The sequence below is a fragment of the Variovorax sp. W1I1 genome, from assembly GCF_030815625.1.
Lineage (GTDB): Bacteria > Pseudomonadota > Gammaproteobacteria > Burkholderiales > Burkholderiaceae_C > Variovorax > Variovorax paradoxus_C.
The window spans coordinates 3092950-3317644 of sequence record NZ_JAUSWZ010000001.1; the positions used below are offsets into that span (position 1 = coordinate 3092950).

Annotated in this window: 213 protein-coding genes, 5 tRNA genes, 1 pseudogene and 2 riboswitches (2 of these 221 running past the window's edge); of the genes and pseudogenes, 90 read left to right on the top strand and 129 right to left on the bottom strand. The window is 66.7% G+C overall.

Going from position 1 to position 224695, the window contains the following annotated elements; translation table 11 throughout:
- Together ompR and QFZ83_RS14455 are read left to right on the top strand one after the other, a co-directional pair.
- Positions 1–714, top strand: the 3' portion of a protein-coding gene (ompR, locus tag QFZ83_RS14450; RefSeq protein ID WP_007837017.1) for a two-component system response regulator OmpR. Its footprint begins 18 nt before the window's first position; 714 of the gene's 732 nt are visible here — the last part of the coding sequence; its start codon lies off the left edge, out of view; the stop codon is at positions 712–714.
- Positions 715–788: 74 nt separating this feature from the next.
- Positions 789–2207: a sensor histidine kinase gene (locus QFZ83_RS14455; RefSeq protein WP_013541753.1), complete on the top strand. Its 1419-nt coding sequence runs from the start codon at positions 789–791 to the stop codon at positions 2205–2207.
- A gap of 9 nt (positions 2208–2216) precedes the next feature.
- Here QFZ83_RS14455 and ispF read toward each other — a convergent pair whose 3' ends face one another.
- Positions 2217–2711 (bottom strand): 2-C-methyl-D-erythritol 2,4-cyclodiphosphate synthase, encoded by a 495-nt coding sequence (gene ispF / locus QFZ83_RS14460; RefSeq protein ID WP_307507485.1) that lies wholly within the window; start codon positions 2709–2711, stop codon positions 2217–2219.
- Entirely contained in the window at positions 2708–3421 is a 714-nt protein-coding gene (gene ispD / locus QFZ83_RS14465; protein WP_307507488.1) for a 2-C-methyl-D-erythritol 4-phosphate cytidylyltransferase, read from the bottom strand. Before ispD ends, ispF begins: the two co-directional genes overlap by 4 nt.
- Positions 3422–3540: 119 nt before the next feature.
- Between ispD and mfd the strand changes: the two genes are divergently transcribed.
- Genes mfd through QFZ83_RS14480 form a run of 3 tightly spaced genes read left to right on the top strand, consistent with a single transcriptional unit; the run spans position 3541 to position 8797 of the window.
- On the top strand, positions 3541–7023 hold the full coding sequence (gene mfd, locus QFZ83_RS14470) for a transcription-repair coupling factor (RefSeq protein ID WP_307507491.1): 3483 nt from the start codon (positions 3541–3543) through the stop codon (positions 7021–7023).
- The gene (gene serB / locus QFZ83_RS14475; RefSeq protein ID WP_307507493.1) at positions 7020–7733 is read left to right on the top strand and encodes a phosphoserine phosphatase SerB; all 714 of its coding nucleotides are present in this window, start codon (positions 7020–7022) and stop codon (positions 7731–7733) included. Before mfd ends, serB begins: the two co-directional genes overlap by 4 nt.
- Positions 7730–8797 (top strand): Ldh family oxidoreductase, encoded by a 1068-nt coding sequence (locus tag QFZ83_RS14480; RefSeq protein WP_307507496.1) that lies wholly within the window; start codon positions 7730–7732, stop codon positions 8795–8797. Before serB ends, QFZ83_RS14480 begins: the two co-directional genes overlap by 4 nt.
- A 4-nt stretch (positions 8798–8801) precedes the next feature.
- On the opposite strand, the gene QFZ83_RS14485 is transcribed toward QFZ83_RS14480, so the two are convergent.
- Entirely contained in the window at positions 8802–9125 is a 324-nt protein-coding gene (locus tag QFZ83_RS14485; protein ID WP_257859564.1) for a DUF6172 family protein, read from the bottom strand.
- Positions 9126–9199: 74 nt separating this feature from the next.
- Between QFZ83_RS14485 and QFZ83_RS14490 the strand changes: the two genes are divergently transcribed.
- Entirely contained in the window at positions 9200–9427 is a 228-nt protein-coding gene (locus QFZ83_RS14490; RefSeq protein ID WP_013541760.1) for a hypothetical protein, read from the top strand.
- Between the two features lie 15 nt (positions 9428–9442).
- On the opposite strand, the gene QFZ83_RS14495 is transcribed toward QFZ83_RS14490, so the two are convergent.
- The gene (locus QFZ83_RS14495; protein ID WP_307507505.1) at positions 9443–10630 is read right to left on the bottom strand and encodes a PLP-dependent aminotransferase family protein; all 1188 of its coding nucleotides are present in this window, start codon (positions 10628–10630) and stop codon (positions 9443–9445) included.
- A 141-nt stretch (positions 10631–10771) separates the two neighbouring features.
- Here QFZ83_RS14495 and nth point away from each other — a divergent pair, with 141 nt between their 5' ends.
- Positions 10772–11419: an endonuclease III gene (gene nth, locus QFZ83_RS14500; protein ID WP_307507509.1), complete on the top strand. Its 648-nt coding sequence runs from the start codon at positions 10772–10774 to the stop codon at positions 11417–11419.
- 10 nt (positions 11420–11429) lie between these two features.
- Positions 11430–12278, top strand: a complete 849-nt coding sequence (locus QFZ83_RS14505) for an Ivy family c-type lysozyme inhibitor (protein WP_307507512.1) — start codon at positions 11430–11432, stop codon at positions 12276–12278.
- A gap of 64 nt (positions 12279–12342) precedes the next feature.
- On the opposite strand, the gene QFZ83_RS14510 is transcribed toward QFZ83_RS14505, so the two are convergent.
- The 4 genes from QFZ83_RS14510 to QFZ83_RS14525 are packed head-to-tail and all read right to left on the bottom strand — an operon-like array spanning position 12343 to position 16206.
- Positions 12343–12906 (bottom strand): histidine phosphatase family protein, encoded by a 564-nt coding sequence (locus QFZ83_RS14510; RefSeq protein ID WP_307507515.1) that lies wholly within the window; start codon positions 12904–12906, stop codon positions 12343–12345.
- Positions 12903–13697, bottom strand: a complete 795-nt coding sequence (locus QFZ83_RS14515) for an adenosylcobinamide-GDP ribazoletransferase (protein ID WP_307507518.1) — start codon at positions 13695–13697, stop codon at positions 12903–12905. The genes QFZ83_RS14510 and QFZ83_RS14515 overlap by 4 nt, the downstream gene beginning before the upstream one ends.
- Before the next feature lie 5 nt (positions 13698–13702).
- The gene (cobT, locus tag QFZ83_RS14520) at positions 13703–14743 is read right to left on the bottom strand and encodes a nicotinate-nucleotide--dimethylbenzimidazole phosphoribosyltransferase (RefSeq protein WP_307507521.1); all 1041 of its coding nucleotides are present in this window, start codon (positions 14741–14743) and stop codon (positions 13703–13705) included.
- Positions 14740–16206, bottom strand: a complete 1467-nt coding sequence (locus QFZ83_RS14525; protein WP_307507524.1) for a cobyric acid synthase — start codon at positions 16204–16206, stop codon at positions 14740–14742. Before QFZ83_RS14525 ends, cobT begins: the two co-directional genes overlap by 4 nt.
- 155 nt (positions 16207–16361) lie before the next feature.
- Here QFZ83_RS14525 and QFZ83_RS14530 point away from each other — a divergent pair, with 155 nt between their 5' ends.
- Positions 16362–16604, top strand: coding sequence for a hypothetical protein (locus QFZ83_RS14530; protein WP_013541770.1), 243 nt, complete (start codon positions 16362–16364; stop codon positions 16602–16604).
- Here QFZ83_RS14530 and QFZ83_RS14535 read toward each other — a convergent pair.
- The 4 genes from QFZ83_RS14535 to QFZ83_RS14550 all read right to left on the bottom strand — a co-directional run bounded on the left by QFZ83_RS14535 (position 16573) and on the right by QFZ83_RS14550 (position 23684).
- Positions 16573–18054: an efflux transporter outer membrane subunit gene (locus QFZ83_RS14535; RefSeq protein WP_307507527.1), complete on the bottom strand. Its 1482-nt coding sequence runs from the start codon at positions 18052–18054 to the stop codon at positions 16573–16575. The genes QFZ83_RS14530 and QFZ83_RS14535 overlap by 32 nt on opposite strands.
- A 30-nt stretch (positions 18055–18084) precedes the next feature.
- Complete coding sequence (locus QFZ83_RS14540; RefSeq protein ID WP_307507529.1) at positions 18085–21357, bottom strand: efflux RND transporter permease subunit; 3273 nt, start codon at positions 21355–21357, stop codon at positions 18085–18087.
- 40 nt (positions 21358–21397) lie between these two features.
- Entirely contained in the window at positions 21398–22654 is a 1257-nt protein-coding gene (locus QFZ83_RS14545) for an efflux RND transporter periplasmic adaptor subunit (RefSeq protein ID WP_013541773.1), read from the bottom strand.
- Between the two features lie 151 nt (positions 22655–22805).
- Positions 22806–23684: an alpha/beta hydrolase gene (locus QFZ83_RS14550; protein ID WP_013541774.1), complete on the bottom strand. Its 879-nt coding sequence runs from the start codon at positions 23682–23684 to the stop codon at positions 22806–22808.
- A 191-nt stretch (positions 23685–23875) separates the two neighbouring features.
- On the opposite strand from QFZ83_RS14550, the gene QFZ83_RS14555 reads away from it, so the two are divergent.
- Entirely contained in the window at positions 23876–24790 is a 915-nt protein-coding gene (locus tag QFZ83_RS14555; RefSeq protein WP_306876744.1) for a LysR family transcriptional regulator, read from the top strand.
- 655 nt (positions 24791–25445) lie between these two features.
- A complete protein-coding gene (locus QFZ83_RS14560) occupies positions 25446–25799 on the top strand; it encodes a hypothetical protein (protein WP_307507534.1) in 354 nt (117 codons plus the stop codon).
- Positions 25800–25820: 21 nt separating this feature from the next.
- Here QFZ83_RS14560 and QFZ83_RS14565 read toward each other — a convergent pair whose 3' ends face one another.
- The 16 genes from QFZ83_RS14565 to QFZ83_RS14640 are packed head-to-tail and all read right to left on the bottom strand — an operon-like array spanning position 25821 to position 42154.
- Positions 25821–26291: an OsmC family protein gene (locus QFZ83_RS14565; RefSeq protein WP_307507537.1), complete on the bottom strand. Its 471-nt coding sequence runs from the start codon at positions 26289–26291 to the stop codon at positions 25821–25823.
- Positions 26292–26325: 34 nt separating this feature from the next.
- On the bottom strand, positions 26326–27054 hold the full coding sequence (locus tag QFZ83_RS14570; RefSeq protein ID WP_176657872.1) for an LrgB family protein: 729 nt from the start codon (positions 27052–27054) through the stop codon (positions 26326–26328).
- Positions 27051–27404, bottom strand: a complete 354-nt coding sequence (locus QFZ83_RS14575) for a CidA/LrgA family protein (RefSeq protein WP_307507541.1) — start codon at positions 27402–27404, stop codon at positions 27051–27053. Before QFZ83_RS14575 ends, QFZ83_RS14570 begins: the two co-directional genes overlap by 4 nt.
- Before the next feature lie 4 nt (positions 27405–27408).
- Positions 27409–28419, bottom strand: coding sequence for an aminotransferase class I/II-fold pyridoxal phosphate-dependent enzyme (locus QFZ83_RS14580; RefSeq protein WP_307507544.1), 1011 nt, complete (start codon positions 28417–28419; stop codon positions 27409–27411).
- Positions 28416–29384, bottom strand: a complete 969-nt coding sequence (cbiB, locus tag QFZ83_RS14585; protein ID WP_307507546.1) for an adenosylcobinamide-phosphate synthase CbiB — start codon at positions 29382–29384, stop codon at positions 28416–28418. Before cbiB ends, QFZ83_RS14580 begins: the two co-directional genes overlap by 4 nt.
- Before the next feature lie 21 nt (positions 29385–29405).
- Complete coding sequence (gene cobN / locus QFZ83_RS14590; RefSeq protein WP_307507549.1) at positions 29406–33443, bottom strand: cobaltochelatase subunit CobN; 4038 nt, start codon at positions 33441–33443, stop codon at positions 29406–29408.
- Entirely contained in the window at positions 33440–33796 is a 357-nt protein-coding gene (locus QFZ83_RS14595) for a DUF2149 domain-containing protein (RefSeq protein WP_307507553.1), read from the bottom strand. The genes cobN and QFZ83_RS14595 overlap by 4 nt, the downstream gene beginning before the upstream one ends.
- Positions 33793–34266, bottom strand: coding sequence for a MotA/TolQ/ExbB proton channel family protein (locus QFZ83_RS14600; RefSeq protein ID WP_307507555.1), 474 nt, complete (start codon positions 34264–34266; stop codon positions 33793–33795). The genes QFZ83_RS14595 and QFZ83_RS14600 overlap by 4 nt, the downstream gene beginning before the upstream one ends.
- Positions 34266–34961 (bottom strand): 5,6-dimethylbenzimidazole synthase, encoded by a 696-nt coding sequence (bluB, locus tag QFZ83_RS14605; RefSeq protein WP_307507558.1) that lies wholly within the window; start codon positions 34959–34961, stop codon positions 34266–34268. The genes QFZ83_RS14600 and bluB overlap by 1 nt, the downstream gene beginning before the upstream one ends.
- A gap of 5 nt (positions 34962–34966) precedes the next feature.
- On the bottom strand, positions 34967–35536 hold the full coding sequence (gene cobO, locus QFZ83_RS14610) for a cob(I)yrinic acid a,c-diamide adenosyltransferase (protein ID WP_013541785.1): 570 nt from the start codon (positions 35534–35536) through the stop codon (positions 34967–34969).
- A 12-nt stretch (positions 35537–35548) separates the two neighbouring features.
- Positions 35549–36325, bottom strand: a complete 777-nt coding sequence (locus QFZ83_RS14615) for an ABC transporter ATP-binding protein (protein ID WP_307507563.1) — start codon at positions 36323–36325, stop codon at positions 35549–35551.
- Positions 36322–37332, bottom strand: coding sequence for an iron ABC transporter permease (locus QFZ83_RS14620; RefSeq protein WP_306876759.1), 1011 nt, complete (start codon positions 37330–37332; stop codon positions 36322–36324). Before QFZ83_RS14620 ends, QFZ83_RS14615 begins: the two co-directional genes overlap by 4 nt.
- 11 nt (positions 37333–37343) lie before the next feature.
- Positions 37344–38213 (bottom strand): ABC transporter substrate-binding protein, encoded by an 870-nt coding sequence (locus QFZ83_RS14625; RefSeq protein WP_307507566.1) that lies wholly within the window; start codon positions 38211–38213, stop codon positions 37344–37346.
- Positions 38213–38791 carry a bifunctional adenosylcobinamide kinase/adenosylcobinamide-phosphate guanylyltransferase gene (locus QFZ83_RS14630; RefSeq protein ID WP_307507569.1) on the bottom strand — a complete coding sequence of 193 codons (579 nt, stop codon included), beginning with the start codon at positions 38789–38791 and terminating at the stop codon, positions 38213–38215. Before QFZ83_RS14630 ends, QFZ83_RS14625 begins: the two co-directional genes overlap by 1 nt.
- Entirely contained in the window at positions 38778–40208 is a 1431-nt protein-coding gene (locus tag QFZ83_RS14635) for a cobyrinate a,c-diamide synthase (RefSeq protein ID WP_307507571.1), read from the bottom strand. The genes QFZ83_RS14630 and QFZ83_RS14635 overlap by 14 nt, the downstream gene beginning before the upstream one ends.
- Positions 40193–42154, bottom strand: a complete 1962-nt coding sequence (locus QFZ83_RS14640; RefSeq protein ID WP_307507573.1) for a TonB-dependent receptor domain-containing protein — start codon at positions 42152–42154, stop codon at positions 40193–40195. The genes QFZ83_RS14635 and QFZ83_RS14640 overlap by 16 nt, the downstream gene beginning before the upstream one ends.
- A 100-nt stretch (positions 42155–42254) precedes the next feature.
- A riboswitch (cobalamin riboswitch) is annotated at positions 42255–42523 on the bottom strand.
- Between the two features lie 187 nt (positions 42524–42710).
- On the opposite strand from QFZ83_RS14640, the gene QFZ83_RS14645 reads away from it, so the two are divergent.
- The 4 genes from QFZ83_RS14645 (at position 42711) to QFZ83_RS14660 (ending at position 44861) form a co-directional block, all read left to right on the top strand.
- Positions 42711–42935, top strand: coding sequence for a hypothetical protein (locus QFZ83_RS14645; RefSeq protein ID WP_013541792.1), 225 nt, complete (start codon positions 42711–42713; stop codon positions 42933–42935).
- A complete protein-coding gene (locus QFZ83_RS14650; RefSeq protein WP_307507576.1) occupies positions 42932–43264 on the top strand; it encodes a cell division protein ZapA in 333 nt (110 codons plus the stop codon). The genes QFZ83_RS14645 and QFZ83_RS14650 overlap by 4 nt, the downstream gene beginning before the upstream one ends.
- A 283-nt stretch (positions 43265–43547) precedes the next feature.
- Positions 43548–44369, top strand: a complete 822-nt coding sequence (locus QFZ83_RS14655; RefSeq protein WP_041942940.1) for a sulfite exporter TauE/SafE family protein — start codon at positions 43548–43550, stop codon at positions 44367–44369.
- A 66-nt stretch (positions 44370–44435) separates the two neighbouring features.
- The gene (locus tag QFZ83_RS14660; protein WP_307507579.1) at positions 44436–44861 is read left to right on the top strand and encodes a universal stress protein; all 426 of its coding nucleotides are present in this window, start codon (positions 44436–44438) and stop codon (positions 44859–44861) included.
- Between the two features lie 3 nt (positions 44862–44864).
- On the opposite strand, the gene QFZ83_RS14665 is transcribed toward QFZ83_RS14660, so the two are convergent.
- Positions 44865–45827 carry a helix-turn-helix domain-containing protein gene (locus tag QFZ83_RS14665; RefSeq protein ID WP_042581499.1) on the bottom strand — a complete coding sequence of 321 codons (963 nt, stop codon included), beginning with the start codon at positions 45825–45827 and terminating at the stop codon, positions 44865–44867.
- A gap of 171 nt (positions 45828–45998) precedes the next feature.
- Here QFZ83_RS14665 and QFZ83_RS14670 point away from each other — a divergent pair, with 171 nt between their 5' ends.
- From QFZ83_RS14670 to QFZ83_RS14680, 3 genes are all read left to right on the top strand, one after another.
- Positions 45999–47033: a carbon-nitrogen hydrolase family protein gene (locus tag QFZ83_RS14670; RefSeq protein WP_307507583.1), complete on the top strand. Its 1035-nt coding sequence runs from the start codon at positions 45999–46001 to the stop codon at positions 47031–47033.
- Between the two features lie 16 nt (positions 47034–47049).
- On the top strand, positions 47050–48111 hold the full coding sequence (locus QFZ83_RS14675) for a phenylacetaldoxime dehydratase family protein (RefSeq protein ID WP_307507585.1): 1062 nt from the start codon (positions 47050–47052) through the stop codon (positions 48109–48111).
- Positions 48112–48186: 75 nt separating this feature from the next.
- Complete coding sequence (locus QFZ83_RS14680; protein WP_307507587.1) at positions 48187–49635, top strand: serine hydrolase; 1449 nt, start codon at positions 48187–48189, stop codon at positions 49633–49635.
- Here QFZ83_RS14680 and QFZ83_RS14685 read toward each other — a convergent pair.
- The 8 genes from QFZ83_RS14685 to QFZ83_RS14720 form a co-directional block, all read right to left on the bottom strand.
- Positions 49632–51167 carry a malonyl-CoA synthase gene (locus QFZ83_RS14685; protein ID WP_307507590.1) on the bottom strand — a complete coding sequence of 512 codons (1536 nt, stop codon included), beginning with the start codon at positions 51165–51167 and terminating at the stop codon, positions 49632–49634. The two genes, QFZ83_RS14680 and QFZ83_RS14685, sit on opposite strands and share 4 nt — an antisense overlap.
- A 23-nt stretch (positions 51168–51190) precedes the next feature.
- Entirely contained in the window at positions 51191–51958 is a 768-nt protein-coding gene (locus tag QFZ83_RS14690) for an enoyl-CoA hydratase/isomerase family protein (RefSeq protein ID WP_307507593.1), read from the bottom strand.
- Positions 51955–52938: a tripartite tricarboxylate transporter substrate binding protein gene (locus QFZ83_RS14695; RefSeq protein WP_307507595.1), complete on the bottom strand. Its 984-nt coding sequence runs from the start codon at positions 52936–52938 to the stop codon at positions 51955–51957. Before QFZ83_RS14695 ends, QFZ83_RS14690 begins: the two co-directional genes overlap by 4 nt.
- Before the next feature lie 83 nt (positions 52939–53021).
- Positions 53022–54488 (bottom strand): malonyl-CoA decarboxylase, encoded by a 1467-nt coding sequence (locus QFZ83_RS14700; protein ID WP_307507598.1) that lies wholly within the window; start codon positions 54486–54488, stop codon positions 53022–53024.
- A 52-nt stretch (positions 54489–54540) separates the two neighbouring features.
- A complete protein-coding gene (locus QFZ83_RS14705) occupies positions 54541–55209 on the bottom strand; it encodes a GntR family transcriptional regulator (RefSeq protein WP_013541807.1) in 669 nt (222 codons plus the stop codon).
- A 134-nt stretch (positions 55210–55343) separates the two neighbouring features.
- Complete coding sequence (lgt, locus tag QFZ83_RS14710) at positions 55344–56171, bottom strand: prolipoprotein diacylglyceryl transferase (RefSeq protein ID WP_306876773.1); 828 nt, start codon at positions 56169–56171, stop codon at positions 55344–55346.
- Between the two features lie 57 nt (positions 56172–56228).
- Complete coding sequence (locus tag QFZ83_RS14715; protein WP_013541809.1) at positions 56229–56498, bottom strand: hypothetical protein; 270 nt, start codon at positions 56496–56498, stop codon at positions 56229–56231.
- A gap of 32 nt (positions 56499–56530) precedes the next feature.
- Positions 56531–57304: an SDR family oxidoreductase gene (locus tag QFZ83_RS14720; RefSeq protein ID WP_307507604.1), complete on the bottom strand. Its 774-nt coding sequence runs from the start codon at positions 57302–57304 to the stop codon at positions 56531–56533.
- A gap of 136 nt (positions 57305–57440) precedes the next feature.
- On the opposite strand from QFZ83_RS14720, the gene QFZ83_RS14725 reads away from it, so the two are divergent.
- Positions 57441–58373, top strand: a complete 933-nt coding sequence (locus QFZ83_RS14725; RefSeq protein ID WP_306876775.1) for a LysR family transcriptional regulator — start codon at positions 57441–57443, stop codon at positions 58371–58373.
- Here QFZ83_RS14725 and QFZ83_RS14730 read toward each other — a convergent pair.
- Positions 58370–59302, bottom strand: coding sequence for a LysR family transcriptional regulator (locus QFZ83_RS14730; protein ID WP_307507606.1), 933 nt, complete (start codon positions 59300–59302; stop codon positions 58370–58372). The genes QFZ83_RS14725 and QFZ83_RS14730 overlap by 4 nt on opposite strands.
- Positions 59303–59402: 100 nt before the next feature.
- On the opposite strand from QFZ83_RS14730, the gene ilvD reads away from it, so the two are divergent.
- Positions 59403–61097 carry a dihydroxy-acid dehydratase gene (gene ilvD, locus QFZ83_RS14735; RefSeq protein WP_013541813.1) on the top strand — a complete coding sequence of 565 codons (1695 nt, stop codon included), beginning with the start codon at positions 59403–59405 and terminating at the stop codon, positions 61095–61097.
- A 4-nt stretch (positions 61098–61101) separates the two neighbouring features.
- Here ilvD and QFZ83_RS14740 read toward each other — a convergent pair whose 3' ends face one another.
- Together QFZ83_RS14740 and QFZ83_RS14745 are read right to left on the bottom strand one after the other, a co-directional pair.
- Entirely contained in the window at positions 61102–61926 is an 825-nt protein-coding gene (locus QFZ83_RS14740; RefSeq protein WP_306876777.1) for a DUF3592 domain-containing protein, read from the bottom strand.
- A 53-nt stretch (positions 61927–61979) separates the two neighbouring features.
- Positions 61980–62234, bottom strand: a complete 255-nt coding sequence (locus QFZ83_RS14745; RefSeq protein ID WP_013541815.1) for a TIGR04438 family Trp-rich protein — start codon at positions 62232–62234, stop codon at positions 61980–61982.
- A gap of 108 nt (positions 62235–62342) precedes the next feature.
- Between QFZ83_RS14745 and QFZ83_RS14750 the strand changes: the two genes are divergently transcribed.
- The gene (locus QFZ83_RS14750; RefSeq protein WP_306876778.1) at positions 62343–62651 is read left to right on the top strand and encodes a c-type cytochrome; all 309 of its coding nucleotides are present in this window, start codon (positions 62343–62345) and stop codon (positions 62649–62651) included.
- 16 nt (positions 62652–62667) lie between these two features.
- Here the strand turns inward: QFZ83_RS14750 and QFZ83_RS14755 are convergent, their stop codons facing one another.
- Together QFZ83_RS14755 and acs are read right to left on the bottom strand one after the other, a co-directional pair.
- The gene (locus QFZ83_RS14755) at positions 62668–63174 is read right to left on the bottom strand and encodes a LapA family protein (RefSeq protein WP_306876779.1); all 507 of its coding nucleotides are present in this window, start codon (positions 63172–63174) and stop codon (positions 62668–62670) included.
- Between the two features lie 123 nt (positions 63175–63297).
- Positions 63298–65295, bottom strand: a complete 1998-nt coding sequence (gene acs / locus QFZ83_RS14760) for an acetate--CoA ligase (RefSeq protein ID WP_306876780.1) — start codon at positions 65293–65295, stop codon at positions 63298–63300.
- Positions 65296–65453: 158 nt separating this feature from the next.
- Here acs and QFZ83_RS14765 point away from each other — a divergent pair, with 158 nt between their 5' ends.
- On the top strand, positions 65454–66089 hold the full coding sequence (locus QFZ83_RS14765) for a YqhA family protein (protein WP_257859499.1): 636 nt from the start codon (positions 65454–65456) through the stop codon (positions 66087–66089).
- A gap of 21 nt (positions 66090–66110) precedes the next feature.
- Here QFZ83_RS14765 and QFZ83_RS14770 read toward each other — a convergent pair whose 3' ends face one another.
- A complete protein-coding gene (locus tag QFZ83_RS14770; protein WP_013541820.1) occupies positions 66111–67028 on the bottom strand; it encodes a LysR family transcriptional regulator in 918 nt (305 codons plus the stop codon).
- Positions 67029–67138: 110 nt separating this feature from the next.
- On the opposite strand from QFZ83_RS14770, the gene QFZ83_RS14775 reads away from it, so the two are divergent.
- The gene (locus tag QFZ83_RS14775; protein WP_306876781.1) at positions 67139–67756 is read left to right on the top strand and encodes an NAD(P)-dependent oxidoreductase; all 618 of its coding nucleotides are present in this window, start codon (positions 67139–67141) and stop codon (positions 67754–67756) included.
- A gap of 63 nt (positions 67757–67819) precedes the next feature.
- On the opposite strand, the gene fumC is transcribed toward QFZ83_RS14775, so the two are convergent.
- Positions 67820–69217: a class II fumarate hydratase gene (fumC, locus tag QFZ83_RS14780; RefSeq protein ID WP_306876782.1), complete on the bottom strand. Its 1398-nt coding sequence runs from the start codon at positions 69215–69217 to the stop codon at positions 67820–67822.
- Positions 69218–69728: 511 nt separating this feature from the next.
- Here fumC and proV point away from each other — a divergent pair.
- The 6 genes from proV to QFZ83_RS14810 all read left to right on the top strand — a co-directional run bounded on the left by proV (position 69729) and on the right by QFZ83_RS14810 (position 76439).
- Positions 69729–70982, top strand: a complete 1254-nt coding sequence (proV, locus tag QFZ83_RS14785) for a glycine betaine/L-proline ABC transporter ATP-binding protein ProV (protein ID WP_307507610.1) — start codon at positions 69729–69731, stop codon at positions 70980–70982.
- 21 nt (positions 70983–71003) lie between these two features.
- A complete protein-coding gene (gene proW / locus QFZ83_RS14790) occupies positions 71004–72179 on the top strand; it encodes a glycine betaine/L-proline ABC transporter permease ProW (RefSeq protein WP_307507613.1) in 1176 nt (391 codons plus the stop codon).
- 23 nt (positions 72180–72202) lie between these two features.
- A complete protein-coding gene (gene proX / locus QFZ83_RS14795; protein ID WP_307507617.1) occupies positions 72203–73207 on the top strand; it encodes a glycine betaine/L-proline ABC transporter substrate-binding protein ProX in 1005 nt (334 codons plus the stop codon).
- A gap of 77 nt (positions 73208–73284) precedes the next feature.
- On the top strand, positions 73285–74838 hold the full coding sequence (locus QFZ83_RS14800) for a fumarate hydratase (RefSeq protein ID WP_307507620.1): 1554 nt from the start codon (positions 73285–73287) through the stop codon (positions 74836–74838).
- Positions 74839–74842: 4 nt separating this feature from the next.
- The gene (gene murI / locus QFZ83_RS14805; protein WP_307507622.1) at positions 74843–75640 is read left to right on the top strand and encodes a glutamate racemase; all 798 of its coding nucleotides are present in this window, start codon (positions 74843–74845) and stop codon (positions 75638–75640) included.
- Between the two features lie 16 nt (positions 75641–75656).
- Positions 75657–76439: a hypothetical protein gene (locus tag QFZ83_RS14810; protein WP_307507624.1), complete on the top strand. Its 783-nt coding sequence runs from the start codon at positions 75657–75659 to the stop codon at positions 76437–76439.
- Positions 76440–76549: 110 nt separating this feature from the next.
- On the opposite strand, the gene QFZ83_RS14815 is transcribed toward QFZ83_RS14810, so the two are convergent.
- The 13 genes from QFZ83_RS14815 to QFZ83_RS14875 all read right to left on the bottom strand — a co-directional run bounded on the left by QFZ83_RS14815 (position 76550) and on the right by QFZ83_RS14875 (position 91512).
- Positions 76550–77854, bottom strand: coding sequence for an MFS transporter (locus tag QFZ83_RS14815; protein WP_307507627.1), 1305 nt, complete (start codon positions 77852–77854; stop codon positions 76550–76552).
- A gap of 33 nt (positions 77855–77887) precedes the next feature.
- Positions 77888–78529 (bottom strand): DUF6806 family protein, encoded by a 642-nt coding sequence (locus QFZ83_RS14820; RefSeq protein ID WP_013541831.1) that lies wholly within the window; start codon positions 78527–78529, stop codon positions 77888–77890.
- A 21-nt stretch (positions 78530–78550) separates the two neighbouring features.
- A tRNA-Leu gene (locus QFZ83_RS14825) sits at positions 78551–78642 on the bottom strand.
- 98 nt (positions 78643–78740) lie between these two features.
- A tRNA-Cys gene (locus QFZ83_RS14830) sits at positions 78741–78814 on the bottom strand.
- Positions 78815–78877: 63 nt separating this feature from the next.
- Positions 78878–78953: transfer RNA gene (locus tag QFZ83_RS14835), tRNA-Gly, on the bottom strand.
- A gap of 54 nt (positions 78954–79007) precedes the next feature.
- A complete protein-coding gene (gene lon / locus QFZ83_RS14840; protein WP_307507629.1) occupies positions 79008–81449 on the bottom strand; it encodes an endopeptidase La in 2442 nt (813 codons plus the stop codon).
- Between the two features lie 10 nt (positions 81450–81459).
- Positions 81460–82725 (bottom strand): ATP-dependent Clp protease ATP-binding subunit ClpX, encoded by a 1266-nt coding sequence (gene clpX, locus QFZ83_RS14845; protein WP_013541833.1) that lies wholly within the window; start codon positions 82723–82725, stop codon positions 81460–81462.
- 111 nt (positions 82726–82836) lie between these two features.
- Positions 82837–83445 carry an ATP-dependent Clp endopeptidase proteolytic subunit ClpP gene (gene clpP / locus QFZ83_RS14850; RefSeq protein WP_013541834.1) on the bottom strand — a complete coding sequence of 203 codons (609 nt, stop codon included), beginning with the start codon at positions 83443–83445 and terminating at the stop codon, positions 82837–82839.
- Positions 83446–83559: 114 nt separating this feature from the next.
- A complete protein-coding gene (gene tig / locus QFZ83_RS14855; protein WP_306876791.1) occupies positions 83560–84879 on the bottom strand; it encodes a trigger factor in 1320 nt (439 codons plus the stop codon).
- A gap of 26 nt (positions 84880–84905) precedes the next feature.
- A tRNA-Leu gene (locus tag QFZ83_RS14860) sits at positions 84906–84992 on the bottom strand.
- A gap of 209 nt (positions 84993–85201) precedes the next feature.
- Positions 85202–88372 carry an efflux RND transporter permease subunit gene (locus QFZ83_RS14865; RefSeq protein WP_307507631.1) on the bottom strand — a complete coding sequence of 1057 codons (3171 nt, stop codon included), beginning with the start codon at positions 88370–88372 and terminating at the stop codon, positions 85202–85204.
- On the bottom strand, positions 88369–89559 hold the full coding sequence (locus QFZ83_RS14870) for an efflux RND transporter periplasmic adaptor subunit (RefSeq protein WP_307507633.1): 1191 nt from the start codon (positions 89557–89559) through the stop codon (positions 88369–88371). The genes QFZ83_RS14865 and QFZ83_RS14870 overlap by 4 nt, the downstream gene beginning before the upstream one ends.
- 108 nt (positions 89560–89667) lie before the next feature.
- Positions 89668–91512, bottom strand: a complete 1845-nt coding sequence (locus QFZ83_RS14875; protein WP_307512719.1) for a potassium transporter Kup — start codon at positions 91510–91512, stop codon at positions 89668–89670.
- A 148-nt stretch (positions 91513–91660) separates the two neighbouring features.
- Here QFZ83_RS14875 and hpnC point away from each other — a divergent pair, with 148 nt between their 5' ends.
- The 4 genes from hpnC to QFZ83_RS14895 are packed head-to-tail and all read left to right on the top strand — an operon-like array spanning position 91661 to position 94966.
- A complete protein-coding gene (hpnC, locus tag QFZ83_RS14880) occupies positions 91661–92575 on the top strand; it encodes a squalene synthase HpnC (RefSeq protein WP_307507635.1) in 915 nt (304 codons plus the stop codon).
- Complete coding sequence (hpnD, locus tag QFZ83_RS14885) at positions 92572–93411, top strand: presqualene diphosphate synthase HpnD (protein WP_013541840.1); 840 nt, start codon at positions 92572–92574, stop codon at positions 93409–93411. Before hpnC ends, hpnD begins: the two co-directional genes overlap by 4 nt.
- Positions 93408–94667, top strand: a complete 1260-nt coding sequence (gene hpnE / locus QFZ83_RS14890) for a hydroxysqualene dehydroxylase HpnE (protein WP_307507643.1) — start codon at positions 93408–93410, stop codon at positions 94665–94667. Before hpnD ends, hpnE begins: the two co-directional genes overlap by 4 nt.
- Entirely contained in the window at positions 94664–94966 is a 303-nt protein-coding gene (locus QFZ83_RS14895) for a hypothetical protein (RefSeq protein WP_307507645.1), read from the top strand. The genes hpnE and QFZ83_RS14895 overlap by 4 nt, the downstream gene beginning before the upstream one ends.
- 4 nt (positions 94967–94970) lie before the next feature.
- Here the strand turns inward: QFZ83_RS14895 and QFZ83_RS14900 are convergent, their stop codons facing one another.
- The gene (locus tag QFZ83_RS14900; protein WP_306876799.1) at positions 94971–95612 is read right to left on the bottom strand and encodes a LysE family translocator; all 642 of its coding nucleotides are present in this window, start codon (positions 95610–95612) and stop codon (positions 94971–94973) included.
- Positions 95613–95732: 120 nt separating this feature from the next.
- Between QFZ83_RS14900 and QFZ83_RS14905 the strand changes: the two genes are divergently transcribed.
- Positions 95733–96038, top strand: a complete 306-nt coding sequence (locus tag QFZ83_RS14905) for an NIPSNAP family protein (RefSeq protein ID WP_013541845.1) — start codon at positions 95733–95735, stop codon at positions 96036–96038.
- Positions 96039–96041: 3 nt separating this feature from the next.
- On the opposite strand, the gene QFZ83_RS14910 is transcribed toward QFZ83_RS14905, so the two are convergent.
- On the bottom strand, positions 96042–96773 hold the full coding sequence (locus QFZ83_RS14910; protein WP_013541846.1) for an HAD family hydrolase: 732 nt from the start codon (positions 96771–96773) through the stop codon (positions 96042–96044).
- Positions 96774–96788: 15 nt separating this feature from the next.
- Between QFZ83_RS14910 and hemH the strand changes: the two genes are divergently transcribed.
- A complete protein-coding gene (gene hemH / locus QFZ83_RS14915; RefSeq protein ID WP_307507647.1) occupies positions 96789–97832 on the top strand; it encodes a ferrochelatase in 1044 nt (347 codons plus the stop codon).
- Position 97833: 1 nt separating this feature from the next.
- On the opposite strand, the gene QFZ83_RS14920 is transcribed toward hemH, so the two are convergent.
- From QFZ83_RS14920 to QFZ83_RS14970, 11 genes are all read right to left on the bottom strand, one after another.
- The gene (locus QFZ83_RS14920; protein ID WP_307507649.1) at positions 97834–98334 is read right to left on the bottom strand and encodes a thioredoxin family protein; all 501 of its coding nucleotides are present in this window, start codon (positions 98332–98334) and stop codon (positions 97834–97836) included.
- Between the two features lie 179 nt (positions 98335–98513).
- Positions 98514–99020: a DUF1993 family protein gene (locus QFZ83_RS14925; RefSeq protein WP_307507652.1), complete on the bottom strand. Its 507-nt coding sequence runs from the start codon at positions 99018–99020 to the stop codon at positions 98514–98516.
- Between the two features lie 57 nt (positions 99021–99077).
- Positions 99078–99962, bottom strand: a complete 885-nt coding sequence (locus QFZ83_RS14930; RefSeq protein WP_307507655.1) for an alpha/beta fold hydrolase — start codon at positions 99960–99962, stop codon at positions 99078–99080.
- The gene (locus QFZ83_RS14935) at positions 99959–101026 is read right to left on the bottom strand and encodes a branched-chain amino acid ABC transporter permease (RefSeq protein ID WP_307507658.1); all 1068 of its coding nucleotides are present in this window, start codon (positions 101024–101026) and stop codon (positions 99959–99961) included. The genes QFZ83_RS14930 and QFZ83_RS14935 overlap by 4 nt, the downstream gene beginning before the upstream one ends.
- Positions 101027–101040: 14 nt before the next feature.
- A complete protein-coding gene (locus tag QFZ83_RS14940; protein WP_307507661.1) occupies positions 101041–102021 on the bottom strand; it encodes a branched-chain amino acid ABC transporter permease in 981 nt (326 codons plus the stop codon).
- On the bottom strand, positions 102018–102746 hold the full coding sequence (locus QFZ83_RS14945; RefSeq protein ID WP_307507664.1) for an ABC transporter ATP-binding protein: 729 nt from the start codon (positions 102744–102746) through the stop codon (positions 102018–102020). Before QFZ83_RS14945 ends, QFZ83_RS14940 begins: the two co-directional genes overlap by 4 nt.
- Positions 102747–102888: 142 nt before the next feature.
- Positions 102889–103656 (bottom strand): ABC transporter ATP-binding protein, encoded by a 768-nt coding sequence (locus QFZ83_RS14950; protein WP_206178912.1) that lies wholly within the window; start codon positions 103654–103656, stop codon positions 102889–102891.
- 44 nt (positions 103657–103700) lie between these two features.
- Positions 103701–105149, bottom strand: a complete 1449-nt coding sequence (locus QFZ83_RS14955) for a PHB depolymerase family esterase (protein ID WP_307507669.1) — start codon at positions 105147–105149, stop codon at positions 103701–103703.
- A 189-nt stretch (positions 105150–105338) separates the two neighbouring features.
- Complete coding sequence (locus QFZ83_RS14960; RefSeq protein WP_307507672.1) at positions 105339–106526, bottom strand: substrate-binding domain-containing protein; 1188 nt, start codon at positions 106524–106526, stop codon at positions 105339–105341.
- 157 nt (positions 106527–106683) lie between these two features.
- On the bottom strand, positions 106684–106947 hold the full coding sequence (locus tag QFZ83_RS14965; RefSeq protein WP_307507675.1) for a hypothetical protein: 264 nt from the start codon (positions 106945–106947) through the stop codon (positions 106684–106686).
- Complete coding sequence (locus tag QFZ83_RS14970; RefSeq protein WP_307507676.1) at positions 106944–108464, bottom strand: sigma-54-dependent Fis family transcriptional regulator; 1521 nt, start codon at positions 108462–108464, stop codon at positions 106944–106946. The genes QFZ83_RS14965 and QFZ83_RS14970 overlap by 4 nt, the downstream gene beginning before the upstream one ends.
- Before the next feature lie 138 nt (positions 108465–108602).
- Between QFZ83_RS14970 and QFZ83_RS14975 the strand changes: the two genes are divergently transcribed.
- The 5 genes and pseudogenes from QFZ83_RS14975 to QFZ83_RS14995 all read left to right on the top strand — a co-directional run bounded on the left by QFZ83_RS14975 (position 108603) and on the right by QFZ83_RS14995 (position 116538).
- Positions 108603–109370, top strand: coding sequence for a TetR/AcrR family transcriptional regulator (locus QFZ83_RS14975; RefSeq protein ID WP_013541860.1), 768 nt, complete (start codon positions 108603–108605; stop codon positions 109368–109370).
- Entirely contained in the window at positions 109367–110869 is a 1503-nt protein-coding gene (locus QFZ83_RS14980; RefSeq protein WP_307507681.1) for an efflux transporter outer membrane subunit, read from the top strand. The genes QFZ83_RS14975 and QFZ83_RS14980 overlap by 4 nt, the downstream gene beginning before the upstream one ends.
- Positions 110866–112099 (top strand): annotated as a pseudogene (locus QFZ83_RS14985) (efflux RND transporter periplasmic adaptor subunit). Before QFZ83_RS14980 ends, QFZ83_RS14985 begins: the two are co-directional and overlap by 4 nt.
- A gap of 19 nt (positions 112100–112118) precedes the next feature.
- Complete coding sequence (locus QFZ83_RS14990) at positions 112119–115259, top strand: efflux RND transporter permease subunit (protein WP_307507684.1); 3141 nt, start codon at positions 112119–112121, stop codon at positions 115257–115259.
- A 25-nt stretch (positions 115260–115284) separates the two neighbouring features.
- Positions 115285–116538, top strand: coding sequence for an acyltransferase (locus QFZ83_RS14995; RefSeq protein ID WP_307507686.1), 1254 nt, complete (start codon positions 115285–115287; stop codon positions 116536–116538).
- A gap of 10 nt (positions 116539–116548) precedes the next feature.
- Here QFZ83_RS14995 and QFZ83_RS15000 read toward each other — a convergent pair whose 3' ends face one another.
- The 4 genes from QFZ83_RS15000 to QFZ83_RS15015 form a co-directional block, all read right to left on the bottom strand.
- Complete coding sequence (locus QFZ83_RS15000; protein WP_307507689.1) at positions 116549–117910, bottom strand: alpha/beta fold hydrolase; 1362 nt, start codon at positions 117908–117910, stop codon at positions 116549–116551.
- 237 nt (positions 117911–118147) lie between these two features.
- Positions 118148–119671 carry a tripartite tricarboxylate transporter permease gene (locus tag QFZ83_RS15005; protein WP_306876826.1) on the bottom strand — a complete coding sequence of 508 codons (1524 nt, stop codon included), beginning with the start codon at positions 119669–119671 and terminating at the stop codon, positions 118148–118150.
- 1 nt (position 119672) lies between these two features.
- Positions 119673–120233, bottom strand: a complete 561-nt coding sequence (locus tag QFZ83_RS15010; RefSeq protein WP_307507692.1) for a tripartite tricarboxylate transporter TctB family protein — start codon at positions 120231–120233, stop codon at positions 119673–119675.
- A 96-nt stretch (positions 120234–120329) separates the two neighbouring features.
- Positions 120330–121289, bottom strand: coding sequence for a tripartite tricarboxylate transporter substrate binding protein (locus QFZ83_RS15015; protein ID WP_013541867.1), 960 nt, complete (start codon positions 121287–121289; stop codon positions 120330–120332).
- 140 nt (positions 121290–121429) lie between these two features.
- On the opposite strand from QFZ83_RS15015, the gene QFZ83_RS15020 reads away from it, so the two are divergent.
- From QFZ83_RS15020 to QFZ83_RS15040, 5 genes are all read left to right on the top strand, one after another.
- Entirely contained in the window at positions 121430–122110 is a 681-nt protein-coding gene (locus QFZ83_RS15020; RefSeq protein WP_013541868.1) for a response regulator transcription factor, read from the top strand.
- Between the two features lie 7 nt (positions 122111–122117).
- Entirely contained in the window at positions 122118–123536 is a 1419-nt protein-coding gene (locus QFZ83_RS15025) for a sensor histidine kinase (protein ID WP_307507698.1), read from the top strand.
- Positions 123537–123555: 19 nt separating this feature from the next.
- Positions 123556–123990: an RNA-binding S4 domain-containing protein gene (locus QFZ83_RS15030; RefSeq protein WP_307507701.1), complete on the top strand. Its 435-nt coding sequence runs from the start codon at positions 123556–123558 to the stop codon at positions 123988–123990.
- Between the two features lie 43 nt (positions 123991–124033).
- On the top strand, positions 124034–124840 hold the full coding sequence (locus QFZ83_RS15035) for a PPK2 family polyphosphate kinase (protein WP_307507704.1): 807 nt from the start codon (positions 124034–124036) through the stop codon (positions 124838–124840).
- Between the two features lie 147 nt (positions 124841–124987).
- Positions 124988–125176: a hypothetical protein gene (locus QFZ83_RS15040; RefSeq protein ID WP_052810687.1), complete on the top strand. Its 189-nt coding sequence runs from the start codon at positions 124988–124990 to the stop codon at positions 125174–125176.
- A 56-nt stretch (positions 125177–125232) separates the two neighbouring features.
- Here the strand turns inward: QFZ83_RS15040 and QFZ83_RS15045 are convergent, their stop codons facing one another.
- Positions 125233–125904, bottom strand: a complete 672-nt coding sequence (locus tag QFZ83_RS15045; protein WP_013541873.1) for a hypothetical protein — start codon at positions 125902–125904, stop codon at positions 125233–125235.
- A gap of 162 nt (positions 125905–126066) precedes the next feature.
- On the opposite strand from QFZ83_RS15045, the gene QFZ83_RS15050 reads away from it, so the two are divergent.
- Positions 126067–126399: a c-type cytochrome gene (locus QFZ83_RS15050; RefSeq protein WP_307507708.1), complete on the top strand. Its 333-nt coding sequence runs from the start codon at positions 126067–126069 to the stop codon at positions 126397–126399.
- 27 nt (positions 126400–126426) lie between these two features.
- Here QFZ83_RS15050 and QFZ83_RS15055 read toward each other — a convergent pair whose 3' ends face one another.
- From QFZ83_RS15055 to QFZ83_RS15065, 3 genes are all read right to left on the bottom strand, one after another.
- Complete coding sequence (locus tag QFZ83_RS15055) at positions 126427–128397, bottom strand: ATP-binding protein (protein ID WP_307507710.1); 1971 nt, start codon at positions 128395–128397, stop codon at positions 126427–126429.
- 80 nt (positions 128398–128477) lie between these two features.
- A complete protein-coding gene (locus QFZ83_RS15060; RefSeq protein WP_013541876.1) occupies positions 128478–128936 on the bottom strand; it encodes a (2Fe-2S)-binding protein in 459 nt (152 codons plus the stop codon).
- 10 nt (positions 128937–128946) lie between these two features.
- Entirely contained in the window at positions 128947–131148 is a 2202-nt protein-coding gene (locus QFZ83_RS15065) for a xanthine dehydrogenase family protein molybdopterin-binding subunit (protein ID WP_307507714.1), read from the bottom strand.
- Between the two features lie 191 nt (positions 131149–131339).
- Here QFZ83_RS15065 and QFZ83_RS15070 point away from each other — a divergent pair, with 191 nt between their 5' ends.
- Positions 131340–132056 (top strand): Crp/Fnr family transcriptional regulator, encoded by a 717-nt coding sequence (locus tag QFZ83_RS15070; protein WP_013541878.1) that lies wholly within the window; start codon positions 131340–131342, stop codon positions 132054–132056.
- A gap of 25 nt (positions 132057–132081) precedes the next feature.
- Here QFZ83_RS15070 and QFZ83_RS15075 read toward each other — a convergent pair whose 3' ends face one another.
- The 3 genes from QFZ83_RS15075 to QFZ83_RS15085 are packed head-to-tail and all read right to left on the bottom strand — an operon-like array spanning position 132082 to position 133804.
- Positions 132082–132657 (bottom strand): YceI family protein, encoded by a 576-nt coding sequence (locus QFZ83_RS15075; protein ID WP_307507718.1) that lies wholly within the window; start codon positions 132655–132657, stop codon positions 132082–132084.
- Positions 132654–133232 (bottom strand): cytochrome b, encoded by a 579-nt coding sequence (locus QFZ83_RS15080; RefSeq protein ID WP_307507721.1) that lies wholly within the window; start codon positions 133230–133232, stop codon positions 132654–132656. Before QFZ83_RS15080 ends, QFZ83_RS15075 begins: the two co-directional genes overlap by 4 nt.
- Positions 133229–133804, bottom strand: a complete 576-nt coding sequence (locus tag QFZ83_RS15085) for a YceI family protein (protein WP_307507724.1) — start codon at positions 133802–133804, stop codon at positions 133229–133231. The genes QFZ83_RS15080 and QFZ83_RS15085 overlap by 4 nt, the downstream gene beginning before the upstream one ends.
- A gap of 87 nt (positions 133805–133891) precedes the next feature.
- On the opposite strand from QFZ83_RS15085, the gene QFZ83_RS15090 reads away from it, so the two are divergent.
- From QFZ83_RS15090 to QFZ83_RS15130, 9 genes are all read left to right on the top strand, one after another.
- Entirely contained in the window at positions 133892–134785 is an 894-nt protein-coding gene (locus QFZ83_RS15090) for a LysR family transcriptional regulator (protein WP_307507726.1), read from the top strand.
- A 231-nt stretch (positions 134786–135016) separates the two neighbouring features.
- Positions 135017–135553 carry a MarR family winged helix-turn-helix transcriptional regulator gene (locus QFZ83_RS15095; RefSeq protein WP_013541879.1) on the top strand — a complete coding sequence of 179 codons (537 nt, stop codon included), beginning with the start codon at positions 135017–135019 and terminating at the stop codon, positions 135551–135553.
- 6 nt (positions 135554–135559) lie between these two features.
- Entirely contained in the window at positions 135560–137143 is a 1584-nt protein-coding gene (locus QFZ83_RS15100; protein WP_307507730.1) for an ABC transporter substrate-binding protein, read from the top strand.
- 120 nt (positions 137144–137263) lie between these two features.
- On the top strand, positions 137264–138205 hold the full coding sequence (locus QFZ83_RS15105) for an ABC transporter permease (RefSeq protein ID WP_013541881.1): 942 nt from the start codon (positions 137264–137266) through the stop codon (positions 138203–138205).
- Between the two features lie 36 nt (positions 138206–138241).
- On the top strand, positions 138242–139183 hold the full coding sequence (locus QFZ83_RS15110; protein ID WP_307507734.1) for an ABC transporter permease: 942 nt from the start codon (positions 138242–138244) through the stop codon (positions 139181–139183).
- Between the two features lie 2 nt (positions 139184–139185).
- On the top strand, positions 139186–140835 hold the full coding sequence (locus tag QFZ83_RS15115) for an ABC transporter ATP-binding protein (RefSeq protein WP_307507738.1): 1650 nt from the start codon (positions 139186–139188) through the stop codon (positions 140833–140835).
- A gap of 64 nt (positions 140836–140899) precedes the next feature.
- On the top strand, positions 140900–142285 hold the full coding sequence (locus tag QFZ83_RS15120) for an amidase (RefSeq protein ID WP_307507741.1): 1386 nt from the start codon (positions 140900–140902) through the stop codon (positions 142283–142285).
- 131 nt (positions 142286–142416) lie between these two features.
- Positions 142417–142869, top strand: a complete 453-nt coding sequence (locus QFZ83_RS15125; RefSeq protein ID WP_307507744.1) for a hypothetical protein — start codon at positions 142417–142419, stop codon at positions 142867–142869.
- 84 nt (positions 142870–142953) lie between these two features.
- Complete coding sequence (locus tag QFZ83_RS15130; protein ID WP_307507747.1) at positions 142954–143886, top strand: SdiA-regulated domain-containing protein; 933 nt, start codon at positions 142954–142956, stop codon at positions 143884–143886.
- Here QFZ83_RS15130 and QFZ83_RS15135 read toward each other — a convergent pair.
- The 17 genes from QFZ83_RS15135 to ssuD form a co-directional block, all read right to left on the bottom strand.
- Positions 143841–144611 (bottom strand): ABC transporter ATP-binding protein, encoded by a 771-nt coding sequence (locus QFZ83_RS15135; RefSeq protein ID WP_307507750.1) that lies wholly within the window; start codon positions 144609–144611, stop codon positions 143841–143843. The two genes, QFZ83_RS15130 and QFZ83_RS15135, sit on opposite strands and share 46 nt — an antisense overlap.
- 15 nt (positions 144612–144626) lie before the next feature.
- Positions 144627–145949: an ABC transporter substrate-binding protein gene (locus tag QFZ83_RS15140; protein WP_307507752.1), complete on the bottom strand. Its 1323-nt coding sequence runs from the start codon at positions 145947–145949 to the stop codon at positions 144627–144629.
- A gap of 51 nt (positions 145950–146000) precedes the next feature.
- On the bottom strand, positions 146001–147002 hold the full coding sequence (locus QFZ83_RS15145) for a branched-chain amino acid ABC transporter permease (protein ID WP_307507755.1): 1002 nt from the start codon (positions 147000–147002) through the stop codon (positions 146001–146003).
- A gap of 351 nt (positions 147003–147353) precedes the next feature.
- The gene (locus tag QFZ83_RS15150) at positions 147354–148235 is read right to left on the bottom strand and encodes a branched-chain amino acid ABC transporter permease (RefSeq protein WP_200861485.1); all 882 of its coding nucleotides are present in this window, start codon (positions 148233–148235) and stop codon (positions 147354–147356) included.
- Between the two features lie 14 nt (positions 148236–148249).
- The gene (locus QFZ83_RS15155) at positions 148250–149140 is read right to left on the bottom strand and encodes an ABC transporter ATP-binding protein (protein WP_373457503.1); all 891 of its coding nucleotides are present in this window, start codon (positions 149138–149140) and stop codon (positions 148250–148252) included.
- A gap of 8 nt (positions 149141–149148) precedes the next feature.
- The gene (gene sfnG / locus QFZ83_RS15160; protein WP_307507758.1) at positions 149149–150288 is read right to left on the bottom strand and encodes a dimethylsulfone monooxygenase SfnG; all 1140 of its coding nucleotides are present in this window, start codon (positions 150286–150288) and stop codon (positions 149149–149151) included.
- Between the two features lie 40 nt (positions 150289–150328).
- Entirely contained in the window at positions 150329–150922 is a 594-nt protein-coding gene (gene msuE, locus QFZ83_RS15165; RefSeq protein WP_307507762.1) for an FMN reductase, read from the bottom strand.
- 97 nt (positions 150923–151019) lie between these two features.
- Positions 151020–151199, bottom strand: coding sequence for a hypothetical protein (locus QFZ83_RS15170; protein ID WP_307507765.1), 180 nt, complete (start codon positions 151197–151199; stop codon positions 151020–151022).
- A gap of 11 nt (positions 151200–151210) precedes the next feature.
- The gene (locus QFZ83_RS15175) at positions 151211–152650 is read right to left on the bottom strand and encodes an LLM class flavin-dependent oxidoreductase (protein WP_307507767.1); all 1440 of its coding nucleotides are present in this window, start codon (positions 152648–152650) and stop codon (positions 151211–151213) included.
- Positions 152651–152667: 17 nt separating this feature from the next.
- Entirely contained in the window at positions 152668–153921 is a 1254-nt protein-coding gene (locus tag QFZ83_RS15180; RefSeq protein WP_307507770.1) for an SfnB family sulfur acquisition oxidoreductase, read from the bottom strand.
- Between the two features lie 59 nt (positions 153922–153980).
- The gene (locus QFZ83_RS15185; protein ID WP_307507774.1) at positions 153981–155264 is read right to left on the bottom strand and encodes an acyl-CoA dehydrogenase family protein; all 1284 of its coding nucleotides are present in this window, start codon (positions 155262–155264) and stop codon (positions 153981–153983) included.
- Positions 155254–156384: an ABC transporter ATP-binding protein gene (locus tag QFZ83_RS15190; protein ID WP_307507777.1), complete on the bottom strand. Its 1131-nt coding sequence runs from the start codon at positions 156382–156384 to the stop codon at positions 155254–155256. Before QFZ83_RS15190 ends, QFZ83_RS15185 begins: the two co-directional genes overlap by 11 nt.
- Before the next feature lie 32 nt (positions 156385–156416).
- The gene (locus QFZ83_RS15195; protein WP_307507779.1) at positions 156417–157316 is read right to left on the bottom strand and encodes a carbohydrate ABC transporter permease; all 900 of its coding nucleotides are present in this window, start codon (positions 157314–157316) and stop codon (positions 156417–156419) included.
- Positions 157317–157345: 29 nt separating this feature from the next.
- Positions 157346–158260: a carbohydrate ABC transporter permease gene (locus QFZ83_RS15200; RefSeq protein WP_307507781.1), complete on the bottom strand. Its 915-nt coding sequence runs from the start codon at positions 158258–158260 to the stop codon at positions 157346–157348.
- Positions 158257–159666 (bottom strand): sugar ABC transporter substrate-binding protein, encoded by a 1410-nt coding sequence (locus tag QFZ83_RS15205; protein ID WP_307507784.1) that lies wholly within the window; start codon positions 159664–159666, stop codon positions 158257–158259. Before QFZ83_RS15205 ends, QFZ83_RS15200 begins: the two co-directional genes overlap by 4 nt.
- A 256-nt stretch (positions 159667–159922) precedes the next feature.
- Positions 159923–161113, bottom strand: a complete 1191-nt coding sequence (locus QFZ83_RS15210) for an acyl-CoA dehydrogenase family protein (RefSeq protein ID WP_307507787.1) — start codon at positions 161111–161113, stop codon at positions 159923–159925.
- Positions 161110–162273, bottom strand: a complete 1164-nt coding sequence (ssuD, locus tag QFZ83_RS15215; protein ID WP_307507792.1) for an FMNH2-dependent alkanesulfonate monooxygenase — start codon at positions 162271–162273, stop codon at positions 161110–161112. The genes QFZ83_RS15210 and ssuD overlap by 4 nt, the downstream gene beginning before the upstream one ends.
- A 173-nt stretch (positions 162274–162446) precedes the next feature.
- Here ssuD and QFZ83_RS15220 point away from each other — a divergent pair, with 173 nt between their 5' ends.
- The 3 genes from QFZ83_RS15220 to QFZ83_RS15230 all read left to right on the top strand — a co-directional run bounded on the left by QFZ83_RS15220 (position 162447) and on the right by QFZ83_RS15230 (position 165119).
- The gene (locus tag QFZ83_RS15220; protein ID WP_307507794.1) at positions 162447–163712 is read left to right on the top strand and encodes an acyl-CoA dehydrogenase family protein; all 1266 of its coding nucleotides are present in this window, start codon (positions 162447–162449) and stop codon (positions 163710–163712) included.
- Entirely contained in the window at positions 163709–164845 is a 1137-nt protein-coding gene (locus QFZ83_RS15225; protein WP_307507797.1) for a sigma-54-dependent Fis family transcriptional regulator, read from the top strand. Before QFZ83_RS15220 ends, QFZ83_RS15225 begins: the two co-directional genes overlap by 4 nt.
- 94 nt (positions 164846–164939) lie before the next feature.
- Entirely contained in the window at positions 164940–165119 is a 180-nt protein-coding gene (locus QFZ83_RS15230) for a hypothetical protein (protein ID WP_307507800.1), read from the top strand.
- A gap of 33 nt (positions 165120–165152) precedes the next feature.
- On the opposite strand, the gene paoC is transcribed toward QFZ83_RS15230, so the two are convergent.
- From paoC to QFZ83_RS15255, 5 genes are all read right to left on the bottom strand, one after another.
- Complete coding sequence (paoC, locus tag QFZ83_RS15235; protein WP_307507803.1) at positions 165153–167363, bottom strand: aldehyde oxidoreductase molybdenum-binding subunit PaoC; 2211 nt, start codon at positions 167361–167363, stop codon at positions 165153–165155.
- Positions 167364–167367: 4 nt separating this feature from the next.
- Complete coding sequence (locus QFZ83_RS15240; RefSeq protein ID WP_307507805.1) at positions 167368–168318, bottom strand: xanthine dehydrogenase family protein subunit M; 951 nt, start codon at positions 168316–168318, stop codon at positions 167368–167370.
- Positions 168315–168962 carry an aldehyde dehydrogenase iron-sulfur subunit PaoA gene (gene paoA, locus QFZ83_RS15245; RefSeq protein ID WP_307507808.1) on the bottom strand — a complete coding sequence of 216 codons (648 nt, stop codon included), beginning with the start codon at positions 168960–168962 and terminating at the stop codon, positions 168315–168317. Before paoA ends, QFZ83_RS15240 begins: the two co-directional genes overlap by 4 nt.
- 22 nt (positions 168963–168984) lie before the next feature.
- Complete coding sequence (locus tag QFZ83_RS15250; RefSeq protein ID WP_307507811.1) at positions 168985–169647, bottom strand: carboxymuconolactone decarboxylase family protein; 663 nt, start codon at positions 169645–169647, stop codon at positions 168985–168987.
- 91 nt (positions 169648–169738) lie between these two features.
- Positions 169739–170218, bottom strand: a complete 480-nt coding sequence (locus QFZ83_RS15255; protein WP_307507815.1) for a cupin domain-containing protein — start codon at positions 170216–170218, stop codon at positions 169739–169741.
- A 335-nt stretch (positions 170219–170553) separates the two neighbouring features.
- Between QFZ83_RS15255 and QFZ83_RS15260 the strand changes: the two genes are divergently transcribed.
- Complete coding sequence (locus QFZ83_RS15260; RefSeq protein WP_307507818.1) at positions 170554–171456, top strand: LysR family transcriptional regulator; 903 nt, start codon at positions 170554–170556, stop codon at positions 171454–171456.
- On the opposite strand, the gene QFZ83_RS15265 is transcribed toward QFZ83_RS15260, so the two are convergent.
- From QFZ83_RS15265 to QFZ83_RS15305, 9 genes are all read right to left on the bottom strand, one after another.
- Positions 171419–172351, bottom strand: coding sequence for a LysR family transcriptional regulator (locus QFZ83_RS15265; RefSeq protein WP_307507821.1), 933 nt, complete (start codon positions 172349–172351; stop codon positions 171419–171421). The genes QFZ83_RS15260 and QFZ83_RS15265 overlap by 38 nt on opposite strands.
- A 77-nt stretch (positions 172352–172428) precedes the next feature.
- Positions 172429–172752 (bottom strand): hypothetical protein, encoded by a 324-nt coding sequence (locus QFZ83_RS15270; RefSeq protein ID WP_307507824.1) that lies wholly within the window; start codon positions 172750–172752, stop codon positions 172429–172431.
- Positions 172753–172806: 54 nt separating this feature from the next.
- Positions 172807–173175 (bottom strand): antibiotic biosynthesis monooxygenase, encoded by a 369-nt coding sequence (locus QFZ83_RS15275; protein WP_306876877.1) that lies wholly within the window; start codon positions 173173–173175, stop codon positions 172807–172809.
- A 139-nt stretch (positions 173176–173314) separates the two neighbouring features.
- A complete protein-coding gene (locus QFZ83_RS15280) occupies positions 173315–174052 on the bottom strand; it encodes an SDR family oxidoreductase (protein WP_306876879.1) in 738 nt (245 codons plus the stop codon).
- A 41-nt stretch (positions 174053–174093) separates the two neighbouring features.
- A complete protein-coding gene (locus tag QFZ83_RS15285) occupies positions 174094–175125 on the bottom strand; it encodes an amidohydrolase family protein (protein ID WP_307507828.1) in 1032 nt (343 codons plus the stop codon).
- Positions 175126–175152: 27 nt separating this feature from the next.
- Positions 175153–175848, bottom strand: coding sequence for a type 1 glutamine amidotransferase domain-containing protein (locus QFZ83_RS15290; protein ID WP_307507831.1), 696 nt, complete (start codon positions 175846–175848; stop codon positions 175153–175155).
- Positions 175849–175876: 28 nt separating this feature from the next.
- Positions 175877–176176, bottom strand: a complete 300-nt coding sequence (locus QFZ83_RS15295) for a superoxide dismutase (protein WP_306876883.1) — start codon at positions 176174–176176, stop codon at positions 175877–175879.
- 308 nt (positions 176177–176484) lie between these two features.
- Positions 176485–177180: a YafY family protein gene (locus QFZ83_RS15300; RefSeq protein WP_307507833.1), complete on the bottom strand. Its 696-nt coding sequence runs from the start codon at positions 177178–177180 to the stop codon at positions 176485–176487.
- Between the two features lies 1 nt (position 177181).
- Entirely contained in the window at positions 177182–178114 is a 933-nt protein-coding gene (locus tag QFZ83_RS15305) for an NAD(P)-dependent alcohol dehydrogenase (RefSeq protein ID WP_307507836.1), read from the bottom strand.
- 375 nt (positions 178115–178489) lie between these two features.
- Here QFZ83_RS15305 and QFZ83_RS15310 point away from each other — a divergent pair, with 375 nt between their 5' ends.
- Positions 178490–179440, top strand: coding sequence for a LysR family transcriptional regulator (locus QFZ83_RS15310; RefSeq protein WP_307507838.1), 951 nt, complete (start codon positions 178490–178492; stop codon positions 179438–179440).
- A gap of 52 nt (positions 179441–179492) precedes the next feature.
- Here QFZ83_RS15310 and QFZ83_RS15315 read toward each other — a convergent pair whose 3' ends face one another.
- Positions 179493–180359 (bottom strand): LysR family transcriptional regulator, encoded by an 867-nt coding sequence (locus QFZ83_RS15315; protein WP_307507841.1) that lies wholly within the window; start codon positions 180357–180359, stop codon positions 179493–179495.
- 106 nt (positions 180360–180465) lie between these two features.
- Between QFZ83_RS15315 and QFZ83_RS15320 the strand changes: the two genes are divergently transcribed.
- From QFZ83_RS15320 to QFZ83_RS15335, 4 genes are all read left to right on the top strand, one after another.
- Positions 180466–181593: a mandelate racemase/muconate lactonizing enzyme family protein gene (locus QFZ83_RS15320; protein ID WP_307507844.1), complete on the top strand. Its 1128-nt coding sequence runs from the start codon at positions 180466–180468 to the stop codon at positions 181591–181593.
- Between the two features lie 38 nt (positions 181594–181631).
- Entirely contained in the window at positions 181632–182606 is a 975-nt protein-coding gene (locus tag QFZ83_RS15325; protein WP_307507847.1) for a tripartite tricarboxylate transporter substrate binding protein, read from the top strand.
- A gap of 121 nt (positions 182607–182727) precedes the next feature.
- On the top strand, positions 182728–183693 hold the full coding sequence (locus QFZ83_RS15330; protein ID WP_307507852.1) for a tripartite tricarboxylate transporter substrate binding protein: 966 nt from the start codon (positions 182728–182730) through the stop codon (positions 183691–183693).
- A complete protein-coding gene (locus QFZ83_RS15335) occupies positions 183686–184531 on the top strand; it encodes an amidohydrolase family protein (RefSeq protein WP_307507853.1) in 846 nt (281 codons plus the stop codon). Before QFZ83_RS15330 ends, QFZ83_RS15335 begins: the two co-directional genes overlap by 8 nt.
- 192 nt (positions 184532–184723) lie before the next feature.
- On the opposite strand, the gene QFZ83_RS15340 is transcribed toward QFZ83_RS15335, so the two are convergent.
- Entirely contained in the window at positions 184724–185128 is a 405-nt protein-coding gene (locus QFZ83_RS15340; RefSeq protein WP_373457504.1) for a helix-turn-helix domain-containing protein, read from the bottom strand.
- A gap of 89 nt (positions 185129–185217) precedes the next feature.
- Between QFZ83_RS15340 and QFZ83_RS15345 the strand changes: the two genes are divergently transcribed.
- The 9 genes from QFZ83_RS15345 (at position 185218) to QFZ83_RS15385 (ending at position 190842) form a co-directional block, all read left to right on the top strand.
- Entirely contained in the window at positions 185218–185568 is a 351-nt protein-coding gene (locus QFZ83_RS15345) for a hypothetical protein (protein ID WP_307507857.1), read from the top strand.
- Complete coding sequence (locus QFZ83_RS15350) at positions 185562–186617, top strand: phage/plasmid replication protein, II/X family (protein ID WP_307507859.1); 1056 nt, start codon at positions 185562–185564, stop codon at positions 186615–186617. The genes QFZ83_RS15345 and QFZ83_RS15350 overlap by 7 nt, the downstream gene beginning before the upstream one ends.
- A complete protein-coding gene (locus QFZ83_RS15355) occupies positions 186614–186937 on the top strand; it encodes a hypothetical protein (protein WP_307507861.1) in 324 nt (107 codons plus the stop codon). The genes QFZ83_RS15350 and QFZ83_RS15355 overlap by 4 nt, the downstream gene beginning before the upstream one ends.
- Positions 186937–187101 (top strand): hypothetical protein, encoded by a 165-nt coding sequence (locus QFZ83_RS15360; protein ID WP_307507863.1) that lies wholly within the window; start codon positions 186937–186939, stop codon positions 187099–187101. Before QFZ83_RS15355 ends, QFZ83_RS15360 begins: the two co-directional genes overlap by 1 nt.
- Complete coding sequence (locus tag QFZ83_RS15365; protein ID WP_307507865.1) at positions 187098–187322, top strand: hypothetical protein; 225 nt, start codon at positions 187098–187100, stop codon at positions 187320–187322. The genes QFZ83_RS15360 and QFZ83_RS15365 overlap by 4 nt, the downstream gene beginning before the upstream one ends.
- 306 nt (positions 187323–187628) lie before the next feature.
- Entirely contained in the window at positions 187629–187760 is a 132-nt protein-coding gene (locus QFZ83_RS15370; RefSeq protein WP_307507866.1) for a major capsid protein, read from the top strand.
- Between the two features lie 154 nt (positions 187761–187914).
- Entirely contained in the window at positions 187915–189348 is a 1434-nt protein-coding gene (locus tag QFZ83_RS15375; protein WP_307507868.1) for a virulence factor TspB C-terminal domain-related protein, read from the top strand.
- Position 189349: 1 nt separating this feature from the next.
- Positions 189350–189649 carry a DUF2523 domain-containing protein gene (locus tag QFZ83_RS15380; protein ID WP_307507870.1) on the top strand — a complete coding sequence of 100 codons (300 nt, stop codon included), beginning with the start codon at positions 189350–189352 and terminating at the stop codon, positions 189647–189649.
- The gene (locus tag QFZ83_RS15385) at positions 189649–190842 is read left to right on the top strand and encodes a zonular occludens toxin domain-containing protein (RefSeq protein ID WP_307507872.1); all 1194 of its coding nucleotides are present in this window, start codon (positions 189649–189651) and stop codon (positions 190840–190842) included. The genes QFZ83_RS15380 and QFZ83_RS15385 overlap by 1 nt, the downstream gene beginning before the upstream one ends.
- A 366-nt stretch (positions 190843–191208) precedes the next feature.
- On the opposite strand, the gene QFZ83_RS15390 is transcribed toward QFZ83_RS15385, so the two are convergent.
- The 7 genes from QFZ83_RS15390 to cysS form a co-directional block, all read right to left on the bottom strand.
- Positions 191209–191784, bottom strand: coding sequence for a recombinase family protein (locus QFZ83_RS15390; RefSeq protein WP_307507874.1), 576 nt, complete (start codon positions 191782–191784; stop codon positions 191209–191211).
- Between the two features lie 66 nt (positions 191785–191850).
- Positions 191851–191943 (bottom strand) — tRNA-Ser (locus QFZ83_RS15395).
- Positions 191944–191969: 26 nt separating this feature from the next.
- Positions 191970–193238 carry an aspartate kinase gene (locus tag QFZ83_RS15400; RefSeq protein WP_306876892.1) on the bottom strand — a complete coding sequence of 423 codons (1269 nt, stop codon included), beginning with the start codon at positions 193236–193238 and terminating at the stop codon, positions 191970–191972.
- A gap of 61 nt (positions 193239–193299) precedes the next feature.
- A complete protein-coding gene (gene tilS, locus QFZ83_RS15405; RefSeq protein ID WP_307507876.1) occupies positions 193300–194271 on the bottom strand; it encodes a tRNA lysidine(34) synthetase TilS in 972 nt (323 codons plus the stop codon).
- 6 nt (positions 194272–194277) lie between these two features.
- On the bottom strand, positions 194278–195258 hold the full coding sequence (locus tag QFZ83_RS15410) for an acetyl-CoA carboxylase carboxyltransferase subunit alpha (RefSeq protein ID WP_042580102.1): 981 nt from the start codon (positions 195256–195258) through the stop codon (positions 194278–194280).
- A 19-nt stretch (positions 195259–195277) separates the two neighbouring features.
- Complete coding sequence (locus QFZ83_RS15415; protein WP_013541915.1) at positions 195278–195928, bottom strand: DNA-3-methyladenine glycosylase; 651 nt, start codon at positions 195926–195928, stop codon at positions 195278–195280.
- A 17-nt stretch (positions 195929–195945) separates the two neighbouring features.
- Positions 195946–197325 (bottom strand): cysteine--tRNA ligase, encoded by a 1380-nt coding sequence (cysS, locus tag QFZ83_RS15420; protein WP_307507878.1) that lies wholly within the window; start codon positions 197323–197325, stop codon positions 195946–195948.
- A 203-nt stretch (positions 197326–197528) separates the two neighbouring features.
- Here cysS and QFZ83_RS15425 point away from each other — a divergent pair, with 203 nt between their 5' ends.
- From QFZ83_RS15425 to QFZ83_RS15445, 5 genes are all read left to right on the top strand, one after another.
- Complete coding sequence (locus tag QFZ83_RS15425) at positions 197529–198119, top strand: tetratricopeptide repeat protein (protein WP_013541917.1); 591 nt, start codon at positions 197529–197531, stop codon at positions 198117–198119.
- Positions 198120–198195: 76 nt separating this feature from the next.
- On the top strand, positions 198196–198786 hold the full coding sequence (locus tag QFZ83_RS15430) for a peptidylprolyl isomerase (RefSeq protein ID WP_307507880.1): 591 nt from the start codon (positions 198196–198198) through the stop codon (positions 198784–198786).
- 34 nt (positions 198787–198820) lie between these two features.
- Positions 198821–199333 carry a peptidylprolyl isomerase gene (locus QFZ83_RS15435; RefSeq protein ID WP_307507881.1) on the top strand — a complete coding sequence of 171 codons (513 nt, stop codon included), beginning with the start codon at positions 198821–198823 and terminating at the stop codon, positions 199331–199333.
- A 28-nt stretch (positions 199334–199361) separates the two neighbouring features.
- On the top strand, positions 199362–200138 hold the full coding sequence (locus QFZ83_RS15440) for a UDP-2,3-diacylglucosamine diphosphatase (protein WP_307507883.1): 777 nt from the start codon (positions 199362–199364) through the stop codon (positions 200136–200138).
- Between the two features lie 8 nt (positions 200139–200146).
- A complete protein-coding gene (locus QFZ83_RS15445) occupies positions 200147–200938 on the top strand; it encodes a zinc-dependent peptidase (RefSeq protein WP_307507885.1) in 792 nt (263 codons plus the stop codon).
- Positions 200939–201015: 77 nt separating this feature from the next.
- On the opposite strand, the gene QFZ83_RS15450 is transcribed toward QFZ83_RS15445, so the two are convergent.
- Both QFZ83_RS15450 and QFZ83_RS15455 read right to left on the bottom strand, forming a co-directional pair.
- Positions 201016–203892 carry a DUF349 domain-containing protein gene (locus tag QFZ83_RS15450; protein ID WP_307507887.1) on the bottom strand — a complete coding sequence of 959 codons (2877 nt, stop codon included), beginning with the start codon at positions 203890–203892 and terminating at the stop codon, positions 201016–201018.
- Positions 203893–204082: 190 nt separating this feature from the next.
- A complete protein-coding gene (locus tag QFZ83_RS15455) occupies positions 204083–207898 on the bottom strand; it encodes a DUF748 domain-containing protein (RefSeq protein WP_307507889.1) in 3816 nt (1271 codons plus the stop codon).
- A 602-nt stretch (positions 207899–208500) separates the two neighbouring features.
- On the opposite strand from QFZ83_RS15455, the gene QFZ83_RS15460 reads away from it, so the two are divergent.
- From QFZ83_RS15460 to nrdR, 3 genes are all read left to right on the top strand, one after another.
- Positions 208501–209352 carry a lytic transglycosylase domain-containing protein gene (locus tag QFZ83_RS15460; protein WP_307507891.1) on the top strand — a complete coding sequence of 284 codons (852 nt, stop codon included), beginning with the start codon at positions 208501–208503 and terminating at the stop codon, positions 209350–209352.
- Between the two features lie 30 nt (positions 209353–209382).
- Positions 209383–209508, top strand: a riboswitch (ZMP/ZTP riboswitch).
- 41 nt (positions 209509–209549) lie between these two features.
- On the top strand, positions 209550–210794 hold the full coding sequence (gene glyA, locus QFZ83_RS15465) for a serine hydroxymethyltransferase (protein WP_307507894.1): 1245 nt from the start codon (positions 209550–209552) through the stop codon (positions 210792–210794).
- A gap of 18 nt (positions 210795–210812) precedes the next feature.
- Positions 210813–211256 (top strand): transcriptional regulator NrdR, encoded by a 444-nt coding sequence (gene nrdR / locus QFZ83_RS15470; protein ID WP_013541926.1) that lies wholly within the window; start codon positions 210813–210815, stop codon positions 211254–211256.
- 19 nt (positions 211257–211275) lie between these two features.
- On the opposite strand, the gene QFZ83_RS15475 is transcribed toward nrdR, so the two are convergent.
- Genes QFZ83_RS15475 through pilV form a run of 6 tightly spaced genes read right to left on the bottom strand, consistent with a single transcriptional unit; the run spans position 211276 to position 218306 of the window.
- Positions 211276–211848: a GspH/FimT family pseudopilin gene (locus QFZ83_RS15475; RefSeq protein WP_306876905.1), complete on the bottom strand. Its 573-nt coding sequence runs from the start codon at positions 211846–211848 to the stop codon at positions 211276–211278.
- On the bottom strand, positions 211845–212255 hold the full coding sequence (locus tag QFZ83_RS15480; protein ID WP_306876906.1) for a type IV pilin protein: 411 nt from the start codon (positions 212253–212255) through the stop codon (positions 211845–211847). Before QFZ83_RS15480 ends, QFZ83_RS15475 begins: the two co-directional genes overlap by 4 nt.
- Entirely contained in the window at positions 212252–216085 is a 3834-nt protein-coding gene (locus QFZ83_RS15485; protein ID WP_307507896.1) for a pilus assembly protein, read from the bottom strand. The genes QFZ83_RS15480 and QFZ83_RS15485 overlap by 4 nt, the downstream gene beginning before the upstream one ends.
- Before the next feature lie 13 nt (positions 216086–216098).
- Entirely contained in the window at positions 216099–216755 is a 657-nt protein-coding gene (locus QFZ83_RS15490; RefSeq protein ID WP_307507899.1) for a PilX N-terminal domain-containing pilus assembly protein, read from the bottom strand.
- Positions 216752–217732 (bottom strand): PilW family protein, encoded by a 981-nt coding sequence (locus tag QFZ83_RS15495; RefSeq protein WP_307507901.1) that lies wholly within the window; start codon positions 217730–217732, stop codon positions 216752–216754. The genes QFZ83_RS15490 and QFZ83_RS15495 overlap by 4 nt, the downstream gene beginning before the upstream one ends.
- Positions 217713–218306 carry a type IV pilus modification protein PilV gene (gene pilV, locus QFZ83_RS15500; protein ID WP_307507903.1) on the bottom strand — a complete coding sequence of 198 codons (594 nt, stop codon included), beginning with the start codon at positions 218304–218306 and terminating at the stop codon, positions 217713–217715. The genes QFZ83_RS15495 and pilV overlap by 20 nt, the downstream gene beginning before the upstream one ends.
- A gap of 189 nt (positions 218307–218495) precedes the next feature.
- Between pilV and ribD the strand changes: the two genes are divergently transcribed.
- The 8 genes from ribD to tolQ form a co-directional block, all read left to right on the top strand.
- Positions 218496–219623, top strand: a complete 1128-nt coding sequence (gene ribD, locus QFZ83_RS15505) for a bifunctional diaminohydroxyphosphoribosylaminopyrimidine deaminase/5-amino-6-(5-phosphoribosylamino)uracil reductase RibD (protein WP_307507905.1) — start codon at positions 218496–218498, stop codon at positions 219621–219623.
- Positions 219624–219665: 42 nt separating this feature from the next.
- Positions 219666–220331, top strand: a complete 666-nt coding sequence (locus QFZ83_RS15510; RefSeq protein ID WP_307507907.1) for a riboflavin synthase — start codon at positions 219666–219668, stop codon at positions 220329–220331.
- The gene (gene ribBA / locus QFZ83_RS15515) at positions 220328–221485 is read left to right on the top strand and encodes a bifunctional 3,4-dihydroxy-2-butanone-4-phosphate synthase/GTP cyclohydrolase II (RefSeq protein WP_307507908.1); all 1158 of its coding nucleotides are present in this window, start codon (positions 220328–220330) and stop codon (positions 221483–221485) included. The genes QFZ83_RS15510 and ribBA overlap by 4 nt, the downstream gene beginning before the upstream one ends.
- Before the next feature lie 6 nt (positions 221486–221491).
- Positions 221492–221953 (top strand): 6,7-dimethyl-8-ribityllumazine synthase, encoded by a 462-nt coding sequence (gene ribH / locus QFZ83_RS15520; protein ID WP_306876919.1) that lies wholly within the window; start codon positions 221492–221494, stop codon positions 221951–221953.
- Complete coding sequence (nusB, locus tag QFZ83_RS15525) at positions 221950–222486, top strand: transcription antitermination factor NusB (RefSeq protein WP_013541937.1); 537 nt, start codon at positions 221950–221952, stop codon at positions 222484–222486. Before ribH ends, nusB begins: the two co-directional genes overlap by 4 nt.
- Positions 222483–223679 carry a pyridoxal phosphate-dependent aminotransferase gene (locus QFZ83_RS15530; protein ID WP_307507910.1) on the top strand — a complete coding sequence of 399 codons (1197 nt, stop codon included), beginning with the start codon at positions 222483–222485 and terminating at the stop codon, positions 223677–223679. Before nusB ends, QFZ83_RS15530 begins: the two co-directional genes overlap by 4 nt.
- Before the next feature lie 61 nt (positions 223680–223740).
- On the top strand, positions 223741–224199 hold the full coding sequence (locus tag QFZ83_RS15535) for a YbgC/FadM family acyl-CoA thioesterase (RefSeq protein ID WP_013541939.1): 459 nt from the start codon (positions 223741–223743) through the stop codon (positions 224197–224199).
- On the top strand, positions 224196–224695 hold the 5' portion of the coding sequence (gene tolQ / locus QFZ83_RS15540; RefSeq protein WP_013541940.1) for a protein TolQ. Its footprint extends 223 nt past the window's final position; only the first 500 of its 723 coding nucleotides appear in the window; its start codon is at positions 224196–224198; the stop codon falls past the right edge of the window. The genes QFZ83_RS15535 and tolQ overlap by 4 nt, the downstream gene beginning before the upstream one ends.

Here is a 224695-nt window from a genome sequence, read left to right on the forward strand (position 1 = left end):
CGCACCGACAAGATCGTGATCGTCGACGACGACGCCCGCATCCGTGACCTGCTTCGCCGCTACCTGACCCAGGAAGGTTTCGAAGTGATCGTGGCCGAGGACGGCAAGGCGCTCAACCGCATCCTGTTGCGCGACACGGTCGACCTGATCGTGCTCGACCTGATGATGCCCGGCGAAGACGGCCTCTCCGTCTGCCGTCGCCTTCGCGCCGCCAACGACCGCACGCCGATCATCATGCTCACCGCCAAGGGCGAAGACGTGGACCGCATCGTCGGCCTCGAAGTCGGCGCCGACGACTACCTCGGCAAGCCCTTCAACCCCCGCGAACTGCTGGCACGCGTGCACGCCGTGCTGCGCCGCCGTCCGCCGCTCGAGGCCCCCGGCGCTCCCTCCACCGAGAACGAGACCGTCACCTTCGGCCCGTTCGCCTTCGACCTCGGCTCGCGCACGCTCAAGAAGGACGGCGAAGAGCTCTCGCTGACCACCGGCGAATTCGCGATGCTGAAGGCGCTGGTGCGCCATCCGCGCCAGCCGCTGTCGCGTGAAAAACTCGCCCAGTTGGCCCGCGGCCGCGAGTTCGAGCCCTTCGACCGCAGCCTGGACGTGCAGATCTCGCGCCTGCGCAAGCTGGTCGAATCCGACGCCGCGGCGCCGCGCTACATCCAGACCGTCTGGGGCGTGGGCTACGTGTTCGTGCCGGACGGCACGGCCTGAGCCGCCGCTGAGAGGTGGCCATCGGCCCATCTGCCAGACCCGGCCCCACGCAGGAGGACGGCGCGCAGGTCACGATGCCGAGCCCGCTGGAGGCCAGCGCGGCGCGTGACCGTCGCCCCGGCCTCAAGCTGGGCTTCAGCCTTTTCTGGCGCACTTTCTTTCTGCTCGCGCTGCTACTGATCGGCTGTACGGTCGCCTGGCTGCAGACGTTCCGCTCGCTCGAATACGAGCCGCGCGCCATTCAAACCGCCCACCAGATCGCCTCGCTCGTGAACCTCACGCGCGCGGCGCTGGTGTATTCGGACGCCATCACCCGGGTATCGCTGATCAAGACACTGGCCGACCAGGAAGGCGTGCGCATCCTGCCGCGCGAGCCCAACGACCGGTTCCAGCCCTACACCAGTGGCGCGCTCGACCAGCGCGTGACCGAAGAGCTGATCGACCAGCTCGGCGAAGGCACCACGGTGGCCAGCCGCGTGAACGACGAGGCGGGCCTGTGGATCGGCTTCACCATCGAGAGCGACACCTACTGGCTGCTGCTGGACCCCACGCGCTTCAGCCGCGTGGGCGGGCGCACCTGGCTGGTCTGGCTCAGCACCGCGATGGCGCTGTCGCTGGCCGGTGCGGCGCTGATCACGCGGCTCATCAACCTGCCGCTCAAGCAGCTGTCGCGCGCCACCATGCAGGTGCGCGAAGGCGAATACGAGGCGCACCGGCTCGATGAGCGCGCCCGCACCAACGAGATTCGCGCGGTCAACATCGGCTTCAACCGCATGGCCGACCAGCTCGCCAAGATCGAGCAGGACCGCGCCATCATGCTGGCCGGCATCTCGCACGACCTGCGCACGCCCCTCGCGCGCCTGCGGCTCGAAACCGAGATGAGCGTGGCCGACGAAGATGCGCGCGACCACATGGCCGCCGACATCGCCCAGCTCGACGCGATCATCGACAAGTTCCTCGACTACGCCCGGCCAGACCATGTCGATCCGCGGCCCGTGCTGCTGCGCGATGTGGTCGATGCCTGCACCTACGCCGTGCAGGACTACGAGGAGATGAACATCAAGGTCGAGGTCCCGCCCGACCTGCGGGTGCTGGGCGACGAGGTCGAGCTCACCCGCGTGATATCCAACTTGGTCGAGAACGCCCGCCGCTACGGCAAGACGCCGGCCACCGGCGTCGCGGACGTCACGATCCAGGCGCAGGCCAACAACGATGCGGTGCTGATCAAGGTGCGCGACCACGGCGCGGGCGTCGAGCCCGCCCTGCTCTCGCAGCTCACCAAGCCCTTCTTCCGCGGCGACGCGGCACGCACGTCGGCAGCGGGCGCGGGCCTGGGCCTGTCGATCGTGGCGAAGAACATCGAGCGCATGGGCGGCACCTTTGCGCTCACCAGCACGCCGGGGCGCGGGCTCGCGGCCCACATCCGCATGCCGCGCGCCATGCCGACGCCCAAGCCCGGTGAAGTACCGGGCGGCGGCAAGAAGCCCGGCTGATCCAGCCGCTCAGCGGTGGAGCAGAACGGCCGCGCGCGCTTCCATCGCGCGGCCCTCGCCCACCGGGCCGAGCTTCTCGGCCGTCTTGGCCTTCACGTTGACCTGCTCGAGCGCGATGCCCAGCGTGTCCGCGATGCGCTGGCACATGAGCGGAATGTGCGGCGCCAGCTTCGGCGCCTGCGCGATCACGGTGCTGTCGACGTTGCCGATCTCCCAGCCGGCGGCCCGCACGCGGCGTGCCGCTTCGGCCAGCAGCACGGCCGAATCGGCACCGCGGAATTGCACGTCGGTGTCGGGAAAGTGCCGGCCGATATCACCGAGTCCGGCACCGCCGAGCAGCGCATCGGTGATCGCGTGCAACAGCACGTCTGCGTCCGAATGCCCCAGCAGGCCGGTCGCATGCGGTACCTCGATGCCGCCCAGGATGAGCTTGCGCCCCGCCACGAGCTGGTGAACGTCCCAGCCCTCGCCGACACGGATGTTGAAGGGCGATGCAGTCGTCATGCGATGGCTTTCTTGCGGCCGAGCAAAACCGCCTCTGCCAGTGCGAAATCCTCGGGAAAGGTCACCTTGAAATTCTGGGCGCTGCCCGGCACCAGCAGCGGCGCGAGGCCGATGGCCTCGATGGCGCTGGCCTCGTCGGTCACCGCGTCGCCCACGCGCTCCAGCGCATCGAGCAGCATGCCGATGCGGAACATCTGCGGCGTCTGGGCGAGCCATTTGTCGGCCCGCGAGAGGGTCTGGGCCACGCGGCTGTCGGTCGAGGACACCTTCAGTGTGTCGGCCAGCCGGTGCGCCAACAGGCCGCCGACGGCGTCGTGCTCGCAGGCGGCGATCAGCGCTTCGATCTGACTGGAAGTGACGAGGCAGCGCGCCGCGTCGTGCACCAGCACCCAGTCGTGTGCCCCGGCACCCTTCTGCCGCAACGCGGCAAGGCCGTTGCGCACCGTGGCCGCCCGCGTCAGCCCGCCGACCTGCAGCAGGTATTCGCCGTCGCCGGGAAAACGCGGCAGCGCGGTCTGCACTTCACGGTCGTCCGGCGACACCACCACGGCCAGCCCGGCAAAACGCCCGGCTAGCGCGCGGAACGCCTCCACCGTATAGGCCACCATCGGCACGCCCGCGATCCGCTGGTACTGCTTGGGCTGGGCGCCACCCGCGCGATGGCCAGAGCCGGCACAAGGGATCAGCACAAAAAATCGGGAAGAAGACATTGATGAAGGCGGCACGGGCCAATGGCCGACAAGCGAATAAAGGGCCGCCATTCTAGAATTGCCCTCCGCACACCCCTCGCCGCCCGGCGCGGGGTGTCTTGCATTTTTCGAAGCGTTCCATGGACCTCCCCCACCTCACGGCGGGCAAGCGTTTCACGCTGCCGCGTCCCCCTCTGTCGGCCGATGCCCTGCTGCTCGCGCAGTTGGGCATGCGCGAGAAGGCCGCCGGCCGCGCCACCGCGATGTTCACGGCCGACGCCAACGATGCGCAGCGCCTCATCGACGAGATCAAGTTCTTCGCGCCCGACCTGCGCTGCGCCCTCTTCCCCGACTGGGAAACGCTGCCCTACGACAGCTTCTCGCCGCACCAGGACCTCATCAGCGAGCGCCTGGCCACCCTCTGGCGAATCAGCCAGAAAGAGGCCGACGTGGTGCTGGTGCCCGCCACCACCGCGCTCTACCGCCTCGCGCCGCCGGCGTTCCTGGCCGGCTACACCTTCCACTTCAAGTCCAAGCAGAAGCTGGAGGAGTCCAAGCTCAAGGCCCAGCTCACGCTGGCCGGCTACAGCCATGTGACGCAGGTGGTGAGCCCGGGCGAATACGCGGTGCGCGGCGGTCTGATCGACCTGTTCCCGATGGGCTCGCTGGTGCCGTTCCGCGTCGACCTGTTCGACGACGAGATCGACTCCATCCGCACCTTCGACCCCGACACCCAGCGCAGCCTCTACCCCGTGCCCGAGGTGCGCCTGCTGCCGGGCCGCGAGTTCCCGATGGACGACGACGCCCGCGCGCGCTTTCGCAGCCGCTGGCGCGAACTGCTCGAGGGCGACCCGACGAAGAGCCGCATCTACAAGGACATGGGCAATGGCGTGGCGACCGCCGGTATCGAGTACTACCTGCCGCTGTTCTTCGACGAGACGGCCACGGTGTTCGACTACCTCGGGCCCGATGCCACGATCGTGCTGCACGGCGACCTCGAACCCGCGTTCCAGCATTTCTGGCAGGACACGAACGAGCGCTACCGGCTGGTGCGCGGCGACCCCGAGCGCCCCGCGCTGCCGCCCGAGGCGCTGTTCCTCAATGCCGAGCAGTTCTATCAGCGCGCCAAGCCGCACGCCCAACTGGCCATCCGTGGCGACATCGCCACCGACACGCCCTACGCCGAGTTCGACACGCTCCCACCCTTTGCCGTGGTGCGCGGCGCCGAAGACCCGCTGGTCGGCCTGAAGGCCCACATCGCCGCCACGCCGCACCGCGTGCTGATGATTGCGGAAAGCGATGGCCGGCGCGAAAGCCTGCTCGACTTCCTGCGCGCGAGCGGCGTGAGCCCACCGGCCTTCGACTCTCTGGCCGAGTTCGAGGCGTCCACCGACGAGAAGATCGGCATCGTCACCGCCGCGCTGGCCTCGGGCTTCGCTTGGCGCGAGCAAGGCATCGATCTCGTCACCGAGACCGAACTCTTCGCGACCGCGCCCACCACGCGCCGCCGCAACAAGAAGCAGGAACAGGTCAGCGACGTCGAGGCGCTGATCAAGGATCTTTCGGAGCTCAACGTCGGCGACCCGGTGGTCCACACCGCGCACGGCATCGGCCGTTATCGCGGCCTCATGCACATGGACCTGGGCCAGGGCGTCGACGCCGAAGGCAAACCGCTGTTGCAGGAAATGCTGCACCTGGAATACGCCGACAAGGCCACGCTCTACGTGCCCGTGTCGCAGTTGCACCAGATCAGCCGCTACACCGGCGTGAGCGCCGACGAGGCGCCGCTGCACCGGCTGGGCTCCGGCCAATGGGAAAAGGCCAAGCGCAAGGCCGCCGAGCAGGTGCGCGACTCGGCCGCCGAACTGCTCAACATCTACGCCCGCCGCGCTGCGCGCGAAGGCCACGCCTTCCGCTATTCGGCCGCCGACTACGAGGTGTTCGCCAACGACTTCGGCTTCCAGGAAACCGCCGACCAGAAGGCCGCGATCCATGCCGTGGTGCAGGACATGATCTCGCCCCAGCCAATGGACCGCCTGGTCTGCGGCGACGTGGGCTTCGGCAAGACCGAGGTCGCATTGCGCGCCGCCTTCATCGCGATCACCGGCGGCAAGCAGGTGGCGTTTCTCGCGCCCACCACGCTCCTGGCCGAGCAGCACTACCAGACGCTGGTCGACCGCTTCGCCAAGTGGCCGGTGAAGGTGGCGGAAATGAGCCGTTTTCGCTCGGCCAAGGAAATCACGGCCGCCGCGAAAGGGCTGGCCGAGGGCCAGATCGACATCGTGGTGGGCACGCACAAGCTGCTCTCGCAGTCGGTCAAGTTCAAGAACCTGGGCCTGCTCATCATCGACGAGGAGCATCGCTTCGGCGTGCGCCACAAGGAGGCGATGAAGGCGATGCGCGCCGAGGTCGACGTGCTCACGCTCACTGCCACGCCGATTCCGCGCACGCTGGGCATGGCGCTGGAAGGCCTGCGCGACCTGAGCGTGATCGCCACCGCGCCGCAGCGGCGCCTGGCGATCAAGACCTTCGTGCGCAATGAGGGCACCGGCGTGATCCGCGAAGCCGTGCTGCGCGAATTGAAGCGCGGCGGGCAGGTCTACTTCCTGCACAACGAGGTCGAGACCATCGAGAACCGCCGCCAGAAGCTCGAAGAGATATTGCCCGAGGCCCGCATCGCCGTCGCCCACGGCCAGATGCCCGAGCGCGAACTGGAGCGCGTGATGCGCGATTTCGTCGCGCAGCGCTACAACCTCTTGCTGTGCTCGACCATCATCGAGACCGGCATCGACGTGCCCACCGCCAACACCATCGTGATGAGCCGCGCCGACAAGTTCGGCCTCGCGCAGCTGCACCAGTTGCGCGGCCGCGTCGGGCGCTCGCACCACCAAGCCTATGCCTACCTGATGGTGCCGGACACCGAGGGCCTGACCAAGCAGGCGGCGCAGCGGCTCGACGCCATCCAGCAGATGGAAGAACTGGGCTCCGGCTTCTACCTCGCGATGCACGACCTGGAAATTCGCGGCACGGGCGAAGTGCTCGGCGAGAACCAGAGCGGCAACATGATGGAGATCGGCTTCCAGCTCTACAACGAGATGCTGAGCGAGGCCGTGCGCGCACTCAAGGCCGGGCAGGAGCCCGACCTGCTCTCGCCACTGTCCGTCACGACCGAGATCAACCTGCACGCCCCCGCCCTCTTGCCCGACGACTACTGCGGCGACGTGCACCTGCGCCTGTCGTTCTACAAGAAGCTCGCCACCGCGAAGACGCCCGACCAGATCGACACGCTGCTGGAAGAAATCGTCGACCGCTTCGGCAAGCTGCCGCCGCAGGCGCAGACGCTCATCGACACGCACCGCCTGCGCGTGCTCGCGCGGCCCTACGGCGTGGTGAAGGTCGATGCGGCGCCGGGCATCATCAACATCACCTTCAAGAAGGACGCGCCGGTCGACGGCATGGCCATCATCCAGCTGGTGCAGAAGAACAAGCACATCAAGCTCGCCGGCAACGAAAAGCTTCGCATCGAACGCGAACTCAAGGAGCCGAAGGACCGCGCGCAGATGGTGCGCGACGTGCTGCGCAGCCTCGGTCAACCCCTCGTCAAGGAACCCGCCCCCGCATGAGCGCTACAGAAGCAATTTCTCCCGGTCTCGTCCTCCAGCGCGTGAAGCCGCCGCTGGCACTGGCCGACTTCAAGCTGATCGCGTTCGACATGGACTCCACGCTGATCAACATCGAATGCATCGACGAGATCGCCGATGCGGTCGGCAAGAAGGCCGAGGTGGCTGCGATCACCGAGGCCACGATGCGCGGCGAGATCAAGGACTTCAAGGAAAGCCTGCGCCGCCGCGTGGCGCTGCTGCAGGGCGTGCCGGTCGAAGCGCTGCAGCAGGTGTACGACGAGCGGCTGAAGCTCAACCCGGGCGCAACCGAACTGGTTGCAGCCTGCAAGAAGGTCGGCCTCAAGGTGCTGCTCGTATCGGGCGGCTTCACCTTCTTCGCGAACCGCGTGAAGGACCGGCTGGACATCGACTTCGCACGTTCGAACCTGCTCGATGAAACAGACGGCAAGCTCACCGGCCAAGTCGTGATGCAGAGCTGGGGCGACATTTGCGACGGCGCCGAGAAGCGTCGCACGCTGCTCGAAGTGGCCTCGCTCATGGGCATCTCGCCGCAGGAAACCATCGCCGTGGGCGACGGCGCCAACGACCTGCCGATGATGGGCGAGGCCGGGCTCTCGGTGGCCTATCACGCGAAGCCGAAGGTGCGGGAGCAAGCCATGGTCGCCATCAACGAAGGCGGGCTCGACAGGCTGCTGGAGATCTTGAAATGACCGACGCCAACGTGCCGCTCTACCGCGCCGACGCACTGCGGGACTACGCGAGCGCCCTGCTGCAGAAGGCCGGGCTCGCTGCAACGATGTCCGACAGCGTCGCCCGCACCCTGGTCGAGGGCGACCTGCTGGGACACGACACCCACGGCCTCGCGCTGCTGGCCGGCTATGTGAAGGAAATCGAATCCGGCGGCATGACGCGCGACGGCGCACCCGAGGTGCTGTCGGACCGCCCCGCCGCCGTGCTGTGGGACGGCAAGCGCCTGCCCGGCCCCTGGCTCATGGACCAGGGCATGGACCTGCTCGTTCCGCGCGCCCGCGAGCTCGGCACCGCCTCGCTCGTGATCCGCCGCAGCCACCACATCGCCTGCCTCGCCGTCTACATGCTGCGCGCGCTGCAGGAAGACATGCTGATGCTCTTGGCCTGCTCCGACCCGAATGCGGCCAGCGTCGCGCCCTTCGGTGGGACGCAGGCGGTGTTCACGCCGAATCCGCTCGCGATGGGCTTTCCACTCTCGCAGGGCGGCGTGATGGTCGATATCTCGGCCTCGATCACCACCAACGGCATGAGCAACCGCAAGCGCGCGGCCGGCGAGACCTTCGCTGAGGAATGGCTGATCGACGCCAGCGGCAAGCCGACGAACGACCCACAGGTGCTGTTCGACGAGCCGCCCGGCACGCTGCTGCCTGTGGGTGGGCTGAGCCATGGCCACAAGGGCTACGGCATGGCGCTGCTGGTGGAGACGCTGACAGCCGGGTTAGCCGGCTTCGGCCGCGCCGATCCGAAAGAAGGCTGGGGCGCGACGGTCCACATCACGCTGCACGACCTGAATGCATTCGGCGGCAAGGAAGCTTTCCTGCACCAGATGGACCACGTGGCGGCCCAGTGCCGGGACAACGCGCCCATCGACCCTGCGAAGCCGGTCCGGCTGCCGGGCGAAGGCGGGTTGAAGCGCCGGGAAGCGCAATCGAAGAACGGGGTGCGGCTGCACCCGTCGATTGCTCGCTCGCTGCAGGAAGCGGAGCAGCGCCACGGCCTGCAGCTCGCGCAGGCGCTTCTCTAGAGGGTCAGTCTTCCTCGGGCGGCTCTTCGGTCCGCTCCCCGGCTGGGCGCGGCGTGCGCTTGCCGGGCTTGGCGAGGATCTCGACGTAGAACTGCTTGCCGGCATCTTTCACGATGCCGTCGATCAGCTTGTTGATGGCTGGCAACTGGGCGACTTCAGCGGTTTCCGCCGATGCCCCGAACTTGCAATCGAAGTCCCAGAAATCGCTGCCCTCGGGCAGGTCACGGCGGCGTTCGCGCTTGATGTACTTGCTGATCTCGTGCTTGATGGCTTCGACGAGACGATCGGGGTGCTTGCCCTCGACTTGAAGCTGAAAGGTTTTTCTCATGGGTGATCGTAACTCCGTGGTGGGCACTGCCGCGCTGTGTACAGTCGGCGGTTCAATGGAAAGCAGGTGAAGACATGGCGCGCGCGAACGACTGGGCAAGCAAGGTGATGGCATTGGTGAACGGCGGAAACGCTCCGGCCGCCATCGCGCAGATCAAGGTCGCGCCCTCGGTCAAGGACCTGAAGGCGCTGCAGACCATCATGACGCTCTCGAAAATGAAAGGCCGCTATCCGAACGTGGATGCGGCCATCTCGGACAACCTCGACCTGCTGGCGGCGCCCCGCCTGCATCGCTCGCCCTGAGCTTGTCCTGAAGGCTTACAGGGCCTGGCCGAGGCGCTTCACACCCTCTTCGATCTTCGCCACATCGGCCGTCGCAAAACTCAGGCGCAGCGTCGCCACATCGGGCTTCTCCGCAAAGAACGGCGCGCCGGGCACGAAGGCCACGAGCTTCTCGATGGCGCGCTTGGCCAGCTCGTTCGCATCGGCCAGCTTGCCGTTGGCGCCTGTGAGGCGCGCCCAGAAGAACAATCCGCCGTTGGGCTGCGTGAAGCTCACCGCATCGCCCAGTTCGCGCTTCAGCGCCGCGCCCATGGCCTGCGCGCGCTGGCCGTAGACCTCGCGCACATGCGCGAGCGTCGCGGGCATGCGGCCGCTCTTGAGGTATTGCGCGGCCGTGGCCTGCGAGAAGGTGCTCGTGTGTGCGTCGCTGAACTGCTTGCACATCGTCGCCTTGGCGAGCAATTCGGGCGGCGCGATCATCCAGCCGATGCGCAGGCCCGGGCTCAGCACCTTGCTGAGGCTCCCGCAGTGCGCGAGCAGTTCGCGGCTGCCGGGCACGTCCTTGCTCAAGGCGAGGATCGAAGGCGGCGGCGCTTCGCCGAAGTAGAGGTCGCCATACGGGTCGTCCTCGACGATCAGCGTCTGGTACTTCACGGCGAGTTCGAGCACCTTCTTGCGGCGCTCCAGCGTCAGCATCGCGCCGCTGGGATTGCCGAAGGTCGGGATCAGGTAGACGAACTTGGGCTTGTGCTCGGCGATGAGCTTTTCCAGTTCGTCGGTCTTCACACCGTTGGCGTCGATGGGTGCGCTGATGAGCTGCGCGCCGTAGAGGCGGAAGCACTGGATGGTGGCCAGGAAGGTCGGGCCCTCGACGATCACCTTGTCGCCGGGCGAGATCATGGTCTTGCCCAAGAGGTCCAGCGCCTGCTGGCTGCCGGTGGTGACGATCAGGCCGCTGGGATCCACATCGACGCCCTTGGTCTTCATGAAGGATGCGAGCTGGTTGCGCAGCGGCTCGTAGCCTTCGGTGGCGCCGTACTGCAATGCGCCGCCGGGTTCTTCGGTCAACGCCTTCTGGCTCGCTTCCTTCAGGCCCTCGACGTCGAACATCGCGCTGTCGGGGAACCCGCCTGCAAAACTGATGATGCCGGGCTTGCCGAGCAGCTTGAAGAGTTCGCGGATGGCGGAGGTTTCGACGTTGTCGAGGCGGGAGGCGAATTGCATGATGGTCAGTCTCACTTTCTGGGCGCCATTGTCGCGAAAGCCGGTGCATGAATGCTGCATAAGGCCATCGGCTTTCAACGATATATTGCGCCTGTCGCCGCCCTGCACGCCCGGGCAGACGCGTGCGGCGCTCCGAGCCCCATGAAAAAAGACAATATCCCCCTCTTCTTCGCCACCCTGCAGGCGGCCAACCCCACGCCCGAGACCGAACTCGAATACGGCACCCCTTTCGAACTGCTGGCCGCCGTGCTGCTATCGGCGCAGGCCACCGACGTGGGCGTGAACAAGGCCACGCGCAAGCTGTATCCGGTGGCGAACACGCCCCAAGCGATCCTCGACCTGGGCGTCGAAGGGCTGGAGAGCTACATCAAGACCATCGGCCTGTACCGCAGCAAGGCGAAGCACCTGATCGAGGCCTGCCGCATGCTGGTCGAGCTGCACGGCGGCGAGGTGCCCCGCACGCGCGCCGAGCTCGAAGCGCTGCCCGGCGTCGGCCGCAAGACCGCCAACGTGGTGCTCAACGTGGCCTTCGGCGAGCCGACCATGGCGGTCGACACCCACATCTTCCGCGTGAGCAACCGAACCGGGCTCGCGCCGGGCAAGACCCCACTGGAGGTGGAACTCAAGCTCGAGAAGCGCGTCCCAGTGGAATACCGGCTGCACGCGCACCACTGGCTCATCCTGCACGGCCGCTACATCTGCGTGGCGCGCAAGCCGCGCTGCTGGGAATGCGCGGTGGCGCCGTACTGCGACTACAAGCCCAAGACACCGGCTCCGAAAACGAAATGACAACGCACGCATGACGATCCTGAAGACCCACGGCGCCCTGCTCGCCACCGCCCTGCTCTCGGCAGCCGCCTTCGCGCCGGGCGCCGCGTGGTCGCAGCAGGGCAGCAAGGGCCTGCCACCCGACGCCATGGCGGCCTACGGCGGCCGCTGGTCGCCCTCGTGCGCCGATGCGTCCGCACCGACGCTGCAGGTGCGCGAGGACCAGTTGATCGTCGAAAGCGGCAAGCGCCGGGTGGTCGGCCAGTCGCCCGAAACGGCCCACAGCTTCTTCGGCAACAGCCAGCCGCCGGCCCGCTTCGACGTCGCCCTGATGAGCAATGTCGACAAGGCCGGCGCCCTGACCTTCCTGGTCTTCCGCGAAGCGCGTGGACAGTCCATCACGCTGGATGCCGCGAAGCCGGTGGCGGGGCAACTGGGTCCCGACCTGATGAAGCTGCGCTACTGGCGATGCGACGGCGCCGCGCGCGCCGCGCTGCCGGCCGTGGAATCCACCGCGACGAAGCAACCCGCTCCGCCAACAGGCAGCCCGGCCGCGCTCGCGCAAGGCCCCGCGATGCAGAAAGCCTGGCGCGCCGCACTCGGCGCCAAGGAAAACGACCGCTGGCTGGTGCGCCGCGAAGGCCCGGCGCCCGAGCCGCAATGGGTCACCGTGGCCGGCACGCGCTATGTGCTGCATGCCTTCTGCAAGCCGCACGACTGCCATGACAACAACGCGATCGCGCTCTACGACCAAGGCTCGGGCCGCATCTACGGGCTGGTGCAGCGCAGCGGCAAGAACGTCTTCGTGGGCGCACCGCCGCAGGCGCTGGCACCGCAGCTGGACAAGCTCTGGCGCGAGCAGTGGCGGCAGAAGAACTGAGCTGACGGACGCTTTCCCGGGCTGCGTCACCGAACTCGAACCGCAGTTCGCCCGAGGGTCGCAGTCACCCGACCGGCGGATGCTCGAAGGTCAACCAGCCGCCGAATGCCAGTTCGCCGGCCGGCCAGTCGGCAGCGGCTTCCGGGCAGCGGACGCCACGCTGCAACAGCGTCACCGCCCGCAGCACGCCGGCGTGGGTGACCCAGAGCGCATCGCCCTCGCCCGCCAGCCATTCATCGTGTGCCTCGGCTGCGCGCCGCATGAACGCACGCACGCTCTCGCCGTTCGCACCGGCAATGCCGTCGGCGAAATTGCCTGTCCAGGCCTCGAACTCCTCGCGCGCGATGGCGGACCATGGCCGCCCTTCCCACGCGCCGAAGCTCATCTCCGCCAAACGGGCATCGTGCTGCACAACCAGATCCGGACGCAGCGCTGCGATGGCGCCGGCCAATGCGGCGCAACGCCGCAGCGGCGAACTGCGCAGCGCGATGCCGGCGGGTAGCAAAGGCGCGATGCGTTGTGCTGCGGCCAGCGTGGCTTCGGCTTCCGCTTCGAGGTCGGTCGCGCCGTAGCAGAGCCCGGGCGCCGCGATCACGGGCGCGTGGCGCAGCAGCCAGAGCTTTCTCATGCCTGCCAGGCGAGCGCGAGATAGATCGCCAACTCGCAGACCTGCTGGGTCGCACCCAGCCCGTCGCCGGTGAAGCCCTGCAGGCGACGCATGAAAAGACGCGCCATCCAGCCCGCGGCCACGACGACGGCCAACAGCGCCGCGACGACATGCACGAGGTCATGCGCGCACAGCAGCAGCGCCACGGCGGGAATCGACCACAGCACTGCGACGACCAATGCCCCGCCGCTGATCGCATCCGCCAGCGGCTTCGCCTTGCTCGCCCCGCTGTCGCCCACATAGGGCAGCCAGCGGATGAGGAACAGTGGCGCCAGCCGCGACAGCACATGCGCCCCGACGATCGCGACCGCCACCGTCTCCAGCCCACGCCCCGCCAGCGTGGCGAGCAGAGCAAACTTGAGGCCCAGCGCGAGCACCAGCGCGACGGCACCGAATGCACCGATGCGCGAGTCCTTCATGATTTCCAGAGCGCGCTCGCGGTTGGCCGAGCCGCCGAGACCATCGGCGACGTCGGCCAGGCCGTCTTCATGGAAGGCACCGGTCAGCATCACGGTGGCGACGGTGCTCAGCACGGCTGCGGCGAATGCGCCGGCCACGCTCTGCAAGCCGACGCCCACGGCCACGAAGACCAGTGCGGCCACCCCGCCCACCAGCCAACCGATCCCGGGCAGATGCGCCGCACTCGCGCGCAGCATCTGCGGACTGAACCCGACCCACGTCGCAAGCGACCCCGTCACCGGCACGCGCGTGAAGAACTGCAGCGCCAGCAGGAAGTGGCGAATGCCGCTCATCAGAATCAAGCGTCCTTGCGCGACACGCCCGCCGCCTCGAAGCTCGCCATCTCGCGCAGGATGCGGCAGGCCGATTCGAGCAGCGGCCAGGCCAGCGCGCCGCCCGAGCCTTCGCCCAGGCGCAGGTCGAGGTTCAGCAAGGGCTCAAGTCCAAGATGTTTCAGCAGCAGCGCATGGCCCGGCTCCGCCGAGCTGTGCGCGGCCACGCAGCGCTGCGTCACATGCGGCTGCAGCGCTTGCGCGACCAGCACGGCAGCGCTGGCGATGAAGCCATCGACCACGATCACACGGCGTTCTTCTGCCGCCTGCAGCACAGCGCCGACCAGCGTGGCGACCTCGAAACCGCCGAACGCGGCCAGCGCGTCGAGCGGTTCGGTCGCCGCCGAATGCAGTGCAAGCACCTCGCGCAGCACATCCCGCTTGCGTGCGAGCCCCGCCGCATCGAGGCCCGTGCCGGCACCGGTGCAGGCGCCGATGTCCAACCCTGCAAGCCGCGACAGCAGCAGCGCCGCCGACGAGCTGTTGCCGATGCCCATCTCGCCCAGCAGCAAGGCATTGCCCGGCAGCGCGCGCACCACCTCGCGTCCGTTGGCGATGGCCTGCGCGCATTGCTCGGCGGTCATGGCCGGACCGGCCGACGCATCCGCCGTCCCGGCAGCAATCCGCCGCGACACCAGCCCCGGACGAGGCTGGAAGTCCCGCCGCACGCCGCAATCGACCACCGTCAGCGCCAGCCCGTGCTGCCGCGCCAGCACGCTGACCGCGGCGCCACCGGCAAGGAAGTTCTCGACCATCTGCCAAGTCACATCGCTCGGATATGCCGAGACACCACGGGCCGCCAGCCCGTGGTCGCCCGCGCAGACCAGCATCTGCGGCGCTTCGAGCACCGGCGCTTCGCTGCCCAGGATCGTGCCGATCCGCACGGCCAGCGTTTCGAGCTTGCCGAGCGCGCCGAGCGGCTTGGTCTTGTTGTCGATGGCGCTTTGCAGCCTTGCAGCCAGCGCACTGTCGGTGATATCGGAGATGGAGGGAATCGTGTCGTTCATGCGGGTTCAATCAGGCGGGTAAGGACGCCGGCGTCGAAATGGGTTTCGATGAAATCGGCCAGGCCGTCGAAGGTGCTGTCCAGCGTGGGCGCCGCGGCGCCGAACAGCGCATGCAGCACCGCGGCGTCCTCGAACAGTCCGTGAAGGTACAGCCCGAGCACATTGCCGCGCGCGTTCTGCCAGGCCAGACCCTCGGGCATCACCGCGTGGCCGTCCTGCGCCATCTGCGGATGGGCGGCGGTCTGGCCGTGGTGGATTTCGTAGCCGGCCATCGGCACACCCGAGAGCGCGGCCCAATCGCCGATCAGCGTGCCGAAGGTCGCATTGCGATGGCGCACGGTCTTCTCGCGCTCGAACACCGTCACCAGCGGCAGCAGGCCGAGGCCGGGCGCATTGCCGTCGATGCCGTGCGGATCGACCAGCGCCTCGCCCAGCATCTGCAGCCCGCCGCAGATGCCGAGCACCACGCCGCCTCGTGACGCATGCGCGGCCACCGCACCGTCCAGCCCCTGCGCGCGCAGCCAGGCCAGGTCGCCGCTCGTGTGCTTGGAGCCGGGCAGCACGATCCAGTCGGCACCGGCCACGTCGGCGGGCGTCCGCGCCCAAAGCAACCGCACGCCGGGCACGTTCTTGAGCGACTGGAATTCGTCGAGGTTGCTGATGCGCGGGTAGGCAATGACCGCTACCGTCGTCGTCACCTTGCCGCTCGCACGGCTGCGGTCGTCGAATACACCGTCCTCCTCGGGAAGGCCGTGCTGCCACCACATCGGCAGCGTCGCGACCGTGGGCACGCCGGTCAGCGCCTGCAGCTTCTCGGGCGCGGGCGACAGCAGCGAGGCGTCGCCGCGAAACTTGTTGAGCACAAAGCCATGCAGCAGCGCGCGGTCGGCCTCCGGCAAGAGCGCCCAGGTGCCGTAGAGATGGGCGAAGGCGCCGCCCCGGTCGATGTCGGTTGCGAGCAGGCAGCGAGCCTCGGCGTACCGGGCCACGCGCATATTGACGATGTCGCTGGCCATCAGGTTGATCTCGGCCGGCGAGCCCGCGCCTTCGATCACGACCACGTCGTTCTCAGAGCGCAGTTCATCGAGCGCCCCGGCGATCTGCGGCCACACGCGTTCGCTGCGCCCGCGCCAGGGCAAGGCCGAGAGCGCCTCGCTCACCTGCCCCATCAGGACGACCTGGCTGTGGGTGTCGCGCTCGGGCTTGAGCAGCAGCGGGTTCATCCGCACATCGGGCACAGCATTCGCGGCCAGGGCCTGGAAGTACTGCGCGCTGCCGATCTCGCCGCCATCGACCACGCGGGCGTTGTTGCTCATGTTCTGCGCCTTGAAGGGCGCCACTTTCAGCCCCTGCCGCGCATACCAGCGGCACAGCGCCGTGGCCAGCCAGCTCTTGCCGGCTCCGCTGGTGGTGCCCAGGACCATGACGCAGCGCGCCGGCCTGCTTTTCGCCGTTGAACTCATGGGCCGGATTGTCGTTGAGCGCCGGCGCGTCCCGAGTCGGGCGGCCGGAATGCGGCATCTTTCACGCAGGCGGCCGCAGATGCGGTTGCGTTTTGAATCCGGGGGTGGCGCTAATCCGTATACAAGACATCCCAATGCCTTGCGATCACGGACCCATGCCTGCCCTCAACGACCTGGCGCTCACGGTCGAGGAACGCGAGCCGGGCCAGTTCTACTGGACCCTGCTCGAAGCCCTCGACAACAGCGGCCATTCAGACCTTCACGACACCCGCGACACCCTCGACTACCGGGTGTTCCGCTCGGCCGCCAAGCCGCAGGCCAGCCACTCCAACGCCCTGGCCCTGGGCGTCGCGGAGCTCCAGAAGATCAGCGCGTCGCCACCTTCTGCGTCGCTGTAGCCGATGTAGCCGAAGCGGTTGCCGCCGGCACTTCCCACGTACCGCCGATCGCGCGGATCAGGCCCACAGCCGCCTGGTACTGCGCCGACTTCACCTGCAGCGCCTGGCGCCGGTTGCGCAACTCGCTCCGGCGCGCATCGAGCAGGTCGAGCTGGCTGATGTAGCCGTTGCGGTAGCGCGTGTCCGACAGGCTCGTCGCCCGCTGGGCCGACGACACCGCCTTGGCCTGCACCACCGACTGCTCCTGCAGGATGCGGATCGCGGCCAATTGGTCTTCGACCTCCTGGAACGCCACCAGCACCTGCGTGCGGTAGCTGGCGAGCGCGCCGTCGAGCTGGGCATTGGCGCCCTGCACGCCGGCCTCGCGGCGGCCGCCGTCGAAGATCGGCAGCGACAGCAACGCGCCCACGCCCCATGAGCGCGCCGACCACTTGAAGAGGTCGCCGATCTCGGGCGAGGCGTAGCCGGCAGCGCCAGTCAGCGAAATGTTCGGGAACCACGCGGTCTGCGCCACGCCGACGCGGGCCTGCGCCGCGAGCACCGCGTTCTGCGCGGCCGACACGTCGGGCCGGCGCGTGAGCACCGTGCCGGGCACGCCCGGCGGAATGGCCGGCAGCGCCGTCGCCCATTCGTCGGTGCGCACGCCGAAGCTGGAGGCCGAATCGCCCACCAGCACCGCGAGCGCATGCTCGACCTGGGCGCGTTGGCGATCGAGCGCCAGCGCATCCGATTCGGTCGACGACACCTCGGTCTGCACCCGCGCCACGTCGAGCTCGGCGATGTCGCCGGCCGCCTGGCGGCGCTGCGTCAGGCGCAGCGTGTCGCTGTAGGCCTCGACGGTCTCGCGCATCAGTGCGCGTTCGGCGTCGAGCGCGCGCAGCTGCAGGTAGGTCTGCGCCACTTCGGCCTGCACTGCGAGCCGCGTGCTCTGCAGCAGGCCTTCGCGGCCGGCGGCATCGAGCTTGGCCGCATTGCTGGCGCCAGAGAGGCGGCCGAACAGGTCGACTTCGTACGAGAACGTGGCGCCGATGTTGGTCATCGTGCCCGGCCTGACGCTGGCCGAAGCCTTATCCAGGCCCGCGCCCCGGTTGGCGCCTGCCCCCAGGCCGATCTGCGGCAGCCGGTCGGCGTTGGCACTGCGCGCCAGCGCGCGGGCTTCGGCCAGCCGCGCCGCTGCGCTCTGGATGTTGTTGTTGTTGACGTCGGCCTTCTCGACCAGCGCATTGAGCACCGGATCGTTGAACGCCAGCCACCAGGCGCCGCGCGCCTGCGCCTCGGAAGGCAGCGCCTTCGTGAAGCCGGCGGGCGGCGTGGCGCCCTGCTCCTTGAACTGCGCCGTGGTCTGGATTTCCGGCACGCCCGAAGGCACGGTGGCGCAGCCGGCCAGTGCCAGGGCTGCAACCAGCGGCAGCAAGGCGCCGCGGACCCAAGGTTGGAATGCGAATTTCATGATGAACTTTCTTCTTGATCGGTTGTGCGATCAGTCATGCGACTCGTGCGAGGGACGCGGCGAGGCCGGCACCGGGTGCAGTCCGCCACCGCCGGAACCACCGTGCGAAGGCGCGGGATGGTTGGCCGAGACGAACTCCTCGCCGTGCGGCACTTCGCCGTGCAGCTTGAGCGGCTTGTTGCCCGCCAGGCGGCGCAGCAGCACGTAGAACACCGGCGTCAGGAACAGGCCGAAGGCCGTCACGCCGATCATCCCGGCGAACACCGCCACGCCCATCGCCTTGCGCATTTCCGAGCCCGCGCCGGTCGAGAGCACGAGGGGCAGCACACCCATCACGAAGGCGAGCGAGGTCATGAGAATCGGGCGCAGGCGCAGGCGGCTCGCTTCGATCGCGGCCTGGATGGGCGTGCGTCCGGCGAACTCCAGCTCGCGTGCGAACTCCACGATCAGAATCGCGTTCTTCGCACTCAGCCCCACCAGCACGATCAACCCGATCTGCGTGAAGACGTTGTTGTCACCCCCCGATATCCATACGCCCGCCATCGCGGCCATGATGCCCATCGGCACGATCAGGATGATCGCGATCGGCAGCGTCAGGCTCTCGTACTGGGCGGCCAGCACCAGGAACACCAGCAGGATGGCCAGCGGGAACACCAGGAAGGCGGAGTTGCCGGCCAGGATTTCCTGGTAGGTCAGCTCGGTCCACTCGAAGCTCACGCCCTTGGGCAGCGTCTCGGCCGCGATCTTGGTGATCGCGTCCTGCGCCTGGCCCGACGAATAGCCGGGGGCCGGGCCGCCGTTGATGTCGGCCGCGAGGTAGCCGTTGTAGCGCATGGCGCGTTCCGGGCCGAAGGTCGAATTGACCTTCATCAGCGCGGCCAGCGGCACCATCTCGCCACTCGTCGAGCGCACCTTCAGCAGGCCCACGTCTTCGGCACGGGCGCGGTAAGGCGCATCGGCCTGGACGCGCACGGAGTACGTGCGGCCGAACTTGTTGAAGTCGTTGGCATACAGGCTGCCGAGGTAGATCTGCATCGTGTCGAAGATGTCCGTCACCGGCACGCCGAGCTGGCGGGCCTTGGTGCGGTCGATGTCCGCATAGAGCTGCGGCACGTTGACCTGCCAGCTCGTGAACATGCCCGTGAGCTCGGGCGTGGCGTACGCCTTGGCCATGAAGGCTTTCACCGCGGCGTCCATCTGGTCGTAGCCGACCGAGGCGCGGTCTTCGATCTGCAGCTTGAAGCCGCCCGTGGTGCCCAGGCCCGCCACCGGCGGCGGCGGGAACATCACGATGAATGCGTCCTGGATGCTGGCGAAGGCACCGTTGAGTTGGCCCGCCACTGCACCGCCGCTCTGGTCGGCGCGCTTGCGCTGGTCGAAGGGCTTGAGCGTGGCGAACACGATGCCCGAGTTCGAGCTGTTGGTGAAGCCGTTGATCGACAGGCCCGGGAAGGCGATGGCGTCTTCCACGTTCGGGTTCTTCTTCATGATCTCGCCCATGCGCTGGATCACTTCGTCGGTGCGGTCGAGAGTGGCGCCGTCGGGCAGTTGCGCAAAACCGATGAGGTATTGCTTGTCCTGCGCCGGCACGAAGCCGCCGGGCACCGCCTTGAAAAGGCCGAAGGTCACCGCGATCAACGCGACGTAGATCGCCAGCATCAGCGCCTTGCGAGAGATGACGTTCTTCACGCCGCCGCTGTAGGCCTCCGAACCACGATGGAACAGCTTGTTGAAGCCGCGGAAGAGCCAGCCGAAGGCCTTGTCCATGCCGCGCGTCAGCGCGTCCTTGGGTTGGTCATGGCCGCGCAGCAAGAGGGCCGCAAGAGCCGGCGACAGCGTCAGCGAGTTGATCGCCGAGATCACCGTCGAGATCGCGATGGTCACCGCGAACTGGCGATAGAACTGGCCCGTGAGACCGCTGATGAAAGCCAGCGGCACGAACACGGCCACCAGCACCAACGCGATAGCGATGATGGGCCCGGACACTTCGCGCATCGCACGGTACGTGGCTTCACGCGGTGTGAGCCCCGCCTCGATGTTCCGCTCGACGTTCTCCACCACCACGATGGCGTCGTCCACCACGATGCCGATCGCCAGCACCAGCCCGAAGAGGCTCAGCGCATTGATCGAGAAACCGAGGACGTGCAGCACCGCGAAGGTACCGATCACCGACACCGGCACGGCCAGCAGCGGAATGATCGACGCGCGCCACGTCTGCAGGAACAGGATCACGACCAGCACCACCAGCGCGATGGCTTCGAGCAGCGTGTGGATCACCGATTCGATGGACGCACGCACGAACTGCGTCGGGTCGTAGGCGATGCGGTATTCCAAGCCTTCCGGCATGTTCTTGTTGAGCTCTTCCATCGTCTTGCGAACGTTGGCCGAGATGTCGAGCGCGTTGGAGCCCGGTGCCTGGAACACACCCATGCCGACGGCCGGGTCGTTGTTCAGGAGCGAACGCAGCGAGTAGTCGGCAGCGCCCATTTCGAGGCGGCCGATGTCGCGCAGGCGCGTCACGGCGCCGTCGGTGCCGCTCTTGACGATGATGTCGCCGAACTCTTCTTCGCTCTGCAGACGCCCTTGCGCATTGATGGAGAGCTGCATGTCCACGCCCGAGAGGCCCGGCGATGCGCCGACCACGCCGGCCGCGGCCTGCACGTTCTGGCCGCGGATCGCAGCCACCACGTCGCTCGCCGAGAGGCCGCGCTGCGCGACCTTCTGCGGGTCGAGCCAGACTCGCATCGAGTAATCGCCGCCGCCGAAGATCTGCACCTGGCCCACGCCTTCGATGCGCGCGAGCGGGTCCTTCACGTTCAGCACCGCGTAGTTGCGCAGGTAATTGATGTCGTAGCGGTTGTTCGGCGAGACGAGGTGAACCACCATCGTCAGGTCGGGCGCGCTCTTGACGGTCGTGATGCCCAGGCGCCGCACTTCCTCGGGCAGGCGCGGCTCGGCTTGCGAGACGCGGTTCTGCACGAGCTGCTGGGCCTTGTCCGGGTCGGTGCCGAGGCGGAACGTGACGGTCAGCGTGAGCACGCCGTCGGTTGTTGCCTGGCTGCCCATGTAGAGCATGCCTTCGACGCCGTTGATCTGCTCTTCGAGCGGAGTCGCAACGGTTTCGGCGATCACCTTGGGGTTGGCGCCCGGGTACTGGGCGCGCACCACCACCGAAGGCGGCGCGACTTCCGGGTATTCCGAGATCGGCAGCCCGCGCAGCGCGATCAGGCCGGCTATCAGCATCAATAGCGACAGCACGCCGGCAAAGATCGGCCGGTCGATGAAGAATTTAGAGAGATTCATGTTGGTTCTCCGGTGAGCACTGGTGCGCTCCCCTCCGGTTTCAGGACTTCGCGGCTTCCGCCACGCGTTCCGGTTGTTGTTGCTTGGCGGCGTCCGCCTTGGCGTCCATCGTCACGTTCTGCGGCACCACCAGCGCACCCGGGCGGATGTGCTGCAGGCCGTTGACCACGACGCGATCGCCGGCCTTCAGGCCCTTGCTCACGACGCGCAGGCCGTTGATGGAAGCGCCGAGCGCCACTTCGCGGTAGACCGCCTTGTTGTCTTCACCCACGACCATCACGAACTTCTTGTTCTGGTCGGTGCCGATGGCGCGTTCGCTCACCAAAAGGGCGGTGTCGTTGCGCGCCTGGCCCATGCGGATGCGGGCGAACTGGCCGGGGATGAGCGCGCCGTCCTTGTTGTCGAACGAAGCGCGCACACGCACGGTGCCGCTGCGGGCGTCGACCTGGTTGTCGATCAGTTGCAGCTTGCCGGTGAACGGCGTGCCTTCGAGGCCTGCAGTGCCCATCTGCACGGGGATCGTGTCGATCTGGCCGCGGGCGCCGGCGTTGGCCGGCAGGTCCTTCAGGGCGCGGGTGACGACCTGCTCGTCGGCATCGAAGCTCGCGTAGATCGGGCTCACCGACACCAGCGTGGTCAGCACCGGCGCGCCGGGGCCCGCGGCGACGAGGTTGCCCACCGTCACTTCGAGCTTGCCGATGCGGCCGGACACCGGCGCGCGCACCTGGGTGTAGCCCAGGCTCAGGCGTGCGGTCTGCAGCGAGGCCTGCGCGGCGCGCAGGTTGGCTTCGGCTTCGCGGCCGGCGTTCACGCGCTCGTCGAGCTCACGCTGCGCGATGGCCTGCTCGTCCCACAGGCGCCTGGCGCGCTCCTGCTCGCTGCGGCTGAACGCCTGGCGGGCCTGTGCCGAGGCGACCTGGGCTTCGGCACGCTCCACTTCGGCGGCATACGGCGCGGGGTCGATGGTGATCAGCAGGTCGCCCTGCTTCACCAGCGCGCCTTCACGGAAATGCACCGCCTGCACGGCGCCCGCCACGCGGGAGCGCACGTCGACGCGTTCGACCGCTTCGAGGCGGCCCGAGAACTCGTCCCAGGCGTTGATCTCGCTCGATGCGACGGTCGCGACCGACACCGGCGTGCCCTGCTGCGCTGCGACCGGCGCCGTGGCCTCGGCCTTGAAGCTGTACATGCCCACGACCGCGGCGGCGACAGCCAGCAGTGCGGTGAGGCCGGTCACGGCGGGCCAAAGGCTCTTGCGGGCGGCGGAAGACAGCTTGTGTTGTTCGTTGTTCGACATGATTTCGTCCTTCTCGATGACTTTTTGGGATGCAACAGGCCACCCCGGTGCTTTTGGCACCAGGAGGCGGATTTCAGGGAAAAAAGGGGCCCGACGCCCGCCTCAGAGGAGAGGCGGCGGCTGTCAGTGGGCGGTGCTGACTCTTGCGGGTCTAGCTGGGCTCGGGTGCCGCGGGAGGAGGCGGCGTCGTGGCGCTGAAGAACTCGCGAAAGTGCTGCTGCACGTTGGCGGCACAGTCCCGACAACCCTCGTTTTCAGGGTCGTACAGCGCTCTGGGCCAGTTCGCGGCGCCGGGCAGCACGCTGCTGGTGACCTCGATGCCGGCCGCGCGCAATCGGCCTGCGAAGGTCATGGCTTCGTCGCGCATCGCGTCGTCCTGCCCCACCAGCACCAGCGCGGGTGCCAGCGCAGAGAGGCGCAGCGACCCACTCGGCACCGCATAGGGGTGCGTCGCGTTCGAGGGGCAGCTCAAATACTTTTCCCAACCGCTGGCCCAGCGGCATTCGGGCTCATCGTTGGTCGCCTTGCGCAGCGACGCGGTGCCTGCGCACGGATCGAGCATCGGCGACAGCAGGATCTGGCCCGCCACCGGCGGATGGGCCCGGTCGCGAGCGATCAGCGCAACGGCCGCGGCCAGGTTGCCACCGGCTTCTTCGCCGGCCAGATAAACCAGCGCGCCCTTGCCGCCCAGCTTGTTGCGTTGCTTGTAGAGCCATTCAAGGGCGGCATAGCCGACCTCGATGGGCTCGGGGAACGGCACCAGTGGATAAGCCAGCGAAACCACCACCGCGCCCGCGCCGGCCAGCAGCCGGCCCACGTTGCGCCCGTTGTCCAGGCCGCCGCACACGAATGTGCCGCCATGAAAATGCAGCACCAGGGGTGCCGTGTCGCTCTTGGCGCGCTGTCCGTAGACACGGGCGGCCACCGGTTCGCGACCGGGCAGCTCGATCAGCAGATCGGCTTCCACGCCTTGCACCGCGGCAGCAGCAGCGGCAGCTTCGGCAGAACGTGACGATGGAACGGGTGACATGGACGACCTCAGGGTGATGGGCGATGGTTGAAATATAAGGCGCCGTGTGTGACATGAAACAGGCAACCTGACCCCACTCTGTTTCCAAACGGCTAACAATCCGTATGCCACAGGGGGTTGAGCGCCTTGTGTGAGAATCCGCCTCCCTCCGGCGTGGGCCGGCCCCCTCAACAGGCATTCACAGGCATTCAATGGATCAGATCCAGGCAATGCGGATCTTTGTCCGCGTGGTGGAAGCCGGCACCTTCACCCGTGCCGCCGATTCACTCGCCCTGCCCAAAGGCACGGTCACCAAGCAGATCCAGGCGCTGGAATCGCGCCTGCGCGTCAAGCTCCTGAACCGAACCACACGCCGCGTGACGGTCACGCCCGATGGCGCCGCCTACTTCGAACGCGCCGCCCGCCTCCTGAACGACTTCGACGACATGGAGGCCAGCATGACCAATGCGCAGGCCAGCCCCACGGGGCGGCTGCGCATCGATGTCGGCACTTCAGTCGCGCGTCAGATCATCCTGCCCAACCTCGCCAGCTTCTGCGATCGCTACCCCGACATCCAGGTCGATCTGGGCGTGAGCGACCGCACGGTCGACCTCATCAGCGACAACGTCGACTGCGTGATCCGCGCGGGCGAACTCAGCGACCAGTCGCTGGTGGCCCGGCGCATCGGCACCCTGCATTTCGTGACGGTGGCTTCCCCCGCCTACATCAAGCGCTATGGCGCACCGCAGCATCCGAACGACATCGAGAAGCGTCACACGGTGGTGAGCTATTTCTCGGGCACCACGCGGCGCATCTATCCCCACGAGTTTCACAAGGGCGACGAGCGCATCGAGCTGAACGGGCCGTACCGCGTGTCGGTGAACGAGAGCAATGCGCACATGGCTGCGGTGCTGGGCGGCTTCGGCATTTCGCAGTGCATCACCTTCATGGCCGATCCGCACCTGGAAAGCGGCGAGCTGGTCGAGGTGCTGGCCGACTGGAGCCGCGATCCGCTGCCGATTCACGTCGTCTATCCGCCGAACCGCCACCTGAGCGCGAAGGTGCGGGCGTTCGTGGACTGGGCGGCGGATTTGTTCGCCAAGAACCCGAGGCTGCAGCGGCGATGAGGTGGTCGCCCAATTGCCTTTGATTCCATTCAGTCATTTTTGGGACGGCGCTTGATGGTGTTTTCCAGCGCCACGGCCAGTATGGCGTCCAGGCTGTAAAGGGTGCCGCGCGCCGCACCTCTCGCGTGCCCTCGGGTTGAACTACCGAGGATTCCTCGGTAGTTGACTCGCGACTCAACTCCTCGTCTTCAAAGATGTTCTTGAGATGCAAGCCCACGTTATCGGTCTGACATCGAACAACTCAGCCATCCCTCGTTGCAAGAGCCAAACGGCTTGATCCTTGGCCCGTAGCTACCGCCAGCGGATTCAACCGGCCGACGCACGACTCGCCAGCGCACCGGGCAATTCAAACGCAACAGACTTGCTCTCCGACACTTGACGCTCGCCGCCGAGAACGCGTACATTGCCAACGCCTCGCGATGAGCGAGGCCGGGTTTAGCAGCCCACTGATATCCATGCGACGAAAGCCGCATGCACCGCACAAGGTCTGCGGCTTTTTCGTTCGCGCTTCCTTTTTAGGCGGCTCGGATGGGAGGGCTCACGCCCTGCCGGTTTTCGCAAGGATGTCCCGGTCTGCTAACCCGTTCGAGCCGCCGCCTTCGTTTAGCAGCGAGTGCGTCGGTTGTTGCAAATCGATATCCAAGGAGGCCCATCCATGGCCAATGCATCGAACGCAGGCACCGACACCGGTTGCACCTGCACGCCCCCTCTCCCCGCCATCCATCAATTCAAACCCTTCGAATGGATCGAGGGCGAGCGGATCGATCCTTCGCACCACAGCCTCGCCGCATTCCTCAACGATGCACGCGATGTGGTGCAAGGCACGCAAACGCTGATCCAGTTGCTCGACTGGGACGAAGACCGTCGCGATGCCGCGTCGTCATCCGCCGCCAACCTCGCACCGCTCTTCGATGCATGCCAGCGCAACGCGCTGCAGCGGCTGCTCTCCGCGTCTCTGGGACTGCTTCACGCCCGCATCGAACGCCAGTGCGAAGCACTCGCGCCATAGCGAAGCGCGCCGCAAGTGCAGCTACGGCCGGTAGACCGGCTCGCAGCGCACATCGGTCTTCACCGAATTCGCGATGAAGCACTCCTCGTGCGCGCGATGGTGCATGTGCTCGATCTGCTCGCGCGTGGGCAGGTTCTCGCCCGAGAACGTGACCTCGGGCCGGAGCATGACGACGGTCATGGCCATCTTGCCGTCGGCGTTCTTTTCCATCACGCCGCTGGCTGCATCGAAGTAACGGTCGACGCAGAACTTGCGCTTCACCGCCATCGTCAGGAACCAGAGCATGTGGCAGCTCGACAGCGACGCGACGAAGGCTTCTTCGGGGTCGACTGCCGATGCATCGGAGAACGGCAGCGGCACCACGTGAGGCGACGAAGAACCCGCCCACTCCGCGCCGCCGTCGAAGCGCAGCGAGTGCTTGCGGCTGTAGGTGTTGGCCAGAAAGTCCTGGTCGCCTCGCTGCCAGAGGACCTCTGCGGTGTATTCCGACATGGTCGTCGTTCTCCTTTGCAGTTTTTGTTGCCGATCAAGCGCCCAGCAGCTTGACCAGCAACGGCACCAGCAGCGCCGTCGCAATGCCGTTCAGCCCCATCGCCAGCGCCGAAAAAGCCCCAGCAGTTTCGTTCACCTGGATGGCCCGCGCAGTGCCGATGCCATGCGCCGCCATGCCGACTGCAAAGCCGCGCACCGCGGGCTCCTTGATGCGCAGCAGGTTCAACAGGCCCGTCGCCATGATCGCGCCCGAGATGCCGGCCACCGCAGCCGCCACCGCGGCCAACGACGGCAGGCCGCCGATCTTCTCGGCCACGCCCATTGCGATGGGCATCGTGGCCGATTTCGATGCGAGCGACATGATCAGTTCGTGCGAGCCGCCCAGCGCCCACGCGATGCCGATGGCAGAGACGATGGCCGCCACGGAGCCCATCAGCAGCGCGACACCGATCGGCAGCCACAGCCGCCGCAGCCGCGCGATCTGCCCGTAGAGCGGCACGGCCAGCGCCACGGTCGCGGGGCCGATCAGGAAGTGCACGAACTTCGCGCCTTCGAAATACGTGTCGTAGGGCGTGCGCGTGACGAGCAGCACGGTGACGATGACGACGACCGAAATCAGCACTGGGTTCACCATCGGGTTCGCGCCGCTGCGTCGATGCAGCCACAGCGCGCCCAGGTACGCGAGCAGCGTGAGCGACAGCCACAGCAGCGGCGACTGCGCAAGAAAGACCCAGATCTCGGAGAGCTTCGCAGGCGCAGTCATTCCGCGTTCTTTCCGGTGATGCGGATCATCCAGCGGAAGGTGAGCGCGGTAACGGTCATGGTGAAGGCCGCGCCGACGATGCCGGCCGCGAGGAACGGCAGCCACTCGCGCCCCACCCGCTCGAAATGCAGCATGACGCCGGTCACGGCGGGAATGAACAGCAGCATCAGGTTGCGTAACAGATGGCCCGAGGTGTCGGTCAGCGCCTGCGGCACGCCGCCGCGCATGAGCAGCGCGATGAAGAGCAGCACCATGCCGATCAGCGGACCCGGAATCGGCAGGCCCAGCCACTGCACGAGCAGTTCGCCGGCCAGCTGGCAAAGGAAGAGCGAGGTGATGGCGTAGAGCATGTTTTCAATCTTCGGTGCAAGCGGCTGCGCGTGTCCAGGCCTGCTTCAGCGCCTCCTGGCTGTGCGGCGGCAGCACGCCAAGGCGCACGTGGCCCGGCAGGCCGAAAGAGGCGCAGTCGCGCAGCTTGATGCCTTCGGCGCGCAACGCGGCTGCAAGCCGCGGGTATGGGACGTCGGTGCGGGCGCAGAAGAAATTGGCGTCGCTCGGGAGGCATTGCCAGTTCAGCGATTCGCAGAGGGCGCGTTGTTGTGCTTTCCAGGTTCGCAGGGTGTGCAGGCTTTGGGCGAGCCAGGCCTGGGCTTCGTCGCCGGTCCAGGTGTCGAGCAGCGCGACGCCGTGGGTGCCGAGCGGCCATGACGGAGCGAGTTGCTCGAGCCGCTGGATCAAGGGCGCGGCGGCAGCGTCGTCCGGCGCGATCGCATAGGCCGCGCGGATACCGGTGAGGCCCATGGCCTTGTTGGGCGTCCACAGTTGCCAGACGCGATCACGCTGCGGGCCATCGAGCGAAGGCTGGCCTTCGAGGCGCAGCGGTTCGTACGCCATGTCGAGCACACAGGTGCTGCCGACATCGGCGTGCAATGCGAGATCTTCCTGCGCCTGCCCGAGCGGGCTCGATGGCTCGCAGCACCAGTGCAGCGCCGCATCGCGATGCGGCTCCGGCGCGCGCAGCACCTGGAGACCCCGGGCTTGCGCCGCGCGCTCGTAGTCGCCGTAGCTGTGCGCCGGCAGCCACACCTGCCGCCCGCCGCCTTGCGCGACGGCCGCACTGATGCGATGGATGAATTCGCTCGCGCTCGCAGCGATCACGATGCGCTCGCCCGCAACGCCGTGAAAGGCCGCCAGCCTTTCGCGCAATGACGTGTAGCGCGGATCGGGATAGTGCGCGGCATCGACCGCGCGCAACGCAGCCACCGCCGCCGGGCACGCACCGACCGCGTTGCCATTGGTCGAGAAGTCATACGGTGCCGCGCCGGTCTCGTCGGGGCCGCCGTGCAGGGCATGGGTCAATGTCATGGCCACCCCGCCATCGCAACGATCGCCGCCGATGCGAACACGCCGGCCGCCAGCACCGCCCTGCCGCCGAGCACCGCTGTGCGCCGCGTGTCCTCTGCAGCGGCTTTGCGCCCTTCCCCGTTCAAGGTGTAGACGCCAGGTTTTGCCAACCGCACGCCGACCAGCAACGCCATCGCCGCCATCGGCCAGCCGCTGTTGGGCGACGGCGTGCGGCGCGCCTCGCGGCCCAGATCCCTCGGCCATTGCCATGCCACCGAGGCCAGCAGCAGCACGGTGATGCGCGCCGGAAGCCACGAGAGCACATCGTCGGCACGTGCGGCCCATTTGCCGAGCCAGTTCCAGTCGCGGCCGTTGCGCAGGCCCCGGTAGCCCCACATCGCATCGGCCGTGTTGGCGAAGCGGTAGAGCGCCGCGCCCGGCAGGCCGAGCAGCACGAACCAGAACAGCGGCGCCACCAGCGAATCGTTGAGGTTCTCGGCCAGCGATTCGATCGCACTCTCGCGCACCTCGCGCTCGCTGAGCGCGGAAACATCGCGGCTCACCAGCCGGGCCAGTTGCGCCCGGCCCGCGTCGAGCGACACGGCCAGCGCCGCCTCGACCGCGAGCACTTCGTCGCGCAGCATTCGCCATGCGAAGAGCGGCTTGAGCAACAGCCCCAGCAGCACGGCCGCGGCCCATGCGGGAAGGTGCAGCATGACGAGCGATTGCAGCAGTTGCGCCGCGCACCAGGCCGCCATGCCGCCGAGGCACCACGTCAGCGCGCCGATGAAGAAAACTGGCAAGTCCACGCGCTTCACCTTGTGGGGCTCCGGCGCGATGTGCGAGCCGATCCAGCCGAGGTACTGCCCCATCCATACCACCGGGTGCAAGCGCGCGGGGGGCTCACCCAGCCAGCGGTCGATGGCCAGCGCGAGCCAGAGCGCCGCGATGGCGATGAGGGCATGGGTGAAGGAGAGAGCAGGCATGGGGGCCGTCATTCTCGCGAATCAGGCAGTGATGGCTGCCGGGTCTCGCGCCCGGCCGCGCCGCCACTGCGCGAAGGCGCCGAGTGCGACAAGCAGCGCGGCACCGAACGCGACCCAGAGGCGGAGCACCACGGTCTCGGCCTTCGGTGGCGATGCCTCGTCGGGCGTGGGATCGAGCTTGAGGCCGGTCACGGGCTGAGCGCTGTCGTCGCTCGCGGATGTGGGCTTATCGGGTGCTGCCGGTGCGGGCGAAGGCGTGGGGGCCGGCGCCGCTGCAGGCGCCCTCTGCACTTCCACCGGCGCGGTCACCCGCGGCGCCAACTCCGCCTGCACGAAGCGCTGCACCCCCGTATTGCGCTCGCGCAGGCCCGTAGCGCGCACGGCCTCGGCGTAAGCCTTCGCCAGCTCGCGCCGAGTCGCGTCATCGGGCTTCCAGTAGTTCAAGCGCACCGCATCGAGCATGCGCTCCAGCGTCTGCGCGAAGGCGGCGCGGTTATCGCCTTCCAGCCATTCGCGCGTGCCCAGCTTGTACCGGTCGCGCACATACACATCGTGCAGCGACTGCCACTGGTCCTGCCGCACAGTGCCGGGCGCGGTGACCTGCCAGCCCCAGAGGAACTGCGCGGTCTTGAGCACCTGCAGCGTGCCGCTGTAGCCCTCGGCCTTCTGCGCCTCGATCCATTGCGGGTGTAGATAGCGCGTCTGCATTTCACGCGCGATGGCGCCGGCGGCGGTGTCGGTGCGCACCGTGCCGACGTCGCGCGGGTTCTGCACATACAGCGCCGGGTCCTTGCCGGTGAGTTGCCGCACGGCCTGCGCGATGCCGCCGAGATATTGGAACGGATCGTCGTTGGTGAGCACACCGTAGAGGTTGGAGGTGCGCGCCATCAGCGCCGCATCGACCTGCGCGAGATTGCCCGCGTAGGCGCCGGGTCGCGCCGCACCGTCGAGCCCCTGGCCGTAGGCGTGGCCCATGCGGTCCATGTAGAGCTGCGCCATCTGCGCATCGCCGCCGCCGCGCCGCTGCGAAGTCCACACGTCGCTTGCGAGCGCAGCTTCTTCGAGCCCGGCGCCGTAGCTGCCCTGCTCGTTCGAAAAGACCCGCGCGGTCGACCAGCGTTTCGCCTCGGCCGGCGTCGCACCTTCCGCGCGCAGCTTGCGGGCCAGCGCCTCGCTGTGCTGCGCGACGGCGTTGCCGGGCTCGTTCAGGGCGGCCACCTGCTGCACCGCTTCGTCGAGCCATCGCATCACGTTCGGGAACTGGTCGCGGTACGAACCGGTGACGCTGATCAGCACGTCCATGCGCGGCCGTTTCAAGACCGACGCAGGCAGCACCTCGATGCCCGCGATGCGCCCTACCTCGTCCCAGCGCGGCTTCACGCCCATGGCGTAGAAAGCCTGGCTCTCCATCACGCCCTGGTGGCGCGAGGCTTCGCCGGCCCAGAGGGTGAAGGCGATCTTCTCGGGCGGCTTGCCGGCGTGGGTCTTGGCGTGTTCGGCGATCCACGCGTCCATCGCGGCGACGCCGATATCCCACGCGGCACGCGTCGGCACGCGGCTCGGGTCGAAGCCATAGAGGTTGCGGCCGGTGGGCAGACTGTCGGGGTTGCGCACGGGGTCGCCGCCGTAGCTGGCCTTGAGGTAGCGACCATCGAGGGCGGTGAGCAGTCCTTCGATTTCTTCGTTATGGGCGAGTGCGGCGTCGATCTTTTGCGCGCGCTCGGCCATGGTTCGCAGTGCTTCGGTCTTCGCGGAATCCGTGCCCATCGCGCTCGCGGCTTCGAGATCCTTGAGCGCCACTTCGATCCATCGCGCCGGGCGCGACGCCGCGATGTTCTTCGCGTCGATGAGGAAGGCCTCATGGACGTCTTCGCCCAGCGCCTCGGCCAAGGACTTGCCGAGGATCTGCAGGATCGTCATGCGGCGCCGCTCCGCGTCAGGTGCCTGCCCGAAGGTCGCAAGGCCCAGCGGCTGCGCGGTCTGCGTCAGTTCGTCCAGGTACGGATGCAGCACCGCGATGAAGCCCGCGAAGTCGCCGCGAATGCGCGCGGGCGTCCATTTCAGGTCGCGGTCGTAGTGCTGCTCTACGAACTCCGCGGTGAGCTGCTTTTCCATCGCGGCCTTCACCGGCCCGAGCGACAGCGTCTCCCAATCGTGCATGCGCTCGTGCATCGCCTGCACGCCGGGGCGAAAGCCCGCGGGCGCGAACATCGGTGTCGAATGGCTCACCATCGTCGCGCGGCCGCGGCGCTTGGCGGTCGTGGCTTCGCCGAGATTGTCCATGATGTACGGGTAGACGTTCGGCAGGTCGCCGAGCGCGAGCAGCGGATCGTCCTGCACCGAGAGCCCGCGCTCCTTGCCCGCCGACCATTCGACCGTGCCGTGCGTGCCCACATGCACGACCGCATTCGCGCCGAACTGCGTGCGCAGCCAGAGGTAGGTCGCGAGATAGCCGTGACTCAGCGGAATCGCCGAGCGGTGAAAGACCTGCTCGGCCTTGTCCGCCACCTGCGTGCCGGGCTCGAAGCGCGGCGGCTGGCGCAACACGACGACGTTGCCGAACTGCACGCGCGGGATGACGAAGGCCGGCTCGCCCGCGACGGGCCGCAGCATCGTCGACTTCTCCGGTGGCCCCCAGTAGGTCTCGATGCGGCGCTGTGTCTCTGCGGGCAGCGAACGAAACCACGCTACATAGCGCGACAGCGGCAGCGAATCGGCCAGCCCCTTGTCGAGCAGCGGCTGCAACGCATCGCCGGCATCGACCGGGTAGTAGGCCTTCATCGTCGCCTGCACCTGCGCGATGAGCGCGTCCGCACCGGGCATCTCGGTGCGGTAGCCCGCCGACTGCATCGCCGCCAGCATGTTGTTCACGCTGCGCGGCACGTTGAGAAACGAAGCGCCGAAGTTCGCCTCGCCCGGCGGGTAGTTGTAGACCAGCATCGCGACACGCCGGTCCGCGGGCGGCGTGCGCTGCAGGCGCAGCAGTGCGGCTGCCTTGCCAGCCACGGCGTCGATCTGCGCGGGCAGCGGCTGCAGCGTGCCTGCGGCGGCATCGCGTGCGCTCACGAGCATCGGGTCGGTCATGCCGGCCAGCTCGCTCGGGCTGTAGTAGGCGGCGATGTCGGTCTGCGCGAGGCCGTCCTTGCTTTGCGCCCACTGCGTGGCATCCATGGCAAGCGACGGAAGGGTTTGGAGCACCGGTACGCCGATGCGCTCCAGCTCCGCCTTGCGCTCGTTCGGCTTGAAGACCAGCGAGGCGTTGACGATCAGGTCGGCCACGCGGCGCTCTTCTCCACCGGCCGCATGCGTCATGCGAAAGAACAGGTCCTTCTGCTGGCGCGGGCCGTAGAAGGCATAGGCGCGCAGGCCGCGCTGTTCGAGCGCGCCAATCAGCGTGTCGAGCCAGACGGTGTCGTCGCCTGTCACGGTGGCGCTGTTGACGGCGATGGCGACGGTTCCTGCGGTGCCCGCCAGTCGGTCCACGGCCGCGATGTCGGTCTCGATGCGTGGCCAGCTCGGGTGATAGAAGCCCGAGAGAGGCGTCGGCACGGGCGGCGGCAGGCCGTTCACGTCGTCGATCTGTGCCAGCGCCTTCATCGCCGACTTGAGGTTGGCCGTGCCCGCGAACCGCCAGTACTCGCGCAACCGCTGTGCCCACACCGCATCGACGCCGCGCTCGGCAGCGAGCGGCGCCGCGCTGGAGGCTTGCCCCTTGGCGACGAGCGCGAACTCGCCGATCAGCACATACGGCACGGCACCACGCGAGATCACATCGCCGAATCGCGCCGCCGCGGCCTGCGCCACGCTGATGTGCGGCGCGTCGATCACCAGCAGCCGCGCCCCGTCGAGCGCCGTAGCCAGCGCCTCAGGCGAATCCTTCGCGGCCGACACCACCTGCAGCGGCAAGCCCACCTCGTGCGCCGCCTCCTGCAACCGCACCACGCGCGCCGGTGACACCAGTGATGTGCTCAGCACCACGATGCGCGAAGGCTCGTCCGGCTCGGCGTGCGCGCAGAACGCCAGCGCCATCCACAAGAGCCCGACAAGAAACCGCGTCACTTCCCGCCCTGCGCCGCAGGCACCGCATCGGCAGGCACATAGACCATCGTGCCGTCCTTCAACCGCCAGGCCGTGCCGGCCTTCTCGCCGTCGCCCTGCCCCGTCGCACCGCTGGCCTTGAAGCGCGTGACCTTCTGCCCCTCGCGCGTGATGATCTCCATGTCCGGCTTGCCCTCATTGCGGATGACCGTGACCTTGTCCTGCGCGAACGGGTTCATCGGGTTGTTGATGACCGCGATCATCAGCATGCCGATCACAACCATGAACACGTCGATCAGGTTGATGGTCGAGAGCACCGGGTCGTCGTCATCGGCGTCCAGGCTGCTCAGGATCGAGAACTGCCTGCGGGTCATGACAAGCGATCCCGCGCATCGAGCACCGTCACCAGCTCGCGCATCAGCCAGCGCCGGCGCACGGTGTAGACCACGAAGGTGATTGAGGCCGAAGCCAGCGCCACGATCACCGCGGCGAACGCGGGCGCAAGGCTCTGCGCCACACCCTGCGATTCGCCCGAAGCAACGGCGACGAGCGCCGGCCCCATCGGGATCATCGTGGCGATCAGCCCGAGCATCGGCGCCACGCGGCTGCACAGGCGCACGCCTTCGAGTTGCTTCAGAACCACCAGTTCCATCTGCTCCTGGCTCGCTTCGGCATGGCGCTGCAGCGCGAGCACCCGCGACGGGTCGCGGCGGCGCTGCAGGTACTCGATGCCGAAGGCGCCGAGGCAGTACACCGCGTAGACGAAGGACAGCAGCACGCCGAGCGTCACCGGCCAGAGGAACAGGCGCGCGAGTTCGAAGAGGACGGTATCGAAGGCCAGCATCAGGCGGGTTCCACGGAAGACGGGGTGGGAGAAAACAGGTCCGACGGCCGGCCCCAGCGTTCATCGAACACCAGCGCCGAGAGCGGCTCGCGCTTCGCCCAGCGTTCGCGCTGCAGCATCGGCTCTTCGTAGAAATCGTGCACCGGGCCGAGGCACAGCAAGGCGATGGGCTCGGCGCCTTCGGGCAGACCGAGCAAGGTGCTCAGCTCGACCGGATCGAACAGCGACACCCAGCCCATGCCCAAGCCCTCGGCGCGCGCCGCGAGCCAGAGGTTCTGGATGGCACAGGAGGCCGATGCCAGGTCCATCTGCGGCAGGGTGCGGCGGCCGAACACATGCTTGTCGCGGTCATCGGCGAGCGACACGGCCAGCAGCTCGGCCGCATCGAGCAGGCCCTGCACCTTGAGCCGCATGAACTCGCCTTCACGCTCGCCGAGGGCACGCGCCGTGAGCACGCGTTCGCGCTCGACCGCAGAGTGCAGGCGCTGGCGCAATGCAGCATCGCGAACGCGGATGAAGCGCCACGGCTGCATGAACCCGACGCTGGGCGCGTGGTGCGCCGCTTCGAGCAGCCTCTGCAGCACCTCGGGTGCGACCTCGCCGCCCGCGAAGTGCCGCATATCGCGACGCTCGCGGATGGCGCGATAGACCGCCCTCACCTCGTCGGCAGCGAATGCATGCTGCTCCTGCGCCATCGCGCTCAATCCTCGATGCCGCGCTGCGCCGGGATGCCGGCCTTGAACGCGTGCTTGACCATCGTCATCTCGGTCACGGTATCGGCGAGCTCGATGATCTCCGGCGGGCAGCGGCGGCCCGTGAGCGCCACGTGCACATGCTTGGGCCGCGCGCGCAACGTTTCGAGCACGCCTTCGAGCGGCAGCCAGCCGTAGATCAGCGGATAGGTGATCTCGTCGAGCACCACGAGGAAAAACTCGCCCGACAGGATCGCCGCCTTCGCCTTCTCCCACCCGTCGCGCGCAAGCTGCCCCGAGCGTTCGAGGTCCTGGCTTTTCCAGCTGAACCCGTCGCCCAGCCCTTCGATCGGAATGCCGATCTGCTCGAACATGCGGTGTTCGCCGAAGCGCGCCGAGGGCACTTTCATGAACTGGTAGATCTTCACGGCCTTGCCGCGGCCATGCGCGCGCAGCGCGAGGCCGAATGCGGCTGTGCTCTTGCCCTTGCCGTCGCCGGTGTTGACGATGACGATGCCGCGGCGTTCGCCTTCGGGCTTCTCGTAGGGCTTTTCGCTGGGAGGAGTTTCGATCTGCATGGTGTGTGTTCCTTATTTCGGCAGTGCGATCCACTGGTCCGCCACGCGGTGCACGCGGATGCGGTGGTCGAACACCTGTTCGAGTGCGGTGTGGGTGGCCGGGTCGTCGCAGCCGCCGTGGTGCACCACGCGGCCCTTGTCCATCACGACCATTTCGTCGGCGGCCAGTGCCATCGGCAGTTCGTGCAGCACGCTGACCACGGTGCGGCCCTGGGCCACGAGCGTGCGGGCGGTCTGCATCCAGTCGGCTTGGTGCGGCGGGTCGAGGTTGGCGAGCGGCTCGTCCATCAGCAGCACCTGGGCCTCGACCGCGAGCGCGCGGGCGAGCAGCACGCGCTGGCGTTCGCCGCCCGAGAGCTGGCCGAGCGGGCGGTCGCGCCAGTCCCAGGCTTGGGTGCTGCGCAGGGCCCGCTCCACGGCTTCGCGGTCGGCTGCGCTCGGGGCAGCGAGCCAGCGCTGGTGCGGCAGGCGGCCGAGCATGGCGACGTCGTAGACCATGAGGTCGTCGGCGCTGGCTTCGCCCGTGCCGCTCTGGCCGAGCCATGAGAGGCGTTGTGCGCGGATGCGGGCCGGGATTTTTCCCTCTGCCTCGCCGAAGAGCCGCACGTCGCCCCTGTGTGCGAGCAGGCCCGCGAGCGCTTTCAGCAGCGTCGACTTGCCTGCGCCGTTGGGGCCGACGATGCTGGTCCAGCGCGCGGACGAAAGCACAAGGTCGATACCGTGCAGCACCTCGGTCGTGCCGAGCGTGGCGCTGACGCGGCGCGCTTCGATGGCCGGTGTGCCGCTCATGACAAACCTCCACGCGCGCTTCGGCGGTGCATAAGCCACAGCAAATAGCTGCCACCGAGCACCGCGGTGAGCACGCCGACCGGCAGTTCCTGCGGCGCGATGAGCCAGCGCGCCAACAGGTCGGCCGCCATCAGCAGCAGGCCGCCCATCAGCGCCGCGAGCACGATCAGCCGCGCATGTGTGGTCTTGACGACCGAACGCACGAGGTGTGGCGCCGCGAGGCCGACGAAGGCGATCAAGCCGGTCTGCGCCACCGCCGCGCCGGTCGCCAACGCGAGCACCACGACCAACGCCGCACGCATGGCACCGAGCGGCAGGCCCAGGCTGCGGGCAGTCGCCTCGCCGAGCGCCAACCCATCGAGCACCGGCGCGAGCGCCCATGCCGCCAGCAGGCACACCGCGCACACCGCGCCCATCACGGCGCAGGCGCTCCAGCCGACCAGGCCGGTGCTGCCGAGGATGAAGCCCTGGATGGCCTGCAGGATGTCGGCCGAGGCGATGGTGATCAGGTCTTTCGCGGCGCCGAGCACCACGCCGACGATCACGCCCGCGAGCAAGAGCCGCAGCGTCTGCTGCACACCGCGTGCCAGCGTCAGCGTGAGCAGCACCGCGAGCACGGCGCCGATGAAGGCCGCGCCCGTGAGCCCAAGGCGCATCACCCATTGCGTGCTCGCGGCCGAGCCGCCGAAAAGCATCAGCGCCACCGCCACGCCCAGCGAGGCACCCGAGGCGCTGCCGAGCAGATAAGGATCGGCCAGCGGATTGCGGAACAGCCCCTGCGCCACCGCGCCCGCGAGCCCGAGCAGCGCGCCCGCGAGCCACGCGCCGAGCGTGCGCGGCAGGCGGATGTCCCAGACGATCTGCAGCGCCACCGGGTCGTGCCGCGCGGCCAGCAAACTCTCGAAGCCGGTGCTGCCGATGCCAAGGCCGAACAGCAGCAGCGCGACGCCCAGCACCAGCAAGGCCGCGCCGAGCAGCACGACGCGGCGCAGGTGTGCGGTATGCATGCGCGCGGCGTTCACTGGCCCTTGTCCACCAGGCATTGAGCCATCAGGCGCGCCGCTTCGTCCATGCGCGGGCCGGGACGCACGAGCACATCTGACTGCAGCGCATCGAAGCGGCAGATGCGGCTTTCGCGCACCGCGCGGATGCCGCCCCAGCCGGGCCGCTGCTCCAGCCCCTGCGCGCTGCGCACGCTGACCATGATGAGGTCGGGATTGGCGCGCACCACATACTCGGGGTTCAGCTTGGGAAAGGGCCCGAGCTTCGCGGGCACGATGTTCTTCATGCCCAGCCGCGTGAGCGTTTCGCCGATGAACGACGACTCGCCCGCCGCATAAGGCGTGCTGTTGACCTCGAAGTACACGCGCTTGCCCCGTGCGCTCGCGGGCACCGACTGCGCCGCAGCCGACACGCTCGCATCGATCACGCGCCACACGCGCGGCGCCTCGTGCGTGCCGAGCACCTCGTCGAGCTTGCCGAGCACGCGCTGCACGTCGGCATGGCTCTTGGGTTCGAGCACCAGCACCTTGAGGCCCAGCGCCTCGAGCCGCTGCGTGACGCGCGACGACTTGGCGAGCAGCACCGCGTCGGGCCTGAGCGCGACGATCGCTTCCACGTTGGGCTCGATGCCGCCGCCCATCTGCGGCAAGGCGCGCACGGCGGCCGGCGAGTTGGAATAGTTGTCGACGCCCACGAGCCGCTCGCAGGCGCCGAGCGCACAGACGGATTCGGTGAGCGACGGCAGGAGCGAGACGATGCGCTGCGGCGGCTGCGGCAGGCTCACGGTGGTGCCACGTTCGTCGACCACGTCGAAGGCGTGCGCGGCGAGTGCGCACAGCGACAGGCCGATGGCGGCGAGCAGCGATGGAATCCGGTTCATCTTCATCAGGCGGGCGCTTTCAGGCTCAGCGGCAGGCCGGCCGCCATCAGCGTCACTCGGCCGCAGGCGGCGGCTACGTCCTGGTTCAGGCGGCCCAGTGCATCGACGAAGGCGCGCGTCTCGCGGCCGAGTGGAATGACGCCCAGGCCGATCTCGTTGCCGACCAGCACCACCGGTCCGCGCGCCTCGCGCAGCGCGATCTGCAGCATGGCGATGTGCGCCGAAGGCGTGCGCGTCGTCGGCCGTGCGGCTTCGGTGCGCAGCGGCATCAACAGGTTGGTGAGCCAGAGGGTGAGGCAATCGATCACCACCAGCGTCTCGGGCGCGCTCTGCGTGACGATGGCGCGCGCCAGCTCGACCGGCTCCTCGATGGTCCGCATGCCGGGCACGCGCTCTGCGCGGTCGGCCTGGTGGCGCACGATGCGCTCCTGCATCTCGTCGTCATGGGCCTGGGCGGTGGCAATCAGCACGGCGCGGTGCGTGCCGGGCGCGGAGGCGAGCCAGTCAATGGCGCGCTGCTCGGCGCGGCGCGACTTGCCGCTCTTCTGGCCGCCGAGGATGAATTCGTGCTCAACAACGATCATCGATTGCTCCCTTTGCGGCATCGTTGCCCAGCTCGATCGGCATGGCGCCGAAAAGTCGCGCCGTGGCTTCCGGGCTGGAAGCGAACCACGCGTGGAAATAGCTGGCCCGCACCGGACCATGCACATAGAAAGCCTCCCCGCCACGCGCACCGACGGCCTGCGTGGCGTCGGGCCGCGCGGTGTGGGCGGACGGCGCGAGCGGCGTTTCGCAGCGCGAGTAGTGAAACGTGTGGCCGCGCAGGGTGTGGCTTCCCAGTTGAAGCTGTTGCGGTCCGAGGCCGGCAAGGCGTTTCTGCATCGTCACGCGGCCGGGGAGCAGGCCCCAGAGGCGGTGAACCTGCGACTGTTCTTCATCGGTGTGCGTAGCCAGTTCGTCGAACAGCGCCATCATTCCGCCGCACTCGGCCCACACGGGCTTGCCTGCGGCGGCATGCGCGGTCAGGGAGGCGCGCATCGATTGGTTCGCCGACAGGGCTTCGGCATGCAGCTCGGGGTAGCCGCCCGGGAGCCAGACGGCATCGCAGGCCGGCAACGCATCGCCGGCCAGTGGCGAGAAGAACGAAAGCCGCGCGCCGAGTGCCGAGAGCACGTCGAGGTTGGCGGGGTAGATGAAGGAGAACGCCGCATCGCGCGCGATGGCGATGGTGCAGCCCGCCAGCAATTGCGGCGTGCCTGCGTCGTCTGTTGTGACCGGATCGAAACGCACCTGCGGCAACTGCGAAACCGGCAACTGGCCCAGCGGTGTTTCAGCCAGCACATCGGCGGCCGCATCGAGCCGCGCCATAGCGTCGTCGAGCTCATTCGCGCCGACGAGGCCCAGGTGCCGTTCGGGCAAGGTGAACTTTGCATCGCGGGGCAAGGCGCCCATCCATTGCGAAGGTTCGCGCAATGCGTCCTTCAGCATGCCGGCGTGCCGCTCGCTCGCCACGCGATTGGCCAGCACGCCGGCCCATGGCAGGCCGGGCTTGAAGTTCTGCAATCCGTAGGCCAGCGCCCCAAAGGTGCCGGCCATGGCGTGCGCATCGATCACGGCCAGCACCGGCAGGCCGAAGCGCTGCGCGAGGTCGGCCGCGCTCGGCGTGCCGTCGAACAAACCCATCACGCCTTCGACGATCACGAGATCGGCCTCGTCCGCTGCGGCGTGCAAGCGCGCCCGGCAATCGGCCTCGCCCGTCATCCACAGGTCCAGCGAATGCACCGGCGCGCCGGTGGCGAGCGCGAGCCAGTGCGGATCGAGAAAGTCCGGCCCGCACTTGAAGGCCCGCACCCGACGGCCTTGCCGCGCATGCAGCCGCGCAAGCGCCGCAGCCAACGTGGTCTTGCCCTGCCCCGAGGCGGGCGCGGCGATCAGCACCGCGGCACAGGTGGCTGCGATGCCGTCGCGCCGTCGCGAAAGGTCGTTTACTGCGGTGTCCACTTGAGGCCGAGGTAGGCGGTGCGGCCCCCGTTGGCGTAGAGGCGTGCGTACTGGTAGTCCTTGTCGCCCACATTGTCGATGCGGGCGATGAGGTTCAGGTCCCGTGCGATCTGCGTACTGGCCGACAGGTTCAGCAGCGTATAGCCGCCGAGCTTGATCTTGTTGGCCGCGTCGTCGTAGCGCTGGCTCGAAGCCTGCACTTCGGCGCCCAGCGTCCAGCCGGCCACGCGCCAGTCAGCGCCCAGCGTGCCGTGGCGCTTGGCGCGGCGTGCGAGCAGGTTGCCGGTCTCGATGTCCTTGGGGTCCTGCACGTCGAACGAGGCACGCAGCGTGACGTCGCCGATGCGCTGGCTGGCCGAGAGCGTCGCACCCTGCAGCGTGGCGCGGGCCACGTTGGTGTAGCAGCCGAAGGTCGAGGCGCAGCCCGTGGCGGTGCCCACGAAGTTGATCAGGTTGCGCACGCGGTTGCGGTACACCACGATGCCGGCGGTGGTGCCGTCCTTGGCGTAGTTCAGGCCCAGCTCGAGGTTGCGGCTGTCTTCCGGCTGCAGCGTGGCCACGCCGTATTCGCTGAAGCGCTGGTAGAGCGTCGGCACACGGAAAGCCGTGCCGGCCGATGCGGTGAAGCGCAGCGACGGCAGGATGGCGAAGCCGTAGGCGGCGCTGCCGGTGGTCTTGCCGCCGAACTCGCTGTCCTTGTCGCGGCGCACATGCAACTGCAGCGAATGCGGGCCCTGCACGAAGCCGTAGCCGAGCGCGAGCGCGTTCTGCGAGCGGTCTTGCGAGAAGAGCTTGGCCGAGGTGGTGGGTGCGTTTTCGAGCGCGTCTTCGCGACGCTCCAGCGTGGCGGTCACCAGGTGCGGGCCGAAGCGGAACTCGTTCTGGAACAGGTAGCCGCGCAGGTTGGTTTCGGTGCGATAGAACGAAGGCTGCGTCTTGTAGACCGATTGCGAGTCGGTCACCTGCACGCGGGTGCTGTAGATGTCGTTCCACTTGGCCGACCAGGTGAGGCCAGCGGTGCGCAGCGTGTTGTCCGAGACGTCGTTCCTGAAGCGGATCGGCGGCCGGGTCCTGAAGCTGACCGAGGCGTCGTAGCCGGCTTCGACGTTGCTCTGGAGCAAGGTGGCGTCGATGCGCTGGCCGGGCGTGATCTGCAAGCCCAGCTTCAGGTTGCCCGAGGTGCTGCGGTAGCCGTCGCGGTCGGGGCTGGTGAAGCCGTCCTTCGAGGGCGTGCGCTTGGATGCGGGCTGCACGTCGAAGCCCTTGCTCTCCTCGTGCGCGACGCCGAACGAATAGTCGAACAGACCCGACTTGCCGCTCACGCCGCCCTCGATCTTGCGCAGGCCATGGCTGCCGAAGCCGATGCCCGCGTAGGGCGACACGCCCTCTTCGCCGCGCTTGGTGAAGAGCTGGATCACGCCACCGATGGCGTCGGAGCCATAAACCGCGGCGGCCGGGCCGCGCAGCACTTCGATGCGGTCGATCTGAGCGAGCGGAATGCCTTCCCAGCCGGCGCCGCCGGTCGATTGCGAGTCGATGCGCACACCGTCCAGGTAGACGGCCGTGAAGCGCGTCTCGGCCCCGCGGATGTAGAGGCTGGTGTTGTTGCCCACGCCGCCGTTGCGCGTGATCTCGATGCCGGGCTGGCGGGCCAGCACGTCGGCCACGCCGGTCGCGCCGCTGCGCTCGATGGTTTGGCGATCGATGATGGACACATCGCCCACCAGGTCCGACAGCGGCTGCGGCGTGCGGTTGGCCGTGACCACCGTTTCCCCCAGCGTGGCTGCTGCTTTTTCCTGCGCGTGCGCAAGCGTGGGCAACTGGATCAATGCGAGGCCGCCGAAGGCCGAGGCCAGCGCAAGCGGCAGGCAGGCGAGGCCGCGATGGCGAATGGGCGCAGGCGCGCGACCGCGAGAGGCGCGGGAATTGAAAACACAGGAAATCATGAGTGAGCCGAACGAACGTCAATGCCCCTGGCCGGCCTCCCCGCCGGCGCCCTGGGCGCAATGACCGCCGCGGGCATGAACCGGTTTATTCGTTCGTGCATGCGGCAGCCGCCTTGTTGGCCGGTATCCGGGCTGGCAGAACGGCCCCTTGCCGCCTTCCCAGGCACCTGTTTCAGGGCGCCCAGTGGCTGGATGGAAAGGGGTGACGCCTTACGGCGCCGTCTGCTTGACCGTTGCGGGGGCAGCGCAGGCGGCTTCGGCCTTGATCCGATGTCCGGCTTGCGGATCTCTCGGGGGCGTTCACTCCTGCTTCCCGTTGAACTGCACCGTGCGAACCACGGCGCGAGCACCAACGGGCGGGATTTTAGGCCCTGCGGCGGATGCGCTAAGTCGAAAGTTGTGGCGCCGCCGTCGCACCTCTGTCCGTCTCTGCACCCATCTCTGCCGAAAATTTGGAACCCTCGGGCGCAGGCCGCAGAATCGCCGCCAGGACGAAGCCAGGCGCCACGCTGACTGCCAGCGGACCGCCTCCCCCGGGAAACTACAATCGCCAACCATGCCCGCCTCCAGCCCCATCGATCAGATCGCCGAGCGTGTGGAACGCTTGCTCGTGCGTCACGAAGAGGTACAGCGCACCAATGCGCTGCTCCAGGAACAGGTCGATGCGCTCGTGCGCGAACGCGACGGGCTCAAGTCGCGGCTCGCCGCGGCACGCACGCGCCTGGATGCACTGCTCGAGCGGCTGCCGGCTGAACCACCTCCCGAAGATTCCACCGCATGAAGCAGATAGAAGTACAGATCATGGGCCAGAGCTATTTGCTCGGCTGTCCCGACGGCGGCGAGCCGCAGTTGCGCGATGCGGTCGAACGCGTGGATGCCGCCATGTGCAAGATCCGCGACGCAGGAAAAGTCAAGGCACGCGATCGCATCGCGGTGCTGGCTTCGCTGAACCTCGCCTTCGATCTCGCGGCACAGCAAGCGGCAGCGGTTGCCGCGCCCGCTGCAACGCCCGCGCCCGCCGCGACCGAGCCCGGAGAAGTCGATGCCAAGGCCGCCCAGCTCATTCAAAAGCTCGATCAGGCGCTGGCCGGCGATGGTCATTTGCTCTGAATGAACACCATGGACTCATACGGAGCGTAAAATCCGAACTGTCTGCGGTGCGCGTCGGGCTTAATATTTCCTTGTTCCAATGCTCTCCGGAGCCGGGCTTGGTACATCGCTTGACGGGCGTGATCATCTCGCGTCAGATGAACCCGAAGTCTTGCTGCCCTCGCCCACCTGAACCCTGGTTCAGGATGCGGGTTCGGCGCCCACTTGCAGACACCTTTTTCTATCCGGCACGGCCCCCAGCACACACTGCTCGGGGCCGTTGCTTTGTCCGAAGACCCGCAGCGTGACCGAATTCCTCGACCCCCTCCTGATTCTTGAACTTGCCGCACTCGGCCTGGGTACCGGCTTTCTCGCGGGGCTCCTGGGCATCGGCGGCGGCATGCTGATGGTGCCGTTCATCACGATCATCATGGGCCACCGCGGCGTGTCGTCCGACCTCGCGGTGAAGATGGCGATCGCCACCTCGATGGCCACGATCATCTTTACCTCGGTCTCCAGCGTGCGCGCGCACCACAAGCGCGGCGCGGTGCGATGGGACATCGTCAAGCGTCTCGCGCCCGGCATCGTGATCGGCAGCCTGGCCGGGAGCCTGGGCGTGTTCGCACTGCTCAAGGGCACGGCGCTCGCCATCTTCTTCGCGCTGTTCGTCGGCTTCTCGGCCACGCAGATGTTCCTCGACAAGAAACCAAAGCCCACGCGCCAGATGCCGGGCACCGCAGGCCAACTCGCGGGCGGCGGCGTGATCGGCTTCATCTCGGGCCTCGTCGGCGCGGGCGGCGGCTTCATCAGCGTGCCGTTCATGACGTGGTGCAACATCTCGATTCACAACGCGGTGGCCACCAGCGCCGCGCTGGGCTTTCCCATCGCGGTGGCCAACGTGCTCGGCTATGCGATCAGCGGCCAGACGGTGCAGGGCCTGCCCACCGGCTCCTTCGGCTACATCTGGCTGCCCGCGCTGGTGGTGATTGCCGTGTGCAGCGTGTTCACCGCACCGCTGGGCGCCAAGGCCGCGCACACGCTGCCGGTGAAGAAGCTCAAGCGCGTGTTCGCCAGCATCCTCTATCTGCTCGCCGCCTACATGCTCTGGAAGGGCCTGCGCGGCTGAAAAATCCCCCATGGTCCGGGGGTGTGACCCGTTGCGATGCGCCAGACGCAGCCGTATAACGGTTTCATGAAAATCCTCATCGCCGTCGATGGCAGCGCCTACACCCGCAAGGCGCTCGACTACCTCGTCGCCAACCGCACCATGTTCGTGGACGGGCATGAGCTCATCGTGGTCCACGTGTGCACCGGCATCTCGGGCCACGTGACACGGCACCTCAGCAAGGAGATCGTGACGGAGTACTACGCCGAGGAAAGCGCCAAGGTGCTCGATCCGGTGAAGGCGCTCCTGGCGGAGAAGGGCATCGCCGACTACACGATCGACAAGCGCCACGGCCATCCCGCCGAGGAAATCCTGAAGTCGGCCACCGCCACGCATGCCGAGCTGATCGTGCTCGGCACCCACGGCCACGGCATCTTCGGACGCGCGCTGATGGGCTCGGTGGCGACCAAGGTGATCGGCGAGACCGACATCTCGGTCTTGCTGGTCCAGTAAGGCCTACTGCACCCGCTGCTGCCGCCACTCGCGCGGCGAGCAGCCGAAGCGCTCCCGAAACGCGCGGCTGAAATGCGCCGCATCGTTGAAGCCGCGTCCATACGCGATCTCCCCCACCGGCTTGCCCGCCAGACGCGGCTCCAGCAGGTCGCGGCTGCAGGCTTCGAGCCTGCGTTCCCAGATGTACTGCGAAGGCGTCAGCGGCTCGCTCTTGAACACGCGATGGATGTGGCTCGCCGACACCCCGAGCGACGCCGCGAGGCTGCCCACCGACAGCGACGGATCGGCCAACTGCTCGTCGATGCACCGCTTCACGCGCGCAAGGTGGTACGCCGTCAGATTGCTGAGCGACGGCGCACGTGCCGCCGGCAGCGTCTGCAGCCCCGCCACGAGGATGCTCTGCACGCCATTGGCCACAGCCAGCGCCGAAGCGGGCTGCAGCGTGTCGATGTCCTCTCGCAGCGTGCGGATCATGCCGAGCAGAAGATGCCCCGCGCCCTCCTTGCCCGACACCGTCGTGGCCGTCAGCGCCTCGGTGTCGCGCAACTCGCTGCGCAGGCGCTCGCCGGGCAGCTTGAGCACGATCTGCTCGAACCTGTCGTCGAACAGCAGCTCGTAGGGCCGCGTGCTGTCGTACAGCGCGAAGTCGCCGGCCGAGAGCACCGCATCGCGCCCGTCCTGCCGCACCACGCCGCGTCCCTGCGCCTGGATGCTCACGAGGAAATAGTCGTCCCCCGAGCGCGCGATGTGCCCGCTCGTGCGCATGACCTTCTGCGCGCCTGACTTGACCACCGACACATCGAGGCTGGGCAGCGAGTGCTGGCGGATGCTGCCTTCGAAGCGGCCGATGTCGTCCGGCCGCACCGGGTCGCACCCGAGCTGCACGTAGACGTTGCAGATCATGTCGGTCCAGTAGGCCAGGCGCTGGTCGCGCGCCACGGCATCGGTGCTGAGCAACTGGTTCATTGGATTTCCCGAAAAGCGCATGCGTGCAACGCTGGAACAAGAACGCCGCCAGTTCGGATCAAGGCGTTCCGCGGCGGCGAATCTACGCTTCAAGCAACCCGCATGCCACCGCGCAAACCCGCGTTGGCGGTGTGCGAAGTTGTTTCATCACCCCACTTCCGGAGACCCGCCATGCCCACCACCATTCACCCCAAGCTCCGCGTCGCCGCCGTGCAGGCCGCGCCCGTGTTCCTCGACCTCGACGGCACCATCGACAAGACCATCGATCTCATGGCCGAGGCGGCAGGCCAGGGCGTGAAGCTCATTGCCTTTCCCGAAACCTGGGTGCCCGGCTACCCGTGGTGGATCTGGCTGGATTCCCCCGCCTGGGGCATGCAGTTCGTGCAGCGGTACCACGACAACTCGCTGGTGGTCGGCTCGGCCGAATTCGACCGCATCAAGGACGCCGCGCGCAAGCACAGGATCTGGGTGTCGCTCGGCTACAGCGAGAAGGCGGCGGGCAGCCTCTACATCGCGCAGGCGCTCATCGACGACCAGGGCCACACGGTGCAGACGCGCCGCAAGCTCAAGCCCACGCACGTGGAGCGCACCGTGTTCGGCGAAGGCGACGGGTCCGATCTCGCCGTGGCCGAGACGGCCATCGGCAACGTCGGCTCGCTCTCGTGCTGGGAGCATCTGCAGCCGCTCAGCAAGTACGCGATGTATGCGCAGAACGAGCAGATCCACTGCGGCGCATGGCCCAGCTTCTCGCTCTACCGCGGCGCCGCCTACGCGCTCGGGCCGGAGGTCAACAACGCCGCGAGCCAGGTCTACGCGGCCGAGGGCCAGTGCTTCGTGGTCGCGCCGTGCGCCACCGTTTCGCCGGCGATGAGCGAGCTGATGTGCACCGATGCCGGCAAGCAGCAGATGCTGCGCACCGGCGGCGGCTTCGCGCGCATCTACGGCCCCGATGGTTCTCCGCTCGGCACGCCGCTGGCCGAAGACCAGGAAGGCCTGGTGATCGCCGACATCGACCTCGGCATGATCTCGCTCGCCAAGGCCGCCGCCGATCCGAGCGGCCACTACTCTCGGCCCGATGTCACGCAATTGCTGCTCAACAAGACGCGGCGCGAGCCCGTGGTCTTTCAGCGCACGCCCGAGCCCGAAAGCAGTGCACCCGAAGCGGTGGCCGCTGGCACCGAGCCGCGCCTGCAACTCGCTGCCTGAGCGCACCGGAGCCACCATGGAATCCGCCATCGCCGAGCATCTGAAATGCCCCCGCACGCGGCACCGCCGCGTCGAGGACGACTACACGCCGCCCTACCCCGTCTGGTCGGCCCGCGCGCCCGTCTCGGTGACGCAGGTGGCGATGGGCTACTTCGGCGTGCAGTCGCGCGGCCCCGAGATGCAGGGCCGCGCCTGCGCCGCGCTGATGAAGATCGCGCGCGACTTCGCGCTGCCCGACGGGCCGGGCCATCACGACCTCACGCACTACGTCGATGCCGACGGCTTCGACAACATGGTCGCCATCGCCTACTGGCACGACGCCGCGGCCTTCGCACGCTGGAGCGCCACATCTGCCATCGACGCGTGGTGGCGCTCGGACGAACGCCTCGCGGAAGGCCTCGGCTACTTCCGCGAAATCGCCTCGCCGCGCGTCGAGCACTTCGAGACGATGTTCAACACACCGGACCGCTTCGAGGGCGTCGGCGTGGTGATGGGCGAGGTCAGCGGCGAGTTGCAGGAGCACGGCTACTGGGGATCGATGCGCGACCGCATCCCGCTCTCGCAGACCGATGCGCTGTCGCCCTCGGGCACGCGCGCAGTCGTCGTCGGCACACCGGCGCCGGGCCAGCGCGTGCGCATCGCAGGCCACGAGAACATCGCGATGATCCGGTCGGGCCAGGAGTGGGCCGACACCACCGGCCAGGAGCGCACGCTCTACCTCGAAGACATGGAGCCGGTGCTGCGCGAAGGCATGGATTTCCTCCGCGACCAGGGCCTGGGCATCGGCTGCTACAGCAACCGCTACATGCACCATCTCGACGCCAAGGGCGCGCCACTGCAGAAGTCATTCGGCCTGAGCTACTGGCGCTCGCTCGCCGACATGGAGCGTTGGGCCGAATCGCACCCGACGCACGTCGCGATCTTCGGCAGCTTCATGCGCTATGTGCAGGCGCTGAACTTCCAGCTTCAACTGCGCGTGTACCACGAGGTGTCGGTGCTGAAGGCCGACGAGCAAAGCTACGAATACATCAACTGCCACGCGCGCAGCGGGTTGATGAACGGGCTCGCCGTCACCTGAGAAAGAGGCTCGGCGGGGATTGCTTTAGGATGCGCGGCCCTATTCCAATCAAGGCCGCAAGGCAGGACCCCGACCATGTGGAGCGATCTCGAAAACCTCGTCGAAGCCTCGATGCAGGAATGGAAAGTGCCCGGCCTCGCGCTGGCGGTGATTCAAGACGGCGAGGTGGTGCTGCAGAAGGGCTATGGCGTGCGCGACACCGACACCGGCTTGCCCGTGACCACCGACACGCAGTTTTTGCTGTGCTCGATCACCAAGTCGTTCACCGCGGCGGGCCTTGGCTTGCTGGTCGACGAAGGCAAGCTCGAATGGAATCGCCCGGTGCGCGACGTGATTCCCGAGTTCCGCCTGCACGACCCCATGGCGAGCGAGCGCCTGACCGTGCTGGACCTGCTCTGCCACCGCAGCGGCCTGCCGCGCCACGACTGGATCCACGAGCCCGGCGATCTCTCGGGCGCGCAGATGTTGCCCCTGCTGCGCCATCTCGCACCAAGCCGCGAGTTGCGCGACAGCTTCCAGTACTCGAACCTCGGCTACATGGTCGCGGGCATGGTCGCCGAGCGCATCAGCGGCCAGAGCTGGGAAGACTTCACCACCGAACGGCTGCTCAAGCCGCTCGGCTTCAAGGACTTCGGCTTCACCATCGAGGCGCTGGCCGCCGCGAAAAACGCCGCGCGCCCACACGCGATGCTTGGCAGTGAATGCGTGCCGTCCCCGTTGTGGCCGATCCGCACCACGGCCGGCGGTGGCATCAATGCCTCGGTGGCCGACCTGGCGAAATGGGCCCGCTGCCTGATCGACGGAGGCAAGGTCGATGGCACGCAGCTTCTTTCCCCGAAAGCGTTGCGCGAGATGAGCACGCCGCGCATGCACGTGGGGCGTTCCGAACAGGCCGAGATCGGCGACTCGCACTATGGCTTCGGACTTTTCTGCGAGAACTACCGTGGCGACCGCACGCTGTCGCACTCGGGCTCGTGGCTCGGCTGGGCCACGCTGATGACGGTGTTGCCTGAGCGCCGCGCGGGCGTCGTGGTGCTGACAAACCGTGCGCCGAGCGCCGTTACTTCGTTGCTCACCTACGCCGTGTTCGACCGCATCAGCGGACGCGAGCCGGTCGACTGGCTCGGCCGCCTCGTGCCCAAGCGTCGCCAGTTCCTCGAGCAGCAAAAGCTCGACAAGAAGAAACTTGAAGAAAAGCGCCGCGTCGGCACACGTCCCAGCCACGCACTCGAAGAGTACGCAGGTACCTACGAGCATCCGGCCTACGGGCGCATCGCAATCTCTGCAGACGGCGACGGCCTCTCCTGGCACTGGCGCGGTTTTTCCGGCCAGCTCACCCACTGGCACTACGACGTGTTCACCACGCCCGACAGGCCCTCCGAATTCCACCCCGACAACCTGGCGCTGACCTTCCTTTGCGACCGCGAAGGCCGCATCGACCGGATCACGGCGCCCTTCGAGCCGGCAGTGCCGGACATCGTCTTCCAGCGCGTGACCGAAAAGACGGTCGCCGCGAAGGCCTAGGCGAACAACCCCTTGTGCTCGGCACGCAGCAGCGCCTTCTGCACCTTGCCCATCGTGTTGCGCGGCAGTTCGGGCACGACGAAGCAGCGCTTGGGAATCTTGAAGTTCGCGAGCTTCGACTTGAGCTCCGCCACGATGGCATCGGCATCGATGACGGTGCCCGGCTTGGCGATCACGATGGCCACGCCCACTTCGCCGAAGTCGGGGTGCGGCACGCCGATGACCGCGCTCTCGGCCACGCCGGCCATCTCGTTGATGTAGCCCTCGATCTCGGCCGGGTAGACGTTGTAGCCGCCGCTGATGATGAGGTCCTTGCTGCGGCCGACGATGGTGATGTAGCCGCGGCCGTCGATCTTGCCGACATCGCCGGTCTTGAAGAAGCCGTCGGCGGTGAATTCTTCCGCCGTCTTTTCGGGCATGCGCCAGTAGCCGGCGAACACGTTCGGGCCATCGACCTCGATGCCGCCGATCTCGTCGGTGGTGCAGTCGTTACCCTTCTCGTCGCGCACGCGCAGTTGCACGCCCGGCAGCGCGAAGCCGACGGTGCCGCCACGGCGCTCGCCCTGCTCGGGCTTGTAGGGGTTGGAGGTGAGCATGACCGTCTCGCTCATGCCGTAGCGCTCGAGGATCGTGTGGCCGGTGCGCCCCTGCCATTCGTCGAAGGTCTCGATGAGCAGCGGTGCCGAGCCCGCGACGAACAGGCGCATGTTGCGCACGGCTTCGCGCGTCAAGCCGGGCTCGGCGAGCAGGCGCACGTAGAGTGTCGGCACGCCCATGAACACGGTGGCTTCGGGCAGCTTGGCGACGATGCGCTTGGGGTCGAACTTCGCGAACCACAGCATCTTGCTGCCGTTGAGCAGCGCGCCGTGCAGCGCGACGAAGAGGCCGTGCACGTGAAAGATGGGCAGCGTGTGAATGAGCACGTCGCCCGGCGTCCAGCCCCAGTAGTCCTTGAGCACCTCGGCGTTCGACAGCAGGTTGCCGTGCGTGAGCATCGCGCCCTTGCTGCGGCCGGTGGTGCCGCTGGTGTAGAGGATCGCGGCGAGGTCGTCGGGCGACTTTTTCGCAGGCGTGTGCTTGTCGCTGCACTGCGCCGCCACTTCGAGCAGCGTGCCGGTGCGGTCGTCGTCCAGCGTGAACACGTGCCGCGTGCCCGCCGCGTTGGCGATGGGCCCGACCCACGAGGCATTGCGGCTCGTGCACACCACGACCGCGGGCTCGGCATTGCCGATGAAATATTCGATCTCGGCGCTCTGGTAGGCGGTGTTGAGTGGCAGGAACACATAGCCCGCGCGCAGCGTCGCGAGGTACAGCAGCATCGCCTCGACCGATTTCTCGACCTGCACCGCGATGCGCGCGCCCTTCTCGAGCTTGAGCGCATCGAGCAGGTTGGCGATCATCGCGCTCGCGCGTTCGAGGTCGCGCCACGAATAGAAAAGGCCGTTGTCGGTCTCGACCGCGATGCCGTCGAGGTCGGCGGGAAAGGCCGCGCGCAAGGCGGCGAACAGGTTGGCGTTGGTTGGCTTCTTCATCGCTTCGTCTTTGAACCGGTACTTCAGAAATTCGGGGTGCGCTTGGCAAGGAAGGCAGCGATGCCTTCGCGGTGCTCGGCGGAATCGGCGTAGTCGTAGGCCGTGGCGAGCAGGTTCTGCGTCGCACCGGCCTTCAGCGCGGCGAAGGTGCGCTTGTGCAGGCGCGCGGCCTGCGGCGCGAGCGCGGCGATGCGGTCGGCATGCACCTGCACTGCGGTCGCGACCTCGTTGTCGGGCAGCACCTGCAGCAGGAAGCCCGCGTCGTACAAACGCTGGGCGCCGTGCACGCCGGCAGCCAGCAGCATGTCGCGCGCGAGCACGTCGCCGATGGCGCCATGCACGAGGGCCGCTTCGCGCGGTGCCATGGGAAAGCCCAGCTTGGCGATCGGCGCGCCGAACTTCGCGGTGGCGCCCGCGATGCGGATGTCGCAGCAGCTCGCGATCTCGATGCCGGCGCCCATGCAGGCGCCTTCGATCTGCGCGACCAGCGGAATCGGGCAATCGAGCAGCGCCTGCAGCGCGGCCCACACTTCGTTCTCGTGGAATTCGCGCAGGCTCGGCTCTTCGAAGCGAAACGACGGGTATTCAGAGATGTCACCGCCCGCGCAGAAGGCGCCGCCTTCCCCGCGGATCACGATGCATCGAAGGCCGGCATCGTCCAAGCCCGTGAACACCGTGCGCAACTCGCGCCACATCGCGCGCGTCATCGCATTGAGGCGGCCCGCGTTCGACAGCGTGACGACCGCCACCGCGCCTTCGCGGCGCAGTGACACAGTGCCCGCAGCCGTCATTCGAGCTTGGCGCCGGAGGCTTTCACGACCGTGGCCCAGCGCTTGATTTCGGAGTTCACGAAGCCGCCGTAGGCCGCCATGGTCAGGGTCGGGATCTCCGAGCCGTTCTGCGCCCAGATGGTCTTGAGCTCGTCGGTGGCGAGCGCCTTCTTCATGTCGTCGACCGCGCGCGCCTGCGCATCGGCCGGCGTGTTTTTCGGTGCCCAGAGGCCGTACCAGGTGGTGACGGTGTAGTCGGGCAGGCCCACTTCGGCGGCGCACGGCACATCGGGGAATGCCGGGTTGCGCTTGGCGCCGGCGACCATCAGCGCCTTGATGCGGCCGCTCTTGATGTGCTGCGACGAGGAACCCAGGCCGTCGAACATCAGGTCGACGTTGCCCGAGATCAGGTCCGACAGCGCCGGGCCCGCGCCGCGGTACGGAATGTGGGTGATGAAGGTGCCGGTCTGCAGCTTGAAGAGCTCGCCCGCCAGGTGATGCGAGGTGCCCGAGCCGGCCGAACCGTAGTTGAACTTGCCCGGATTGCGCTTCACCAGCGCGATGAATTCCTGGATGGTGTTGGCCTGCACGCGCTTGGGGTTGATGACCACCACCTGCGGTACGTTGGCCAGCAGCATCAGCGGCACGAAGTCTTTCTCGATGTCGTAGTCGAGCTTGGGGTACACCGAGGGCGCGATGGCGTGGTGCACGGCGCCCATGAAGAGCGTGTAGCCATCGGCCGGCGCCTTGGCCGCGATGCTCGCGCCCAGCGTGCCGCCGGCGCCGCCGCGGTTGTCGATCACCAGCGTCTGCCCCGCCACCTTGGTGAACTGGCCCGAGAGCGGCCGCGCAAAGGCGTCGGTGCCGCCGCCAGCCGGGAACGGCACGATCATCGTCACCGGCTTGGTCGGCCAGCCCTGCGCGCGCGCGGCGCCGCAAAGAACGGCCGCACCGGCGGCGGCCACGCGCAGAACGTCACGTCGCTGAAAACTCTGGTTCATTTGTCTCTTCTCCGATCGTTGTGGATTTTGCCGCCCCATGCGGCGTTAGGCACCTTCTCCGGACCCGCCTTGTTGTCGAACGTTCAGCCTTTTTTGAAGAACAGGCTTTCGATGTCTCCCGATACCGCGACCTTGCCATCGCCCAGCCAGGTCCGATGCTTGTCGAGGCGCTTCAAGTCGTACAGGTAATTGACCATGAGCCCGTACGACTGCTTGTGCCCCTTGGGCGACGGATCGCCGGCCCAGTTCAGCCGTTCGACCCGTGCGCCGTTGCCCAGATGGAAGCGCGCGACCGGGTCGGCCGGCGTGCCGTCAACCAGCGCACGGCCCAGGTACTCGGCGGCCGCCTGCAGCAGCCATTGGCGCAGCGGCGACTTGGCATCGAAGGTGGCGGCGGCTTCCACGGCGGCGAGCAGTCGATCCGCCGTGGGCGGCACGGAGCCGACGAGGCGGCCAAGTTCGGCCTCGCGCTTCTCGTCCAGTCGCGGCAGCAGGTCGGCCGCATTCTTTGCGAGCCAGGTGCGAAAACCCGGAATCGGCGAGAGCGTGGCAAAGGTCTTCAGGCGCGGCAGCTCGTCCTGCAACGTCTCGACCACGCGCTTGATGAGCGAATCGCCGAAGCTCACGCCGCGCAGGCCGTTCTGGGTGTTGCTGATCGAATAGAAGATCGCGGTGGTCGCCTTGGCGGGCAGCACCGGCACGGCCGCCTCGTCGAGCAGCGGCGTGATGCCGTCGCTGATGCGGTCGACCAGCGCCACCTCGACAAAGATCAGCGGCTCGTTGGGCAGGCGCGGGTGGAAGAAGCCGTAGCAGCGGCGGTCGCTGTCGTCCAGCCGGTTCTTCACGTCGGACCAGCTCTTGATGTCGTGCACCGCCTCGTAGCGGATGAGCTTCTCGATCAGCGAGGCCGGCGAATCCCAGTCGATGCGGCGCAGCTCGAGGAAGGCGACGTCGAACCAGGTGGAGAAGAGTTGCTCGAGTTCGGCATCGAGCGCGAGCAGGCGCTTGTCGGCCTTCAGGCACGGCAGCAGGTCGGCGCGCAGGTCGACCAGGAAGCGCATGCCCGTCGGCTCGACCGCGAAGCGCTGCAGAAGGCGCATGCGCGGCGAGACGAGCGCGCGGCGCAGCTTCATTTCGGCCTGCCCTTCGTCGGCCGTGCCGACCGCGGCCTGGTGCTGGTCGCGCGCGGTCTTGAGCTTTTGCGCATCGGCGGCGAAATGCTCGCTCATCAGCGCCCAGTAGTCGCGGCGCTCCTCGGGCGTGGCGGCAGCGTAAGCCTCTGCGATGGCGTGGGCCCGGCGGCCGCCCTCGACCTCGCTCACGCGCGGATCGATCACGGCCTGCAGGTCGGCCAGCACGCGGCGCAGCGCGCGCGGCGACAGGGCCTCGTCGGCCTTGCGCAGCGTGACCTGCAGGCGCTCGGCGGTCGTGCGCTCGCTGGGCTTGGCCGCATTCTTCGGCGCGCTCTTGGCGGCACCTTCGGGCGCCACGGGCACCTTGGACTTTTCGCCAGAGCGCAGCCGCGCCTGGAACCATTCGGTCGCACTCATCGATGAACTCCCCTGTGGATGGATTCGGACGCGCCGCGGCAAATGGTCACGGTCATGGCATCACCCTGGATTTCTGTTGCCGCGCGACTTCGCGCAGCGCCTCGCGCTGGCGCGTGAGGTGCGTGCGCATGGCGGCGTCGGCGCCTTCGCTGTCGCGCGCCTTGAGCGCCGCGAACACGGCCAAGTGTTCCGACAGGCTCTGGTCGAGCCGGCCCGGCGCATGCAGTTGCTGCAGGCGCGCGAGCTTCAAGATCTTGCGCAGATCGCCGATCACCTGCGCGAGCCACCGGTTGTCGGCGAGCTTGATGATCGCCTCGTGAATGATGTGGTTGGTGGCGTAGTAGTCGTTGATGCGGCGCGCCTTGGCGTGGCGCTCCAGGCGCTCGTGCAGCCCGTCGAGCTCGTGCAGCTCGGCATCGCTCGCGTTGCGGGCGGCCTCGAAGGCGCAGCGGCCTTCGAGCAGCGCGATCACCGGAAAGATTTCGTCGAGGTCGCGCTCGGTCACTTCGTTGACGAAGCAGCCGCGCCGCGGTTCGTGCCGCAGCAGGCCTTCGGCGGTGAGCACCTTGAGCGCTTCGCGCAGCGGCGTGCGCGAGATGGAGAGCCGCTCGCACAGCGCGACTTCGTCCAGGAAACTGCCCGGCGCCAGCGTGCCCGCGAAGATCTGCTCGCGCAGCGTGGCGGCGACTTCGTCGTGCAGGGAGTTGGGGACCAGGCGCATGGAGATGGGGCTCTCGACCTTGGGTGGCTCGGCGTAATTTCCTGTAATTACGCATAATTGTGAGCGCGCAAACAATGTTGCGCAAGTGTCACGGGCGCCCCGCCCGGCCCGTGATTACCCTGAGATCACCCGCTTCAGGCGCGTGCGGCAACCACCTTCTTGGAGCGACCGAACCAGAACCACAGCGCGATGCCGCCAATCACCATCGGCACGCTGAGCCACTGCCCCTGGCTCAGGCTCAACGCGCGGAGGCCGAGGAAGTCGTCGGGCTCGCGGAAGTACTCGGCAAAGAAACGCAGCGCGCCATAGCCGATCAAGAAGACGGAAGCCACCTGCCCTTCCTTCCGTTCCTTGCGCGCGTAGAGCCACATGATCACGAAAAGCAGCAGGCCTTCGAGCAGGAACTGGTATATCTGCGAAGGATGGCGCGGCAGCATCGACCCGCTCTGCGGGAACACCATGCCCCACGGCAGGTCGGGGCTGCTGAACCGGCCCCAGAGTTCGCCGTTGATGAAGTTGCCCACGCGTCCCGCGGCGAGGCCGGTCGGCACGCAGGGCGCGACGAAGTCCATCACCTGCCAGAACGGACGCGCACGCGAATGCGAGAACCACACCATCGCGCCGATCACGCCCAGCATGCCGCCATGGAAGCTCATGCCGCCCTGCCACACGTAGAGGATCTCGAGCGGATGGGTGAGGTAGAACTCGGGCTTGTAGAACAGGCAATAGCCCAAGCGCCCGCCGACGATCACGCCCATCACGCCGAGGAAAAGAATGTCCTCGATGTCCTTGCGCTGCCAGGCGCCCTGCCCGACCAGCGAGCGATACGGCTCGTGGCGCAGGCGGCGAGTGCCGAGGAAATAGAACAGCGCGAAGGCCGCCAGGTAGGTCAGGCCGTACCAGTGAATGGCGACGGGCCCGAGCTGCAGGGCGATGGGATTGATCTGCGGATACATGAGCATCCGCGGATTGTGCCCGGCCGGAATGTCGCGGCCGGCACGGGGATATTCAGGGCAATCTCAGCGCCCGAACTTCCACCACAGGAGCCCCGCCACCACGGCCGGCACCGCGAAGATCAGGAGAAAAATCGGCAGCTCCTCGGCCACCGAATACCCCGCCTTGATCACGCCCACCGCCATGTTGATGCCCGCGCCGATGAACCACGCCGGAATGAACCACTTGGCGGCAGTAGCCAGCGCCAGCGACGAGCCGTCGCCGATGAAGCGGCTGGCCAAGAGAAACACCACCAGCAGCACGAAGCCGCCGCCCATCACCATGACTGTGTGCATATGCGTTGTCCTCCGGGCGCGGTCTTGCGGGATCAGCGCGTGGTGTAGCCACCATTGGCGAGAATCGTCTGGCCGGTGATCCACCAGCCTTCAGTGACGAGGAACCGCACGATCGGCGCGATGTCCTCGATGTCGGTCAAGCCCTTCTTCGAGAACTTGCTGAGCGCCGCGGCGCTGCTGTGGTATTCGACGGCTTCCTTGCTCTCTTGGCCGTAGAAGAACGGCGTGTCCATCGGGCCGGGGCCGATGCCGTTGACCGAGATGCCGCGATCGCCGAACTCCTTGGAGGCTGCGCGGGTGTAGTGCTCCACGGCGGCCTTGGAGCCCGGGTAGATCGAATAGAACGGCGTGTAGGCCGCCAGCAGCGAGCTCACGATCGTCACGATGCTGCCGCCATCGGCCATCGTGCGGCCGGCCTGCTGGATGAAGAAGAACGCGGCCTTGGCGTTGGCGTCGAAGCTCTTGTCGTAGTCGGCCTCGGTCACTTCGAGGATCGGCTTCTTGATGACCACGCCCGCGGTGTTGATCGCGATGTCGACCTGGCCGAAGTGCTTCACGGCCTGGTCGAACAGCTTGACGTTGTTGTCCACCACCGAGAGATCGCCCTGCACCAACAGCGTGTCGGCGCCCTTGGCCTTGAGCGCAGCGGCGGTTTTCTCGGCATCGCCGCGCGAGGCGTCGCTGTTGTAGTGAATGGCGATGCCGCGGGCGCCGCCGTCGACCAGCTGGTGGCCAATGAGTGCGCCGAGGTTCTTGCCGCCGCCGGCGATGACGGCGACCTTGTTCTTGAGGGTGCGTGCAGACATGGAATGAACTCCTGTGGAAGAAAAGCGTGGATGTGTGACGGGAAGAGCTCAGTCTATTGATTGAAAGCATCGAGATAAAGCGGACGAACGACGCTAGACTGTTCAAAAAATCACGAACAATCGAGGCCGTACCGCCATGGACCGCATCGACCTTCTCAAGGTCTTCCTCAGCGTTGCCGAAACCGGCAGCTTCACCCGCGCGGCTGACCGCCTCGCGCTGCCGCGCGCCGCCATCTCCACGGCTGTGCAGCAGCTCGAAGCTCGGCTGGGTTCGCGCCTCCTGCACCGGACCACGCGGCGCGTGAGCCTCACGCCAGACGGCGAAGCGCTGCTGGAGCGCGCCCGTGCGCTCGTCACCGACATGGAAGACATCGAACAGCAGTTCCTGCCCGCGCACAGCAACGTGAGCGGGCGGCTCAAGGTCGATGTGCCGAGCCGCATCGCGCGGCTGCTCATCGCGCCGGCGCTGCCGGATTTCTTCGCGCGCTTTCCGGGCATCGAGCTGGAACTGGGTTCGAGCGACCGCGCGGTGGACCTCGTCCTCGAAGGCGTCGATTGCGCGTTGCGCGTCGGGCCGCTGGCCAGCAGCAGCCTGGTGGCGCGGCCGCTCGGGCACTTCACGCTGATCAATTGCGCGAGCCCCGCCTACCTCGCGCGCCACGGCACGCCGCAAACGCCGGCCGATCTGCCGCAGCACCTCGCGGTCAACTACGCCTCGCCGACTAGCGGCCGTGCCGCGCCGTGGGAATGGCAGCGCGACGGCGAGACCGCGACGCTGCGCATGCGCAGCCAGGTGGCCGCGAACAATGCCGAGACCTACATCGCCTGCGCGCTGGCGGGTTTGGGACTGATCCAGATTCCCGCCTACGACGTGCGCGGGCACCTCGCGGCCGGCGAGCTGGTCGAGGTGCTGCCCGAAGCACGGGCCGAGCCGCTGCCGGTGCAGCTGGTGTACCCGCACCGGCGCAACCTCTCGCGGCGGATGCAGGCTTTTGCGGGATGGCTCGAAACGCTGCTGGCCGACTCACTCGACAAGCCCGCGGGCACTCGCCCCCGCAAGACGCGTTAGCCGCGCTCGCGCACGAACGCCACGAAACGCGCGAGCGCCGGATTGTTCGCGCCCTCGGGCCAGACCAGGCTGGTCTCGCACACCGGGAGCGCCGGCGCACTGCGGCGCCGGGCGGCCGGCGCGAACTCTGCAGCGCGGCGGTAGACCACGCCCGCTCGCCGGAACTGCGTGACGCTCTCCGGCACCCAGGCCACGCCGATGTCTCCGGAAACGAGGTTGACGATGGTCTGCATCTGGATGGCCTCCTGGGCAAGTTGCGGCACGCGGCCGGATGCGTGGTAGAGCCCGAAGATCGCGTCGTGCAGCGAAGGCACGATGCGGCGTGGAAAGATCACCAGCGGCTCGGCCAGCACGTCGGCCAGCAGAAGCTTCTCTGTGCGGGCCAGCGCGTGCCGGGCCGGCAGCGCGAGCACCAGCGGCTCTTCGGACACGGCCAGCCGCGTCAGACCCGGCGGCGCGGCACCGGGCGAATGCAGCATCAGCCCGGCATCGATCTCGCCGCGCGCAAAGGCTTCGAGCTGCACGTCGCCCGTGGCCTCGACCAGTTCGAGCGCCACCTCGGGGCACAGCACGCGGAATTCGCGCACCCATGCCGGCAACTGCTCGAAACCGACCGTCGAGACGAAGGCGATGCGCACCCGCCCCACCTGCCCCGCCGCCGCGGCGCGCGCCCGTGCCGGCAGCGCCTGCGCACGCGCCAGCAGCTCGCGCACGTCGGGCAGCAGCGCCTCGCCGGCGGGCGTGAGCGCCACGCGCCTGCGGGTGCGGTCGAACAGCACCACGCCCAGCGTCTTCTCCAGTTGGGCGATGGCCTGCGTCACCGGAGGCTGCGTCATGTGCAGCCGCACCGCAGCGCGGCCAAAGTGCAGTTCCTCGGCCACGGCGACGAACTGGCGCCAGGCGCGCAGGTCGATCAGTACTTCATTCATATGTCGAGCATATCAATCCACAGGCCAAATTGGATTGGAACGAATCAATCAGAAGTCCGATACTTGGCGTCCCCGATCTCCCCACGATAGAAGAGACACCATGGACACCAAGCCAATCCAGATCAACCGCCGCAGCGCCAACATCGTCGAAGGCAAGAGCCGCGCCCCCAACCGCTCGATGTTCTACGCCATGGGCTACGAAGAGAGCGACTTCAAGAAGCCGATGGTCGGCGTCGCCAACGGCCACAGCACCATCACGCCCTGCAACTCGGGTTTGCAGAAGCTGGCCGACGCGGCCATCGCGGGCATCGAAGAAGCCGGCGGCAACGCGCAGGTGTTCGGCACCCCCACCATTTCCGACGGCATGGCGATGGGCACCGAAGGCATGAAGTACTCGTTGGTGAGCCGCGAGGTGATCTCCGACTGCATCGAGACCTGCGTCGGCGGCCAGTGGATGGATGGCGTGCTGGTGGTCGGCGGCTGCGACAAGAACATGCCCGGCGGCCTGATGGGCATGCTGCGCGCCAACGTGCCGGCCATCTACGTGTACGGCGGCACCATCCTCCCCGGCCGCTACAAGGGACAAGACCTGAACATCGTGAGCGTGTTCGAAGCCGTGGGCCAGAACGCCGCCGGCAACATGAGCGACGAAGACCTGCACGAGATCGAGAAGCGCGCCATTCCTGGCACCGGCTCCTGCGGCGGCATGTACACGGCCAACACCATGTCCAGCGCGTTCGAGGCGCTGGGCATCTCGCTGCCTTACTCGTCGACCATGGCGAACCCGCACGACGAGAAGGCCAACTCGGCCAAGGAATCGGCCAAGGTGCTGATCGAGGCGATCAAGAAGGACCTGAAGCCGCGCGACATCGTGACCAAGAAGGCGATCGAGAACGCCGTGGCCGTGATCATGGCCACCGGCGGCTCGACCAACGCGGTGCTGCACTTCCTGGCCATTGCGCACGCGGCCGAAGTGGAGTGGTCCATCGACGACTTCGAGCGCATGCGCAAGAAGGTGCCGGTGCTTTGCGACCTGAAGCCCTCGGGCAAGTACCTCGCGGTCGACCTGCACCAGGCCGGCGGCATTCCGCAGGTCATGAAGGTGCTGCTGAACGCGGGCCTCCTGCATGGCGACTGCATCACCATCAGCGGCCAGACCATCGCGGAAGTGCTGAAGGACGTGCCCGACGTGCCGCGCGCCGACCAGGACGTGATCCGCCCGATCGACAAGCCGATGTACGACGAAGGCCATCTGGCCATCCTCAAGGGCAACCTCTCGCCCGAAGGCGCAGTCGCCAAGATCACGGGCCTCAAGAACCCGGTCATCACCGGCCCGGCGCGCGTGTTCGACGACGAGCAGTCGGCGCTCAAGGCGATCCTCGACGGCAAGATCGTCGCCGGCGACGTGATGGTGCTGCGCTACCTCGGCCCCAAGGGCGGCCCGGGCATGCCCGAGATGCTGGCCCCCACGGGCGCGCTGATCGGTGCGGGCCTCGGCGAAAGCGTGGGCCTCATCACCGACGGCCGTTTCTCGGGCGGCACCTGGGGCATGGTGGTCGGCCACGTCGCGCCCGAAGCGGCCGCCGGCGGCACGATCGCTTTCGTGAACGAAGGCGACTCGATCACCATCGACGCGCACAAGCTGGTGCTCGAACTCAATGTGCCCGAAGCCGAACTCGCCAAGCGCCGCGAAGGCTGGAAGGCGCCGGCCCCGCGCTACACGCGCGGCGTGCAGGCCAAGTTCGCGTTCAACGCATCGAGCGCGAGCTCGGGCGCGGTGCTCGACAAGTTCTGATCGATCACATCATCATCCAGGCACCGTAGCCAAAGGCGATGAAGCCCAGGCCCACGATGCCCAGGATGCTGCGCGACTCGAACGCCATCGCCGGCGGAAAGCTCTGCACCACGAGGTGCAGCAGCGCGCCGGCGCCGATGGTCATGAAGCCGGCGCCGAGCCCCTTTCCGAAATCTTCGTCGGGGTAGAGAAAGCACACGGCAAAGCCGGCGAGGAACACCACGTTGGCCAGCACCGTGCCGCACGTGCGCCATCTTTTTTGTGCGGGCGTGGCCTCGGGCTCCTTCTCCCAGGCGTTGGACGACGGGCGCCCTTCCTTGATCGCCATGCCGGTGAAGAAGAGGCCGAACATCGTCGGGAATCCGCCGAAGAGGCCGAGCCCCCAGACGATGCCCCACATGTTCTGGAAATCGGCCACCAGCGCTTGAGAGGGATCGGCTGGCTTGTAGCGCACGTCGACCACATCGCCCGCCTCCTTGTCGGAGAGCCCGCCGCCCAGTCCCTTGACGCGGCGTACCTGCCCATCGGATGCGGTGTATTCGACGATGGGAGCACGGGTGGTCGTCGTGCGGCCCTTGTCGTCCTTGCTGCGCTCTTCGACGAACTCGACGAGATTGCCTTCCACGAGCACCGTATCGGCAATCGACTGGTAGCGCTGCCAGCCGACCGTGGCCGCACCGTATAGCCCCGCGCAACCGATCAGCAGCGCCCCGACGCCGACACCCCAGAAGAGCTTCTTGCGCCAGCCCACGAGCGCACCGATGGCCGGCCCGACAAAGAGGGAGAGCCCGAAGACGAGCAGTGCGTGGGTGACGGCTTCGTCATCCATGGCGCGCTTTCGTTCTTGCAGCGCGGGGATGGTTGCCGGGAGCGGCTATGCGCTCAGCGGCGCGGGCGCTGGCCGTTGCTGGTCGGCACGCCCATGTTGGTCTTCTGGCGGTCGATGCGCGCTTGCTTGCGGCGGTTTTCGCGCTCGATCACCTTGCGCTTGGTGTAGCCCGACGAATCGGCCCATGCCCACCATGCGACGGCCAGTGCGAACGGCGACAGCACGATCCACCAGCTCCAGCCGGCGACCATGCCGACTTCGAAATACTTGAGGGCCAGGCTCAAGATGCCCAACAGCAGAAACCACATCGCGAATCCCTCCGGGTTGTTGTCAACGCATCCGGACGCCGGCGAGCGGCGCTACCTACAATCGCGTTGGCATCGAATGTAACCCAGCCCTTACGAAATAAATCCCCCATGAAAAGAGTTCTGTTCGCCGCAGTCCTGGGCCTTGGCCTCGCGGCCCCCGCCTTCGCAGACCTGGCCCTGGCCACGTCGAAGAACTGCATGAGCTGCCACGCGGTCGACCGCAAGGTGCTCGGCCCGTCCTTCAAGGACGTGGCCACGAAATACAAGGACGACAAGGGTGCCGTCGACAGCCTCGCCACCAAGATCGTGAAGGGCGGCTCCGGCGTGTGGGGCCCGGTGCCGATGCCGGCGAACAACCAGGTCAGCGAGGCCGATGCGAAGAAGCTGGCAGCCTGGGTGCTCGCAACGCCGCGCTGATCCGCCGCTGATCAGCTCAACCCTGAGGGTTGATGTCGGCCGGAACCACCACCGGCCGGCGCTCGATGCGGTCTTCGAGCTGGCCGATGTGCGCGGCCAATGTGTTGTCGGTCTGCTCGGAGCGCACCCGCACCGCTGTCTCGAGTTGGTCGATGCGCGCCACCAGGGCCGCATGCCGGTCGGCGTTGTGCGCCATGTGCTTGTTCTCCTGCGCTTCGAGGAAATTGCGCAGCTCTGTGAAGCGTGACGCTTCGGCCTTGTCGGCGAGGTCGCGCTGGACCTGCATTTCCTTCGTGTGCCGCTTGGTGTCCAGGAGCACCGAGCTGTGCAGGTACAGCACGTAGACCAGGAAGAAGGCGGCCAGCACGACCGTGAGGCCCAGCATGATCAGCCCCAGCGGCGCCGAGACGGTCATGAAGCCCAGCCAGACATCGGTGGGGGCCGCAAGCGTCCCCCAGTTCAATGCGGCGAGCGCTGCAATCAGCAGCACGATGACGAACAGGAAAGCGGATCTCACGCCCATTTGGGGCCTCCTCTGAAAAGATCGAACACAACAGCCGCGCGCGTCGAGGCACGCAGCAACTGTCGGGTTTTACCTCAGGCAAAGGGGCCGTCCGGCACTGCCGGACGGACAGGCGGCCACGTCCTACAGGCGTTCTGACAACTGTTCGAGGATTGCGGGATTTTCCAGCGTCGAGGTGTCCTGCGTGATCTCTTCGCCCTTCGCGATGCTGCGCAGGAGGCGCCGCATGATCTTGCCGCTGCGCGTCTTGGGCAGGTTGTCGCCGAAGCGGATGTCCTTGGGCTTGGCAATGGGCCCGATTTCCTTGGCCACCCAGTTGCGCAGCTCGTTGGCGATCTGCTTGGCTTCTTCACCGGTCGGGCGCGACCGCTTGAGCACGACGAAGGCGCACACCGCCTCGCCCGTCACATCGTCGGGGCGCCCCACCACCGCGGCTTCGGCCACGAGGTCGGTCTTGGACACCAGCGCCGATTCGATTTCCATCGTGCCCAGGCGATGGCCCGACACGTTCAGCACGTCGTCGATGCGACCCGTGATGCGGAAGTAGCCGCGGTCTTCGCTGCGCACCGCGCCATCGCCGGCCAGGTAGATCGTGCCGCCCATCTCTTCAGGGAAGTAGCTCTTCTTGAAGCGCTCGGGGTCGTTCCAGATCGTGCGGATCATCGAGGGCCATGGCCGCTTGATGACCAGCATGCCGCCTGCGCCATTGGGCAGATCCTTGCCGGTCTCATCGACGATGGCCGCCATGATGCCCGGCAGCGGCAGCGTGCACGAACCCGGCACCAGCGGCGTGGCGCCCGGCAGCGGCGTGATGACGTGGCCGCCGGTTTCGGTCTGCCAGAAGGTGTCGACGATGGGGCAACGCTCGCCGCCGATATTGCGGTGGTACCACATCCACGCCTCGGGATTGATCGGCTCGCCGACCGAACCGAGGATGCGCAGGCTCGTGAGGTCCCAGTTCTTCGGATGCACCTTCTCGTCTCCCTCGGCCGCCTTGATGAGCGAGCGGATGGCCGTGGGTGCCGTGTAGAACACCGAGACCTTGTGCTTCTCGATCATCTGCCAGAAGCGGCCCGCATGCGGGAAGGTCGGGATGCCCTCGAACACCACCTGGGTGGCGCCGGCGGCGAGCGGGCCATAGGCGACGTAGGTGTGGCCGGTGATCCAGCCGATGTCGGCCGTGCACCAGAACACGTCTTCGGGCTTGATGTCGAAGGTCCAGTCCATCGTGAGCTTGGCCCACAGCAGGTAGCCGCCGGTGGCGTGCTGCACGCCCTTGGGCTTGCCGGTGGAGCCCGAGGTGTAGAGGATGAAGAGCGGGTGCTCGGCGTTCACCGGCACGGGCGCGCACTCGGTGCTCTGGCCCTTGAGCGCTTCGGTGAAGGTCTTGTCGCGGCCTTCGACGCGGTTCCACGCGGTGGGCGTGCGTTCGTAGACGAACACCGTCTTGATCGACTCGCAGCCGCCGAGCGCGATGCCGTCGTCCACGATGGCCTTGAGCGGCAGTTCCTTGCCGCCGCGCAGCTGGTAGTTGGCCGTGATGACCGCAACCGCGCCGGCATCGATGATCCGCTCCTGCAGCGCCTTCGCCGAGAAGCCGCCGAACACCACGCTGTGGGTGGCGCCGATGCGCGCGCAGGCCTGCATCGCGATCACGCCCTCGACCGTCATCGGCATGTAGATGACGACGCGGTCGCCCTTCTGGATGCCCGCGGCCTTGAGCGCGTTGGCGAACTGGCTCACGCGGCCGAGCAGTTCCTTGTAGGTGACGTTGGTGACGGTGCCGTCGTCGGCTTCGAACACGATGGCGGTCTTGTTCTCGACCGGGGTGCCGATGTGCTTGTCCAGGCAATTGGCGCTGGCATTGAGTTCGCCATCGCCGAACCATTCGTAGAACGGCGCCTTCGATTCATCGAGCGTTTTGGTGAAGGGCTTGGTCCATTGCAGGTTGCCCTTGGCCAGGCGGGTCCAGAACCCTTCGAAGTCGTCTTCGGCCTCCTTGCACAGCGCGTCGTAGGCGGCCATGCCGGAAATCCGGGCGCCTTCGGTGGCGCGGGCGTCGGGGGGAAATACGCGGTTCTCGACGAGGACGGATTCAATGTTTTTCGATGCGCTGCTCATTCTCTTTGTCTCCTGGGTGGATGCGGCCGTAATGTCGACGGGGCCACTTACGGGTCACTGACGGATCGCTAACGCGTCCGATGTTAGTTCGCAGGGTTATCACGAGTGCGTCACGGGGGCACCCCTAAAATCGCCGGTCGTCCACGAACCCCCACCCGATGTCCGCTCCCGATCCTTTCGACCCTCTGAACCCGCCCGCCACTCGTACCTACCCGATGGGGCCGCTGCCCCGGCTGATCTTTGCGAGCCGCTGGCTGCAACTGCCGCTGTACCTGGGCCTGATCGTGGCGCAGGCGGTGTACGTGGTGCACTTCCTGGTCGAGCTGCTGCATCTGGTCGAGGCCGCGTTCGGCAGCCAGACCGCGCTGCAGGCCCTTATCACCAGCATCGGCTACAAGACCACCGCGCCGGTGGGCACGCTCAACGAGACGGTGATCATGCTGGTGGTGCTGGCACTGATCGACGTGGTGATGATCTCCAACCTGCTCATCATGGTGATTGTGGGTGGCTACGAGACCTTCGTGAGCCGCATGAACCTCGAAGGCCACCGCGACCAGCCCGAGTGGCTGAGTCATGTGAACGCCTCGGTGCTCAAGGTGAAGCTGGCCACCGCCATCATCGGCATCAGCTCGATCCACCTGCTCAAGACCTTCATCAACGCGGACAACTACACCGACCGCGTGCTGATCGCACAGACCGTGATCCACATCGCCTTCCTGTTCTCGGCCATGGCCATCGCCTACACCGACAAGCTGATGAACCAGGCGGCCGCCGCCGGCTCCTCCCGTCATTGAGCGGGATCACGCCGCCCTGCCTCAGCGGGGCGGCGGCAAGTCCCACGACGGCACTTCGGTGAAGCGCTCGGCCAGAAAGTCGAGCATCGTGCGCAGCGTGGCCGGCATGTGCTTGCGCGAGGTGTACACGGCGTACATGCCGACGACCTGAGGCTCGCAATCCTCGAAAAGCGACACCAGTTCGCCCGACTGAAGCAGCGCCGCCGTCAGGTAGGTCGGCAGCATCGCGATGCCCGCCCCCGCCCGCGCGAGGCACATCAGACTCGCGGCATCGTTGGCCGACACGTTGCCGTTCACCGCCACGGAGAGCGGCTCCCCATCCGCCTTGCGGGTGAAATTCCAGAGGCTGTGGCCGAAGTACGAATGCGTGAGGCAGTTGCGCTGGGCCAGTTCGTCCACGCGCAGCGGCTTGCCGTGCTCCTTCAGGTACGCGGGCGAGGCGCAGACCACCGAGCGGCAGGTGGTGAGCCGGCGCGCGATGAGGTTGGGATCGATCTCCGCCGCCGTGCGGATCGCCAGGTCGATGCGCTCGTCCACCAGGTTGACGGTCCGGTCCAGCAGCACCAGGTCGACCGCCACGCCCGGGTAGAGCCGCACGTAGTCCGCGATGGCGTCGGCCAATTGCGCCTGCGCGAACGAGGTGCCGGTCGTGATGCGCAACTGCCCCTGCGGCGCTTCGGCCGGATGCCGCACCGCGGCCTGCATGTCGCCCGCGAGCTCGAGCACCTGGCGGCAGCGCGGCAGCAGTTCCTCGCCCGCGGCGGTGAGGCTCAGGCGGCGCGTGGTGCGGTGCAAGAGGCGCGCGCCGGTCCATTGCTCGAGTTCGGCCACATAGCGCGTGACCACCGGGCGTGACATGTCCAGCTTTTCGGCCGCAGCCGACAGGCTGCCCGAATCCACCACGTTCACGAACACCCGCATTGCGTTCAATCGATCCATTCGAACGATTTTAGGAATAAAGAAGCGCGTATTTCGAGGTATTTCTTTCGAAACCAGAAACCTAAGATGCGGTTCATCCCATCCACTTCCGACATTTTCTGGAGTCACTCATGAGCCACATTGCCATCATCGGCGCCACCGGACGCGCCGGCGGCCGCCTTCTCGAAGAAGCACTGCGCCGCGGCCACACCGTCACCGCCATCGCACGCAAGGCCAGCGAAAAGCTGTCGGGCCGCGCCAATGTGACGGCCGTCGACGTCGACGCACTCGACGCATCCGCGCTCGAAAAGGTCTTGGCCGGCCACGACGCCGTGTTCAGCGCAGCGCACTTTTCCACCGTGCCGCCCGCAGCCATCATCGAGCCGGTCAAGCGCGCGGGCGTCAAGCGCCTGCTGGTGGTCGGCGGCGCTGGCAGCCTGTTCGCGGCGCCCGGCCTGAAGGTCATCGAGACGCCGAATTTCCCCGATGCCTACCGCGCCGAAGCCACGGCCGGCGGCGTGTTCCTCGACGCACTGCGTGCCGAGAAGGAACTCGACTGGACCTTCCTCTCGCCCTCCGCCGAGTTCGTCGAAGGCGAACGCACCGGCAAGTTCCGCCTCGGCAAGGACGACCTGCTGGTCAGCGCCGAAGGCCGCAGCTGGATCACTTTCGAGGACTACGCGATCGCGTTCATCGACGAGCTCGAGAAGCCCGCGCATTCCCGCCAGCGCTACACGATCGGCTACTGATCGATCGATCGGCCGGCAACGAAAAGGACCCCCGCGGGTCCTTTTTTCGTGGCGCGGCGCGGCTCAACGCCCCGTCATGTTCTCCGGCACCACCCATTGGTCGAACTGCTCGGCCGTGAGATGCCCCGAGGCGATCGCCGCTTCGCGCAGGCTCGTGCCTTCCTTGTGCGCCTTCTTCGCGATGTAAGCCGACTTGTCATAGCCGATGTGCGTGTTCAGCGCCGTCACCAGCATCAGCGAGCGCTGCACCAGCTCCGTGATGCGTTCGCGGTTCGGTTCGATGCCCACGGCGCAGTGGTCGTTAAAGCTCACCATGCCGTCAGCCAGAAGGCGCACGCTCTGCAGGAAGTTGTGGGCCACCATCGGGCGGAACACGTTCAGCTCGAAGTTGCCCGAGGCGCCGCCGATGTTGATGGCCACGTCGTTGCCGAACACCTGCGCGGCCAGCATCGTGACGGCTTCGCTCTGGGTCGGGTTGACCTTGCCCGGCATGATCGACGAGCCGGGTTCGTTCTCGGGAATGCTCAGCTCGCCGATGCCGCTGCGCGGGCCGCTCGCGAGCCAGCGCACGTCGTTGGCGATCTTGTTCATGCTGGCCGCCAGCGTCTTGAGCGCGCCGTGGGCATGCACCAGCGCATCGACGCTGGCCATCGCCTCGAACTTGTTCGGCGCGGTGATGAACGGCAGGCCTGTGAGCTTGGCCAGTTCAGCGGCGACCTGCTCCGCGTAGCCCTTCGGCGCATTGAGCCCAGTGCCGACGGCCGTGCCGCCCAGCGCCAGTTCGCAGAGGTGCGGCAATGCGGCGCGCACATGCGCTTCGCCGTGCGCGAGTTGCGCGACGTAGCCCGAGAACTCCTGGCCCAGCGTGAGCGGCGTGGCGTCCTGCAGGTGCGTGCGGCCGATCTTCACGATGTCGGCGAAGTCCTTCGACTTTTTCTCCAGCGTGCCGCGCAGCTTGGCGATGGCGGGCAGCAGCTTGTGCGTGATGGCCTCGACGGCCGCCACATGCATGGCGGTGGGGAAGACGTCGTTGCTCGACTGGCTGCGGTTCACGTCGTCGTTCGGGTGCACGAGGCGCCCTTCCCCGCGCTCACCGCCGAGGATTTCGCTCGCGCGGTTGGCCAGCACCTCGTTGACGTTCATGTTGGTCTGCGTGCCCGAGCCGGTCTGCCAGACCACCAGCGGGAACTCGCCCGGGTGCTTGCCGGCGACGACTTCGTCGGCCGCGGCCACGATGGCGTTGGTTTTCTTCTCGTCCTGCAGGCCCAGCGCGTGGTTGACCACGGCCGATGCGCGCTTGACCTGCGCCAGCGCCTTGATGATCTCGCGCGGCTGCTGTTCGCCGGAGATGTCGAAGTTCTGCAGCGAGCGCTGCGTTTGCGCGCCCCACAGCTTGTCGGCCGGCACGTCGATCGGACCGAAGGTATCGCGCTCGGCACGGGTCTTGGGGGAAGTCGTCATGAGAAAAAGCTCCGCAGTCTTGGATGGTTGCGCCGCTTGGTCGGGCGCGGCCCGAGTATCGGCCAACAAGAATAGCTCGCATCTGACGGGGCCATTGGGCCGCCGCCGACATGACGGTACGCCCGTCGGGTTGACTCGCGTCATGTCAAAAAGTTATAATCATTGGCTTCAGACGACCAACAAGTCATGTAACTCATGGTTGGTTGGCCCTGCACTACTCGCGGATCTCCGAATCCCGTCGCGGTGCAAGGTTCTCCCCCGCCGGGCCCTGCCCGGCAAACCGGCCGGATCTTTCCGGCCCCACTGCCACGCCACCCTTTCGGCGGGCACTGGTTTCGTCGCCACGTCGTCTTCAGTGCCTGTCGGCAGCCTCCAACGCTCGCCGGGCCATTGCACGCGTCTTCTCGCGCTCTCTGTTCGGACGGCCCATCGGCTGATGGCGTGACCGTTGCCGCCCTGTGCTTTGCCGGGGCGGCGCTGTGTCCAACCTTTCAACAAGGAGCCCCGGCATATGGCCAAAGGAATTCTCATCGACGATGTCTTCAAGGTGTTCGGCGACTCGCCCGACGAAGCCCTCGAACTCGTGCGCCAAGGTTTTTCGAAGAAGGAAATCCTCGCGCAGACGGGCCAGTCGATCGGCGTGTTCGATGCCACCTTCGAGATCCAGGCCGGCGAGATCTTCGTGATCATGGGCCTCTCGGGCTCGGGCAAGTCGACGCTGGTGCGCCTGTTGAACCGGCTGATCGAGCCGACCGCCGGGCGCATCGTGATCGACGGCGCCGACATTAACGAGCATTCCGACACCAAGCTGCGCGCGCTGCGCCGCAAGGACATCAGCATGGTGTTCCAGTCGTTCGCGCTGATGCCGCACATGACGGTGCGCGAGAACACCGCGTTCGGCCTCGAGCTCTCGGGCACGAGCAAGAAAGAGCGCCTGGCGCAAGCCGACAAGGCGCTCGCGCAGGTGGGCCTCGCGGGCTGGGGCGACAGCTACCCCGACGAGCTCTCCGGCGGCATGCAGCAGCGCGTGGGCCTGGCGCGCGCGCTGGCGTCCGATCCGTCGATCCTCTTGATGGACGAGGCCTTCTCGGCGCTCGACCCGATCATCCGCACCGAGATGCAGTCGGAGCTCCTGCGCCTGCAGCAGGAGCAGCGCCGCACCATCGTCTTCATCTCGCACGATCTGGACGAAGCCATGCGCATCGGCGACCGCATCGCGATCATGAAAGACGGCCAGGTGATCCAGGTCGGCACACCCGACGAGATCCTGCGCAGCCCCGCCGACGACTACGTGCGCAGCTTCGTGCGCGGCGTGGACGCGGCGGCCGTGTTCAAGGCGGCGGACATCGCGCGCAAGTCGCTCACCGTGGTGTGCGAGCACCCCGAGCGCGGTGCGCGCGCGGCGCTCAAGCTGCTCGAAGACCAGGACCGCGACTTCGCCTATGTGACCAGCCCGAACAAGCGCTTCCTCGGCGTGGTGTCGGCCGACACGCTGCGCGGCGCGCTCGACGGGCATTCGGGGCCGCTCGGCCTGCAGCACGCGTTCCTGGCCGACCTGCCGCGCATCGACGCGGAGGCGCCGGTGGCCGGGCTCATCGGCCAGCTCGCCCAAGCGCCGTGCGCGCTGCCGGTGGTGGCGGGCGACGGCCGCTTCTGCGGCGCGATCAGCAAGACGACGCTGCTCAAGTTCCTGGACCGCGACACGCCGCCCATCGAGCCCGTGTCCCCGCACGCCGCCCCTGCCCTCGCCGCCGAGCCGCACTGAATTCACGAAGGAAACCGAACGATGAACGACACCACATTGCCTTCCGACCCGAACATGCACGACCTGGGCGCCGCGTTGAACACGGCGCCGGAGCCCGCGGCCTTCGTCGATCCGTGGGAGGCGCTTTCAGCCGCGCCCGACACCTCGGCCACGAGCGCGTGGCTCGATGCGCCGATGAACGCAGCCCATCAGCTCGCAGGCCAAGCCGACACCGCCACCAGCGGTTTTCAACTGCACCGCCTCTGGGACGGCACCCTCCCCGTCGAGTCCTGGATCAACCAGGGCCTGGGCTGGGTGGTCGAACATTTCCGCCCCTTCTTCCAGACGGTGCGCCTGCCCATCGACAGCACGCTGAACTGGGTGCAGGGCCTGCTCACCGGCCTGCCGACGCTCGCGATGATCGCGCTCATCGGCCTCTTCGCCTGGCAGTTCGCGGGCCGCGCGCTGGCCATCGGCACCACGGTGGCGCTGCTGCTCGTGGCGATGCTCGGCATCTGGCCCGAAGCGATGGTCACGCTGTCGCTGGTGCTGACCTCGCTCGTGTTCTGCATGGTCATCGGCCTGCCGCTCGGTGTGCTGCTGGCCAGCAGCGACCGGGCCCAGCGCGTCATGCGGCCCGTGCTCGATGCGATGCAGACCACGCCCGCCTTCGTGTACCTCGTGCCGGTGGTGATGCTGTTCGGCATCGGCAACGTGCCGGGCGTGATCGTGACGATCATCTTCGCGCTGGCGCCGCTGGTGCGCCTCACCAACCTGGGCCTGCGCCAGGTGCGGCCCGACCTGATCGAGGCCGCGCGCGCCTACGGCGCCTCGCCCTGGCAGATGCTGGTGAAGGTGCAGCTGCCGCTGGCCATGCCGTCGATCATGGCAGGCATCAACCAGGCGCTGATGCTGTCGCTGTCGATGGTGGTGATCGCCTCGATGATCGCCGTCGGCGGCTTGGGCCAGATGGTGCTGCGCGGCATCGGCCGGCTCGACATGGGCCTTGCGACCGTGGGCGGTCTGGGCATCGTGCTGCTGGCGATTTCGCTCGACCGGCTGACGCAGGCGATGGGCAAGTCGCGCCGCAGCGCCGGGCGGCGCTGGTGGCACACGGGGCCGGCCGGCTTCTCGCTGCGCGTTCTGCAGCGCCTGCTGGGCACGCCGTCGCGGGGTGCGAATGCACCTGTTCCCGCCCTGTCCACGCAAGCGCAATGACCCACTACGGAGGATTTCAACGCATGAAGAAAACCAGTCTCATCGCACGCAGCCTTCTGGCCCTGGGCTTCGTCGCCTTCGGCATGGCCGCACAGGCCGCCAACGACCTGCCCGGCAAGGGCGTCACCGTGCAGCCCCTCAAGAGCTCGCTCGCCGAAGAAGCGTTCCAGACGCTGCTCGTGATGCGCGCTCTCGAAAAGCTCGGCTACACCGTCGAGCCCATGAAGGACCTGGAGCCCGCCACCGAGCACCTGGCGATTGCCAATGGCGATGCCACCTTCATGGCCAACCACTGGAGCCTGCTGCACGCCGACTTCTACAAGAACAGCGGCGGCGACGCGAAGCTCTCGCGCACCGGCGTGTACTCGGACGGCGCGGTGCAGGGCTATCTCATCGACCGCAAGACGGCCGAGCAATACAACATCACCAACATCGCGCAGCTGAAGGACCCGGCGATTGCCAAGCTGTTCGACGCGGACGGCGACGGCAAGGCCGACCTCACGGGTTGCAACCCGGGCTGGGGCTGCGAACTGGCCATCGAGAACCATCTGACGGCCTACAAGCTGCGCGACACCGTCACGCACAAGCAAGGCAGCTACGCCGCGCTGATGGCCGACACCATCGCGCGCTTCAAGCAGGACAAGCCGATCCTCTACTACACGTGGACGCCGTACTGGGTGAGCGCCGTGCTGCGCCCGGGCGCGGACGTGGTGTGGCTGCAGGTGCCCTTCTCGTCCTCGCAGGAAGGCCAGGCCGACACCCAACTGCCCAACGGCAAGAACTACGGCTTCCAGGCCAACCGGGAACAGATCGTCGCGAACAAGGCCTTCGTCGAGAAGAACCCGGCGGCGGGCAAGTTGTTCGAGGTGATGAAGCTGCCGATCGGCGACATCAACGCCCAGAACCTGCGCATGAGCCAGGGCGCAAATACGCAGCAGGACGTGGAGCGGCATGCGGATGGGTGGATCCGGGTGCATCAGGCACTGTTCGACGGCTGGATTGCCGAGGCGCGGGCTGCTGCGAGGTAGCACGGCAGCCCTGGGACGGCGGCTGAGATAATCCGGGGGCGTTTTCCCGTGTTTCCCCCTACAAAAAGCCCCCCACCATGACGACCACGATCCAGCAGGCCGACCTGATCGAATCGATCAGCGCCGCGCTGCAGTACATCAGCTACTACCACCCCGCCGACTACATCGCCCACCTGGCCCGCGCCTACGAGCGCGAACAGAGCCCCGCTGCCAAGGACGCCATCGCGCAGATCCTCACCAACAGCAAGATGAGCGCCACGGGCCACCGTCCGATCTGCCAGGACACCGGCATCGTCAACGTGTTCCTCAAGGTGGGCATGGACGTGCGCTGGGGCGGCTTCACCGGCAGCCTGGACGACGCCATCAACGAAGGCGTGCGCCGCGGCTACAACCACCCCGACAACACGCTGCGCGCCTCGGTCGTGGCCGATCCGCAGTTCGACCGCAAGAACACCAAGGACAACACGCCGGCAGTGATCTTCACCGAGATCGTTCCCGGCAACACCGTCGAAGTGACGGTCGCAGCCAAGGGCGGCGGCAGCGAGAACAAGAGCAAGCTGGTGATGCTGAACCCCGGCGACAGCGTCGTCGACTGGGTGCTGAAGACCGTGCCCACCATGGGCGCCGGCTGGTGCCCGCCGGGCATGCTGGGCATCGGCATCGGCGGCACCGCCGAAAAGGCCGCGCTCATGGCCAAGGAAAGCCTGATGGACGACCTGGACATGCACGAGCTGCAGGCCAAGAAGACTTCGGGCGCCGAGCTCAGCAAGGTCGAGGCGCTGCGTATCGAGCTGTACGAGAAGGTCAATGCACTCGGCATCGGCGCGCAGGGCCTGGGCGGCCTGGCGACCGTGCTGGACATCAAGATCAAGATGTACCCCACGCACGCGGCCAGCAAGCCCGTGGCGATGATCCCCAACTGCGCGGCCACCCGCCATGCGCACTTCGTGATGGACGGCAGCGGCGCTGTCTACCTCGATCCGCCGTCGCTGGACCTGTGGCCCGACGTGAACTGGGCGCCCGACGAAAAGAAGAGCAAGCGCGTGAATCTCGACAAGCTCACGCCTGCCGAAGTGGCGAGCTGGAAGCCCGGCGACACGCTGCTCCTGAACGGCAAGATGCTCACCGGCCGCGACGCCGCGCACAAGCGCATCCAGGACATGCTGGCCAAGGGCGAGAAGCTGCCGGTGGACTTCACCAACCGCGTGATCTATTACGTCGGCCCGGTCGATCCGGTCGGCGACGAGGCCGTGGGCCCCGCAGGCCCGACCACCGCCACGCGCATGGACGGCTTCACCGAAATGATGCTGGCCCAGACCGGCCTGATCGCGATGATCGGCAAGGCCGAGCGCGGCCCGGTCGCCATCGAGGCGATCAAGAAGCACAAGAGCGCCTACCTCATGGCCGTGGGCGGTGCCGCCTACCTGGTGAGCAAGGCGATCAAGACCGCCAAGGTCGTGGGCTTCGAGGACCTGGGCATGGAAGCGATCTACGAATTCGATGTGGTCGACATGCCCGTGACGGTGGCGGTCGATGCGGGCGGCACCAGCGCGCACATCACCGGCCCGGCCGAGTGGCAGAAGCGCATCGCCAGCGGCGAGTTCAAGACCATCATGATGGAAGAGGCCTGAGGCCTTGAAACCGGTCGGCGTGTTCGATAGCGGCGTGGGCGGGCTCAGCGTGCTTGCCGCGCTGCGCGCCGAATTGCCGCGCGAGCGCTTCGTGTATTTCTCGGACGCGGCTTACGCGCCCTATGGCGAGCGTGGCGATGACTATGTGATCGAGCGCTCGCGCAAGGTGACCGAACAGTTGATCGCCGAGCACGGCATCAAGGCCTTGGTGGTGGCCTGCAACACGGCCACGACAGCGGCGATCCATCTGCTGCGCGCCGAGCATCCGGCGCTACCCATCGTTGGCCTGGAGCCGGCGCTCAAGCCGGCGGTGGCGACGAGCCGCACCGGCCACATCTCGGTGATGGCCACGCGCGGAACGCTGGCCAGCGCCAAATACGCGGCCCTGCGCGATTCGTTTGCCGGTTCGGCCACGGTTCGCGCCATACCCTGCGACGGGCTCGTGAAAGCCATCGAAGGCCTAGACACCGAGGCCATCGCGACGCTCTGCGCACGCTACATGGCCGAGGCCGGCCCTTTCGGCGATGCGCCAGGCGAAGTCGACACCATCGTGCTCGGCTGCACGCACTACCCGCTCGTGAAGAACGAACTCCAGCGCCATGCGCCGCCCGCGCTGCGCTTCATCGACACCGGCGCGCCGGTCGCGCAACAGACGCGGCGCGTGCTGGCCGCCATCGGCCGCCTCTCGGACGGTGAAGGCGGACTGTTCCTCCAGAGCAGCGGCGACCAGGCCGTGCTCGAAGCGGCCGCTGCACGCTGGCTGCAAATCTCGCCGCAAGGTACAACGGCGACCTCCGCCTGAAATCATCATCGCCGTCATGCGTCTCTTCCTGCGCCACGCTCTGCTCCTGCTGTGCCTTTCTGCCGCGGGCTTGAGCCACGCCGCCTGCGAAAGCGGCCTCGCCGAGCGCATGCACGCCAAGCTCTACCCCAAGCGCCCGCTCGACGAGCGGCTCGCGGCCTGCAAGGTGTGGCCGGCGTTCCCCGGCCGCAGCATCGTGGTGCTGCCCATGCCGCGCGAAACCACAGACAAGGGCGCCAAGGTCTTCGACCTCGAGGTGTTGCTGATCCAGCGCCCCGACAACGGCAACACCGAGCGCGACACCGTCATCGGCCGCCTCTTGCAGCCCGAGGCGCTCGACGAGGACGCGACCACGGCGATCCAGGACATCCGCATCGACACCTCGCGCTACGTGCTCGCCTCCGACGCACGCGCCTTCGGCGTGCGCGTGCGCTATCGCGGCAGCAGCGCGCCGTCGAGCCCGCTGGCCAGCGAGACGGTGCGCCTCTACGTGCAGCACGGCAGCAAGCTGCGCGAGGTGCTGCAGGAGATCGAGCTCGACCACGACAACGGCGGATGGGATTCGACCTGCACCGGCCACTTCGAGAAGCTGCGCACCATGCTCTCGGTGGGCAAGTCGACGAGCAATGGCTTTGCCGACCTGCAGCTCTCGCGCACGCTGGTCCAGAGCCATGCGCAGGAGCAGGAAGACCAGGGCTGCATCGAGAAGACGCTGCCCGCGAAGTTCAGCACGGTGACGCTGCGCTACGACGGCGAGCGGTTCAAGGTGCCGAAGTCGCTGATGCAGCAATCGCCCTGACGGGCGGCTGAACGCGCGTGAAGATCCCGACAGTTGGACCAAGCGCTACGCTCCGGAGGCCGGGTGGCCGCTGACCAACAACAGCCTGTTCGGCGACAAGTTGCCCTGATCTACGAACTGCACAGCGCGGCCTCCCGGCCGCGCCGCATGTCGATTGGCAGCAGCAGCAACAAACCCGCCACGAACAGCACCGCGGTCGATAGGATCGCGATGCGCTGGTTGCCGCCCGTGGCCCAGGTGATCGCGCCGAAGCTCAGCGGGCCGATGATGCTGGCCAGCCGGGTCGCGAAAGTCCAGAGCCCGAAGAACTCCGCCAGTTGCTGCGGCGGCGCGAGGTAGCCGGTCATCGCGCGGCCGGCGGACTGGCTTGAGCCCATCGCGAGCCCTGCGATGGCGGCGGCCCACCAAAAACCGCCTTTGGTGGTCACCACGGCGGCGATCACGCAGACCGCGATCCACGCCACCAGCGTCACTGCCAGCGAAACCTTGTGGCCGATGCGGTCCTGGATGTAGCCGAACGAGAAAGCGCCGATGGCGGCGGCGACGTTGAGCACGAAGATCAGCACCATCGTCTCGCTCGCCACGAAGCCGATCACCTGCTCGGCGTAGATAGCCGCAAGCGTGATGGCGACCGCCACGCCGCCCTGGTAGCAGACGGTGCAGACCAGCAGCCACATGAAGTCGCGATAGGCGCGTGCCCGCTTGTAGGTGGCCCGCAATTGCTGCCACGCGCCAAGTTCGCCGCCCGCGGTTTTCGGCTGCGCACGCTCGGGCAAGAGCGCGAAGGTGGCGCAGGCCGCACCGCCGTAGATTGCGGCCGTGATCAGCATCGTGACCGGCACGAAATGCGAAGCCGGCAATCCCCTCGCCTGCGACCACAGCACGTAGGCCAGGCAGATGCCGAGCGTGAGCATGCCGCCGACATAACCGAAGCTCCAGCCCCATCCGCTCACCTTGCCCATGCCTTCGGGCGTTGCCAGCTCAGGCAGGAAGGCGCCCGTGAGGGACTCGCCGTAGGAATAGAAAGCGTTCGAGATGATCACCAGCAACATGGCCAGTGCGACACCGCCCGAGGCGCCCGCAAAGCGCGGCGTGAGCGCCAGTGCGGCCGTGGCCAGTACGCAGCCGGTGGTGGCAACGACCAGCACCCGCTTCTTGGCACCGCGCAGGTCGGCCCAGGCGCCGATGGCGGGCATCGTGAGCATCACGATGGCGTAGGAGATGCTGAGTGCGGCGGTCCATGCAAAGGCGGCCCAAGGCGCGCCCTTGGCGATGCCGCCCACGAAGTAGGCGGCGAACACGGCGGTGATGACGACCGTCGTGTAGCCCGAGTTGGCGAAGTCGTACATCGCCCAACCGAAGACCTCGCGCTTGCGCACGCCGGAGCGCAGCGCGGAGGCGGGAAACAGGGCCATGCGGCCTTGCGTTGGGCGAGTGGTTGCGGGTTGTTAGTGCAGGTGACGCGGACGGCGACCGCCGCCGTGGCCACCGCCGCTTCCGCCGCTGCCCGGACCACCCGTGCCGCGCGGACGCTTGCCGATTTCAAGCGAGTTCACGAGCGCGTCGAAGCGGTCGCTGAAGAGACGATCGATCTCGGAGACCACGCCACCCAGTTCGGCGCCGTCGAAATGGCGCTCCATGAGGTTGACGACGTCTTCCACCAGCAGATCGCGCTGCACCTGCATGATCGCGGCCGGGTTGGGACCGACGAACAGCATCAGGAAATCGTCGCGGGATTCTTCGTCCGGGTCGCCCTCTTCCTCGTCGAAGTCGGTGTCATAGAAGGTGACTTCGATCGCGGCGCCGCGGTCTGAGAGTTCGTTCAGGCCCATGCACATCTCGTCGAGTGCCTGGCGGAAGTCTTCGTCGCCGGGGACGGTCCAGCAGATCTGCAGCGTGTGGTCCTTCTGCTCGAAGCGGATACCGGGTTCTTCTTCATAGGTGCTGGTGGCGCCATCGGCCAGCGACTTGGCGCCTGCATATTTCCAGAGCGGCTTGAGCGCTTCTTGTATCTGCTCGAAGCTCACGTCCGAACGCAATGGCACGTCGCCATGCACATGGATCTCAAATGGAGCGTTGTAGCGAGGCATCGAATGCTCCTTTTTTAAGTTTGGTACCCGGAACGGGGGTCGAACCCGTATGCCCCGATCAAGGAAGCGGCGGATTTTAAGTCCGATGTGTCTACCAATTTCACCATCCGGGCGTCAGGTTGGACATCGACGATAACCCAAACGAAACAAGCCCCGGCAACGATGGTTGGCGGGGCTTGTTTGTCGGATCGAATCGTGTCTAACGAGAAGGTGGAGGCGCGACCCGGAGTCGAACCGGGCTAGACGGATTTGCAATCCGTTGCATAACCGCTTTGCTATCGCGCCACGCAGAAAAACGAATTCGAACTTGCGAAAAAAAGGGAAGCATTTGCTTCCCTTTTTCAAAACTGGAGCGGGAAAAGAGTCTCGAACTCTCGACCTCAACCTTGGCAAGGTTGCGCTCTACCAACTGAGCTATTCCCGCGTTTCGAGTCTCGAATTATATACCAGTTTTTCGAGGCCTGGCAAATTCGTGCCCTCAATGTTTGATCGAACCCTCGGCGGCCGGGGTGCCCGCACGCTGCTTGGCCAACTCGGCCACAGCGGCGGCCGAAGCAGCCACCTCTTCGTCGGACAACGGCTCCGGCATCTTCTCAAGCGCGATCTCGAGAACCTTGTCGATCCACTTCACGGGCACGATCTCGAGGCCGTTCTTCACGTTCTCGGGGATGTCCTGCAGGTCCTTGGCGTTCTCTTCGGGGATCAGCACGGTCTTGATGCCACCGCGCAATGCGGCGAGCAGCTTTTCCTTCAGTCCACCGATGGCCGTGACCTCGCCGCGCAGCGTGATTTCGCCGGTCATCGCAACGTCGCTGCGCACGGGAATGCCCGTGAGCGCCGACACGAAGGCCGTCGTCATCGCCGCGCCCGCGCTCGGGCCGTCCTTGGGCGTCGCGCCATCGGGCACGTGGATGTGGATGTCGCGCTTCTCGAACATCTCGTCCTTGATGCCGAGACGTCGCGAGCGGCTGCGCACCACCGTGCGTGCAGCCTCGACCGATTCCTTCATCACGTCACCCAGCGAACCCGTGCGGCTGATCACGCCCTTGCCGGGCATGGTGACCGCCTCGATCGTCAGCAGATCGCCGCCGACTTCGGTCCACGCGAGACCGACCACCTGGCCGACCTGGTTCTGCTTTTCAGCCAAGCCGAAGCTGTACTTGCGCACGCCGAGGAACTCGTTGAGGTTCGATCCATCGACCGTCACCTTCGGCGTGAGTTGCTTGAGCAGCAGGCCCTTCACGACCTTGCGGCAGATCTTCGAGAGCTCGCGTTCCAGCGAACGCACGCCGGCTTCACGCGTGTAGTAGCGCACGATGTCGCGCACGGCTTCTTCGGTGACCGCAAGCTCTTCGTCCTTCACGCCGTTGTTCTTCATCTGCTTGGGCAGCAGGTACTTGATCGCGATGTTGGTCTTCTCGTCCTCGGTGTAGCCCGAGAGGCGGATGACTTCCATGCGGTCCAGCAGCGCCGGCGGAATGTTCATCGAGTTCGAGGTGGCGACGAACATCACGTCGCTCAGGTCGAAGTCGACTTCCACGTAGTGGTCGCCGAAGGTGTGGTTCTGTTCGGGGTCGAGCACTTCGAGCAGCGCGCTCGACGGGTCGCCGCGGAAGTCCGTGCCCAGCTTGTCGATTTCGTCCAGCAGGAACAGAGGATTGCGCGTGCCGATCTTGCTCAGCCCCTGCAGCACCTTGCCCGGCAGTGCGCCGATGTAGGTGCGGCGATGGCCGCGGATCTCGGCTTCGTCGCGCATGCCGCCCAGCGCCATGCGTGTGTACTTGCGGCCGGTCGCCTTGGCGATCGACTGCCCCAGCGAGGTCTTGCCGACGCCCGGTGGGCCCACGAGGCACAGGATGGGCGCCTTCACCTTGTCGACGCGTTGCTGCACCGCGAGATATTCAAGGATGCGGTCCTTGACCTTCTCGAGGCCGTAATGGTCGGCATTGAGCACGGCCTCGGCATTGGCCAGATCGTGCTTGATCTTGGTCTTCTTGCTCCACGGCAGGCCGATGAGCACATCGATGTAGTTGCGCACCACGGTGGCCTCGGCCGACATGGGCGACATCAGCTTGAGCTTCTTGAGTTCGCCTTCGGCCTTCTTCAAGCCTTCCTTGGACATCTTGGCGAGCTTGATCTTCTTCTCGATCTCCTCGATGTCCGCGCCCTCTTCCCCTTCGCCGAGCTCCTTCTGGATGGCCTTGACCTGCTCGTTCAAGTAGAAGTCGCGCTGGTTCTTCTCCATCTGGCGCTTCACGCGGCCACGGATCTTTTTGTCGACATTCAGGATGTCGACTTCGCGCTCGAGCTGCCCGAACAGGTTTTCCAGACGCGCCTTGACGTCGTCCAGGTCGAGCACGGCCTGCTTGTTGTCCAGCTTGAGCGGCAGGTGCGCGGCGATGGTGTCGGCCAGGCGGCCGGCGTCGTCGATGCTCGAGATCGAGGTGAGGATCTCGGGCGGGATCTTCTTGTTCAGTTTGACGTACTGGTCGAACTGCTGCATCACGGCGCGGCGCAGGGCCTCGACCTCGGTGCCCTTCTCGCCGCCTTCGAGCGCCTCGACGGGCGTCACGTTGGCAGTGAAGTGCGTTTCGCCGTCATCGATGCGGTTCACGCGTGCGCGCTGCTGGCCTTCGACCAGCACCTTCACCGTGCCGTCGGGCAGCTTGAGCATCTGCAGAATGGTCGAGACGCAGCCGACCTCGAACATGTCCTCGACGGAGGGCTCATCCTTGGCAGCAGCCTTCTGGGCCACCAGCATGATGCGGCGCTCGGCCTCCATGGCCAGTTCGAGCGCCTTGATGCTCTTGGGGCGACCCACGAAGAGCGGGATCACCATGTGGGGAAACACCACGACGTCGCGCAGCGGCAGCAGCGGCAGGTCGAGTGCTTCGGGAGGCAGGGGGGTATGACCAGACATGCGAAATCCTTTACGCCTTCTTCGCTGCTTCGCGGTAGACGAGCAGCGGTGGCTTGTTTTCGTCGATGGTCGATTCCTCGACCACCACCTTGTCGACATTGGTCGCGTTCGGCAATTCGAACATGGTGTCGATCAGCGACTGTTCAAGGATCGAGCGCAGGCCCCGTGCACCCGTCTTGCGGGCCAGCGCCTTGCGTGCAATCGCCTTGAGCGCCGCCGGGCGAATCTCCAGGTCCACGCCTTCCATTTGAAGAAGCTTGGTGAATTGCTTGACCACCGCGTTCTTCGGCTCGGTCAGGATCTGGACCAGCGCGTCCTCGGAGAGTTCCGCGAGCGATGCGACCACGGGCATGCGGCCCACGAGTTCGGGGATGAGGCCGAACTTGATCAGGTCTTCGGGTTCGACTTCGCGGAACACCTCGGTGATGCTGCGCTGGGCCTTGCTCTTGACCGTGGCGCCAAAGCCGATACCCGAGGCCTCGGTGCGGTTTTCGATGACCTTCTCCAGGCCCGCGAACGCGCCACCGCAAATGAACAGGATGTTGGTCGTGTCGATCTGCAAGAAGTCCTGGTTCGGGTGCTTGCGCCCACCTTGGGGCGGCACGCTGGCCATGGTGCCTTCGATGAGCTTGAGCAAGGCCTGCTGCACGCCCTCGCCCGACACGTCGCGCGTGATCGAGGGGTTGTCGGACTTGCGCGAGATCTTGTCGATTTCGTCGATGTAGACGATGCCGCGCTGGGCGCGCTCGACTTCGTAGTTGCAGCTCTGCAGCAGCTTCTGGATGATGTTCTCGACGTCTTCGCCCACGTAGCCGGCTTCGGTCAGCGTGGTGGCATCGGCCATCACGAAGGGCACGTCGAGCATGCGCGCGAGCGTTTGCGCAAGCAGCGTCTTGCCCGAGCCTGTGGGGCCGATCAAGAGGATGTTGCTCTTGCTGAGCTCGACGTCGTCGCCCTTGGCCTTTTCCTTGTGGCGCAGGCGCTTGTAGTGGTTGTAGACCGCCACCGACAGCATGCGCTTGGCCGGCTCCTGGCCGATCACGTAGTTGTCGAGGTTGGTCTTGATCTCCAGCGGCGTGGGCAGGTCGCTGCGCGCTTCGCGCGCTTCTTCACCAGCCGGCAGCTCGTCGCGGATGATTTCGTTGCAGAGATCGATGCACTCGTCGCAGATGAAGACCGAAGGGCCCGCGATCAGCTTCTTGACCTCATGCTGGCTCTTGCCGCAGAACGAGCAATAAAGCGTTTTTTCGCTGGAGGAGCCTTTTTTTTCGGCCATGGACAGATGCCTCGTTACAGGGGTATGGACAATGATAACTAAACAAAAACGGCGTTTCCCGTGTGGAAAACGCCGTCTTTCGCCTTTTGCGCCACAGGGCGCCGGGCAGTTTTAACCGCGCTTGGCAACGACCTGGTCGACCAGACCATAGTCCTTGGCCTCATCGGCCGTAAGGAAGTAGTCGCGCTCGGTATCGGTCTTGACCTTTTCCAGCGGCTGGCCGGTGCGCTCGGCCAGGATGCGGTTCATCTGGTCCTTGGTGCGCAGGATGTCGCGCGCATGGATCTCGATGTCGGTCGCCTGGCCGCGTGCGCCGCCGAGCACCTGGTGGATCATGACCTTCGAGTTGGGCAGCGAAAAACGCTTGCCCTTCTCGCCGGCCGCCAGCAGGAAGGCGCCCATGCTGGCCGCGAAGCCCAGGCACATGGTCGACACGTCGGGCTTGATGAACTGCATGGTGTCGTAGATCGCCATGCCGGCGCTCACGCTGCCGCCCGGGGAGTTGATGTAGAAGGAAATGTCCTTCTCCGGGTTCTCGCTCTCCAGGAACAGCAGCTGGGCCACCACGAGGTTGGCGGTCTGGTCGTTGACCTCGCCCACCAGGAACACGATGCGCTCCTTCAGGAGGCGCGAATAGATGTCATAGGACCGTTCGCCGCGGCCCGACTGCTCGACGACCATCGGAACCATGCCGAGGCCTTGAATTTCGTTTGCGATCATGAATTAGCTCTCCGGGAAGTGGAATCGTTCGCTGTGTATGAACTGTACGCCTGAGTGAAATGGGGCTCGTGCCGCAAAGCACAAGCCCCATTGGCGTTGCGGTCAGCGACGGGATCAGCCTTGTTGCTGCTGCGCCATCAGTTCGTCGAACGACACCGACTTTTCATTGACCTTGGCCTTGCCGAGCACGAAATCGGTCACGTTGTTCTCGATGACGACGGCTTCGACTTCCGCCAGGCGGTTGTTGTCGCTGAAGTACCAGCGCACCACGTCGGCCGGCTTTTCGTAGCTGGCGGCCAGTTCGTCGATGTGGGCCTTGATCTGCTCGGGCTTGGCCTGCAGGTTGTTGGCACGCACCAGTTCGGCGACCACGAGGCCCAGGCGCACGCGGCGCTCGGCTTGCGGGCGGAACACTTCCTCGGGAATCGGTGCCTTGTCGGCGTCCTTGATGCCGCGCTGCTTGAGCTCGGCGCGGGCGCCTTCGATCATGCGGCTGACTTCCGACTGCACGCTGGCGTTCGGCAGGTCGAGTTCGGCGTTGGCAACCAGCGCGTCCATCACGGCGTTCTTGTTGCGGGCCAGCAGGCGGAACTTCACTTCGCGCTCGAGGTTGCGCTTGATGTCGGCGCGCAGGCCTTCGACCGTGGCTTCGGCGATGCCGAGCGACTTAGCCAGCTGTTCGTTGACTTCGGGCAGGTGCGAAGCTTCGATCTTCTTCAGGGTGACCATGAAGTCGGCTTGCTTGCCGGCCACGTCCTTGCCGTGGTAGTCAGCCGGGAACGACAGCGGGAAGGTGCGGCTGTCGCCGGACTTCATGCCGCGCACGGCGTCTTCGAATTCCTTGAGCATCTGGCCTTCGCCGACCACGAACTGGAAGTCTTCGGCCTTGCCGCCCTGGAAGGGTTCGCCGTCGATCTTGCCTTCGAAGTCGACGGTCACGCGGTCGTCGTCTTGCGCGACGGCGTCTTGGGCGCGCTGGGCGAAGGTGCGGCGTTGCTTGCGCAGGATGTCGAGCGTCTTGTCGATCGCGTCGTCGCCCACTTCGGCCGAGAGCTTCTCGACTTCAGCGCCGGACAGGTCGTTGATCTTGACTTCGGGGAACACTTCGAACACCGCGTCGAAGGCCAGTTCGCCTTCGGGCGACTCTTCCTTCTCGGTGATGCGGGGCTGGCCGGCCACGCGAAGCTTGGCTTCGTTGGCAGCTTGCGAGAAGGCTTCGCCGACCTTGTCGTTCATGACTTCGTAGTGCACCGAGTAGCCATAGCGCTGGGCCACGACGTTCATCGGCACCTTGCCGGGGCGAAAACCGTCCATCTTGACGGTGCGCGCGAGCTTCTTGAGGCGCGAATCGACTTCGTTCTGGATGGTGCCGACCGGCAGGGTCAGCGTGATCTTGCGTTCGAGCTTCTCGAGAGTTTCAACGGTCACGGTCATGATGTCTTCCTTGTGAGGGGTGTGGCTGGTGCGCGGGGCCGGACTCGAACCGGCACGTTCTTGCGAACGTCAGGACCTAAACCTGGTGCGTCTACCAATTTCGCCACCCGCGCGATGCCAATTTTTCAGGTGAATGCAAAAGCGGACGGCCCTGGTGCATCGGATACCGGAGTACCCGCCTGCCCAAAGACCGTCCGCCTGAAATCGGTCAACCGCGCATTTTAAACGCAAGAATGGGGGCCTCCCGGCCAATCACTTCGTGTAATTCGCCACCTCCCGAGGAGGAGGCGCGGACCACCTTGGGGCGGCCCGGCGGCGTCCGCTACCCCGCTTTTGGCTCCCGCTTGACACGGAATGCGGCGGCATACATTGCCGGCAGTGCCAGCAGGGTCAATACCGTCGCCACGATCAGCCCGCCCATGATGGCCACGGCCATCGGCCCCCAGAACACGCTGCGCGAGAGCGGAATCATCGCCAGCACCGCGGCCGCCGCCGTCAGCACGATGGGGCGCAAACGCCGCACGGCCGATTCGACGATCGCGTCCCAAGCCGGCACGCCGTCCTTGCGATCGCTTTCGATCTGGTCGATCAGGATCACCGCGTTGCGCTGGATCATCCCCATCAGCGCGATCACGCCCAGCAGCGCCACGAAGCCGAACGGCCGGTTCAGCAGCAGCAACGCACCGGCCACGCCCGCAATGCCCATCGGCCCGGTGATGAACACCAGCAGCGAGCGGCTGAAGCTGTGCAACTGCAGCATCAGCAGCGTGAACACCAGGAACAGCATGATCGGCACGCCCGCCACGATGGAGGCCGAGCCCTTGCTGCTTTCCTCGACCGCGCCCGCCACCTCGATGCGGTAGGCGCCCTGCCCCGCCGCCAGCCAGCCGGCCTCGAGCTGGCGAAGCTTGGGCAACAGTTCGGCGGTCACGGTCGCGCCCTGCAGGCCTTCGCTCACGTCGCCCTGCACGGTGATCGCGTAGTCGCGGTTCTCGCGCCACATCACGCCGGGCTCCCAGGTGAACACCGGCCTTGCGATCTGCGTGAGCGGAATCGAGCGGCCCGAGGTCGTCGGGATGTAGGCATTGCCGATGTCCGAGATGGCCTCCCGCTCATCGGGCGACTGGCGCAGCACGATGTCGATCAGCAAATCGTTCTCGCGGTACTGGCCCACGGTCGTGCCGCTGAACATCGTGCGCGACGCCTGCGCGATGGCCTGGCTCGTCACGCCGAGCGCGCGCGCCTTGGCCTGGTCGATCTCCAGGCGGATCACCTTCACCGACTCGTTCCAGTTGTCGTTCACGCCGCGCATGTTGGCGTTCTCGCGCAGCACCGCCTTCACCTCGTCGGCGTGCGCGCGCAGTTGCGCAGGCTCGGTGCCAATCACGCGGAACTGCACCGGGTACGGCACCGGCGGCCCGTTGGGCAGCAGCTTGACGCGGCCGCGCACCTCGGGGAACTCCTCGGCCAGGAGCGCAGGCAGGCGCAGGCGCAGGCGTTCACGCACCTTCAGGTCCTTGGCGAGCACGATGAGCTGCGACACGTTGGTCTGCGGGAACACCTGGTCCAGCGGCAGGTAGAAGCGCGGCACGCCCGAGCCGACCCAGGTGCTCACCGTCTTGACGCCCTCTTCCTTCATCACGCGCTGCTCCACGCGCTTGGCCACCTCTTCGTTGGCCGCGAACGAGGTGCCCTCGGGGAACCAGATGTCCACCATGATCTCGGGCCGGCTCGAATCGGGGAAGAACTGCTGCTGCACCTTGCCCATGCCGAAGATGCCGAGCGCGAACACCAGCACCGTCGCGCCGATGGTCAGCCAGCGATGCTGCACGCACCAGTCCACTGCATGGCGAAAGCCGTTGTAGAACGGGGTGTCGAAGAGCTCGTGCGGCGGCGCATCGGGGTCGTGCGGCTTCACCTTGAGCAGCAGCGTGCCCAGGTACGGCACGAAGTACACCGAGACGATCCACGACAGCACCAGCGCAATCACCGTCACCGCGAAGATCGCGAAGGTGTATTCGCCCGTCACCGATTTCGCCAGGCCGATCGGCAGGAAACCGGCCGCCGTGATGAGCGTGCCCGTGAGCATCGGCTTGGCCGTCACGTCGTACGCATAGGTGGCCGCGCGGGCCTTGTCGTAGCCCTCCTCCATCTTCCGCACCATCATCTCGACCGCGATGATCGCGTCGTCCACCAAGAGGCCCAGCGCGATGATCAGCGACCCCAGCGATATCTTGTGCAGCCCGATGCCGAAGTAGTTCATCGCAAGGAAAGTCACTGCCAGCACCAGCGGAATGGTGATCGCCACCACCAGCCCCGGGCGCATGTCGATGTACCAGCCGAAGCGCCCGCCCTCGTGCAGGCCGAGCGCGATGATGCTCACCGCCAGCACGATGGCCACGGCCTCGATCAGCACGCCGACGAATTCGTTGACAGAACTGGCCACCGACACCGGCTGGTCCTGCACCTGCGCGAGCTTCACGCCGAGGGGCAGGCGCTGGTCGATCTGCGCGGTCGCCACTTTCAACGCCTTGCCGAGCGCGATGATGTCGCCGCCCTTGGCCATGGAGACGCCCAGCGCAATCACTTCCTTGCCCTGGTGATGCACCTTGACGGCCGGCGGATCGATGTAGCCGCGATGGATTTCCGCGATGTCGCCCAGCTTCAGCTGGTTGCCCGAGGTGCCGCGGATCGGCATGTCGCGCAGCTGGTCGACGCTGGTGAACTGGCCCGCCACGCGCACCTGCACCACGTCGAGCGGCGACTGGATCGTGCCGGCGCTTTCCACCGCGTTCTGCGAGCCGAGCTGCGCGAGCACCGCGTTGAAGTCGAGCCCCAGCTGCGCCAGGCGCTTCTGCGAGATCTCGACGTAGACCTTCTCGTCCTGCACGCCGAACTGGTCGACCTTGGCCACGTCCTTCACGCGCAGCAGTTGCTGGCGGGTTTCGTCGGCCAGCGTCTTGAGCTCGGCGTAGCTGAAGCCTTCGCTCTCCAGCGCATAGATCACGCCATAGACGTCGCCGAAATCGTCATTGAAGAACGGCCCCTGCACGCCGGGCGGCAACGTGTTGCGCATGTCGCCGATCTTCTTGCGCACCGTGTACCAGACGTTGGCCACGTCCGCGGCCTTGGAGGAATCCTTGATCTGGAAAATGATCTGCGACTCGCCCGGCTTCGAATAGCTGCGGATCTTGTCGGCGTACGGCGCCTCCTGCAGCGTGCGCTCGAGCTTGTCCGTGACCTGCTCGGCCACCTGCTGTGCGGTGGCGCCCGGCCAATAGGTGCGCACGACCATCGCACGGAAAGTGAACGGCGGGTCTTCGTCCTGCCCGAGCTGGAAGTACGCGAAGGCGCCCAGCACCATCAACACGACCATCAGGTAGCGCGTGAGCGGCGCGTGGTCCAGCGCCCATTTGGAGAGATTGAAGCCGGCGGACTTGGCGACGGGCTTGTCGACTGGTTTGTCGGTGGTGTTCGCTGCGCCTTCCGTCATTTGGCGGCACCTGCAGCGATCTCCTTCTTGGTTGCGGCGACCGGCTCGACGGCCTGCACGACGTCCTTCGCATTGGCGGCGGCCGCGGCCGCCTCCTTGGACTGGTAGATGGTGACCTTCTGGCCCGGCGAGAGCACATGGACACCCGCGGCGACGACCATCATTCCCGGCGAGAGCCCGCCGCCGATCACGGCTTCGTTGCCGTCGGCGGTGGCGACCTGCACGGGCTGCGAGCGCACCGTCATCGTCGATTTGTCGAGCACCCAGACCGCCGAGCCCCTGCCCTCCTGTCGCAATGCGCTGGTCGGCAGTTTGATCACGGCGGTGTTGGCGTGAGCCAGCGCCTGCGGGCGCGCGTAGACGGTGGCGCCGAGCGGCGGCGACGTGGACGCATCGATCGCGACCTTGACCGAATAGGTGCGGGTGACCGCGTCGGCACTGGCCGCCACTTCGCGCACCTGGCCCTGCAATTCATTGCCGCCGGACCAGCCGCGCACCGTGACCGGCGAGCCGGGCTTGATCGCCTGGGCGCGGTCTTCGGGCACCGCGAACACCACGTCGCGCGCGCCGTCCTGCGCAATGCGCACGACCGGCGTGCCGGCCTGCACCACCTGGCCCGGCTCGGCCTCGATGGCGGTGATGACGCCCGCCACATCGGCGACCAGCGTCGTGTAATTTGCTTGATTGCCTTGGGAAGCAAGCTGGGCCTGTGCCTGCTCGAGTTGCGCCTGGGCCGCCTTCCAGGTGGTTTCGCGGCGCTCCAGTTCGGCGCCGCTGATGAAGTTCTGCTCGCGCAGTTCGCGGTAGCGCTTCAGGTCGGCGGCAGCAAGGTCGCGGTTGGTGAGCGCGGCCGCCTGCTGAGCGCGGGCGGCGTCTGCGGCGAGCTTGTAGTCCTGCGGATCGAGTTGCGCCAGCACTTGGCCGGCCTGCACGTGCTGGCCGAGATCGGCCTGGCGCTTGGTGATCTTGCCGGCCACGCGGAACCCGAGCCGCGATTCGACACGGGCCCTGACCTCGGCCGAGAACTCGGGCTGGGCGTCGAAGTCGCTGGTGCCGACGGTCACCAGCTTCACCGCTCGCACGGGCTCCTCGGCGGCCGGCTTGGGCGAACAGCCAGCCAGGATGAGGGAAGGAATCAGCAGCCACAAGGCGCTGCGCACACGGGGAAAAGCAGTGGAGGCAGTCATGAGACACCCAAGAAAGTACGAACCCGGGCCTTTAATGACCCACTGGTTAGTAATCTAGGGTAAACGTTAAATACTGTCAATGACCCGCGGGTCAGTTGACTGCGGAATCTAGGTCCGCTGGCCCATTTCGACCAATCGGTTATCGGGCAATTCGAAGTAGTCCGACGCCCGCCCCGCATTGCGCTGCAGCCAACCGAACAGCACCCGGCGCACCGGGTTCATGCCCGGCAGGTTCTCCTCGCCCACCGAGGCGCGCGAGACGAAATACGAGGTCTTCATCGAATCGATCGCCAGCGTCTTCTGATAGGCCAGGATGCGGATGAACTCGGGCACATCGGGCCGCTCCATGAAGCCGTGGCGCGCGGTGACCACCCAGATGCCCTCCATCAACTGCTCCGCCTCGATGCGGATGCGAGCGTCGACGCGCGGCGTGTCGCAGGGCAGCACGCGCAGCACGATCACCTGGTCGTGCAGCACCTGGTTGTGCTTGAGGTTGTGCAGCAACGCATGCGGAACCGCCGTGGCATCGGGGTTCAGGAACACCGCGGTGCCGCTCACCCGGTGCGGCATGTGCTGCGCCAGAGATTCGATGAAAGGCCGCAGCGGCAGGCTCTCGGCAGCCGCGGCCTCCAGCCCCAGCCGCCGGCCCTTGGCCCAGGTGGTGAAGAGCACCATCACTACGGCCGCCACCGCCAGCGTGAGCCAGCCGCCGTCGGCCACCTTGAGGCTGTTGGCGATCACGAAGGTCAGGTCGACCACCACGAAGGCAGCCACGGCCACCACCACCGCCACCTTGTTCCACTTCCACAGGCCCCAGGCGACGATGCCTGCGAGCAGCGTGGTCGTCACCATCGTGATCGACACCGCGATGCCGTACGCCGCCGACAACGCGCCCGAGCTGCGGAAGCCCAGCACCAGCAGCAGCACGCCCACCATCAGCAGCCAGTTCACGGCCGGCACGTAGATCTGCCCGATGGCCGAGCCCGAGGTCTGCACCACCCGCATGCGCGGCAGGTAGCCCATGCGCATCGCGTGCGCGGTGAGCGAGAAGGCGCCCGAGATCACCGCCTGCGAGGCGATCACCGTTGCCATGGCGGCCAGCACCACCATCGGCAGCACGCCCCACGAGGGAAAGAGCCGGAAGAACGGGTTGTCGATGGCCGCCGGATTCGCCAGCACCAGCGCGCCCTGCCCGAAATAGTTGAGCACCAGCCCCGGCAGCGCGATGAAGAGCCATGCGAGCCGGATCGGCTTGGCGCCGAAATGCCCCATGTCCGCATAGAGCGCCTCGCCGCCGGTGAACGCCAGGAACACCGCGCCCAGCACCGCGAGCGACTGCGCCCTGTGCTCGATCAAGAAGCCGAGGGCCCGCCGCGGATCGAGCGCCGCCAGCACCTGCGGCTGCTGCAGCACCTGCCAGAGCCCGGCAGCGGCCAGCACGAGAAACCACAGCAGCATCACCGGCCCGAAGATCTTGCCGACCACGCCCGTGCCTTTCTTCTGCACCATGAAGAGCGCAATCAGGATGACGACCGTGAGCGGGATCACCGCGCGCTGCAGCACCGGCGCCTGCACCTCCAGCCCTTCCACGGCCGAGAGCACCGAGATCGCCGGCGTGATGAGGCTGTCGCCATAGAACATGGCCGCGCCCACCAGGCCCAGCAGCCCGATCGCGTTCCACACCCAGGGTTTGGTCTTCGGCCCGGCGACCGCGCTGCGCGCCAAGGCCTGCAGCGCGAGGATGCCGCCCTCGCCGTCGTGGTCGGCGCGCAGCACGAACACCACGTACTTCAGCGTCACCACGAACATCAGGCCCCAGAAGATCAGCGACAGCAGCCCCAGCACCGAATCGGGCGTGAACGGCACGCCGTGCTCGGGATTCATCGTTTCCTTGAAGGCATAGAGCGGCGAGGTGCCGATGTCGCCGAACACGACGCCGAGCGCGGCGATCATCAATCCGGGCCCCGCCGGATGCCCCGCTCCGCCTTGCGCTGGAATCTGGGCCGTGGAGGCCGGAGCCGGTGCGTTCATGGGGCGATCTGTTCGAAGTGGCAACGCACCGAGCATAGGGCCGGGGCATCGCGTCGCGGACAATCGTGGCGTGTCCGCCACTCCCCACCTTGCCGCCCCACCGGCGCATTACGAAAACTTCCCGGTCGCCTCGTGGCTCTGCCCGCCGCATCTGCGCCCGCCGATTGCCGCGATCTACCACTTCGCGCGCACCGCCGACGACATCGCCGACGAAGGCGACGCCTCGCCCGACCTGCGCCTGGCCGAATTGCGCGCCTACCGAGACGAGCTCGCAGCCGCCGCCCAGGGCGAGGCGCTCGCCGACTCCCGCTGGCCGCACGTATTCGGCCCGCTGGCTCACAGCATCGCGCAATACGGCCTGCCCGAAGACCTGCTGGCCGACCTGCTGAGCGCCTTCATGCAGGACATCGAGAAGACCCGCGACAACGGCACCTACGTCGACCGCGCCGAGCTGCTCGACTACTGCCGCCGCTCGGCCAACCCGGTCGGCCGGCTGCTGCTGCATCTCTACGGCGTGCATGACGCCGAGGCGCTGGCGCAGAGCGACGCCATCTGCAGCGCGCTGCAGCTCATCAACTTCTGGCAGGACCCGAGCGTGGACGTGCCGCGCGGACGCTTCTATTTCCCGCTGACCGACTGCGCCCGCCGCGGCCTCACGCGCGAGCACTTCAAGGTGTTCGAGCCGCTCTCGGCCGCGCCGCCGCCGCAGGAGGCCATCAACCTGGTGTCGGTCGTGTCGTTCTGGGCGCGCGAACTCATGGAGGAAGGCGCTCCGCTGGTGCACCGCCTGCCGGGCCGCGCCGGATGGGAACTGCGCCTCGTCGTGCAGGGAGGCCTCCGCATCCTCGACAAGATCACCGACCTGGGCTTCGACACCTTCTCCCAGCGCCCCACCATCGGCAAGGCCGATGCGCCCGTCCTGCTCTGGAAAGCGCTGCGGATGCGGAGACAATGGCGCCCCATGAAAGCAGCGCCTCCCCGATGAATCCCGAGCAATACGTGCAAGACAAGGCGGCAGCCTCGGGCAGCAGTTTCTATTACGCCTTCCTGTTCCTGCCCAAGCCGCGCCGCGCGGCGATCACGGCGTTCTATGCCTTCTGCCGCGAGGTCGACGACGTGGTCGACGAAGTCAGCGACCCCGGCGTGGCCGCCACCAAGCTCGCCTGGTGGCGCACCGAGGTCGCCCAGGCCTTCGCGGGCACGCCGCGCCATCCGGTGATGCTGGCGCTGATGCCGCACGCCGCGGCCTACGGCATCGAGGCGCGCCAACTGCTCGAGGTGATCGACGGCTGCCAGATGGACCTGGACCAGACCCGTTATCTCGACTTCCCCGGCCTCGCGCGCTACTGCCACCTGGTGGCCGGCGTGGTGGGCGAAGTCGCGGCGCGCATCTTCGGCCAGACCGATCCGCAGACCACCGCCTACGCTCACAAGCTCGGGCTGGCGCTGCAGCTCACGAACATCCTGCGCGATGTGGGCGAAGACGCCTTGCGCGGCCGCATCTACCTGCCGGTCAACGAGCTGCAGCAGTTCGACGTGAAGGCGCACGAGATCCTCAACCGCGTGCACTCGGACCGCTTCGTGGCGCTCATGAAGTTCCAGGCCGAGCGCGCGCATGCCGCCTACGACGAGGCGCTCGCCCTGCTGCCGGTGGCCGACCGTCGCACGCAGAAGCCGGGCCTGATGATGGCCAGCATCTACCGCACGCTGCTGCGCGAGATCGAGCGCGACGACTTCCAGGTGCTGAACCAGCGCGTGAGCCTGACGCCCGTTCGCAAGTTCTGGCTCGCGTGGAAGGTCCAGGCGCTGGGGCGGATTTGAAGACAGCCGTCATCGGCGCCGGCTGGGCCGGCCTCGCCTGTGCGGTCGAAGCCACGCGGCTCGGTCATTCCGTCACGCTGTTCGAGGCAGCGCCCATGCCGGGCGGACGAGCGCGGCGCGTCGATCACATGCATGGGATGGCGCTGGACAACGGCCAGCACATCCTGATCGGCGCCTACACGGCTACGCTGAAGCTGATGCGCGAGGTCGGTGTCGATGTCGAGAAGGCACTGCATCGCCTGCCGCTCTCCTTGCGATTCGCCGATGGCGGCGGGTTGAAGCTGCCCCGCCTGCCTGCGCCGCTCGATCTGCTGGCGGGCATCTTCACGGCGCGCGGATGGACGTGGCGGGACAAGTCTTCGCTGCTGCGCACGGCCGTCGGCTGGCGGCTGTCCGGGTTCCGCTGCGCAAGCACCACCACGGTCGCCGACCTGTGCGCCGGCCTCTCGCCGCGGGTGATGCAGGAACTGATCGAACCGCTGTGCGTCTCCGCACTCAACACGCCGGTGGCCCAGTCGAGTGGTGAAGTGTTCCTGCGCGTGCTGCGCGATGCGCTCTTCAGCGGCAGCGGCGGCGCCGACCTTCTGCTGCCGCGCGCAGACCTCGGCGCGCTCCTGCCGGATGCAGCGATCGCGTGGTTGACGAAGCACGGCGCGACGGTGCGCATCGGCACGCGCGTGCGGGCCATCGCACCTGAAGCCGGGCAATGGCGCGTCGAAGATGGAATCTTCGATCAGGTCATCCTGGCCTGCGCCCCATGGGACGCCGCGCGGCTCGTCCGCGCATCGGACGTGCCGGCCGACCGCTGGTGCGAGACGACCGAGGCGCTGCGCTTCGAAGCCATCGCCACGGTCTACGTGCGCGGTGCCTCAAAGCTGGCAGAACCGATGCTGGCCCTGCGCAGCGATCCGGCCTCGGCGCCCGCACAGTTCGCGTTCGACCGCGCCCAGCTCGGCGGCCCGGACGGCGTGCTCGCGCTGGTCATCAGCGCCAACGAAGCATCGCGCGAAACGCTCGAAGAACAAGTGATCGCGCAAGCTGCGACGCAGTTGAACCAGACCTCGCTGGAGATCATCCAGACCGTCGTTGAAAAGCGCGCCACCTTCGCCTGCACACCCGCCCTCGCCCGGCCGCCGATGCGCATCGCGCCAGGTCTGCAGGCTTGCGGCGACTACACCGAAGGCCCCTACCCCGCCACGCTCGAAGGCGCGGTGCTCAGCGGATTGGCCGCAGCGCAGGCATCGACCACCTCATGACCGAACTGCGCTACCTCGACTTCGACTACAGCGAAGACACCGAAGGCCACGGCACCTTCGACGCCATGGCTTCGACTTCGCCGGAGAAATCACCCGAGGTGCATGCCGAGGTCGAGCAGGTGCTCGCCTGGGCCGAAGCCACGTTCCCGGATGCGCGCGGCGCACTGGACGAAGGCGCGACCTGGGACTTCGACCTGCAGGAAACGCGCGAAGACACGCGCTTCACCACGATCACCTTCTCGCTCAGCGGCACCGCGGACTTCTGCACCGCGCTGCGCGAGCAATTCGCGCTCGACTGACCGATCAGGCCGCCTTGTTAGGCAGGCGCAGCAGGCTCAAGCCCAGCAGCACGAAGGCGCCGCCGGACACGCGATTGAAGAGCTTCGAGCGGCGCGGATCGGACAGCTGCTTCTTCAGCATCCGCGCGAGCAGCACATAGAACGCGTGCGACAGCACCGAGCCCGCGGCGAAGGTGGCCGTCAGCACCGCGAACTGCCCGAGGATCGGCGCATCGTGCGTGAGGAACTGCGGAAACAGCGCCGAGAAAAAGAGGATGCCCTTGGGATTCGTGAGTGCCACGGTCACGCCGTTGCCGAACAGGCGCCATGCTGCGCGCGGGGCGGCCGGCGTTCCGGGCACGGCCAGGTCCGAGAACACGCTGGCCCGGTTGCGCCACTGCTTGATACCCAGATAGATCAGGTACGCCGCGCCGGCCACCTTCAGCACCATGAACGCGGAGGCCGAGGTCGTCAGCACCACGCCCAGTCCCGCCATCGCGGCGGCCGACACCATGAACAGGCCCACCGCATTGCCGAGCGAACTGATCATCGCGCGTCGCGGGCCCACGGAGATCGAGTTCGACACCGCGAGCAGCACGGCCGGGCCGGGGGTGAAGGCGACAAGCAGCGTCACGCCGCAGAAGATGAGCCAGTTGGAGAGATGCACTTTCGGAGTTCCTGCGCGAAAGGTGGACAAGGGACGAGACGGGGGAGCGGGAAACTATAGTCCGACGGCTCGCCGCCCGCCCAGGCCGCGCCAATTGCCCCTCACCTTTGGACAAAGAACATGGTCACCTGCTACCTGCGCTACATCGTCGACGCCTACAAGCTCAAGGAATTCGAGCATTACGGCAAGCTCTGGATTCCGCTGGTCGAGAAGTTCGGCGGCAAGCACCACGGCTACTTTCTGCCCTCGGAAGGCGCGAACAATGTCGCGCTGGCGATGTTCAGTTTTCCGAGCCTCGCGGCCTATGAGAAATACCGCGCCGACTCGATGCAGGACCCCGAGTGCCAAGCGGCCTTCAAGTACGCAGAGGACACGCGCTGCATCCTGAGCTACGAGCGCAGCTTCTTCCGGCCAGTCTTCGAATAAGTCTCAGGCGCCGAGCGCCACGCAAAGCGCGTGCAGGTTCGGCACGATCAACTGCGGCCGCGCGCCATGCACCCAGGGGCGCTCGTCGCGCACCAGCCATGCGGCCTGCATGCCCGCGTTGAGCGCGCCGACCACGTCGAGCTCGGCGTCGTCGCCCACATGCAGCACGTCCTTGGGCAAGAGGCCGACCGAGGCCGCGGCGGCGCGGAAGATCGGCGCATGCGGCTTGCCGCTGCCGAAGGCGCGGGCATTGAACGCGGTGCGAAACCAACGGCCCACGCCGGTCTGATGGATGTCGGCATTGCCGTTCGATACCGCGACCAGCGGATAGCGTTCGCTGAGCCACTTGAGCGCGGGCAGCGCGTCGTCATAGAGCGTCACACGCTGGCGCTCGGCGAAGAAGGCGTCGAAGGCGGGGTCGGCCAGTGCCGGGTCTTCGCCGGAGCGCTTCAGTGCGGTGCGGATCGACTCGCGGCGCAACGCGCTCAGGTCGTGCGCGAGGTCCGAGCGCTCCTTCTCGGTGGCTTCGCGCAGTTCGCGCAGGATGCCGGGCGTGAGCAGCAGCGAGGCCGTTTTGGGCGCCTCGCGCAAGAGCCACTCCTGCAGCACGGCCTCGGCGCGTTCGATGGTCGGCCAGATGGGCCAGAGGGTGTCGTCGAGGTCGAGCGAGATCGCGGAGATGCGTTGGACATCGAGCGGCGCGGCGTTCGCCGGCGCTGTGGGGGCGGAGGTCATGCCTGAGAATATCGCATGCCTCAAGCCCCGACGAATGCCTCGACCAGCGCGGCCACAAACACCAGTTCCTCCAATGACCGCACCGCTGTCCTCTGGTGCAACCTGGGCTCCCCCGATGCCCCCACCGCCGCCGCCGTCCGCCCCTACCTCGCCGACTTTCTGGGCGACCCGCGCGTGGTCGAGATTCCGAAGGTGCTCTGGGCGCTGATCCTGTACGGCATCATCCTGCGCGTGCGGCCGGCCAAGTCCGCCGCCAAGTACGCGAGCATCTGGATGCCCGAGGGCTCGCCGCTCAAGGTGTGGACGCAGAAGCAGGCGACGCTTCTGGCCGGCTGGCTCGGCGAACGCGGCCACCGCGTGACGGTGCGCGATGCGATGCGCTACGCCAACCCGTCGATCGCATCCCGCCTCGACGCGCTGCAGGCCGAGGGCACGACGCGCGTGCTGGTGCTGCAGGCTTATCCGCAGTACTCGGCCACCACCACCGCGAGCGTGATCGATGCGGTGAACGACTGGAGCCGGAAGCAACGCCGCATTCCCGAATTCCGCTTCGTCAATCAGTACCACGACGACCCCGCCTACATCGACGCACTCGCCCAGGGCATCGAGCGTCACTGGAAAACCGAGGGCCGCGGCGAAGTGCTGCTGATGAGCTTCCACGGCATTCCCGCGCGCAACATCGCGCTCGGCGATCCGTACCAGGCGCAGTGCCTGGAAACTGCGAGCCTGGTTGCGGCGCGGCTGGGCCTTTCCGATGCGCAGCATCGCGTCACCTTCCAGTCGCGCTTCGGCCGCGCCAAGTGGCTTGAGCCCTACACCGAGCCGACGCTGCGCGAGCTCGGCGCGAGCGGCATCAAACGGGTCGATGTGGTGTGCCCTGGCTTCCCGGCCGACTGCCTCGAGACGCTGGAAGAAATCGCAATGGAAGGCCGCGAAGCCTTCCTGCATGCGGGCGGCCAGGCCTTCAGCTACATCCCCTGCCTGAACGACAGCCCGGCATGGATCACCGCGCTCGCTGGCATCGCCGAACGCAACCTCGCGGGCTGGCCGACCAGGTAACTCAGCCCGCGGCCTTGCGAGCCAGCAGCGCCTGGATCGCCGCTTCCATCTCGGCGTACTCGCCCTCGCCGAAGTGCTGGCGCATCACCTGCCCCTTGCTGTCGACCAGGTAGAACGCCGGCCAGTACTGGTTGTTGTAGGCCTTCCAGGTGGTGAAGCCGTTGTCCTGCGCCACCGGGTAGCGGATGTTGAAACGCTCGATCGCGTCCTGCACGTTGCGCGTGGACCGTTCGTAGGCGAACTCGGGCGAGTGCACGCCGACGACAACGAAGCCCTGGTCCTTGTACGTCTCGTACCAGCGCACCACGTGCGGCAAGGTTCGGATGCAGTTGATGCAGGTGTAGGTCCAGAAGTCGACCAGCACCACCTTGCCCGCAAGCCCCTGCATCGTGAGCGGCCCCGAGTTGAGCCATTTCTCGATGCCCGCGAACTCGGGCGCGCGGCCATAGTCCTTGAGGCCCGGCGATGCGGCGAGCGCACCTTGCATCGGCCAACCGGCCATGGCGGCCGCGCCTGCAGCAAGACCTGAAAACGCCCTTCTCGACAGCAACTTGCCCATGATCGCAACCTCATTCGTGTCAGACCGACAGCGGTCTGGCGCGATTGTTGGGCGCGCGCCTTGTCAGCGCGCATGTGTCACGGCAATTTGAAGTTTGTCGCGAAGCCGTGACGCCTTGCCGATCAGAACTTGCCGAGGTAATCCAGCTTGCCGATCGGCATGCCGCTGTGGCGCAGCACGTCGTAGGCGGTGGTCACATGGAAGAAGAAATTGGGCAGCGCGAACTGCAGCAGGTAGCGCTGTGCAGTAAAGGTGGCTTCGCCCTCACGCGTCTTGATGGTCACGGGGCGCTCCTCCTGGCCGTCGATCAGCGCGCGGTCCACGGTCGCAAGGAAGTCCTGCGTATTGGCGATGCGGGCCACCAGGTCGTCCCAGGTCTTTTCCTCGTCGGGGAAGCTTGGCGCCGTGATGCCCGCGATGCGCGCCGTGCCGAGCTTGGCCGCATCGCTCGCGCGCTGGATCTGGCCGACCAGCGTGAGCATGTCGGGCGCAAGACGCGCATCGACCAGCGTGGCGGTGTCGATGCCGTTGGCCTTGGCGTGCGCCAGGCTCTTGTCGAACAGGTGGGTCAGTTGCCCGAGGCCGCGGGTGAAAACCGGGACGGACAGGTCGTACAGCGAGAGCGACATGGTGAGGCGAGCCTTGTTGTGGTTGAAGTCGGCGGCGATTGTGCTGCCGCCGCCCGTTCAACGACCGGCCGCCCGGATAAACCCCTCGATGGGCTCCAGTTGTTCGGGCACGTTCAGCGCGGGCGCGTGACCGCACCCCTGGATTTGGATGACCTGCAGCCGTCCCTCGGCGCCCGGCCCGCGGCGCCGCATCTCCTCGACCACCTCGGGCAGCACCAGGTCCGACTCCGCGCCGCGCAGGCACAGCACCGGCACCTCGATCACGTCGTAGTGCGGCCAGATCAGGTAGTCGTTGTCGTGCGCGCTGAACTGCTTGACCATCGCCGGGTCGTAATGCGGCGTCACGCGGCCGTCGGCGAGGCGGCGGGTGGAACTTTCGGTGAGGCGCCGCCACTGCGCATCGCTGAGCCAGCCGTAGGGCTTGTAGACGGTGCGAAAGAACGCCTCCAGCTCGGCCACCGTGTCGAACGAAGGTGGCTGGCCCGCATAGGCACGGATGCGCTCTATGGCCGCTTGCGCAAGCTGTGGCGCGTTGTCGTTGAGCGTGAGGCTCGCAATGCGCGCCTTCATGCGCGGCTCGAAGAGGCCCGAGGCGCACACCATGCCGATCGCACCGCCCATCGAGGTGCCGACCCAATGCACGCGGCCCAGGCGCAGTTCGTCGCACAGCGCATTCGCGAGCCGCGCGTAGAAGGAAAGCTGGTATTCCTCGTCAGGCAGCGGGCTCCATTGGCTCAGGCCGCGGCCGATGGTGTCGGGGCAGATCACGCGAAAGCCGCGCGCGGCAAAGTGCTGCGCGAGTTCGTCCATGTCGCGGCCGGTGCGCGCGAGGCCGTGCCAGGCAATGACCACCGGCGCATCGGACGCGCCCCATTCGAGCCAATGGATTTCGCGGCCCGCGAGCTCAGCGTAGTGCGATGTGGGGATGAGAGACGCGCTCATCGTGCCGCCCTCGCCCGCAGCTTGCCGACGATGCCGGTCGGGAAGTAATACACCGACAGCACGAACAGCACGCCCAGCCACAGCAGCCAGCGGTCGGGCGACAGCAGCGCCGAGAGCCATGGCAGCCCGCTCGCCGCCTCGCTGCCCAGCCGCAGCAAGTCCTGCAGGTAGCTCTGCGCCACCACGAACAGCACCGCGCCGATGGCCGCGCCGTAGATGGTGCCCATGCCGCCGATCACCACGATGAGCAGCACGTCGATCATGATTTCGAAGCTCAGCGAGGTGTCGGGCCCGTTGTAGCGCAGCCAGATCGCGAGCATCGCACCGGCCAGCGTGGCGAACAGCGCCGACAGCACGGCGGCGGTCGTGCGATACACCACCACGCGGTAGCCGATGGCCTCGGCGCGGAACTCGTTCTCGCGGATCGCCTGCAGCACGCGGCCGAAGGGCGAATTCACGATGCGCAGTAGCGCGAGCACCAGCACAACCGCAGCGACGAACAGCAGGTAGTAGCAGAGCAGCCGGCCGTCGAGCGAGACGCCGAGAAAAGGCTCCTCGGAGAACTCGAAGCTCGGCGAAATCAGCTCGGGCAGCTTGAAGGTCAGGCCGTCCTCGCCGCCGGTGAAGTCCGACAGCTGCGAGGCCAGCGTCTGGAACGCCGAGGCCACGGCCAGCGTGATCATCGCGAAGAAGATCGCGCGCACCCGCAGCGAGAACAGGCCGATGGCGAACGAGAGCACCAGCGAAATCGCCAGCGATGCGCCCAGCCCCACGAGCACCGCGCCCCAGTTGGGACCGAGCCGCGAGGCGGAAATCGCGATGCCATACGCCCCGATGCCGAAGAACATCGTGTGCGCGAAGCTCACGATGCCGGTGTAGCCCAGCAGCAGATCGAAGCTCGCGACCAGCACCACGAACACCAGAATCTTGGCCGCGACGCTGAGCGCCTTCACGCCCGGGAAGATGAAGGGCGCGAACGCCAGTGCGAGGAACAGTGCCACCAGCAGCAGCGCCAGGAGGCGGCTGCGCGGCATGTCGTTGGAGAGAAGTCGTTTGAGGAACATGGGTGTCTTCTTCCTCAACGGTTCGCCACGGGGTACACGCCCTGCGGCCGCCACAGCAGCACGGCCACCATCAGGAAGATGCTCGCGAACTGCGTGAGCGTGGGCAGCAGAAAGCCGATGTAGTTGGTCATGAGGCCCACGAGCAGCGCGCCGATGAGCGCCCCGCCCGTCGAGCCGAGCCCGCCGATGATGATGACGATGAAGATCAGCACGTTGACCTGTGCGCCCATCTGCGGCACCAGGTTCTGCTGGAAGAGGCCCCACATCACGCCGCCCAGGCCCGCGAGCGCACTGCCCACCACGAACACGCCGACGAAGAGCCGTCCGATGCGGTAGCCGAGCGACTCGACCATCTCGCGGTCCTGCACGCCGGCGCGGATCAGCAGGCCGATCTTGGTGCGGCCGAGCGTCCATGCGAGAACGCCGAACACCACCACGCCCACGGCCACCGCGAGCAGCCGGTACTTGCTGATGGCCGCATCGCCGATCAACAGCGAGCCGCGCAGCGCCTCGGGCAACGGCAGCGGCACCTGCGCTGGCCCCCAGATCACCTTGATGAGCTCCTCGCCGATGATCATCCCGCCCATCGTGATGAGGATCTGCTTCAAGTGCTGGCCATACACCGGCCGCACGATGAAGCGCTCGAAGGCGAAGCCGACCGCGCCCGCGACGGCCATCGCGACCAGCATCGCGGGGAACACCGCGACGAGGTTGCGCCAGAGTTCCTGCGAACCGGTCCAGTCGCCCATGAGGCCGAGCACGCTGCTCGCCACGAAGGCGCCGAGCGCGATGAACACGCCGTGGCCGAAGTTCAGCACATCCATGAGGCCGAACACCAGCGTGAGGCCCGAGGCGATGATGAAGATGATCATGCCCATCGCCAAGCCCGCGACCGTGAGCGTGAGCCAGGTCGAGAAGGAGCCGGTGAGCGGCAGCGCGACGAGCGCGAGGATGGGGGCCAGAAGCAGCGGCTTCCAGTCGAAGTCGAGTTTCATAGAGCCAGTCCGAGCAGCGATTGCTGCAGTTGCGCATCGGCGGAGAACGCCGCCATGGAGCCGCTGTGCACCACGCGGCCGTTGTCCATCACCGCGACGTTGTCGCCCAGGCGCTGGGCAAAGTTGATGTTCTGCTCCACCAGCAGGATCGTCACGCCGCTTCGCTTGAGCTCGGCGAAGGCGTCGATCATGTTGTTGATCATCACGGGCGCGAGGCCCTTGCTGGGCTCGTCGATCAGGAGCAGCTCGCGCGGCTCCACGATGGCGCGCGAGACCGCGAGCATCTGCTTCTGCCCGCCCGAGAGCTTGCCGGCCGGGTGGTTCCAGAACTTCTCGACCGCGGGGAAGAGCTTGAAGATCCACTTCAGGCGCGTGTCGTCGATCTGCCCGGCGTTCTTCGCGCCGCGCGCGGCGAGCAGCATGTTCTCCTTCACCGTGAGGTCGGAGAAGATGCCCATGTTCTCGGGCACGTAGGCAATGCCGAGGCCCGCGATCTGGGGCGTCTGCAGCGCGGTGATGTCCTTGTCACCGAACCGCACCCGGCCTTGCGATGCGTGCCAGAGGCCCATGATGGTTCGCAGCGTGGTGGTCTTGCCCGCCCCGTTGCGGCCCAGCAGCATGGTGAGTTGGCCGCGGGGCACGGCGAGGTCTACGCCGTGGAGGATGTGATACGCCCCGATGTGCGTCTGCACGCCTTCGAGGGTGAGAAGGTTCTGAGCACTCATCGGTCTTGCTCCTTCCCCTTCCGGGGGAAGGCTGGGATGGGGGCAAGCGGCGCTTGCGAAGCCGCGGCGATGTGGAGGCCGCGAGCCCCCACCCCTGCCCTCCCCCGGGAGGGGAGGGAGAAATTCAAATTCATCAGGCGCGTCATGCAGCCGCCTCCTTCGCGATGCCCAGGTAGGCCTCCTGCACCACCGGCGAGGCGATCACCTCGGCCGGTTCGCCATCGGCCACCAGCGTGCCGTTGTGCAGCACGATGATGCGGTCCGCGAGTTCGCGCACCACGTCCATCTTGTGTTCGACCAGGAGGATGGTCTTGGTCTTGTCCTGCTTGAGCTTTCGGATCAGGTCGAGGATGACCGGCGCCTCGGCCGCGTTCATGCCGGCCGTGGGTTCGTCGAACATGAACACCTTGGGCTCCAGCGCCATGAGCAGCGCCACCTCGAGCTTGCGCTGGTCGCCGTGCGGCAGGCTCGCGACCGTCGCGTGTTCGCGCGACTTGAGCGCCACGTCCGCGAGGATCTGGTCCGCGCGCTCGGTCAGCGCCTTGTGGTCGCTCCAGATGCTCCAGAGGTTCAGGCCCCGCCTGTGCGCGCCCTCGCGCGTGGCCTGCACTGCCAGGCGCACGTTCTCCAGCACCGTGAGGTTGGGGAACAGGTTGGTGAGCTGGAAGGCCCGCCCCAGCCCCGCGTGCGTGCGCGCGGACGGCGACATGCCCGAGAGCGATTGCCCGTCGAGCGACACCGTGCCGGCGCTCGCCTTGAGCTGCCCCGAGATCAGGTTGAAGTAGGTGGTCTTGCCCGCCCCGTTGGGGCCGACGATGGCCGTCAGCGTGCCCGGCGCGAAGGCACAGCTCACGCTGTTGACGGCCACGTGCCCACCGAAGCGGATGGTCAGGTCTCGGGTCTCAAGCATCGTTGGTCATTGCAGAAAGAAAAGAGTGTCGATGTCGACCGGCCTCAACAGGTGCCGATCACGTAGTAGTTCGGGCCGGTCTGCTTCAGCGTGGTGGTCACGTAGATGTTCCACAGGCCCATGGCCTGTGCCGAGCCGTAGGCATATGTCAGGCCCCACAACGCATAGGCGCGCCCGGCCAGCGTGTGCGCATAGTTGCTCGCGGTGTAGCAGGTGCCGCCGGTGCCGCCCGAGGTGGTGGTGCCGGTGGCGGCCGTCGACATCGCGCCCTGCGCGTTGCTCGCGTCCAGCGCGGCCACGGTCCAGCTGTAGGTGGTGGATGCGGCCAGGCCGGTGTCGGTGTAGTTGGTGCCGGCCACGGGCGCAGCGTTGACCTTGCTGCCGCCGCGGTACACGTTGTAGCCCGTGGCGCCTGAGACGCCCGCCCAGCCGATCACCATGCTGCTGGCGGTCGCGCCCGAGGTGCCCACGCCGGTGGGCGCCGGCAGCGACGAGCCGCCGCCCGAGCTGGTCACGCGGTCGACCATGGCCTTCATCGCCGCCATCTGCGGGCCCGACTTCTTCGCGTAGTTCGCGCTGTCGTAGCCCCACCAGTCCCAGCAGCTGTTGGTGGCCGCGGTGCTGGTCTGCGGATAGATGAGCACGATGTTGTTGGTGTCGGCCCAGCGGTTGTAGCCGGTCTTCTTCACGTACTGGTCGCCCACGTCGGTGTAGTTCTGCTTGCAGCCGTGCAGCACCATGTGCACGCGGCACGAGGCGGTGGTGCAGGCCTGCGGCACGTAGATCCAGCCCGTGGCGGCGGCGCCGTGGCCGGTGATGAACTCCGACTGGTTGAACTCGGTGAAGGTGCCGCCCAGCGTGCCGTTGTTGCGCGGGTTCAGCGGACCGTACAGGTGCGTGAGGATCTCGCCCGCGAGGTCGAAGCCGCAGTTGTTGATGTAGGGCGAGGCCGTGGTGCTGCAAGCACCGCCGTAGTCGTCGGTGACCATCGCGTGGCCCGCGCCCAGGTTGTTCTTGTAGACCGTGTTGGCGGTCGGCACGAAGCTCTGGTAGTAGGTCTTCAGGTCGTCCATCACCGCCTGCTTGACGGTGTTGTCGGCGGTGCCGGAGAAGAGGTAGACCTTGGAACCGGTCATGTTCGACACCGGATCGATCGTGCCGCTCGCGGCCCAGCTGTTGGTCGTGCTCACGAGCGTGGACACCGGGATGCTGGTGCTGTGCGTCATGCAGCGCCCGGTTGCATTGAGCACCGAGCCTTCGGCGCAGTAGTACGGGCCGCCGGCTACGATGCCGGCGCCGCGCTTGAAGGTGGCCGAATAGGCCACGTGCAGTTGCACCGCCATGAAACCGCCGGCCGAGAGGCCCGACACGCTCACCTCCGCCGGGTTGGCGTTGAGCGCCGGCAGCGGCACCGCCGCCATCGCGGCATGCGCCGCCACCATCATTGCCGCAGCCGCGGCCAGTCCCTTCCAGTTCCTTCTCATCGCTTGCATCGCTGTCTCCTTGTGTTGTGGGTATCGAACGCTTGCTTGCAGACTGACGAATCGGCCGTGAATCGCGCCGGCCTCGCGCGGACGCAGGCTGGCGCTTCGCCCGGCGGCCATCCGGGGCGAAATGGGAGCGGCGCTTCTTTACGCGCCGCGCGGGGTCATGGGATCAGGGAACGATCGGCGCCGTGTCGATCAGCGCTTGTTCTTGATCGGGATGTCCATTTCCTCAGGCTTGATCTCGTGCACCAGCTCAGGCACGCCCCAGGCGAACGCCGGGTCGACCTTGATCTTGAAGTGGTACATCGACTGCATCGCCTGATGGTCTTCCTTGCGGAAGGTCATCTTGCCCTTGGGCGTGTCGAAGCTCATGCCTTCCATGGTGCTGATGAGCTTGTTGGTGTTGGTGTCACCGTTGGTTTTCTTGAGCGCCGTCACCACCGCCATCGCCGCCGAGAAACCGCCGGCGGTGAAGAAGTCCGGTGGCGTCTTGAACTGCTTGTAGTGCGCCGACACCATCGCTTCGTTCACCGGGTTCTTCGGGATGCCGAAGTAGTAGTACGCGGCGCCCTCCATGCCCGGCAGCGCCTTGTACGCGGCCATGGCCGGCAGGATGTTGCCGCCGGTGGCGATCTCGATGTTGTAGCGCTTCAAGTCGAGGTCGACGATCTTGAACGGGTTGCCCGCGCCGGCCCAGACGATCCAGATGATCTTGCGGCCCGGCTGGTCCTTCAGCTTGTCGATCAGGCGCTGCGCACCGGCGGTGAAGTCGGTGGTCGCGGGCGGCAGGTACTCCTCGTGCACCAGCTTCGCCTTCTTGAGCGCGGCGCCGAAGGCCTTCACTCCGTCGCGGCCGAAGGCGTTGTCCTGCGCGAGCGTGGCGACGGTCACGCCGGCCTTGTCGACCGCCACCGCGTTGGAGATCGCGTCCTGGCTCGAATTTCGTCCGGTGCGGAAGATGTACTTGTTCCACTTGTCGCCGGTGATCGAGTCGGCCACTGCCGGCTCGACCAGCAGGATCTTCTTGTATTCCTCGGCCACCGGCAGCATCGCGAGCGCCACGCCCGAAGCGGTCGGGCCGACGGCCAGCGCGGCCTTGTCATCCGAATACGCGGCGGCGAGCAGCGACTTGCCGAGGTCCGGCTTGCCCTGGTCGTCCTTCTCGATGACCACGAGCTTCTTGCCGTTGACCATCATCGTGCCGCCGGTGGCGTAGTCCAGGCCCATCGCGAAGCCGGTCTGGGTCTGCTTGCCATAGGCCTCCAGCGGACCGGTCTTGCTGTAGATGTGGGCGATGCGGATTTCGTTGGACTGGGCCCAGGCGGGGGCGGCAGCAGCGCAGGCGGAAAGCGCGGCCAGCGCGACGAGGTGGCGACGGATCATATTTATGTCTCCTGAAAGTGGTGACTGAATATTGCACAGTTCGTGCCACCCGCCCAACTCATTGATAACAAAGGTTTCTTCATTGGGAAGAAGCCTTTGGCGCCTGATTTCAGAACACTTGTAGTGTTTGAATTTCAGGCAATTGTCTTTTTATCAGTCAGGGTTTACTAGGAGCTTTGCGCGCCGCGATCCAGCGCTGGAATTCGCGCTCGGCCTGCATCCGGAATTCATTTCGCGTGTGGTTGCAGATGGCGTGGGCGAGGCGGCGATGCTTCTGGTTGCGCACGCCGCCCAGCGTCGAGTCGATGAGGTGCTCGATGGTCGCGGATTCGGGCCGGCCGTGCGGCTCGTTGAAGTCCATGGGGAGGCCGCACCAGTGGCAGTTGGGGCCGAAGGTGGAACGGAGGGCGCGGACGCTCATGACGATTGCCCCTGGCTCGTCATGCGCTCGTACAAGGTCGCGCGCGAAATGCCGAGCAGCCGCGAGGTCGCAAGCTTGTTGCCGCCCGTGCTGGCCATGGCGGCCGCGATCGCCTTGCGCTCCAGCTCGGCGACTTGCTGCGCCAACGGCCGCAGCAGCGCGGCTTCTTCGTCGCCATTCGCATGCGACAGGTCGGGCAGCTCGATCTGCTCCAGCCCCGCTTCCCGCAGGATGCGTTCGAGCTGCACGGCGTCGATGCGTTGCGAATCGCTGCGCATCGTCACCTGCTCCAGCACGTTGCGCAGTTCGCGGATGTTGCCGCGCCAGTGCTGGCCCGCGAGCAGCGCGAGCGCGTCGGGCGTGAGTTCGGGCGGCGCCTCGCCGCTGCGCAGCGCCATGTCTTCGCCCAGCGCCTCGACCAGCGCGGGAATATCGCTGCGCCGCTCCCGCAGCGGCGGCACGCGCAAGGGCAGCACGTTGAGGCGGTAATAAAGGTCTTCGCGGAACAGGCCACGCCTCACCAGCTCAGGCAGGTCGCGCGAGGTGGCGGCGATCACCCGCGCATCGAAGGGCACGAGCTTGTTGGAGCCCAGCGGCTCGATCTCGCCCTCCTGCAACGCGCGCAGCAGCTTGGCCTGCAGGCCGAGCGGCATGTCGCCGATCTCATCGAGAAAAAGGCTGCCGCCATCGGCCAGCTTGAACTTGCCTTCGCGCCCTCGCCTGTCGGCGCCGGTGAAGGCGCCGGGCGCGAAGCCGAAGAACTCGGCTTCGAGCAGCGTGTCGGGCACGGCCGCGATGTTGACGCTGACGAACATGCCCTTGGCGCGCGCCGACGACGCGTGGATCGCATGCGCCAGCAGTTCCTTGCCGGTGCCGGTCTCGCCCAGCAGCAGCACCGGGCTGGTCGACTGCGCCGCGCGGCGCGCATGGCGCTTCACTTCCACTGCGGCCGGGCTGCTGCCGATGAAGCTCGCGAAGGTGTACTTGGAGCGCCGCTGGCCGTCGGGCGCGTGCTGGTAGAGCGGGTTGTTGCGCTGGCTGGCCAGTTCGCGCCGCGCATCGTCGAGGTCGCGCTGCAGCAGCGCGAACTTGCTGATGAGCGGCTGCAGCGTGGTTTCGGGCTGGTCGAACAGCACGATGCCGATGGCGCCGATCACATCGCCCGCACCGCCTTCGGGACCGTCGCTCTCCGCACGCAGCGGAATGCGGCTGACCACGAAGGTGCCGGCCTTGTTGGTCAGCAGGTCCACAAGGATCGGCTCGCCGGTTTCGAGCACGCGGCGCATCTGCGTGTTGGGGATCACGTCCTCGACCATGTGCCCCATGAATTCGTCGATGGAGGAGAAGCCCAGCGCCGGCAGGAAGCGCCGGTAGCCCTCGTTGACCCACACGATGCGCCCGCTGCTGTCGACCAGGAACATGCCCTGGCTGATGCTGGAGAACAGGTGGAACATCGAGCGCGCGGCGAGCGCGAGGATGCCTTCGGCATCGAGGGGCAAGGCGGGGGGAGCAGGCATGGGCGGATCGTAACTGTGCATCGAAAGACAACAAATCCAGCGTCGATGCAGAGCCGGAAATGCCTGGAACGGCGCCGACGAAAAAAAGCCTTCAGCAACCCTTAAGTAAATCAATCGTTTGATTTCGTCCGTGGTTTAATGCCGGGCATGAACGCGAGGGACCCCATCATTTCCACGCCGCCTCGTGCGCCCCGTGCACCGCGCGCCGATGGCGCCGAGGCGCGCCATCGGCTGCTGCACACCGCGCTGCGGCTCTTCGCGCAAAAGGGTTTCGCCAAGACCTCCACCCGCGAGATCGCCCGCGAGGCCGGGGTCAACATCTCGGCCATCAGCTACTACTTCAGCGACAAGAACGGCCTGTACGGCGCCTGCTTCACCGAGCCGATGGGCGGCGACTCCGACGACCTGGTGGCGATCTTCAGCACGCCCGACCTCACGCTCGAAGAGGCGCTGCGCATCTGCTTCACCTCGGTGATCGAGCCGCTGAAACAGGGCGAGATCGTGCGGCAGTGCATCCAGCTGCACATGCGCGAGATGCTGGAGCCGACCAGCCAGTGGGCCAAGGAGATCGAGCGCGACATCAAGGGCCCGCACCGCGCCATCGTCGAGCTGCTGTGCCGCCACCTGAAGCTGGAGCGCGCCGACGACGACATCCATCGCCTGACGTTCGCGATCACGGGGCTGTCGATGCAGCTCTATGTGAACCAGGATTTCATCGAGGCGGTGCGCCCGTCGCTCCTGCGCACGCCGCGCAGCATCGACACCTGGGCCAACCGGCTCACCGTCTACGCGCTGGCGCTGGTGCAGGCCGAAGCCGCGCGCCGGCAGGCCCTGACCGCCGACGAGAAAGCCGCAGCAACCGCGCCTGCCGCCTCCCCGGCACGCGCCGCGAGAAAGAAGACATGAGACGACTCCGACCGATTGCCTCCCTCTGCCTCCCCCTGGCGCTGAGCCTCGCCCTCGTGGGCTGCGGCCTCACACGCCCGCCAGCCACGGTCGAGGCGCCCTTCCCTCCGCAATGGAATGCGCCCCTGCCCCATGGCGGCTCGCTCGCATCGCTGGCCGACTGGTGGCGCCAGCTCGACGATCCGCTGCTGGTCGAGCTGATCGCCGCGGCCGAAAACGCCAGCCCCAACCTCGCGAGCGCCGCGGCGCGCGTGGCCGAGGCGCGCTCCACGCGCGTGCAGGCCGGCGCGGCGCTGCTGCCCAGCCTGGACGGCACGGTATCGGCGAGCCGGGGCGTCTCGGGCTCGTCCTTCAGTGGGGGCGGCGCGAGTTCTTCTTCATCGAGCAGCAGCTCTGCCGCAGCGGCTACCGCACCGCTCACCACGCTGCAGGCCGGCCTGCAGTCGAAGTGGGAAATCGATCTCTTCGGCCGCCTGCGCGCCGACCGCGATTCGGCCCAGCAGAAGCTCGACAGCGCGACCGCCAAATGGCACGACGCGCGCGTGGCCGTCGCGGCGGAAACCGCCAACGCCTATTTCGCCGAGCGCGCCTGCCGGCAGCAGTTGCGCGTGTCCGAATCCAACGCCAAGTCGCGCAGCGAAACCTCGCGGCTCACCGACCTGTCGGCACGCGCCGGCTTCACCGCTCCGGCCGATGCGGCCCTCGCCCGCGCCAGTGCTTCGGACGCCTCGGGCCGCCTCACGCAGCAGCGCGCGCAGTGCGCGATCCAGCGCAAGGCGCTGGTGGCGCTCAGCGGCATCGACGAACCCACGCTCGCGCAGAAGCTCGCCGTCTCGCACACGCAGCGCGCGCTGGTGGTGATGGGCGGCATCGAGAGCGTGCCGGCGCAGGCGCTGTCGCAGCGGCCCGATGTGTACGCGGCCGAACTCGCCGTGGCATCGGCCAGCGCCGACGTGGGCTCGGCGGAGGCCGAGCGCTATCCCAAGCTCAGCATTTCGGGTTCCATCGGCCGCACGCAGATCCGCACCAGCGGTTTTCGCGAGTCGCTGGAGACCTGGACGGTCGGGCCGGTGTCGCTCACCGTGCCGCTGTTCGACTTCGGCGCGCGCACGGCCAACACCAATGCGGCCAAGGCGCGCTACGCCGAGGCCGTGTCGCTCTATCGCGCGAACGTGCGGCAGGCAGTGCGCGAGGTCGAAGAGGCGCTCGTCAACCTCGACGCCACCGAAGCCCGCACCACCGATGCCGACAGCGCGGTGAAGAACTACCAGGCCTCCTTCGACGCCACGCAGGCGCGCTACAGCAGCGGCCTGGCCAGCCTGTTCGAGCTGGAAGACTCGCGCCGCACCCTCTTCACCGCGCAGACCGCGCGCGTCACGCTGCAGCGCGAACGCGCCGAAGCCTGGGTTTCGCTGTACCGCTCGATGGGCGGCGGCTGGAACCGGACCGACCCGTCAATGACCTCTTCCTCGACCTCTACGGTTGCGACGTCACCATGAAAACAATGAAGCGTTCCACCCTCGTCATCGCGCTGCTGGCGCTCGTCATCGTTGTCATCGCGGCCGTGTGGCTCGTGCGCAGCAAGCCCTCGGGCACGCCCGCCGAACAGGCCGCGGCGGCCAAGGCCAAGGACGCCAAGGACGGCGCGCCAGGCCCCAAGCCCGCGCTCACCGTCACCGTCGCCAAGCCCGAAGCCACCGAGCTGACCGTCACGCTCGCGGCCAACGGCAACGTGGCCGCCTGGCAGGAGGCCGTGGTCGGCTCCGAGTCCAACGGCCTGCGGCTCGCCGAGGTGCGGGTGAACGTGGGCGATGTGGTCAAGAAGGGCCAGGTGCTCGCGGTCTTCTCGCCCGAGACGGTGCAGGCCGACATCGCCCAATCGCGCGCCTCGCTCGCCGAAGCCCGTGCCACGGCCGCCGATGCCGCCGGCAACGCCGCGCGCGCCCGCACGCTGCAGGCCACGGGTGCCCTCAGCCAGCAGCAGATCAACCAATACCAGACCACCGAGCAGACCGCCAAGGCGCGCGTCGAAGCCGCCGAGGCCGTGCTGGCCGCGCAGCAGGTGCGCGGGCGCAACACGCAGGTGCTGGCGCCGGACGACGGCGTGATTTCCGCACGCACCGCCACCGTGGGCAGCGTGGTCTCCGCCGGCACTGAACTGTTCCGCCTGATCCGCCAGGGGCCGCCTCGAATGGCGCGCCGAAGTCACCTCGGCCGAGCTCGCCCGCATCGCGGTCGGCACGCCCGCCTTCGTGGTCAGCGCCAGCGGTGCGCAGGTGCGCGGCAAGGTGCGCAGCATCGCGCCGACGGTCGATCCGCAGACGCGCGCGGCGCTGGTCTACGTCGATCTGCCCACTGTCCTGCAGAACACGGGTGTGAAGGCCGGCATGTTCGCGCGCGGCGACTTCGACCTCGGTCGCAGTTCGGCGCCCACGGTGCCGCAGGCTTCCATCGTTCCGCGCGACGGCTTCAACAACGTGTTCGTGCTCCAGCCCGACAACCGCGTCTCGCAGATCAAGGTGCAGATCGGCCGTCGGCTGAACGACCGCATCGAGATCACCAGCGCGCTACCCGAGGGCTCGCAGGTCGTGGTGCAAGGCGCGGGCTTCCTGAACGACGGCGACCTGGTGCGCGTGGTGGCGGCAACGCCGCCGGCTGCGGCCCCTGCCCTGGCACCAGCGGCAGCCCAGCCGGCGAAGCCAGCGGCCTCCGCCTCGGTCGCCAAGTAAGACAAACAAGGACACGCTCATGAACGTTTCCGCCTGGTCCATACGCAACCCGATTCCGGCGGTGATGCTGTTCGTGCTGCTCACTTTTGGTGGGCTGCTGTCGTTCAACGCGATGAAGGTGCAGAACTTTCCGGACATCGATCTGCCGACCGTCACGGTCTCGGCGTTGCTGCCCGGTGCCGCCCCTTCGCAGCTTGAAACCGACGTCGCGCGCAAGCTCGAGAACTCCATCGCCACCGTGCAGGGTTTGAAGCACATCACCACCAAGGTGCAGGACGGCGCCGCCACGCTGATCGTCGAGTTCCGCCTCGAGAAGCCCGTGCAGGAAGCCGTGGACGACGTGCGCTCCGCGGTGCAGCGCGTGCGCGCCGACCTGCCGGCCGACGTGCGCGACCCGGTGGTCACCAAGCTCGACCTGGCGGGCCAGCCGGTGCTGGCCTTCACCATCGCCTCCTCGCAGATGGACGCCGAGGCGCTCAGCTGGTACGTGGACAACGACGTCACCAAGAAGCTGCTCGCGCTGCCCGGCGTGGGCGCGGTGAATCGCGTGGGCGGCGTCACGCGCCAGGTGCACATCGACCTGGACCCCGGCAAGCTGCAGGCGCTGGGCGCCTCGGCCGCCGACATCTCACGCCAGCTGCGCCAGGTGCAGGTCGAGAGCGCGGGCGGCCGCTTCGACCTGGGTGGCAGCGAGCAGCCGGTGCGCACGCTCGCCACCGTGCAGTCGGCCGACCAGTTGAACGACATCCAGATCGTGCTGTCCGACGGCCGCCGCGTGCGGCTCGATCAGGTGGCGCGCATCAGCGACACCATCGCCGAGCCGCGCTCGGGCGCCTTGCTCAACGGCAAGCCGGTGGTGGGCTTCGAAGTGGCCCGCAGCCGCGGCGCCAGCGAAGTGGAAGTGGGCCACGCGATACAGAAGGCGCTGGCCGAGATGCGTGCGCAGCGCCCCGACATCGAACTGACCGAAGCCTTCAACTTCGTCGACCCGGTGGAAGAGGAATACAACGGCTCGCTGCACCTGCTGTACGAAGGCGCCATCCTGGCGGTGATCGTGGTGTGGCTCTTCTTGCGCGACTGGCGCGCCACTTTTGTCTCGGCGGTGGCGCTGCCGATGTCGGTGATTCCGGCGTTCATCGGCATGTTCGTGCTGGGCTTCTCGGTCAACGTCATCTCGCTGCTCGCGCTCTCGCTGGTGGTCGGGATATTGGTGGACGACGCGATCGTGGAGGTCGAGAACATCGTGCGCCATTTGCGCATGGGCAAGACGCCCTACCAGGCGGCGATGGAGGCGGCCGACGAAATCGGCCTGGCGGTGATCGCCACCACCTTCACGCTGATCGCCGTGTTTCTCCCCACCGCCTTCATGAGCGGCGTGGCCGGCAAGTTCTTCAAGCAGTTCGGCTGGACCGCGTCGCTCGCGGTGTTCGCCTCGCTGGTGGTCGCGCGGGTGCTCACGCCGATGATGGCGGCCTACATCCTGAAGCCCATCGTCGGTGAAGAAAAAGAACCCGGCTGGCTGCGCTGGTACATGCGCGCGGTGGCGTGGAGCACGCACAACCGCTTCAAGACGATGGTGCTGGCCACCCTCTTCTTCTTCGGCTCGCTCGCGATGATTCCGCTGCTCAAGACCGGCTTCATTCCGCCGGACGACAACTCGCAGACGCAGATCTACCTGTCGCTCGCGCCGGGCTCCACGCTCGCGCAGACCACGGCCGCGGCCGAGGAAACGCGCAACCGCGTGATGAAGATCGACCACGTGAAGAGCGTCTACACGACGGTGGCCGGCGGCAGCGCGGGCGGCGACCCGTTCGCGAGCTTCGGCACGCCCGAGACGCGCAAGGCCACGCTCACCATCAAGCTGGACGAGCGCGGTGACAGGCCGAGGAAGCAGGTGATCGAGGGCCAGATCCGCACCGCCCTGGAAACCCTGCCCGGCGTGCGCAGCACCGTGGGCCTGGGCGGCTCGGGCGAGAAGTACATCCTGGCGCTCACCGGCGAAGACCCGGTGGCGCTGGCCTCCGCGGCCAGCGCGGTCGAGAAGGACCTGCGCACCATCCACGGCCTGGGCAACATCACCTCCACCGCCAGCTTGATCCGCCCCGAAATCGCCGTGCGCCCCGACTTCGCGCGCGCCGCCGACCTGGGCGTGACCAGCGCCGCCATTGCCGAGACGCTGCGCGTGGCCACGCTGGGCGACTACGACCAGTCGCTCGCCAAGCTCAACCTCGCGCAGCGGCAGGTGCCGATCGTGGTGAAGCTGGAAGACTCGGCCCGCAAGGACCTCGACCTGCTCGGCCGCCTCTCTGTGCCGGGCGCACGCGGCCCCGTCATGCTGAGCCAGGTGGCCTCGCTCACGATGGAAGGCGGCCCGGCCGTCATCGACCGCTACGACCGCTCGCGCAACGTCAACTTCGAGATCGAACTCTCCAGCGTGGGCCTGGGCGATGCGAAGACCGCGGTGATGAACCTCCCCTCGATCCAGAAGCTGCCGCCCGGCGTGCGCGTGACCGAGGTGGGCGATGCGGAAGTGATGACCGAACTCTTCGCGAGCTTCGGCCTCGCGATGCTCACGGGCGTGCTGTGCATCTACATCGTGCTGGTGCTGCTGTTCAAGGACTTCCTGCACCCGGTGACCATCTTGTGCGCGCTGCCGCTCGCGCTGGGTGGCGCGTTCGTGGGCTTGCTGATCGGGCAGAAGGCGCTCTCGATGCCGTCGCTCATCGGGCTCATCATGCTGATGGGCATCGCGACGAAGAACTCGATTCTTCTGGTGGAGTACGCCATCGTGGCGCGCCGCGACCACGGCATGAGCCGCTGGGACGCGCTGCGCGATGCCTGCCACAAGCGGGCGCGGCCCATCATCATGACCACGCTCGCGATGGGCGCGGGCATGCTGCCGATTGCCGTGGGCTTCGGCGCCGCCGACTCCAGCTTCCGCTCGCCGATGGCGATGGCGGTGATCGGCGGTCTGATCACCTCGACCGTGCTGAGCCTCCTGGTGGTGCCGGCGGTGTTCACCTACATCGACGACATCGAGCACTGGATACGGCGCACCGTGCGCAAGCTGCGCGGGCAGCCGGCCGATCCACACATCGACGACGACCTGCGAGAAAACCCGGCCGACGACAGCGGCACACCGGCCCGGACCAGCGCCTGACAACCCCGAGCCGAGCGACCGACCCATGAGCGTCTTCTCTGCCTGGCCGTACATCGTGCTCATGGGGGTGGTGCTCGTCGCGCTGGCCCTGCCGGTGTTCCGCGCCGCCGACGAGCCGCTGTCGCGCGACCAGCGCACCACAACGCTCGACGGGCTGCGCGGCTTTCTTGCGCTGAGCGTCTTCGTGCACCACCTGATGGTGACCCACGGCTACCTCGCGAACGGCGTGTGGACCTTTCCACCGACGGGCTTCCCCACGCAGCTCGGGCAGGTCGGCGTGGGGGTCTTCTTCATGATCACGGGCTTCCTGTTCTGGGGCAAATTGCTGGACACCCAGGGCCGGCCCGACTGGCGCAGCCTCTACATCGGCCGGCTCTGGCGCATCGGGCCGATGTACCTGGTGGCGGTCGGGCTGATGCTCTTCGTCGTCGCCTGCAAAACCGGGTTCGCGCTCAAGGAGCCGGTCTGGTCGGTGCTGAGCGGTTCGCTGCAATGGCTGGCACTAGGCATCGTTCCGACGCAGCCCGACGTCAACGGCTACGAAGGGACCCGGTTCATCCTCGCGGGCGTGACCTGGACGGTCTTCGTGGAGTGGCTGTTCTACGGATCGCTCTGGCTGATGGCGCCGCTCGCGCGCCACGGGCGCACGCCGCGCTTCGTCGGCGGGGCCTTGCTGGTGTGCCTGCTGGCGTTGGCGTTCGCGGCGCTTCAGTCGGCCGGTGTTTCACCTTCGCACCCCACGCTGGCGCTGGTGATCGGCGCCTTGCTGTGGGTGCTGGCGTCGTTCCTCATGGGCATGCTGTCGGCCTGGCTGGTGCGGCACGAAGGCGCGAGCCGACTGCTTGCTTCGCGCCTGCCGGCTGGTGCGGCTTCGCTGCTTGCCGTGGCCTGCACGGGCGCCGTGCTCTTCGGGTTCCCGCACATGGCCGGTCCCGTGCAGGTCGTGCTGCTCTGGGTCTTTTTCCACCTGGTCTGCGACGGCAGCACGCTCTACGGCCTGCTGGCCCTGCGCGCGGCGCGGCGCATGAGCACGGCGAGCTACAGCATCTACCTGCTGCAGGGCATCGCGCTGACCGCAGTCTTCGCTGTGCCGTCGGTGCGAAGTTTCGCGATGGCCGGCGCGCTGCAGTACTGGCTGGTCGGCACCCTCTGCGCGCTGCTGCTCGTGGCGGCCTCGGTGGTCAGCTACCGGTTCGTGGAAAAGCCGGGCATTGCGCAAGGCAAGCGTGCGCGATCAGGCTTGCGCCGCCTGCCCGCCGCGCAAGCCGCCCGCTCCTGAACGGCACGGATCACGCAGTCGCAGCGCGCCGCGCCGGTGTGGCAAAGGTCGCATCGAGCCAGTCGCCGATGCGCGCCATCGCCAGGCGCTGCGCCCCCGCATGGCAATGCGCGCCGGCGCCCAGCGTGTCGTCGAGTGCGAGAAAAGTCTTCGGGCAGGTCAGGTGCGCGTACAGCATCTCGGGCTGGCCCTTGAAGAACATGTCGTTGGCGGCTGAGCACACCAGCGTCGGGCACTGGATGCGCTCGGCCACGCCGTCGGCCACGTGGTAGTCGAGCAGCGTCGAGAGATAACCGCGTGCCGTGCCCTTGCCGGTGACCCAGGCGCCGTGGCCGAAAGCCCAGCGCGCCTGCGCGTCGTGCGCGGCCATCTGCGCGAGCGCCTTGTCGATGTCGGGTGCCGACGGCGCCGTGAGAACGCGGCGGGCCACCTCGCGCTGGCCGCCGAACATGGGGAGCGTCTTCGCGCCCATGTCGTAGATGCCGTCCAGTGCGACCAGCGCGCGGATGCGCGGCTCGAACGCCGCCGCACGCGGTGCCAGCACGCCGCCCAGGCTGTTGCCCAGCAATGCGACGCGCTCTGCATCGACATCAGGCCGCGCCAGCACATGGTCGAGCACCGGACCGACCACGCGCTCCCAGTCGGGGCGCAGCACCAGGCCTTCGCGGTGCATCGGACCGGGCTGGCCGGGACCGTCGAAGCTCAGCACGTTGTAGCCGCGCTCGGCCAGCGCGGCGGCGGCGACGTAGTGCATCTCTTCCACCGAGCCGTCGAAGCCGTTGTGCATGACCACGGTCGGCCGGCGTTTCGCGCCCTTTCCGGCGGCGCGATAGAAGTAGCCCGGCAGGCTCGTGCCCTCGTAGCGGATGCGCACCGGCTCGATCGCGCCGTCGGTGAGCCGCACGGCCGCGCGGAAGCACTCGACGCTGCGGTCGTAGGCCGCATTGATGCGCGCATCGGCTGGGTTGCCGTGCAGGAAGAACTCCGCGCTGCGGTAGTAGTTGGAAGCGCGAAAGAACGCATCGCGCGCGCTGACGTTGTGACCGGCGGCCAGGCTTTGCTGCGCCTCTGCGGCCACCCGGTCGGCGGTGAGGCGCCATTCGTCGTGCCAGCTGTCGTAGTCGCCGCCGCGGATGCGCTGGGCGGTCATCACCACTTCGCCGAAATCTGCGCCGCCGTAGGCGATGTGGCCGAAGGAGCGCAGCGTCTCGTACCAGAAGGTCTCGTCTTTCTCGAAGAGGAAGGGCTTCAGGCCCAACACAGCGGGCGCGGGCGATGCGGCGGCCACCGGGCTTGCTTCTTGGGCCTTCACGCCCAGGGCGACGGCACCCGCGGCAGCGAGGATCGAGCGGGCGAAATGACGGCGTTCCATGGTGAGTTCCTTTCGTTGCCTTTCGGGCGGTGAAGACAACGGCGTCTTCTGGTGCCGGACTCTAGGAACGCGCGCCGCGCGGCGCATCCGCCGTGCGACGAAACGCATCGGACACGGCGCGAACGGCAGCCAAGGCGCGTCGGCGGCTGCCCTTCGATCGTGGCGCCTCGGTCACCCGAACGAAAAAAAGCCGCGGGGCCTGGGCGCCGCGGCTTTTCGGGAAAGAAGGAATGAAGGTCAGGCGTCGAGTTGCGCCAGCCGCTTCAACTTGCGTTCGCTCATGCGCTTGGCCAGGCGCGGCAGCACCAGCACGGCGACCACGACGATCACCAGCGCAATCGACATCGGACGCTGGAAGAACACCGCCGCACTGCCTTCGCCGATCGACATGGCGTTGCGCAGCTGCGCTTCGGCAAGCGGGCCGAGGATCATGCCGACCACCACGGGCGCGGTCGGGAAATCGAAGCGCCGCATCACCACGCCCAGGAGGCCGATGCCGTAAAGCAGAAACAGGTCGAATGCGCTCTGGCGCATGCCGTAGGCCCCCACCGTCGCGAAGATCAGGATGCCGGCGTAGAGCTGCGGCTTCGGGATCTTCAGGAGCTTGACCCACAGGCCCACCATCGGCAGGTTCAGCACCAGCAGCATCACGTTGCCGATGTAGAGCGAGGCGATCAGCGCCCACACCAGCGCGGCCGAGGTGGTGAAGAGCTGCGGACCCGGCTGGATGCCGTAGTTCTGGAACGCGCCCAGCAGGATGGCGGTGGTGTTCGAGGTCGGGATGCCCAGCGTGAGCAGCGGAATCAGCGCGGCCGTCACCGTGGCGTTGTTGGCGGCCTCGGGGCCGGCCACGCCTTCGATGGCGCCGGTGGTGCCGAACTCGGCCTTGGCGTCCTTGTCCTTGGCGAGCTTCTTTTCCATCGCATAGCTCAGGAAGGTCGGGATCTCGGTGCCGCCGGCCGGGATGCAGCCGAAGGGCGTGCCGATGGCGGTGCCGCGCAGCCACGCGGGGATCGAGCGCTTCCAGTCGCGCTTGCTCATGTGCACGCGGCTCAGCTTGTTCTGGCCCTCGACCACCTTGCCCTCGTAGAGCACGGCGTAGAGCACTTCGGCCACCGCGAAGAGGCCGACCGCGACCAGCACGATCTCGATGCCGTCGAGCAGCTCGGGCACGCCGCCGGTGTAGCGACCCTGGCCCGAAATCTGGTCCAGGCCCACGCAGCCCGCGGCGAGACCGACGAACAGCGCCGTCATGCCGCGCAGCGTGCTCTTGCCGAGCACCGCGCTCACCGTGGTGAAGGCCAGCAGCATCAACAGGAAATACTCGGGCGGCCCGAGCTTGACCGCGAACTCGGCCACGAACGGCGCGAACAGCGTGACGATGACGGTGGCGATGGTGCCGGCCACGAAGGAGCCGATGGCAGCGGTGGCGAGCGCCGCGCCCGCCCGGCCGCTCTTGGCCATCTTGTTGCCCTCCATCGCGGTCACCATGCTGGCGGTTTCGCCGGGCGTGTTCAGCAAGATCGAGGTGGTCGAGCCGCCGTACATGGCGCCGTAATAGATGCCCGAGAAGAAGATCATCGAGGCCGTGATGTCGACCTTGCCGGTGATCGGCAGCAGCATGGCCACCGCCACCGCCGGGCCGATGCCGGGCAGCACGCCCACGGCCGTGCCCAGGGCACAGCCGACCAGGCACCAGAGCAGATTGACGGGCGTGATGGCGGCGCCGAAGCCCGCCATGAGTGCGTTGAAGATTTCCATGTCAGAGCCACCCAGTGGAAGTGAGGCCGGGCAGGTTGATGGCCAGGAACTGCGTGAACATCCAGAACACCGGGGCGGCGATGAGCACGCCGGTGACGAAATCGATGACCCAGGTGCGCGGCGCGTTCACGCCGGCCTGCCCGCTCGCGCGGCGCAAGCCCTGCACCGCCAGCAGGTAGCACAGCGTGCAGCTCAGGATGAAGCCCAGCGTGGTGATGAGCGCCGCGTTGAGCAGCAGCCCCGCCGAGACCCAGACGAAGCCGGGCCAGTAGGCGCGGTCGGCGCCGGTGGGCGGATCGAGCTCGCGAAAGCCGCCGGTGCGCGCTTCCCAGAGGATCCAGGCGCCGCAGAGCACGAGCACCACGGACACCAGCCAGGGCAGGAAGTTGGGGCCGACGCCGCCGTAGCCGGCTTCGGAGGAGATGCCGATGGCACCGAAGGCGAGGGCCAGGCCGGTGAGCAGGACGCCCGCGCCGACGAGGGTTTGCGGCCAGACTGCCGCTTGAGCCGCTGCTTGCGCCCCCGCGTCAGGCGGCGAGACCGAGGAATCTGGAGTTGTCATTTTTGCTCCCGGAATGTGGTGCTGGATTTGAAAACGGCACGCTGTCGTCTCTTGCGAGGACAGCGTGCCATTCGGCAGGCATTGGTGTGCCGGGGGTCAGACCATGCCGGACTTGGTCATGATCGCGCGGAGGCTCGCGAAATCGTCGTCGACGAACTTGGCGAAGGCTTCGCCCGACAGCACGGCCGGCGTCCAGTCGTTCTTCTTGAGCGACTCGGCCCACGACGAGCTCTTCATGGCAGCCAGCACCATGTCGGTCAGCGCCTTGCGCTGCTCGGCCGAGATGCCGGGCGCGCCGTACACGCCGCGCCAGTTGCCGATTTCCACGTCGATGCCCTGCTCCTTGAGCGTGGGCACGTTGATGCCGGGCAGGCGCTGCGCCGAGGTGACGGCAATCGCCTTCATCTTGCCGGCGGCGATGTATTCGGCGAATTCGCTGTAGCCGCTGCCGCCGACCGTGACGTTGCCGCCCAGGATGGCGGCGGTGGCCTCGCCGCCTCCTCGGAAGGCGACGTAGTTGATCTTGGAAGGATCGGCGCCGACCTTCTGCGCGATCATGGCCGCGGCGATGTGCTCGGTGGAGCCGCGCGAACCGCCGCCCCACTTGACGCTGCCCGGGTCCTTCTTGAGCTGGTCGACCACGTCCTTCATGGTCTTCAGGGGCGAGTTGGCCGGCAGCACGAACACGTTGTATTCGGTGGTCAGGCGCGCGATGGGCGTGGCCTGCTCCAGCTTGACTGGCGGCTTGCCGGTGATGATGCCGCCCAGCATGACCGAGCCCATGACCATCAGCGCGTTGGCATCGCCCTTGGAGCCGTTCACGAACTGGGCCAGGCCCAGGGCGCCGGCGGCGCCGCCCTTGTTGTCGTAGGTGACGGTGTCGGCCACCTTGGCGTCGCTCAGGGCCTTGCCCAATGCGCGGCCGGTGGTGTCCCAGCCACCGCCCGGGTTGGCGGGGATCATCATCTTGACGTTGGCTGCGGCACGTGCCGAGAGCGGCAATGCGCCGGCGGCGGCCAGGGCGGCCAGGGACTTCAAAAAGGTATCGCGACGCATCGTGGTTGTCTCCAGGGGCTGAAAGGAAAGTGGCAGGAACCTGACTCGGACCTGAGCCGCTATCATGCGCCGCCCCGCTGTCAGTTGGCTGTCCGCCAGACTGGGGAAAACACCAAAGTATCCAATCAGCCCTCCCCCGTATGAAGCTGCTGCTGGTCGAAGACGATCCCTCGATGCAAATCACGCTGCAGCGCACGCTGGGCCGCCGCCGCATCGATGTGCGCGTGTGCGGCGATGGGGCCGAGGCGGTGGCGCAATGGCGCGCCATCGAGCCCGACGTGGTGGCGCTCGACCTGAGCCTGCCCAACCTCGACGGCCTGCAGGTGCTGGCGCAGGCCCGCGCCGAAGGGCTGCGCACGCCGGTGCTGCTGCTCACGGCCCGCGGCACGGTGGGCGACCGCATCGTGGGCCTCAATGCCGGCGCCGACGACTACCTGCCCAAGCCCTTCGACCTGGACGAGCTGGAAGCCCGCATCCGCGCGCTGCGCCGGCGCAGCCAGAGCGCCGGTCCCGACACGGGCCTGAACCCGCAGGAGATCGGCGGCCTGCGCTTCGAGCCCGACAACGGCGCCATCTACAACCGCGCCGACCTCCTGGAGCTCACGCCGCGCGAACTGGCGCTCATGAAGGCGCTGATGATGAAGCCGGGCCACGCGGTCACGAAGGAGCGCCTGTTCGAGCTGGTGTTCCCCGGCGAGACCGACGTGCAGTACGAAGCCATCGAGGTGGTGGTGTATCGCCTGCGCAAGAAGCTCGTGGGCACGGGCGCGGTGCTGATGACGATGCGCGGCCTCGGTTATCTGCTGCGGCCCGAGACATGAAGGCCGCATGAAGAAAGTGTCTTCGCTGCGCGCGCGGCTGCTGTTCGGCATCCTCGCGCCGGTGGCGGTGTTCATCGTGATCAACAGCGTGAGCCTGTACCGCCAGAGCCTCGCGGCCGCCACCACCGCCTACGACCGCACGCTGCTCGCCTCAGCCAAGACCATCGGCGAACAGCTCGACGTGGAGGGCTACGACGAGAAGGCGCAGTTGCGCGCGATCGTGCCCTACTCCGCGCTCGAAGCCTTCGAGGCCGACAACCGCAGCCGGCTCTTCTATCGCGTGTCCGCGCTCGACGGCGAGCTGATCTCCGGCTTCGTCGAACTGCCGTTCTGGCGCGGGCGCATTCCGGACCGCAGCGCATATGCGGCGCTGGTCGATTTCTACGATGCGCAGTTCCGGGAGCAGCCCGTGCGCGTCGCGGTGCTGCTGCAGCCGGTGGCCAGCGCGCGCGGCCGCGGCATGGCGGTGGTGCAGGTGGCCGAAACGCTCGAGCTGCGCGAGACGCTGGTGCGCAAGCTGCTGCTCGACACGCTCTGGCGCCAGTTGCTGTTGATGGGCGTCATCGCGGGCGTCACGGTGTTCGTGGTGCATCGCGCCACGCGCTCGGTGCGCGAGCTGGGCGAAGCGATAGAAGAGCGGCCGGCCGACGACCTCTCCCCTATCGATGCGCCCGACGCGCCGCGCGAACTGCGCCCCTTGATCGACGCCACCACCGAGGTGATGGGCCGGCTGCAGCGGCTGCTCGATCACCAGAAGCGCTTCGTGCGCGACAGCGCCCACCAGTTGCGCACCCCGCTCGCTGTGCTCAAGGCGCAGGTGCAGTCGGCGCGCCGCGGCGACGTGGCGCCCGATCAGGCCTTCGGCGAGATCAGCCAGACCGTCGAGCGCGCCACGATGCTGGCCAACCAAATGCTCTCGCTCGCGAAGGTGGAGCAACTGCGGCAGCAGCCCGAGTCGGTGACGCTGGACCTTGGCGACGTGGTGCGCGGCATTGCGCTCGACCTCTCGCCGCTGGTCGCCGACAAGGCGCTCGATTTCGAACTGGCCATCGACGAACCGGTGGCCGTGCGCGCGCACCAGTGGATGCTGCAGGAGCTCACGCGCAACCTGCTGCACAACGCGATCAAGCAGAGCCCGCAGGGCGCGGCGCTGTCGGTGATCGTGCGCGCCGACGGCGACCATGCCGTGCTCACCGTGCGCGACGAAGGGCCGGGCATTTCGCCTGAACTGCGGCAGCGGCTCTTTGCGCCCTTCTCCGCCGGGAGCACCTCGAGCGGCTCGGGGCTGGGCCTGGCGATCTGCCGCGAGATCGTGCTGGCGCTGGATGGGCGCATCGATCTGGACAACCGCACCGCGCAGGACAACACCGCACGCGTGGTCGGGCTGGATGCTGTCGTGCGCCTTCCGCTCTGGCGGCAGAATTAAATTCCCACTTATGGAACCCATGGAACGTCTGCGCATCGACAAATGGCTCTGGGCCGCCCGCTTCTTCAAGACGCGCTCGTTGGCCGCGGAGGAAATCGGCAAGAACCGGGTGCAGGTGAACGGCGATGTCGCCAAGGCCTCGCGCGAGGTGAAGGCCGGCGACACCGTGACGATGCGGCTGGGCGTGCAGACGCGGACCGTGACGGTGCGCGGCATCAGCGGCCAGCGCGGGCCGGCGCCCGTCGCCCAATTGCTCTACGAGGAAACGGCCGAGAGCATTGCCGCGCAGGCGGCCATCAGGGAACAGCGCCGCATGGGCAGTGAGCCGGCCCTCGCCATCGAACAGGGCCGACCGACCAAGCGCGACCGGCGCGACCTCGACGGCGCGGTGCGCCACGCCGAATGGGACAACCGCTGGAGCGCCTCGATCGACCCGGAAGACACAGAGCGCTGATCGCGTACGCTGTCAGCTTTCCTTCTTCAAGGGGTTCCGGTTCATGGCCAGCTTCAAGAAATACCGCGTCGGCAACAAGTTCAAGCTCTCGCAGATCGACCCTGGCGACACCGCCTTCTGCGAAGGCAACGAGGCCGCGCAACGCGAGGAAATCGACGCCCTGGCCGTCGAACTCGACGAACTGCAGAACCTGCTGCACGCCGAAGGAAAGCGCAAGGTGCTGCTGGTGCTGCAAGGCATGGACACCAGCGGCAAGGACGGCACGGTGCGCTGGGTGTTCTCGCGCACCTCCCCGCTCGGCGTGCGCGTGGCGGCCTTCAAGGCACCGACCGAGGAAGAACGGGCGCGCGACTACCTCTGGCGCTGCCACGCCGTCGTGCCGCGCATCGGCGAGATCGCGGTATGGAACCGCAGCCACTACGAAGACGTGCTGGTGCCGGTGGTCGAAGGCTGGATCGACAAGGCCGAGACCAAGCGCCGCTACGCGCAGATCAACGACTTCGAGCGGCTCTTGACCGAGACCGGCACGGCGGTCGTCAAGTGCATGCTGCACATCGACAAGGACGAGCAGCGCGAGCGCCTGCAGGCCCGCATCGACACGCCCGGCAAGCAGTGGAAGTTCAGCATGGGCGACCTGGAGGTGCGCACGAAGTGGCCCGCTTACCAGCGCGCCTACGAGAGCGCGCTGTCGGCGACCTCGAGCGAGCACGCGCCCTGGTATGTGATTCCCGCCAACAGCAAGCGGCACCGCAACCTGATGATTGCGCAGCTGCTGGTGAAGACGCTGCGGCAGATGAAGTTCAAGGCCCCGGCGCCCGATCCGGCGCTCAAGGGAATGATCGTCAAGTAAGACGGGGTGCCGTTGGTTGCAGCGGCGTCGTGCTGCCGCAACGTGTTGTTTGTAAAGTGCTCGCCGGCCTACGAGGCGGAGCAGCTCTGCAAACTAAGGTTCATGGGTACCTGCTTCAGGTGCACTCATCAACCGAAGGACTCCAACATGAAAAAGATACTCTTCGTTCTCGCCGCCTGCGTGCTCTCGAGCGCGGCCCTCGCACAACCGGCGCCCCGCCACGGACCGGGCTACGACCGCCCGCACGCAGCGCCGCATCACCGCAAGCACAAGGTCTGGGTGCCGGCCCACCGCGAACATGGCCGCCGCGTGCCGGGACATTACGTCTGGCGTTGAAGCCAAAAAAGAAGCCGGCATGAAAGCCGGCTTTTTTCTGTTTGGCCTGAACGAACTCAGGAGCGGCGGACCGGCGACTGCGCCAGCACGCGGCACTTGCCGAATTCGCAGCGCACCGCCCAAATGCCGCCGTTTTCGCAAGGCACGTTGTACGACTCGAAGCCCGGGCCCTTGGCCGTGAGTTCGGCGCGCGGCTGCACGTTGCAGCGGCCGGCCTTGGCGAGCGATTCGACGTTGTACGTATCGACGCCGGTGCGGCGCGGCTTGGCGGCGACGACCGGATCGAAGGTGTGGCCGTAGAAGGTGTCGCGCACGTCGGGGTCGAGGTTGCGATAGCCGCGCTTGGCCATGCAGTGGACGATCGCGATCTCTTGATGCTCGGCCATCAGTTCCGAGGTCGGGCGGCCGTTCCAGTCGATGACGGCAGCGCTGATGCCGGTGTACGAAGCAGCGGCCACGATGCCCTGGCCGTGCACAGTGATGAGGCCGAGGCCCAGCGCGAGCCACATGGCATCGCCGGTCTCGCTGCGCGCGGTGATGCGGGTGGCTGCGGTGCGGCATGCCTGCACGTCGTTGTCGTAGCGCACCTTGTCGACACCTTCCATGGCGACCATGGGCACGTAGGTGAGTCCGGACCCGGTGCCGGGTTCGGTCGGCACCAGCGGCGCCCTGGCGGTGCAGCCCATCAGGGCCACAGCGGCGAACGCAATGCTCAGCAACAGCTTCATGGGTTTTCCCTCGTCCTCTTTCGCGGTAGTTCCGCGGATTTAACCATACATATAGTTACTCTTGAATCGACTTGTCGCGAATGCACGACGACCGGCGAGACGGCATGCGACCATGCGTTCCCGCTCCCGGCGGGCCGCAAATCAAAGTACCTACACCCCTGCATGAAGCTCCTCCCGATCGTCGCCCTGCTGTTGCTTTTCGACAGCGCCTCCATCGCCGTCGCGCAGACCACGCCGGTGGACCTGCTCAGGAAGAACGGCTGCATGGCCTGCCATGGGCTCGTCCACAAGCAGGTCGGCCCGGGGTTCGCGCAGATCGCGGAGCGCTATCGCAACGATCCGGAGGCGCCACCGCGGCTGGCCGAGAAGATCCGCAACGGCAGTGTCGGCGCATGGGGCCGGGTCATCATGCCGCGGCAAAGCCTGGTCTCGGAGGCCGACTCGCGGGTGCTGGCGACCTGGGTGCTTTCGCAGCCGTCGGTGGCGAAGAGATAAAGCCCGAAGCAGCGCCGGGCACTCGGCTCAAGCAGCCCGCACGGACTTTTCGACATCGACCTTGCGCTGAAGCGGAAGCCACAGCGTGAAGCGCGTTCCGCCGCTGCCGGACTCCCAGTTCACCGTTCCGCCGAACGCCATGGCGCGCTGCTGCTGGTTGCGCAGCCCCCGGCCGCTTCGCTGCAGGGCCTCCTGCACGTCGAACCCCGCGCCGTTGTCCTCGATCACCACCGAGACGCCCTCGCCCGCCGTCGCGGTGCTGAAGCTGATGATGCTGGCCCGCGTGTGGCGCAGCACGTTGGCGATGCACTCCTGCATGATCCGCAGGATGTGCAGCGCGCTCCCCGGGTCCAGCCAGGGCAGCGCGGGCACGGGCTGCACCTCCCAGCGCAGTGCGACGCCGGCGCTCTCGATGCGCGGCGCCAGGCGAAAGCGCAGGGTGGCGAGCAGCAGCAGCAGGTCGGCGTCCACGCTCTCCATGGAGTCGATGGCCAGCTTCAGGTCGTCCATGCAGCCCCTGAGCACTTCGGATATCTCGGTGTCGCTCATGGCGCCCCGCTCCACCGAACGGATGGCGCTGATCAGCGACGAGCCCAGCCCGTCGTGCATGTCCTGCATCAGCCGCCGGCGCTCGGCATCGAGCATCTGCTGGTTCTCGATCACGCGCAGCCGCTGGTAGCTCTGCTCCAGCTCGGCCTCGCGCGCCTGCAGGCGCTGGGCCAGCCCCTTGTTCAGCCGTGCCACCTCGGCAAACGCACCGGTGTACCGCTCGAACATGATGTAAGAGAAGACGAAGAAGAGGCTGATGATCGCGTAGGGCGAGGTGTACACGCTCTCCGGGCTCACCAGGTTGTTCTGCAGCAGCCCGTCGTAGGAGGTGAACGTGAGCGCGAAGACAGTCCACCCCGCCACCAGTCGGCCTTCGGGCAGCTTGGCGCGCAATGCCTTGCGCAGGTTCACCGCAAAGATCAGCACGGCGACCGGCAGCACCATCAGGTTGAGCAGCGGCGTGACGAGGTAGAGGCTCGCGATGGACGGCGACAGGTGCGGCAGCGTGGCGATGCTGCAGGCCGTCGCCAGCGTCACCGACACGCGGGTCAGCCAGGGCGAAGGCTGCTGGTGCAGGCGCTCCAGGAAGAGGTGGATCGCGACGATCAGCCAGATCAGCGAAGACACCGTCATCCACTCGAACAACTCGTCGGAAACCGGAAAGTAGTTGCCGCCGACGTAGTAGTGAAGCGTCCGCAGGAAGGCCAATGCCGAGATGGCGAAGAACAGCAGGTAGAGCGACTCGCGCCGCTTGCCCAGGTACACCGCGAGGGCGAAGGCACCCACCGCCAGGAACGCCGCGCTGCCCATGGCCGGCACCTGAACCTGGAGCAGTTGGCGGACCTGGTAGCGCCAGTTCAGCGAGGCCTCGTCGCCCACCCACACGGTCGAGAAGCCGCTGCCGCTGCTGCGCAGGCGGTCGACGCGGATCAGCACGGACGTCGGGGAAGGCGTGCCGGCCGTCGCATTCAGCGGCAGCAGCAGCGGATGGTTGTAGCCGTTGTGAATCGGGCTGCCATGCGACTGGTAGAGCAGCACGCCGTCGCCGTACACCGCGATGTGGCCGAGCGTCTTCCAGCGCGGCAGGTAGAGAAAGAGAAGGCGCTGCTGTTCAGAAGGCGCCGTGCCGGCCAGGTCGATGCGATACCAGTCGGTGATGGTGCGCACGCCGCCCAACGGCGTGGGAACCAGCTCGCGCTCGGCCGTGTGCGGAAGGCTGACCTCCCTCCATCCCTCGGCCGGAAGGTCGACATCTTCGATCTGCCGCGGAGGCTCGGAATAGCCCGTGCCGGGAACGGACAGCAACTCGGCGTGCGTGATGTGCACCGCGCCCTCGGGCGGCGAGCCGACAGCCGCCGCATTGGCGAGCGGCAACACGGCCAGGCACAACATCGCGATCCAGCGGCCCAGTCCGGTGCGGCGGTCGGAGGCGGCGGGCGACGTGTGCATTAGTTAACAATTATGTCTCCCGGCCCGCACATCCGCGTGACAGGCCGTGCCCCGACGCCGCACCCGTCGCGCCCTGCCCGCTAGCCCATCATGGCCGCGGCGGCCTTGATTGCCTCCCGGATGCGCCCGTAGGTGCCGCATCGGCACACGTTCTCTATGGCATCGATGTCCGCATCGGTCGGGTTGCGGGTGCGCCGCAGCAGATCGACCGCCGCCATGATCTGCCCCGGCTGGCAGAAGCCGCACTGCGGAACGTCCAGGTTCATCCAGGCCTGCTGCACCGGGTGCAGCACGTTGCCGTTGGCCAGCCCCTCGATGGTCGTCACCTGGCGACCGCGCACGTCGGCCACCCGCGTCGAGCAGGTGGTGACCGCCTTGCCGTCCACGTGGCAGGTGCAGGCCTTGCACACGTTGATGCCGCAGCCGTACTTCGGGCCGGTGATGCCGAGCTTGTCGCGCAGCACCCAGAGCAGCGCCATGTCGTCGGGCGCCTCGACGTCGACATTGCTGCCGTTCACCTTGAAAGATTGCACGGGCATGGTGGCCTCCTCAGGCGGGTACCGGCACGACGACCGGCGTGGGCAGCTTGCCCGGGGGGATGGGGGTGAAATCGACCGGGAAATTCAGCGGGAAGCTGCGCGGCTTGCGGCCGGTGGCGCGTGCATACGCGTTGGCGATGGCGCCCGAACTGGCCGAGAGGCCCACCTCGCCCAGCCCGCCGATCGCCTCGCCGGTGCTGGCCGGCATGATGATGACCTTCACGTCCTTCGGGTAGTTCTTCATCCGCGCGAAGTGGTACTGCGAATAGCTGCCCTCCAGCGGCAGGCCGTTCTGGATGTGCAGCCCCGCCGTCAGCACGATGGAGATCGACTCGCACAGCCCGCCCTGCATCTGCGCCTCGATGCCCGATGGATTGATCGGCGTGCCGACGTCGATCACGATGGTGGCGCGGATGACCTTCACGTCGGTCGGCACCCGCCCATCGATCTCGACGATGCAGGCCGTGAACGACTTCGACTCCTGGTGCACGCCCACGCCCTGGGCAAAGCCCGCCGGCATCGCCTTGCCCCATTGCGCCGCGGCGGCCGCCGCCTTCAGCACCGCGCGTGCGCGCGGCAGCCGCAGGTACTCGAGGCGGAACGCGACCGGGTCCTTGCGCAGCGCCCGGGCCATGTCGTCGACCAGGATCTCTTCCACCAGCCGCGAAGGCTGGATGTGCACCGAGCGGTAGGAGCAGGTGTTCATGTCGATCGGCACCGGCGTCAGGAGCTTGGTGGTCACGCCGAAGTTGTAGGGCGAAGTGACCATGGTCTTGAACATGACCTGCTCGATGCCGAAGTTGCCCACCGTCTGCGGAAAGCCGTTGGGCAGCGCGATGGCCGCGGCGCCCAGCATCTCGCCGAAGCCGTGGCGCGTATCGAGCCGCACCCCGGCGATGCGCTGTTCGAACGCGATGACCTGGCCCAGCAGCATCGTGGCGCGTGCCCGGTGGAACATGGGCGGGCGCACGCGGCCGTGGCGCATGTCGTCGGTGCGGTGGTACATCAGCTTGCAGGGCCGGCCCAGCGCCTTGGAGGCCTGCACAGCCTGCAGCGTCGCGTCCCAGAACAGCCGGCGCCCGAACGAACCGCCCGAGGGCACCGCATGCACCTTGACCTTGTCCAGCGGCAAGCCCAGCTCGATGGCGACGGCCTGCTGCGTGACGATCGGGCTCTGCAGGCCGGACCAGATCTCGGCCCGGTCGGCGCGCACGTCGGCGATGGCGCATTCGGTTTCCATCGGGCAGTGCGAGACCGCCGCGAACTCGAACTCGCCCTCGACCGTGAGCGCGCCCAGTGGCGGCAGCAGGAACGGCAAGAGTGCGCCCTTGAGCTTCTGCTGGATGCTGGCGTTGGACTCGCCGGCAACGGGCCCGGCCGTCCAGGTGACATCGAGCGCATTCACCGCGGCCCAGGCTTGCCCGAAGGTCTCGGCCATCACCGCCACGCCGGGCGGCGTGGGCACGATGCCGTTGGTGGCGGGAATCGGCGCGATGCCCAGCACGCCCGGCATCGCCGTCACCGTGTTCAGGTTGTTGATGCGCACGAACTTGCCGTTGATGGTCGGAGGCCGGCACACCATGGTCGGTTTGGCTTCGGGCACGGCCTGGTCCATCGAGAACTTCTTGCGGCCGGTCACGATGTCCAGCGCGTCGAGCCGCGTCGTGCGCTGGCCGACCACGGCGTTCGCGCTGCCCGAGAGCAAGCCGCCCAGGCCGCCGAGCAACGGCATGCCGGCATGCAGCGAACGCACGCTCGACGAGCCGCCCGTGAGCTGGTTGAAGATCAGCTCGGGGCTGGCGTCGGCCGAGCCGACCTCGATGGCGCTGAGCGGCAGGCGCAGCTTGTCGGCCAGCATCATCGCGGCGGCGGTGGCAATGCCCTGCCCCGACTCCAGCCGCGGAAGCTCGAGCCGCACGCGGCCGTTGGCGATGTTGGTTACCTTGACCAGCGGCATGGTCGGCAGCGCGGTGAGCGTCACCGCATCGCCGATGTCGATCAGGTCGGTGGTGTCGGGCGGCGTCATCGGCAGGATCGCAGCCTTCGCCGAGGACGGGGCAGAGATCCCGCCCAAGCCCACGGTGGCAGCGGCCGCGGCTGAAACCAGCGGCGCGGAAGCCGCGTACCCCAACAGGTCCCGCCGGCGCATGCCGGGTGGTTCGTCTTGGAGCGGCACATGCGTGGGGACCGCGCCGGATTCGGAATGTTCCATCCTTGTCTCCTGTCTTATGGTTGTGGCGAACAGGAGTCAATATGTCATGATCGTTTCGCCAAGGGTGTCGTTTCAAAGACATTTCTTACGCACGGATCCGCGGGCCTTTCCATGCAGGCCCACGCGGGTGGAGGAGTGAGATGAGCAAGCCAGCCAGCTGAAAAGCAAGCAAGCGAGCAAGGAAAGCACGTATGTCGTCGAACGCCATGGAAACCATGCTCCGCGAGAGCCTGTGGGCACAGACCCTGACGGCCGAGGAGCTCGACCGCGTGGTCCGCGAGTCGCACGAGCGCGAGGTGCCGGCCGGCGGTTTCGCGCTGCGCCGCGGCGAACCCGCCGATCTCTGGATCGGCATCATCGAAGGTCTGGTGAAGATGTCGGTCTCGCTGGCCGACGGCCGCGTCTCCACTTTCACCGGGGTGACCACCGGCGGCTGGGCCGGCGAGGGCTCGCTGCTCAAGCCCGGCCCGTGGCGCTACGACGGCGTGGCCATGCGGCCGACCCGCCTGGCCTGCGTGCCGCGCCACACCTTCGAGCGGCTGCTCTCGACGAACATCGAATTCAACCGGTTCCTGCTCTCGCACATCAACGCGCGCCTGAGCCTGTTCATTGGGCTCATGGAATTCGACCGCCTGCTGGGCCCCGATGCGCGCGTCGCGCGCTGCCTGGCCAGCCTGTTCGACCCGGTGCTCTATCCGCAGACCAGCAGCTTCGTGCGCCTGAGCCAGGACGAGATCGGTCTCTTGTCCGCCGTTTCGCGACAGCGCGCGAACAGGGCGCTGCACGAACTCGAACGCGCGGGGCTGCTGCGCGTGGAGCATGGCGGTGTCGAGGTGCTCGATCTTGCCGGGCTGCGTGGCTATCTCGGCGAGACCGAATCGGTGGCGACGGCGTACGCGCGCCGATAGACAACACGGCTCCCCGCCAAGCGCTTCACCGTGGCGGCGGCAATCCGCGCAGAACGAACCGGAACCGCACGTTGACTTCGTTGGCGACCAGGGACAGGTCTTCCCACTCGCCGATGCCGATTCCGAAGTCCTTGCGGCGCAGCATGAATGCGCCGGTCACCACAGCGTCGCCGGTCTGCGCCGAAAGATCGAAAGGCACGACGACATCGCGTGAGACGCCCTTCAGCGTCAGCTTGCCCCGGGCTTCGAACTTCTTCGCATCGAGCGCCTTCACCGAGGTGCTTTCGAACGAGGCCTTCGGATGGTTCTTGCTGTCGAACCAGTCGGTGCGCGCAAGCAAGGCCTCGTTGTCGGCCGAGCCGAGCGCAACACTGGTGAGATCGACAACGAGGCCGATCTTGCTGGTCTGCGGCCGCGAGGGCTCGAAGCTCACCGCGGCGTCGAAACGCTTGAATCGGCCCGACATGCTCACGCCCATCTGCTTGTTCGTGAATGTGATTTCGCTACCGGCTGCGATCAGTTGCTGCTGTAGCTGTGCATTGGCGCCTCCTGAGACACAGGCCAATGCAAACAGGGCGAGGCGCATGGCCAATTGCTTCATGCGGATTTCCGAAAAGAAAACGAAGGGAGCATCCGTGCGAGAACGCCATCCCGATCGATGAACCGGTGCTTCAGTGCCGCAGCGATGTGCAACAGGATGAGTGCGGAAAGTGTCCATGCGAGCCAGTGGTGTGTGACCTTGAGGACCTCTGCCAATGCAGGATTCACGGGCACGAAATCGGGAAGCGGAAATCGACCGAGCAAAACAACGGGACGCCCTTCAGCCGACGTGTACGCCCAGCCTGAAAGCGGCACCAGGAAGCACAGCGCGTACAACAGGAAATGCACGGCCCGCGCAGCAAGAACTTCGAGTGACCTCATGACGCGACCGGTCGGCGGCGGTGCGTGCCGAATGCGCCATGCCAATCGCAGAACCGTGGCCAACAACAGGCAAACACCCAGCCACTTGTGCCAGTTGTAGACCCGGAAGCGCAGCGGGGTGATCGGCGGGCTGGTCATGTACAGCCCCATGCCGATTGCCCCGAAGACCGCCACGGCGATCAGCCAGTGAAACGACATGGCCGTGCGTGTGTACCGGACAACCGCCTTGGCCGGTACGCGCTCCACGGGGTTCACGGCTTTTTATTGAGCTCTGTCTGCAGCCGCAATTCGACTTCGTCGGCAACGGCCGGCAGGAATTTGGTCATGCCGAAATCCGTTCGCTTGATGCGCGTCGTTGCCACCAGGCCCACCGACGGAATCTTGAGGAAAGGATTGTTAATTATCTCGGTCAACCGGGCGTTGAAATCCACCGGCAGCGTCTTGCCCCGAATCGTCAAATCGCCCGAGATGACGATGCGCCCATCTTCCAAGCGCTTGACGGTCTTCGAGACGAAGGTGATGTTCGGATGTTGCTCGGCATCGAGCCAGGCCGCACGGCGCAATTCACCGTCTCGCACAGCTACCGTGGTGTCGATCGAATTGGCGTCGACGGTGAAATTCACACGCGACTCTTCAATCTGTTTTTCGTTCAGGAAGACGTCGGCGTTGAATTTTCGGAATTGTCCTGGCGTCTTCGTCAATCCGAGATGGTCGACCTCAAAGGTGACATTGGTGTGCGTTGGTTCGATCTCCCACCCCGCAATTGCAAACCCAGGAAACAAAGCGATGGCTGCGAGCACAGAAGCAAGGGTCAAACGGTATTTCATTTGGAATTTCAAGTTAAAAGATGCATCCATGTTGCAGTACGTACGATGCGCTGCGAACCGCTATTTCTGCCAATTCAATTCACATAAATGGACAACCTCGACTGGAACGATCTGCGCTATGTGCTGGCGGCCGTTCGCAATGGATCGGCCGCGGCCGCAGCCCGCTCGCTGCGGATTTCCCATGCAACGGTCTTGCGGCGGCTCCAGGAAATCGAGCTTGGTTTTGGATTGAAGATTTTTGGCCGCACCTCGAGTGGTCATGAATTGACGAAAGAAGGACGAGTCATCTTCGAATTGGCCGAGTTCGTCGAGGCCCAGGTGACCCACACTCAGCGCCTCGTGGACGCGCAGGGATCGGAAATGGACGGAGAGATCCGCTTCACGACGACCGACGCGCTCTTCACTGCAGCGGTCATGCCGCTCCTGGCGTCCTTTCACCTGCGGTTTCCTGCCGTCAAGGTCCGAACCTCCGTAGGCAGCGCGGTGCTCGACATCGAAAAGCGAGAAGCCGATATCGCGCTTCGCCCCTCCATCGAACCGCCGGATTCGCTCGTTGGCCTCAGGCTTTGCCGCCTCGACTTCTCCGTCTATGCATCCCCGATCTACCTGTCGCAGAACGCCGCCACGCCACCCGCGGAAATGGCCTGGCTCATGCCGGACGAATCGCTGTCGCGCACGCCCATCTTCCGTTGGCTGAAGGACAGCCTGGCACCTTCTCACGTGCTGCATGCATTCAACTCCTTCGTCGCGCTTCGGCAGGCCGCGGAAGCCGATCTCGGGGCCACCGCCCTGCCGAGGTTTCTCGGGCGCGCATCGAAGTTGCTGGTCGCCGTGACCAGTATTCCGCGGTCGGCGTCCACCGACCTGTGGCTGCTGACCCATCCCAATTTGCGCCACACGCGGCGCGTGCAGGCATTCATGGACCACATTGCGCAGGGGATTCGCGCGCAGCGCACGGCGTTCGAATCGAGCGCAGATTGAGCCTTGGTTCTGCGCAAAGCGGCCGGCATTCTGGTGCACGCGCTGCACCAGGCACGTGCCTCATGACGGCAACCATGTGATTGCCTCGGCCCCGCAAAAAGCGGCGCCTCGTCCGTCTTCCACCCGACAGCATCGCTCGTAGGTGATTTCCCTCGCCACCTGGCCCAGTGCTTGCATAAGCACCCCAGATAGTTGAATACTTCAACTATTGAAGATTTCTCTCATCTGGCCATGCACGCACCACTCGAACTGAAAACCGACTACATCAACGTCCTGCTCGACCTGGCCTCCGAGCGAACGAGAGACCGTGGTTCCCGCGTGTACGAGATCGAAGTCGGCCTGTCGATCCGCGATGTGCGGCTGCTTCGCATGATCGGCGGCGCGCCCGGCATCACGATGGGCCAACTGGTGCAGACCTGCGCCATCGAGAAAACGCTGGTCTCGAAGCTCGTGGGATCGCTGGTGCAGCGCGAGCTGGTGCAGCGTCAGATCGGCAGCGAAGACGCGCGGCAGATCCACCTGTGCCTCACGCCCTCCGGCATCGACCTCGTGCTGCAGGCCGAGCCCATCGGGCGGGAAATGGAAGCCCGCTTCCTCGATTGCCTCACCGTGGCCGAAGTCGCCGCCCTGCACCGCATCTTGAACAAGATCATCGATGCGGAAGCGGGTTCGCGCGACGTCTTCGAATTTCTGCTGACCCAACTGCGCGAAAGCAAGGCTGCGGATTCCTCTTCAACACCTCCCTCTGGCACCTCTCGAAAGAAGTAAGGCTTCATGGCTATTTCACTCTCGCTGCGCCGCGCGTTCGCGGCCGCCCTGCCGGCACTGGCTCTCTCGTTCTCGGCAGCGGCCTCCGCCGACACCGTGCTGCGCACCGTGCCTTCGTCGGACCTGAAGATCCTCGACCCGATCTGGACCACCGCCAACATCACGCGCAACCACGGGCTCATGATCTACGACACGCTTTTCGGCATGGACGAAAAGGGCGCGATCAAGCCGCAAATGGTGGACAAATACACCGCAAGCCCAGACAACAAGGTCTGGACCTTCACCCTACGCCCGGGCCTGAAGTTCCACGACGGCGCGCCCGTCACCTCGCAGGACGTGATCGCCTCACTCGCCCGATGGGCCAAGCGCGACACGCTCGGCCAGAAGATGTACGAGGCCATGGACAGCATCGCTGCGGAAGGCCCCAACGGCTTTCGCATGACCTTCAAGCAGCCCTTCGGCGTGGTGCTCGACGCGCTGGGCAAACCCAACCCGCTGGTGCCGTTCATCATGCCCAGGCGCGTGGCCGAAACGCCCGCCGACAAGCAGATCGAAGAGATGATCGGCTCCGGTCCCTTCACCCTCGCCAAGGCGGACTTTCGCCCGGGCGACCGCGTGATCTACCGCAAGAACGCCGCGTACGTGCCGCGCAAGGAAGCGCCCTCGGGCTTGGCAGGCGGCAAGGTGGTGAACGTGGACCGCGTCGAATGGGTGCTGCTGCGCGACCCGCAGACCCAGGTCAACGCCTTGCTGAACGGCGAGGTCGACATGCTCGAAGGCGTGCCTGCCTCCGGCTACACCGACATGCGCACCAACCCGAAGATCGAGCTGGTGGATGTGATGCCCGCAGGCCCTTTCACGGCGATCTACAACCACAAGGTCCCGCCCTTCAACAACCCGAAGGCGTTGAAGGCGGCCATGCTCGCCATCAACCAGGAAGCCATGCTGCGGGCTCAGGCCACCTTCCGTGACTTCTATAAGCCATGCGCGTCCATTTACCTGTGCGGCTCGATGTATTCGAGCGACAAGACGGGCTTCTTCACCGGCAAGCCGCAGTTCGAGGAAGCCCGCAAGCTCTTGAAGGAGTCGGGCTACGACGGCAAGCCCGTCGTCATCCTGCTGCCGGGTGATGCGCCGGCGCTCAACAAGATGCCCGCCGTCTACGGACAGTTGCTCAAGCAAGTGGGCTTCAACGTCGACGTGCAGACCACCGACTGGGCCACGCTCGTGACGCGCCGCACCAAGAAGGACCTCCCGGAAAACGGTGGCTGGAACGTCTTCATCACGTTCTGGGGTGGTGTGGATGCCAGCAACCCCATCAGCTACGGCCCGCTGACCGGCAACGGCGACAAGGGCTTCTTCGGCTGGCCGACCGATCCGGAACTCGAAGCGCTGAAGTCGCGCTTCATCGAAACGACCGACCTGGCGCAGCGCAAGGACATCGCCACGCAGATCCAGCTGCGCGTGCTCGAAGGCGGCGTGATCGCGCCTCTCGGCGAAGGCAAGGCGCCCACTGCCGTGCGCCGCGGCGTGGTGAGCGGCCTGCTGCCCTCGCCCGCCGTCCTGTACTGGAACGTGCGCAAGAACTAGGCGCCGCCCCTTCTTTCTCTCTCTGTCATCGAGGCGTCGACCGGTTGCACCCGTTGCAGCCGGTCGGGGAATTCCTTTGCCCTCGCCAGCCGATCCATCGCTCGAACGAGACCTTCTCACATGCTCAACTTTCTGTTGCGGCGCGGCCTGGCCACGGCGCCCGTGCTCCTGATCGTGGCCGTCATCGTCTTTCTCCTGCTGCGCATGACGCCCGGTGATCCGGCGGCGGCCATCGCGGGCGATGGCGCCACCGTGCAGGACATCGAGCGCATCCGCGCGCAGCTCGGCCTGGACGCACCGGTCGTCAGCCAGTTCTTCGGATGGCTGGGCCACGTGCTGCGTGGGGACCTGGGCTACTCCTACTTCTACAAGATGACCGTGACCGAGCTGATCGGCCAGCGGCTCGAGCCCACGCTGTCGGTGGCCGCCCTCACGGTCGTGCTCACCGTGCTGATCGCCGTGCCGCTGGGCGTGCTGGCGGCTTCGCGGCGCGGCGGCCGGCTCGACCGCTTCATCATGAGCGCGTCGGTCCTCGGCTTTTCGGTGCCGGTGTTCGTCGCGGGCTACCTGATGATCTGGCTGTTCTCGATGCAGCTGGGCTGGCTGCCGTCGCAGGGCTACAACCGCATCGGCGAGGGCGTCGGCCCGTGGCTGCGCAACCTGGTGCTGCCCTGCGTCACGCTGGCCGTGATGTATGCGGCGCTGATCGCACGCGTGACGCGGGCGGCGGTTTCCGAAGCGCTGACCGAAGACTACGTGCGCACCGCGCGTGCCAAGGGCATCTCCGAGCGGCGCATGCTGATTCGCCATGCGCTCGCCAATGCGGCGGTGCCGATCGCCACCATCATCGGCCTGAGCGTGGCCGGCCTCATCGGCGGCGTGGTGGTCACCGAAACCATCTACGCCATCCCGGGCCTCGGCCAGTTGACGGTGGACGCCGTACTTTCGCGCGACTACCCGCTCATCCAGGGCATCACCCTCTTCTTCTCGCTCGTCTACGTGGTCGTGAACCTGCTGGTGGACCTGAGCTACCTGCTGCTCGATCCGCGCATCCGCTACTGACGCACCCAGCCTCTCTTTCTTTCGGAGACCCTTTTCATGACTTCGATTTCCCTGACGGCGGATACGGTGGAGACGGCGGCCGCTGCGCCGCACCGCCGCAAACCGTCCCTCTTGCGCCGCGTTTTCGCAAACGCCGCCGTGCGCACGGGCAGCGTGCTCCTGTGCCTCATGGTCGTGCTCGCGGTCGCGGCGCCGTGGCTCTACACCATCGACCCCAACGCGATGGACCCGGCCAACTCGCACCTGTCGCCGGGCGCGCATGCCGAATTCACGACGCTCGCCGGCGACAGCTTCCAGCGCTTCTTCCCGATGGGTACCGACAGCATGGGCCGCGACATCTGGAGCCGCACGGCCTACGGCGCGCGCATCTCGCTGTCGGTGGGCGTGGCGGTCGCGCTGGGCTCGGTCGCGCTCGGGATGCTGGTGGGCATGGTCGCCGGCTACTTTCGCCGCCTCGACGGAACGATCATGCGGGTGATGGACGGGGTGATGGCGATCCCCGGCATCCTCTTCGCCATCGTGCTCGTCGCGGTCTGGCGGCCGAGCCTGTGGACGGTGATCCTCGCCATCGTCGTTCCCGAGACACCGCGCGTGGCAAGACTCGTGCGCTCGGTCGTGCTGTCGGTTCGCGAGGAGCCGTATGTCGAGGCGGCCATCGCGCTCGACACGCCCGCCTGGAAGCTGATGCTGCGCCACATCCTGCCCAACACGGTGGCGCCGCTGATCGTTCAGGGCACCTTCGTCTGCGCGGCCGCCATGCTGGCGGAAGCGGTGATGTCGTTCCTCGGCATCGGCCTGCCTTCCGACGTGCCGACCTGGGGAAACATCATGTCCGAGGGCCGCGCGTATTTCACGTCGCATCCATCGACCGTGCTGCTGCCCGGCGTCTTTCTCGCGGCCACGGTGCTGGCGGTGAACATGCTGGGCGACGGCCTGCGCGATGCGCTCGATCCCAAGTTCAACAAGCGCGGGAGCTGACCATGACACGCACGTCTTTTTCAACCACCCCGCCCGCCGCCGGATCGCCCTGCCTTGTCGTGCGCGACCTGTGCATCGACCTGCCCGAAGGCGCGGACCGGCCACATGCCGTCAGCGGTGTTTCCTTCGACGTGATGCCCGGCCAGGTCGTGTGCCTGCTGGGCGAATCGGGCTCCGGCAAATCGGTGATCGCCCAGGCCGTGATGGGGCTCCTGCCCGATGCGCTCAAGCCTTCGGGCGGACGCATCGAGGTGCTGGGCGAGAACGTCCTCGCAGCCGACGCCGCGCACCTGCGCGCATGGCGCGGTGCACGCATGGCGATGGTGTTCCAGGAGCCGATGACGGCACTGAACCCGGTGATGCGCTGCGGCGCGCAGGTCGATGAAATGCTGGCCGAACACACAGCACTCGGCGCCGCGGAGCGCAGGCAGAAGGTGCTGGCCATCTTCGCGCGCGTCAAGCTGCCGGAGCCCGAGCGCATCTACGACGCCTACCCGCATCAGCTCTCGGGCGGACAGCGGCAGCGCATCGTGATTGCCATAGCGCTCATCCTGCGCCCTGCGCTGCTGATCTGCGACGAGCCGACCACCGCGCTGGACGTGACCACGCAGGCCGAGATCCTGTCGCTCATCCGCGAGATGCAGCAGGAGAACGGCACGGCGGTGCTGTTCATCACGCACGACTTCGGCGTGGTCGCGGACATCGCGGACCATGTCGTGGTGCTGCAACTCGGCCGCCAGGTCGAAAGCGGCCTGAAGGACGACGTGCTGCGCCGCCCGAAAGAGCCGTACACGCGCATGCTGCTCGACGCCGTGCCGCGCCTGGAACCCGCTTCACGCCCTCCCGTCGCCGACGCACCGCCGTTGCTCGACGCACGCGGCGTGACCAAGACCTACCGCTCCGGCTCGTGGCCCGGCAAGCGCCGCACGGTGCATGCGGCCACCGACGTGTCGCTCCAGCTCCACGCTGGCGAAACCGTGGGCATCGTGGGCGAGTCGGGCTCGGGCAAGTCCACCGTGGCGCGCTGCATCGCGCGGCTGATCGAGCCGACCGGCGGCGAGGTCTGGGTGCCTCACCTCGAAGCGCAGCACGCGCCGCGGGCACGGCTCTCGGCGTTCCGGCGCATGGTGCAGGTCGTGTTCCAGGACCCGAACCGCTCGCTGAATCCGCGCCGCACGGTCGGCCAATCGATCATCGAAGGGCCGGTGAATTTCGGGCTTTCTCCCGAGAAGGCCTGGCAGCGCGCCGAGGAGCTGATGGACCTCGTGCGGCTCAAGCCCGAGGTGCTGCATCGCTACCCGAGCGAGTTCTCCGGCGGCCAGCGGCAGCGCCTGTGCATCGCACGCGCGCTGGCCTGCGAGCCCCAGGTGCTGATCGCCGACGAAGCTGTTTCGGCGCTCGACGTTTCCGTGCAGGACCAGATCCTCAAGCTGCTCGCGGAGATCCAGCAGCGCCTGTCCATCGGCATCCTCTTCATCACGCACGACCTGCGCGTGGCCAGCCAGATCTGCGACCGGCTGATCGTCATGCACAAGGGCCGCATCGTCGAACAAGGCACCGCGCGCGACGTGCTGCTGTCGCCGCAAGAGGCCTACACCCGCTCCCTGTTGGCCGCGGCCCCTGGTCAGGGCTACGCGTTCGGCCAGGGTTGATGCGCGCGCATCGACTCCTGGCTCCGATCAACAACATCCCCGACCCGCAAAGAGAAACAACATCATGGACACACCCCTGTACGCCCTCAGCGCCGTTCAACTGCTCGAGCGCTATCGCGCCCGCACCCTCTCTCCCGTCGACGTGACGAAGGCCGTGCTGGCGCGCATCGAGCGCTGGGAGCCGAGCATCCACGCCACCTACGCGCTGGATGCCGAAGCAGCCCTCGCCTCGGCGAAGGCCTCCGAAGCACGATGGACACAGGGCACGCCGCAGGGCGAGCTCGACGGCGTGCCGGTCACGCTCAAGGAGAACATCGCCACGCGCGGCACGCCGTCGCCGATCGGCAGCGCCGCCACGGTGCTGTCGCCTGCCGCGGCGGATGCGCCTGCGGCTGCGCGCCTGCGCGAAGCGGGCGCGGTCATCGTCACCAAGACGACGATGCCGGACTTCGGTTTTCTCGGCGCGGCCCCGTCGAGCTTTCATGCGCTCACGCGCAACCCCTGGGACCTGAGCAAGAACACCGGCGGCTCCAGCTCCGGCGCGGGCGCCGCTGCAGCAGCGGGCTACGGCCCCTTGCACCTGGGCACCGACATCGGCGGCTCGGTGCGCATTCCCGCCAACTTCTGCGGCGTGTTCGGGCTCAAGCCCAGCCATGGACGGATTCCCGTCGATCCGCCGGCAGCCGCACGCGTGATCGGCCCCATGACGCGCACCGTCGCCGACGCCGCGCTGCTGATGAAGGTGGTCTCGCGCCCCGACCCGCGCGACTACATGAGCCTGCCGGCGCAAGACATCGCATGGGAGCAGCTCGGCCGCGACGTGCGGGGCCTGCGCATCGGCCTGTGGACCGACACCGCGGGCGGCTGGCCGATCGACCCCGAGGTGAAGGAAGCCGTGCTGGCCGCGGCGCGCCTTTTCGAGCAGGCCGGCGCCATCGTGGAGCCGCTCACCGACTGGACCACGCTGGAGATGCGCATGGGCATGGCGCACTTCTTCACCATGCGCTGCCGCGTCGATCTGGCTGCGATGCCGGTGGAACGCGCCAAGCTGGCTGCGGACTACATCCATGCAGCGGGCGAGTTCGCCGGCTCGCTTTCGCCCGAGGAAACCTTCCGGGCCTTCACACGCATGCAGGCATTGCGTGCGGCGACCGTCGCCGCCACGCAGCCCTACGACTACGTGCTGTCGCCCGTGTCGCCGGTGCTGCCCTTCGCGGCAGAGGCCATCAACAGCGGTCCGGAGAATCCACTGAAGGACTCGCACTTCACCTCGGTGTTCAACCAGTCGGAGCAGCCCGCGGCATCGATCAACTGCGGCTACGCCGCGAGCGGCCTGCCCATCGGCCTGCAGATCGCCGGGCGCCGGTTCGACGATCTTGGCGTGCTGCAGATGGCTGCGTTCTACGAGTCCGTGCGGGGGGCACAGGCGCCGTGGCCAGAGCCTGTGTGATGGCGACGAGGCATCGCCTGCAGCGATAGACGCGAACCTATTTCTACCAGGCCCAGTGAAGTTCAGCGGATTCCCTTGGGAAGCTGGATAGCATTGCGGCCCCAATAAACATCCCTAGGGAGAGAGAAGAAATGATCCGTTTGTCTCAAGCAGCGGTGGCCGCTGCCGTCGTGGTGTGTCTGAGCGGTTGCGCCAGCATCTTCAACGGCACCACCCAGCCCGTCGCCTTCAGCAGCGCACCCCAAGGCGCCGCAATGACGATCACCAACCGGGCGGGCGAGCCGGTGCACATCGGCACCACGCCATCGACCGTCACGCTCAAGCGCGGCGCGGGGTACTTCAAGTCCGAGGCCTACACGGTCACCATGAAAAAAGAGGGCTTCGCCGATGCTTCGCAGCAGGTCGACAGCCAGGTCAGCGGCTGGTACGTCGCCAACATCATGTTGGGAGGCCTGCTGGGCATGCTGATCGTCGATCCGGCTTCCGGCGGCATGTACACCTTCCCCGACACGGTCAAGGGCACGCTGGCGCCCACCGTTGCCGGCGTCGTCGGCACTTCGGCGGCACCAGCCACCGTCAAGTAAGCCGGCCCGCTGCGAAGGCCCGGGCGGCCGACGCAGCCATCGAGCGGCATCCCGCCGCTTTCGAAGCCCCTAGACTCGGACCGCATGAGCCGTCCGAGTCCCCGCAAAGCCCTCCTCTACGCCTTCGCCGTCGGCCTTTGCGCTCTCTTCATCTGGTATTTCAAGGTTCTGGCACTCGGCTACTACTGGCTGAGCACGACGCTGGGCGCATCGCAATGGGCGGGCAACTCGCTGTGGCTGCCGGGCTACCGGGTAGCGGTCGAGGGCATGCCGATCCAGGGCCTGACCCGCAACGCCTCGGGCCTGACCTTCAACACCGAAACCGGCACCCTCTTCACGGTCATCAACCGCCCGCCGCAGATCGCGGAGCTCACCACCGAAGGCCGGCTGCTGCGCGTCGTCGCGCTCGACGGCGTGAAAGATCCCGAGGGCATCACCTACGTGCAGGGCGACAGCTATGTGATCTCGGACGAAGACAGCCACCGCATGTACTGGGTGCAGATCAGCCGCGATACGCAGCGGGTGTCGGTGGCCGGCCGGCCGAGCCTGGGCATCGGCATCGACAAGCTGCACAACAGCAGCTTCGAAGGCGTTTCCTGGGACAGCGTGCACAAGCGCCTGTACGTGGTCCGCGAGAAACTGCCGATGCGCGTGCTGATGATCACCGGGCTGGACCCGGCCACGCCCTCCACCGGTTTCAACATCGACATCAGCGAATGGAAATCCTCGCGCGCGGCCTCGCTGTTCATGAGCGACCTTTCGTCGGTCACGGTGCATGACGAGACCGGGCACCTGCTGCTCCTGAGCGACGAGTCGGCCCTGATCGTGGAATATGCGCCTGACGGGCGCCCGGTCAGCATGCTGCCGCTGTGGCGCGGGTTCAACGGCCTGCAGCGCAAGGTGCCGCAGCCCGAGGGCGTCGCGGTGGGGCCGGACGGCAAGCTCTATCTGCTGTCAGAGCCCAACCTGTTCTACCGATTCGAGCGCGCGTCCGCGACGGCGCCTTCGCCGAAATAGAAAGACTGGATGTCGGCGCGCTGGCGCAGCGCCTCCGCATCCCCGCTCAAGACCGCAACACCGGCATCGAGCACCGTCGCCCGGTCGGCGTATTGCAGCGCGACGGTCGAGTTCTGCTCGGCCACCAGGATCGACAGGCCCTCTTGGCGGTTGAGCCGCCGCAGTTGCTCGAAGATGTCGCGCACCACCAGTGGCGCGAGCCCCATCGAAGGTTCGTCGAGCACCAGCAATCGGGGCCGCGACATCAGGGCGCGGCCGATGGCCGTCATCTGCTGCTCGCCGCCGGAGCAGAGGCCCGCCAGGATCTTTCGCCTGTCCTTCAGTTTCGGAAAGATCGCGTAGACCTTGGCAAGGTCTTCGGCAGCTTCCGAACGCCGGGCGCTGCGCCCGAGTGCGCCGGTCAGCAGGTTCTCTTCCACCGTCAGCGTGCGAAAGCAATGCCGGCCCTCCAGCACCTGCACCAGGCCGAGCCGCACGAGGTCGGCCGGGCTGGTGCGGCCCGTGTCGTGCCCGTCGAAGACGATGCGCCCGACCGTGACCTGCCCGCGCTCGGCCGGCAGCAGGTTCGACACCGCCTTGAGCGTGGTCGACTTGCCCGCCCCGTTGGCGCCGAGCAGCGCGTGGATCTCTCCGGCGCGCACCTCCAGGCTCACGCCGTGCAGCGCGGCAATCGAGCGCTGGTAGGCCGCCTCGACGGCGTCGATGCGCAACAGGGGCGTTGTCATTGCGGCGGGCTCGGCTCAGTCATCGATGCTCTTGCGCACCTTGACGTTCTTCTCTTTCGCATAGGCGAGCGACGACTTCTCGATGATCGGACGCAGCAACTTCCAGTCGGGTGCGATCCAGTCGGACACCACGTTCCACTTGCTGCCGTCCCACTGCTGGAAGGCCACGCGGCCGTCGCCTTCGTGGTTGTCCCAGGTCACGTTGATCGAATGGAACAGGCCCTTGGCGCCGAGCGCAGCGGCGCGCGCTTCGTCGATCTTCAGGTTCTCCAGGCCCCAGCGGATCTCGTCGCCGGTGAGCGTGCGCTTGCCGAACTTCGCCTGCGCGATGCGGATCGCCTCCACGTTCAGGATGCCGTTGAGCACACCCAGGTTGTGATAGACGCTGCCGATGCGTTTGGTGTCCTGCAGGTTGCCCTTGCCCGCGCCGTAGACGATCTTCGTGATGTCCTGCAGCACCGGGGACTGCGCGCCGGCCGCCACCGTGGTGATGGCCACATAGCCCTTGGCCGCATCGCCCGCGGGAATCACGTCTTCCTCGGAGTTGGACCACACGTTGCCCACGATGTGGTCGACCGGAAAGCCCGTCTTCTGCGCCGTCTTGAGCGCCACCGGGTTCATCACACCCCAGCCGCGCAGCACCACGTAGTCGGGCTTCACGCGGCGGATGGTGAGCCACTGCGACTGCTGCTCGTTGCCCGGATGCGGCACCTCGATCTGCTGCAGCGTGAAGCCGTACTTCTTGGCGAGCAGCTCATAGACCGGAATCGTCTCCTTGCCGTAGGGCGAGCCGTGGTACAGCACCACGATCTTCTTGCCCTTGAGCTTGTCGGTGCCGCCCTCCTTGCCCGCGATGTAGTTCACGATGCCCGAGGTCTCGCTGTACGGGTTGAGCAGCAGCGGAAAGATGTACTTGAACACGCGGCCGTCGGTGGTGTCGGTGCGGCCGTGGTTGATGGTGAGCAGCGGCACCTTGTCGGCCGTCACGCGGTCGATGAGCGCATAGGCGATGCCGACCGACAGCGGGTTCCAGGTCGCGATGCCGGGGCGTTGCTTCAGGCGCTCATACACCTCCACGCCGCGCTCCACTTCATATTGCGTTTCGCCCTCCTCCCAGGTCAGCTTGACGCCGCCCACGCCGCCGTCGCGCGTGTTGACGAGGTTCAGGTAGTCGATGAAGCCGCCGAAGAAGCCCGTGCCGCCGGCCGCGTAAGGACCGACGCGGTAACTCTGCAGCGGGAAGAACTGCTCGTTGCCATCGGCATGCGCGACTTGCAGGCCACTCGCGGCCAAGGTGACGGCCAGGGCCGCGGTTTTCAGGTGCTTGAGGAAGGACATGTTGATGAAGGCTGTTGGGATGGAAGCGAAGGAAAACGGAAAGGTGTGAGCTCAGGCCGGCACAAGCCGCTTGCGCGCGCGGTCCCACAGGGCGACCAGCCCCTGCGGCTCGACGGCGAGAAAGAAAATGATCAGAGCGCCCAGCACGATGCGTTGGCTCATGTCGAGCACGCCCGAATCGAACCAGCCGCCGAAGAGAAAGCTGCCCACGCGCGAGAGCAGCAGCGGAAACACCACGATCAGCGCCGCGCCAAAGAACGCCCCGCGGATCGTCGCGAGCCCGCCGATGATCACGATGAAGAGAATCTGGAACGAGCGGTCGAGGTTGAAGCCCGCCGGCTCCACGGTGCGCAGGTACACGAAGCCCCACAGCACGCCCGCCACGCCCACGATGAACGACGACACCGCGAACGCCAGCAGCTTGGTGCGCAGCACCGGCACGCCGATGACACGTGCGGCCAGTTCGTTGTCGCGCACGGCGATGAAGTGGTGGCCGGTCTGCGTGCGCACGAGGCGCCACGCGAGCAGCGTCAGCACGGTGACGATGCTCAGCGAGAAGATGTAGCGGCCCACCGGTGTGTCGAACACGATGCCGGCCACTTCGAGTGCGGGCGCGTCGATCACGCCCGAGGCGTTGTCGTTGCTGAACCAGCTGAACTTGGTGAGTGCCCATTGCACGAAGAACTGCGCGGCCAGCGTCGACACCGCGAGGTAGAAACCGCGCAGCCGCAGGCTCGGCAGGCCGAATACCAGGCCGACCGCCGTGGCGGCCAGCCCCGCGAGGCCGATGCTCACGAGCAGCGGCAGGCCTTCCACACGCAGGTTGAAGTTGTAGGCCGCGAACGCGCCCACCGCCATGAAGGCCGCGGTGCCCAGCGAGAGTTGGCCTGCGTATCCCGTCAGCAGGTTGAGCCCCACTGCCGCCAATGACAGCGCGAGGAACGGGATCAGCAGCGCGTCGAATACATAGCCTGAGGCGATGAAGGGCACGACGCCGAAGGCGATGGCCAGCACTGCCAGTGCTGCGAAGCCTGGTCTGTGGGTGAGCTTCATGCGACTTGCTCCGCTGTGCGTTGCATTTGCAGAGTCTGTTGTTTGGGGCGCTCTTGTTCAGGGCGGGTGCACAGGCCACCGGGTACTCCCCTCCGCGAATGTCCCCCGGGCTTCGCCCTCCTCCTTGATTTCGCTTCGTGGAGCACCCGATGCCCTGCGCACATGGAAGCGCTGCTGTTGTGCGGCCGATCAACCGGTGCACTGAAAAACGAGCGCGCCGATGGGGTGCCTTGCGCAGCGAAATCAAGGAGGAGGCGAAGCCGGGGGACATTCGCGGAGCAAGGTACCCCGTCGGCGCGATCGCGCCCTGAATGCATCACACCGCGACGAATCAAAAAGCGGAAGCTCATCTCAGGCCCTCTCGACGAGCTTCTGCCCGAAGAGCCCGCTCGGCCGGATCAGCAGAAAGGCCAGCGCCGCCACATATGCGAACCAGCTCTCGATACCGCCACCCACGAAGGGTCCGATGTACACCTCGGCCAGCTTCTCGAGCGCGCCGATCACCAGCCCGCCGACGATGGCGCCGAGGATCGAATCGAAGCCACCGAGCACCAGCACCGGCAACGCCTTCAGCACCACCAGCGAGAGCGAGAACTGCACGCCCAGCCGCGCACCCCACAGCAGCCCGGCCACCAGCGCGATGACGCCGGCCGCGGCCCACACCGTGGCCCAGATGCGGGGCAGGCGAAGGCCCACCGCAATCGCTGCGTAGGTGTCGTCTGCGACCGCGCGGAACGCGAGACCCACGCGGGTGTAGCGGAAGAAAGCAGAGAGCGCCGCCACCATCACGCCGGCCGTCGCGGCGGCGAACAGGTCGAAGGTCGAGACCATGATGCCGAGGAACTGCAGCGGCTCGTCTGCGATGCCGAGTTCCAGTGCATGCACCTGCGTGCCCCACACGAGCTGGGCGACGCCCTCGATCACGTACGAGAGGCCCAGCGTCGCCATGAACAGCGTGATCGGCGGCTGGTTCACCAGCGGGCGCAGCACGGTGCGTTCGATGACGAGACCCAGCAGAACCATGAGCGCGAACGTCAGCAGCAAGGCGAGCGCGAAAGGCACGCCGCGCTCCACCAGGCTCACGAAGGTAAGTGCGGCGAACAGCAACTGCGCACCCTGCGCGAAGTTGAGTACGCCCGATGTCTTGTAGATCAGCACGAAGCCGATGGCCACGAGCGAATACATCACGCCCGAAAGCAGGCCGCCGATGAGCACTTCGGCGAAGAAGCTCAGATCAGAGGCATCCATCAGCCCTGCTCCGCTTCGTCTTCGTGGGCCACGCCCAGGTAGGCATCGATCACCACCGGATCGCTGCGCACTTCGGCCGGCGTGCCGTCGGCGATCTTGATGCCATGGTCGAACACGGCCACGCGGTCCGACAGGCCCAGCACCACGCCGATGTCGTGCTCGATGAGGAGGATGGTGGTGCCGAACTCGTCGCGCGCGGCGCGCACGAAATGCACCAGCTCGCCCTTCTCGGTGACCGTCATGCCGGCCATCGGTTCGTCGAGCAGCAGCAGTTGCGGCGCGGCGACCAGCGCACGCGCGAGCTCGACGCGCTTCTGCAGGCCGTAGGCCAGCGTGCCGGACGGCCGCTCGCTCACGGCGCCAAGCCCGAGAAAGCCGATGATCGCGTCGGCCCGCGCACGCGCATCCTCGCGTTCACGCCGCGCGCGGCCCAGGCCGATGAGTTGTTCGATGAAGGTGGAGCGCGCCGCATCGACGCGGCCGAGCACGACGTTGTCGCGCACGCTCAACCCCTTGAAGAGCGCGAGGTTCTGGAAGGTGCGCGCGATGCCCAGCCGGGCCAGACGCGCCGTCGGCACATGGCCGAAGCTGCGCCCACCGATCCACACGCGCCCGCGGTCGGGCCGGTACAGCCCGCTGATGACATTGACCAGCGAACTCTTGCCGGCGCCGTTCGGGCCGATGACGGCGCGGATCTCGCCCTTGGCGATCGACAGGTCCACGCCCGACAGCGCGGTGACGCCGCCGAAGCTGAGGTCGATGCCTTCCAGCCGCAGCACGGCCGAGGTGACCGTGTCTTTTCCGGCTGGTGCCGCGCGTCCCGCCGGCATGAAGGCCACCGGGTCGACACGGAGCGAGACCGGACCCGCTTCGAAGAGAAGATCGGGCATCGCAAGACTCACGCGACGGCTTCCAGCGCCGGCTCGCTGTGCTTGCCGGCATTCGCGCCCTGCTCGGCTTCCTCGAGCTTGCGCACCAGCGGCAGCACCTTCTCGCCGAAGTACTCCACCTCTTCGATGAAGTGCAGGAAGCCGGTGAGGATCAGGTCGACGCCGATGGCCTTGAGCGCCACGATGCGTTCGGCAATCTGCTGCGGCGTGCCGATGAGGTTGGTGCGGAAACCGTCGTTGTATTGCACGAGGTCTTCGAACGTGGACTTCGCCCAGTTGCCCTCGCCTTCAGGCGACGACTTGCCGGCCTGCTTGGCCGCATCGCCGAAGGCATGCACCGCCTCGACGTGGGCGTGCTTGATGATGTCGGCGAGCACGGCCTTGGCTTCTTCTTCGGTGTCGCGGGCGATCACGAAGGCGTTCACGCCGATGCGCACCGTGTGGCCGTTCTCCGCGGCCTTGGCCTGGATGTCGTCGATCTGCACCTTCAGGCCTTCGGGCGTGTTGCCGTTGGTGAAGTACCAGTCCGACACGCTGGCCGCGTTGTCGCGCGCGGCGCGCGAGCTGCCGCCCTGGAAGATTTCGGGGTGAGGTTTTTGCACCGGCTTCGGGCTCAGCGTGTAGTTGCTGAAGCGGTAGAAGTCGCCCTTGAAGGTGAAGTTGTCCTCGGTCCAGATGCCCTTGAGCGCGCGGATGAATTCGTTGGAGCGGCGATAGCGCTCGTCGTGCTCCAGCCACGGCTCGCCGATGGCCTGGAACTCGCCCTTGAACCAGCCGCTGACCACGTTGATGGCGATGCGCCCGTTGGAGATGTGGTCGATGGTGGCGATCTGCTTGGCCACCACGGCCGGGTTCCACGGGCCGGGCAGGATCGCGGCCAGCACCTTGAGCTTGGTGGTCGCATGCAGCAGCGCCTGGCTGAACGACACCGACTCGTGCTGGTACTCCGCGCCGTAGCCCGCGGTGAAGCGGATCTGGCTGAGCGCATATTCGAAGCCGGCTTTTTCGGCCGCGAGCGCGAGGCGCTGGTTGTATTCGAGGCTCCAGTCGGTGCGCTGCTCGATGGTGCTGACCACGAGGCCGCCGCTGACGTTGGGCACCCAGTAGGCGAACTTGACGGGGGCGGTGGTGGAAGACGGTTGGCTCATGGCGAGGTTCCTCTTTGTGAACGGTCGATTCGGGATTGCTTCAGGCGGCCAGCGCCACGGGCACGGGCTTCTGGACGACGGGTGCGGCGGCCGGCGAGGCCTCGCGCAGTTGCGGCACGGCGCGCGCCACGGCCAGCGCGATGCGTTCGCGCAGCGCCGGGTTGGCGATCTCGTAGCCCTCGAAGTCCTTCTCGACGGCATAGACGCCGATGGGCAGCGTGCGCGCCTGGAAGAAGCTGAAGAGCGGGCGCAGCTGGTGGTCGATGACCAGCGCGTGGCGGTCGCTGCCGCCGGTGGCCGCGAGCAGCACCGGCTTGTCGGTCAGCGCTTCGTGATGAACGAAATCGAACAGGTGCTTGAAGAGCCCCGTGTACGAGCCGCGGTACACCGGGCTCGCCACGATCAGCAGGTCGGCGGACTCGATGGCCGCAATGCTTTCTTCGACGGCCGCGGGCAACTGGTTGCGGTACAGCACGCCGGCGAACTGCGGACCGATCTCGCCGAGCGAGATCACGCGCGCATCGATGGCGACCTCGTCGCCGAGCGCGGCCAGCAGCCGGTCGACCAGCACCAGCGTGCGCGAGGGACGTTGCAGGCTGCCGGAAACGGCAACGACTTTCAGTTTTCGACTCATGTTGATATGACCTTTGTTTGGAAGCTGCGACCCGTTCGCGGCACATTGCATATAAGCGAATGGCGTGCCACTTCGCGAGGCCTTATGAATCAACGAGTTAGAGCGAAATGACTGCTTTCGCGCATGCTGGATCGGCAGCAGGCTGCGGCTGGATTGCTGCTGGATCAGCAGCGTTGCCGCCATAGTTGTTTGAAGCAGATCGGTATGCGCGCATCGCATGAACGCCAGGCAGCAACACGGCAAGAAACTGCTGCCGTTGCAGCAGCGCCGTGCGCATGCGCGAATCCGTCAGCTCGCTTGTGCGAGCGGCTCCGGCTGCTTCGATTGCAGCCCTGCTGTTCGAACCTGCGCCTCCTCGCGCTTGACGCGCTCGATGTCGCGGTAGCGATGCGCAGGATGGCTGTCCGGCAGCAGCGGTCCCAGGCCGAAGAGCTTCTCGCGCAGCGTTCCCGGCGCATAGGCCTTGGGGTAGACGCCGCGGCGCTGCAGTTCGGGCACGAGATGCGTCACCACGTCCTCGAAGGTCTCGTGCGCCACGGCATAGGCCAGGTTGAAGCCGTCCACATCGGTCTCTTCCACCCATTGCTGCAGGATGTCCGCCACCGTGCTTGCGGACCCGACGAACACCGGCCCCATGCCGCCCACGCCGCCCCACACTGCCAGCTCCTCGATGGTCCAGGCCTTGTCGCCGCCCGCCAGATGCTCGATGGCCGAGACGATGGCGTTGGTCTCCACGCGCCGGACCAGATCGGTCGGCGCGTACTGGCCGAAGTCGATGCCGGTCCAGCCCGACATGAACACCAGCGCGCCGTCGTAGGACACGTAGCGCTTGTAGTCCTCGAACTTGGCCTGTGCCTTCGCATCGGTCTCATCGACGATCACTGTGACGAGGTTGTAGATGAGCAGCTTGCGCGCATCGCGTCCCGCCGCCGCGGCTTGCTCGCGTACTTCGCGCACGTAGTTCTTCAGCGTGGATTGCCTCGGCGCAGCCACGAACACGCACTCCGCATGCTGTGCTGCAAACGCCTTGCCCGGCCCTGACGCACCCGCCTGGTAGAGCACCGGCGTGCGCTGCGGCGAGGGCTCGCACAGGTGATAGCCGGGCACATCGAAGTACTCGCCCTTGTGTCCGATCTCGTGGATCTTCTCGGGGTGGGCAAAGATGCCGGTGCGCCGGTCGCGCACGACGGCATCGCTCTCCCAGCTGCCCTCGAAGAGCTTGTAGAGCACCTGCACGTATTCCTGCGCGACCTCGTAGCGGTTCTCGTGCTTGCGCAGGCCGCCCTGCCCGATGTTCTTCGCGCCGCTCTCCAGGTACGAGGTGACGATGTTCCAGCCCAGGCGGCCCTTGGTGTGGTGGTCGGCCGTGGAGAGCCGCCGCGCAAAGGTGTAGGGGTGCTCGAACGAGGTCGACGCCGTGATGCCGATGCCCAGGTGTTCGGTCACCATGGCGATGGGCGCCGCCAGTTGCAGCGGATCGTTCACCGGGATCTGCGCCGCCTGCTGCAGCGCGTGGTAGTTGCCGCCCTTGTACACGTCGTAGTAGCCGATGACATCCGCGATGAAGATGCCGTCGAAGAGGCCCTTCTCCAGAACCTTCGCCAGATCGGTCCAGTAGTTCAGGTCCTTGTATTCCCAGGATCGATCGCGCGGATGCGCCCACAGCCCGGGGGACTGGTGCGCCACGCAGTTCATCTCGAAGGCGTTGAAGCGGATGGTCTTGGTCATGCGCGAATCCCTTCTCTTCAGCTCCAGGCGTGACGCGGCACGTGGACCCCGTTGAGCTGGTAGTTGCCTAGGTGGTAGTACTTCCAGCGCACCGGGTCGTGCAGCGTGTGCACGCGCGCATTGCGCCAGTGGCGGTCGAGGTTGTGCTCGGCCAGCGTGGAGCGCGTGCCCGCCAGTTCGAAGAGCTTGTTCGAGGCGTTGATGGCCACCTCGGTCGTCAGCACCTTGGCCTCGGCCGTGGCCACGGTGGCGGCGTTGACCAGGCTCTCTTCGGGGTCGGCCAGCGCCCGGTCGATGGCGCGGCCCGCGCGCTCCAGCAAAGCCTCGGCGGCGTGCAGGCGCAGCGTCAGGTCGCCGATGGCGCTGATGATGAACGGGTCTTCGGCCGCGGTCTCCTTGCCGCTGTCGATCCACGGACGGCTGCGGGTGCGCACGAAGGCGATGGTCTCCGCAATCGCGGCGGCGGCAATGCCCGCGTCGATGGCGGCCTGGATGATCTGCGAGATCGCGCCGGCCGCGGTGGGCCGGTCGAACGCGGCCACGGGCAGCAGGCGGGTGCGCGGCACGCGCACATTGGCGATCTGTATGGAGCCCGACGCGGTGGTGCGCTGGCCGAAGCTCGACCAGTCGTTGTGCACCGTGAGGCCCGGCGCATCGCGTTCGGCAAAGGCCAGGTAACCCTTGCCCTCCACCGGGTCCACCGCCACGATGGGCACGATGTGCGAGAGCAGCGCACCGGTGGTGTAGAACTTCTGCCCGTTGATCACCACGTCATCGCCATCGAACACCAGCGTGGTTTCGAACGCGGCGACGTTCTTGCTGTTCTTCTCAGAGAAGGCATTGCCGAAACGGATGCCTTTCAGCACCAGGCCGAACAGCTCTTCCTTCTGCTCAGGCGTGCCGTCGAGGTCGATGTGGCCGACAAGCGCCAGATGGTTCTGCGTGATCTGGGCGATGCTCGAATCGCCTTCCGCCACGATGCGGATCACATCGGCCAGCGTGGCGAAGGACACGCCCGCGCCGCCGTACGCCTTGGGCACGGTGATGCCCCAGAGGCCGCTCTGCGAGTAGGCGTCCAGCTCGGCCAACGGCAGCAGCCCGTCACGGTCGCGCAGCGCCGACTCGGAGCCGAACTCGGCGGCCAGGCGCCGGGCAACGGACACAGCCTCGGCATCGTCGCGAATGACATGGGCCGGTTGGGCCGGACGCGGGCGCGGTGCAAACGGCTCGGGGGTGTTGACGCGGGGACGGTCCAGGGTTGCGGTGGTCATGGTGAACTCCAGAAAAAGGGGAAAGAACGGACTGACGAGAGAACAGAACGCGATGCGGATCAGGTCTTGCGGCCGGGGCCGCTGCCGATCTGCCAGACATAGGGCGGCTCGGTGCCGTTGACGCTCCAGTCGCCCACGATGCGCGCCTTGTAGACGATGGGGTTGTGCGAGGACACCGTGCGCGCATTGCGCCAGTGGCGGTCCAGCGACTTGGAGGTGCTCGCGGCCGAGGCCCCGAGCGCATTGAAGAGGTCGGAACCCGCGCGCAGCACCAGCTCGGACACCACGATCTGGCCCTGCGCCGATTCGATCTCGGCATCGATGTTGGCTTGCCGCTCCGCTGCCTCGTCGCCGTGCAGGCGTGCCTCGTAGGCGCGCTGGGCCGGCAGCGTCGCGCGCAGCGCCGTGGCCTCCGCGGCATAGGCCAGCGCCGATATCTCGCCTGCGACCTGAAGGATCTGCGCGTCCTGGCTCACATGCTGTGCGTTGCCGTTGCTGTAGATACGCTGGCGGTTGCGCACCTCGTGCCCCACGTCGCGCTCGATGGCGCGGCCGATGCCAGCCAGCGTGGCGAGATGGAACAGTTGATAGAACGCCGTCTGGTACTTGAAGCGCGTCTCGAACGGAAACACGTTCTCGTCGTCGATGTGGGCGTTCTCGTACACCGAGGTGCCGCTGCCGGTGGTGCGCTGGCCGAAGCCGTCCCAGTCGTCGTGCTGCACGACGCCGGGCTGGTGGGTGCTGACCGCCGCCGTCACATCGGCATCGTTGTCGGCGCGGCGCGCATACAGGTCGACCCAGTCGGCAAAGATGCTGCCGGTGCTGTAGAACTTGCGGCCGTTGGCCACCCAGCGGCCGTCCTTTTGCGAGATGCGCGTGCCGACGTCGCCGATGGCCACCGCGCCGACTTCGGACCACGCATTGCCCACCAGCTCGCCCTTCACGAAGCGGCGCAGCCACACGTCGCGCGCCGCGCCGGGCGGCGCATTGAGGCGGTCTTCCACAAATGCGAAGTGCCCGCGCAATGCTTGCGGCACGTTGGAGTCCGCTTCTGCGAGTTCGATCAGCAACTGGAAAAGCTGCGGAATGGATGCGCCGCCGCCGCCGTGTTCCACCGGCACGCGCACCGCACCGAAGCCGGCTTCCTTCAGCCAGGTGATGGGCTCGAAAGGCAACTGGCGATTGCGCTCGCGCGCGAGCGCCGTATCGGCGATGCGCTGGAAGACGGGCCGGAACTTCTGCGCCAGCGCGGGATGCTCGTAGGGAGTCGACGCGGCAGTGGTGGTGCTGGCGCTGGTCGTGGCGCTGTTCGTGTGAGGGGCGAGGATGGTTTCAGTGCTCATGGCGATGCGAGGGCCTTGCGGCCTGGGTTGCGAGGGACAGGCGTGCGCCCGATTCGGGGTTGAACAAATGGGCGTGCGAGGGATTCCAGGTCAGCGTCACCTCCTCGCCCGCCGCGGCGCGGTGGCGTCCGGCGAGCCGTGCCAGCCAGGGGCCGGCATCGAATGCACCCGGCACGGTGCCGTGCAGCTCGGTGGTGGAACCCAGGTAGTCGACTGCGGACACGCGCAGCCGAAGCAGTGGCGCATCTGGCGATGCTTCGCCGGTCTGGAGCACGAGGTGCTCGGGCCGAATGCCAAGGCGCACCGCGTCGTCGTGCCGCCCGGCCGAACCGGGAGGCGCCGGCAGGCGGATGCCCTCGCCCAGCGAGAGCTGGCCCTGCGCCCATCGGGCATCGACCACGTTCATGGGCGGCGAGCCGATGAAGCGCGCGACGAACTCGTTGGCGGGCTCGTCATAAAGCGTCAACGGATCGCCCACCTGCTCGATGCGGCCGGCGCGCAGCACCGCGATGCGGTCGGCCATGGTCATCGCCTCTTCCTGGTCGTGCGTGACATAGACGGTGGTGGTGCCCAGTTGCCGCTGCAACGCACGGATCTCGGCGCGCATCTGCACGCGCAACTGCGCATCGAGGTTGGACAAGGGCTCGTCGAAGAGAAACGCCCGCGGCTCGCGCACCATGGCCCGCCCCATGGCCACCCGCTGACGCTGGCCGCCCGAAAGCTGGCGCGGATAGCGGTCGAGGTAGTCGTCCAGATGCAAGGCGGCCGAGGCCTTGGCAATGCGCTGCGCGATCAGCGCCTCGCTCTGGCGTTGCTCGCGCAGGCCGAAGGCCATGTTGTCGTGCGCCGTCATGTGCGGATAGAGCGCATAGCTCTGGAACACCATGGCCAGGCGGCGCTGTTGCGGCGGCAAATGGTCTGCCGCCTCGCCGTCGAACGCGATGCTGCCGCCGTCGGTGGTTTCCAGCCCGGCGATGGCGCGTAGCAGCGTCGATTTGCCGCAGCCGGATGGCCCCACCAGCACGACGAACTCGCCCTCGCCGATGCCGAGGTGAACATCGCGCAACACGGCGGTGCTGCCGTATTTTTTGGACAGGCCGGTGATCTGTATGTGAGACATGGAACTCGAATGAAGAAGAGACAGCCGTGCGCTCAGCGCCCGGCCCCCAGGCCGTCGACCAGCTGCTTCTGAAAGGCCAGAGCCACCAGGTACACCGGCGCAATGCCGACCAGCGAGGCCGCGGCCATCTGCCCGAAGTTCACGACGCGCTCGCCCTGGAAGAGCGAGATAGCGACGGTGATGGTGCGGATGTCCGGGCGACTGTTGAGCACCGAGGCGAGCAGGAACTCGTTGTAGGTGAGGATCAGGCAGATCAATCCCGTGGAGACGAGGCCGGGCCACAGCAGCGGCAGGTTCACGCGCCACAGCGTGCGCCAGTAGCCCACCCCATCGAGCCAGGCGGCTTCGTCCAGTGCCACGGGCACCTGCTTGAAGAAGCTGCGCAGCAGCCAGAACGCGACCGGCACGTTCATCAGGCCTTCCACCAGGCCGAGCCCGAGGATGCTGTTGTTCAGCCCGGCGTGGCGCATCATGAAGAACAACGGCAGCAGCGCCACCACGGGCGGCGCCACGTAGCTGGACAGCAGCGCGCCGGCCAGCGCGGGCCCGCGCCGCAGCTTGACCACCGCATACGTCGCGGGCACCGCGATCAAGAGCGTCACGGCCAAGCTGACCAGCGCCACCGCGAGCGAGTTGAGCAAGTTCCGATGCAGCGGCGCAATGTCGAACACCGTGGACCAGTTGGCCAGCGTGGGCGCCAGCGGCAGGAAGTGGCCCGAGAGCACTTCGTCCCGCGTCTTGAACGAGGTCGCGACCAGGAAGGCGATCGGCAGCAGGCAGAAGACCAGCACCGATGCGAGCGCGAGTCGCAGCGCTGTCTTGCGCAGCCATTCGCGTGTGGGGACCGCAGGGCTCGTCCGGCCTCTGTTGTTCGCGTGCGTTGTCGCCGAGACGGCGCCGACTTGCGCGGTGGATGCGTGGGCTGTTGTCATGTCGCTGTGCGTATGGATGTGCGCAGAGGCTAGCCCGTGCGTCGCTCCACCCACGTCAGGGTGCGGAGGATCGGCCATGTCACCCAGGCCACCAGCAGGCAGAAGACCAGCGTCTGCGCGGCCGCCTGCCCGATGTCGAAGTTCTGCAGGCCCGACTTCCAGACCTCGTAGCTCGCCAGCGTCGTGGCGCGCCCCGGCCCGCCGGCGGTGAGGATGTAGACCAAATCGAAGGTCTTGAGCGACATCACCACCCGCAGCAGGAAGATGCCGACCAGCGCAGGCGCCAGCAGGGGCAGCGTGATCTTGATGAAGATCCGCCGCGGGCTCGCGCCATCGAGCGCAGCCGCCTCGTACACATCGGAAGGCAGCGCCTGCAACGCAGCCACGCACAGCACCACCACGAAGGGCAGCCACTGCCAGCTGTCCGCCAGCATCACGGCGGGCAAGGCCCATGTCGAGGAGCCCAGCAGCGACACCGGCTCGTGCACCCATCCCAGGCGCAGCAAGGTGCCGTTGAGCAAGCCGCCGGCCGGCGCCAGCAGCAGCTTCCAGGCGACGCCGACGAGCACCGGCGGCGTCATCAACGGCAGCAGGATCAGGCTGTACGCCCAGCGCCCTTGCCGCAGCGCCTGCAGCAGCAACGCGATCGCCAGGCCGAGCACCAGCTGGAACAGGCAGGCCGGCACCGCATACAGCACCGTGCGCAGCAAAGTGAATGCGAAGTCGGAGGTCTGCACCAGCGTCTCGAAGTTGCGCCAGCCTGCCCACGCGGTCAACGGCTGGCCCAAAGTGGACTTCGTGAAGGCCAGCGCCAGCGTGTAGAGCCCGGGCACGACGCACACCAGCGCGAGGCCGAGGGTCGCGGGCGTCAGCATCCAGCGCGGCGCCGTGTGCTGGCGCCGCGCGTGCCACGTTCCCGGCGATGGCTGGCCCATTGCACTCATGCGGCGAGCAACTGCACCCAGCTAGCCTGCGCGGCCTCCAGCGCCTCGCGGGGCTTCTTCTTGCCGGAGACGATCAGCGCGAGCTGCTCGGTCAGCGCATCCATCAGCTTGGGGCTCTGCGCCTGCAGCGGCCAGGCCAGCGCATCGCCGATGGCGGCCTTCAATTGCGGCTGCAGGATGGGCGCGGCCTTGATGTAGTCGGGATGGTTCAGCACCGAGGTGCGGTTCGGGTCGATGCCGCTGCCCGGCAGCACATCCTGCTGGAGCGAGATGTCCTTGCTGGTGGCCCACTTGATGAATTCCCAGGCGAGCTCGGTTTTCTTGGTGCCGGCCGTGATGCCGAGGCCGAAGCCCGCATTCAATGCCGCGCGCGGCGTCTTGTTCTCGCCGCCCACGGGCAGTTGCACCAGCGCCCACTTGTCCACGATCTTGGAAGAGGCGGGGTCCTGCGCGGTCACGCCCAGGTCGGTCCAGAAATCGATCATGGCCGCCTTGCCGGACAGGAACGCGGGCAAGGCGTGCTCGAACGCCGTTTCCGCGGGCGTGGGCAAGGCATAGGGGACGATGCGCGCCAACTCTTCCGCCGCGGCGATGGCCTGCGGGCTGGTCAACGCGGGCTTGCCGTCTGGCGTGAAGAAGCTGCCGCCGAAACCGGCCAGCCGGTTGGCGTACGACGACCCCACGATCACCGGAATCTTGAAGCCTTGCACCACCGCGCCGTAGATGCCGTTGGCGGACTCTTTCTCGGTGATGAGGCGGGCGGCGTTGTAGTAGTCGTCCCAGGTCTTGGGGGCCGTCAACCCATGCCGGCCGAAGATCTCGGTGTTGTAGAACAGGACATGCGTGTCGCCGTCGTAGGGCAGGCCCCAGCGGCGGCCATCGCGCAAGGTGTAGGTGTCGTAGAGCGACGGCAGGAAGTCGCCGGGCTCGATCTGCGCGCTGTCGCGGGCGATGCGGTCGGTGACGTCCACCACCACCTTGTCGGCCACCAGCGCGCCGAGCGTGTGATAGAAATAATCGATGACGTCGAACTGGTTCGCGCCCGACTGCACATCGAGCGTGGCCTGCGCATGCAGCTGGTCGTAGGGCACCGGCGTGACGGTGACCTTGGCGCCGGTGAGCGCTTCGAACTCCTGCGCCAGCAGCTTGCCCGCCAGCGCATGCGGCTGGTTGAACAGCAGGTTCAGCGACTGGCCCGCGTATTTCTTTTCGCTCGCGCCCACGTCCGCCGAGGCCACAGGCGGCGGCGCCTCGGCGTCTTTCTTGCCGCAGGCAGCCAGCGCACCCGCAGCGCCCAAGGCGGCTGCCGTGCCGATGAATCGACGGCGGTTCAGAGCCGATGCGATCGCGGAAGACGCAGTGGCCGACGAGCCGGGCGCAGCAAGGGCATTCTGTTTTCGACGCATGTTGATATGACCTCAGTTTGGAAGCCGCGATGTATTCGCAGCGCAATGGATATATGCGAATCGCGTGCCACTTGCCCGCTCTATATGAATCAACGAGTTAGAGCGCATCGACCGCTGTCGCGCATGCTGGGTCGGCAGCAGGCTGCGGCTAGGTTGCTGATGAGCCAGCAGCGCGGCCCTCCCCCAAGCGCACGCACAAACACAACGGGCCTGCGACGCGAGGTCGCAGGCCCGTTGCATCGGACGCTGAAGAAATTCAGGAATAGAAACTGGGCTGCGGCAAGCGCGCATTGAGCGCCCAGTCGCCGAGTTCGCGCACCTTGTAGTCGACCGGATCGTGCAGCGTGTGCACGCGCAGGTTGCGCCAGTAGCGGTCCAGCCGCAGCGCGGCGGTGGTGGCGCGCGCGCCCGTCACTTCGAACATGCGGTGCGCCACCTCGAGGCTCGCGCGCGTGCTCGCGACCTTGGCTGCGGCGACGGCGACGGCCACCTGTCCGCGCTCGTGTTCATCGAGCGAAGTGCCGCGCAGCCATGCCTGGTCGAAGGCCGCGGCTGCCTGGTCGAGCAGCATGCGTGCGCCCTGCAGCGCGAGCCAGAAGTCGCCGTAGTGCGTGAGCACATAGGGGTCTTCGTTCGCGGTCGGAGCCGTTGAGAAGAGCCAGGGGCGGCCCTGCTGCAACGTGAAAGCTTTCGCCTCTTCGAGCGCGCCTTCGCCGAGGCCCAGATAGATGTTCGCGAGGATCAGTTGCGCCAGCAGCGGGCGCAGGCAAGCGAACGGCGTCGAGAGCGGGCCGGGATCGAGCAGCAGCTCGCCTGTCTCGACCCGCACGTTGTCGAACAGCACGCTGCCGCTGTCGGTCTGGCGCTGCCCCATGTTGTCCCAGTCATCGCGCACGGTGATGCCCGCGCGCTGCGTGGGCACAACGCCGATCAGCAGCCGGTCGTTCGCATCGAGGGCCGAGGCGAGCAGCACGTCGGAGTCGCTCGCGCCCGAGCAGAAGCTCTTGCGGCCCGAGAACACATACCCGCCATCGACCGCCTCCGCGCGCGTGGACTTGTCCAGCGGATTCAGCGCATTGCCCCAGAACCAACGCTGCACGCGCGTCTGCTCGATCCATGGCTGCCACTGCGCGCGCTGCGCGAAGAGCTGCGTGGTCGCGAGCAGCAGGTGATGAAAGGCGAACAGGTGCGCCACCGAGCTGTCGACGCGCGCGAAGCCGCGCACCACGGCTAGCGTCTGCTGCCAGCTCGCGCCGAGGCCGCCGAGTTCGGTCGGCACGCTGAGCATGAGCAGGCCGCTGCCCCGCAGCAGGTCGCGCTCGGCCTTGGGCGTGCCGCCGCGCTGGTCGCGCTCTACGGCGGTCTGCGCCAATGCCTGCGTGATGCGCTGCACCGTTGCATGCCAGGGCACGACTTCATCACCGGCCTCTGCAGAGAAGTGCTTCATGCGGCGGCCTTCTCGCGCACCGGCGTTTGCGACGAAGGCGGCACGATGTCGTTGGCGATGACCTCGCCGAAGGGCCCGGTGATGTTCGCCTGCCCCGCCGGTCGCACATGGTCCAGCGGCAGCAATGGGAACAGCAGTTCGGCCACCCGGTACGCCTCTTCGAGATGCGGATAGCCCGAGAAGATGAAGGTCTCCACACCGAGCGCCGCGTACTCCTTGATGCGCGTCGCCACCTCCTCCGGGCTGCCAACGAGCGCCGTGCCCGCACCGCCGCGCACCAGGCCCACGCCGGCCCACAGGTTCGGCGACACCTCGAGCTTGTCGCGCCGCCCGCCGTGCAACGCGGCCATGCGCTGCTGGCCCACCGAATCGAAGCGCGAGAAGGCTTTCTGCGCGGCGGCGATGGTGTCGTCGGTCACATAGGAGATGAGCTCGTCGGCGGCGCGCCAGGCCGCTTCGCTGGTCTCGCGCACGATCACATGCAGGCGGATGCCGAAGCGCAGCGTGCGGCCGTGCTTGGCCGCTGCGGCACGGGCCTTGGCGATCTTGTCGGCCACGTCCGCCGGCGGCTCGCCCCAGGTGAGGTACACATCGACCTGCTCGCCCGCGAGTTCGATGGCCGCTTCCGACGAGCCGCCGAACCACAGCGGTGGATACGGTTTCTGCACCGGTGGATAGAGCGTCTTCGCGTTCTCCACGCGCAGGTGCTTGCCCGAGAAGTTGACGGTCTCGCCCGCCGCCACGCCGCGCCAGATACGCAGAAATTCATCGGTGACTTCGTAGCGCTCGGCGTGCGTGAGGAAGCTGCCGTCACCGTGCTGCTCGTCGGGGTCGCCGCCGGTCACGACGTTGATGAGCAGGCGGCCGTCTGAGAAGCGATCGAGCGTTGCAGCCTGACGCGCGGAAACCGTCGGCGAAATGATGCCGGGGCGTATCGCGACCAGGAACTTGAGCCGATCGGTCTGTGCCGCGAGCGACGAGGCGACGACCCACGAGTCTTCGCACGAGCGTCCCGTCGGAATCAGCACGCCTTCGTAGCCCAGTTCGTCGGCGGCCTGCGCCACTTGCCGCAGGTAGCGATGGCTCACGGTGCGCGCGCCGCGCGAGGTGCCGAGATAGCGGCTGTCGCCGTGCGTGGGGAGGAACCAGAAAAGTTGCATGCGTCGGTTCAGCAGTTAGCGTGCCAATCGCCCTGCCTGCGGGAGCGCGCCAACGCACGCGATTTCTGCTGCTGGAGCAGCAGCCGAACACCACATCTGCTGCACGCGGCACATCGACCCGTCCGTGCTGCTGCCATGGAAGCAAAACGAGGATCGATAGACGTATCGCATCGTTGGTCGCGCTCTTCTTCGCCGCGAACATGCTGCTGGCGCAGCAACCGTGCTGCCTGCACATCATCGAGGACCTGTGTGTGAGTTCCGTTCTTTCCATTCCGGTTGCCGAATCCCCACGCGACATCGCGCGCGATCTCATGCAGCGCTTCGCCGCCACCGCGGTGGAGCGCGACGAGCGCGGCGGCACGCCGAAGGCCGAGCGCGATGTCCTGCGCGACAGCGGCCTGCTGGCCCTGAGCATTCCGCACGAGTTCGGCGGCGGCGGCGCGGACTGGCGAGAGACGCTCGATGTCGTGCGCCTGCTCGCAGAGGCCGACAGCTCGATCGCGCATGTGTTCGGTTTTCATCACCTCATGCTGGCCACGGTGCGGCTGTTCGCACGGCCCGCGCAATGGCAGCCGTGGTTCGAGCAGACCGCGCGCCGACGCTGGTTCTGGGGCAATGCGCTCAACCCGCTGGACGACCGCACGGTGTCGAGTGCGCACGAAGGCTGGCGCGAGTTCACCGGGCAGAAGAGCTTCTGCTCGGGTGCGCTCGATTCCGAGATGCTCATCGCCTCGGCGCGCGAAGCGGGCAGCGGCGCCTTCATCGTCGCGGCGGTGCCCACGGGCCGCTCGGGCATCTTCGTCGCGCCCGACTGGAACAACATCGGCCAACGCCAGACCGACAGCGGCAGCGTGACCTTCGAGAAGGTGCGCGTGGAGCAGCACGAGGTGCTGGCCGACCCGGGGCCGCTGTCGACGCCTTTCGCGTGCCTCCGGCCGCTGGTGTCGCAGCTCGTGCTGGCCAACATCTACCTGGGCATCGCCGAGGCGGCCTTCCACGACGCGAGGCACTACACGCTGCACGAGTCGCGCCCCTGGCATGCGGCACGCGTGGCGCAGATGCACGAAGACCCGTATGTGCTCGGCCACTACGGCGATTTCTGGGTCGGCCTGGAGAGCGTGCGGGTGCTGGCCGACCGCGCGGCCGACCGGCTCGACGCGGCCTGGCAGCGCGGCCCCGCGCTGACCGAGAGCGAGCGCGGCGACGTCGCGCTGGCGGTGGCCACCGCCAAGGTCGCGGCCACGAACACGGGCCTGGACATCTGTACGCGCATGTTCGACGTGGCCGGCGCGCGCGCCACCCACGGCGGCCTGCGCCTGGACCGCCACTGGCGCAACCTGCGCACCCAGACCCTGCACGACCCCGTGGCCTACAAGCTGCGCGAGCTCGGCGAATGGGCCCTCAAGCAGCAATACCCCGTACCGACCTTCTACTCATGACCGCCTACACCCGCCCCTTCGATGTGCTGCCATCGGTCGATGCCTCTTCCGCCGCCGACGAGGACTGGGACGCGCCCACGCTGCTGACCTTTCCCAATCCGCGCAAGCTGACCACCTCGATCCGCGCCACCGCGCAGGTGTTCCAGGACCCGCGCTCGGCCGCGCTGCTCGAACGCATCCGCATGGTGGCGCCCAGCGATGCCAACGTGCTCATCATCGGAGAGACCGGCACCGGCAAGGAATTGATCGCGCGGCATGTGCACGACCTGAGCCGCCGCAGCGGCAAGCCCTTCGTGGCGGTGAACTGCGGCGCCTTCTCCGAAAGCCTGGTCGAAAGCGAACTCTTCGGCCACGAGAAAGGCGCCTTCACCGGCGCGTTCTCGGCCAAGACGGGCTGGTTCGAGGCGGCCAACGGCGGCACGCTGTTCCTCGACGAAATCGGCGACCTGCCGCTGTCGATCCAGGTCAAGCTGCTGCGCGTGCTGCAGGAGCGCGAGGTGGTGCGCCTCGGTTCGCGCAAGAGCGTGCCCATCGACGTGCGTGTGGTGGCCGCGACCAATGTGCGGCTGCAGGACGCGGTGGCCGCCGGCCACTTCCGCGAAGACCTGTTCTACCGGCTGCACGTGGTGCACCTCGCGCTGCCCACGCTGCGCGAGCGCCCCGGCGACATTCTTCCGCTGGCGCGGCACTTCATCGAGGAATACCGCCAGCGGCTGGGGTACGGCGCGGTGCGCCTCGATGCGGGCGCCGAGCAGAAGCTCTCGGAGCACGGCTGGCCCGGCAACATCCGCGAGTTGGAGAACGTGATCCACCACGCGCTCCTGATCTGCCAGCACGACGTGCTGGGCGCGGAGCACCTGCACCTGTCTTCGCTGAACATCCAGAGGCGCCCGGCTGAAAGCGAGGCCTCTGCTGCGCAAGCCACGCCGCAACAGGCGCTGGAGACGGTGCTGCGCGAGCTGTTCAACGAGCCTCGCGAGCAGATGTTCGAACTGATCGAGGACACCGTGATGCGCACCGCCTTCGAGTTCTGCCACCGCAACCAGGTGCAGGCAGCGAGGCTGCTGGGGATCAGCCGGAACATCCTGCGCTCGAGGCTCATCAAGAGTCGAGAGATTACGGCTTTGAAATAACAGATGGAGGCCGGGAATGTGCAGCGGATTGTCAACGACCTCGAGAAAAAAAATCTCGTCGCGTTCGAGGCGAATCCTCACTACCGGCGCGCAGTTGGTCGTCCTGACCGAGAGAGGAAAACAGGTCTACACCGATGCCATGGCCTTGCAGGCGCCGTGGATCAACAGCCTCTGGGACGGGATCGCCGTGGACGACATCCAGACGATGCAAAAAATCATGGCGTCGCTGCGGCAGAAGCTGGAGCAAGACACGGAGGAAGAGGAGCCCGGCTGACCGCCGTCATCGGCCGGCCTGCGCGGTGCTCTCTCAGACCTGAACCGGCAACCGGTCCAGGAACTTGTCCAGCGTGATCGGATAGTCGCGCACGCGCACTCCCGTCGCGTTGTAGACCGCGTTGGCAATGGCAGCGGCCACGCCGCACAGGCCCAGTTCGCCGACGCCCTTGGCCTTCATCGGCGACATCGTGTCGTCCACCTCGTCGATGAAGATCACGTCCTGCTGCGGAATGTCCGCATGCACGGGCACCTCGTAGGCGGCGAGGTCGTGGTTGATGAAGCAGCCGGCGCGCGGGTCCACCACCAGTTCTTCCATCAACGCCGCACCCGCGCCCATCACCATCGCACCGATGACCTGGCTGCGGGCCAGCTTCGGATTCAGGATGCGGCCCGCCGCGCACACCGCCAGCATCCGCCGCAGCCGGATCTCGCCGGTGAAGGCGTGGACGCCCAGTTCCACGAAATGCGCGCCGAAGGTCTGGTGGGCGTATTGCTTGGAGAGGTCGCCGTAGGTCATCTCGTCCTCGGCCACGAGTTCGCCCTGCGCGGCGGCGTCCTTGAGCGGCACGCGGCGCTCGCCGGATTGCACATGCCCATCGGCGAACTCGATGCCGGTGGCAGCGAAGCCGAGTTTCTGCGCCACCGTCTCGCGCAGCTTCACGCAGGCCGCGTACACGCCGGACGTCGCAGACGCAGCGCCCCACTGGCCGCCGGAGCCGGGAGACTCCGGCAGGCGGCTGTCGCCGAGCCGCACTACGACTTGATCGAGGCGAACGCCCATCATCTCTGCCGCGGTCTGCGCAATGATGGTGTAGCTGCCCGTGCCGAGGTCGGTCATGTCGGTCTCCACGGTGACGACGCCCTGACCGTCGAGCCTTACCCGCGCGGCGGACTTCGCAATCGGCGCACCGCGGATCGCAGCCGCCGCGCCCATGCCGACCAGCCACTGTCCGTCGCGTACCACGCCGGTTTTCGATTGCCGCTGGCGCCAATCGAAGCGCTCGGCGCCCACGCGCAGGCATTCGACCAGTTGCCTCTTGGAGAACGGCCGCTGCGGCTCTTCCGGCGCGAACTGCGTGTCGTTGAGGATGCGGAACTCGACGGGGTCGATGTCCAGCTTCTCGGCCATCTCGTCCATCGCGATCTCCAGCGTCATCATGCCGGGCGCCTCCCCGGGCGCGCGCATGGCGTTGCCTTCGGCGAGGTCGAGCACGGCAAGGCGCAGCCGCGTCATGCGGTTCGCGCCCGCGTACAGCCAGCGTGTGGAGGCCGTGGCGGCCTCGGTGCGGCCGCCGCGCAGGTTGCCCGACCAGCTCTCGTGCCCGATGGCGGTGATCTTGCCGTCGCGCCCCGCGCCGATGCGAATGCGCTGGATCGTGGCGGGCCGGTGCGTCGTGCTGTTGAACATCAGCGGCCGCGTCAGCGCGACCTTCACCGGCCGTCCCACGGCGCGAGCGGCCAAGGCCGCGGCCACGGTATCGGCCAGCACGGTGCCCTTGCCGCCGAATCCGCCGCCGATGTAGGGCGCCAGCAAGCGGATGTTTTCCTTCGGAATGCCGAGGATCAGGCCGAGATCGCGTGCGCCCCAGTTGAGCTGCTGGATCGGACACCACACGGTCAGCCGGTCGCCTTGCCACACCGCGATGCTGGCGTGCGGTTCCATCATCGCGTGCGACTGGTCGGGCGTGGTGTAGGTCTCATCCAGGGTGACGGGGGCGGCGGCAAAGGCGCCCGCAAAGTCGCCGATGCCGCTTTGCGGCGGCGGCCCGAACGCAGCGGCCCTGGGTGTGACAGCGATGTCCTTGGCCGCAGCGAGATCGAACGCGCCATGCGCCCGCACATAGCGCACGTCCAGCAGCGATGCAGCCGCGCGCGCCTGCTCGAAGGTCTCGGCAACGACCACGGCCACAGCCTGCCCGTAGTGATCCACGCCCGGCCCCGCCAATGCGCGGTCGACATAGAACGCGCCGACGCCGAGCTTGCCGGCATTGCGTGCCGTCACGATCGCGAGAACGCCCGGTGCCGCCCGCGCACGCGATTCGTCGATGCTGGAGATACGCCCCTTGCCAATCGCCGCCCCCAGCACGAAGCCGTAGGCGGGCTTGCCGCCGATGTCGCGGTTCTCGTAGGCGTAGGTCGCGGTGCCGGTGGTTTTGAGCGGTCCGTCGATGCGGCTGACCGGTTGGCCCACGACCTTGAGCCGGTCGATCGGATTGCTGCCCGCAGGCTTGTCGAAATGCATGTTCCTATCCTCTTGGCTGCGCCAGCACGGCGGCGATGGCGCGCGTGGCCAACGGCAGTTTGAAAGCGTTTTCTTCGGTCGGCCTGGCGTCCGCCAGCAGGTGCTCGGACACGGCGCGCGCACCGCGCGGCAATGCGGCATCGGCCGCTTCGACACGCCACGGCCTGGGCGCCACGCCGCCCAGGGCCACGCGCCCCGTGCCGTCCGCATGAACGATTGCCGCCACCGACACCAGCGCGAACGCATAGGAGGCCCGGTCGCGCACCTTGTGATAGACCTGCGTCCCGCCGACAGGGCGGGGCAGCGTCACCGCCGTGATCAGCTCGGCCGGCTCCAGCACGGTTTCCACATGCGGCGTGACGCCGGGCAAGCGATGAAAGTCGGCGATCGGAATGGTGCGGGTCCGTCCATCCGGTCGCACCGTCTCGACCGCCGCATCGAGCACCCGCATCGCGACCGCCATGTCGCTCGGATGGGTCGCAATGCATGCGTCGCTGACACCGAGCAGGCCCAGCGACCGGCTCGCGCCGCCGATGGCCGAGCATCCGCTGCCGGGCGTGCGCTTGTTGCAGGGCTGGTTGGTGTCATAGAAGTACGGACAGCGGGTTCGCTGCAGCAGGTTGCCGGCCGTCGTGGCGCGGTTGCGCAATTGCCCCGAAGCGCCGGCCAGCAGCGCGCGCGACAGCACGGCGTAGTCCTTCCGCACGCGCAGGTCGGCCGCCAGATCGGTGTTGCGAACCAGGGCGCCGATGCGCAGGCCGCCTTCGGGCGTCGGCTCGATCTTGTCCAGCGCGAGGCCATTGACATCGACGAGGTGCGCAGGCGTTTCGATCTGCAGCTTCATCAGGTCCAGCAGATTGGTGCCGCCGGCAATGAAGCGCGTCCCCGGACGCTGCGCCGCCAGTGCGGTCGCCTCGACCACGCTGTTCGCGCGCTGGTAGCTGAAGAGCTTCATGCGCCCTCCCCGACTTCGGTGATGGCTTCGAGAATGTTGGCGTAGGCGCCGCAGCGGCAGAGGTTGCCGCTCATGCGCTCGCGCAGTTCCTGCGCGCTCAGCAAGGGCACCGATGCGAGGTCGGCCGTGGCGTGGCTCGGAACCCCCCGCTTGATCTCGTCCAGCACGGCGACTGCCGAGCAGATCTGCCCGGGCGTGCAATAGCCGCACTGGTAGCCGTCGTGCTTCACGAAGGCCGCCTGCATCGGGTGCAACTGCCCCGGCCTGCCGAGCCCCTCCACCGTCGTGACGCTCGCGCCTTCGTGCATCACGGCCAGCGTCAGGCAGGAATTCACACGGCGGCCGTCCACGATGACGGTGCAGGCGCCGCATTGGCCGTGGTCGCAGCCCTTCTTCGTGCCGTTCAGCGCGAGGTGCTCGCGCAGCATGTCGAGTAAGGTGGTGCGCGGGTCCAGCTCAAGGTCGCGCAGTTCGCGGTTCACGTTCATCTGCACCCTGTGCAGCGCGGCTGGCTGCATGGCGGAGGCCGGCGCCGAACTCGCAGCGGCGCTCGGCTGGGCCGGTATCTGCGTCGAGACGCCGGCGCCTACGCCCATGAGGAAAAGGTCGCGTCGATTGATGGTGACATCGCGGGGTTCGGCCATGTATGGACTCCTTCCAAGCGCTTCAGCCCGCGGGCTGCGTTGCCAGATGCCGCGCCAGCGCCTCGCGCGCACGCCGCGCGCTGTCGGCATCCACGCGATCGGCCAGCACTTGCCCGAGTTGCTGCATCTGCCGCGCCGACAGGCCGACGTTCATGCTGATGCGGATGTGCGCCTGCAGTTGCGACTCGACGCCCGCGAGCGCGGCCAGCATGCTGACCGTGGCGACCTCGCGGCTTTGCCAGTCGAGGTTGTCGCGCTCGAAGATGTCGCCGAACAGATGGGTGCGGAGGTATTCGTTCGCCACGGGCGCGAAGTCGAACAGCGGCCCCTGCACCGGCGCGCCCGACAGCTTGGTCTGGTTGGCGGTTCCTGCGGCCAGCAGGGCATCGCCCTTCGGAATCGGGCGGCTGGGTGCGCGGCCCGGCGCATCCTTCACGCCGCGCTGCTTGCGTGCCTCCACGACTTTCATCAGTTCCCCCAGCGCATTGAGGCTGCGCGGAAAACCGGCGTAGGCGTAGAGCTGCACCAGCACTTCCCTCGCATCGCTGACGGCGAGGCCGGCGTCCAGCCCCTGGTTCAGTGCGGCGTTCAATTTGGCGATGTCGCCGGCGGCCGCGAATGCGGCGATCGGCACGATGGCCTGCTGTGTGGCCGACAAGGTGTCGGCGTTGGATGTCGTTGTCATGTGGGTCGATTCCTGGTTCTGGGATGCATGGCCGACGGAAGCCGTCAGCCCGAGGGCCGTGATGGCGGCCATGGCTGCCGCGGTGCGGCGCCTAACGTGCGTGGTATTGCTCATCGCCCACCTTCTCCATCCACTCGACGTTCTTGCCGTCCACGGTGCCGGTCACGGCCAGGTGGCTCATCGCGGTGGTCGGTGCCGCGCCGTGCCAGTGCTTGACGCCGGGCGGACACCAGACGGTGTCGCCCGCGCGGATTTCCTGGATCGGCTTGCCCCATTCCTGCGTCAGCCCCACGCCCGACATCACCACCAACCGCTGGCCCGCGGGATGCGTATGCCAGGCCGAACGCGCGCCGGGCTCGAAGGTCACCATGCCGCCCGAGGCATTGATCTGCGCATTGGCAGGCCACACTGGATCGACCCGGACGTGGCCCGTGAAGTACTCGGCGGGACCGGCCGCCGAAGGCTGGCTCCTCGCGCGGGCGATCTGCTGCGCGGCGGCGATTTGCGGTTCGGCGCCGCCGGCCTGGAGCGATGCGGCGCACAGCGCGGCGTAGCACAAGGGTGATTTCATGGGGTGTCCTTTCTGCTGGCTGGATGTGGGTTGCAGCGGCGTCGAGTCGCGCGTCGGTCGGGTGCGCCGGCAGGCGGCGGCCGCATCGCGCAACGCCATGGCCCACGGTCGTTGTTGACTGAGATCAAGCGTAGGCGCGCATGCCCGCGATGACTAGCCACGCCGGCCCGCATGCACTTATCGACCTGCCGCATGAATCCCGCGCCGTCCTCCTACGTCGCACCGGCGGATCGATTGATGAATGGCAGCGATAGATGCATGCGGCCGCGAGGTCTGGTCGCGGAGCCGGCGCATGCCTAGACTTGGCCCGTGAAAACCAACGCCCCGAGACACGCATGCCGCGCGACGACTTCAACGACCTGCTCGCATTTCTCTCGGTAGCGCGCGAGCGCAGCTTCACGCGTGCGGCCGCCAGGCTCGGCGTGTCGCCCTCGTCGCTGAGCCACAAGGTGCGCGGACTGGAAAGCCGCATGGGCGTGCGCCTGCTCACCCGCACCACGCGCAGCGTGACGCCGACCGAAGCCGGCGAGCGGCTGATGGCGACCGTCGCGCCGCAGTTCGATGCCATCGAGACCGAACTGGAGTCCCTCGCCGAATTTCGCGACAAGCCGGCCGGCACCGTGCGCATCACCGCGGTCGACACGGTGGCGGACCTGTTCATCTGGCCGCGGCTCGCGCCGCTCCTGCAGCAGTACCCCGACATCAAGCTGGAGATCGACACCAGCTACCGCATGGTCGACATCGTCGAGGAGCGCTACGACATCGGCGTGCGCACCGGCGAAGCCATCGACCGCGACATGATGTCGGTGCGCCTCACGCCGGACTTCCGGCGCCTGATCGTCGGTGCGCCCGCCTACTTCGAAAACCACCCTGAACCGCGCACGCCGCAAGACCTTCTGCAGCACAACTGCATCACCCTGAGGCTCGCCACGCGCGGCGGCCTCTTCGCGTGGCCGCTGATGCGCGAGGGGCAAGCCGAGCGCGTGCAGGTGCAGGGGCAACTCACCTTCAACGGCACCTACCAGATCCTGCAGGCGGCGCTGGACGGCTGCGGCCTCGCGTTCTCGCCGGAGTACCTGGCCGGGCCGCATGTGCAGGCCGGTCGCTTGCGCTGCGTGATGGAGGAATGGTTTCCGACCTCGCCCGGCTTCTTCATGTATTACCCGAGCCGGCGCCAGAAGACGCAGGCGGTGGCGATGGTCATCGACGCGCTGCGCCTGGGAGATGCGCCGGGTTGAACTGCGGTGGGGTGCGCAGTGCGTCGATGACCAGCGCCAGCGTGCGCGTTGACTGGCGCCGGCTCGGGTAGTAGGCATGCAGGCCCGGGAACACAGGGGCCCAGTCCTGCAGCACGGCCTGCAGGCGCCCTGCTTCCAGGTGAGGCTGGACCAGGTCTTGCGGAACGAAGGCCAGCCCGCAGCCGCTGAGCGCCGCATTCAACATCTGGTAGACGCTGTGGAAGGTCGCCTGCCCGCTCACGTTCACCTGCAACTCGCGCGCGCCGTTTTTCAGCTCCCACGCGTACAGGCTGCCGCTGGAGGCCAGGCGCAGCGTGATGCAGTTGTGCGCCAGCAGCTCCTGCGGCGTGGCCGGCACGCCGTGCGCCGCCAGGTAATCGGGCGCGCCGACGATCAGCATCCGCTGGTCGGGCATGAGGCGCACGGCGACCATGTCCTTGGCGACCTGATCGCCCCAGCGCACACCGATGTCGAAGCCCTCGGCCACGATGTCGACCATGCGGTAGTCGGTGCTGATCTCGATCTTGAGATCGGGGTACTCGGCAATCAGCGGCCGCAGCCGCGGCCACAAGAGGGTGTCCACCACATGGTCGATGGCCGTGATGCGGATGGTGCCGGCCGACTTGGCGCCGAGCTCGCTCACGGCGGCCACCTCGGACTCGATGTCCTGCAGCCGCGGCGCCACCGTCTGCAGCAGGCGCTCGCCGGCCTCGGTGGGCGCCACGCTGCGCGTCGTGCGCGTCAGCAGGCGCACGCCCAGGCGGGTTTCGAGGGCGCGGATCGTGTGGCTCAGCGACGACTGCGACACGCCCAGCTTGGAGGCCGCGCGCGTGAAGCTGCGCTCGCGCGCCACCGCCATGAAAGCCAACAAGTCACTGATCGAGTCACGCGCCATTTGATCGCCAGGTTCGGTGATGCGGCATTCTGTCACCGGCCCGCTGTTGCACTATCCGCGATGGGCTGCCGCGCGCGTCAGCCTGAAACCTGCTTGCAGCTCTTGGATTGCTGCGCTTGCGCCAGCAAGTTCGACCTGCGCTCCGACTCGTTCATGTGGCTCGATGCATCGATGTAGCGAGCGGCGATCGCAAACGGTATGACGACCTTCCATGAGTTGCTCTTGGCCTCTGCCGAACGCTCCTGCGTCACCTGCTCCTGCGCCAGCTGGTCTGCGATGGCGCGGCAATCGAGCGAGGAAAACTGCGTTTCCGGCATGGTGCTCTTGGGGATGTTCGTGCAACCCGTCACGAGCAGAACGAGCGGGAACGACAGCAGCAACGCATATCTTTTATGGATCATCTGTTTCTCTTTGAAGTGGAGGACGCGTCGGCCTGGAACGGCATCGGTTTCAAGTTACGCGGTGCACAGGTTCGGCACGGCGACCTTCTGAAAAAGATGCGGCCTCGCGACCATCGACGCCGGATGCGCCTTCACCTTCTCCTTGAATCCTGGATGCTTGAACGCCGCGCGCCATGCTGCCGCGGATTCGAAGACGGCGTAGTTGAGATACGTCGGGCTGTCTCCCAGTGCGCGATGAAGCTGTGTCGAGATGAAGCCCGGCTGGCTCTTCATGAAGGCGGCATCTCCGGCCCACGCCTCCAGGAACGCCGCTTCGTCTTCGAGCGCCATGGTGCAGAGATTGACCAGCACGATGGGGCCGGCATCGATGTCCATCTGGCGGCTTATCGGAAATGACGGGTCGAGCGGCTCGAGATCGGGCATGTTTTCGGTTCCTTGAAAAATCGCAGTTCTGTCGGACCACCGGGTCGGCGGAGCGACATGTCTCCCCTCGACACCAACGCCTGGTGCCGATGAGGAATCCTGATTGAGACATGCACTCGTGCCAGTTTCTGGCACCAGTTCAGAACTCCTGCCGCGTTGGACGAAAGAGGATTTCGTTGATGTCGACGTCTTCGGGCTGGCTCATCGCGAAGAGCGCGCAGCGGGCAAAGCTGCTCGCGGGAACCGCGTTGCGCGCGTAGAAAGCCTGCATTGCCTGCGTCATGCCTTCGGCCTTGGTGGAGGCGGGCAAATCGGTGTCCACCGCGCCGGGCGAGAGGATGGTGGAGCGGATGTTGTAGGGCTTGAGCTCCTTGCGCACGCCTTCGGAAATGGCCCGCACCGCGAACTTGCTCGCGCTGTAGACCGCGCCGCCCGCGCTCACGATGTGGCCGGCCACCGACGAGACGTTGATGATCTGCCCGCTCTTTTGCGCCTTCATGTGCGGCAGCGCGGCAGCGATGCCATGGAGCACGCCCTTGATGTTCACGTCGATGGTCTGGCTCCACTCGTCCACGCGGAGCATCTCCAGCGGCGAGAGCGGCATCACCCCGGCGTTGTTGAGCATCACGTCGATGCGCCCGTGGGATTCGATGGCACGGGCCACCAGCGCCTGCACCTGATCGAGATGCACGACATCGGTCTGCACGATGCTCTCGGCACCGAGGCCGAGTTCTTCCGCCAGGGCCTGCAGGCGATCGAGCCGCCGCGCACCCAGGACCACCTTGGCACCGGCCCACACGAGATGGCGCGCCGTTTCCGCACCCAGCCCGCTGCTGCCGCCGGTGATGACGACCACCTTGTTTTCGATTCCTTGCATCGCGCTTGTTCTTTCTTTTTCTGCTTCGGGTTGAAGCTGCATCACAGGCCCAGCAGGCGCTCGGCGTTGCCGTGGGCAATGAGGGCCTTGTCCGCGTCGCTCACGGGCAGGCGCTCGATGAAGGCTCGCGCGCCGTCCAGGCTTTGATACGGGTAGTCGATCGAATAAAGAATGCGCTCGGCGCCCATCAGCGCATGAATGAACTGGAAGTGCGGCAGCGTGAGCATGCCGCTGGGCGAGACGTACACATGCTCGCGGTAGGTCTGCACGATGGGACGCCTGAGGCCCGAGGCTTCCTGCGGAATGGAGTCTTCCAGCCGCTGCAGGAAGAACGGCACCATCTCGCCCCAATGGCCGCTGATGACCTGCAGCCCGGGGTGCCGGTCGAAGGCACCCGCGAGCAGCATGCGCACGACCTGGATGCCCGACTCGTTGTGCCAGCCCCAGGCGAACATGGCCAGGCGCGCGCTGAGCTCGCGCTCGAGGCCACCGTAGTACGGCGCCTGCACCGCGGGCAGCGGCAGGCCGGGGTGCACGTACAGCGGCACCTTCAATTCGCTGAACGCCGCAAGGATCGGCTCATAGTGCGCGTCGTCCAGGAAGGTGTCGCCGGGCTGGCCATTGATGAGCGCGCCCTGGAGGCCGAGCTCTTTCACCGCCCGCTCCAGCTCGCGCGCGGCCGCCTCGGGCGCTTGCCAAGGCAGCGTGGCAAAACCCGCGAAGCGCGTGGGATGCGTCCGCGCCGTTTCGGCCAGCTTGTCGTTGGCCGCGCGGTTCAGCGCGATGGCCTCCGCGGAGGGCAGCAACTGCGGAAACCCGCCATAGGAGAGCACCTGCATGTCGATGCCGGCGGCATCCATGTCGGCCAGGCGCGCAGGCCCCATCTCCAGCCCCTTGCGCGCGGACTCGCTGGGCGCAATGACATGCGGGCGGCTCGGGTCGGCCACGTTCCGGCCGTCCACCACGCGACTGCCCCAGTCGCCGAAGTAAGGCGCCTCGGCGCGCACCAGCGCCTGGGTGGCGCCACCGATGGCACGGTCAAGCACGTGCTCTTCGACACAGATCAGTTTCACGCGATCCCCTTGAAAGCTTCAGCGGCCTTATGCCAACAGGGCGTCGCGCAGCGCGATGCCCAGGCTCGCGGCGGACTGCGGGTTCTGTCCGGTGATGAGCCGCCCGTCGACGACCACGTTGTCGGCCCAGTTGGCGGCGTTCTGATGCTGCGCGCCGCGTTCGTTGAGCGTGGATGCGAGCAGGAAAGGCACGACGTGCGTGGACTCCACCTCCTCTTCCTCGCCGTTGGTGAAGGCAGCCACCCGCTTGCCAGCCACCAGCAGGCTGCCGTCGGCGCGGCGCGCGTTGACCAGGGCCGCAGGGCCATGGCACACGGCCGAGACGATGCCGCCGGCCGCATCGATCTCGCGGATGGCCTTCTGCGCGGCCGCGTTGTCGGGGAAGTCCCACATCGTGCCGTGGCCGCCCGCAAAGAAGATGGCCGAGTAGCGCGACGGGTCCACATCGTCGATGCACAGCGTGTGGGAGATGGCGTGGCGGAAATCGGCATCGGCCCAGTAGCGGGCGATGACCGGGTCTTTCATGTCCTCAAGCCCATCGAGCGGCGCGTCGCCACCCAGGATGGACGCGAACTCCACCTGGATGCCGGCTGCCTGCAGCTTTTCCAGCGGATGGGTGACTTCGGCCAGGTTGTAGCCGGTGGGAATGCCCGTCGCGCCCTTCACAGCATTGCTGCTGACGACGAAGAGGATGGGCTTGAGTCCGGAGGCTTGCTTGGTCATGGTCGTCGGTTCCTGTGTTCGGCGCGCTTCAGGCGTTGCCCGGTGCGAAAAGCGATTCCCAGTTCAGGAAGGGTCCGAGCGGGATGACATCCCAATCGAGGAGACCGGCCTTGGCGAGCGGAAATTCGCGCAGTGTCTTTAGGGCGACGTCGGCCGATTCGCACTCGGCAATGATGGCCACGCCGGGGCGGTCCTGGCGGAAGTAGATGTCGCGCACGACGCCGCCCTTGTAGAGCTGCCAGGCGTGGCGGGCTTCGTCCTGCATGTGCGGCTGGTACTTTTCCAGGGTGGCACCGGGCGCGGGGATGTCGAGGCAAAGAAATTTCATGAAGAGGCTCCTTGGTGAAAACGCATCAAGCGGGTTGAAGTCGGCGAACGGCCTGGGACGTGCGGCGGCCGGGCGCGGCGATTCCTGCGCCGCGGCGGCAGAAGAACGATCAGAGGGAGTTGATTGCCCTCTGGCTTTGTCGCCCAGAATTCTCTATTTCTTCTTGAAAATGATGTTAAGGTAGAAAAATACGATCCAATGTAGAAAAGTGTTCCCTTGCGGGACGGCTCAAATTCACCAATGGACGGGTCGTGCGCAACGTGAAAGGCCGTGGCTCGGCGCCACGCACTCGAAAGGCACCGAGCGTGCTAGGTGCTGTCGGACTGGTTGCAGGGAAGCCCAGCTCGCCATTCCTTGACGAGCTGCCGCCGCGCACGCGGATAGCGTTCGTCCAGGAAATCGACCGTCACGATGCGGTCTGTGCGAATGCGGCAGAAGTCGCCGCTCTCCTCGCACCACGCGGCGATCAACCGCTGCGATTCGACGAAGCCGAGCATGATCGGCCAGAGGGTCAGCTGCGAAACGGCCCCGCTGTCGTCCGCGTACCCGATGTGCATCTTTCGCTGCTCGCGCATGGCCCGCCGCACCTGCGCCAGATCGAAGACCGAGGCTTCTTTTCTCTTGCGAAAGATGTAGAGCGCGTTGTCGTCCAGCTCCGCCCTCATCTCGGCCGGAAGCACGCCGTTGATTTTTGCGAGCGCGTTCTGCACGGCAAGCGCCAGCGCCTCGTCGGCGTGGCGGCTCACCCACTGCGCACCGACCACCAGCGCCTGCACCTCTTCTTCCGTAAAAGACAGCGGCGGCAGCAGGAAGTCGGGCCGGAGGATATAGCCGACGCCGGCCTCGCCCTCGATGTGCGCCCCGATGGATTGCAGCGTGGCGATGTCGCGGCGGATGGTCCGCAGCGACACGCCCGTCTCGCGCGCCAGCACTTCCCCGGACACGGTTCCGCGGTGCCTGCGAAGCACCTGCATGAGATCGAACAGGCGGTGGCTTCGCGACATGTCAGGCCATCGCCACGAGGCCCTTGCCGCCGAGCTTGCGGCCCGCTTCGAGCGCGGTGACGAGGCCGATCGCCTCGTTCAGGGGAACGATCTCGGCGATCGGCATCCGGAACTTGCCCTCCTCCGCGGCACGGGCGAGGCCGTCCAGAATGTCGGGCCGCGGCGTGCAGACGATCGGTTTGAGCCGCCGGTTGAAGACCGAACGGATGAACTTGCCCGGCGTGGGATCGAGGTCCAGGAACACGCCGTCCTCGCGCAGCAGGCCCAAGCCCAGGGCGGTCGTCATCGTGGCGGCCGTGTCGTAGACGACGTCGAAACGCTCGCGCATCTTCGACAAGTCGGTGGTCCGGTAGTCGAAGACGTTCTGCAGACCGAGGGCACGTGCCCGCGCCATGGTTGCCGCGCTGCAAGTGCCGGAGACGATGGCGCCGTGCATTCGCGCAATCTGGACAGCCGCTTCGCCGACCGCGCCGGTGCAGCCGTTGATAAAGACATGCTGCCCGGCTGTCAGCTTCGCCTTGTCGACCAGCCCGTTCCACGCCGTGACGCCGGGGGTTCCAAGGCAAGCCGCATCCTCAAAGGAGATGTTGCCGGGCTTCAGCGCCAAGGCGGTTTCGTTCGCAATCACGGCTTCGCCCAACGCGCCGCTTTCCTTGAAGCGCGCAAGCCCGAACACCGCATCGCCAGGGACGAAGCGCGTGACGCCGGGCCCGACGGCGGTGACCGTGCCGGCGAAGTCGAACCCCATGGCGCGCGGAAACGCCTTGCCCGTGACGATCTTCATCTGGCCGTTGCGCAGCTTCCAGTCGATGGGGTTGATGGCTGCGAACCTCACCTTCACGGCCACCTGCCCTTGGCCGGGCGCCGCCAGCTCGAACTCGTCGAGCCGCATCAGCTCCGGACCGCCGTACATGCCGTATTGAATGCGCTTCATGACCGGTTGCTCCGTGCGAACGATGCAGCGAAGTCCCGGATCACCGCGCGCGCAATTTCCGGTGCGGCGCTGTTGGCTTGAGTCACGATATTTCCTTGTGTTGCCTGAGAAATTTCAGTCTAGGCAGCGCTGGTGCCAGGTTTTGGCACCAGTCTTCGTGGTGCCCCGCCCTGCTCGGCTGACGCGACTGCAATGCAGCGCATGACTGAAGCTCCTGGTGTCGGCAAACAAGCCCGCGGCAGGAAAAGAACCGCGTCACCCAGCCTAGTCCTTGTTGCCGCGCATTCCCACTGGAGCCATCGGCAGGCATACTAAGTAGAAAAATACTATCCAATGTAGAAGCAAATTCCCATGTCCACTGATCTGAATTCCCCAATGTATTTGGCCAAGGCGCCACCGGAACGCCAGGAGCGGCTCGACGGCGTGACCTTGTTCGTGGATGTCGTGCGCCTGGGCGGCTTCACCCGCGCGGCCGAGCACCTGAGCCTCACCCGCTCGGCCGTGGGCAAGGCGATCGCGCGGCTGGAGGCGCGCCTGGACGTGCGCCTGTTTCATCGCACCACGCGCGTGCAAAGCCTCACCGAAGACGGCCAGATCTACTACGAACACTGCCTGCGCGCGCTCGCGGAACTGCAGGCGGCCGAGGCGCAAATGGAGTCCGGCCGGCACCAGGTGGCGGGCCGCTTGCGCGTCTCGATGCCGGTCTTGTTCGGCCGCCATTGCATCGCGCCGATCCTCCTGGAACTCGCGCGCGAGCATCCGTCGCTCGAACTGCTCCTGAGCTTCAGCGACCGGCCTGTCGATGTGCTGGCCGAGGGCTTCGACCTCGCCGTTCGCAGCGGCTTCCTCGGGCATGAAAGCGAAGGCCTGCGCGCACGCAAGCTGGTGGTGCAGCGCAAGCGCGTGTGCGCCTCCCCGGCTTACCTCGCCGCGCATGGGCGACCGCAGAACACGGGCGAACTGGCCTCGCACAGCGTCCTCATCTACCGGCGTGCCGACCGCATCAACACCTGGCAGTTGCCCGATGCGACGGGACGCATCACGGAGATGCCGCTCACGTCGCGCCTGCAGCTCGACGACCTGGAGTCCATTGCGGACGCGGCGACGGCCGGGCTCGGCCTTGCGTGGTTACCCGAATGGCTGGTGAAGGAGCGCCTGCGCACCGGGGCGCTGGTCAGCGTGCTGGACGACCAGCCCGGCGCTTCGATGGATTGCTACGCCCTCTGGCCTGCTGCGCCGCACATGCCGCTGCGCCTGCGGCTGGCGGTGGATGCGCTGGTGGAGCAACTGCCCAAGGCATTGGGTGTGCCGGTGGAAGGCGGCTAGCGAGCCTCGCCTCGTTTCCGGCGCGCCCGTCAACAGCGATGGAATCGGCTCGCTACTTCCGCTCGACGAGCGCGTAGAGTGCATCGGCCAGTGGCGACCGCAGGGACGCGCGCGACCACACCATGCCGACTTCCCGTGACGGGCACGGCGGAGGGAGCGGGCATCGCTTGGTGCGGCCATCGGATTTGCCGACGGCTGGCCAGTCCGGGAGGATCGAAACGCCGAAGCCCTCGGCCACCAACTGCGCGATGTGCTCGATGCCATCGAGCTCGAACCGCACCTTGGGCTTGATGCCGCGGCTCCGCAGGTATTCGTCGGCCATCTTGCCCGCAACCACCTTGCGGTCGTAGAGGATGAACGGCTCGCGCGCCGCGGTGAGCAAGGGGTTGCGGACCGCCATCTCCCGGGGCGCGAGAAGAATCAGCGCCTCGCTCCGCAGCACGCGCCACTCGCAGGTCTTGGGCATGGCGAAGGTGGGATGAACCAGGATGGCCACATCCAGGTTGCCGCTCACCACCTGCTCGAGCAACTTAGATGACGTCCCGGGCTCGATGTAGACCTGGATGGTCGGGTGCGCGCTCATCCAGCGCCGCAGCAGCGCAGGGACCATGCCCATCAACGCCGTGGGCGTTGCGCCCAATCGCAATGGACCTGCCGGCAACCCGGTATCGGATGCGGCCGAACGCAGTTCGCGCACGCCCCTCAAGACTTCCCGCGCCTGGTCGACCAGGCGCGCACCGACCACCGTGGGCTTGACCGTTCGCCCGACGCGGGTCAGGAGCTGGCAGCCGATGTCCGCCTCGAGAGAGCGCATCTGCTGCGTCACCGTGGTTGCCGGCAAATCCAGTCGGCGAGAGGCATCGGCCACGGAGCCGCTGTCGACCACGGCCACGAAGCTCTGCAGAAAGCGTGTATCCATTCGACGGATTTTGCGTCATCTGAACCATTGGAAGACACCTTTCTTGAGCAGTCATCGCTCGGCAAAGTCGAGCCCATCAATCCTGATTGCCTACCGAGGAGCCCCAATGCCCATCATCGAATCCATTGAAGTCTGCGTTGCGCGAGTACCGCTGGAAAAAGTCACTTACCTCTCGAACCGCACGGTGGTCGACCGGCACTACGGCCTGGTCAAGGTCCGGAGCACCGACGGCGTCGAAGGCATCGGCTTCTGCTATGTCGGCAATGCGGCCGGCGAAATCTTTCGCGTTGCGGTCGAGCAATTGCTGGCGCCTGTGCTGATCGGGCGCGATTCGCTGGCCGTCGAAGGTCTGTGGAAAGACATGTACCAGGAGGCGCTCTTGCAGGGCCGCATGGGCACCGTCATGCGTGCACTGAGCGCACTGGACATTGCGCTGTGGGACCTCAACGCGCGGACTGCCAGGCTGCCGCTTCACAAGTATCTCGGTGCCGTGGAACTGGAGACCGTTGCGGCCTATGCGAGCGGCGGCTACTACGTGGACGGCAAGACGGCCGAGCACGTCGGTGAAGAAATGGCCGGCTATGTCGAGCTGGGCTTCAAGGCGGTCAAGATGAAGACGGGCCGCTGGAGTCCTCAAGGCGAAGAGTCGCGCGTCAAGGCGGCCCGCGAAGCCATCGGGCCCGACGTCGAGCTGATGCTCGACTGCAACAACGGCTGGATCGATACGGTGCAGGCGATGCAGTACCTGCGCCGCATCGAGCAATACGACCCGTACTTCATCGAGGAGCCGTTCGGTCCCGACGATGTCGAAAGCCACGCGCGCCTCGCCAAGCTGACTCGCATCCCGGTGGCGACCGCGGAAATCGGCTACGGCCGCTGGTATCACAAGCACTTGCTGGACATGGGAGCCGCTGCGATTCTGCAAACCGATGCGGCCGTGTGCGGCGGCATCACGGAATGGAAGCGCATTGCCGCGATGGCTGCCGGCTATGGCATCCAGATGTGCCCGCATTGGTTCCACGACGTGCATGCACCTTTGGTGGCGTCCACGCCCAACGCTCGCTACGTCGAGTTCTTCTGGGACGACCAGGTGCTGAACTTCCGCCGCCTGCTGGACCGCCAGCTCGAACAGACCAAGGGCCGCGTGGTACTGCACCAGACGCCGGGCCTGGGCTTCAACTTCGACGAGGCGCAGGTCTCGAAATTCGGCCGCTGGACCAAGGTCGGCACCTGAGCCCTCGGAGGTAGACGAACACAACAAGGAGACACCCAATGCACCGAAGACACTTTCTTTCAACGGTCGCCGCCGCGGGCGCGCTTTGCGCGAATCCGGCATTCGCCCAAGGCAAGCTGCCTGCCGGGCCGGTGCGGATTCTGGTGGGCTTCTCCGCGGGAGGCGGCACGGACATCCTGGCGCGCATCATCGCGAACAAGCTCAATGTCTTGTGGGGCATCCCGGTCATCGTCGAGAACAAGGCCGGCGCCGCGGGTCTTATCGCAGCGGCCGAGGCGGCGAAGGCGGCTCCCGACGGAAACACGCTCATGATGGGACACATCAACGCGCTGGGCATTGCGCCTGCGCTCTACCCCAAGCTCGGTTTCTCGCCGGACAAGGACTTCGCGGCGATCGCGCTCGTGGGACAGACGCCGCAGGTGCTGGTCGCGAGTCCCAAGTCGGCCGCGACCCTCCCTGCCTTGCTCGAGCAGCTCAAGAAGAAACCCGGCGAGGTGAGCTTCGGTTCGTCGGGCACGGGCTCGGCGCAGCACCTGGCATTGGCCTTGTTCGAGCAGTCGGCGAATGTCTCTGCACTGCACGTTCCTTACAGAGGGGCCGCCAACGTGATGACGGACCTGGTCGGAAGCCAGATCGACTACGCGTTCGAAGGCATGACCACCGCATCACCGTTCATCAAGGGCGGAAAAATCAACGCCATAGCGCAGACCGGCTTGAAGCGGGCGAAGGCCTTCGCCGATGTCCCCACGGTTGCCGAACAGGGCTATCCGGGGTTCAACGCCAGCATCTGGTTCGGCCTCGTCGGGCCCGCCAGGATGCCGGCGGACGTGGTGGCGCGCATCAACAACGACGTCAACCAGGTGCTGAAGATGCCGGATGTCGTGAGCAGGCTGGAAGAGTTCGGCGCCGAAGATGGCGGCGGCACGCCGCAACGCTTCGACGCCTTCATGCGCGACGAGCGCGCCAAGTGGGCCAGGCTCATCCAGGCGCGCGGTATCAAGGTCGACGCCTGAGGCGCGCCTCGTCAGGTGACGCCACATCACATCACGTCACGTCAAAAGAAAAGCGCCGGGCACCAGCGCGCGTGCATCGCCTGTTCCAGGGCGCAGGCAAACATCAACTCGGAGACACAACATGAATATCACCCGTCGTTCGGCTCTCGTGGCCGGCGCCTCGCTCGTCGCAGGCGCGTCCTGGGGACAGGCGCTGCCCAACAAGCCCATCACCCTGATCGTTCCCTTCGCACCCGGCGGCAACGCCGACATCGTGGCGCGCTGGATCGCGGTGCCGTATGCCAAGCTGTTGGGACAGAGCGTGATCGTGGACAACCGGGGCGGTGGCGGCGGCGCCATCGGGACCGCCCTCGTATCGAAGGCGCCTGCCGATGGGGCAACGCTGCTGGCGGCCACGCCCGGCCAGCTCGGCACATTGCCTCACATGTTCAAGACGCCGTACAAGCTGGACGACTTCGTGCCGATCGGCGTTCTGAGCAAGACCTCCATTGCCGTCGTGGTTCGAAACGGCGATGTGCGCTTCAAGACGGTCGAGGAGTTCATCGCCTACGCCCGCGCCAACCCCGGAAAACTCAATGTGGGCCACGCTGGTCCCGGATCGCCCAACCACCTGGCCATGCTGCAGTTCGAGAACGCTGCGAACTGCCGCTTCACACCGGTCGCCTACAAGGGCTCCGGTCCCGCGTTGATCGATCTGCGCGGGGGCACCATCGATGTCATGTTCGACCAGATCAGCAGCTCCCTTCCTCATCTGAAAGCCGGCACCCTGACCACGCTGGTGGTGCTCGGCCTCACGCGCGATGCGTCGGTGCCCGACACACGCTCGCTGAAGGAAGCCGGTCTGCCGGAATTCGACGCCAGCACGTACATCGGCCTTCTTGCGCCCAAGGGTGTCGCGCCCTCCGTAATCGCAGCCCTCACCGCCGCGGCGCAAAAGGTCGCCAGCGACCCGGCGTTCGACCTCGGCCTGAAAGCGATCGGCAGCGGCGCCCACTATGAGGACCCGAAGCGCTTCGCCGAGATCCTCAAAGCGGACGAGGCCTTGGCGGTCTCGCTCGTCAAGCAAGGGAAATTGGTCAATGAGTAACGACAGCCGAGCAGCAGCGGAGCCATGGTGGGACTGCCATTTCCATGTGTTCGACAACGCGCGCTACCCGCTTGCACCGGGCGGGGCCTACATCCCCGAGGACGCACCGCTCGACGCGTTTCGACAGGTGTGCGAGTCAAGGGGCATCCAACGCGCCGTTCTGGTTCATCCCAGCGTTTACGGCGCGGACCACTCAAGCTTCGAAGATGCGCTGGCCACGAACGGCGATTGGCTTCGGGGCGTTGCTGTCGTGTACCCCGACGCGGCCGTCACCTCCGATGCGCAGATTGCCCGCTGGCACAAGCTCGGCGCTTGCGGGACTCGCATCAACCGGCTTTTTCCAGGTGCGCCGGACGACATCGACAGCGTCATCGACCGGGTGAAGCCCTTCGGATGGCATATCCAGGTGCTGGTCGATCTGGTGGAGGACCTTGGCGTGGTCAAGCAGATTGCGGCCAGCGGCATGCCGGTCGTGATCGACCATTTTGGACATCACCCGGTCGATGAGCTGCTGCGCAGTTCCGCCTTCGCGGACCTGCTGGCGCTCATACGTGAGGGGCAGGCGTGGGTCAAGCTGTCGGGTTCGTACCGGGGGCAGCGGACCGAGGGGCCGTGGCACTCGCTGCGCCCGCTGGTCGATGCGATGGTCGCTGCCAACTCCCGGCGCCTGGTGTGGGGAAGCGACTGGCCTCATCCGCCGAGTTCGAGGCATCCATTTCCTCCGCCTGAAGCGCCGGAGATCGGGCTGACCATCTCGCACTGGCTGGATGTGCCTGAGCTGCTGAGGCGCGTCATGCATGAGAATCCTGGCGCGCTGTACGACCGCGGTCGGCTGTAGGTATTCGGCGCCATCCTGCTTGCGTTCGCGTGCTCGAGATGTGCGTCGATGCAAAGGCTTGCAAGGCTCAGGTGCAGACGCCGCTCTAGAAGAAATTTCGCGCGGTGACCGACGCGAATCAAAACATGGGCAGACCGACACCCGGCCACGTCGATGTGCCGCCCCAAACGAAAAGCCCCTGTAGTCTTTCAACTACAGGGGCTTTTGTTTGGCGGAACCGGACGTTATCGAACCAGGTTCATGAGTGCCCGCTGCCTTCGTGTCCGTTGGGCTCATCAGGAGCGAAGAGATCGCGAGTGTGAACATCAACGTCGCGGCTACTCCTGCCGCGCGGAGCTTTCCCAGGGCGGCCTGCCAGATCGGCGCGGCCTTTTCGTTGTGCTGTGCTTCAAGCTCGGCGAGCGTGTCGAACTCGGGTAGCCCTGCCTTCTGAGCGAAGTACATGATCTGGCTCGCATCGGGCCAGTACTTTCCTTTTTTCCACTCGCTGATTCGTGCCTGGCTCACTTCGAGGTCGGCCGCAAGTTGGCCGAGCGTCATCCCGCTCTGGCTTTTAGCTCGCTCTATCAGTGAGGAAATGTCAATAGGCATTGGCATTTACGGTTCTCCGGAAATTCTTGCTACATTTCGTAAATCGGAAATCCTTTCGGAATTCCGTAAGAACGAAATGTACACCCGGAGGGGCAATGAGAGCATTTGGCGCAACGCCACCTGAGCCTTACACGCATGCGGTACACGCCCGCCGCTGCCGCGAAGCCGCCGACGAAGGCGAGGTCCTTGCCGGTCAGTTCCTCCAGGTCAAATCCGGTCCGGTCGTCTACTGCGCCCGGATCGTCGCCGCCTGGGACCACCAGGACGCGGGCGAGATGTGGAAACTAGAACTTCTGTTTCCGGTCAAGGGCTTGCAGTCGTTCCCGGCGAAGCGTTCGCGCCAGTGCGGCGGTGTCGATGGTCGCTGTGTTTGCGAGCTCGACGCGCACGAGGCCCGAGGTACGAGGGCCGACCGCGCGGCGGGCTCCCAGGGGGTGACGTGCTAGTAACACGTCACAAACGGCTCAAAAATGAGCCACAGCGCTCCTTTTTCGTCGACTGGCTGTCCCTGTACCAGGAACACCGAGGCCCCCTTCCCATCGTCTCCGCCGGCGTCGTCTGGTCCACCGACTCGACCGGTGAGGTCAAGTGGAAGTGCGTCAAGGCCTCCACCATCGAAGGCAGCTTCGAAACCTCCGTGCAGGTGCGGTGCGATGGCAACACCGTTAAGTTCGATGGCAACGTCTCGCGCTTCGGCCGACCTGACAACGTGTTCGGCTACGACCTCGACCAGTGCGTCGAGATCGTTAATTCGATCCTGGCTGACCTCGGATTGCCACCCTTCACCAAGGGCGAAAAGTTCTACCGGCATGTCAAGACGCAGACCGGGCTCCTCCTGAAATCGGCTTGGACTGGTGCGCATCTGTCGCGTATCGACATGACGGCCAATTTCGAGACGGGCTCCCTTTCCAACGCACGCGCTTACCTCGAATGGCTCGCCACCCAACAGGGATCGGCACGCATCAAGGTGGGCACGCATGGCAACGGTGAAACCGTCGACTGGGGCCGAGGCTCACGCCGTCTCTACGCAAAGGCGTACCTCAAATCCGATGAGCTCCGCGCACATGGTGCCGGGCTCGAACTGATCGAGCACTGTGAAGTGGTCGGGCTCGTGCGCTTCGAGCTAACCGTTAAAGCGACACAACTGCACTCGATGGGGTGCAACTACCTCGGAGGTCTAGACATGGACCAACTCGAATTGCTTTTCGAGGAACGCAAGGCTGTGCTGACGCGAGCCGAACACACGCACGACGACATGCAGGAGCTACCCAACGCCCTGCGGCGAACAGCCCGCGATTGGCTGGCCGGTGATGACCTCGAACGCCGCATGTCCCTCGCAACTTTCAAGCGGCACCGCAAGGGCCTGCTCCCCTATGGAATCGACATCGCGGTGCGTCGCAACGTGATCGATTTCAAACCACGTGTGCGGACGATCGAAGTCCGGCCCGCGCGCGTTCCTTCTTGGTACGACTTCGGCGAAAGGAAAGCAGCATGAGAGTCACAGTGGTTGGAGTCGAGCGCCTGGAAGGCACCGGCAAAGAGTCGAAGAAGCCGTTCTCCATTGGCAAGGTCTTTGCGACCGTCAAGCTCGAAACGTCGCACAGCGATCAGGGCCTGACCAAGGGCGCCATGGGCACGGAATACCGCGTGGACGTCGAGCTCGTGAAGCGCATCGAGCACCTCGATTTCCCGGTCGATGCAGAGCTCACCGTCGAGGACGTGATGCGCTTCGGCAAGCGCGAGACCAAGGTGCTCGACGTGCGCCCTATCGCACGTAGCGCCGCACCCGTCCAGCAACTTCCTAAGGCTGCGTGATGGAAGCCGCCCTCGCCCTCCTCCTCGCTGGCCTGCTCGCTGGCATGGGCTTGTGCGGCGCCATTTGGTCCGCTGGCGAGCGTGCCGAACGTCGCGAACGTATCGAACGCGCACGCCGCCGCGACCATTCGACTGTCCCTGTCATTCACTGGGGCAAACAGTGATTCAAGCAGTCGTCACTAGTGACGCGCCCAAGACGCCCGCACAGCGCCAGGCGGCGTACCGTGCGCGCAAGGGCCACCAGGTCAACGTGGTGTTGCCTGCCGACGTGAAGGAAGGTCTCGATGCCTACCTGCGCCGGCAGCACATGGACGTCGATCCCACGCTCACGCAGAGCGATGTCATCGTCAAGCTGTTGAGGGCGCAGTTGCTGCGCAAGCGCTGATGCGTTGGCTCATCCGCACCTTCGGCAAGAGCTTCGTCTGGAAGCTCGGCGCGCTCGCCGCTATCGCCGTGGTTGCACTGGTCGAGGGCTGGCTGCGTGGCTGACCCTACCGTCATTCAATGCGCTTCTGCATGCACCGTCACGGTCGTGCACGAGCTCCACATTCCCGCCCTCGATCTGACGATCGAGGAAGGGCAACTGATCGGGGGCGCCATCGTCCTCGTCTGGGCAATCGGCTACGGGTTCCGGGTAGTCGCTCGCCAAATTCAAAGCTCCGGACATAACCACCAAGAAAGTGAGTGAATCATGGATGTGACCGCTGTTGTTGCTGCTATCGCCGCCGTGTCGGCGTCGGTGATCCTGGTCGGCAATGCCGACCTGATCGTGCGCGTCGGCGTCAAGGCCTTCTCGTACGTGCGTTCGGCCATCGGACGCTGATTGCGGGTGCGGTGCAGGGGACGCCCTGCCCCGCCCCTTTCCAAAGCATCGATCCCGGTGCTTCGTAAAGGGCCTCCATGGGTATCTACATCCTCATCGCTTTGCTACCTGCTGTATGGCTCATCTTCTCCGCCTGATACTTTGCGGCTTCGGCTTGCTGTTCACCGTCGGTGCCTTCGCAACGATCGTTCCCTACTCCGGCTTCCAGGTCTACAAAGACGCTGTGAACGAGGGCAATTGGTACTCGACCAACCAACAGGCTTGTGATGCTGGGGTGGCGTTCATAAAGACGCTACCGCCTTCGCTGTTTGGCGTTGTCTCGATCACCACTGCCGTGCGCGGCAGTACCTGTACGCCAGCTGCAGCGACCTATTACACGAGTGGGACCTACATGTCGGGCTCGCCCTCTGTGTTGACCAATTACTCGTGCGCAGGGAGCGGCTGCAATTTTGGTTCGTTCACTCTCAACATCCGGCAGGTGTCGAATGTGTGTCCTGATCACAGTCTGTTGATCGGCGGGGTCTGCAAGTGCGACACCGGATATGAGGAGCGGGACGGGCTATGCAAGACACCTGGGAGCATCTGTGTGGACAAGGCCACTCTGCCCGCGATCGCGCCTGGCGTCACGCAAGAGTTTTCGACCACGAAGCCAGCGTCTTCGAGCGGTATGTTTGCTCCGCGCAATGTGTGCATCGAGCAGTGCCAGGCGAATGGAACTCCGGCGTATTGGGCGTGCGGTGGAACCAGGTGCACGGTGCATTTCAAGTCGGCCACGTACACCGGCCAGCCGTGTGCACCCGATGGAGGACCTACGGCGCCGGCGCCTGACCCAACGCCTACACCCGATGCCCAGCGGTGCCCCGATGGCAAGGTGCCTGGCACCGTCAATGGCACGAACGTGTGCGTTACACCAGGCGAAGCTGGATCGTCGTCCGGCACCAGCGGCAGTACCAGCAACACCGGTACCAACGCGGATGGCACCCCGGCGCCTACGTCCGGCACCGGGACAAGTTCGACCTCCAACACATCGTGCAACGGCACCACGTGCACGACCACCACGACCACGACCACCAGCAGCACAAACAGCAGTGGCCAGACCTCCACCGCGCAGCAGACGAGCAGCACGCAGCAGCCGCAGTTGGACTATTGCGGTAAGAACCCGAAGGCCAAAGAATGCGCCGGCAACGAGGAGACGCAAAGCGCGTTCAACGGCGCGTGTGCAACGGGGTTCGTAGCCAAGAGCGATGACGCGGTCATCAACGCCATGGCCGAGGAAACCTTCAGGCAGAACTGCAAGGTCAATCCCGACCAGGCATCGACGGTGCTCGCGAACGAGGAGCGTGTGAAGACCGGCAACCAGACCGGCAGCAATCCCAACAACGTGTCGCTTTCGATCAGCCCGTCAAGCATCGATACCAGCGATGCAATCGGCGGCGGTGGAGGGTGCATCACCGACAAGGTCATCAGCGTGGCAGGTGGATCTGTCGCGCTGCCCTTCTCTCGTGCCTGCGATTCGTTCCCCATGCTCGGCACGCTCCTGGTTGCGATCAGCTTCTTGGTCGCCGCTGTCATCATCATGAGAGGTTGAAATGCCCGCCGTCTTGCTTGCCCTCGGCACCCTGTTGCTGCAGATCGTCGGCTCCCTCGCCGGCCGCGTCCTGGTCGCGCTCGGCATCGGTGTAGCCACATACACCGGCCTCAACACCACGTTCACCTGGTTGAAGTCTCAGGCCGTCTCCGCGTTCCTCGGCCTCGGCCCTGAGGTCGTCGGGATCCTCGGCATGCTCAAGGTCGGGGTGTGCATCAACATCATCTTCTCAGCCATGCTCGCTCGCGCCGTCATCAACGGCATCCAGGGCGACACCTTCAAGCGCTGGATCCACAAGTAATGCTGTACCTGCGCACCGGGGCGAACGGCTCCTTCAAGACCGCCCTCACCCTCTGGGATGTGCGGCAGATGCAGCTCAAGGAGAACCGCGAGGTTCTCTTCGTCAAGGACCGTTTTGTAGCCAAGCCGATCCTCACCGAGGAGTTCGGCTGGAAGCCTATCGAGTTCAAGGACTGGCTCAAGCATCGCAACTGCATCATCCTGGCCGACGAGCTGCACCGCGATCTCCCCAAGGTCTCCGAGAGCAGCAAGCGGCCCGAGCACATCGAGATGCTCGCTGAGCATCGCTCGTACGGTCACGACTTCTTCCTGCTCGACCAGCATCCGCTCAACATCGACCCGTTCGTGCGCCGGCTTATCGGCCCGCCTGGTTACCACCAGCACTTCGTGCGGCTGCTCGGCGCCGCCAACGCCGTCAGCGTGCTGCAGTTCGATGCGACCGATCCCGTCTGCGAGAAGCCCGCTGCAGTCAAGCGGGCGCAGACCTCGACTCGCAACCCGCACAAGGAGGCTTACGAGTGGTACGAGAGCGCCTCGCTGCACACCGGCAAGCTGCGCATCCCCAAGCAGTTGTGGACCCTCCTCGCCTGCATCGTCGCCGGGATCGCGGTGGTCTACCTTCTGGTCACGAGGTTCATGCCTGGCGCGACTGGCGACACCAAGGCGTCGACCAGCTCGAGCACCTCGACCACGGCCAAGCCGTCGACCTTCGGCGTCACGGCCGGCCCCAGTGATGAGCGCAAGCCCATGACCACTTCGGAGTACGTCGCGTCGTACCAGCCGCGGATCGCCGGCCTGATGCACACCGCGCCGGCCTACGACAAGCTCACCGAGCCTAGGCGCGTACCTGTGCCTGCTGCGTGCGTCGAAATGAAGTCCGTGGGCTGCAAGTGCTACACGCAGGACGCCACGCCCTATCCGGTAGATCTCGCCATGTGCCGCCAGCTCGTGGCGCAAGGCGCCTTCCTGGCGTTCCAGGCCGAGGGCGAGACGAAGAGCCAGTCCACCCCCTCGCCGATGGCACGCCAGGCCACGCAAACGGCCTTTGCCGGGCCTCAGGCGCCGATCTTGATCGATGGTGGCTCCAAGCCGTCCAGCGGCGCTACGGGCGTTGCGGCGGCCGCCGCGGCTGACCAGGGCGCGCAGCCTCGCGTGCCGCCAGGGTCAAAATGGTCGTTCCAGGCGGGAGGCTGAAATGCTGAATTGGTTCGAGCTCGTGTTAATTGCGTTGGCGCTGTGGGTCGCGGTCGAGCTCAGCCTTGACGGCTGGAAAAGATTTAAGCGCGATCACGAGCTGGGCGACTGAGCCGCAGGTCGACCAGGTCGAATGCACCTGGTTGAAATAACGTGCCCCTGCGCACGAGCTCGCGCTACTGCAAAGCGAAACGCCGTAGCCCTTGTGGCGGAGGCATCTTCTCTCTGGTGCTGCGCCTATAACGTGCCCCTGCACGCTCTCTGGCCGGCCAATAGGCGGTATCGAAAACCTGTACTCAAACCTCGACCAGGTCGGCACTCGAGACGAGATTTCGGAGCGTATGGCGATACTTTCTGCTCGACCACTCAGTTGAACATTTCAGCCTGGCCAGCCGCGCGCGCGAGTGCTCTCTTGATGCTCGAAATGTGCGTCCCGTAGCGCCTGGCGATCGCGGATTTCGTCATCCCTCCGGTCTTGAACAGTCGCACCGCTTCGGCCTCTTGAAGCGGTGACATTGCACGTGGTCTGCCGGGCTTTGCCCCTCGTGCTACTGCTGCTGCCAGCCCTGCTTTTGTTCGCTCTCGAATCATCGCTAGCTCGAACTCTGCGAAGGCTCCGAGCATCTGCAGCAGCATCCGGCCTGCTGGGCTTGCTGTGTCGATGTGCTCGGTCAGCGAGTGAAATTGAACGTCGCGTGATGCCAATTCATCGATGACATTCAGTAGGTGTTTGAGTGAGCGTGCTACTCGGTCCAGCTTGTAGACCACTAGCGTGTCGCCCTTTTGCAACTCGTTGAGTAGGCCGTTAAGTACTGGCCGTCTGGAGTCGCCACCACTTCTTTTCTCCTCGAAAAGAAAATCGACGCCAACCTTGCGGAGGGCGTCGATCTGAGTGTGGTTTTCTTGTTCTAGCGTGCTAACTCGCGCGTATCCGTAAAGCATTGCTGGTGAAGACCTGTAACAGTCCTCTGAGCATACGGGCCAAACGCGCGAGCCAGCGCTTGATATTGGCGGAACCGGAGGGATTCGAACCCTCGATGAGGCTCTACACCCCATACTCCCTTAGCAGGGGAGCACCTTCGGCCACTCGGTCACAGTTCCTGAAAGCAGCCGAGATTATGCCACCGTCAGGAGGCCGGTTGGTCCAGATCGAAGGCTTTATGCAGCGCTCGAACGGCCAATTCCATATATTTTTCGTCGATCACGACCGAGGTCTTGATCTCGCTGGTCGAAATCATCTGGATGTTGATGCCCTCTTCGCTCAGCACGCGGAACATCTTGCTCGCGACACCCACGTGGCTGCGCATGCCGATGCCCACGATGCTGACCTTGCAGATCTTGGTGTCGCCCACGATCTCGGTCGCGCCCAGCGAAGGCATGACCTTCGATTGCAGCAGGTCGATGGTCTTGGCGTATTCGTTGCGGTGAACGGTGAAGCTGAAGTCGGTCTTGCCGTCCTTGCTCAGGTTCTGGATGATCACGTCGACCTCGATGTTGGCATCCGCCACGGCACCGAGGATGTGATACGCGATGCCCGGCTTGTCAGGCACGCCCAGCACCGAGATCTTGGCTTCGTCGCGATTGAATGCGATGCCGGATACGACGGCTTGTTCCATGTTTTCGTCTTCCTCGAAAGTGATCAGCGTGCCGGACTTGGCCTCTTCATTGATGTCGATGTCCCATGCGGTGAAGCTCGAGAGCACACGCAGCGGCACCTTGTACTTGCCGGCGAATTCCACCGAGCGGATCTGCAGCACCTTGGAGCCCAGGCTCGCCATCTCGAGCATCTCTTCGAAGCTCACGGTGGTCAGGCGCCGCGCATCGGGTTCGACGCGCGGGTCGGTCGTGTAGACACCGTCCACGTCGGTATAGATCAGGCACTCGTGCGCCTTCATCGCAGCCGCGATGGCCACGGCCGAGGTGTCGCTGCCGCCGCGGCCCAGCGTGGTGATGTTGCCCGCGTCGTCCACGCCCTGGAAGCCGGTGATGACCACCACCTTGCCCGCGTTCAGATCGGCCATCACGCGCAGGTCGTCGATGCTCTCGATGCGGGCCTTGGTGTGCGAGCTGTCGGTGCGCACCGGCACCTGCCAGCCCGCGTAGCTCACCGACTCCATACCCTCGGCCTGCAGCGCAATGGCCAGCAGCGCGGACGAAGCCTGCTCGCCGGTCGATGCCAGCATGTCGAGTTCGCGGTTGTGGGCTTCGCCCGGTTTGCTCGGCGCCAGTTCCTTGGCGAGGCCGAGCAGGCGATTGGTTTCGCCGCTCATGGCACTCGGAACCACGATCATCTGGTGGCCGGCGCGCGCCCACTTGGCGACGCGCTTGGCGACGTTTCTGATGCGCTCGGTCGAGCCCATCGACGTACCGCCGTATTTGTGAACGATCAATGCCATGGGTGAAATCAGAGAAAAGAAAAGGGCCGCTGGATAGGCGGCGCCCTGCAAGCTGTGGGAGCTAAGTCTTCGGCGAGGGCGGGGCATTGTACCAATGCAGCCGATCACCCTTCCGCTCGGCGAAACCGCCGGCCACTTTGAGGTGGATGCGATGGCCGCGCGTGGTGCAGGCGCGGACCTGATCGAGCAGCTGGTCGAGCTGCGCGGCGCTGGGCGCGCAGCCGTGCGACTGCATCAGCCAGTGGCGCGCCACATTCGCTTGGCGGGCCCGCGAAAGCGCTTGCAGCGCCTTGATAAGAGGCGGGTTGCCCACGGCTTCGAGGTCTTGCGCGGCGAGTTCGAGCAGCAGTTGCTGCGCCTGCGCCGCGTGACCGATGCTGCGCGCGAACGTCGCGCGGAACTGCGGAAAAGCCTGCTCCAGTGCTGGCAGCAGCACCGCGCGAATCCGGTTGCGGGTGTAGCGGGCGTCGCCATTGCTCGGATCCTCGATCCATGGCAGATCGCGTGCTGCGAGCCAGGCGCGGATGTCGGCCGCAGGCACTGTCAGCAGAGGCCGATAGATGTTCAGGCCATTGCGTTCAGCGTGCGCAGGCATGGCCGCCAAACCCGGAAGGCCGGCACCACGCGATAGCGCCAGCAAGAGCGTTTCGACCTGGTCGTCCGCGTGATGCCCGAGGGCAATCGACTGGATGAAGGGTCGCGTCGAATCCATGCGCGCCATGGCACCAAACGCCTCGTAGCGTGCGCGCCGCGCGGTGTCTTCAGGACTGTCCCCCGGCGCATGCCGCGCATCGACCCGATGCACGATAAGCGGCACGGCAAGCCGCTCACACACCTCACCGCAATGCCGCTCGAAATCGTCGGCCGCGGCCTGCAGTCCGTGATGCACATGAAAGGCCACTACCTGCCCCGGCCAGCGCAATGCACAGGCGGCCAGCAAGGCGGTGGAATCCGCACCGCCGCTGAAGCCCACCGCCAGCGGCCGTTGCGCCGGCTCGAACGCGGCCATCGCGCGTTCGAAGGCTTCGCTCATGGGTGCTCAGCGGCCGGTGTCGGCCTTGGTGTCGTTGAAACGGCCGTAGCTCTGCAAACGCTCGTAGCGGCGTTCCAGCAGTTCCTTGGGCTTCAGGTCGCTGACCTGTCGGAACGCATCATTGAGCGCGCGCTTGAGGAAAGCCGCCATCTGGCGATGGTCGCGATGCGCGCCGCCGACCGGCTCGTTCACGATCTTGTCGACCAGGCCCAGTGCCTTCAGGCGGTGCGCCGTGATGCCGAGCGCATCGGCCGCTTCCTGTGCCTTGTCGCTGGTCTTCCAGAGAATGGAAGCACAGCCTTCAGGGCTGATCACCGAGTAGATCGAGTATTGCAGCATCACGAGCTGGTCGCCGACCGAGATGGCCAGCGCGCCGCCGGAGCCGCCCTCGCCGATGATCGTGACGATGATCGGCACCTCGAGCTGCGCCATCTCGAAGATGTTGCGGCCGATGGCTTCGGATTGGCCGCGCTCTTCGGCATCGATGCCGGGGTATGCGCCGGGCGTGTCCACGAAGGTGAATACCGGCAGCTTGAACTTCTCGGCCGTCTTCATGAGGCGCAAGGCCTTGCGATAGCCCTCGGGCTTGCTCATGCCGAAGTTGCGCGCGGTGCGCTCCTTCGTGTCACGGCCCTTTTGATGGCCGAGCACCATGCAAGGCACGCCATTGAAGCGCGCGAGGCCGCCCACGATCGACAGGTCGTCCGAGAAATGCCGGTCGCCGTGCAGTTCGACGAAGTCGGTGAAGATTTCGTTGACGTAGTCCAGTGTGTAGGGCCGCTCCGGATGCCGTGCGATCTTGGTGATCTGCCAGGGCGTCAGGTCGCTGTAGATGTCCTTGGTGAGCTGCTGGCTTTTCTTGCCGAGCTGATCGATTTCTTCCGAAATGTCGACCGCCGATTCGGTCTGTACATAGCGCAGTTCTTCAATCTTTGTTTCGAGTTCCGCAATGGGTTGCTCGAAATCGAGGAAGGTTCGTTTCGCCAACGTCTTCTCCTGTTTTATTTCAATACGCGACCGGCACGGGGTCCAGCGACCGCCAAATATACCAAGTCGCCACGCTGCAATACGGGGCCCAGGCCACGGCGACATCGCGGGCATCGCTGCGGCTCACCGGGTCGCCCGAAAAGTAATTGACGCTGATGCCGTTGAGCAGCCCGACATCGTCCACAGGCAGCACGTTCGGACGCATGAGGTGGAAGATGAGGAACATCTCGGCCGTCCAGCGGCCGATGCCGCGAATGGCCACGAGCTCTTCGATGATGAGCTCGTCGGCCATGTCTTTCCATGCATCGACGTGCACCACGCCCGAATCGAAATGCAGGGCCAGGTCGACCAGGTATTCGATCTTGCGCGCCGAGAGGCCCGCTGCGCGCATGTCGTCGACCTTGAGCTTGAGCACGTTCGCCGGCGTCAGCTTGCGCGGCAGCACCGCGAACTTGTCCCAGACGGTTTGCGCGGCCTTCACCGAGATCTGCTGGCCCACGACGCTGCGCGCCAGCGTGGTGAATGCGTCGCCGCGCGATTCGAGACATGCGGTGCCGAACTTCGGAATCAACCGCTTCATCACGCGGTCTTTCTTGGCCAGGTGCTTGCAGGCCTCTTCCCAATAATCCGGCGTGTAGATCTGAACGGTCGGGTTTTTGGAAGCGGGCATGGGGTTGGTGGTTCCGTTCACTTCGCGACGGTCCAGCTCGTGCCAGTGGGCGAATCCTTGAGCACGATGCCCTGATCGAGCAGCCCTTGGCGGATGCGATCGGCCTCGGCGAAATTCTTAGCGGCCTTGGCGGCGGCACGCGCATCGATCTGCGCCTGGATGGCCGCATCGTCGAGCGTCGCGCCTGCGCGGAGGAAACTCTTCGGATCGCTCTGCAGTATCTGCACGCACCCACCCAGCGCCTTCAGCAGCCCGGCCTGTGTAGCCGAGCGCGTGCGATTGACTTCGCCAGCGAGGTCGAACAACACGGCCACCGCTTCGGGCGTGGCGAAGTCTTCGTCCATCGCGGCCTTGAAGCGCGCGGCGTAGGGGTCGTTCCAGTCGATGGACGCTACCTCGGCTGGCGCCACCAGTTCGAGTGCCGTGTACAGCCGCTTGAGCGAATTGCGCGCGTCGTCCAGATGCACGTCGCTGTAATTGAGCGGCCGGCGGTAATGCGCGCGCAGCACGAAGAAACGGATGGTCTCGGCGTCGTATTTCTTCAGCACGTCGCGGATCAGGAAGAAGTTGCCCAGGCTCTTGGACATCTTCTCGTTGTCGGTCACGATGAAGCCGTTGTGCATCCAGTAGTTGGACAGCGGCTTGTCGTTGGCGCCTTCGCTCTGCGCGATCTCGTTCTCGTGGTGCGGGAACTGCAGGTCTTCGCCGCCGCCGTGGATGTCGAGTGTTTCGCCCAGCAGCGCGCAGGCCATGGCCGAGCACTCGATGTGCCAGCCCGGACGGCCGGCGCCGAACTCGCTGGCCCACTTCACCTCGTCGGGCTCGCTGGCCTTCGCTCTCTTCCAGAGCACGGGGTCCAGCGGGTCGTCCTTGCCGTCGAGCACGGCCACGCGCTCGCCCGCATGCAGCTCGTCGATCGACTTGCCGCTCAGCTTGCCGTAACCGGGGAACTTGCGGATGGCGTAGTTCACGTCGCCGTTGTCGGCGCGATAAGCCAGGCCCTTCTTCTCGAGCGTGCCGATCATCGACAGCATCTGCGGGATGTAGTCGGTGGCACGCGGCTCGTGCGTGGGGCGCGCGATGCCCAGCGCATCGGCGTCTTCGTGCAGCGCGTCGATCATGCGATCGGTCAGCGCGCGGATGCTCTCGCCGTTTTCCACGGCGCGGCGAATGATCTTGTCGTCGATGTCGGTGATGTTGCGCACGTAGGTCACATCGAAGCCGCTGGCCTTCAGCCAGCGCTGCACCACGTCGAAGGCGATCATCGAGCGGGCATGGCCCAGGTGGCAGTAGTCGTAGACCGTCATGCCGCAAACGTACATGCGCACCTTGCCAGGTTGCAATGGGGAGAATTCCTCCAATTCACGCGACAGCGTGTTGTAGATGCGCAGACTCATGAGACTCGGAAAGCGTCGCTTCGCGCACGTGCGGCACGGGCGAACGACGGGGTATTTCAGGGGTGACGGGGACAGCGGCTACGAGGGGTTGGACATGGCCCCTCGGCTACAATGCCACGCAGTATAAACGGCCGCCGCAGCCTGCTGCCGCGTCCCTCCCGGGTGTTCTCCAGGCCCGCATTCCCCTATCCTGCCGAGGCTTCATGAAGCACGCCGTGTTCTCCAAACTCTCCATCGCCTTCGCACTCCTGTTCAGCCTGTGGGGTTCCGTTGCGCATGCCAACGAGTACGACGAAGTGAACCTTCTGCTGCGTCAAGGCAAGGCCACCGAAGCGCTCGCCAAGGCCGACACCTACATCGCCGGCAAGCCGCGCGATCCGCAGATGCGCTTTCTGCGCGGCGTGATCCTCACCGAGCAGAACAAGCAGCCCGAGGCCATCATCGCCTTCACCCAGCTCACGCAAGACTTCCCCGAGCTGCCCGAGCCCTACAACAACCTCGCGGCGCTGTATGCCTCGCAAAGCAAGTTCGACCAGGCACGCGCCGCGCTCGAATCGGCGATCAAGCTCAACCCCAACTACGCCACCGCGCACGAGAACCTCGGCGACGTGTATGCGCGCCTCGCGGCACAGGAATACGTGAAGGCGCAGCAGTTCGCCAGCACCAACGCCAGCGTCGCGCCCAAGCTCCTGCTGATCCGCCAGATCTTCTCGTCGAAGGCCGAAGCCGAAGCCGCCGCGCTGCCGGCTGCGCCTGTGGTCATCCGCAAGCCGGTCGGCAAGTCCAGCAAGTAAGCCGCTGCCGGCACGGGCGGTGCGACGCATTCGTTGCACGGTCCGCGCCCTCCCCCTTTCGCAAACGGAGCATCACTTGACGATCCACGCCCTTTCAAGACTCAGCCGCCGCAACGCCTTCATCCTGGCCGCGGCCATCGGCTTTGCCGCCACAGGCTACGCGCAGCAAGCCGCACCGCGCGTGAAGCTCGCCACCTCGGCCGGCGACATCGTGGTCGAACTCGATGCGGCCAAGGCGCCCAAGTCGGTCGAGAACTTCCTGCAGTACGTGAAAGACAAGCACTACGACGGCACGGTGTTCCACCGCGTCATCGACGGCTTCATGATCCAGGGCGGCGGCTTCACGGCCGACATGCAGCAAAAGCCCACGCGCCCGCCGATTCCGCTCGAGGCGAGCAACGGCCTGAAGAACGACAAGTACACGATCGCGATGGCACGCACCGGCAACCCGAACTCGGCCACCTCGCAGTTCTTCATCAACGTGAAGAACAACGATTCGCTCAACGCGCCCAGCCCCGACGGCTACGGCTACACGGTGTTCGGCAAGGTCGTGGCCGGCACCGAAGTGGTCGACAAGATCCGCGCCGTGCAGACCGGCAACAAGGGCGGCATGCAGAACGTGCCCCTCGAGACCATCACCATCAAGTCCGCCACGCTGGCGAAGTAATTCATCCCCCCAATTTCCGAAGAAGGAGTCCCTCATGAGCAACCCCCAAGTCGAACTGCACATCAAGAACTACGGCGTGATCACGCTCGAACTCGACGCCGAGAAGGCGCCCAAGTCGGCCGAAAACTTCATCGGCTACGTGAAGAAGGGCCACTACGACAACACGGTGTTCCACCGCGTGATCCCCGGCTTCATGGTGCAAGGCGGCGGCTTCGAGCCCGGCATGAAGCAAAAGCCCACCGGCGCCGAGATCGAGAACGAAGCCAACAACGGCCTGAAGAACGCCAACTACACCGTCGCCATGGCCCGCACCAGCGCGCCGCACTCGGCCACCGCGCAGTTCTTCATCAACGTCGCCGACAACGGCTTCCTGAACCACACGGCACCCTCGGCGCAGGGCTGGGGCTACGCGGTGTTCGGCAAGGTCATCAACGGCACCGACGTGGTCGACAAGATCAAGGCCGTGAAGACGGGCCGCAAGGGCTTCCACGACGACGTGCCGCTCGAAGACGTGGTGATCGAAAAGGCTGTCGTCATCGCTGAATGACCCTCAGGCAAGACAGGCACGGCGCGGCATGACCAACGTGGCGAACCCGGCTTTCACCGAGCTGGTGGCGCCGCCCGCGTGGCGCACCGTCGACCTGATCTCCGACCTGCACCTGCAGGCCGGCGAGCCCGCCACCTTCGAGGCCTGGCGGGGTTACCTCGAAACCACGCCGGCGGATGCGCTCGTCATCCTCGGCGACCTGTTCGAGGTGTGGGTGGGCGACGATGCCGCCACCCAGCCCGGCTTCGAGGCGCAATGCGCCGAACTGCTGCGCCGCACCGCGCAGCGCCTGCCGGTGTTCTTCATGCACGGCAACCGCGACTTTCTCGTCGGCCCCGCGCTCGCGGCGCAATGCGGCCTCACGCTGCTCGACGACCCCACCGTGCTGGTGCTGCACGGCCAGCGCTGGCTGCTGAGCCACGGCGACATCCTCTGCCTGGAAGACACCGAGTACCTCAAGTTCCGCGCGATGGTTCGCACGCCCGAATGGCAGGCCGCGTTCCTGGCACGGCCGCTCGAAGAGCGCCGCGCACTTGCGCGCGCGATGCGCACGCAGAGCGAAGACCGCAAGCGCAACCCCTCGACGATCTGGGCCGATGTGAACACCGACGCCGCGCGCCAGTGGCTGCATCAGGCCAGGGCACAAACGATGGTGCACGGCCACACGCACCGCCCGGCCGAACACGACCTGGGCAACGGCCTGCGCCGCATCGTGCTGAGCGACTGGGATGTGGCGGCCCATCCGCCGCGTGCGCAGTTGCTGTGCCTCTCCACCGCCGGCGCACAGCGCGTCGACCTGCGCTAGCACCGCCGATGTTCAAGTGGCTGCGCCGCCTGCGCGCCCTGCCCCCGATTCCCGATGCGGCCTGGCAGGCCACGCTGGCGCGCTATGCCTTCCTGGCCGACCGCCCCGCTGCCGATGTGCAGCGGCTGCGTGCACTGACGGCCGAGTTCCTGCGCGACAAGGAATTCCATGGCACGCAAGGCTTCGTCATCACCGACGAGGTGGCGCTCGCCATCGCGGCGCAGGCCGTGCTGCCCGTGCTGCACCTGAAGGGCCATCTCGACTGGTACGACGATTTCGTCGGCATCGTGGTGCACCCGTCCGAGGTCGTGGCGCGGCGTAAGGTCGTCGACGAAGCACTGGTCGTGCACGAGTACGACGAGGTCGTGGCCGGCGAAGCCATGGACCGCGGCCCCGTCATGCTCAGCTGGCAGGACGTGCTCGCAAGCAGCGTCACCAGCGAAGGTGGTTACAACGTCGTGATTCACGAGTTCGCCCACAAGATCGACATGCGCGGCGGCGACGCCGATGGCTGTCCGCCCTTGCCATCCGGCTTCGCGGGCAAGCGCAGCGCCCGCGAATCGCGCGCCGCGTGGCTCGCCGTGTTGCAGCCGGCCTACGACGATTTCCGCGAGAAAACCATCATGGCCGAGCGCTTCGGCGCCGAGCCGCCATGGCTCGACGATTACGGCGCGACATCGATCAGCGAGTTCTTCGCGGTGGCCTGCGAAGCCTACTTCGTGAACCGGCCGAACTTCGCCCGGGACTTCGCCGGGGTGACGGCTCTTTTCGATGAGTTCTTCCTGAGCAGGCAGGCCTGAGCGGCGACCGGGTCCGCAGGTCGCGCGCCAAAGAAAAAGACGCCCCGCGGGGCGTCTTTTTCATGGCAGTCTGGCGCTTACTTGCGCAGCAGCGCCTTCAACGCGTTCTGCAAACGGCGTGCACTCGCCGCATCGTGCGCCGCAGCCAGCACCTTGCCGGCGTCCTGGCCCCAAGTCTGAGCCGGCGCCGGGTCACCGCGCTTGGTCAGTAACTTGAGTTGCAGCGCACGGCGTGCGTCGAGCTGCTCTGCGGGCGTCGGCACTTCGGCGGCCATTTCCAGGCGCAGCAGCGCTTCCGCGGCATCGCTGGCCGCGGCCGTCGGCGCGCTGCCGACAGCTTGCGACCAGGTGGTGCGCACGGCCGGCGTGACCGCGCGACCCAGTTCCTGAACGCTCGGAAGGCGTGCCGCATCGCGCTGTTCCCAGGCGCCGAGCACCTGCGTGAGTGCTTCGCCATGGGCTTGCGCAGCGAGCTTGCGCAGCGCCATGTCCGCGCGTTCGAGCGCTTCGCGCTGGGCGCGGAAAGCGGCATCGCCGAGGCGCGGGCCGCGGTCTTCGAAACGCGGCGGACGGTCGCCGAAACGGCCGGCCGGTGCGCCGCGATCGCCACCACGGTCACCGCGTGCGTCGGGGCGCGGACCGCCACGGTCGCCAGGACGGCCCGGACCACCAGGGCCTGGCCGGCCGCCGTCGCGACGGTCGCCGAACTTGCCGCCGGCGCGGCCTGCGGGCGCCGCGTCCGTCTTCTTGCTGCTGGGACGGTCGTCGCCACGCATGGCCACGACCGGCTTGGGTGCCGGCTTCGGCGCGGCGGCTGGTGCAGGGCTTTCGATAGCGGCGGCTTCGCCGGCGTCGTGCGCCGCGCCGTCGGCGCGTGCGGAGGCATCGGCACCGTCGGCCGGGGCCACGAGGTCGGGCGTATCGGCCTGCGCTGCCTCGGCGGTTGCGGCCGGCGAGGCTTCCGCGTCGCTCGGGCTCGGTGCTTGCTCGGCGCTTTCGGCGAATTCAGCGGCGGCCTGTCCGGGCGCCACGACTTCGGTCGCGCCAACTGACGGCCCATCGGCGCTCACCACAGCCTGTTCGGCCTTGGGTGCGGGCGGCGGCGCTTCGCCGCGCAGCGCGCCTTCGAGACGGGCGATGGCGGCGCGGATCTTCTGCACGTCGCCGCCAGCATTGGCCGCGTCGAGCGCCTTGGAGGCATCGAGCACATGGCGGTCGTGCTCGCTCATGGCCGACGACGCCTTTTCGCGCTCGGCGGTCTTGCGGTTGAAGGCTTCGTCGATGGGCGCGCGGAACGCGTCCCACAGCTTCTGTTCGTGGCGACGGTCGAGCGGCACGCTCTGCGCCTCGTGCTGCCAGCGCTGCTGCAGCGCCTTGACCGCGTCGATGCGCAGCATCGGCTGGGCACCGAGCTCGGCGGCCTCGGCGATCATGGCCTGGCGGCGTTCGACGCTGGCCTTCTGGGCCGTCTCGAACGGTGCGCGCGCGGCGCCGAAGGCTTCGTTCCACTGCGGCTGCAGTTCGGCGAACACCTTCTCGCCCACGTGGCCGGCATCGCGCCAGCGGTCGGCGAACTGGTGCAGCGCGCGGTTGTGCGCCTTCAGATCGGTGGCGCCGGCATGCTCGGCGGCCCAGGCCTTGACCTCTTCGATCAGTGCCACGCGATGCGCGCGATGCTCGGCCGCATCGGCGCGCACCTTTTCGAGCCAGGCTTCGACCACCTTGTGGGCTTCGTTGCAGGCTTCGTCGAAGCGCTTCCACAGCGCATGGTTCGGCACGCCTCCCTGATCGGCCTGCTTCCACTGGTCGCGCAGCGCGCGCAGCGTTTCCTGCATCTTGCGGCCGCCGAGGGCCTGGCCTTCGGGGCGCTTGAGCAGGCCTTCGGCCTTGGCGACGAGGTCTTCGCGGACCTTGTCGGCGCTCCAGCGCTGCCAGCCTTCAAGCTCGCCGGCCGCGACCAGCGCGGCGTGCACGCGGGCTTCGAGCGGCGACTCGACCAGCTTGCCGTGCTCCTTGAGCACCGCACGCAGCGCAGCGGCCGCACCGGCGCTGGCCTTGCCGTGGCCTTCGGCGGTTTCCTGTTCGAGCTTGGCGAGCGCAACCTGAACGGCGTCCTGCGCAGCGGCACGAACGGCCGGATCGATCTTGGGTGCGGCAGGCCGCGCGGGGGCTGCAGCCTTGGGTGCGAGCACCTCGCCGCGAGCGCTGCGCAGCTCGTCGGCCCACACGGGCACCGGCGGCAGCGGCGCGGCAGCATCGGCTGCGGCGGCGATGGCCTGTGCCAGCGCGCTGTGGAACGCATCGGACACGACCAGCAGCTGCGACTTCGACGCTTCGAGCTGCGGCGCGAACTTGGCGTCGAGGCTGTTCCAGTTGATGTCGGCCGTGATGTCGGCGGCCTGCTGCTGCCAGTGGGTCACGTCGTTGCGCAGCGACTCTTCGGCGGCCTGGGCGTCCTGCCAGCCCTTGGTGGAGAGCACTTCAAAGCGCTGTGCCAGCAGGACGGCGGCTTCGCGATGCACCTGGGCGCGATGTTGCAGGTCTTCGATGCCCTTGACGCGTTCGGCCAGCTTGGCCTTCAGGCCCGCGAGCGGTTCGCGCGAGAGCGGCGCGCCGGCCTTGGCGGCGTCGCGCTGCCAGGCGAGTGCATCGGCGATGTTGAGCTTGGACTGGCCCAGCAGCAGTTCGGCCTTCTGTGCCCATTCGGCCGCAATCGCCTCCTGGCCCTTGGCGCGCTTGAGCTCGTCGAGCTTCTCGCGCAGCAGGCGCGCGGCGCCCTTGTCGCGACCGCTCAGCTCCTTGAAGACTTCCTGCATTTGCTCGGATGCCGGGTTGCCCGCGAGCCAGTCGCGGATGCGCGCGGCGCGCTCGCCGGAAGTCGGCGCGGTGAAGGCGCCGCCGGTGAGCGTATCGAGGGCTTGAAGGTCGTGTGGCTTGGAAGAAGTAGAGGTCACTGGCGAAATCGTTGTCTTGGTAGAGAAAGCGAAGGCGCCGGCAAAGGCCGGCGCACATCGACATTTTCACCCACTTGCGATGGACTGCCGAATTCCGTGGCGGAACGGCGGCCAACGCTGGTGGCGGGCTGGGAGATTTAACGGGAACTACATATATAGCAAGCCGATGCAAAAAGCCAAGTGGCCGTTCTCACTTCATGGTCAGTTTGAGCTCGGCGCCCGGCTTCCACTCGGCACCGCTGGCCGTGGTGCGCACCGCGCCCAGGAACAGCCGCTCGCTCGTGAGTTTCTGCGCCAGCAGGTAGTCGCGCACCGCGGCGCCGCGCTCCACGGCCAGTTGGCGCATCGATTCTTCGTCGACGGGCACGCTCGCGAACAGCAGGTTTTCCATTTCCTTGACCGGCAGGTCCTTGGCCAACCCGACGAGGTTGCGCGGCTTGGTGATGTCGGCGCGCTTGTACACCGCCGTCAGCAGCTCGGGGTATTCGGCGTCGGTGACCGGCGGCACCTCGGTGCCGGTTTGGCCGCCGCGCACCGCGACACGGCGCTTCTCGGCCTGGGTGAGCTGTCGCACACGCTGGCGCTGGTAGGCATCGCGCTCTTTCTCGAGGCTGGAGGTGCCGATGACCGTCATCTCCAGCGTCGGCCGCTCGGTCAGCGCCTTGGCGACCTTGTCCAGGCTTTCCTTGGCTGCCGCGCTGAGCACCGAACTGCCCGCCTCGAAGGTGATGGCGCTCGATTCGCCGCTGCCACCGCCGCCCAGGCCGCCCGTGAGCAGGCTGAACGGCGCCGTCACGGCCTTGACGATCAGGTTGACCACCGCCTTCCAGATCAGCGGTCCGACGCTGAACTGGGGATCGTTGAGCGAGCCGCTGAGCGGCAGGTCGACATCGATCACGCCGTTGCGGTCGGCCAGCAAGGCCACGGCCAGTTTCACCGGCAGGCTGTTGGGCGCACCGGCGACTTCCTCGCCGAACTGCAGCTGGTTGAGCACCAGCTTGTTGGTGGCGGTGAGCTGGCCGTCGGGCGCGACCTTGTAGTTCACGTCCATGCTCATCTTGCCGCGCTCGATGCCGTGGCCCGCGTAGCGCACCGAGTACGGCGACAGCGGCGCGAGGTCGAGGTCGCGCATCTTGGCGGTGATGTCGAGTTCGAGCGGCTTGGCCAGCGGATTGAGCTTGCCGGTGATTTCCAGCGCGGCCGTCTGCTGCGCCTTGCCGCGCAGTTCCAGGTCGGCCAGCGCCGGGCGGCCCGTCTCGCCCTTGGGCGGGTTCGACGAGAAGGAACTGAGCTTGCCGGTCAGCTCGCTCAGGTCGGCCGAGTAGTTGGGCTTGACGAAGAGATCGGTGAAATCGATCTTGCCGTTGACCAGGCTCATCGGACCGAAGTTGATGACCGGCGTGAGGCCGGTGTCCGCCGGTGCCTGCGCCGTAGCTACCGGCGCGGCGGCCGGCTTGGCGGGTTCGGGGCTGCCGCCGACCATGGCTTCGGCCGACACCGGCGCGCCGCCGGAGCGCTGCACAGGCGCCGCCGCGCGGGTCGTGGTGGTGGTGCCGCCCGGTCCCTTCTGGGTCTTGGCGTCGGCAGAGGCCGCAACCGCGGCACCTTCGGCTTCGCCCTTCTTCGTCAGATTGAGCAGGTTGAGCCGGCCGGTCGGATCGACGATCACGCGGGCGAAGAAGTCGGTCAGCGTGGTTTCGCGCACGTCCACCTTCGGCGGCGTATTGGGCGCCAGGCCGACCTGCAGCCCGCGCAGGCTCAGCGTCTTCCAACTCAGGAGCTGGTTGGTGTTGCGGTCGAAACCGGGGGACTGGGTGAGCGACACACTGTTGGCGCGGAAGTCGTCCAGTGCGGTGTCGCCAGCCAGCTTGACGGTCATGCCGGCCGGCGTGGTCGTGTAGTGGACCGTGCCGCGGTAGCTCGCGAAGGCGCGGCGGATGTCGACGTTGAGCGCGTCCGCGTAGTAGGCCTTGAAGGCGTGCGCGGGGAACGAGATCACCTCGAGCCGACCCTCGGCGGCCAGCGGCTTGAGCACGACGTTGCCCTTGTAGTCGAACTTGCCCGGCTCGGAGCGGCCGGAGCCGATGCGGCCCGAGACCTGCAGCGGCGACACGGTGTTGGTCTCGGGCGCGATCTTCTGTGCGTTCAGCTTGAAGGCCGTGACCTCTACCGTCACCGGCAGCGCGCCGGCCTTGTCTGAATAGGAGAGGCTGCCGTTGTCGACCGCCATCGTGGCAATGGTCAGCGCCCAGGGCTTGGTGTTGGCGTCGGCTTTGGCCGATCCGGCGCCGGCCGGCTTGGGCGCCGCCACCTTCGCTTCGGCCGCGCCGCCGTTGCCGGCCGGGGTGCGCAGCCAGCGCTCGAACATCCAGCGCTTCTCGCTGTCGCGCTCCACGCGCACCTTGGGGTTGGTGGCGGTGAACGAGGCGATGTTCAGCGTGTGCTGCGTCATGTCGACCTCGGCGTCGACCAGCTCGAAACGGCCGACGCTCGCCAGTGCGGTCTTGGTCTGGGTCAGCGCAAGCCCGTCGGCTGCCAGCCGGCGCGCCTTGAACTTGAGGTTGGGCTGGTTCCAGGCGATATCGATCTGGCCGCTAAGCTTGCCGTCGAGCGTGGGCTCCAGGCTCTGCGCCAGATACGGTGCGGCCAGTGAGAGCGGCAACGCGTCGACCTCGGTCTGCACGTCCGCCACCTTGTCGGTGGCGCTGCCCTTGAACTTGAGCGAGGCGCCGGCAATGGCGGTGCTGCCGTTGAACTGGGCCGGCTTCTCCATCGGCCAGGTGATGGCGGTGACGTCGAGCCCCAGGTCGGTCAGGTCGACGGCAGCTGCGGGCTTGACGGTCTCGTCGCGCCAGCCGATGCGCCCGCCGCTCAGCGCCACCTTGTCGACCTGCACCTTCAGCTTGGGCTTTTCGGCCGTGTTGCCGGCCGGCGCGCTGGCTGGGGCGGCGGGGAGTGGTGCCACTTTTTCCGCAGCACCGGTGGCCGGGTCGGTCGCCATCAGGTTGAGTTGGCCCGAGGCATCGCGCGCCACCACGAGCTGTGGATTGGCCAGCGCCACTTCGCTCAAATGGAACACCGATTCAAGCGGGCGAACATCGGCCAGCGCGAGCTTGAGCGAATCGAAGCCCAGCAGGTCGCGGCCCCTGGCGTCGCTCAGCTTGGCGCCGTGCGCTTCCACCGTGCCGTAGATCTTCAGGCCGGTGGTCGTGGCCTGTTGGAAGTCGATCTTCAGGTCGGCATCGAGGCTGCCGGCCTGCAGCTTCACCGGCAGGCCGCCGGGGATGTAGCCGAGGTAAGGCACGAGATCGAGCCCCTTGAACTGCACATGGGCGTCGGTCTTGCGGCTGGCCGAGAAGGGCGTGGTGAAGGCGGCCGAATCGAAGTTGCTGCCGTTGAGCACGAAGGCCAGCTTGGGCTCGGTCTTGACCTCGCGCTGCGAAGCCAGGTTGCTCAGGAAAGGCACATTGAGCACGAAGTTGCGCAGCTCGTGCTTGCGCTTGACCGTCTGGTCGTCGAAGTCGACCGCGCCGTCCTTGATCGAGATGTTGTAGATCGCAAAGCGTGCCGGCTCGGCCTTGGGGTCGGGCGGCGGACCCGAGGCCAGCTTGGCGAGGATGTCGTCGATGTCGTACTTGCCGTCGGCCTGGTGCGTGAGCAGGATGGCGGGCGACTCGACCGAGACCGCATCGATCACGGGTGCCAGGCGAAAGAGCGATTGCAGTTCGGCGTCGGCGTAGATGCGTTTGATGGCCAGTTGCGGCTGCTTGCCGTCGGCGGTGGCGATGCGCAGGTCATGCAGCGCGAGTTCGAGGGTCCAGGGCTTGAAATCGATCTTGCCCACGGTGACCTGCCGGCCCAGTTTTTCGCTCGCGATCTTTTGGAGCTGGCTCTTGGCGATGGGCGGAACCGCCAACCATGCGATGACCCAGAGGGCCAACAGAACCAGCAACGCGACGATCCCACGTCGCATCCATTTGTTTTGTTTGAGCGAAGCTAAATCCATCGCGGGAGTGTGCCGCAAACACGCGTCGATGCAGAAACAAGAAAGCCCGGCAGCGCGACGGAATGTCTCGTTGCCGGGCTTGATGGCGGGCCTAACACCCAAGCCATCGATTCGCGCGACCGGAAGTCAATGGTTCCTGCCGTGCTGGCAGCAAGAGATTGCCGCCGTGGATCCTCCGTCGTTCGAGCCCTTGACTTGCACCTCAGGCTGCCTGACTTCGGAAAAACGCCTGAAAACTCAGGCCCGTTCAGATTAGGTGCCGCACCCTCGCATTGCAAATCCAATCTTCCAAGGGATTTCCCTTAAGCCGAACGCCTCTGGGAGGGGTCATTTTTTAAACATCTATTAGCATAAGAAACAGTGTCCTTATGCTTGACCGAGTATTTAGCCACGCTAGAATCCGCCCTGCTCCGACTGCCAGACGCAGAGGGGCCACCCCTGAATCCGCTGCCGAGAACTCCCCCCGGCTTGATCAGGTCACCGCGCTCCTTACCCTACACCCTCCATGCGCGGAGCCTGATTCGTACCAATCCAAGCGCCGCTGCCTTCATCCATCGCCTCTCCAGGCGCTGCGAGCAGGTGCCGCACAGAAAGGAAGAGCGATGAACAAGGCGTTTGATGCCACAGCCCGCGGGCTGAGGACCTTTGTGTCCGATGTGGCAGACGGCTTTTTTGAAATCACCCACAACGGGTTCGCGTTGGTCGGTTTGGCCATCGTGTTCGCGGCCCTCGCCCTCGTGGCACGGCCCGATCTGCGCCAGACCGGCGAGGAACAGCTCATGGGCTGGCTGCAGTCGCGCAAGCCCGCGCCTGAAGTCACCGACCTGGAGCCGACCGCGATCGAGCGCACCACGGCCGCGAGCCCCGGCGACCTGCCCAAGCAGCAGGCGGCCGTGGCGTACTGGCTGAGCAAGAAATACAGCGTGGCGGCCGAACCGCTGAGCGTGCTCGTGGCCGAGGCCTACAACATCGGCAAGCGCACCAAGCTCGACCCGACGCTGATCCTGGCCATCATGGCCGTGGAGTCCAGCTTCAACCCGTTCGCCCAGAGCCACGTCGGCGCCCAGGGCCTGATGCAAGTCATGACGCGCGTGCACGGCGACAAGTACGAAAGCGCGGGCGGCACGCTCACCGCCTTCGACCCGGTGACCAACATGCGCGTCGGCGTGAAGGTGCTGCAGGAATGCATCTCCCGCGCCGGCTCGCTCGAAGGGGGCCTGCGCTACTACGTGGGCGCGGCCAACCTTGAAGACGACGGCGGCTACGCCAGCAAGGTGATGGCCGAGCACGAGCGCCTGCTGCAGGTCGCCAACGGCCGTGCACCGTCGGTGCAACCGCCCCGCACGACCGTGCGTGCCCAGCCGATTCCGATCGTGACGCCGGCACCGGCGCCGATCAAGGCCGAGGAAGGCTCGGAACCCGCAAAGGTCGCCCTGCTTTCCGCGGTTTCCTGAAGCTGGCTTGGCCGGGTGTGAGCTACACTCGGCCCCGTACGCGACTGGCGATAGGCGCAGCACCTGAACAAGGTGCCACGCGCTGACGTGGAATACCACTGGGAAGCGTGCCGCCTGACCACAACAGGCGTTCAGCCGTTCGCCTGGGCAGCCCTTGTTTGGTTGAAGAACAAGGACCTCGTCTTCAAAGGACTGCCATGTACCAACGCAATATCCTGGTCGAACAGACCGATCCCGAGATCTGGGCCGCCATCCAAGCCGAAAACGCGCGCCAGGAACATCACATCGAGCTGATCGCGAGCGAGAACTACGCCTCGCCGGCCGTCATGCAGGCCCAAGGCTCGCAGCTCACTAACAAGTACGCCGAAGGCTATCCGGGCAAGCGCTACTACGGCGGCTGCGAGCACGTCGACGTGGCCGAGCAACTGGCCATCGACCGCGTCAAGCAGATCTTCGGTGCCGACGCCGCTAACGTGCAGCCGCATTGCGGCGCCTCGGCCAACGAAGCCGTGATGCTGGCGTTCCTCAAGCCTGGCGACACCATCATGGGCATGAGCCTGGCCGAAGGCGGCCACCTGACCCACGGCATGCCACTCAACATGAGCGGCAAGTGGTTCAACGTGGTGAGCTATGGCCTGGACGCCAACGAAGCCATCGACTACGACGCGATGGAACGCAAGGCGCACGAGCACATGCCCAAGCTGATCATCGCGGGCGCCTCGGCCTACTCGCTGCACATCGACTTCGAGCGCTTCGCCAAGGTGGCGAAGGACGTGGGCGCGATCTTCATGGTCGACATCGCCCACTACGCCGGCCTCGTGGCCGCGGGCGTGTACCCCAATCCGGTGCCGCACGCCGACATCGTGACCTCCACCACCCACAAGAGCCTGCGCGGCCCGCGCGGCGGCATCATCCTGATGAAGTCGCAGCACGAGAAGGCGATCAACAGCGCGATCTTCCCGGGCCTGCAAGGCGGCCCTCTGATGCACGTGATCGCCGCCAAGGCCGTCGCGTTCAAGGAAGCGATGACGCCCGAGTTCAAGGCCTACCAGCAACAGGTGGTCAAGAACGCCAAGATCGTGGCCGACACGCTCACCGAGCGGGGCCTCCGCATCGTGAGCGGCCGCACCGAGAGCCACGTCATGCTGGTCGACCTGCGTTCGAAGGGCATCACCGGCAAGGAAGCCGAAGCCGTGCTGGGCAGCGCCCACATGACGATCAACAAGAACGCGATTCCGAACGACCCCGAAAAGCCGATGGTCACCAGCGGTGTGCGCATCGGCACCCCGGCCATGACCACCCGCGGCTTCAAGGACGAAGAAGCCCGCATCACCGCCAACCTGGTCGCAGATGTGCTCGAGAACCCGCGCGACACGGCGAACATCGACGCGGTGCGCGCCAAGGTGCACGCGCTGACGAGCCGCTTCCCCGTCTATCGCTGATCTGCACGGCCCGACCGCATGAAATGCCCTTTTTGCGGTCATCTTGAAACGCAGGTCGTGGAGACCCGCGTTTCGGAAGACGCCGACTTCGTCCGCAGGCGCCGCCAGTGCAGCGCCTGCGACAAGCGCTTCACCACCTACGAGCGCCCCGACGTCAACTTCCCCGTGGTCGTGAAGAAGGATGGCAGCCGCGCCGACTTCGATTCCTCCAAGGTGCGCGCCTCGATGATGCTGGCGCTGCGCAAGCGTCCGGTGAGCATCGAGCAGATCGACACCGCTCTCTTGCGGATCGAGCAGAAGCTCCTGGCCAGCGGCCTGCGCGAAATCGATTCGACGAAAGTCGGCGAACTGGTGATGCGCGAGCTCAAGCGCCTGGACAAGGTCGCCTACGTTCGCTTTGCCTCGGTGTACCGCAGCTTCGAGGACGTGGACGAGTTCCGGCAGTTGCTGCGGGACATCTGACTCCCAAGGGCAGTTTTCTTCAGGCGCCGCCTTCTCCCCTGGCGCACGCCCCCGAGCCGCAATCGCCGCTCACATCCGGATTGCAGACCTTCGCCCGGCCCGACGCCGAGACGATGACCGAGGCCCTGCGCCCCGTCTCGGCCTTGAACGTCAGGCAGCCCGCGCTGAAACTGGCCCTCGCGGTCTGGCGCGAGAACCCGTTGCCGTCGTAGCGCAGGCCTTGCGCAAAGCCGCCGCCGAGTGTCGTGTCGATGCTCACGCCCTGCGGCAATCGGTCGAAGCGCCGCAGCGTTTGTGTTTGGCTCTGCGTGGAGGACGATGCGTCGGAACCTGTTCGGACCACCCAGCCTTCGGACCAGTCGCCGCCCGCGAGTGCAGCCACCTCCACGCCCTGCGCGCGCTGAATGGCTTCCATGCGCGCAAAGCCCAGCGCCGCATTGAAACCCTGCGCAGCCGTCGCCAGACGCTGGTTGAGCAGCATGTCGCGAAAGCTCGGCACGCCGATGGCCGCCAGCACCGCGACGATGGCAACGATCGCCATCAGTTCGATCAGCGTGAAGCCGCCGATCGGTGTCGTGTTGCCGCGCTTCATTGCCAGCACCTGCCGGGCAGCGTCCCGTCGCATCCTTTGCCACCCGTGCTGTCGACCCAGAGATTGCCGACGTGGGGATCGGAGAACCCCGGCTTCAGCGTGGCCGTCAGCCGAATGCAGCCAGTGATGCTCCCTCGCCCTTCGCAATTGGCGCTCTTGACGGTGTACTTGCCGCCCACGCCCCCATCGCCCGACTCGCCCTCGTAGGGCCGGTATCGCCCCACCCGGGTATAGAGGCGCTCCTGCTCCTGCATCTGCTGCATGAGCGCGGAACGCCCCTCGCTGCGCCAGCCTTTGCGAACGAAATCCATGTATGACGGATAGGAGATGGCCGCCAGGATCGCGGCGATGGCCACCACGATCAGCATCTCGATCAGCGTGAAACCGCGAAGCACAGGGGTTCTCATTGCTTGCCCCTCCGGTAGTCGGAGATCTGTCGCCAGTTCAGCCGTCTGCCGGTCTGGCCCACGTTGCTGTCGCCGACGGGCTGCGCGGTCGAGAGGCCTGCGCCCCGGCTGCTGCGCGCGCCCGTGCTGACGATGGCGAGGCGCTTCGTTTCCGGGCGGCGCCCGAATGCATCGGTGGCCCCGACACCGGTTGTGGCCAGCTGCACCAGATGAGGCGCACCCAGCATGCCGGCACTCGATGGCACGCAAGCGCCGCCCTGCGAGAGCCCTGTCATCGCATTCACCGCGCAGGTGCGGCCACCGCCGTCTGCGCTGCATGCGCCTGAATCGGGAATCAGCGTGTTGAAGAACAACTGGCCGTCGCCCAGCACCGGCTTGAAGACCATCCGCTCGCCCCGTTCGGGCCCCGCCGGCAGGTCGAAATACCAGCCGCGGCGAGCATTCGTCTTGCCATCGAACGCGCCATAGACAAAAGCATCGCCGGTGACTGGCGGGAATGCCTGCCCATCCACAGCGCCGGTCTTGCGCTGCTGCAACTGCACGCGCGCTTCGCCGGCGGGAATGGCCACGCCGTTGTCGTACACGCCGTACATCGTCTGCACGCCCCGGCTCGAACGCCCCAGGTCTTCGGGGCTCACGAACTTTCCGGTTCCGAAGAGGACGATCGCGCCGCCCTCAGGACCCACGCCGACCTCGGGCGCGACGGTGATCGGCTGCCGCTTCGCATCCGCGCCGCTGCCGGACATGGCGACCATCAGGGGTTTGCCGTTCAGCGCCAATGCCTTGGCGCCCCACGGTGCATTGCCAGAGAAGTCGAACTTCCACAGATTGCCCTGCGTGTCGCCTGCGTAGAGAAAGCGCGTGGCGTCGTCCGCGCCCGCGTAGTCGCTCGGCGTGCTCAACGCATTCACGAGGGTTTTGTCCGCAGGGGCCGGCAGAACGATCTTGTAGTAGTTGGTGTTCTGCTTCCAGGCCTCGCCTGCGGGCTTGTCCAGCGACAGCAGGAACAGTGCGGCCCGCTTTTCGGGATTGGCGTTGTTGAAGCCCGAGGGAACGACAGCAAACCAGCCGTAGGTCGCCGCCCGGGTTCTGGTGGCTGCCGCGGTTCGGAACTTCATGATGCGCGGCGCCTGGGTCACGTGGCCCATGTCGTCGTCGTACGCGCCGCTGAATTCCCAGAGCACCTTGTCCGCCGAGAACGTCGCGGGGTCCGTCACGTCGAGCGCGAAGACGCCAGTCGCGCCGCCGCCATTGCCAGAAACCAGCACGGTCTTCCACGCGCCATCGGCCATGCGGGCGTCGCCGACGACGGGCGTTCCGTCGACGTAGCTGCGGTGCACATAGTCCGGCGAGGTGTAGGCCGCCAGGCGGGCGAACATGATGCGCGGCACGTAGGCGAAGAGTTCGTCCCCGGTGCGTGCGTCAAAGGCATGCAGCATGCCGTCGTTGGCGCCGACGTACACGACGGGCGGCCGGTCGCGATAGGCGGCCAGAAAACGTTCGTGCCCCGGTTCCTGAATCGCGAGGCTGGGTGGCCCGACATGCACCGGGTTCGAATTGGTCACGTCGCCCATGACCGAGTCGCGCACGCGAAAGAGGCCTTGCGGCGCGGACAGTTCCCGCCGCCGGTCCCCGCGCAGATAGGCCAGCCGCTCGGCGCCCAGGCCGTCGGAGACATCGGGCACGACATACGGCGTCGCATTCAGCCAACCGCGCAGCCCCCTGTCGAGCGCCTCCCACTGGAACGGCGTGCCGACGTCGGCCGTCGAGAGCGTAAAGATGCGCCTGCTCGCGACATCGCGCGCGGCCACGGGCGGCACGGCGTTCGGATTGCCGGTCAGCAGCTCGCCGGCGTCCCAGTCGGGCTTGTCGGCGCGCCGCACCGTACCGGTCGCCGCATCCGGCTGGAGGGGATACGACAGCAGCGTGCCCGACCAGCGTCGCCCGTTGAACTGCGGCACGTAGAGGTTCGCGCCGGACTGTGCGATCGTGTTCGACGAAATGGCGCTCCCCGCCGTGGCACCACCAGCCGGGGCCACGACGCGCAGGAAAATCCGGCGGATGGCCTCGGTCATTTGCGCCGGTTCACCGGCCAGGAAGTAGTTGGCGGGCTTGGGCTGGTTGTCGCCGTCAAGGCCTTCGGCCCATTCGGAACCGCCGCCCGCCGCCAGGAACGGATTGCCGTCGTCGTTGCTGTCGGCAAAACCGCCGTACTTCGCGGCCAGATAGAAAACGCTGCCGCGTTGCCTCTGCCGGATGGCGCTCGCGCCGCCCTGCCCCATGTCGATGGCAAAGGTCTGCACGCGCAAGCCCGTGTGGTCGCTGCGGATCTTCTGCGTGCGGGCCCAGTACGCCAGGCCCGCCATCCCGAACGATCCTTTGTCTGCGCCGGTTTCCGCGCTCGCGATGTCGGCCGAGGTCAACGGCGTGCCGCCCTTGTAGTTGAACGCCCGCGGCCCCTCGTTGCCGCCAGTGGTGAGCCCCGCCTTGCCCGATGGGTGCGCATAGGCAAGCGCCTCCCTGTTTTCAAAGGCGCCGACCAGACCTGTCCAATAGGCCGTGTCGGGCTCATGGGCAGCGATGCTGAAGCTGCGATCAAAATCGCCGATGGAGTTCCCCCTCGACATGCCGGGCAAGGAACGGTCGTAGTGGGTGTCGGCATCGCCGATCATCAGGACATCGTTTCTCTGGCAGCTGACGGCGGTGGGATCGCCATGACTTCGAGGGCTGTCGCTACCGGCGACCGCCTGCGGCGTCGGCGCCTTGCCCTGCAGGTAGCGCAGCGACTCGTAGTAGAGCTCGCCTGCAGGATCGAACGTGCTGTAGGCGCCTTGCCGGACGCCGTTGCGCCCGAAACGGTTGATGGCGTTGACGACCCCAGGGCTCTCCGCTGTGTCGGCCTTGAACACGCCCGTTGTCGCATTCCACTCCGCTTGCGGGTTGTCGACTGTGTCGAAAGTGGTGTCGATCTTTCTGGGCCCGACGTGCTTCATTGGTGCGCGCAGCACGCCGCCATAGCGTGCGGGGTCGTCGTCCGGCAAATAGCCGAAGACGGAGAACTTCATCCGGCCCGCGTAGCGCTGGACGGCGCCCACAGGCTTGGAGTTGCCATTCGGGTATCTGGCGCACAGCCCGGGACGCACCACCACCTCCGCCGCCGTGCACACCTCGACGCGCGCGATGTAAGGCGTGCCGCCCGGCGCCGAGCAAGTACCTGCAGCGGCTGCTCCGACGACGAATCGATCGAGGCAGTTGCTGAAGTGCAGCGTGTCCGTCGCAAGCACCGCGCCGCGTGCGCCCGTGACGAGTGGCGTGAGCCTGTTCAGGTTGCCGATGACCGCCTTGCCGGGGAAGTGGGCGCTGCGATGAAAGTCCTCCGGCAGCACCGCGCGCTGCAACACCGTGCGGCCCGGTTCGTCGATCACACGGTCACCACCCGTCAACGCGAGGCGCACCCCGTCGAGGGAAGACGACACCGCCCAGTTCAGCAGGTTGCCGCTCCACTGGTTGGCGCAGGCGATTTCTCCGCTGCTCAGCCTCGTTGCCGCGGACGAGCGCTTGAAGTAACCGTCGCCCGCCGCATAGCTGTAGCAACCCATCGCGTCCCAGTAACCGCCATAAGTTTTCTTTGCATCGAAGCTGTCGCGGTACGCGGCGCCGGCGTTCGCGCGCTTCAGCGAAAGATCGATCACCAGCCCCGGGTCGGCGCGTGAAGCCAGCGAGAACATCGGCTCGCTCGGGAGCTCCGCGTCGGCTGCGTTGGCCGTCGTCACGGCATGGGCGCACGTGGCGGCGAAGGCCGCCATCGCGCAAATTCGAAGAAAGCGCATGAAGGTCCCGTCCTCAGGAAGGGCAGCCAAGGCCGGCCGCCGGTTTGTACAAGGTGGTCTGCAGAACGACCTGTGTCTCTTCGCGCATGCCGTAGCCGACGGCCGTGACGCGAAAGATGTAGCTGGCGTCCTGGGCACTCGCGCTCTGCAGCACATTGGCCTGCCAGCTGCCGCGGCTGCGAACGGCTTCCACGATGTAGCGCGGTGCGCGGGCCGGTAGCGCACCGGCGTGGCTGCCGGTGGCGGCGTCGCCGCTGAAATAGGTCTGGCCCGTGAAGGTGCCGTAGGCAACTGACTTGCCGCTCCCGGCCGAAAGGTCGACGCTCACCCACGCCGGATCGGCGCCCGGCTCGGCGGGCGCGCACAGCCCCTGCTGCTCGCCGTCGCCACCGCACCCCGCGGCGAAGGCCGTCGCATCGGAGCGATTGAAAAGGCAGAGGCGCTGCCGTGGGTTCTCGTTGGGCCCGAGCACATCGGTTTCAGCATCGACAAGGGCAGCCTCGGCGGCCTGGAATGCCACCTCGGCATCGCGGTCGTTGCGGGCGCTGCGCTCGTTGACCAGCGAGACCTGCGCCGCGCCGACGCCCAGCACGGTGGCCACGACGAGAAGCAGCAGCACGACGATCAGCGAAAAGCCCCGCTGCGGCGGCGAAAGACGGCGCGGGCTCACGACGCCGGCGCCCTCAACGCGTTGCGCAGCATCACCGTGAAGGTCGCCACGCGCCGCAGCCGGCCATCGGCCGCGGGCCTGAAGCTGAGCTCGGAGAAATCGGTGCCCAGCGGATAGAGCACCTCCTCCGCCTCCTGCCGCTCGCCCCGGCCGTGGGCGCTGCGCGCCACCATGCCGATGCGCAGACCAACCACCTTGCGCCATTCGTCGGCGACCTTGTCTCCGGAGGCGGCCATGGCTTCGAGCTGCACGGCATCCAGCCACTGCTCGGGGGCGCCGTTGCCGTCGGCGTCGTGGCCGTAGACGACCTTGAACACCTCGATGCCCCGCGCCAGCGGTTGCGCACTGAACGCCCCGCCCCTTGCGCTGCGGTACTTGCAGTAGAGCTCGGGTTCCCTGTCGGCGGCTTCGGCGACATAGAAAAAACTCCAGGCGCGGTCTGCGGAGACGGGCGTGTCCGCCGCCGGACCGGGCTGGGCGAAACCCATGCAATCGATCATGGTGCCGTCGGGCTCGGTGCCGTCGCCATCGGAACGGCTGCGGCCGAAGAAGCGGACCCGCAGCGAATCGCTTGCGTTGATCCCGCGCGTGCCGTGCGCGCCGTGGCTGTCGCCGACGCCGCTGACGCGGGTGTCGCTCGCGCCCACGATATCGAGGTCGGCGGGGTCGCCCGACGATGCCGTGGTTCCCGTGCTGCCTGCCGCGCCCTCGGACCCTTGGGATTCCCTGGCCTCGGGCGCGTGGTCGGAATAGCCCGCCTGCCGCGCGACGCTCCTGACGACGAAGCCCGCGAACCTCAGCGACTCCTCCACCGCCTGCGCATCGGCATCGGCCGTGAACAAGCGCTGGCTGGCGACAAAGGCGGCCGTGGCCGCGAGCACGACGACCAGCGCAACGGCCGTCGCGACCAGCAGCTCGACCAGCGTCACCCCGCGTTCACGCACGCGGCCGGCGAACTCAGGAACCCGACTGGCCATCGCGCACCCGCCCTGCGACCAGTTGCATCACCAGCCGCGGCGCCGACGATGAATCCGCCTTCGCACCGAGGCCGGCGCGAGGCGTCCAGCCGAGCTTCACGACCACGGTGCGGCCGGTCTTGCTGCATGTCCAGGTGTACTCATCGGCTGCCGCGTTCCAGGGCGCCTCGTCGAAGCACACGCTGACGCGCGCATCGGGCAGCGCCTTGGCGATGCGGCGCTGCCACTCGTTCATGTCCCATGCCGCGAGGTCCGCCGTGGTGCAAACCGCGCCGCCTCCCACGCAGGCCGCGCCGGTGGAGGCGACTTCCGATGCGCCGCCCTCGCGCCAGTCTTCGACAAGGTAGGCATTGCCCGCGTCGTTGCGCGCAGCGACGCCTTTGTTCATCCGCGCCTTCTCCGACAGATCGCGCGCCAGATTGAGCGCTGCCGTGAAGGTTGCCGACTCGTTGCTGGTGCGCACCGACGCCAGCAGCATGCCGATCGTGCCGAGCAGTCCCAGGCTCAGCACGACGATGGATACCAATACCTCCACGAGCGAAAAGCCCGCGGCCCGATGCTTCGTTGAAGCCATGTTCGATGTCCTCCCTGATCTGCTGCAACTTGTGTTGCTTCTTTATTCCCGCCATCGAACTTCGAGCGTAGAGGCCGCTTGCGACTGGGCGCGCACCGTTCATCCGCATCGGTATGCCGCTCGTATGATCGAACGGCACCGGTGTTAAATTTTTCCCCGTCCCGCCCCCGTCCTGCCTCTTCCACTCCCATGCCTTCACACGAACAAGACGCGCAGCACATCGCGGCAGCCTTGCGCCTGGCGTCCGACGCCTTGCTGCTGACCGATCCGAACCCGCGCGTGGGCTGCGTGCTGTGCGACGCCGATGGGCGCGTGCTGGGTCAGGGGCATACGCAGAAGGCCGGCGGTCCGCATGCCGAGGTGATGGCGCTGCGCGATGCGGCGGCGCAAGGTCACTCGGTCGAAGGCGCGACGGCGTACGTCACGCTGGAGCCCTGTTCGCACCACGGCCGCACCGGGCCTTGCTGCGATGCGCTGATCGCGGCGGGCATCGGGCGGGTCGTGGCGTCGTTGGCCGATCCGAACCCACTGGTCGCGGGCCAGGGCTTCGATCGGCTGCGTGCGGCGGGTATCGAGGTCGAGGTCGGCCCCGGCGCCGACGAATCGCGCGAGCTCAACATCGGCTTCTTCAGCCGCATGGTGCGCAAGACGCCGTGGGTGCGTCTCAAGGTGGCGGCTTCGCTGGACGGCAAGACGGGCCTTGAAAACGGCGTGAGCCAATGGATAACCTCCGAGCCCGCGCGCGCCGATGGCCACGCCTGGCGCGCCCGCGCGAGCGCTGTGCTGACCGGCGTCGGCACGGTGCTCGAAGACAACCCGCGCCTGGACGTACGTCTGGTCCCGACGCCGCGCCAGCCGCATCTGGTCGTCGTTGACAGTCGCCTCCAGACACCGCCGGACGCTCACATATTCATAGCAGGCCGCCCGGTGTGGATCTACGCGGCCGTACGGGACGAAGCCAAGGCTGCCGCGCTGGAAGCCCGCGGCGCCACGGTCACTTGCCTTGCCAATGCCGACGGCAAGGTCGATCTGGGCGCGATGCTGAAAGATTTAGCAGCGCGCGGCGTCAACGAGCTGCACGTCGAGTCGGGCCACAAGCTCAATGGCTCGCTGATTCGCGAGGGCTGCGTCGACGAACTGCTGGTCTACCTCGCGCCCAAGCTGATCGGCCAAGGGCTCGACATGGCCAGTCACATTCACGCAGACGGTCCGCTCACCTCGCTGGCGGGCGTTCTCCCCCTGGAATTCAAGTCCGTGGACATGTTCGCACCGGACCTTCGCATCGTGGCGCGGGTGACGGGAAGGGACAGGTTCTAGCGTTCGGCCCGAACGGGCTTCGTTCTCTGCGAAAATGTGCGAATGTTCACCGGAATCATCACCGGCGTGGGGCGCATCGCCGCCATCCACGACCTCGGCACCTCCTCCTCCTACGGCAAAAGACTCAGCATTGCGGTGCCTGACGGCTATCTCGACGATGTCGGGCTGGGCGACAGCATCGCGCTGAACGGCGCCTGCATGACCGTCACCACGCTCGTTCCCGAGCAGCAACTGTTCACCATCGACATTTCCGCCGAATCCCTCGACAAGACTGCCGGCCTGACCGACGAGGGCAGCCGCATCAACCTCGAGAAGGCCCTGCGCGCAAGCGACCGCCTCGGCGGCCACATCGTCTCGGGCCATGTGGACGGCATCGGCACAGTGAGCTTCTTCGAGCCGGTCGGCGAAAGCTGGGAGTTGCGCGTGGTCGCACCGCCCGCCCTCGCCCGCTTTCTCGCCTACAAGGGCTCGATCACCATCAACGGCGTGAGCCTCACCGTCAACAGCGTGAAAGACACCGAAGACGGCGCCGAGATCAGCATCAACCTGATCCCGCACACGGTGGACAACACCTCCCTCGGCGGCCTCAAGGCCGGCTCGAAGGTCAATCTCGAAATCGATACCGTGGCGCGCTACGTGGAGCGCATGCTCCAGGCGGGCGTCCTGGTCCCCCAGGCTTCCACGTATTCCAAGGACACCGCCGAATGAATGCCTCCGTCACGCCCATCGGCGCCGCCCCGAGCGCCGCGCGCGCGCCAGCCCCCATTTCATCGGTCGAGGAGATCGTCGCCGAGCTGGCTGCCGGCCGCATGGTGATCCTTGTGGACGAGGAAGACCGGGAGAACGAAGGTGACATCGTCATCGCGGCCGACCACATCACCCCCGAATCCATCAACTTCATGGCCCGCCATGCGCGCGGCCTGATCTGCCTCACGCTTTCGCGCGAAATGTGCGAGCGCCTGCAGTTGCCGCCGATGGTGCAGCGCAACGGCGCGAAGCATTCGACGGCCTTCACTGTTTCCATCGAAGCCGCCGAGGGCGTCACCACCGGCATCTCGGCCGCCGACCGCGCCCGCACCGTGCAGGCCGCCGTGGCGCCGAATGCCGTGGCCGCCGATCTCGTGCAGCCCGGCCACATCTTCCCGCTGCAGGCGGTGGACGGCGGCGTGCTCATGCGCGCCGGCCATACCGAAGCGGGTTGCGACCTGGCCGCCATGGCCGGCTGCTCGCCCGCCTCGGTGATCTGCGAGGTGATGAACGAAGACGGCACCATGGCCCGCCTGCCCGACCTGCAGATCTTCGCGGCCGAGCACGGCCTCAAGATCGGCACCATCGCCGCGCTCATCGAGCACCGCAGCCGCGTCGAATCGCTGGTCGAGAAGGTCGGCTGCCGCGAAATTCAAACCGCCTGGGGCAATTTCACCGCCCACGCCTTCATCGACAAGCCCAGCCGCGGCGTGCATCTCGCGCTCGTGCGCGGCAAGTGGGCGCCTGAAGACACGGTGTCGGTGCGCGTGCACGAGCCGCTTTCGGTGCTCGACGCGCTCGAAATCAACCGCTCGCTGCACTCCTGGAGCCTGGACGCCAGCCTTTCGCACATCGCGACCGAAGGCAAGGGCGTGGCCGTGCTGCTCAATTGCGGCGAAACCGCCGGCGAGCTGCTCGCGCAATTCGACGGCACCGCGCGTCCCGCGCAAGCCCCCGAGCGCGGCCGCATGGACCTGCGCAGCTACGGCATCGGCGCGCAGATCCTGCGCGAATGCGGCGTGCACAAGATGAACCTGCTGGGCACGCCACGTCGCATGCCGAGCATGGCAGCAGGCTACGGCCTGGAAATCGCCGGCTACCTGACGAAAGACTGAACGACCATGCAAGGTTCAAACAAGGGCGAGACAACGCTCAATGGCAAGGGCCTCCGCATCGGCATCGTGCAGGCGCGCTTCAACGCCGACATCACCGACGCGCTGGCTGCGGCCTGCCTCGCCGAACTCGAATCGCTCGGCGTGGCCGCGTCCGACATCCATCATGTGAAGGTGCCCGGCGCCCTCGAAGTGCCCGTGGCGCTGCAGGCGCTGGCCGAGCGCGGCGGCTACCACGCGCTCGTCGCGCTGGGCTGCATCATCCGCGGCGAGACCTACCACTTCGAACTGGTGGCCAACGAATCGGGCGCGAGCGTGAGCCGCATCGCGCTCGATTACCGCCTTCCCATCGCCAACGCGATCCTCACCACCGAAAACCTAGCGCAGGCCGTCGCACGGCAGACCGACAAGGGCCGCGATGCAGCCCAGGTCGCCGTCGAGATGGCGCAACTGCTGGCCACCCTTTCATGACCGAAGACACCACCAAGGCAGGCGGCGCCAAGCCCCGCCAGTCGCGCACGGGGCTCACCAGCACCGGCGCACGCAAGGCTTCGGCCAAGTCCAACCGCAGCCGCGCGCGCGAGTTCGCGCTGCAGGCGCTCTATCAGCACCTGGTGGGCCGCAACGACCCGACCGACATCGACCACTTCACGCGCGACCTCGCCGGCTTCCACAAGGCCGATGCAGCACATTACGACGCGCTGCTGCACGGCTCGATCGATAACGCCGAGCAGCTCGATGCGCTGATCCGCCCGCTGCTCGACCGCAAGTTCGAGGAAATCTCGCCCATCGAGCACGCCGTGATGTGGATCGGCGTGTATGAGTTCCAGAACTGCCCCGACGTGCCGTGGCGCGTGGTGCTCAACGAATGCATCGAGCTCGCCAAGGAATTCGGCGGCACCGACGGCCACAAGTACGTGAACGCGGTGCTCAACGGCCTCGCGCCGCAGTTGCGCCCCCTCGAAGTGGAAGCGGATCGCGCTTCCGGCAAGGCGAAAGCATGAGGATTTCGACGCGCGCGGAGCGCATCGAGCCCTTTTATGTGATGGAGGTGGCGAAGGCCGCCGGGGCGCTGGCGCGCGAAGTGGCCCACACCGACCGGCCGATGATCTTCCTGAACATCGGCGAGCCCGATTTCACCGCGCCCCCGCTGGTGCAGGAAGCCGCCCTGCGCGCCGTGCGTGCCGGCGCCACGCAGTACACGCAGGCGACTGGCCTCGACCACTTACGCGAGCGCATCAGCGGCTGGTACGCGCAGCGTTTCGGTGTCGACGTGCCCGCCCGCCGCATCGTCGTCACGGCCGGCGCCTCGGCCGCACTGCAGCTCGCCTGCCTCGCGCTGATCGAATCGGGTGACGAGATCCTGCTGCCCGACCCGAGCTATCCCTGCAACCGCCACTTCGTGAGTGCGGCGGACGGCAAGGCGGTGCTGATTCCGACGACGGCCGAAGAGCGCTTCCAGCTCACCGCCGCCAAGGTCGAGGCCGCCTGGACCGAGAAGACGCGCGGCGTGCTGCTCGCCTCGCCCTCCAACCCAACCGGCACCTCGATCGCGCCCGACGAGCTGCGCCGCATCCACAAGGTCGTGTCCGACCGCGGCGGCATCACGCTGATCGACGAGATCTACCTGGGCCTGTCCTACGACGAGGCCTTCGGGCAGACGGCGCTGGCCATCGACGACAACGTCATCAGCATCAACAGCTTCAGCAAGTACTTCAACATGACCGGCTGGCGCCTGGGCTGGCTGGTGGTGCCCGAAGTGCTGGTGCCGGTGGTCGAGCGCCTCGCGCAGAACCTCTTCATCTGCGCGAGCACGGTGTCGCAATATGCGGCGCTCGCCTGCTTCGAGGACGCGAGCATCGCCGAGTACGAACGCCGCCGCGCCGAGTTCAAGGCGCGCCGCGACTGGTTCATTCCGCAACTCGACGCCCTGGGCCTGAACGTGCCCGTGGTGCCCGATGGCGCCTTCTACGCCTGGGCCGACTGCACCAGCTTCGCCGAGAAGCTTGGCATCTCGGGCAGCTGGGATTTCGCCTTCGAGACCATGAAACGCGCCCACGTCGCCGTGACGCCCGGCCGCGATTTCGGCACGGCAGAAACGGCGAAGTTCGTGCGCTTCTCCACCGCGAGTTCGATGGAGCATCTGAAGGAAGCCGTCGAGCGTCTGCGCGCAATGGCCGAGAACCGGGCGCAATGAGCGCAGCGCAGGGCCGCCCCAAGCAAGCTCGCGCCGCAGTGCAAAGCACGGAGGCATGCCGATGAGCTACGCGTTTCCGATCCGCGTCTACTGGGAAGACACCGACGCCGGCGGCATCGTGTTCTACGCCAACTACCTGAAGTTCATGGAGCGCGGGCGCACCGAGTGGCTGCGCTCCCTGGGCGTCGAGCAGCGCAAGCTCAAGGAAGAAACCGGCGGCCAGTTCGTGGTGAGCGAAACGCAGCTCAAATACCATCGGCCCTCCCGGCTCGACGACGAACTGCTGGTCACAGCCGATCTTCAACAATTGGGCACTGCCTCATTGATAATCGGACAGCAAGTGCTATCAAAAACAGAGCAAGAGCGAATCGGCGCCGCGGCACCGGTCTTGCTGTGCGAAGGCACGATCCGTATCGGGTGGGTGAATGCCGCCACTTTGCGTCCCGCACGCATCCCTTCCCGGGTTTCGGGAACCCTCGAGCGCTGCGGCGGCTCCATGACTCAACCTTTCAAGCCATGAACCAAGATCTATCCATCATCAACCTCCTGCTCCACGCCAGTTTCGTGGTGCAAATGGTCGTGCTGCTGCTCGTGATCGTCTCGATTGCCAGCTGGGCCGCGATCATCCGCAAGTACTTCGCGCTGCGGCGCATGCGCGCGCTGAACGACGATTTCGAGCGCGAGTTCTGGTCGGGCACCAGCCTGAACGAGCTGTTCGCCTCGGCCGCCCAGAACGCCAAGTTCGCGGGACCGATGGAGCGCATCTTCGCCTCGGGCATGCGCGAATACCAAAAGCTGCGCGAACGCCATGTGAGCGACCCCGCCACGCTGCTGGACGGCGCCCGCCGCGCGATGCGTGCGAGCTTCCAGCGCGAGCTCGATGCGGCCGAACAGAACCTCTCGTTCCTCGCCACCGTCGGTTCGGTGTCGCCGTATGTCGGCCTCTTCGGCACGGTCTGGGGGATCATGCATGCCTTCACCGGCCTGGCTGCGCTCACGCAGGTGACGCTCGCCAC

Coding starts and splice junctions, on each gene's coding strand:
- QFZ83_RS14455 (WP_013541753.1), top strand. CDS start 789: ATGCCGAGCCCGCTGGAGGCCAGCGCGGCGCGTGACCGTCGCCCCGGC.
- ispF (WP_307507485.1), bottom strand. CDS start 2,711: ATGACGACTGCATCGCCCTTCAACATCCGTGTCGGCGAGGGCTGGGAC.
- ispD (WP_307507488.1), bottom strand. CDS start 3,421: ATGTCTTCTTCCCGATTTTTTGTGCTGATCCCTTGTGCCGGCTCTGGC.
- mfd (WP_307507491.1), top strand. CDS start 3,541: ATGGACCTCCCCCACCTCACGGCGGGCAAGCGTTTCACGCTGCCGCGT.
- serB (WP_307507493.1), top strand. CDS start 7,020: ATGAGCGCTACAGAAGCAATTTCTCCCGGTCTCGTCCTCCAGCGCGTG.
- QFZ83_RS14480 (WP_307507496.1), top strand. CDS start 7,730: ATGACCGACGCCAACGTGCCGCTCTACCGCGCCGACGCACTGCGGGAC.
- QFZ83_RS14485 (WP_257859564.1), bottom strand. CDS start 9,125: ATGAGAAAAACCTTTCAGCTTCAAGTCGAGGGCAAGCACCCCGATCGT.
- QFZ83_RS14490 (WP_013541760.1), top strand. CDS start 9,200: ATGGCGCGCGCGAACGACTGGGCAAGCAAGGTGATGGCATTGGTGAAC.
- QFZ83_RS14495 (WP_307507505.1), bottom strand. CDS start 10,630: ATGCAATTCGCCTCCCGCCTCGACAACGTCGAAACCTCCGCCATCCGC.
- nth (WP_307507509.1), top strand. CDS start 10,772: ATGAAAAAAGACAATATCCCCCTCTTCTTCGCCACCCTGCAGGCGGCC.
- QFZ83_RS14505 (WP_307507512.1), top strand. CDS start 11,430: ATGACGATCCTGAAGACCCACGGCGCCCTGCTCGCCACCGCCCTGCTC.
- QFZ83_RS14510 (WP_307507515.1), bottom strand. CDS start 12,906: ATGAGAAAGCTCTGGCTGCTGCGCCACGCGCCCGTGATCGCGGCGCCC.
- QFZ83_RS14515 (WP_307507518.1), bottom strand. CDS start 13,697: ATGAGCGGCATTCGCCACTTCCTGCTGGCGCTGCAGTTCTTCACGCGC.
- cobT (WP_307507521.1), bottom strand. CDS start 14,743: ATGAACGACACGATTCCCTCCATCTCCGATATCACCGACAGTGCGCTG.
- QFZ83_RS14525 (WP_307507524.1), bottom strand. CDS start 16,206: ATGAGTTCAACGGCGAAAAGCAGGCCGGCGCGCTGCGTCATGGTCCTG.
- QFZ83_RS14530 (WP_013541770.1), top strand. CDS start 16,362: ATGCCTGCCCTCAACGACCTGGCGCTCACGGTCGAGGAACGCGAGCCG.
- QFZ83_RS14535 (WP_307507527.1), bottom strand. CDS start 18,054: ATGAAATTCGCATTCCAACCTTGGGTCCGCGGCGCCTTGCTGCCGCTG.
- QFZ83_RS14540 (WP_307507529.1), bottom strand. CDS start 21,357: ATGAATCTCTCTAAATTCTTCATCGACCGGCCGATCTTTGCCGGCGTG.
- QFZ83_RS14545 (WP_013541773.1), bottom strand. CDS start 22,654: ATGTCGAACAACGAACAACACAAGCTGTCTTCCGCCGCCCGCAAGAGC.
- QFZ83_RS14550 (WP_013541774.1), bottom strand. CDS start 23,684: ATGTCACCCGTTCCATCGTCACGTTCTGCCGAAGCTGCCGCTGCTGCT.
- QFZ83_RS14555 (WP_306876744.1), top strand. CDS start 23,876: ATGGATCAGATCCAGGCAATGCGGATCTTTGTCCGCGTGGTGGAAGCC.
- QFZ83_RS14560 (WP_307507534.1), top strand. CDS start 25,446: ATGGCCAATGCATCGAACGCAGGCACCGACACCGGTTGCACCTGCACG.
- QFZ83_RS14565 (WP_307507537.1), bottom strand. CDS start 26,291: ATGTCGGAATACACCGCAGAGGTCCTCTGGCAGCGAGGCGACCAGGAC.
- QFZ83_RS14570 (WP_176657872.1), bottom strand. CDS start 27,054: ATGACTGCGCCTGCGAAGCTCTCCGAGATCTGGGTCTTTCTTGCGCAG.
- QFZ83_RS14575 (WP_307507541.1), bottom strand. CDS start 27,404: ATGCTCTACGCCATCACCTCGCTCTTCCTTTGCCAGCTGGCCGGCGAA.
- QFZ83_RS14580 (WP_307507544.1), bottom strand. CDS start 28,419: ATGACATTGACCCATGCCCTGCACGGCGGCCCCGACGAGACCGGCGCG.
- cbiB (WP_307507546.1), bottom strand. CDS start 29,384: ATGCCTGCTCTCTCCTTCACCCATGCCCTCATCGCCATCGCGGCGCTC.
- QFZ83_RS14595 (WP_307507553.1), bottom strand. CDS start 33,796: ATGACCCGCAGGCAGTTCTCGATCCTGAGCAGCCTGGACGCCGATGAC.
- QFZ83_RS14600 (WP_307507555.1), bottom strand. CDS start 34,266: ATGCTGGCCTTCGATACCGTCCTCTTCGAACTCGCGCGCCTGTTCCTC.
- bluB (WP_307507558.1), bottom strand. CDS start 34,961: ATGGCGCAGGAGCAGCATGCATTCGCTGCCGACGAGGTGAGGGCGGTC.
- cobO (WP_013541785.1), bottom strand. CDS start 35,536: ATGCAGATCGAAACTCCTCCCAGCGAAAAGCCCTACGAGAAGCCCGAA.
- QFZ83_RS14615 (WP_307507563.1), bottom strand. CDS start 36,325: ATGAGCGGCACACCGGCCATCGAAGCGCGCCGCGTCAGCGCCACGCTC.
- QFZ83_RS14620 (WP_306876759.1), bottom strand. CDS start 37,332: ATGCATACCGCACACCTGCGCCGCGTCGTGCTGCTCGGCGCGGCCTTG.
- QFZ83_RS14625 (WP_307507566.1), bottom strand. CDS start 38,213: ATGAAGATGAACCGGATTCCATCGCTGCTCGCCGCCATCGGCCTGTCG.
- QFZ83_RS14630 (WP_307507569.1), bottom strand. CDS start 38,791: ATGATCGTTGTTGAGCACGAATTCATCCTCGGCGGCCAGAAGAGCGGC.
- QFZ83_RS14640 (WP_307507573.1), bottom strand. CDS start 42,154: ATGATTTCCTGTGTTTTCAATTCCCGCGCCTCTCGCGGTCGCGCGCCT.
- QFZ83_RS14645 (WP_013541792.1), top strand. CDS start 42,711: ATGCCCGCCTCCAGCCCCATCGATCAGATCGCCGAGCGTGTGGAACGC.
- QFZ83_RS14650 (WP_307507576.1), top strand. CDS start 42,932: ATGAAGCAGATAGAAGTACAGATCATGGGCCAGAGCTATTTGCTCGGC.
- QFZ83_RS14660 (WP_307507579.1), top strand. CDS start 44,436: ATGAAAATCCTCATCGCCGTCGATGGCAGCGCCTACACCCGCAAGGCG.
- QFZ83_RS14665 (WP_042581499.1), bottom strand. CDS start 45,827: ATGAACCAGTTGCTCAGCACCGATGCCGTGGCGCGCGACCAGCGCCTG.
- QFZ83_RS14670 (WP_307507583.1), top strand. CDS start 45,999: ATGCCCACCACCATTCACCCCAAGCTCCGCGTCGCCGCCGTGCAGGCC.
- QFZ83_RS14675 (WP_307507585.1), top strand. CDS start 47,050: ATGGAATCCGCCATCGCCGAGCATCTGAAATGCCCCCGCACGCGGCAC.
- QFZ83_RS14680 (WP_307507587.1), top strand. CDS start 48,187: ATGTGGAGCGATCTCGAAAACCTCGTCGAAGCCTCGATGCAGGAATGG.
- QFZ83_RS14685 (WP_307507590.1), bottom strand. CDS start 51,167: ATGAAGAAGCCAACCAACGCCAACCTGTTCGCCGCCTTGCGCGCGGCC.
- QFZ83_RS14690 (WP_307507593.1), bottom strand. CDS start 51,958: ATGACGGCTGCGGGCACTGTGTCACTGCGCCGCGAAGGCGCGGTGGCG.
- QFZ83_RS14695 (WP_307507595.1), bottom strand. CDS start 52,938: ATGAACCAGAGTTTTCAGCGACGTGACGTTCTGCGCGTGGCCGCCGCC.
- QFZ83_RS14700 (WP_307507598.1), bottom strand. CDS start 54,488: ATGAGTGCGACCGAATGGTTCCAGGCGCGGCTGCGCTCTGGCGAAAAG.
- QFZ83_RS14705 (WP_013541807.1), bottom strand. CDS start 55,209: ATGCGCCTGGTCCCCAACTCCCTGCACGACGAAGTCGCCGCCACGCTG.
- lgt (WP_306876773.1), bottom strand. CDS start 56,171: ATGCTCATGTATCCGCAGATCAATCCCATCGCCCTGCAGCTCGGGCCC.
- QFZ83_RS14715 (WP_013541809.1), bottom strand. CDS start 56,498: ATGCACACAGTCATGGTGATGGGCGGCGGCTTCGTGCTGCTGGTGGTG.
- QFZ83_RS14720 (WP_307507604.1), bottom strand. CDS start 57,304: ATGTCTGCACGCACCCTCAAGAACAAGGTCGCCGTCATCGCCGGCGGC.
- QFZ83_RS14725 (WP_306876775.1), top strand. CDS start 57,441: ATGGACCGCATCGACCTTCTCAAGGTCTTCCTCAGCGTTGCCGAAACC.
- QFZ83_RS14730 (WP_307507606.1), bottom strand. CDS start 59,302: ATGAATGAAGTACTGATCGACCTGCGCGCCTGGCGCCAGTTCGTCGCC.
- ilvD (WP_013541813.1), top strand. CDS start 59,403: ATGGACACCAAGCCAATCCAGATCAACCGCCGCAGCGCCAACATCGTC.
- QFZ83_RS14740 (WP_306876777.1), bottom strand. CDS start 61,926: ATGGATGACGAAGCCGTCACCCACGCACTGCTCGTCTTCGGGCTCTCC.
- QFZ83_RS14745 (WP_013541815.1), bottom strand. CDS start 62,234: ATGTGGTTTCTGCTGTTGGGCATCTTGAGCCTGGCCCTCAAGTATTTC.
- QFZ83_RS14750 (WP_306876778.1), top strand. CDS start 62,343: ATGAAAAGAGTTCTGTTCGCCGCAGTCCTGGGCCTTGGCCTCGCGGCC.
- QFZ83_RS14755 (WP_306876779.1), bottom strand. CDS start 63,174: ATGGGCGTGAGATCCGCTTTCCTGTTCGTCATCGTGCTGCTGATTGCA.
- acs (WP_306876780.1), bottom strand. CDS start 65,295: ATGAGCAGCGCATCGAAAAACATTGAATCCGTCCTCGTCGAGAACCGC.
- QFZ83_RS14765 (WP_257859499.1), top strand. CDS start 65,454: ATGTCCGCTCCCGATCCTTTCGACCCTCTGAACCCGCCCGCCACTCGT.
- QFZ83_RS14770 (WP_013541820.1), bottom strand. CDS start 67,028: ATGGATCGATTGAACGCAATGCGGGTGTTCGTGAACGTGGTGGATTCG.
- QFZ83_RS14775 (WP_306876781.1), top strand. CDS start 67,139: ATGAGCCACATTGCCATCATCGGCGCCACCGGACGCGCCGGCGGCCGC.
- fumC (WP_306876782.1), bottom strand. CDS start 69,217: ATGACGACTTCCCCCAAGACCCGTGCCGAGCGCGATACCTTCGGTCCG.
- proV (WP_307507610.1), top strand. CDS start 69,729: ATGGCCAAAGGAATTCTCATCGACGATGTCTTCAAGGTGTTCGGCGAC.
- proW (WP_307507613.1), top strand. CDS start 71,004: ATGAACGACACCACATTGCCTTCCGACCCGAACATGCACGACCTGGGC.
- proX (WP_307507617.1), top strand. CDS start 72,203: ATGAAGAAAACCAGTCTCATCGCACGCAGCCTTCTGGCCCTGGGCTTC.
- QFZ83_RS14800 (WP_307507620.1), top strand. CDS start 73,285: ATGACGACCACGATCCAGCAGGCCGACCTGATCGAATCGATCAGCGCC.
- QFZ83_RS14810 (WP_307507624.1), top strand. CDS start 75,657: ATGCGTCTCTTCCTGCGCCACGCTCTGCTCCTGCTGTGCCTTTCTGCC.
- QFZ83_RS14815 (WP_307507627.1), bottom strand. CDS start 77,854: ATGGCCCTGTTTCCCGCCTCCGCGCTGCGCTCCGGCGTGCGCAAGCGC.
- QFZ83_RS14820 (WP_013541831.1), bottom strand. CDS start 78,529: ATGCCTCGCTACAACGCTCCATTTGAGATCCATGTGCATGGCGACGTG.
- lon (WP_307507629.1), bottom strand. CDS start 81,449: ATGTCTGGTCATACCCCCCTGCCTCCCGAAGCACTCGACCTGCCGCTG.
- clpX (WP_013541833.1), bottom strand. CDS start 82,725: ATGGCCGAAAAAAAAGGCTCCTCCAGCGAAAAAACGCTTTATTGCTCG.
- clpP (WP_013541834.1), bottom strand. CDS start 83,445: ATGATCGCAAACGAAATTCAAGGCCTCGGCATGGTTCCGATGGTCGTC.
- tig (WP_306876791.1), bottom strand. CDS start 84,879: ATGACCGTGACCGTTGAAACTCTCGAGAAGCTCGAACGCAAGATCACG.
- QFZ83_RS14865 (WP_307507631.1), bottom strand. CDS start 88,372: ATGACGGAAGGCGCAGCGAACACCACCGACAAACCAGTCGACAAGCCC.
- QFZ83_RS14870 (WP_307507633.1), bottom strand. CDS start 89,559: ATGACTGCCTCCACTGCTTTTCCCCGTGTGCGCAGCGCCTTGTGGCTG.
- QFZ83_RS14875 (WP_307512719.1), bottom strand. CDS start 91,512: ATGATCGCCGCGCTCGGCGTCGTGTTCGGCGACATCGGCACCTCGCCG.
- hpnD (WP_013541840.1), top strand. CDS start 92,572: ATGAATCCCGAGCAATACGTGCAAGACAAGGCGGCAGCCTCGGGCAGC.
- QFZ83_RS14895 (WP_307507645.1), top strand. CDS start 94,664: ATGACCGAACTGCGCTACCTCGACTTCGACTACAGCGAAGACACCGAA.
- QFZ83_RS14905 (WP_013541845.1), top strand. CDS start 95,733: ATGGTCACCTGCTACCTGCGCTACATCGTCGACGCCTACAAGCTCAAG.
- QFZ83_RS14910 (WP_013541846.1), bottom strand. CDS start 96,773: ATGACCTCCGCCCCCACAGCGCCGGCGAACGCCGCGCCGCTCGATGTC.
- hemH (WP_307507647.1), top strand. CDS start 96,789: ATGCCTCAAGCCCCGACGAATGCCTCGACCAGCGCGGCCACAAACACC.
- QFZ83_RS14920 (WP_307507649.1), bottom strand. CDS start 98,334: ATGGCCGGTTGGCCGATGCAAGGTGCGCTCGCCGCATCGCCGGGCCTC.
- QFZ83_RS14925 (WP_307507652.1), bottom strand. CDS start 99,020: ATGTCGCTCTCGCTGTACGACCTGTCCGTCCCGGTTTTCACCCGCGGC.
- QFZ83_RS14930 (WP_307507655.1), bottom strand. CDS start 99,962: ATGAGCGCGTCTCTCATCCCCACATCGCACTACGCTGAGCTCGCGGGC.
- QFZ83_RS14935 (WP_307507658.1), bottom strand. CDS start 101,026: ATGTTCCTCAAACGACTTCTCTCCAACGACATGCCGCGCAGCCGCCTC.
- QFZ83_RS14940 (WP_307507661.1), bottom strand. CDS start 102,021: ATGAAACTCGACTTCGACTGGAAGCCGCTGCTTCTGGCCCCCATCCTC.
- QFZ83_RS14945 (WP_307507664.1), bottom strand. CDS start 102,746: ATGAGTGCTCAGAACCTTCTCACCCTCGAAGGCGTGCAGACGCACATC.
- QFZ83_RS14950 (WP_206178912.1), bottom strand. CDS start 103,656: ATGCTTGAGACCCGAGACCTGACCATCCGCTTCGGTGGGCACGTGGCC.
- QFZ83_RS14955 (WP_307507669.1), bottom strand. CDS start 105,149: ATGCAAGCGATGAGAAGGAACTGGAAGGGACTGGCCGCGGCTGCGGCA.
- QFZ83_RS14960 (WP_307507672.1), bottom strand. CDS start 106,526: ATGATCCGTCGCCACCTCGTCGCGCTGGCCGCGCTTTCCGCCTGCGCT.
- QFZ83_RS14965 (WP_307507675.1), bottom strand. CDS start 106,947: ATGAGCGTCCGCGCCCTCCGTTCCACCTTCGGCCCCAACTGCCACTGG.
- QFZ83_RS14970 (WP_307507676.1), bottom strand. CDS start 108,464: ATGCCTGCTCCCCCCGCCTTGCCCCTCGATGCCGAAGGCATCCTCGCG.
- QFZ83_RS14975 (WP_013541860.1), top strand. CDS start 108,603: ATGCCGGGCATGAACGCGAGGGACCCCATCATTTCCACGCCGCCTCGT.
- QFZ83_RS14980 (WP_307507681.1), top strand. CDS start 109,367: ATGAGACGACTCCGACCGATTGCCTCCCTCTGCCTCCCCCTGGCGCTG.
- QFZ83_RS14990 (WP_307507684.1), top strand. CDS start 112,119: ATGAACGTTTCCGCCTGGTCCATACGCAACCCGATTCCGGCGGTGATG.
- QFZ83_RS14995 (WP_307507686.1), top strand. CDS start 115,285: ATGAGCGTCTTCTCTGCCTGGCCGTACATCGTGCTCATGGGGGTGGTG.
- QFZ83_RS15000 (WP_307507689.1), bottom strand. CDS start 117,910: ATGGAACGCCGTCATTTCGCCCGCTCGATCCTCGCTGCCGCGGGTGCC.
- QFZ83_RS15005 (WP_306876826.1), bottom strand. CDS start 119,671: ATGGAAATCTTCAACGCACTCATGGCGGGCTTCGGCGCCGCCATCACG.
- QFZ83_RS15010 (WP_307507692.1), bottom strand. CDS start 120,233: ATGACAACTCCAGATTCCTCGGTCTCGCCGCCTGACGCGGGGGCGCAA.
- QFZ83_RS15015 (WP_013541867.1), bottom strand. CDS start 121,289: ATGCGTCGCGATACCTTTTTGAAGTCCCTGGCCGCCCTGGCCGCCGCC.
- QFZ83_RS15020 (WP_013541868.1), top strand. CDS start 121,430: ATGAAGCTGCTGCTGGTCGAAGACGATCCCTCGATGCAAATCACGCTG.
- QFZ83_RS15025 (WP_307507698.1), top strand. CDS start 122,118: ATGAAGAAAGTGTCTTCGCTGCGCGCGCGGCTGCTGTTCGGCATCCTC.
- QFZ83_RS15030 (WP_307507701.1), top strand. CDS start 123,556: ATGGAACGTCTGCGCATCGACAAATGGCTCTGGGCCGCCCGCTTCTTC.
- QFZ83_RS15035 (WP_307507704.1), top strand. CDS start 124,034: ATGGCCAGCTTCAAGAAATACCGCGTCGGCAACAAGTTCAAGCTCTCG.
- QFZ83_RS15040 (WP_052810687.1), top strand. CDS start 124,988: ATGAAAAAGATACTCTTCGTTCTCGCCGCCTGCGTGCTCTCGAGCGCG.
- QFZ83_RS15045 (WP_013541873.1), bottom strand. CDS start 125,904: ATGAAGCTGTTGCTGAGCATTGCGTTCGCCGCTGTGGCCCTGATGGGC.
- QFZ83_RS15050 (WP_307507708.1), top strand. CDS start 126,067: ATGAAGCTCCTCCCGATCGTCGCCCTGCTGTTGCTTTTCGACAGCGCC.
- QFZ83_RS15055 (WP_307507710.1), bottom strand. CDS start 128,397: ATGCACACGTCGCCCGCCGCCTCCGACCGCCGCACCGGACTGGGCCGC.
- QFZ83_RS15060 (WP_013541876.1), bottom strand. CDS start 128,936: ATGCCCGTGCAATCTTTCAAGGTGAACGGCAGCAATGTCGACGTCGAG.
- QFZ83_RS15065 (WP_307507714.1), bottom strand. CDS start 131,148: ATGGAACATTCCGAATCCGGCGCGGTCCCCACGCATGTGCCGCTCCAA.
- QFZ83_RS15070 (WP_013541878.1), top strand. CDS start 131,340: ATGTCGTCGAACGCCATGGAAACCATGCTCCGCGAGAGCCTGTGGGCA.
- QFZ83_RS15075 (WP_307507718.1), bottom strand. CDS start 132,657: ATGAAGCAATTGGCCATGCGCCTCGCCCTGTTTGCATTGGCCTGTGTC.
- QFZ83_RS15085 (WP_307507724.1), bottom strand. CDS start 133,804: ATGAAATACCGTTTGACCCTTGCTTCTGTGCTCGCAGCCATCGCTTTG.
- QFZ83_RS15090 (WP_307507726.1), top strand. CDS start 133,892: ATGGACAACCTCGACTGGAACGATCTGCGCTATGTGCTGGCGGCCGTT.
- QFZ83_RS15095 (WP_013541879.1), top strand. CDS start 135,017: ATGCACGCACCACTCGAACTGAAAACCGACTACATCAACGTCCTGCTC.
- QFZ83_RS15100 (WP_307507730.1), top strand. CDS start 135,560: ATGGCTATTTCACTCTCGCTGCGCCGCGCGTTCGCGGCCGCCCTGCCG.
- QFZ83_RS15105 (WP_013541881.1), top strand. CDS start 137,264: ATGCTCAACTTTCTGTTGCGGCGCGGCCTGGCCACGGCGCCCGTGCTC.
- QFZ83_RS15110 (WP_307507734.1), top strand. CDS start 138,242: ATGACTTCGATTTCCCTGACGGCGGATACGGTGGAGACGGCGGCCGCT.
- QFZ83_RS15115 (WP_307507738.1), top strand. CDS start 139,186: ATGACACGCACGTCTTTTTCAACCACCCCGCCCGCCGCCGGATCGCCC.
- QFZ83_RS15120 (WP_307507741.1), top strand. CDS start 140,900: ATGGACACACCCCTGTACGCCCTCAGCGCCGTTCAACTGCTCGAGCGC.
- QFZ83_RS15125 (WP_307507744.1), top strand. CDS start 142,417: ATGATCCGTTTGTCTCAAGCAGCGGTGGCCGCTGCCGTCGTGGTGTGT.
- QFZ83_RS15130 (WP_307507747.1), top strand. CDS start 142,954: ATGAGCCGTCCGAGTCCCCGCAAAGCCCTCCTCTACGCCTTCGCCGTC.
- QFZ83_RS15135 (WP_307507750.1), bottom strand. CDS start 144,611: ATGACAACGCCCCTGTTGCGCATCGACGCCGTCGAGGCGGCCTACCAG.
- QFZ83_RS15140 (WP_307507752.1), bottom strand. CDS start 145,949: ATGTCCTTCCTCAAGCACCTGAAAACCGCGGCCCTGGCCGTCACCTTG.
- QFZ83_RS15145 (WP_307507755.1), bottom strand. CDS start 147,002: ATGAAGCTCACCCACAGACCAGGCTTCGCAGCACTGGCAGTGCTGGCC.
- QFZ83_RS15155 (WP_373457503.1), bottom strand. CDS start 149,140: ATGCCCGATCTTCTCTTCGAAGCGGGTCCGGTCTCGCTCCGTGTCGAC.
- sfnG (WP_307507758.1), bottom strand. CDS start 150,288: ATGAGCCAACCGTCTTCCACCACCGCCCCCGTCAAGTTCGCCTACTGG.
- msuE (WP_307507762.1), bottom strand. CDS start 150,922: ATGAGTCGAAAACTGAAAGTCGTTGCCGTTTCCGGCAGCCTGCAACGT.
- QFZ83_RS15170 (WP_307507765.1), bottom strand. CDS start 151,199: ATGCGCACGGCGCTGCTGCAACGGCAGCAGTTTCTTGCCGTGTTGCTG.
- QFZ83_RS15175 (WP_307507767.1), bottom strand. CDS start 152,650: ATGACCAAGACCATCCGCTTCAACGCCTTCGAGATGAACTGCGTGGCG.
- QFZ83_RS15180 (WP_307507770.1), bottom strand. CDS start 153,921: ATGACCACCGCAACCCTGGACCGTCCCCGCGTCAACACCCCCGAGCCG.
- QFZ83_RS15185 (WP_307507774.1), bottom strand. CDS start 155,264: ATGAGCACTGAAACCATCCTCGCCCCTCACACGAACAGCGCCACGACC.
- QFZ83_RS15190 (WP_307507777.1), bottom strand. CDS start 156,384: ATGTCTCACATACAGATCACCGGCCTGTCCAAAAAATACGGCAGCACC.
- QFZ83_RS15195 (WP_307507779.1), bottom strand. CDS start 157,316: ATGACAACAGCCCACGCATCCACCGCGCAAGTCGGCGCCGTCTCGGCG.
- QFZ83_RS15200 (WP_307507781.1), bottom strand. CDS start 158,260: ATGAGTGCAATGGGCCAGCCATCGCCGGGAACGTGGCACGCGCGGCGC.
- QFZ83_RS15205 (WP_307507784.1), bottom strand. CDS start 159,666: ATGCGTCGAAAACAGAATGCCCTTGCTGCGCCCGGCTCGTCGGCCACT.
- QFZ83_RS15210 (WP_307507787.1), bottom strand. CDS start 161,113: ATGAAGCACTTCTCTGCAGAGGCCGGTGATGAAGTCGTGCCCTGGCAT.
- ssuD (WP_307507792.1), bottom strand. CDS start 162,273: ATGCAACTTTTCTGGTTCCTCCCCACGCACGGCGACAGCCGCTATCTC.
- QFZ83_RS15225 (WP_307507797.1), top strand. CDS start 163,709: ATGACCGCCTACACCCGCCCCTTCGATGTGCTGCCATCGGTCGATGCC.
- paoC (WP_307507803.1), bottom strand. CDS start 167,363: ATGCATTTCGACAAGCCTGCGGGCAGCAATCCGATCGACCGGCTCAAG.
- QFZ83_RS15240 (WP_307507805.1), bottom strand. CDS start 168,318: ATGAAGCTCTTCAGCTACCAGCGCGCGAACAGCGTGGTCGAGGCGACC.
- paoA (WP_307507808.1), bottom strand. CDS start 168,962: ATGGCCGAACCCCGCGATGTCACCATCAATCGACGCGACCTTTTCCTC.
- QFZ83_RS15250 (WP_307507811.1), bottom strand. CDS start 169,647: ATGACAACGACATCCAACGCCGACACCTTGTCGGCCACACAGCAGGCC.
- QFZ83_RS15255 (WP_307507815.1), bottom strand. CDS start 170,218: ATGAAATCACCCTTGTGCTACGCCGCGCTGTGCGCCGCATCGCTCCAG.
- QFZ83_RS15260 (WP_307507818.1), top strand. CDS start 170,554: ATGCCGCGCGACGACTTCAACGACCTGCTCGCATTTCTCTCGGTAGCG.
- QFZ83_RS15265 (WP_307507821.1), bottom strand. CDS start 172,351: ATGGCGCGTGACTCGATCAGTGACTTGTTGGCTTTCATGGCGGTGGCG.
- QFZ83_RS15270 (WP_307507824.1), bottom strand. CDS start 172,752: ATGATCCATAAAAGATATGCGTTGCTGCTGTCGTTCCCGCTCGTTCTG.
- QFZ83_RS15275 (WP_306876877.1), bottom strand. CDS start 173,175: ATGCCCGATCTCGAGCCGCTCGACCCGTCATTTCCGATAAGCCGCCAG.
- QFZ83_RS15280 (WP_306876879.1), bottom strand. CDS start 174,052: ATGCAAGGAATCGAAAACAAGGTGGTCGTCATCACCGGCGGCAGCAGC.
- QFZ83_RS15290 (WP_307507831.1), bottom strand. CDS start 175,848: ATGACCAAGCAAGCCTCCGGACTCAAGCCCATCCTCTTCGTCGTCAGC.
- QFZ83_RS15295 (WP_306876883.1), bottom strand. CDS start 176,176: ATGAAATTTCTTTGCCTCGACATCCCCGCGCCCGGTGCCACCCTGGAA.
- QFZ83_RS15300 (WP_307507833.1), bottom strand. CDS start 177,180: ATGTCGCGAAGCCACCGCCTGTTCGATCTCATGCAGGTGCTTCGCAGG.
- QFZ83_RS15305 (WP_307507836.1), bottom strand. CDS start 178,114: ATGAAGCGCATTCAATACGGCATGTACGGCGGTCCGGAGCTGATGCGG.
- QFZ83_RS15310 (WP_307507838.1), top strand. CDS start 178,490: ATGTATTTGGCCAAGGCGCCACCGGAACGCCAGGAGCGGCTCGACGGC.
- QFZ83_RS15315 (WP_307507841.1), bottom strand. CDS start 180,359: ATGGATACACGCTTTCTGCAGAGCTTCGTGGCCGTGGTCGACAGCGGC.
- QFZ83_RS15320 (WP_307507844.1), top strand. CDS start 180,466: ATGCCCATCATCGAATCCATTGAAGTCTGCGTTGCGCGAGTACCGCTG.
- QFZ83_RS15325 (WP_307507847.1), top strand. CDS start 181,632: ATGCACCGAAGACACTTTCTTTCAACGGTCGCCGCCGCGGGCGCGCTT.
- QFZ83_RS15330 (WP_307507852.1), top strand. CDS start 182,728: ATGAATATCACCCGTCGTTCGGCTCTCGTGGCCGGCGCCTCGCTCGTC.
- QFZ83_RS15335 (WP_307507853.1), top strand. CDS start 183,686: ATGAGTAACGACAGCCGAGCAGCAGCGGAGCCATGGTGGGACTGCCAT.
- QFZ83_RS15340 (WP_373457504.1), bottom strand. CDS start 185,128: ATGCCAATGCCTATTGACATTTCCTCACTGATAGAGCGAGCTAAAAGC.
- QFZ83_RS15345 (WP_307507857.1), top strand. CDS start 185,218: ATGAGAGCATTTGGCGCAACGCCACCTGAGCCTTACACGCATGCGGTA.
- QFZ83_RS15355 (WP_307507861.1), top strand. CDS start 186,614: ATGAGAGTCACAGTGGTTGGAGTCGAGCGCCTGGAAGGCACCGGCAAA.
- QFZ83_RS15360 (WP_307507863.1), top strand. CDS start 186,937: ATGGAAGCCGCCCTCGCCCTCCTCCTCGCTGGCCTGCTCGCTGGCATG.
- QFZ83_RS15370 (WP_307507866.1), top strand. CDS start 187,629: ATGGATGTGACCGCTGTTGTTGCTGCTATCGCCGCCGTGTCGGCGTCG.
- QFZ83_RS15380 (WP_307507870.1), top strand. CDS start 189,350: ATGCCCGCCGTCTTGCTTGCCCTCGGCACCCTGTTGCTGCAGATCGTC.
- QFZ83_RS15385 (WP_307507872.1), top strand. CDS start 189,649: ATGCTGTACCTGCGCACCGGGGCGAACGGCTCCTTCAAGACCGCCCTC.
- QFZ83_RS15390 (WP_307507874.1), bottom strand. CDS start 191,784: ATGCTTTACGGATACGCGCGAGTTAGCACGCTAGAACAAGAAAACCAC.
- QFZ83_RS15400 (WP_306876892.1), bottom strand. CDS start 193,238: ATGGCATTGATCGTTCACAAATACGGCGGTACGTCGATGGGCTCGACC.
- tilS (WP_307507876.1), bottom strand. CDS start 194,271: ATGAGCGAAGCCTTCGAACGCGCGATGGCCGCGTTCGAGCCGGCGCAA.
- QFZ83_RS15415 (WP_013541915.1), bottom strand. CDS start 195,928: ATGCCCGCTTCCAAAAACCCGACCGTTCAGATCTACACGCCGGATTAT.
- cysS (WP_307507878.1), bottom strand. CDS start 197,325: ATGAGTCTGCGCATCTACAACACGCTGTCGCGTGAATTGGAGGAATTC.
- QFZ83_RS15425 (WP_013541917.1), top strand. CDS start 197,529: ATGAAGCACGCCGTGTTCTCCAAACTCTCCATCGCCTTCGCACTCCTG.
- QFZ83_RS15435 (WP_307507881.1), top strand. CDS start 198,821: ATGAGCAACCCCCAAGTCGAACTGCACATCAAGAACTACGGCGTGATC.
- QFZ83_RS15440 (WP_307507883.1), top strand. CDS start 199,362: ATGACCAACGTGGCGAACCCGGCTTTCACCGAGCTGGTGGCGCCGCCC.
- QFZ83_RS15445 (WP_307507885.1), top strand. CDS start 200,147: ATGTTCAAGTGGCTGCGCCGCCTGCGCGCCCTGCCCCCGATTCCCGAT.
- QFZ83_RS15455 (WP_307507889.1), bottom strand. CDS start 207,898: ATGGATTTAGCTTCGCTCAAACAAAACAAATGGATGCGACGTGGGATC.
- QFZ83_RS15460 (WP_307507891.1), top strand. CDS start 208,501: ATGAACAAGGCGTTTGATGCCACAGCCCGCGGGCTGAGGACCTTTGTG.
- glyA (WP_307507894.1), top strand. CDS start 209,550: ATGTACCAACGCAATATCCTGGTCGAACAGACCGATCCCGAGATCTGG.
- nrdR (WP_013541926.1), top strand. CDS start 210,813: ATGAAATGCCCTTTTTGCGGTCATCTTGAAACGCAGGTCGTGGAGACC.
- QFZ83_RS15475 (WP_306876905.1), bottom strand. CDS start 211,848: ATGAAGCGCGGCAACACGACACCGATCGGCGGCTTCACGCTGATCGAA.
- QFZ83_RS15480 (WP_306876906.1), bottom strand. CDS start 212,255: ATGAGAACCCCTGTGCTTCGCGGTTTCACGCTGATCGAGATGCTGATC.
- QFZ83_RS15485 (WP_307507896.1), bottom strand. CDS start 216,085: ATGCGCTTTCTTCGAATTTGCGCGATGGCGGCCTTCGCCGCCACGTGC.
- QFZ83_RS15495 (WP_307507901.1), bottom strand. CDS start 217,732: ATGGCCAGTCGGGTTCCTGAGTTCGCCGGCCGCGTGCGTGAACGCGGG.
- pilV (WP_307507903.1), bottom strand. CDS start 218,306: ATGGCTTCAACGAAGCATCGGGCCGCGGGCTTTTCGCTCGTGGAGGTA.
- ribD (WP_307507905.1), top strand. CDS start 218,496: ATGCCTTCACACGAACAAGACGCGCAGCACATCGCGGCAGCCTTGCGC.
- QFZ83_RS15510 (WP_307507907.1), top strand. CDS start 219,666: ATGTTCACCGGAATCATCACCGGCGTGGGGCGCATCGCCGCCATCCAC.
- ribBA (WP_307507908.1), top strand. CDS start 220,328: ATGAATGCCTCCGTCACGCCCATCGGCGCCGCCCCGAGCGCCGCGCGC.
- ribH (WP_306876919.1), top strand. CDS start 221,492: ATGCAAGGTTCAAACAAGGGCGAGACAACGCTCAATGGCAAGGGCCTC.
- nusB (WP_013541937.1), top strand. CDS start 221,950: ATGACCGAAGACACCACCAAGGCAGGCGGCGCCAAGCCCCGCCAGTCG.
- QFZ83_RS15530 (WP_307507910.1), top strand. CDS start 222,483: ATGAGGATTTCGACGCGCGCGGAGCGCATCGAGCCCTTTTATGTGATG.
- QFZ83_RS15535 (WP_013541939.1), top strand. CDS start 223,741: ATGAGCTACGCGTTTCCGATCCGCGTCTACTGGGAAGACACCGACGCC.